This is a genomic window from Zophobihabitans entericus, from assembly GCF_011745665.1.
Lineage (GTDB): Bacteria > Pseudomonadota > Gammaproteobacteria > Enterobacterales > Orbaceae > Zophobihabitans > Zophobihabitans entericus.
The window spans coordinates 1384116-1614801 of sequence record NZ_CP050253.1; the positions used below are offsets into that span (position 1 = coordinate 1384116).

Sequence of the window (230686 nt, forward strand, 5' to 3'; positions counted from 1 at the left end):
GAAAGCTTGACCGCTCGACATATTCCGCAGCAACAGCATTTAGAGAAAGAACTTATTTTTATCGTGGTGGTGGCGGTAATGTTGAAGCGATTGATCAGGCTCAAGTTGAACAGTTAGAAGATTTACTCAGTGGTTTAATGGGGCTAAATTCAGTTGAGATAAAAGTAGAGGCCTTATATATCACAGGTAGCTCGTCGAACCCGAGTGATATCGGTATGGCTACAAAAGAAGTCGTCGGTTTTTGTGGTGTATCAGGTTGTAGTTCAAGTTATTTTTCTAGCTTACCTGATTTTGATTCCTTATATAATTTGGCTGCGTATTCACAGTTAAATCGTTGGGTTCCTTTGTATCGAATTTCTGCATGTGTTGCGAATAGTGAAAGTTTGTTTAAAAGAGCTGTTAATGGTTTAGGTGTAGGTGATGGAATTAATGAGCTTTGTACATCAAGCGTTGTGGTTTCAAGATGTTCTGGTAATTGTGAAACACCAACATCAATAACGCCTCCAGCAATACCACTACCATTACCCTAATTATTGAGTGAGGAATTAATATGAAAAAAACAACCAAAATTCTTTCTCATTTACCTTCTTTTATAAAATCTGAGAGTGGTGCTTTTGCTATCTTTTTTGCTATCTCGTTACCATTTATGATTGGATTTGGTGCGGTTGCAATTGATGGGACACATGTATTGAATACCAGGGTAAGGTTATCAGCAGCTGCAGATGAAGCTGCATTAGCTGTTGCTATCGCCCATAATAAAAATGAATCAACTAGTGAGCAGGAGTATAACCGAACACTTGCTGAAAATTATGTTAATTATTATACAGGTAATCGTGGTGAGCTTAAAAGCCTTAATGTGGAATATAAGGCTAATAATAGTACATATTATGTTACTACCGTTTATGATGCACAGATGCTGCTTTCTACGCCCGCATTGACTGGATATGATAAATACATGACAGTGGGTAACGATAGACTCAGTTCAGGTATTGCGACTAAAATTGATTCTACTACTTCTTCTGATGTGACATTTGTTTTGGATTTTTCTTCTTCAACTACTTGTGACACATCAATATCTTCATGTAATTTATGGTCGTCAACTAGTGGAACAAATACCCGGGCAGATCTCTTAAAGACAGTCGTTAATAGTATTTTGAGTAAATATAAAACAACAGAAGGTATTCAATTCTCTGTTGTACCATTTGATACAGGAGTTCCATTCAGACCTGAGCAAGCTGTTAATATTACTAATTTAAAAACGAAAAATGAAGTTGGAGGAGAGCAAGTCGGTTGTTCAGTTCCTTATACTTTATTACAGCCATACAATAAAATTGATTTTTCTTTTTGGGCTAATAAATACTTAGATTTTGAATTTTCATCTTCAATAAGATATGAGAGTAAATATTACAATCGTACCTTCTATAATATGGATGGGTATCGTTATTTATATTATTCAAAAGTTGTAGGACCTTCAATGGGATTAACAACTGGAGCCCAATTAGTTGCTGCCGGAATTTGTAAAGATAATGGTGCTAATACTACAATAGTTAATGCGAAATATCGTTATACATGTGAGGTCAATGCAGATGAGAGTATTTTCACTACAGCTAATGTGAGTAAAGTTACTAGTCAGTATAACTATGTCCTTGATTTAATGAATCTGATGTATTGGAATGCATCTTCTGCTCGAAAGGGTGAATTCTCTATTGCTAATGGTGGTTCAATCGATTTTGATAATACACTTAAGAATATCTTTAAATCAGAGAATATTATCGAATTTTATCAACCAACATCCCCCAACGTTTTATCACAGCGTCCATTCACAGGTATGTGTCAGTCAGCCCAGGCTGGACCTGATAATTTATTGAGAGATACAGATGAAAATGAGACAAGTAGTGATCCTCTGTATCAGAGAGCATCTCAGTTAATTAAAAACTCTCAAAGCCAAACCTATCTAATTCCGCTGACTAAAGATGTCACTGGTAAAAATGAGCTAATCACTAATTTCAATAAGATGTTACCTGGTGGTGGGACAGATGAGATGAGTGGTCTGTTACGTGCTGCACCGATGGCTGCACAGGGAACAGGGCTACAGAAAATTATTATCGTTATTTCTGATGGGGATAATAACGAAACCAGAAATTTACCTGCATCACTATCCACTAATTCGAGTATTACTGAAGTCTTCCTTAACAAAGGCGTTTGCCAGGTTATTCGTGATAAATTAGATGATGTAACTAAAACTCAACATAATTTAAGTAGTTTAGATAGACCAAGTGAGATTCATTATGTGTCTTTAAATGCGGCGAGAACTGATGATCATGATATGTGGTTAAAAGGATGTTCTGATAATGATCCACAATATGTGCATGATGCCAATGATATTTCTGATCTGATAGATTTGATCGATACGATTATTGTGCAGTCAGAAACTGGTTATCTAACAATAAAAAAATAAAATATAAGGTAGTTTGAATGTTTGAAGAAACGAATAAAACTTTGGTCCCTAATGAATGGTCTTTGATTCGTGACATTGCATTTGAGGAACTGGATTTAGATAAACTCGATGATCTGCGAGCTAATCGTAACGAGTTATACCGTGAAATCTACAATATTATTAGAAGTGCTGTTAACTCACGAGGGATTTATCTTTCAACTGAGGAATCATCGCGTTTATGTGACATGTTATGTGATGAAATTAATGGATATGGGCCACTCCGAGAGTTGATGGAAGACGAATCGGTTAGTGATATTTTAGTTAATGGTCCAGAAAGTATTTTCGTTGAACGATTTGGTAAATTAGAAAAGACGAACAAGTTTTTTATCAATAATAAGCAGTTAACTGAAGTCGCCAGACGATTGGTTAATCGGGTTGGTAAAAATATTGATGATACCCATCCGCTTGTAGATGCCCGTATGCCTGATGGTAGTCGTCTTAATGTGGTTATTCCACCTGTTGCACTTGATGGTGCTTCTTTATCTATTCGTAAATTTGGTAAAGGTAAGAAAAGTTTAGGTGAGTTAGTTAGATTTAAAAGTATGAATGAAGCTATGGCTAACTTCTTAGTTATTGCTGCAAAATGCCGTATGAATATTATTGTTTCAGGCGGAACAGGTTCAGGTAAAACAACGCTATTAAATGCTTTATCCCAATTTATTGATAATAAAGAGCGTATTGTAACACTTGAGGATGCGGCAGAGCTAAGATTACAGCAGCCTCACGTGGTACGTATGGAAACACGCATCGGCGGTGAAGAAGGTCGTGGGCGCGTCACCATGAGAGATTTATTGGTTAACTCATTACGTATGCGTCCTGATCGCATTATAGTTGGTGAGTGTCGTGGTGAAGAAGCGTTTGAAATGTTACAAGCGATGAATACTGGACATGATGGTTCAATGTCAACATTGCATGCTAATACACCAAAAGATGCGCTAGCTCGTTTAGAGAGTATGGTGATGATGGCTCAATCAGAGATTCCATTATCAGCGATTAGACGTTATATCACTTCTGCGGTAAATATCATTATTCAGGCTGCAAGACTTCCTGATGGTTCAAGAAAAATTATGAATATCACAGAAATTGTAGGTATTGAATCTGACCAAATTGTGGCACAAGATATTTTTAGATTTGAAGTTGATGAAGGTCGGGATTTTGAAGGAAAACTTCAGGGAAAATTTATCTGTAATGGATTATTGAAACGTTCGAAAGTATATGAAAATGCCAGTTATCATGAGATGACTGATTCATTAACCCAATTATTTAATGAGCAATTACTCGAATGACAATTATCGTAATTTTTCCAATATTATTAATTTTTATCGGTCTTTTGAATTTACTTATTCAGCGTAATAGACAGGATAAGTTGAATATATTCAAAAAGACAGTACAGCAAAAAGATACTTCATTTATTGCTCAGTTAAGTAGTAAGCGCAAGATAGAGCGTTCAGTAGGTATTTTTGAGCGTATTTTAATCTTTTTTGCAGATATTTATTTAACACTATTCGGTGGAGTTTCAAGTTCTGTACGGTTAAAGAATATTGCTTTTTGTTTAATTGGTGTCTGTGTTTGTATATTTATCAATAAGCAATATGTTCATCAACCTATGTATGTTGCAGTAATAGCTTCCTTTTTGGTCGTTATCATTTTGCTATTTATTCAGGCGAGAATACAGTTAAAAAGAGAATTCGAACTCAATTTTCCAGAAGCATTAAGTTTATTGGTTGGTGTTGTTTCATCAGGCAATTCACTGACTCAAGGTATTCATGAGTGTGGAGTTAAAATTGATGGCGTGGTGGGATCTGTTTTTAATGAAATGTCTCGTCGATTAGAGATTGGTGAAGATTCAGATCGTATTTTATTTGATTCTTATCGTCGCTTACCATTTAGAGAGTATTATTTCTTTATTCTTGTACTAATTGTGAATTTACAAGGCGGTGGTGAAGTTAAAGAGATTATGTACCGTTTATCAAAAATGATCTCTAGTAATAAAGCTCTTGAGAGAACCAGAGACAGTAAAACTGCTGAAATTCGAATGACAGTAAAAATTCTTTCTATAATGCCTTTTGCTTTTATATTTATGTTGAAGTTTATTGCTCCAGACAATTTCAACTTCTTATTTGATGATCAAACAGGTAACTATATTTTGTATTATGTTGTTGGGAGTGTTCTGATAGGACAGATGATTATCCGCAATATGTTAAGTAAGATTATATAGTGAGGACATAATGCAAGATTTAATTTTTTGGATTATTTGTATATCTCTTATCTTTTTTGCGGTTAAAGGTATCATTGACGAATATCAGTCGACAAAGAAAAAAGAGCAAATTGTTGAATTATTAAATCCAAATCCTAAAAATATAGGAAAAGCACAATCTAAGGAAAAGAAAGCGGATACTGCTTTTGAAAAGGTTATTGCGAAAAATAATCAATTTTCTTATTTTCTTAAACGATTTGAAAATAACCATTTATGGAAAATTTATGCAGTTATTACTATTTTCTTTATCTTTATGGTGGTAAACGAGCTGTTTAAATTTGTCAGTTTGGATCAATCAGTCATACTTATTATTTTGCTGGTGACAATTATTTTTGTCATTATTATTCCAGGGAAAATCAGTGCATCGATTCTTAATAAGAGAATAAGAAGGCTTTCTAATGATGTTCCAATGTTGATTGATATGTTAGCCGTTATGATTCAGTCAGGAATGACTGTTGAAAATGCTTTACGTTTTGTTAAAGATAAATTCGCACCTATTAATCCTGATATGGCCTCAGTACTAGAGCGAGCTTGTTTAAAGATGGATGTAAGTGGAATTAATAGTGCTTTATCTCTTATCTATGAAGAAGTTCCAAGTCGTGAAATAAAAATGCTTTGTTCAACGTTACAGCAAAGTGTGAATTATGGTAACTCCATTTATCAAATTCTATTGGAGTTAGCCAGTGAAATTAGAGAATTACAAATCCTTGAAACTGAAGAAAAGATCTCAGCAGCTTCAGCAAAAATGACGCTACCTATGATGTTATTTATTTTGTTTCCAATTTTAGTCATTGTATTAGGACCAGTAGTTGTAAAACTGACCAGAATGTTTGCTTAATTAAGAATTAAACCTACTAGATGATAGTGAAAATAATATGAAAAAATTAACACCGATAATTTTATGTTCTGTTGTGTTTTTGACCGCATGTCAGAATAGTTCTTTAATGGCCAAAAAAGAAGAAGAGCAAAAAGTCTATATTTTGGAAGCAACACGTAATTATGGTGGATTGATAGAAATCTATCGTAATCGTTTGCAACAGAATGATACAGAAGAGACTCGAATTAAACTTGCTAATCTCTATTATTTAACTAATAACTATGAGTCTTCAATGTTTTATTTGAAGCCTATTATAGAAAAAACTCAGTCATCACAGGTATTTTTGCTTTATGGTAAAAACGTGATGAAAACTGCTGACGGTAATCAATCAGACCTTATTAAAGCACAAGGCTATGTGGAAAAATCTTTAGCTATTGATCCAAATAATGGTGAAGCTTATAACGTGCTGGGGATTATACAGGTTAGATTACAACAGCTAGATAAAGCAGAGCTTTCGTTTAATCAGGCCAGAGTATTATTCTATGATGAAACAAAAGTTATCAATAACTTAGCAATGATTTCTATCTTACAGAAGAATTACCGTAAATCTTATGCTTATTTAACTCAGTTATATAGTAAAGGTAACAGAGAGCCAATTGTTATTAATAATCTATTTTTCACTATCGTAAAATTAGGTGATTACAATTTTGCTAAGAGCTTTTGCCTTGAACATAAATTATCAGATTTCCCGGATATCTTAATCAATGAGTTAAAATATGTTGAACCAAAAGAAATGGTTAACCATACTTTCTTAGCTCCAAATGTGATAGATGTTAAGATTGAGCATAGTAATGATTTAGCTGAAGGTTCTAAAATTAAAGGAGCTGAACCAGCTGTACAGTCAACTCCGGTCGCAACAACGGCTATGACTAAAGGTGCAACAGTTGCTGCAACTCCTGTAACAGCCAATGATAAAACAAAAGCATCAGATACAGAAGTAAATAACATATTACAAAGTATGACATTATTACCTCAATCAGGTGAAACAAAAGCAGAAACGACAGCTACAACTACTACTTCAACAGTTAAACCGGTTGCGACAACAGCGGCTGTTGTTGAGGGTAAAAATAAAGTCATTGATACCCGCGTTGGTGAACATAAAGACTATACTCGTCTGGTTATTGAGAGTGCAAATCGTGATGGCTATTTGTTGACTAAAGTAAGCGATCAACAGTATACGATTACCATGAACAATATTGATATTGATAGCAAAATGATCGATAGACTAGTGAGTCGTATTAAAACTAATAACCGTGATATGGTTTCGGTTCGTGTAGAACAAACTGCGCAAAATGGAATTGTTATTCATTTAACAACTAAAGGTGTAGTTAAAGTGAAAGAATCTTATTTACCACCACAAAGTAAATATAAACACTGTTTTGTATTTGATTTTTATAATAAATAGTCTATTAGGTAGTGTGTAAGAGTAAAAAAACCGCTTTAATTAGCGGTTTTTTATTTGTCTTGTTTTTATTTGATACTATTAAATATTGATACCATACTGGGCACGATATGCCTGAACACGTTTTAACTCTTCTGATTGATTATCCTGTTCCATTAAATAAGTAATTAAGTCATTTAAAGTGATAATAGAAATAACGTCACAATGGTAGTTTTGCTTAATTTCCTGAATCGCTGATAGTTCTCCCTGACCTTTCTCCTGACGGTCAAGAGAAATAAGCACACCGGCTAATTTTGAGTTATTAGCCTGTAGGATATTCATTGATTCTCGAATTGCTGTACCTGCTGTTATTACGTCATCTACAAGCATTACGCGACAGTTAGTAATAGGAGTGCCGACCAGATTACCGCCTTCACCATGATCCTTTGCTTCTTTACGGTTAAAACAGTAAGGGACTTCTAAGTTATGGTGCTCAGAAAGTGCTACAACAGTTGTCGTCACAATTGGGATGCCTTTATAAGCAGGCCCAAAGATCACATCGTATTGTAAATTAGCATCAATAAGTGCTTCTGCATAGAAACGACCAAGTAGTGCCAAATCTTTACCGGTATTGAAGAGACCAGCATTAAAGAAGTAAGGACTTTTACGACCTGACTTTAAGGTAAACTCACCAAATTTAAGAACTTGCCGGTCAAGAGCGAACTGAATGAACTGGCGTTGGTATGGCTTCATGTTTTTCTCCAAATATTCTCTTCAATAATATACGTTTTATTCTGTGGCAAAAATAAAGCGACTGAGTCGCTTTATTATATTAATCTTTTAATGCTACTTTTTGTTTCTCAATAATTGTTTTGATACCATTTCTGGCAAGTTCAAGCAGTTCAAGTAACTCTTCATGAGTGAAAGGTTCACCTTCAGCGGTACCCTGAATTTCAATAATACGGCCATCTTCTGTCATCACGACATTCATATCTGTTTCTGCATTAGAATCTTCAATATATTCTAAATCGCAAACGGCTTCATCATTAACGATACCCACAGAAATAGCAGCAACTAAACCTTTAAGAGGATTCGTTTTTAGAGTCTTATCAGCTACCATTTTATTTAACGCATCAGCCAGAGCAACACAGGCACCAGTAATAGAAGCGGTACGTGTACCACCGTCAGCTTGTAAAACATCACAATCAAGGGTAATGGTATATTCACCTAGAGTCTGTAAATCAACAGCAGCACGCAGTGAACGGGCGATTAAACGCTGAATTTCCAGTGTTCTGCCACCTTGTTTACCTTTAGCTGCTTCACGCTGATTACGTGTGTGAGTTGAGCGCGGGAGCATTCCATATTCAGCTGTTATCCAGCCTTGATTCTGACCTTTTAAAAAGCGAGGTACACCCTCTTCAATTGTAGCAGTACAAATAACTTTAGTTTCACCAAATTCAACCAGAACTGAGCCTTCTGCATGTTTTGTATAATGACGAGTAAGTTTGATAGGGCGTACTTCGGGTGCGGCTCGACCTGCAGGGCGCATTGCAATTTCTCCAAAATTATTTGTATTACATTTGTGTTAATACAGATTACAAAAAATATCTTGAGCATTCTATTAGGGGACATTGTTACTTGTGTTGCTATGTATGTAAAAATATAAAGATATTTTAAATTCACAATGTTTAGCCTAAGCTAAGAGCGCATTATACAGAATTTATGATACAATGCACAGTAACATTTAAGGAAATTTATGAGGTTAATCTATGATTCGCAGTATGACCGCTTATGCAAGGAAGGAGCTTAGTCAATCATGGGGGAGTGCCGCCTGGGAAATCCGATCCGTTAATCAACGTTATCTGGAAACGTATATACGCTTACCTGAGCAGCTTCGTTCACTTGAACCGATTATTCGTGAAAGACTGCGTAATCGACTGACTCGCGGTAAAATTGAATGTAATTTACGCTTTGAGCTTGATGCGGCAAATCAAAATCATGAATTACTGTTAAATAAACGCTTAGCTCAGCAAATTCTGTCTGCCGCTGACTGGATTAAAACTGAACACTATGCTGGTGATGTCAATCCTATTGAAGTGTTACGTTGGCCTGGGGTTATGTCAGCTAAAGAGCAGGATTTAGATGCCATCTCTCAGGAGATCTTAAGTTTACTTGATACTGCTATTGATGAATTTATTACTGTCCGTGAAACAGAAGGTAAATCGCTAGCAACATTAATTATACAGCGTCTGGAAGCTGTACAGGTAGAAATTGACAGAATCCGGGGCTGGATGCCAGAAATTATTCAATGGCAAAAAGACAAATTAATTACCAAATTGGCAGATGCCAATCTTGAGCTGGATAATGGAAGAGTCGAGCAAGAGCTGATTCTTATGGCGCAGCGTCTGGATGTTGCAGAAGAGCTGGATCGTCTGTCAACGCACGTTAAAGAGACTTACGTTATTTTAAAGAAAAACGAAGCTGTTGGTCGTCGTTTAGATTTTATGATGCAAGAGTTTAACCGTGAATCTAATACTATTGCGTCAAAATCTATCAATGCAGACGTGACAAATTCAGCAATTGAATTAAAAGTCCTGATTGAGCAGATGCGTGAGCAGATTCAAAATATTGAGTAGGCTATGACAAAAAGTAAAATCCCGATGCATCAGCATATTCAACAGGATTTGCTGAAAAAGATACAGTCAGGTGAATACCCTGAGTTTAGTCTTATTCCCAAAGAGACTGAACTGACGGAGATATATCAGGTTAGCCGCCCAACTGTACGTCAGGCTATTCAGGGATTGGTGAACGAAGGGTATCTGGAACGTAAAAAACGTCGTGGAACTATCGTACGTCAGAAGAAGATTGATCAGGATTTTACTCACATTATTGAAAGTTATGATTCAGAGATGAACCGTAAAGGTTTATTGCCTAAAACTCAGGTTCTAATGCTTAAAGAAGATACTGCAACTGAAGACGTGGCACAAAGCCTGAATTTAAAAGAGGGCGATAAAGTTTATAAACTGGTTCGTTTGCGTTATGCGCAAAACAATCCCATTGTTTTAGTCACGACTTATTTACCTTTTGCTCTGTTACCTGATTTTATGAGCCATGATTTCTCGCAGGAGAAATTATATACTGTTTTAGAAAAGTTAAATTTTGCCATTACCTCTATTCGCCGTAAACTTGAGGTACTAAAAGCAGATGAGACGACGAGTGATTTACTTGATATAGAAGAAGGGGATCCAATTTTCTACTTCCATTCAACCGGTTACACCCGTGAGCGTATACCTGTTGAATACTCGATTTCTAAATATCGTGGTGATATGAACTCATTTATCTTTGAACTAAATAATAATGCTGCACAAGCATTATTAATTTAAAGTTCCCAGCCAAATTTCTTTAGATCCACTTTATCGTTTTTACCAAAGGCTATACCTTCACCGAGCAATTTTTGTTTCTGATTAAGATAACTTTCATTTTTAACCGAAATCTTTCCCTGACTATTGATAATGCGATAATAAGGTAGTTTTGTATCTTTGGACATTTTACGTAAAGCAAAGCAAACCTGACGAATGTAGGTAGGAGCGCCAGCAAGGCGAGCAATCTGGCCATAAGTGGCTACTTTTCCTTTAGGAATTTGTGCAATGACAGCATAAACACGGGAAGAAAAGTTATCAAATTCAGCTTCCATTTATCTTACCTCGCAGAATATTCATTATAATTGTATGCGCACAGCATAACGGAATTTATTGTAATAAAAAAGCCCTCATCAGAGGGCTTTACAGAGGTATTTATCATTAGATCTCAATAAAAGAGCGGTTTTCTTTTTTACATTGCAGAGTTAATTCATCAATGATTCTTATTCCAGCACTGGTTCCGATACGTTCAGCACCTAATGAGACCATTTTCAAGAATGTTTCTACGTCACGAATACCACCAGCGGCTTTTACTTTAACAGTGTCACCAACCGTATCTTTCATAAGTTTAACGTCTTCAAATGTTGCACCACTTGGTCCAAAACCTGTTGAAGTCTTAATAAAGTCAGGTTTTACCTGTTTGGCAATTTCACATAATTTAACGATTTCAGCCTTAGTTAAATAACAGTTCTCAAAAATAACTTTTGAAATAACGTTTTTTCCGCGACAAATATCGACAATTTGCTGCATTTCATTACGAATGTAGTCGTAATTTTGATTTTTAAGTTCAGTGATATTAATCACGTAGTCAATTTCGGTAGCGCCAATTTCAATGGCATTCTTGGTTTCAAATACTTTCGCTTCAATAGTTGTCTGGCCCAGAGGGAAAGCAATGGCAGCACCGATATTAATATCGGTTCCTTTTAATTCCTGAGCACAGAGCGCTGATTGCACCTGATTAATGGCTACCATTTTGAAATGGTACTTTTTAGCTTCAGAACAAAGTTTTTGTATATCAGCGGACGCCGCATCTGCTTTTAAATTTGTGTGATCTATAAAACGGCTTAAATCATCTAGCGTATATTTCTTCATATTTAACCTCCTTATATGTAATTACATATTATTGTAATTTAAAATATAAACCTGTCAATTTGAATCCTTTTTATTTTGTGATTTTATTCACAAAATATGATTTTAAAGGTTTTTTTATATTGTGTGGGTTATTTTAATATGTAAGTATATATTTAATTAAATAACTAAAATGTTATATCTTATTGAGAGAAGCTGAAGCCAAAATATAGTCGTGATTTACTAGAGTTTGGCAGAAGAGTAAGGAGGCGCAATGCAAATTATAGTCACTTCTCATGGTGATTTATGTGAGGGTATTTTAAGTAGTTATGAGATGGTTGCTGGTAAAAGCCATCACATTACTCCGGTTAAGTTGACCGATAAAGGGATTAGCGACTATACGCAAAGACTTACTGAACAACTTGATCAAATTATTTTACATGAGCCAGTTCTGATTTTGTGTGACCTGGAAGGCGGTACACCTTATAACGAATCCTATAAATATTTATTACAGCATCCTGATAAAGTCCGGGTGATATGTGGCCTTAATTTGCCCATGCTGATTGAAGCTGGTCTGGCTGTTAGCGATATTTCAGACCAGGATGAGCTGGTTGAACTAACACTGAATGCTGCTATGCAGTCAATTAAAAGTATTGACGCAGAGCAGCCAGAAGATGAATTAGATTTTTAATCTTTAATGAGAGGGAAAGTAACATGACTATTACTTTAGCAAGAGTTGATGATCGTGTGATTCACGGTCAGATTACTACTCGTTGGACAAAAGCCCGACCAGTACAAGGAATTTTAGTTGTGGGCGATAACATTGCACATGATGAGCTGCGTAAGAAAGTCTTAAAAGCCGCGGCTGGTAACCTTAAGATTGGTATTTATACTGTTGAACAAGCGATTGAAAAAATCCCTCAAGGTGTAGCTTCAGATAAGAATTTTTTCTTAATTAGTGACTCTCCTCAAACCTTTGCGAAGTTACTCGAACTCGGTGTGAACTTTGGTAAAACCTTAAATATTGGTTGTATGAATACCAGAGCAGGGGCAAAGGTTTTGGGAAGAACGGTGGCGATTGATGAGAAGGACTATAACGCCTTTGATTATATTGAAAAGAAAGGTGTGAATATTGAGTTTCAATTACTTCCTGATGATGACTCAAGACCATGGGATGTGCTTAAGAAAAAATACGATTCACTATAGTTACTCGAAATAAAATTGAGTGAATAAAACTGAGCGAATGAAATTAATCGACTGATATGCGAGGGAAATAAATATGGATGCAGCATTATTGATATCAGCAATGTTAACGGGACTATTTTGTTATTTAGGTGCAATAGAATCCCCTTGGTTATTTGGTATGTCGGGTGGGTTCTATATTGTTGGACGACCACTGGTAGCGGGTTTACTGGTAGGTCTGGCTTTTGGCGATGTACAGGCAGGTGTATTATGCGGGCTTGCTGTACAGGCAGTATTTATCGCTAATTTATCAACCGGTGGGGCTACAAATAGTGAAATTACTTATGCCGCATATGGTGGTATCGGGCTGGCGCTGGCAACAACCAGAGAACCGGCAGTTGCGGTGACATTATCTGTGCTGATTGGTCAAACATTTGGGCTGATTTTCTATAATACACGTATGGCAGTGTATTCATTCTGGAATAACCGCGCCCAGCAAGCTGCTGACCATAATGATACACGCGGCATTATGTTGAATCATGTTCTCTATCCACAAATTACTACGTTTATTCTGCGTGCAGTTCCTATTTTTTTAGCGATTTATTTTGGTGCCGGACTGGTTGAGTGGTTATTGAATAATGTTCCTCAGGTAGTGACAGATATTATCTCTGTTCTTGGTGGCGTATTGCCGGCTCTTGGGATTGCAATGCTGATGAGTATTGTCATCAAAGAGAAAATGCATTTGATCTTCTTCTTTGCTGGTTTTGTGCTGTTAGCCTTTGCCGGACTTAGTATGATTGCACTGGTGTTTATTGCGGCACTGGTCGCTTATTTGTACTTTATGGCCAGTAAAAAAGAGACAGCGGCAGCCTCATCTTCAGCAAGTGTTGCAGAAGCTAAATCTCAAGACGTATTTGAAGACGAAGATCTATTTTAAGGTTCAAGGAGAAAGAAGATGGAAAATACAGCAGAAAAACCAAGAATGAGTAAAAAAGAGCTGCGTCAGATTTGGTACCGATGGGGTTTTACTCATCTGTCTTCCATGAGTTATGAAAAACTCCAGGCACATGCATGGGCATATTCTTATATCCCATTTGTAGAAAAATACTATAAAGATGACCCGGAAGCAAAGCATCGTTTATTACTACGTCATTCAATGTTTTATAACACAGAACCACAAACCGGGCAGTTGATCAATGGTATTGTGGCTTCTATGGAAGAGGAGATTGCACGCGGTCATGATGTACCAGAGGAATTACCTGTTAATATTAAAGCGACGCTCATGGGACCTTTAGCCGGGATTGGTGACTCTTTAATTCAGGGTATTATCGTTCCAATATTGCTGTCAATTGCAATGGGGATGGCAGCTGGTGGTAGTGCAGTTGGACCTATTTTCTATATTATCGCGTATGCGATCATTGGTCCGCTTATCTCATATCTGAGCTTTTTTAATGGTTACCGCTTAGGGGTGAGTGCCATTGATACTATCATTGGTGATAATGTTAAGCGTATTACCGATGCCTTTAATATTTTAGGGATTATGGTCGTTGGTGGACTGGCTGCCGGGAATATTGTCTTACAAACAAAGCTAGAGATTCCGATGGGAGATAGTATTCGTGGGCTGCAGGATGTTCTGGATGGTATTTTCCCTAAAATCTTACCACTGAGTATGGTCTTACTTGCTTGGTGGTTAATTGCCTCTAAACAGATGACGGCTACTAGGGTGATTTTAATCTTAACGGCTATTTCAGCATTTGGGGTTGTTATTGGGGTGTTCTAGGTTTTGGACTATTATTAGTTAGAATAATCAAAAGCTGCTATTTAGTGGCTTTTTTTATTGTTTGTTATTAGCATGGGTTTAGGGGCGGACTGCGCCGCCCGTGCACAATATTTTGTCGATGTTGCCTGTTCCGTGGGACTTGATGGCCTACCGCACCCCATAGGCACCCGCTCGAGGACTCGCTAAGACCTATGAGGTACGCTCTCCATCAATCACGGCATTTGATTCGTAAATAAAAAAGGAATAACATCTTATTCTGTTGACATTCAAGACAGATGAGGAGAGATTTCTTTAAGAATTTAAGAATTTAAGAATTTAAGAATTTAAGAATTTAAGAATTTAAGAATTTAAGAATTTAAGAATTTAAGAATTTAAGAATTTTTCTTATTTAGTTTCTTTTACATATTAGTTTCTTGATATTTGGAAACTGTTTTGAAAGGTCTCTGGAGCCTTGATTGATGGAAACCATACTTTAGAGGTCTTAGTGAGCCTGACGAACGGGCGCCTCTATGGTGTGGTAAGCCATCAAGCCCACGGAATCTGCAGCAGCTTTAACAGAACACGCGTAAAAGCGGGGCGCGCTCCCCGCTCGATACCCTGCCAATAACAGCGAAAAACTAAAAATCATATAAATAAAAATATCACACCAGCGGGGCGTGCTCCCCGCTAAAAACCCTGCTAATAACAAACATAAAAAAGATGTTTTCTAATAACAAAAACTGAAAATTATAACCTTTTGATTTTATTAAATATTTTATTTTGAGTGGTTTTGATTTATCTAAATTAAATAACAGGGAATAAGAACTAAAAAGCCATCTATTATAGATAGCTTTATTTGGAATTAGAAGTATTGTAGTAATATCAGGCTAAAGCCCATGACTGTCATTCCACACAGGATTCCGATACTTGGATTTCGCTTAGGGTCAACTTCTTTGGCCAAAGGAATAAGTTCGTCAATAGATAGGGCCACCATAATACCCGCTACAGCAGACATGATACTTGCCATGACCATGTTGGAGATGATTTCACCCAGAATGAAGTAGGTGAGAACACCACCAAGCATTTCAGAGCATCCAGATATCCCAGCCCAAAAGAGTGCTTGTCCTTTAGAACCTGTCGCCATATAAACAGGCGCCGCAACGGCCAGTCCTTCCGGAATATTATGAATAGCAACGGCAATTGCTACACCAAAGCCAAGTTCCCAGTTTGCACTAGCAGTTACAAACGTGGCAATCCCTTCCGGGAAATTATGTAAACTGATACCAAGTGTTAACAGAATTGCGGTACGTTTTAGTTTATCTTTGCGTTTATCCATCTCACACGCATAGCACTCAAGATCGCCTTCTTCACATGGAAGGTCATAAGGATGACAGTGAGGAAGTAGTCGATCTAAACCAAAATATCCAACCAGGCCCACAATAAACATGGCATAACACAGAATAGGAGACACCCCCGGCGTTGCAAAAGCCGCAGGTAACATTTCCATTAAAGAAATTAGCAACATAATACCGGCAGCAAAACCTAAAGAAAACCCAAGTACTCTCTCAGATGGTTTTTTGGTCATGACACCAAAAAGAGCCCCGATAAATGTAGATGCACCGGCAAGTACTGTGAGTATGAGTGGTGTTGCTGTCATATGTCTAAATCTTCCTTAGTGATAATAATTCTCATTTTCTTTTAATTATTGCAAATCAATTCTAAAATGTCATCTGAAATTGTTACTGGTTGTAAAACTTTTACTTGTTTATGGCGACCTAATTCACCTTTCTCAATCATAATCGAACTTTTAGCAACTTTGAATTGTTTAGATAAAAATTTTATTAAATGTTGATTTGCCTGACCGTCAACAGGTGGCGCGGTAATCGCCACTTTTAACTCATGATTATGGACTCCAACAATTTGATCTCTGCTGGATTTAGGTTGGATATACAGTCTTAAAGTTAATTCGTTGCTTTCTTTGTTAAAGACAACAGGGGAACTTACAGTAGCATCCATACAATACCAAACAAGTCCGTTGCAATAAGATTTAGGGCAATAAGTGCAAAAACAAAAATCATAAAGGAGATATCAATGCTGCCAAATGGTGGCACGATTCGACGAATTGGTCTGATCAGCGGTTCAGTTAGCTGCGCCAGTAAATCTTCAACAGGGGACTGGCCACGATTGATCCAGCTTAAAATAGCACGTACCAGTAACATCCAAAAGATAAGGTGACCAAGCGCATGAAACATAGCAAGAATACCATAAAACAGGTACATCATGTTCCATACCGGCCATTTTAAAGCATAGGTCGTGATAAAAATAACTTTAATAAGAGCAATAATATAAGTCACAAGCACAATAGATGTATCAATACGACCAATGGACGGAATAATACGTCTTAGCGGTCCGACAATTGGTTGAGTAATACGTAAGACAAATTGAGTAAATGGATTATAAAAATTGACTCGTGCATATTGCATCCAGAGTCTTAGAATAAACACATAAATACCGACTGTCAGAATTGTATTTACAATATAAAATATTGATGCCATTTAATTACCTCTCTCAATGTTTGGTGATTATAACATAGATAGTAGCCATCAATGCACCATATTTCATTGAGCTATTTTTAGATTAAAATCAGTGGATTAGGCTTGTTTTAAGCGTTCGCCAAAAATAGCACTACCGATTCTGACCATGGTACTACCCGCTTTTATTGCTGAGGTCATATCATCACTCATTCCCATAGAAAGCGTATCAATGTCCGGGTAATGTTGTTGTAAATATAAAAACAGACTATGCATTTCCTGAAAGATAGCAAACTGCTTATCAGCATCTTTTTCTGCCGCGGGGATAGCCATGAGTCCTCGCAGCTTCAGATGTGGTAACTTAACTATTTCTGCAGCCAGATCCAGCATAGCTTTAGGCTCAATACCAGACTTACTCTCTTCATCGCTGATATTAATTTGAATCAAGGTATTTAAAGGTGATTTATGCTGTGGTCTTTGTGCATCTAATCTTTGGGCTATTTTCAGGCGGTCAATGGTATGAATCCAGTCAAAGTGTTCTGCAACCAGTTTGGTTTTATTTGACTGTAAAGGGCCGATAAAGTGCCACACGGGCCTTTGAACTAAATCCTGCGACTGGAAATGAATTACTTTTTCTACGCCTTCCTGCACATAGTTTTCACCAAAATGAACTTGTCCTGCGTGCAGAGCCTGCTCGATCATCGTTACAGGTTTTGTCTTGCTGACTGCAACCAGTGTAATTGTTTTGGGATCTCTGCCGCATTGCTGTGCTGTGGTATCAATCACTTGCCGGATGTGGTTTAAATTATGCTGCACATTATTCATTATTTATAACTCAATCAAGATGGAATCAATATTTGCTATCAGTTTAGCGCAAAACGCTTCAGATTTACATTTATCCAGCGGGCAAAGACCTGCTATTCGTGTTAATGGTCAGTTAATCCATTTAGAGCTTAGTGTTTTGCAACCAGATATTTTAGAACAACAATTATATCAACTCCTTTCTGAGCCACAACTGCAACAGTTAAAAATCGATAGACAGATTGATTTTGCTTATCATCATGAGCAGTATGGCCGATTTAGAGGGAATATTTTTTATCAGAAAAATGGGATTTCTGCTTCCTTTCGTTTGATTAAACAGACAATACCAACATTAAATAAACTGGGTGCTCCAACTATTTTTACTGAGTTGATTGAAAAGCAGCAGGGGCTTATTTTAATTACTGGTGCCACAGGAAGTGGTAAATCAACAACTCTGGCTGCATTAATTCAGCATATTAACCAGTCTAAGGCAAAGCATATTATTACGCTTGAAGATCCCATTGAGTTTATCTATCCCGCCGGCAAAGCATTAATACAGCAGCGAGAAGTAAATCTCCATATCTATGGGTTTGAAAGTGCACTTAAATCACTGCTAAGACAAGATCCGGATATTATTCTACTGGGGGAGCTGCGCAATCAACAAACTATTCAGGCGGCACTGACAGCAGCAGAAACTGGCCACTTAGTTCTGGCAACGTTACATACTAATTCAGCTATTCAGTCTATTAATCGTATTGTTGATGTTTTTCCAGGTGAGATGAAGTATTTTGTTAAAGCTCAGCTGGCTGACTGTTTATGTGCTGTTATTAATCAAACATTAGTCATGAATACACAAAACACAGGTCGATTTGCTGCTTATGAAGTGCTGATCAATACTCCTGCAGTAAGTCATCTGATTAAAGAGGGTAAAAACAGCCAAATATTAAGCTTATTACAAACGGGGCAACAATATGGTATGCAAACGATGGAACAGGGGATAAGAAAAGGGCTACAGCAAAATCAGTAATAAAAGATTATTAAATGGCTAAGAATGGGGATTCACTATTAGGGACTTATTAACAGATATTACAATGGTGACTATAAATTACAGGCAAAAAAATACCGTCAGAGCGACGGTATTATTTCGATAATGACTTATCGTGACTTACAGAATAAAAGTACCAATGATTGCTAATACACCGATTACGATAGCAGCAATACCGAATGCGCCTTGTAGTGGTTGTAATTTCGCAATAAGTTGTTGACCTTTTTCTTCTGTTTTTGGATTACGTGATAATACGTAAGTGTTGATTAGACCGAAGCCCATGATGAAGCCAAGAACCACTTCAACGATAGCAACAACCATCCAAATAATCCAAACCATAGGAGCAATAGTTAGTACTTCGATGTAGATGATACCTTCGATAGTACGCCAAATACCTACTAAACATACAATCACACCTAACCAACCTTGGAACGGAACTAGTTTGTCAAGTGTCTCTTTTGCATCTGGTTTTTTAGCTAAGATTAAAGACGGAGCAGCCGCAATACCAAGTACAATAAGAATGATAATGTATAACATGATGTGATTTCCTTAATTTATTTTTGTTATGTACTATAAAAATAGCCCGCAAATTATCTTTATTTTTACAAATTAAATCAAGTAATTTTCACATCAATAGTTTTTTAGCTTTTATTGATTTAGTTCTTTTTCTGTAAATAAACCATTGAATAAAGCGGTACTTAGGTATCTTTCACCTGAAGAAGGTAAAATAACCACAATTGTTTTTCCAGCATATTCAGGTAGCTTTGACATACGATCAGCAGCAAAAACAGCAGCACCGGAAGAAATACCTGCCAGAATACCTTCTTTTTCCATAATCAAACGGGCTGTTTCAATCGCTTCATCGTTTGTTACTTTTTCTACATGATCGACCAGACTTAAATCAAGGTTACCCGGAATAAAGCCTGCGCCAATACCTTGAATTTTGTGAGGGCCTGGCTTAATTGGCTCACCAGCAAGGGCTTGAGAGATCACCGGTGAATCAGTTGGTTCAACTGCAACAGAGACAATATTTTTACCTTTGGTTTTTTTCAGGTAACGGCTCACACCCGTTAAGGTACCACCCGTCCCCACACCGGCAATAAATATATCAACATTACCATCGGTATCATTCCAGATTTCTGGACCTGTGGTTTTCTCATGAATCTCCGGATTTGCCGGATTGCTAAATTGTTGCAGGATAATATTATGTTCTGGATCTGCTGCAGCAAGTTCTTCTGCTTTATCTATAGCTCCTTTCATACCAAGAGCTGCTTCAGTTAATACTAAACCTGCGCCTAATGCTTTAAGTAATTTTCGGCGTTCGATACTCATGCTAGCGGGCATAGTCAGGATGAGTTTATAACCACGAGCTGCCGCAACAGCCGCCAGAGCAATACCAGTATTACCACTGGTTGGCTCGATTAATGTGACACCTGGTTTTAATAATCCACGTTTTTCCGCATCCCAAATCATATTGGAAGCAATACGACATTTAACGCTAAAACTAGGGTTACGTGATTCAACCTTGGCCAGAATATTGCCATTACCAAAATGTTTTAAACGAACAAGTGGGGTATAACCGATAGTTTGAGAGTTATCATCAAATATTTTACTCATACAGATTCTCCTAGTCAGAGTCATAAAAGAGGAATTACTACTTATGGTTGCTATTATAAACAGCTTATAAAAAGATAACAGGAATGAATTGTTATATTCATATGCTATTTAGCTATATATAAGGTGTGATCAATAGATTAATAACGATTTGTGACAATGTCACTTTCTAGTTGTCTTTCTAATTTAGCAATGGCTGCATTACAGCGGGTGATGCGGTTTTCAAGCGCTGCCAGCTGAGTTTGAATTTGCTGTTTTTCTGCGTAAGCTCTGGCTTGCTGTAGTTTTTCTTCTTGTTCTATGCGCATAGTAACAAGTCTTCTTTGGTAATCTAAATAACGGGAATGAACCTGATAAGGTGTTTCGGTATAAACAGCTTTCGGCTCTTCAAGTCGTAGCTGTTGTGTTGCCAGTTCACGGTGCAGGGCAGCAATCTGATTAACCAGTTTCTCAGCAATATAAGCTACTTTTTCTGTTTGTTGAGTAGCGACTGTTTCCTTTAGAAAGTCAAAATTTTGCTCAATCTCAGTCAGGTAGTGTGCCAAACTGATTTTATGTGCCGGTTCATGAGTCGTCAGGAATAATTGTGGATCAAAGCGTGATTCATTCACCTGTTTCCATTTACTCTGACTGAGTTGTTGACCAAGTAAAGCAATTTGCTTCTCAAGCTGATGTAACAGATACTCCGCATTTTTCATGACAGGTGAGCTCCGTTCTGGTCTGAATCATCAAGGTCAAGGTAATCGCCAAGATGAAGTTTAGCTAAATTGAGTATTCTCATCAGATCCATAAAGTTAGGTTTGGGATTTGATTTACCTAAAACGTGTTTATCAATAAGGCGCTTTTCAAGCATAGCAAACCAATCGACCAGAGTGAGTGGCAGGGGGGAATTCGCGCGCTTGCCCAACCACAGCATTCCCTGAACCGGTAAACTAAAAGCAAATATGGATGTTAGAAGGGCAATAGCCCAATTAGCATTCATGTAATATTGCCAAATAAATAAGATGACAATCGCCGGAGGCATATATCGTTTAGCTAATTGTGTTAAACGAATGATTTTCATTTCGGGGAAGCTGCTGAGCAATCTTTTGTCATTTGGGCAAACCTGCATATAGCGTTGCCCATCTTTTAATAATTTAATCATGCTCATTTAATCTTGAAACCTCGACATTACCAATTTATTGTCTTAAAATATGCGCACCTTTTATGGAGGTCTTGCGACCTTTATTTAATCACAAATATATAAATTTATCATTAGTCATCTGATGATTGTTCATATTCATCAATATGTTCTTATTGGTGTATTGTCGTTTTATTTAAAAAATAGGGATCACATCACTATGTCGAGTAATCTTATTCTCGTTCTTAACTGTGGTAGCTCTTCACTAAAATTTGCAATTCTTGATGCTGTAAATGGTGATGAGTACATATCTGGCCTTGCTGAATGTTTCAACCTACCTGATGCACGTATTAAGTGGAAAGTAGATGGTAATAAATCTGAAGCAGACTTAGGTGCAGGCGCTGCGCATAGCGAAGCACTACAATATATCGTTGGTAAAATTCTGTCTCAAAAACCAGAATTACTTGCTAACTTAAAAGCAATTGGTCACCGTATTGTTCATGGTGGTGAGAAGTATACTCAATCAGTTGTGATTGATGACACTGTACTAAAAGGTATTGAAGATGCAGCTGCGTTTGCTCCTTTACATAACCCGGCGCATTTAATTGGTATTCGTGAAGCCTATAAAGCATTCCCACATTTAAAAAATAAAAATGTGGCTGTGTTTGATACTGCATTCCATACCACTATGCCAAAAGAAGCATATTTATATGCTATCCCTTATAACCTATATAAAGAGCATGGTATTCGTCGTTACGGTGCTCATGGTACAAGTCATTTCTATGTTAGCCGTGAAGCGGCAAAAATGCTTAACAAACCTGTTGATGAGCTGAACGTTATCACTTGTCACTTAGGTAATGGCGCATCAATTACTGCAATTAAAAACGGTAAATGTGTTGAAACTTCAATGGGCTTAACACCTCTTGAAGGACTAGTGATGGGAACTCGTTCTGGTGATATTGATCCAGCAATTATGTTCTTCTTACACGACAATTTAAAAATGTCTGTTGCTGATATTAATAACTTACTAAACAAAAAATCAGGTTTGCTTGGTTTAACAGAAGTAAGCAGTGATTGCCGTTATGTTGAAGACAACTACGGTAAAAACGAAGGTGCAACTAATGCATTTGATGTTTTCGTTCACCGTTTAGTGAAATACATTGGTGGTTACAGTATGTTACTTGATGGTCGTTTAGATGCGATTATCTTTACTGGTGGTATCGGTGAAAACTCAGAAGGTGTTCGTCGTAGTGTGATGGAAAAACTAAGTATCCTTGGTTTTGAACTTGATCAAGAACGTAACCTTGCTGCTCGTTTTGGTAAAGCTGGTGCAATCAATAAAGAAGGTTCACGCCTTGCACTTGTGATCCCAACTAACGAAGAACTTGTCATTGCGCAAGATACAAATCGCTTAACAGCATAATCATCTAACCGCCGGATAACGGCGGTTTTTTTATTAGAGAGGTATTACCGTGTCTCGTACAATTATGTTAATTCCAACCGGAACAAATGTCGGTTTAACTGGTGTTAGTTTAGGTGTAATTCGCGCAATGGAGCGTCAGGGGGTTAAATTAAGCGTATTTAAACCTGTTGCTCAGCCACGTGCTGGTGGCGATACGCCAGACCAAACCACATCAATTATTCGTGCTAACTCAACAATTTCAACTGCTGAACCACTAAAAATGAGTCATGTTGAGTCACTGCTTAGCTCAAACCAACAAGACGTTTTAATGGAGCAAGTGGTTGCTCTTTATGCTGAAAATACTAAAGATGCAGATGTCATTTTAGTTGAAGGTATCGTACCAACTAACGGCTATCCGTTTGCTAACCAACTTAACTTTGATATCGCTAAAACTTTAGGTGCAGAGATTATTTTTGTAATGTCGATGGGCCGTGATTCAGCAGAGCAACTAAAAGAGCGTATTGAAATCGCACGCTCTAACTTTGGTGGCACTAAAAACGAAAAAATCATTGGTGTACTGGTTAATAAAGTTAATGCTCCAATTGATGAACAAGGTCTTGCCCGTCCGGATATCGCTGAAATTTACCACACGCCAACGTTTGATGGTAAAAAAGTCACTATCGAAGATTTAAGAAAAGTCAGTCCGCTGCCAGTACTTGGTTGTATTCCATGGAATATCGATTTAAGTGCCAGCCGTGCCATTGATATTGCTAAACATCTGAATGCAAAAATTGTGAACGAAGGGGCAATTAAGTCACGTCGTATCAAACATGTTTCATTCTGTGCGCGTAATATCCCAAATATGCTTTCTCATCTTCAAGCCAATGCGCTGCTTGTAACTTCTGCTGATCGTGCTGATATTCTGGTTTCTGCTTCACTTTCAGTCATGAATGGTGTTGAGATTGGTGCTATTTTATTAACCGGCGGTTATGAAATCGATCCGGGTGTAAAAAAATTATGTCAACAAGCGTTTGATACAGGTTTACCAGTATTTACTGTTGATACTAATACATGGCAAACATCGATCAATCTGCAAAATTTCAATTTAGAAGTTCCGGTTGATGACCATGAACGTATTGAAGAAGTGCAAAACTTTATGGCGGATAATATCGATTCAGCCTGGGTGAAATCATTAACTGAAGTAGTTTCATCTGCACGTCGTTTATCTCCACCAGCGTTCCGTTACCAGTTAACTGAACTAGCACGTAAAGCCGGTAAAACGATTGTTCTGCCTGAAGGCGATGAACCACGCACAATTAAAGCTGCAATGATTTGTGCTGAACGCGGTATTGCTAAATGTATTCTGCTTGGTAATCCTGATGAAGTACGTCGCGTGGCAACGTCTCAAGGCGTAACACTTGGTGCAGGGATTGAAATTATGGATCCTGAGCAAGTTCGCGAAAAATATGTTCCTCGTTTAGTTGAGCTACGTAAAAACAAAGGTATGACTGATGTTATTGCGCGTGAACAACTGGCGGATAACGTAGTACTTGGTACAATGATGCTGGAAAATGGTGATGTTGATGGTTTAGTGTCAGGTGCAGTGCACACAACGGCTAATACTATTCGTCCACCGTTACAAATCATCAAAACAGCACCAAATAGCTCACTTGTATCATCAGTCTTCTTTATGCTTATGCCTGAACAGGTTTATATTTATGGTGACTGTGCGATCAATCCAGATCCAAATGCACAAGAGCTTGCTGAAATTGCTATTCAATCTGCTGATACTGCAATTGCTTTTGGTATTGAACCTCGTGTTGCTATGATCTCTTACTCAACAGGTAACTCTGGTCAGGGGGCTGATGTTGAAAAAGTGAAAGAAGCAACGCGTATTGCACAAGAAAAACGTCCAGATCTGATGATCGATGGTCCTTTGCAATACGATGCGGCGGTTATGCCTGATGTTGCTAAATCTAAGGCACCTAATTCACAAGTTGCTGGTAAAGCCACTGTGTTTATTTTCCCGGATTTAAATACAGGTAATACTACATATAAAGCGGTGCAACGTTCTGCTGATTTAGTGTCAATTGGTCCAATGCTACAAGGTATGCGTAAACCAGTTAACGACTTGTCACGTGGTGCATTAGTTGACGATATCGTTTATACTATCGCATTAACAGCAATTCAGGCGACACAACAATAAGTGTTTGAACTGAATTGATTTAAACGTAATAACAATATGAGGTGATTCTTATCACCTCATATTTCTTGTTTTTTGTATTTACTTATGTTTTATAATTGTTTCTTTGTGCTCTTTGTTATTAAGGGAATAATGATAAAATATAAAAAAAACTGCAATAAAATCAATAACTTATGTTTTTGATGTTTATTTTCAGATTTATCTTAGTCACTGTCATCATGGGAACACGATTAATGAAAAAAGACATCCACCAACAGCGTATTTTAATCCTCGATTTTGGATCACAAGTTTCGCAGCTTATTGCACGTCGTGTGCGTGAGATTGGCGTTTACTGTGAACTATGGCCATGGGACGTATCAGAAGAGAAAATCAAACAGTTCAATCCTAAAGGGATTATTCTTTCAGGTAGCCCGGAAAGTACCACTGAAGCAAATAGTCCAAGAGCACCAGAATACGTATTTAATGCAGGTATTCCGGTACTTGGAATTTGCTATGGTATGCAAACGATGGCGCTGCAAGTGGGCAAGGGTGGAAAGGTTGCCGGCTCAGACCAGCGTGAATTTGGTTACGCTAAAGTTGATATCGTCGCTTCATCAAAACTAACCGATGGTATTTTTGATAGTAAAAATGCCGCGGGTCATAATGAACTTGATGTCTGGATGAGTCATGGCGATAAAGTGTCAGCGATTCCAGATAACTTTGTGACTGTAGGGCGTACAGAAACGTGTCCTTTTGCCATTATGGCCAATGATGAAAAACGTTTTTACGGCGTACAGTTCCACCCGGAAGTGACTCATACAGTCAAGGGTGCAGAGCTATTACAACGCTTTACCATTGATATCTGTGGTTGTGAGAAGCTGTGGACTCCGTCATCTATCATTGAAGATGCTATTGAACGTATCAAAAAGCAAGTTGGTAAAGATAAAGTATTACTTGGTCTGTCAGGTGGCGTGGATTCATCTGTTACCGCTTTACTGCTACACAGAGCGATTGGTGATCAGTTAACGTGTGTGTTTGTTGACCACGGTTTACTGCGTTTAAATGAAGCACAGCAAGTAATGGATATGTTTGGTAATCGCTTTGGTTTAAATATCATTGCGGTAGAAGCAGAAGATCGTTTCTTATCTGAACTGAAAGGTGTTACTGATCCGGAAGCGAAACGTAAAACCATCGGTCGTGTATTTATTGAAGTTTTTGACGAAGAAGCCTTCAAAATTAAAGATGTGAACTGGTTAGCACAAGGTACGATTTACCCGGATGTTATCGAATCAGCAGCGACAGAGACAGGTAAAGCACATGTCATTAAATCTCACCATAATGTGGGTGGTTTACCGGAAGAGATGAAAATGGGGCTGGTTGAACCACTACGCGAACTATTTAAAGATGAAGTACGTAAAATTGGTTTAGAGCTTGGACTGCCATATGAAATGCTTTATCGTCACCCATTCCCGGGTCCGGGTCTTGGTGTTCGTGTACTGGGCGAAGTGAAGAAAGAGTATTGTGATTTACTGCGTAAAGCCGATGCTATCTTTATTGAAGAGCTGTACAAAGCAGACCTTTATCATAAAGTCAGTCAGGCGTTTACGGTATTCTTACCAGTTCGTTCTGTTGGTGTTATGGGAGATGGGCGTAAATATGACTGGGTCGTTTCACTACGTGCTGTTGAAACAGTAGACTTTATGACGGCTCACTGGGCGCATTTACCTTATGATTTCTTAGGTCGTGTTTCTAACCGAATCATCAATGAAGTCAATGGTATCTCTCGCGTGGTTTATGATATTAGCGGCAAGCCTCCAGCGACTATTGAGTGGGAATAACTTCGTAATATTCCGGTAAGTACAAAAAGCTTAAAAAGCCAGTTTTATCATCATGATAGCTGGCTTTTTTGCTCGCTAAAATACAAGGGTATTCAGAAGAAGATTGTTCTGTCTGAAACAAAGATTAAGCCGCTACAACTAAAAGAAAATATGTAAGATTACAACCTGTGATAGGCTATATTATGGCTCCTAAAACAGGGTTGGTTGATATATTACTTATCGTTATACTTTTATTCTGCCATACTTATTTTTACCTAAAATTTTATCATCTCTCGGAATTTGATTTATGACTGGTTTATCAATATCAAAGCAACAAGCATGTAAAATTGTTTTATTAAATCAATTCATTGGCTCTTCTGATAATGATATAAATACAACGTTCGATATCATTAATAAATTAGGTTATGTGCAAATAGATACTATTTCAGTGGTAGCTCGCGCACATCACCATACGTTATGGAGCCGTTCTGCCAATTATTTACCAGAGCATTTAGATTTGCTACAGCAAAGCCGTCAAATCTTTGAATACTGGTCTCATGCTGCGGCTTATCTGCCTATGAATGACTATCGTTTTTGTTTACCCAGAATGCAGGAAATGTCAACAAAAGCAGTGACCTGGTATCCGCAAGCAAAAAAAATGACGGCGCATGTTTTAGAACGTATACGTGAAGAAGGCCCTTTACAGTCTAAAGATTTTGAGCAGAAAGCTAAAAACAATAGTGGTTGGTGGGACTGGAAGCCAGCTAAACAAGCATTGGAACTGCTATTTATGCAAGGCAAATTGATGATCACTGAGCGTAATAACTTCCAGAAAGTCTTTGATCTTACCGAACGGGTTTTACCGTCAAATATTAATACCTCTTTTCCGTCAAATGAGGAATATGCCCGCTATTTAATCAAACGTTTTTTAAACTCCCATGGGCTAGGCAATGAAGCTGAATTTGGCTATTTAAGAAACGGTATGAAAGTGGCTATTCATCGTGAGCTAAAATCTTATGTCGAAGACGGCGAGATTATTCCTGTTTCCATTGAAGGAAAGACTTATTATACAACTAACAGTCATTTAGAATTATTAAATCAACGATTACCTAAGCGCCGGGTAAAGATATTGTCTCCATTTGATAATTTGCTTATCCAAAGAAAGCGTCTGTCTTTTTTGTTTGATTATGATTATCAATTAGAATGTTACGTACCACAAAATAAGCGTAGATTCGGTTATTTTTGTTTACCTTTACTTTGGGGAGATCAGTTTATTGGTCGTCTTGACGCCAAAGCTGATCGTCAACACAAAAACTTAATCGTACAAAATATCTTTGTTGAGAAAAAACCGTTGCAATTAGATCGATTTAAACATGAATTAGAATTGTCATTACAACAGTTTGCGGAGTTTAATGGTTGTGAGCAAATTGAGTGGCGACAACCAATAAGTTTTATTCATTCTTAATGTTTTAGTCAGAAGAATATCAGATTTATGGGCTTATTCGGGCACGCTGGATTGATTCTCTATGTGTCATTAATAATGACGGAATAAATATCTTTGAAGTTTTTATTAACTATCAGGGACAAATAATCAGAGGGTGTGCGAGTCTGGACAAGATAACTTCCATACACTATGATCCACCACTTTAGATTAAAACAATAATATCTTGATATCTGGCTCTGTCGCTTCTATAAAAGCCAGTTATAGTGATATTTCACAATTATTTTTTAATTAAATATTAAAATAAATCAAATGGTTATGAAATGATTAAGTCTTGTGTTGTTCGCACAGAAGATGCTGATATCGCTTATGATATTGAAGGTGAAGGACCGCTATTACTACTGATTGCAGGTGGCAATGGTGATAGCAAAATATTCACTAAACTATCTACTTATCTGTCTGACCGCTACACGGTAGTCAGGTATGACCGTCGTGCTGATGGGCGTAGTACTGGTGACATAAATGGTGAAATGGATATGGAGCAGGCTGGCCGCGATGCAGCCGCTGTCATTAAAGCACTTAACCTTGGCTCGGCATATGTATTTGGAAGTAGTGCCGGAGCAAATATTGCATTAGAGCTTACAGCTCAGCACCCTGAACTGGTGAAAGGGCTTATTGCTCATGAGCCGCCGGTTGTTAATATTTTACCGGAAAATGAAGCCAGTAAATGGCAGGCACTTTTTCATGAGGTGAGTAAAACTTTTAACACTAAGGGGGCTGCACAGGCAATGGCACTTTTTGGTACGTGTTTTATTGGTTTTGAGCAGGAAGCGATAAGGCCCACTGAGCATATTGCTGCCACTCACGAGCGCTTTTTAGCACACGAATTTGTCCATATTAACCATTATGTACCATGTATTGACGTACTGCGTAGCAGTGGAGTGCCTATTGTGATGACAGCAGGCCGCGCCAGTGGTGAGGCTTTTTATGCTAAAACTGCGCGTGAAGTTGCCCGACAGCTATCATGTACTTATGTCGATATTATTGGCCATCATTTAGGGTATCGCTTTCAGGATGCGCTACAATTTTCTGAAGAGTTAGATCAAATTATCACCATTTACCTTAACCACAACTAAACATATCAAATAATATAATACTAGTGTTAGGTACAGCCACTCTGGTAATGAGTATGAGTCATAGTTATTAAGATACTGACTATTTTTAACTTTTAACTTACTGATTATTTTAATTGTATTATTTTTTTAGAGATTTTGAGCAGAAGGTGGGTTTATCGGATTTTATACAAATCTTTGCTCACCAAAAGTACTCAAAATTGTCATATTAAATTGGGTTTATTAGATTTGAAATTACTAATCTTATCTATTTTTATAAAAATGATTAAACGCTAAAAACACTGTACTAATATAGTCTCGAACTATTTTAGTTTAAGTTAAAAGCAGTTAGGCCAATTTAATTATATAGTCAGAATATGAAATAATTTTAAAACTAACTATTGGTAATATAATAAAAATAGTTGTATTATTTCGTGTCCAAAATAAGTCAGCATAGAGTTTATTTTGCAGAGATTAATAATATCAATGAGATTGCTGTATGAAATTCAGGCACTTGTTATTGTTTTTGATCAAAGTCAACTAAAATGCACAACTTATTACTTTTCGTTATTTAGAGTTTATAAAACGGTCAAATAATGGAATAAAGAATCAATCAAGGAATGAAGTTGAATTAATTCAAATATTTGAATAATTCTATATAGATTAGCGGGTTATATTACTATTTAATCATTTAATTAAAATAAATTAAGGATGAATAGTAACAAAGAGTTCAAAAACGAGTAGTAATAAATTTGACTTATTTACAAGTTCCAAATTTACAAAAGACAGGCTTGCACAATGTATGTAAAGCCAACTTTATAATAAAACTACTCGGGAATGACTTAATCATGAAAATGACCTTTATAGCTATGTCTATTAAGAATAGACCTCTTTTACCCATTCTTGCAATTGCTGGTAATATGGTTTTTGCTCCTCTGGCACTAGCAACTGAATACAATACTCCTGTTGATCTCAACTCCACAACACTCGTCAGTGGGGATAAAGTTATTGTTGATGATCAGCGAAACGCTGTCTCCAGCACGACTGCTGGTAGTGGTGCTTTGCAATTAGGCAATGGTTCAATTACTGTTGAACTGACTAACTCTATTCCTGATGTCAGTATCACTGGGGTCAACCTTACCAATAAAATGGATAATGATTTTGGTATTGGCTCAACTATTGATGTCAAACAAACAACACCTCCAACGACAAACACTGTTTATAATATTAATGCGGTAAATTTGGGTGACCAAACGAATATGTCTGGTTCTGGCCTGGATATCGAAGTCACCGGGAGTGGCTCTGCTAAAGGTATTATTGGTACCGGGAACAATATCGTTGATTTAGGTGATGGTTCGAAAATTAAGGTAGAAAGTACAACTTCTTCAGCAGGTGTTGTTTTAAATAGCTCAGGAAAACTTATTGCTAATGGGATAACTATCGAAGCAAACTCTAATTCCATGTCTACCGGAATAGAGTCATCTGGTGCTGATGTTGATCTTGGTACCGGTAGCAAAATTATTATAGAAACAAATGCTGTCAGTGATGTTTCATATGGCGTTAAATTAAGTGGTAATGCTGAATTAACTGCTGACAATTTAACTATCGAAACAACGACAGGGAAAGGGATTTTAGCTGGAGGTACATCAACGGTTAAGTTGGGTTCAAATAGTAAAATTACCAGTAACGGTGATGGTATTGCTACTTTAGGAACTGATGTCAACGTCGAAGCGGATAGCTTAACGATTGAAACATCCGGTAGTAATGGCTATGGTATCAATATGAATAATGGTGCACATAGTGTTGATTTGGGTAGTAACAGTAAAATTACGACAACAGGAACAACTTCTACAGGCGTCTGGATGGTTGGACGTAATGACGCAACCTTTACAGCTGAAGCATTAACGATCCATACCATAGGTTCAAGTGCCAACGCCATTGATGTGCGTAGAGGCAGTGCAACCATCAGTGCAGGCAGTGTTTTACAGTCAGATAATGCCGGAACGGTTGCAGTTTATGCTGCTAGTGGGTCAACAGCTAGTGCAACGATTAACGACAGTAAATTGATTTCTGGCGGCAGCTACGCTGCACTTTCTCAGGGTGCTAATTCAACTGTCAATTTGAATAACGTTGAGATTGAGGTCGATCGTAACGGCAGTCCGGCTTATGCACTGTGGGCAACAGGTGGTGGCGGTAAAATTAATGTTAATGGCATGAACCTGCAAGGTGCGGCTGGTGTATATGGTATTGTGGCTAATAATCAGGGTAAAGTGACATTACAGGGTGATATTACACTGAATGCGTTATCCGGTGTAGCGATGATTGCTGATGGTACAGGTGGCTCGATTACAGGTACTGGTAAAATGAATATTACTGGTCAGCTTGCTGCACAAAATTCAGCTTTAGTTGATCTGTCAATGACGAGCGGTTCAGTACTTAATGGTGCAGTAACGCAATCAAGTGGTGGAGTGGCTAATTTAGCCTTAAACAACTCTACCTGGACATTTGATAATGACTCCAGCATTAATAACTTAGCATTAAGTAATAATTCAAAAGTAAACTTCCAGACTGCGACTGATGGTGTGTTGACGGTAAATAATTTATCAGGTAACGGCATATTTAGTATGCGTACTGATTTATTAAATAATAGTGGCGATTTAATTCAGGTGACCGGAACTACTGCAGGTAGTCACCGTTTAACTGTGGCTAATAGCGGTAGTGATACCACTGACGGAACTGAAACCTTAACGCTGGTTAATACCGCAGACGGTCAAGGTTCATTTGGTTTAACGAGCAATGTTGAACTGGGTGGATATGTATATAGCTTGCGTCAGACAGGCACTGACTGGGAACTTTACTCATCGGATACTACCTCTTCAGCAGCTGATGCCTCAGCGAGTTTCTTAAACGTGAGTTATTTAATGAACTATGCTGAAACTCAAACTTTACTACAACGTATGGGCGATTTACGTCAGGGTAGTGAGCAGGATAACGTTTGGGTACGTTTCTTCTATGGTAATTTTGATTCATTTTCTAACCATAAGTTAGGTAGTTTTGATATGGATTATCATGGTTTCCAATTAGGTGCGGATAAATCATTCACTTTTAGTCAGGGTGATTTATATACTGGTGCCTTTGTTGGCTTAACTAATTCATCTCAGGATTATGCAAGTGGTGATGGTAGCTTAAAAAGTAAATCTATAGGTGTCTATGCAACCTATATCATGAATTCAGGCGCCTATTTAGATGGTATTTTAAAATATCAACATCATAAAAATAAACTGAATGTAACTGATACTCAAGGTAATGCTGTTTATGGTAATGGTAGTTCTGATGGTTTCTCTGCTTCTATTGAAGGTGGTCATCGTTTCAATTTTGGTGAAAACAGAACCGGATGGTATGTAGAACCACAAGTACAGTTAAGCTATAGCTGGCAGGATAGTACGACAATTGATAACTCTAACGGTTTAAAAGTTGAGTTAGACAGTTATGATTCACTGCTTAGCCGCGTTGGTGTATTAATTGGTTATGAAGTGAATAAAGCTGATCGTGCCCCGGTTAACTTCTACTTTAAAAATAGCTGGTTACATGAGTTTACTGGTGAGACAAGCTATAAACTAAATGGCTCAAAAGAAGAGATCTCCTTTAAAGGTGATGCATGGGTTTCTGGTGTTGGTGCAAGTGTTTTGGTTAATAAAAGCCATACTTTCTATTTAGACATGGAAAAAACAATGGGTAATAAATTTGATCAGGCGCATATTAATATTGGTTACCGTTTTAGTTTCTAATTAATTATTAGCATTAAACAAGCCCGGTTACTTAGTTGAGTGACCGGGTTTTTTATTACGTAATTTTTATAAATAGATATACTTTAACTGTATCGTTATTTAGCACTGAGAGATTGAGAAATTATCTTTTAAAGGTATAACATATATCTGATTGGTTATTTGAAAGCTACTCGTTGATAGGAGAGAGGTTATAAGTCTGTACGCCATTCTTTTAACCCCGTCACATATCTGATTTTATTCTGTGTAATTCATATAGAATAAGGCTTGTTAAAATTATACTTTAATTTATATTTAGAAATTCTTTAATCAAAGGTAAAGAGTAAGGGAACTGCTAGTCAATTGACTTGTTGTTGTAAAGTAAATGTAATTTGTATGAAGGAGAGTCAATGACTTATTTGCAATTTCTAAATTGGTTAGAAGAGCTTGCAGAGCAAGGAAAATTGTTTTCATTAATTGAACATCATGACACGATTATTATTAAGACCAATAAACGTCAGACATTTTCGTTTAGTCATACAGATGCGAAGGAACAATCTAATATTGATCACTTTGTAAAAGAGTTAAAATTTGCTTTAGGAGAGTTATAATTTTATTTATTCACTTTTGAAGCTTAATCAATTAATTAGACCTCAAAAGTGAATAATTAAGTCAGATTATATAGAACCTCTTATTTTATTATTAATTTCTATCTCACTTACATTAATTACATAATGACTTAGTTAACTTTCCAATTCTTCTCATTTTTATCTGCATATCTAAACTACTCATAGTTTCAACCCATTCAACATGAGGCTACTATGAGTATTATTCAAAAAATAAAAGAAAAGAATCTCTATATCGGATCTTTACCAATACATATTTTTATTATCTGTTCTATCGTGGTGATTATTGCCGCGCAGCTGGATATGCTGCCTAAAAGTTTAATTGGCGGGTTTGCGGTTATTTTACCAATGGGCTGGTTTTTAGGAACGGTTGGACAGAACCTGCCTTTCTTTAAAAAGTTTGGTGCTCCGGCAATCCTGTCATTAATTATCCCGTCTTTATTGGTCTACAATGATGTGTTTGATGTTAATACACTGGCAGCAACTAAGATGTTGATGAAAGATTCAAACTTCCTGCTGTTTTATATCTCAAGCCTTGTCTGTGGTAGTATTTTAGGTATGCACCGGGTTATTTTGATCCAGGGCTTTATTCGTATGATGATTCCGATGATTCTGGGAATGTGCTTAGCGGCACTGGCTGGCGTCGGTGTCGCGGTAGCTTTCGGTGATACCTGGGATCATGCACTGTTTTATACTGTTGCACCGGTTATGGCTGGTGGAGTTGGTGAAGGAGTATTACAGCTTTCCAATGCTTACAGTAATATCTTAAATCAAGATTATGATATGTTCGTTAGTGCGTTAATTCCTGCCACTGTTGTGGGTAACTTTTTTGCGATTACTTTTACTGCCATTATCAACCGGGTTGGTGAGCTTAAACCACATTTAAGTGGTAAAGGCCAACTGGTTAAAATTGAATTTGAAGGAATGGAAGAAGCACTTAAAGAAGATACAACACCATTAGATGCAAGAGCAATGAGTGGGGCTGTAATGGTTCTATCCACTATGTTTGTACTTGGTTTAATTTTAGAAAAAATCACCCACTTCCCGGGGCCTGTATTGATGATTATTGCTACCGCGGTAGTTAAATATTCCCGAATCCTGCCGGAAAGCGTAGAGCGAGGCAGCCAGCAATGGTACAAATTTATCTCTGGTAACTTTACTTATCCGCTAATGGCTGGTCTTGGTCTGCTTTATATCGACTTAGGCAGCGTAGTACAGGTATTGACTATTCCATACTTCTTAACCGTTATTGCGGTGGTGTTTACGGTATCAATGACTGGCTTTGTATGTAGTTACTTCTTAAAAATGTACCCAGTCGAGGCATCTATCATTTCTTCGTGCCAAAGTGGTATGGGTGGAACAGGCGACGTGGCAATTCTGTCAACAGCAAACCGCATGAACTTAATGCCATTTGCACAAGTTGCAACACGTTTAGGTGGGGCGCTAATGGTAATTTGTGCTACGGCATTATTACGTTATTTACATATGTAATTATGAATTTAATTTATATTACATACAATTAAAGATAAATTTTATATACTTCATAGATTATTCGAGGTGATTAAGATGACAACAGTTCAAGAAAAAGCATTAGCAATCAGTAAAGAGAAACACGGTAAATTAGAAATTCGTTCTAAAGTAGAAATTAATTCAATGGCAGATTTAAGTGTTGCCTATACACCTGGCGTGGCTGCTGTTTGTACTGAAATTGCTAATAACAAAGAGATGGTTTATGAATACACCTCAAAACGTAATTTAGTAGCGGTGATTACTGATGGTTCGGCAGTACTTGGACTAGGTAACATTGGACCTGAAGCTGCTATTCCAGTGATGGAAGGTAAAGCTATTCTGTTTAAACGTTTTGCTGATGTGGATGCTATTCCTTTATCGATTAATACGCAAGATCCGGATGAACTAGTCAGCCATATTGCTGCTTTGGCTCCTTCATTTGGTGGTATTAATCTGGAAGATATTAGTGCTCCGCGCTGCTTTGAAGTTGAAAAACGCCTGAAAGCAATGCTGGATATTCCGGTGTTTCATGATGACCAACATGGTACGGCAATCGTTGTTCTGGCTGCTTTATACAATGCGTTAAAAGTAGCGCAAAAATCAATTGATAGTGCTAAAGTGGTGATTAATGGTGGTGGTGCAGCAGGTTTATCTATTGCTAATATGCTGCTGGCGGCGGGTGTTAAAAATCTGAAAGTCGTCGATAAAATCGGAATCTTATGTGAATCAGATACTTCTCTGCCGGCTCATCATATGGAGATGGCAAAGAAAACCAATCGTGAAAAACAAACAGGTACTTTGCAGGATGCAGTCAAAGGCGCTGATGTGTTTGTTGGTGTTTCTGCTCCTGGCGTTTTAAAGAAAGAGTGGGTAGCGACTATGGCTGATAAATCGATCGTCTTTGCTATGGCTAATCCGATGCCAGAAATCATGCCGGATGAAGCCAAAGCCGGTGGTGCTTATGTAGTTGGTACCGGACGTAGTGATTTTCCAAATCAAATCAATAACGTTCTGGCTTTTCCTGGGATTTTCCGTGGTGCGCTTGATGCAAGGGCAAAAGATATTACCCTTGAAATGCAACTTGCTGCTGCTAAAGGCTTAGCGAGTATTGTCACTGCAGATAAGTTATCACCTGACTATATTTTGCCAAATGCGTTTGAGCCTAATGTGTCAAAAGTCGTGGCGGAAAGTGTCAGAAATGCAGTAAAAAAATAGTTGTTATTTTCTGCTAATTAGCTAAATAAAACCTGCTTAATCGTTTATTATTAAGCAGGTTTTACTATTTTTAATGATCACTATGAATGTTTTAATACCAATCATGCAGGTTGAGATATGAAAAAGTTTCTTGATAATCTTAAATTAAAAACAAAACTCATCATCCTGATTTGTCTGGTGTTTATATTAGCTGTTGTGGCAGAAAATATTTATATTATTCGTATTGTAAATAATGAATATTACGAGGATGCCAGTCAACGGGTTGAAAATGTAGCCAGTCTTGTGGCTGTTTCCCCAAGTGTAATTAATAATATTAGTCACCCGACACCTGAAAATTTATCTGCGCTTCAGTCTTATGCAGAAATTACTCGTCAGCTCTCACAAGTAGAATTTATTACTATCTTTGGTATGGATGGTAAACGCTTCACTCACCCTGATGTGACTAAAATTGGTCAGATGATTGTTGGTGGTGATGGTGAAAGGGCTCTTCAGGGAGAATCTTATCTTTCTACTGCGAAGGGAACGCTAGGAGTATCAATTCGGTCATTCCACCCAATTGTTAACGAACAAAATCAGCAAATTGGCGCGGTGATGGTCGGGCAGACTTTGCAAAAAATTGATCATATTGCCTCCCGAACTAGTCAACCTATTTTACTCACGCTGGTGATCTCTTTAGCTATTGCCATTAGTCTGGCGCTATTTTTATCCCGCAATATTAAAAATATCTTACTCGGCTTTGAGCCTTTTGAGATGGTGAAACTCTTTGAAGAGCGTGATGCGATTATTCGTACTGTGAAAGAGGGCATTATTGTTATCAACCGGGAAGGGCTGGTGACAGAAATCAATGATGAGGCTAAACGAATTCTGCGTACTGATAGTAACCATGAAAATATTGTTAATCATAATGTCAGTTTGATTATTCCTAATTCCAGATTGCATGAAGTTATGCAAACGGGCAAACCGGAATATGATAGTGAACAAAATATTAATGGCATTACTATTTTAACCAATCGGACTCCACTGTTTGTTAAAGGTCAGCTGGTTGGCGCGGTTGCTTCGTTTAGAGATATGACAGAAGTTCGTCAGCTGGCAGAAAATCTGACTGGCGTAAACAGTTATGCCGATGCGCTGCGTTCTCAGTCTCATGAATTTAATAATAAGTTACATGTGATTTATGGACTGGCTTTTAATGATAATAAAGATGAACTCATCAACTATATTGAAGAGGTGATAGGCAGTCGTCAGGCCGAGCAGGATGGTATTTCTCAGTCAATCAAAGAACCTATTATTGCCGGTTTTTTAAATAGTAAATTTAGCCGGGCGCGTGAACTTGGAGTTGAACTACACTTAAATATCAGTGGCATATTACAGCCAATTGCCAACAGCTCAGTAATACATAGTCTGGTCACTATTTTAGGTAATTTAATTGATAATGGTCTGGATGCGGTGCAATTTGTCGATGATAAGCAAATCACCGTGAACTTATCTTTAACTGATAAAAATTTTGAGATTGAAGTACAAGATAGTGGTGACGGGATAGAAGAGCAGGATCTTAAGAAAATTTTTACCAAAGGTTACTCCACAAAAGGTGATAATCGTGGTTTTGGGTTATATTTAGTGCTAGCCAGTATCGATGAACTGGGTGGATTTATTAATATCTGTGAGACAAAAGCTCAACAAGGTGCCTGTTTTCACGTATCATTACCATTAGATGAACTCTATCAGGGAAATAACCATGATTGATGTATTGATTGTTGAAGATGATCCGATGGTGGCAGAGCTAAACCGTAAATATTTACAGATGATCCCCGGATTTAAACTTGTCGGACAAGTTAGTGATGGTGAGGAAGCATTGCACTACATTCATGATAATCATGTGTCATTATTACTCCTTGATGTTTTTATGCCCAAAATGGATGGTTTAAAGCTGTTACAGCACATTCGAACCAGCTATCCTAAAATAGATATTATTATGGTCACTGCTGCCTGTAATACTTCTGATATTCAAACCGCTTTAAGACTTGGTGTCATCGACTATATTGTTAAACCTTTCACATTCGGTCGTTTCCGTACTGCGTTATTGTCTTATCAGGAACGAGTCAGGCTGCTGTCTTCAACTGAGATTTTAGATCAAAAGCAGTTAGATTCTCGTATATTTGCCAAAGCAACAGAACATACTAAAACTTTACCTAAAGGCATTGATTCTGAAACATTAAAAATTGTTCAGGAGGTGATTAATAGCTATAACGGCGATTTTAGTATGAGTGATATTGTACCTTTGATTAATTTATCCCGTATTTCATTAAAAAAATATATCGACCATCTGGAAGAGGCAGGTGAGCTTGAAAGTTATTTAGCTTATCTGTCAGTTGGGCGCCCTGTCAGGGTTTATTCCATAAAGAAATCATAAGCTTTTCGTTATTTTATCGAATAACTCTCTGTATTCTATGTCACTTTTATTCAAAATTGATAAAAATCATCGTTGATAATATTTAAACTCGAACATATAATCCATCATTACCCAAATTCGCACTTTTTTGCTTGATTAGGTGATAATTCCAATAAATAGAATAAAATTCTGTGTAATATATAACAGATAAATTATAAGATTTTTGAATAACATTTATAAACAAACCAAATAAATAGAGGTAATAGGATGAATATAAAGAGGCTTAGTTATCTGGTGGAGTTGAGTCGTTGGCAAAGCTTCACTAAGGCATCCGAGGTATTAAATATTTCACAACCCTCTTTGTCACAACATGTCACAAAACTTGAAACTAAGATCGGTAAAAAGATTATCGACAGAACAACTCGTCATTTTAAATTAACCGAGTTTGGTGAAGTGTTTGTAGAAAGAGCAAATAAGCTCATCGCGGAAATGGATAGTTTTCAGGACTTTGTAGAGTCTTATGATGCGACAGTAAAAGGTAAATTAGTCGTTGGTATCATCCCGGTAGTCGGATATCTGAGAATGGGTGATATGATGTCAGAATTCCATAACAAATATCCTGATGTTAACCTGATTATCAGCGAAGGTTTAAGTCATCCATTAATTAGTGGTCTAAAAGATACAGATTCACATGTGACTATTGCTACTCCAAATAGTAAGGAACTTCATGAAAGTTACTTGGCTCATGAACTACTTATTGATGATGAGTTAGTCGTGATTGTCGCTAATGAGCATCCTTTAGCTAAACATAGCGGACCATTATCATTAGGTGATTTAGCTAATCAAAAAATGGTATTGCCACAAAAAGATACCGGTGCGTATACGATCATTTGTAAAGCACTGGAAGATGTAGGCATTGATCCTAGAAATTATAGTGAATGTAGCTTGCTTGATCTAAAAATGAATATGGTTCGTTATCAAGAGTTTGTTGGATTCTTCCCGAAAAAATCAGTGAAGTATTTCAGTGATGGAGTCACTGTGATTGATCTGGAAAATCCGCCTAAAAAGCCATTGATGTTAAGTTCATTAAAACGTAATTCACACTATCCACCACTTAAAGCGTTTAAAACATTTGCTCATGAATGGGTACAAAAACATATCGACTAATTATTCAAATTAGCTCGTTATCAGAATAGATGAGTGATCCTCCTGTGCCTGCACCGGAGGATTTTTATTTTTTCACATAATTAAATAACTTAGCAACTGGTGATTCTGCATAAATCAGTTATCATTAATTGCTATAAATAAAGAGAGTCGGTAAAAATAGGTAATTGAATGATTGAATTATTACAAGTGGTTGGTGTTGGGGTTATTATGTTTGTGCCATTAACTAATCCTTTGACCACTGTTGCATTATTGCTCGGACTATCCGGTAATATGACTGCTCAGGAACGTAATCATCAGGCTAAAATGGCTTGTATCTATGTCTTTATTATTATGGTGGTGGCGTTTTATTTTGGTCAATTGATCATGAATACGTTTGGTATTTCTATCACCGGTTTGCGTATTGCCGGTGGGATGATCGTAGCCTTTATTGGTTTTAGAATGCTCTTTCCTCAGCAGGCATCTTATAAAAGTATAGAAGCTGATGATAAACGTCAGGAAATTCGTAACGAGCAATCAACCAATATCGCTTTTGTCCCTTTGGCTATGCCAAGTACAGCAGGTCCGGGTACGATTGCTATGATTATTAGCACAGCAGCTTCAGTGAAAACTGGCGCCATTGAAATGACACCTTGGGTGATGTATACCGCTTCGATTCTGGTTCCTTTGAGTTTAAGTCTGATTTTATGGTTTTGTTTAAGAAGCTCTGGCGTAATTATGCGCTTATTTGGTAAGAGCGGGATTGAAGCTATCTCTCGTATTATGGGTTTTTTATTGGTCTGTATGGGGGTTCAGTTTGTGATTAATGGTGTTGTTGAGTTGATCTTAAATTTTCCAAATATTAACTAAAGCTTGATAAAATAAAAGCCACCTAGTGTGGCTTTTATTTTACGTATTCTGTAGGATTATTCTGGTATTATTTCGTTATGAGCCTTGGACTGACTTAATTTTGCCTGTAATGCCTGACCAAAAACCATATCAGGAATCGAGAACAGCATTGATTCACCATTGAGTAGTTCCGCAAAAGCATAAGGTGCTCTTCCTTTACAGGCAAACACTTTACGGCTGAAATCTTTTTTGATTCTAAAATTACCTGACTGATAAGCGTGAATATTAACACCACCAACTTTAGCACCAAGTTGATAGCCCACAGGCAGTTGTTGTTCAAATAGCTCTAGTTGCCTGATATCTGTCAGTGATACTTTTTTAGTATAAAGTTTGTCACCAATTTCAAGCTCAGTATCAGTAAATTCAACTTTTGCTGTATATAAAATCATGATAATCAGGCCGGCCAGTATTAACATCGTGACGATAAGAATTACCGATAATAGGGTAGTGTCGCTGCTTGACGTTGGATCAGAAAAGCTGATCGCAATAGGCAAGATAAGTAGAATAAACAGCATGACAATATAAATGGATTTATTAACCTGAACTTTTGCTTTCATTATATTTTTAATATGCCTGAATTAAGTAAAAATAATAAGGGTGTATTATTCATGAAATCAGTTAATTTAGCTATAAAATCAGAATAGAATTACGTCATTATGCAGAGAAAATCTGCTTTTTGTGATCTGTGCCAGAGCTAATAAAAAAATAGTACTAATTTTAAACGTTATTGTAATACCCGATAATTAGCCAGCCAGACCCGAATATCTTCAACAACTCTGATTAACTCACTTTGACCTGTATTTAAATTAATAAATTGACCATTCATATTTGGATAAGCCATCATTCGAATATTATATTTACCATCATCGTTTTTGAGTGAGCCAAGCATCTGTTTGGTTGATTTAATTGAAATATCAACCTCTTGCCCGGAAGAAATAATCAGAACCGGTTGGGTGACCTGAGCCAGAATAGCTTGCCTGTCGTAACTTAAAATATCTTTCCACCACAGCAGCCCGTGATTATCTAAATCTAGCTGCTCCGGATTTTCTCTTTGGATGCGTTCAGTGGTACGAATAAAGGCTAGTTGTTCGGTATCAGCTTCTTCTGTGTTAAGTTTTCTTGAAATGCGATACAACACATCATCAATGAAGTAACGTCCGCCACTGTTAATTGAAATTACAGCGTTAATCACTTTTGGTAGTTCTGAGGCAATCCTGCTGGCTATCAGCCCACCTTCATTAATTCCCAGTACCACAATATTTTTATAGGTTTGGATTTGTTGCAGGCGATCAAGAACCTGCTTCACATCTCGTACACGCTGGCTTGGTGAATCATACTTAATATAAGAAGAAGGGCAAAATACCAACTCTTTAGCTAATGGATCCGGAGAGTAAGCATCTAAGCCATATTTTTCAACCGTTAATAAATCAGCAGAGGGAATCACCTGAGAAAGTCCACGATTTAAGGTACTGTCATAGGCAACGCTTGAACATTCAGAACCTTGTAACAGAATTAATAAGGTATCAGAAGGAGAGGCGATTTTTTGTCTGGTCAAATAATAGGTAACAGGAGAACCGTCATCTCTGATAAGATGATTGGTTGTTGGCATTGCATAAGCAAAATTTAAATATGAAAAAAGCAAAATAAATAGGCTTAATAGTAATCTTTTAGGCATTGTTTATTCCAGTTTAATCACAGTTAATTTGTTATTAGAATGACGAATTACCGCCAAAATCGCAACTAGCTTTTTGATTTATTCACAAATCAAACACAGTAAAATAACATATTGTCGTAATTCATCAATAACAATTATTAAAGAAATTAAAAATGAAAAGAAAAAACTATAAGTGTGTTTCTAGAATAAATCTCTCCACAGATGGCAGAGTATTATTTGAACAAAAAGTAGGTTTCGCTGATTATCTCAAATTTGGTCTGCCGGCTTTATTTTTTAAGAAAAAGAATCCGCAAATCTGCCGGGTTGAAGACGTGGTAGTCATTGAAACCAGTTCAACAATGTTGACAGGAAATCTTATCGTTATTTACACACAAGATTGTAAATACGTCCTTGTTGCACGTGATAAGACTACCTGGCAGGATATCGTTATTTTTTTACAGAACTCAACTTTGCAATCTAAGTTAGATATGCAGTAGAGACCCTATCAGAACAACGATTAGCGGTTAGATAATTTTCTTACCTAAAATGACAAGATCACGTTTGATATTATCTAGCTCAGCCACTTCCGGCAATAAGCCATATTGCTGATAGCCCAGTTTAGAAAATAAACCGAGACTGGGTAAGTTATGCCCAAAAATGAAACATAAAATTGTTTCGATTTTGTGTGACTTAGCGTGAGACTCAAGCTGCGGAACAATCGTTTGTGCAATTCTTTTACCACGAAAATCACTATGAATATATAAACTGATTTCTACCGTTTTATTATAAGCTGGGCGACCATAAAAGCTGGAAAGGCTCACCCAGCCACAAGGCTTGCCATCATACTCAATTAGCCATAATGGTCTTTCTGCTGTTTGATGCTGATTAAACCAATCCAGACGACTTTCTACTGAGACAGGCGTAGTATCTGCTGTTACCATACGTCCGGCAATAGTTGAGTTGTAGACATCAACAATAAAAGGTAGATCGCCTGTTACTGCGGGACGAGAGGAAATAAGTTTATTCAATTGTTATTTACCTAAAAACTTTAAATAAATCAAATGGTTACGTAAAGTGAAATATAGCGTAATGTATTGATTTATATTAATAAATATTGGTACTGATAAATATTATGCTATAACCGAAGAAAAATTAATCGCTTAATTTACCAGAAATAATGCGTTTATTTTATGATGAGTTGTATAATGAGTAAAACTGAATTTATAAGTAGCATGAATATTTTTTATGTTAGATCAAATTGAAATCTTTGACATTGAAAGCCCATGTAAGCGGGTTTGTGAAACTAACAAGCAAGGATATTGCATGACTTGTTTTCGCTCACGCGATGAGCGCTTTTTGTGGTTAAAGTTTACTAATGAACAAAAGCGTGTGGTGCTGAGATTATGTAAGCAACGTGCTTTACGTCGTCAGTATCAGCTATTGCAAGAATCTCAAAAGGCACAAATACCAGAAACAGTTGATCAATTAGACTTATTTGGTGAGACAGAAGAGTAGAGCAGATGAGAATTCATCTGCTTAGATAAATGTATTAAGCCTTTTTCACAAAGCAAGCTTTTAGCATCACTTTCATGCCATCAATTTTACAGTCGATCTCGTGATCACCTTCCACTAAACGAATACCTTTAGCTTTGGCGCCTTTTTTAAGAACGGTTGATGAACCTTTTAATTTTAAATCTTTGATTAGAATAATTGAGTCACCATCAACCAGTAAGTTACCATTACTGTCTTTTACTTCAAGGCCAGAAGCTGGAGCTTCGTTTGGATCCCACTCATGAGCACATTCCGGGCAAATATATAAAGTACCGTCAGAATAAGTATGCTGCGAAGAACAAATCGGGCAATTAGGTATTGAGTCCATAATTATCATCCATTTTTAGAAAAAACGCGATTATACCTTATTTTTACTCATTAGTCATAAATAGGGTGAGATAAACCATTTATCTGTATTGCATTATCAGATAAGGAGGAGTAGGATTTTTAAGATAAGCTTATTATAAGTAAGGTTAATCAACGATGAAAATGTGTATTGCTTGTGGAATGCCAATGACCTCTATTGGTGATTATCCACGTCTTGATATTTCAAAAAATTATTGTAAACACTGTGCCCGAGAAGATGGCTCAATGCAGAGTTTTGATGAGCGCTGGGAGAATCTGACGTGCTTTATGATCCGCGAACATAAAATGGATAGAATAGTAGCCAGAGAGACGGCTTACACCGTCTTAAAAAAGTTACCAGCATGGAAACCAAAACGCTAATCTTTTAGTGTTTTCACATATTTTTTAATCTTCTTTATTGCCCAGTCATAGTGGCTGGAAGTGCTTGAAATAAGATAAGCACCAAGTGATGTTGTGCCTGTCCACGGGTAGTACTTTTTGGTAAATAACTCGTCATTACTGTGCTTTTTAATTAGCTTCATCACTTGTTGATGGCTGGAATTTAATAATTTTATTGCATCAGGTAAGCTTGTGTTTTGGTATTTTTGCCAGATAACCAGATTCAGAGCTGGAATTGTCTGCCAGGTATAACCTTCAGCTGGTGTAACAGGTTTAGAACCAGACATACCTGTTTTATACCAACCCAGCATCATTAAATGCCATTCATATAAATGACATAACACATCCCGAATATTGCGATCTCGATCTTCAAAAGGGAATTCAGCCATTTGTTTTTCCGCTGGTACTGAATCTATCAGTTTAAATAATAGTTCAAAATTATGGGTACTGAGTGTTAATAATTCATCTTTCGTTGTTGGTCTTGGCATAAATTATCTCCATAGTTTTATTCGTATATTGAAGAGTGGGAGTCTAGAAAGTACCTTACTATAAATCTTTTATGACAATATTTCTGTCTTTAAATATGTTTATATAATAAGCAAATTTACTCAAATGCAGAAAATTTATTCATTTTTAGATTTTTTTACTTGATACTTCGTGTTTAGCCCGTTAATATTTGCAACTGTATTTTATCTAAATACATTCTTACTGCGTCCGTAGCTCAGTTGGTTAGAGCACCACCTTGACATGGTGGGGGTCGGTGATTCGAGTTCACTCGGACGCACCATTCAAAATCAATAACTTACCTTAAAATATTATACTGATTTTTTATTTCTGGTTGCCGTATGGTTGCCGTTTCAATATTAAAATTCATGCAAATTTTACTGTTTAGTGGCACAGGTTATGAAACGTATTTATATTAATCGTTTTGGCCAATGGTTTTGATTACCCATTGGTAAAAGGGGAATTAGTTGTTATCTTATTGGATAACAAGATTATTGAATCATACAGTTAGTGTGTCAGGAGAATTCTAACTTTATGATTTTTAAGCAGTATCAATTTGTTTTTTAAATAGGATTAGCATATTTATAGGAATAAATAAGGATATATAAGTAACAAGAAGGAGGGAAAAATGAGAACCCCACATAAAAATTTGATTAGTTTATTAAAAGCTAAAAAAAGAAAAATGAATTCTCACACAATAGCTAGATAAATTAATTAGTTAAATTCATTGAAACCCCACTAATATAAAAGTATTAGTGGGGTTTTTCTTATGAGTCATTTGCACGAGCATTAATAAAATTGATGAGAGATTTACGTCAGCTTTTATTATGATTGATATACAAATGATTATCGGTATAGATTAAAGAGTTGATAAAAATATAAACTTTCCTATAATCGAGAGCTTAATAAGATAAAAATAAATTTTAGTAGAATCATATCTATCTATTTATGGAAAGGAACTTATGTTAAGTAAAAAACTTATTCTTATGAGCGTAGTCACTGTGTCAATTTTGACTGGTTGTACTTCAGTTCTCAATAATATTGCAGCAGCGATGACAGATACACCAAAAACAGATTCAGTACCGGAAAAATTTCAATCAGGTAACTATTTTATTAATAGCTATCTAAACTATAGCATGGCAGAAAATTATACTATAGATGATTATATTAAAGTATGGGGTAAACCAGTAGAAACCTACACCCCGTCGGGATCGTATATTGCAAAGTGGCAACTGCTTGATGATAAAAGTTGTACTGTGTATGTCAATTTTAACCCTAAAACTAAAGTCGTGAAGCCACTTGATTACCGTTTAGATGACTGTTTAAGTGTATCTATGACTGGTCCGGTTATTACTGTACCAAAAGATGAACCTTATAATGCAGGCTATATGGCAATGCGTTCTCGTACATTAAATGATGTCATGGCTGATTGGCTAGGAAAAAATATCGATTCAGCGCTAGTCAAATGGGGCGCTCCAGCCAGTAGTACTGCAATGAATTCAGGTGGAAAAATATATACCTGGAAAAACTATTGGGAAAGTGCCCGTGATGTTTGGTCTGGTAACTATACTTACGGTTGGTGTGAACAAACACTAGTTAGCAATAGTAAAGGTGTTATTGTCAATTGGAATCATAAAGGGTGTCGTTCTGGTGCTACTTATGGGCAGATTCCTAAACTTGTCGCTGAGCCAAAACCATTGGCGATGTAATCAATTTAGATAATTTCTACCTAATGATGAATATAAAAATAGCGCACATAATGTGCGCTATTTTTATGTAGTTTTAGTATTAGGTGATTCGCTTATCTGGACTTATTTTAAAGTGTAGTAAAAGCGTTATATAATTTAAAGTAAGATAAAATAGAGTAACTAATGCAAGTGTCAATAAAGTAGGTGAGGTATTTATGAGTAAAGCTTTGATTGTGATTGATGCTCAAAATGATTATCTGGCAACAGGTAAATATCCTTTGTGGAATATGGATAGCGCCTTAGCTGAAGTTAAGCATCAGATATCTGAATATAAACAGCAAAATTTACCGATTATTTTTATCAGACATTTATCCGGTAAAGGTGCTGCCTTTTTTGAAGAAGGGACGAAAGGCTCAGAAATTATTCCTGAACTGCTTGAACTGGCAGGAGATAAGGCAATTATTATAAATAAGCGTCATGGTAACTCATTTGACGAAACTGAACTTGATAGTGTTTTACAAAAGCGAGAATGCAAAAAAATAGCCTTATGTGGCATGATGACACAAAACTGTATTTTGTTTACTGCTATATCTGATCAGGCCAGGAAGTATGATATTTCAGTTATTGAGAAGGGGTGTACCAGTGTTTCAGCTGTGATACACTCCGTAGCTATCAGAGGACTATTAAGAATAAATCACATTAATGTCATTTAGTGATTAAATAGTTAAAAATTTATATCTTCAATGTATGTGTCTGAAAAATTGATAGAGAACAATTACACGTAAAAATATTGTTGTTGTTATTCTATTCAGTTTTTATATAATTCACACCGGTCAGTCAAAATCATGCTAAAGATGAATTAGGAAAAATACAGATGAAAAAAATATTAATTTTGTTATTTGCAGTAATGTTGAGTGCGTGTTCAAACATTGGTGGGAACGCTGATAAATTTGAATCTCAATATGTAAAATCAAATCTTATTGTGGGTAAAACAACACAAGACCAGGTTATCGCAGCTTTTGGGAGTCCAGATTCTAAGAGTTTAGATAATAATGGTAATGAAACCTGGTTGTACCGCAAAGATGAAGGGTTTGATATGCTTTCTGCTGTTTCAGGTTATATTCCTGGTGGTAGTGCAGCAGCTGGTGCAAATGATGCCAGAAATGATGCGAACGAGAAGGGTACCTATAACAGATTATGGGTTAGTTTCAATAAGAAAGGTATTGTCACTTCCTGGAATATGTAATTATTCGATGATTGTTTGAAAACCACCGAAAGGTGGTTTTTTATTTTGTAAGATAATTAACGGGAGGCTCGTTGTAGAATCTGTGCTTCTGGCTGATGTTGAATAAAGACCATTCTACTAAGTAAAAATATGGCAGCAACAGTTAAGCCACAGATAATCCCTGTCCAGAACCCAGCTGGTCCCATTGGTGAAACAAGAATGTCTGTCAGTGCCAATATATAGCCAAGCGGCAAACCAATAATCCAGTAAGCGATAAAAGTCACAATGAAGATACTGCGCGTGTCTTTATAGCCTCTGAGTACACTATTGGCAGTGACCTGCAGATAATCGGAACACTGATAAAGTGCCAGTAAAATGATTAACTGAGTTGCCAGCAGAATAACTGCGATATCATCAGTAAACATCGCAATCAGGTAAGGATTAAAAATAATTAAACCCGAAGCCATTATCAGCGCCATGCAAAGTGCGATAGATAAGCTAATGTAAGAGGTATGCTTAGCAGCCAAAATTTTCTGTTCACCCAGTAGAAAACCAACCCTAATACTGGTTGCAACAGATAAAGCTAGTGGAATCACAAACGTCATACTACTTATCGTAAAGATGATCTGATGTCCGGCTACGGCAACTTCACCCAGTGGAGCAATTAAAATTGCTACAATGGCAAATAGGCTAATCTCAAAAAAATAAGCCAGCGCAAGGGGCATGCCTAACACGATGATACGTTTCATCACTTCAAAATCAAGCAGCTTGCCTTTTGGCGTATTACGGATATCTCGCAGGCTCCCGGAAAAGAGAGTGTAGCATCTCATTAAGATGAACATTAACCAAAAGACAGTCGCAGCAGCAATACCACAGCCAGCGGCGCCAAGCTCAGGTAATCCTAACTTTCCGTAAATAAGCACATAGTTGATAGGAATATTAACCATCAGAGCAGTAAAAGCGACGATCATTGCTGGTTTCGTATTAGAAAGGCCTTCACACTGATTGCGATAAACCAGAAAATATAAAAAACCTGGAGCTCCCCACATGATTGTTCGCAGGTAGTCAGTAGCTGCTTTGATCATCTCCGGGTCGATAGGAGAGTTTTCACTACGCAGATTAATCAACTTATCACCATTATAGAGAATTGTCATAATAATGGCTGAAAGAAAAGTAGCCAGAACAATTCCCTGACGGGTATGGGCGGCAATATGCTGTCTTTTAGAAGCCCCATTAAGATTGGCAATAATTGGTGTTAAAACCGAAAATAACCCTTGTCCAAAGAGAATAGTTGGCAGCCAGATAGAAGCACCAATTGCTACGCCAGCCAGTGCTAAAGCACTGTAATGTCCGGCAAGCATGGTATTAACAAAGGTGATAGCTGTTTGTGAGGCCTGAGCAATAATCACCGGAATCGCTAAAGTGATGATCACTTTAATCTCTTTGCGATGTTCCGGTTTTATTATCATGATGTTTCTCAGTATTTATAATGTAATTAATTTAAGCGATTTTTGAGCCCCACAGATCGTATTCATCTGCGTTTTCAATTTTAACTTGTACGATGTCACCCACTTTCACTTTATTTTCACCATTGAGGTAAACTGCACCATCAATATCAGGCGCATCAGCCATACAGCGCCCGATTGCACCTTCTTCATCTACTTCATCAATAATCACTGGCAGAATTTTACCGATCTTCTCTTGTAGTTTTTCTGCCGAAATTTGTTGTTGCAGTTGCATAAAGCGGTGGAAACGTTCCTGCTTAACATCTTCCGGTACTTGATCTGGTAACTGATTAGCAGCAGCACCTTCAACCGGACTATAAGTGAAACAACCTACGCGATCAAGGCGGGCTTTAGCTAAGAAGTCGAGCAATAGCTGGAAGTCTTCTTCAGTTTCTCCCGGATAGCCGACGATAAATGTTGAGCGCAGAGTAATTTCCGGGCAAATTTCACGCCATTTTTGAATACGTTCAAGCGTTCTTTCAATTGTGCCTGGTCGTTTCATCGATTTTAAGATTTTAGGGCTGGCATGTTGTAGCGGCACATCTAAATAGGGCAGCACTTTCCCTTCGGCCATAAGAGGAATTAAATGATCCACATCCGGATACGGATAAACATAATGTAAACGTACCCAGACGCCTAAGTTTGATAACTGCTGACAGAGTGTGACTAAATCACTTTTCACCGGCATGCCGTTCCAAAATCCGGTACGATTTTTAATATCTTTACCATAAGCAGAGGTATCCTGAGCGATAACAAGTAGTTCTTTGACGCCGCTATCAACCAGACGTTTTGCTTCATCCAGTATGCCACCAATTGGTCGGCTTTCCATATCTCCACGTAGTGATGGAATGATACAGAACGTACAACGATGATCACAACCTTCCGAGATTTTTAAGTAAGCGTAATGCTTAGGTGTGAGCTTAACACCTTGTTCCGGAATCAGACTAATAAATGGATTATATTCTGGTTTAGGAACATATTTATTCACATGAGTTAAAACTTGTTCGTAACTATGAGGGCCAGAAATTTCCAGCACTTTTGGATGTAAAGCCCGAATTTGATCTTCTTTGGCACCAAGACAGCCAGTGACAATCACTTTACCGTTTTCATTTAGCGCTTCACCAATAGCTTCCAGTGATTCTTGTACTGCACTATCAATAAAGCCGCAGGTGTTTACAATCACCAGATCAGCATTGTCATAACTTGGTACAACCTGATAACCTTGTGTGCGCAGCTCAGTTAAAATTCGCTCTGAATCAACCAGATTTTTAGGACAGCCTAAGCTCACAAAGCCAATCGTTGGGGATAAGTTTTTCATCATGTATATCAATATGTTAGTTAATAGCGTGACTTATTTATCAAAATAAAAAAATAAGTATAAAGAAATAGCGTAGAATTATACGCTAACTCTACGCTATCAACAAATAAAAATATTTAATAAAATCAATTAGTTATATTATTTATATGATTAAGGTAAATAAATATCCACCAATTATCAGCCAGCCAAATAATACTAGTCCCAGAATCAAGGGTTTGACACCGGCCTTTTGCAGTGCATTTCGGTGTGTGGTCAGACCCAGAGCAAACATAGCCATCGTTAATAATAACGTATCAAATTTTAGTGTGTATTGAATAATGTTTGCAGGGAGAATATTCAGTGAATTAATGATAGCAACCAGCACAAAACCTAAAGCAAACCAGGGAATCGTACTTTTTAGATCGATTTTTTGTTTTTGTGTGGATGATTTATCCCGGTAAACCAAAAATAGTGACAGAACAATTAAAAATGGTGCTAAGAGTAATACCCGGGTGAGTTTAGCAATAATTGCCATACCCGCAACATCATTCCCCATAGCCTTACCGGCAGCAACAACTTGTGCGACTTCATGTATTGATGCTCCGGTATAGATACCAAATTCGTGAGGAGATAGGTAAGGAAGCTGACCAGCCAGACAAAACTGATAAATAAACGGATAGAGGAACATAGCCAGTGTACCAAACACAACAACTACGGCGATGGCGATAGTGACATCGTCGTTCTTACCTTTGGCTATTGGCGCTGTACCAAGTACGGCAGCAGCACCACAAATTGAACAGCCAGCACCAATTAGAATAGTTGTCGGGGAGTCAAGTTTAAAGATTTTAGTTCCCAACCAGTAACACAAAATAAAGGTGGTTGCGATCATTAGCACATCGATAATAATGCCTTTAATCCCGAGTTCTAATAAGTTCTCAAAAGTTAGATTAAAACCATACAGAATAATACCAAGGCGCAGGATTTGCTTTTTAGCGATCTCAATACCTGAGCTAATTCGTGTTAGGAGATATTGGGGAATAGTGTTGCCAACCAGCAGACCAATAATAATCGCCAGTGTCAGAGCACTTAAACCATGCTGTTGAAACCACACAATTTGTGAAAGGTACAAAATAACTGCAGCACAAGCCGCAATAATTAATAAACCACCAATTGTTGGCAGTGTGAAATATTTTGATTTCATGGGCAGGATTGGGGTATAACAAATTTAGTAAGGCAATCAGTATACTACAGAATAAACGTGGGAAAAGGTAAATATGGATTTTTGTTAGATAAGAATAGACCCTGCGTAAACAGGGTCTATGAATATTAATTAATCGTTAGGTACTACATATAACTACGTAAAACTATATAACTAAGAACTACTATAACTATATAAAACTACATTTTTACTATATTGGTACTACAATTAAATTCTATAAGAATTATAGACTGCTACCGTTTTTAGCAAGGAATTTAGCAACACCATCTGGTGAACCTTTCATACCTTCTTTACCTTTTTCCCATTGAGCTGGACATACTTCACCGTGCTCTTCATGGAATTGTAGCGCATCAACAACACGAATCATTTCATCAATGTTACGGCCAATTGGTAGATCGTTAACTACTTGATGACGAACAACACCTGTTTTGTCAACAAGGAAAGATGCACGTAATGCAACACCAGCAACCGGGTGCTCAATACCATATGCCTGAGCGATTGAGTGTTTGATATCAGCAACTAGTGGGAAACGAACTTGTCCAATACCACCTTTATCAACTGGAGTATTACGCCATGCGTTATGAACGAACTCAGAGTCAATAGAAACACCAATAACTTCAACACCACGTTTTTTGAATTCTTCAAAACGGTGATCAAATGCAATAATTTCTGAAGGACAAACGAATGTGAAATCCATTGGCCAGAAGAAAACAACTGCTGGTTTACCTTTTGTGAATTGTGCAAAGTTGAAATTATCAACAATTTCACCTGTTCCAAGAACAGCTGCTGCAGTAAAATCTGGTGCCTGACGAGTAACTAAAATCATAACAATCTCCTTTGACTATGTAGTAATTACTATTATTAGAATTACTATTATTTATAAACCGATATTCTCGACGTGTGAAAGTATAATCGGTAGTTAAGTAAAGAAAAAGTTGATTAAAACAATCAATTCCATAAGCCCTAACTATTAACGGTTTCCGTTGTGCTAGCTGGCTTTCTGCGTTTTCCTACATTTTTACTGTCTCTATGACGAACTTTGACTTTCTTCTGTTCTTCTTTTTTATTGGCCTTTTTCTCTTTCGCTTTTTTAGACGGTTTCTTTTTAGTGACCGCTTTTGGCGCTTTAGATTTTGGCTTTAATTCTTCAATCACTCTTAACTTAATTGGTTCTTGAATATAGCGTTCGATCTTTTGTAGTAAGTCATTATCATGGGCTTCAACCAGAGATATTGCAATCCCTTTTTTGCCCGCTCTGGCTGTTCTGCCAATACGGTGCAGGTAAATATCAGCTGTTCTTGGTAAATCATAGTTGATTACGTGAGTAATATCATTGATATCAATACCGCGCGCAGCAACATCGGTGGCAACCAACACTTTGGTTTTATCATTTTGCAGACGTTTAATTGCTTCACTGCGCTTAGCCTGAACCATTTCACCTTCAAGATAACTACTTAAGATACCAGCCTGATGTAACCAGCTCACCAGCTCATGTAGACGCTCCCGTTTGCGTACAAAGACAACGGCTTTTTTACAATCAGGTTGTTTTAGTAAATGGACGAGCAGGGCAGTTTTGTGTTCAAGGTCATCAGCACGGTAATAGAATTGCTGGATCTTTTTACGCTCGCGACGAGAAGGATCTGAGTTGATTTCAACCGGCTCATTTAAAATACGTTTAGCAAAATCATACAAGCCTTCGCCTTCCATGGTGGCAGAAAAGAGCAGAGTTTGTTTACGCCAACGGGTTTCTGCAGCAATGGTTTCGACGTCTTTGGCAAATCCCATGTCCAACATACGGTCAGCTTCGTCTAAAATCAACATTTCTACTGCACGGCAGTCAAAGTTCTCTTCTTTTATGTATTGTAAGAGTCGGCCAGTTGTAGCAATAACGATATCCTGATTTTTACTGAATACTTCTGCGTGATTCATATAAGCCACGCCACCAGTAATAGTTGCAATACTTAAGTTGGTGTACTTGGCCATTTCTTTCGCTTCGTCAGCAATTTGCATTGCCAGCTCACGGGTTGGGGCAAGAATCAAAATACGCGGAGGACCTGGTTTACGACGCGGAAAATCAAGTAAATGCTGAATCGCCGGAATTAAAAATGCCAGAGTTTTGCCGGTACCTGTTGGGGCGGAGCCCATAATATCTTTAGCATCAAGCGCAACAGGAATAGTTTGTGCCTGGATAACGGTTGGTTTTTTAAACCCTTTATCTTCCAGAGCATTAAGTAATGATTCATCCAGTTCAAGTGATGAAAAGTCAGTGATTTCAGACATTTGTAAGTTACCTTAATAATTAATGCGCCTATTATAGCTACTCTCAATAAAATGGCTATTATTTTAAAGTAAATTAGGTTAGTAAGCTGACTTATTGGTAAGGAGATTAAGTCGATTTTTTAACAAAGAACAATATTTTGTTCTAGATCATTAAATAGTAATAAAAATTTATATTTTTGTACTGTTAACTTTCAAACATTTTTAAATAATCCAACATAGTTCACAGTTTTATCGAAAAAATAAATAAAAGCATTTTTATTGGTTAGGTTTTATACAGAATATGTTCAAAATAGCACATAAGTATATTGCCAGTTAAATAAATGTAGGTGAGAATACGGTCGATATCAAAGATCGAGATGTGCAATAAGCATCAGAATATCTTCATTTTGTTTAGGCATATTGCTTATCTATCAGTCACTGATTGGAAATAACCATAAATAAAATGGTATAATTGATCTTGAATCTCACATACAGGAAAAATGTGAAGAAACGATTTAATTATCAAAATTTATATGATTTAAAAAGATGAGTTTTCTTTTATGCCAAAAATATTTAGATTGGGATTAGATGTCGGCTCAACGACGGCTAAATGTGTAGTACTCGATGAGCAGGACAATTTTGTTTACACTAATTATATTCGACATAATACTCATATTGTTCCGACTGTCATTCAAATTCTGAATGAGATCAAACAACAGTTGGGTCACGATATATTGCTTTCTGTCAAAGTTACGGGTTCAGCCGGAATGGGAATATCTGAAAAAGCAGATATTACTTTTATTCAGGAGGTTGTGGCCGCCTCAGAAGTTGTTCAGCGTAAATATCCGGATGTTCGCACCTTAATTGATATTGGTGGTGAAGACAGTAAGATGATTTTCTTTTTCCCGGATCGCCCACCAGATATTCGTATGAATGGGAGTTGTGCCGGGGGAACAGGGGCTTTTATCGATCAAATGGCCACCTTACTGAATGTGCCCGTTTCTGATTTTGATACGTTAGCCAAAAATCATGACCATATTTATCCTATCGCTTCCCGCTGTGGTGTATTTGCTAAAACTGACGTCCAAAACCTCATCAGTCGTAACGTTTCTAAAGAAAATATCGCTTATTCAGTTTTACATGCTGTTTGTATTCAGCTGGTGAATACGCTGGCTCGTGGTTATGACATTATTCCTAAAGTGATGCTGATTGGTGGACCATTCTCGTTCATTCCAACGCTTGGTGAAGCAGCGCTTGAGACATTAAAACTACAGCCTGATGACTTAGTTAGCACAGAACATCCAACACTGCTTTCGGCATGGGGCTCAGCGATTCATACTATTGAACGTACTGAAATTGGTATTGAAGCTCTGATTGATAAACTGACTAAATCAACACAGGTTCAACAACCATCAGCATTTCGTTTAAAACCACTGTTTAATGAATCATTAAATTTTGATGACTGGCAAAAGAAGCGTCGTTACATTGTTATTCCGCGAGTTGCTTTATCAGATTACACTAAAGCGAATGCCTTTTTAGGGATTGATAGTGGTTCAACCACAACTAAGATTACTTTGGTGAGTGAAGATGATGAACTGCTTTTCACTTACTATGCACCAAACAATGGCCATTCGATTAAAGCACTTATTACTGGTTTGAATGTTCTGAAAGAAGAGATTCAAAAAAGTGGTAAACAAATTAATATCGCTCGTACTGGTGTCACGGGCTATGGCGAAGAGCTGTTAAAAGCGGCGTTTTCTCTGGACGATGGTCTGGTTGAAACAATGGCACATTACGCTGCAGCAAAACATATTCAGCCAAATGTCAGCTTTATTATGGACATTGGTGGGCAGGATATGAAAGCTATCTTTATTGCTAATGGTGTCGTAAATAATATTGAGCTTAATGAAGCGTGTTCCTCCGGCTGTGGTTCATTTATTGAAACCTTTGCTAAGTCACTTAATTCAAACACAATAGATTTTGCTAAAGCGGCTTGTCACTCATCTAATCCTTGTGATTTAGGGACTCGTTGTACTGTTTTCATGAACTCAAAAGTGAAACAAGCATTACGTGAAAATGCGACGGTTGGAGATATTTCAGCTGGTCTGGCATTCTCAGTCATTAAGAACGCAATTTATAAAGTCTTAAAACTGCACGATATGAGCAAACTTGGGCAACATATTGTGGTACAGGGCGGAACATTCAAAAATCCGGCTGTCTTTAGAGCACTGGAACAATTAACTGGTGCTGAGATTTCCAGTTCAGATATCCCTGAGCTGATGGGGGCTTATGGCTCTGCGCTGGTGGCAAAAAATAATTATCAGCATGAAGCAACACCAAGTCGATTTATCGGTCTTGATCATTTAGTCAAAGCAGAAGAGAACAGGGCGAAGGATTCCCGCTGTAAAGGGTGTGAGAACAACTGTGACATTATTATTTACCGATTTGCCAATGGTCAGCGTTACTATTCCGGTAATAAGTGTGAACGTCTGTTAAGTAACAATCCACAAAAGAGTACTCAGACATTTAATATGTTTGATTACAAGAATGAATTACTGTTTGATCGCGTTAAAGAACAACCTGCAATAAAACCTCGTTTAACGCTTGGTATTCCTCGTGTTCTTGGTATGTATGAGAACTTCCCATTCTGGCATACACTCTTTACTGAGTGTAATATTGGTGTGACACTGTCACCTTATTCAACGATGCCAATTTATGAGAAAGGGTCAGGAACAATTATGTCGGATAGTATCTGCTTTCCGGCTAAATTAGTTCATGGTCATATTGTTGAATTAGCGGAGCAGAAACAAGCTGATCGTATCTTTATGCCAATGGTGGTTTTAGAATCACAAGAGTTCTCTAATGCAACTAATAACTATAACTGTCCGATTGTCAGTAGTTATTCGGAAGTGGTAAATAGTGCGATTAATCCGGAAATTAAATATGGCATGCCGTTTGATTATCCGGTGATTAACTTCACTGATATTAAGCTGCTACGTAAAGGCTGCCTTGAGTACTGTAAGACACTAGGTATCGATACAAAGCTGTTTGAACAGGCATTTACCAAAGCATTGAACGCACAGGCTGACTATAAAAAGGCCTTGTATGTTAAATCCAATGAGGTTCTGGCTAAAGCGAAAGAAGATAACCGCTACGTGTTTATTCTGGCTGGTCGCCCGTACCATAGCGATAGCTTAATCAACCATAAAACACCAGAGATTTTAAATGCGCTGGGTTGTGATGTCATTACTGAAGATTCAGTGTTATCAGCAAATAATACTCTTTCACCAGATTTGCAGATTTGCTCGCAATGGAGCTATCCAAACCGTCTGTACGCTGCAGCGAACTTTGTAGCTAACGAACCAAACAATATCCAGTTTGTACAGCTAAACTCATTTGGTTGTGGTCCTGATGCGATTGTGACTGATGAATGTAAAGCGATCTTAGAAGCGAAAGGTAAAACCTGTACGATTATCCGGGTGGATGAGATCACTGCAACAGGTTCTGTGCGTTTACGCCTGCGCTCGATTTTAGAGTCACTAAAACTTAACCGGTATCAGGTCAATCGTGTTACACCACGTCAAAAACTGTCGGTCTTCATGCAGGAAGATAAACAGCGTCGAACCATTCTGGCGCCATTTATTTCTGAATTTTACTCACCGCTATTACCGCCATTATTTGCGTTATCAGGTTATCGTTTAGAGACTTTACCAAAACCGGATAAAAGCTCGGTAGAGTGGGGGCTTAAATACTGTAATAACGAGATTTGTTACCCGGCGACTATCATTGTTGGTGACGTGATTAAAGCTCTGCATTCTGGCAAATATAATCGTGATGAAGTGGCGATAGGTATTACGCAAACCGGAGGTCAGTGCCGGGCAAGTAGTTATCTGTCACTAATTAAAAAAGCGATGATTAGCAATGGCTTTGGCGATATTCCAATTATTTCATTAAGTGGTGGCAACATCACAGAACATGAGCAGCCAGGCTTTAAATTAAACTGGATGAAAACATTACCAGCGGCTTTTATTGGTATGTTGTTTGCTGATGCTATTTCTAAAATGTATTACTCAATCGCTCCACGTGAAGTGAATAAAGGGGATGCAAACCGAGTCAGAGATGCGTATCTGGATACGATGGAAAAATACATTGCAGCCAGAAAGAGCTATAAAGAGATTTATGCTCTGCTTGAGAAAGCCGTGATGGATTTTAACCACTTACCAATCCACAATATTGATTGCCCACAGGTGGGTGTAGTAGGTGAGATTTACGTTAAGTACAACAGCTTTGGTAATCAAAATAGCGTCGACTGGCTGGTTGAGCAGGGTATTGAGCCGGTCATTCCACCAATGCTTGAGTTCTTCTCACAAAGCTTTGTTAACTTAGATAGTGATATTGATAACTATCTGGCCAGAAAAGGTTTTGCTTCTTACCTGATTTTCTTCCTTGAGAAGATCGCACAGCGCCATGTGAATAAAGTGAATAAGATTCTCTCAAACTTTAAATATTACCAGCCATTCCATGATATTCGTGATATGGCAGAAAAAGCCAAAGAGATCTTAAATCTGAGTAATCAGTTTGGTGAAGGATGGCTGATCCCGGCTGGCATTATGACGTTTGCAGAGCAGGGCATCAACAACGTTATCAGTTTACAGCCATTTGGTTGTATCGCTAATCACGTCGTATCTAAAGGTGTAGAAAAACGTATGCGTGACCTGCATCCTAAGCTGAATCTACTTTATCTGGACTTTGATGATGGGGCTGGTGAGGTTAACGTCCTTAATCGTCTACATTTTATTGTGAGTTCACTGAAATATAGTCAGCTTGAGCGGATTGTTTAATTCTTATTTTGATGATTAAAAAGGCGCGATGAAGCGCCTTTTTTTATCCACTCATTATTGTTGCTGTTGATTACTCATACTTACCAGAATGATTATAAATTAAACTGATGAGCAACTAATTGCCTTGTAAACAAATAAACCATTGACTGAGATCATTTACTTTATATAATACTCAACGTTATTCAATTCTTCTCAACGTCTCCTTAGCTCAGCTGGATAGAGCAACGGCCTTCTAAGCCGTAGGTCACAGGTTCGAATCCTGTAGGGGACGCCATTCAAAATGACTAAAATCCATTATCCATTTTTATGTTTTACAAGACAATCAATTAACTTTCACTTCTTTATTGTGATAGCTTAACATGTCGATAAAATCGAAAAACGGACAGGAATTATTGATGCGTAGATAAGATATAGACACCAATGAAGCCGTAGTTATCATTTTGAAACACTAAAATTTCTCTAGTCATTTTAAATACACTCAATTATGATTAAAAAATAATCCATTTTATTCTGAACTATATGCAAAATAATAAAGAAATCGTTGTTGATACGGTGAATGAAATTAGAGAGGCTCAGGAGCTGGGGTATAAAAAAATTATTGCGACAAAAAAATTAAGTACCTCATTAATATCTATCCCTTCCTTAACTAATGAATTTTATATTTTTATTTCTGGTGCTGAGGATAAACCATTACCTATCTTGCCAGCTTGTAATGATGTCGAACAACATAAAATAAAAAGTTACATGAAAATATTGGGCATTATATTAGCTATTAGTATGGTGTTAATGGCTGCAGCTGGTTTTTATGATTTTGACTTGCTGCAAAATTTTATTTTTATTTTATTAATACTTTTTGGAGTAGGGAGTGGATTAGTTGTTATCTTATACTTTACCTTGGTTTATAAAAAGTATATTTCTGTTAAAGATAAATATTTTTACAAGGCTAAATATAATAAGCAAGCTAACATCATCTTGTTTCATAAGAAAAAATATAGTTTATTTAAGATTATGTTGCGAGCGTTTGTTATAGGGGTGGCTACAATTATTTTTAGTTAAAATTTTGGTGTAATTGATAGTAGGAATCAGAGTCGTAATATGCATATTTCTATGTACGATGAAGATAGAATAATTACTAATATAATTATAAGAATTAATATAAGAAGATAATGGATGAAACTCTCTAAATTACTATTATTACTTAGTGCATTCTTCCTTACAGGATTTGAGGTGCATATACCAGTTTGTAATCCTTATGATGCAAAACTTAATTTAGCTCAATGTGAAAAGCATGCAGAGCAAGGTGACGCCAGAGCAATGCTATATGTTGGTTACTTATATGATTATCAACATAATTATACTAATGCTATATATTGGTATAAAAGAGCAACAGAACTAGGAAATGCTAATGCCCAGTTTAATTTAGCCAGAATGTATTCTTTAGATTCATATAATCTTCTTGATTATGATAAAGCAATAAAATTGTATACTCCCTTAGCTGAAAAAGGTGAGCTTGATGCTCAATATAGCTTAGGTTCTATCATGCATACTTTGGGGCAAGATGAACCAGTACGTTATCTTGATGCATTAATGTGGTTTCATCTCTCCGCCAAACAAGGATATCCATACTCTCAATTTATGATGGGCTATATGTTTGAGTATGGGGATGGAGTAGATATTGATTATCAAGAAGCTAAACAATGGTATAAATTAGCAGCTGAACAAGGCTATGAGCCAGCAAAAGAATCTATCCTTAGAGTAGAACAAAAAGCGCAAGAGATAGAGTAGACATAACATTAGACATATATTTTTTTGCTGAACTCATTCATACCCGAATTCCAAAATAACTCTTAGCTAGCTCCACTAATTATGGTGGGGCTATCTTTCATAGACTTATTTGGAAGGGGTAAAAAGTAAATTTTAAATTCATTAAAGTAAATAATGAAAATAAATCAAAATATTATTGGATGAGTATTTTGTAAGATATTCACCTTTTTATTTTTAGGCTGCAAGTCATAATATTGTCACAAATATAAGTTATCTTATGATTGCCAGATAATAGGCATGAAATGGGAGTGAATTATGGGTAATTTATTGATAAAGTTATTTACCAGAATGAAGTCTAAAAAATCATTAAAAAGCAAGAAGATTGGTTACGATATTAATGAGTTAGGTGATGTGTATGTACCAGTTCATATCATAGACAACTCTAAATCTTAGAGTTAAGTAATATAAATAGATTTTCTACGTGAATTGAGTCCATTTAACGGTAGAGATCATTTTTATCATTAAAATAAGACACAGTCCTAAAACATACTGTGATCTACATTGAAAATCAAAATAAATCAAATAGTAAAATCATCAATCCTTACTTACAATAACAACAATATTACTCATCAGTAATTGGAGTTGTTATGTCTCAAGATTTGAATAAAAAAGTCTTTCAAATTCCACCGATTAAAAGTATTCAGGCATTTGTACAGGTTGCTCATTGCGGCAGTATTGTGAATGCGTCTGAGATATTAAACATCACATCGTCAGCGGTTAGCCACCATATTGCCAGCCTTGAAAAATATTTAGGTAAACGATTATTTAATCGGACAGGTAAAGGAGTTACTTTAACGGTTGTTGGTGAACAGTACCTGCGGGAGACAGCCGGAGCACTGAATAATATCGGCATCGCAACAGAAAGAGTGATGAGTAACGAAGAACAGCAATGCTTACGTATTCATTCCTCGCCAAGTTTTGGTTTGTTGTGGTTATTATCTCGCTTGGACAAATTCAGAACTGCTAACCCTGATTTACAACTAAATCTATCGTGCTCTTATGAAGCGTTACATTTTTCCAGAGATAAAATTGATGTAGATATCCGTCATGGTTATAACACATGGTCAACGCTTGATGTTAAAACCATTAAAAATGAATCGGTTATGGTTCTTGCCTCACCGGAATTTTTAACTAAACATAGGATTAAACAGCCATCTGATTTGTTAGATTGCGAGCTTATTCGTTCTGAAACAACGCTTGTGCAGTGGAATCAATGGTTTGCTTATAATGATATTTCTATGTCCAATAAGAACTTTGCACTCAGTTTTGATCGATCTTATATGAGTCTGGAAGCCGCTTGTTTAGGACTTGGTGTTGCTCTGGAAAGTAATATTTTGGCTCAGGAATACTTAAAGCAGAATAAGCTGGTACCCGTTTTTGAGAGCAGTTTAAATATTCCGGTGAATGCTCATCATCTGGTCTTTCCACATAATCATGCTAAACACGATCGAGTGAAGCGTTTTTTAAACTGGATTCAGGCGGAACTAGCCGTTTCTGATATTCAGATTTAACAAAAAAGCCCCATGAACAGGGGCTTTGTTATTTTAACGTTAGAAAACTTACTTAGATAACCAATCTTTAATCCGCGTCACAATGGCTTGAGTCGAAATACCATAACGATCATGAAGTGTAGGCAGAGCACCGGCATGTAAAAACTCATCCGGCAGAGCAACTTGTCTAAATGTGGCATGAACACCTTTAGTCATGAGTAACGTAGCTACTGCTTCACCAAGTCCACCAAGACGAGTATGATTTTCTGCAACTACAATCAAGCGACCTGGTTTTGATGCTTCAGCCAGAATGGTCTTCTCATCAAGTGGTTTAATCGTTGGAACGTGTAGTACCGCTGCACTGATATTGTCTTTTTTAAGTTGTTCAACTGTTTCCAGCGCTCGCATGGTCAGAATACCAGAAGAAATAATTAAAACGTCACGTCCGTCTTCAAGTAACTTAGCTTTGCCCAGTTCAAACTTATAGTTATAACGATCAAGAACAACAGGGACTTTACCTCTTAAAAGACGCATATAAACTGGGCCATTATGATCTGCCATAGCCGGAACAGCTTGCTCAATATCAATAGCATCACAAGGATCAATTATTGTCATATTAGGGATACCACGCATCATAGCAATATCTTCTGTTGCCTGATGACTTGGGCCATAACCGGTTGTGAGCCCCGGTAAAGCAGCTGCAATTTTGACGTTAAGATTTTCTTCAGCAATAACCTGGTGTATAAAATCATAAGCTCGACGAGTTGCAAATACGGCATAAGTGGTAGCAAAAGGAATAAAGCCTTCTTTAGCCATACCGCCAGCCGCTGCCATCAGTAATTGCTCTGCCATACCCATTTGAAAGAAACGTTCCGGATAAGCCTGAGAAAAAATATGTAAATCTGTGTACTTAGATAAGTCAGCAGTCATTCCCACAATTTCAGGACGCTTTTTAGCCAGTTCTACCAAAGCATGGCCAAAAGGCGCTGAGCGTGTTTCTTGTCCTTCGTCAGCAATTGAGGCAATCATCGCTGATGTCGTTAGACGTGGTTTAGTTTGATTTGTATTAGACATCGTTATGCTCCTTTACCTTGCGCCTGATCAAGTACGGCAATGGCTTTTTGCCATTCGTCAGCATCTACGCGAATAAAATGGTTTTTATCTCGGGTTTCAAGAAAGGGAACACCTTTACCCATTAAGGTATCAAAAATAATGACACGAGGTTTATCACCCGTATAGTTACGAGCCGCATCAAAGGCTTTAACCACTGCCGGTAAATCATTGCCATTAACGCGTTGTACGAACCAGCCAAAGGCTTCCCACTTATCGTGTAACGGTTCAAATCCTAAGATTTGTTTAGAATTACCATCAGCCTGTTGACAGTTCACATCAATCATATTAATTAAGTTAGTTAATTTGTAATGTGAGGCAGACATGGCTGCTTCCCAGGTAGAACCTTCATCCAGTTCACCGTCTGACATCGAATTATAAATAAAAGCAGGATTGTTTTTTTGTTTCAAACCAAGTGCCATACCAACGGCAATGCTTAGTCCTTGCCCCAGTGAGCCACCAGAAATTTCCATCGCTGGTGTATAGGTTGCCATGCCAGACATTGGCAGACGGCTATCATCCGCACCATAGGTTTCCAGCTCGTCTTCCGGAATAATTCCCGCTTCAATTAAAGCTGCGTAATAGGCAATAGCATAATGACCATGAGAGAGGAGGAAGCGATCGCGTCCTTCCCATTTTGGTTCGTCTGCTTTGAATTTCATTGCGTGACAAAATGCGGTAGCTAAAATGTCAGCCATACCAAGTGCTTGTCCAATATAGCCTTGACCTTGAACTTCACCCATACGTAGCGCATAACGGCGAATATGGTAAGCATGTTTAGCAAGCTGAGATAAATTTGGTGTCATAATCAATACTCCACGTTCTGATTTATGATAAAAATTAGTGAATTAACATACCGCCATTCACATCTAGCGTAATGCCGGTTGAATAAGATGACAGGTCGCTGGCTAAGAAAAGGGCAGCTCTTGCAACGTCAATTGCATCACCTAAACGATTTAATGGAATCCCTGTCAGGATATTCAAACGTTGTTCATCAGAAAGTTTTCCTGCTGTGATATCGGTTTGGATTAGACCCGGTGCAATACAGTTAACACGAATACTATCAGGACCTAGTTCACGTGCCATTGCACGCGCAAGACCAAGCACACCTGCTTTTGCAGCACTATAATGTGGTCCACCAAAGATTCCACCACCACGCTGCGCAGAAACAGAAGAAATACACACAATGCTGCCGGATTTTTGTTTACGCATAAATGGAATAACGGCTTGTGACATGAGTAAAGTACCACGGAGGCTGACGTCAAGAACGGCATCATAATTTGCACGTTTGATGTCCATAATTTTGAGTGGCTGAGAAATACCGGCATTATTAACCAGCACATCAACGCGGCCATATTTAGCAATCACTTGTTCAATGGCACGTTCTACATCTTTCTCATCAGCAACATTAGCTGCCAGACCTAAATGCTCTGCGCCAAGTTCTTTAGCAGCTAACACTGAGGCTTCTTCATTTAAATCAATGATGACAACTTTAGCACCATTTTCAGCAAACAGTTTGGCGGTAGAACGACCAAGTCCGCGTGGTGAAGCTGCACCTGTAACAATAGCGACTTTATCTTTTAATAACATATTCAATCTCCTTTCTATCAATCAATAAGTAAGCAATAAATAAGTGGCAGGTAAGAACGCCTATTACTGTAGAAAGCTCATCTAAAAAACGAAACATAGAAGGATTCAGCTGATGCTGAGAAAAATTGAATTCGTGATCAGGTTCAATATAAATTGTACATCTGGTCTAAAAATGTTGTTATTAATCACAAAGTTACATTCATTTTCTTGGCTTTTAACTCTTTGATTTATTTGAAGAAATTATAATTATGGATTGATTTAATGAAACTATCATTAATAAGTAAAATGATAGTTATAACAATAGGTTAATTATTAAATTGTCCTGTTTACGACGGAGTATTTGGATGAAATAGAGAGAGTTTGAATAGGCTCACGAATTCGATTTTTCTCAGCATCAGATGAGTTATTTTGTATTTTCTTTTATCAACCAGCTTTCTAAATTAGATGAAATTTTACTGGGCTATTCACTAGCGCTATAAGGGTGAATAAACCGTAGTAGCAATTTAAAACTTATTTAAAAATAGCAAGATAGTGATTTTAGCCAGATATCAACATCCTGCTTTGTTTCATCTCACAAATAAGTTATTGTTCATTTACTTGAAAGGGGTTGTTATATGACGAGTATCACAATGAATTTGGCCAAACCACAAACTAATTACCGTTGGGTGGTGCTGGTATTGATATTTTTAGTTTACGCCGTGAACTATGCAGACAGAACAAATATTGGCGCTGTTTTACCTTTTATTATTGAGGAGTTTCAGTTAAGTAATTTTGAAGCAGGCTCTATCGCCAGTATGTTCTTCTTAGGCTATGCCGTAAGTCAGATTCCGGCGGGGTTTTGGATTTCTAAAAAGGGCACAAGGGGTTTGGTCTCTTTGTCTATTCTAGGATTTTCTGCTTTTACGTGGTTAATTGGTACTGCCACCTCAGCACTGGCGATTAAATGGATTCGACTTGGTCTTGGATTAAGTGAAGGCCCATGTCCTGTTGGTTTAGCATCCACGATTAATAACTGGTTTCCGCCAAAAGAGAAGGCGACAGCAACTGGTGTCTATATCGCTTCAACCATGTTTGCACCGATTTTAGTCCCACCTTTAGCGGTCTGGATCTCTCTCACTTATGGCTGGCGCTGGGTATTCTTTTCATTTGCTATTCCGGGAATAGTTCTTGCGCTAGTGTGGTATTTTTTAGTCAAATCTAAGCCGGAAGAAAGCCAATTTGTTTCAGAAAGTGAATTAAAATATATCAGAGCAAGCGAGCAGGTTGACACATCAACAGCCATCAAACCTGTTGGTAATATTTCAGAAAACGAAAAATTCCGTCTTCTGGATAAATTAATCCGCGTGAAAAAACTTGAGCCACTCAGTTCAGCTAAACAAATTTTTACCTCTAAAAACGTGTTAGGAGATTGTTTAGCGTATTTCATGATGGTGAGTGTGTTGTACGGTATTTTAACGTGGATTCCTATGTATCTGGTGAAAGAGAAAGGCTTCTCTTTTATGAGCATGGGGTTTGTTGCGGCCATGCCTTGTATTGGTGGCTTCATTGGGGCAATTGGTGGTGGTTTTATTTCAGATAAAATCCTGGGAAGAAGACGTAAACCGACGATGTTATTTACCGCTTCTGCCACTGTTTTGATGATGCTGGTAATGCTTAATATTCCGGGAAGCACAGTCGCTGTTGCAGCTGGATTATTCTTTGTCGGATTGTTTTTAAATATTGGCTGGCCGGCATTTACTGCTTATGCAATGGGTGTTGCGGATCAAAAAACCTATCCAATTGCCATATCAGTCATTAATAGTGGTGGAAATTTAGGTGGTTTTGTTTCACCAATGGTTGCTGGTTTTTTATTAGACCAAACTGGCTCATTTAGTGCTGTATTTACCTATTTTGGTATCTGTGCTGCTATTGGTTTTGTATTGATTATGATACTTGATGAGCCAAAATAAGTAATTTATCTATTTAATATTTCTCAAAATAAAAAGCCACTACATGATTTGTGAGTGGCTTTTACCAAAGGAAGTTAAGACTATATCCGAGACTTAAAGCCAGATAATATTAATTCTGCAGGCGTAGCATTATTGTTAACAGGTAAACTTATTAGTAATAAATTTACCAAAAAAATATATACATAAAGCTACGATAAATGCCCACCGGGATAGAGAAAATAATATCTAAGATAACCCAGATAATTTTTCCTGCTGCTGCATCCTTGATAACTGAATAAAAACAAAAAATGACCCATATGATTAAATATAAAAGTCTGTTCATCATAAATTCCTTTTATTGGTGAAAAGATATCCTTACTATTATTAATGATTTATATATTAGTTTCAACAAATCAGAGCGATAGCGATAACCTAATGTATCCCTTTTTCCGGTTATTGTCAGGTGTTAGTTAGTTTATTAATTGGTCTTACTAACTACTATTTATGATACCTTGATCCCACTTTTATGCGGAAAGAGTAGTCTTTATCAGGAAAGATGACTATCTTATTAAGCCCTGTATTTTATTATGACAAAAATAATTATATTTATATGATTGATTAATTGAAAATTTAGGATGAGAATAATAAATAGCTAAGTTTTAATAAATAGGGTCAATCACATATTTTTGCATCAACTGAATAGGAGGTTTTGTGGGTGTTTAATTTTCGTGGTACCAACTATTTTGTTTTTATAATTTTGATTTTCTCTTCTTTCCTTGTTTCAGCGCAAACAAAATCTCTTCATATCTATAATTGGTCAGATTATATTGCTCCCGATACTATCTCTAAATTCAGACAATTAACCGGAACTCGTGTTACTTATGATGTTTTTGATTCTAATGAGGTATTGGATGGTAAACTGATTGCCGGTAATACCGGGTTTGATATCGTTGTGCCAACAGATAGTTTTCTGGCCAGACAGATTAATTCCAATATTTATTTAGCACTGGATAAAAGTCGTTTGCCTAACTATCACAATCTGGATGTATCTTTACTTGAACTTATGAAGAAGCATGATCCGGATAATACTTATTCTATTCCTTATATGTGGCAATCGACTGGAATTGGTTACAACATTGATAAAGTAAAAGAGATTCTTGGCGATGATGCACCTTTAAATAGTTGGGACTTGATTTTTAAACCAGAGAATCTGCAAAAACTGCAAAGATGTGGTGTGGCCTTTCTTGATGCACCAAGTGAAGTATTTCCTACGGTATTAAATTATCTTGGTTATGATCCCAATAGCCAGAATGAAAAAGATTATTTAGTGGCAACCAAGCTTTTAGAAAAGCTAAGACCTTATGTAACTTATTTTCACTCTTCAAAATATATTACGGATTTATCCAGTGGCGATATCTGTGTCGCAATTGCCTGGACGGGCGATGTGATGCAGGCTGCGATGGCTGCACAAGAGGCAAAAAATGGGGTGAATATTGGTTATATCATTCCTAAAGAGGGCGCGATTATTTCCTTTGATGTTTTGGCTGTTCCAAAGAGTGCCAGAAACGTGGATGCTGCTTATGAGTTCCTAAACTACCTACTTGAGCCTAAAGTTATCGCTGATATTAGTAATCATATCTATTATGCCAATGCGAATAGTTGTTCTTATCCGTATCTGAATGAGGATGTTTATAATAATCCGTCCATTTATCCGCCAGATTCAGTAATGAAAAATTTATTCCCTATGCTTGAGCAGCCACCAAATATCGACAGATTAATGGTACGGTTATGGACGCGTATTTTAACCAATAAATAGCGTATTATTGGTATACCGAATTTGCTCTTTCATGGCAACCACAATGTCAGGATCGACCTGATAATTCAGGTATTCATTCTGTTGTGTATTTTGGCTCATGCTGACATTGGGATTATGGTACTGCATATAAGAGGGCTGGTACTTCCCGGCTGAAGAGTGAATATCTTTAATACCAGCGTCTAAAAAGGTTTTAATATTGTTGGAGTTTATACCACAACCCGCCATAATCCTTGGACCCGTTGTCTTTTCATTTAACTCAATAATTAATGGTAACCCTTGCTCGGCAGTTGACTGCTGACCTGAAGTTAATATCCGGTCGATACCTAAATCAGCTAGCTGTTTAAGTGCTGTAAATGGATCACGACACATATCAAAAGCGCGATGAAAGGTTACAGAAAGATCGCTGGTTAGTGCTAACAGTTTACGCATGATAAGAATATCAATTGAACCGTCAGTTTCTAAAGCACCTAACACAATCCCTTTAAAACCAAGTTCTTTGATTAATGAAATATCTGATTTCATTGTGGCAATTTCTGACTGGCTGTAATAGAAATCTCCACCGCGTGGGCGAACGATTGGATGAACAGGAACAGAGATAAATTTATGCGCTTTTATAAGTGCACCATAACTTGGTGTTACGCCACCATCATAACGGCCAGAGCAGAGCTCAATCCGATCAGCTCCACCATCCTGAGCAGTAATGGCTGATTCGATGTCATAACAACAAATTTCTAATGTTGGCATAAATAACCTCAATATTATTAAGTTAATTCGAGCTATAATATATCTTACTGAGTAGTATACTCTTGAATCTTATCCAAAATAGGTAATTTACGTGCATTTTTCATTTAACCGGCAATATTCTACAACAGTTTTACTGTCATTGTTACTTACGGCATTCATTGTTGGCATTGCGGGTGCATTACAGACGCCAACGCTGAGTCGATATTTGACTGATGAAGTTAAAGCAGCACCATTTTTAGTTGGGCTGTTTTATTCAATAAATGCCGTTGCCAGTATCATTGTGAGCTTTATGTTAGCACAGCGTTCTGATAAAAAAGGTGATAGACGTAATGTTATTTTGTTTTGTTGCTTAATGGCAATCGGTAACAGTGTTACTTTTGCATTTACTCGTCATTATATGATACTTGTGACACTTGGGATCCTTTTTTCTTCTTTAGCTTCTTCGACTATGCCGCAGATTTTTGCTATTGCACGTGAGTATGCTTCTAAAACTGGACGTAATGTGGTGGCGTTTAACTCGATACTTAGAGCTCAGCTATCTTTGGCCTGGGTGATTGGACCGCCATTATCTTTTTTATTAGCGACTTCGTATGGTTTTACCGTAATGTACCTTTGTGCTGCAGCGGTATTTATGGTTGCGATGATTATGGTAATTGGTTTTTTCCCGTCTAGTCCAAGAGGGGATAAGAATACAGATAATAAGTCTGTTGAATCAGAATCTATCTTAAAAAATACCAGTGTTATATTTCTTTTTATCGCCACTGTATTTATGTGGACAGCAAATATGATGTATCTGATCGATATGCCGCTTTATGTTGATAAAATTTTAGGTCTGTCGGCTTCAACACCGGGTTTATTAATGGGCATTGCAGCAGGGCTGGAAATTCCAATTATGCTGGTTGCCGGCTTTCTGGTTCCTTATGTGGGTAAGCGTAAGCTATTTTTATTTGCCGTCATTTGCGGCATTTTGTTTTATGTCGGAATGGTTAGTTTTACTGATAAAAGCTGGTTGATGGGTATTCAGATCTTTAATGCACTGTTTATTGGTATTGTGGCTAGTATCGGTATTATCTATTTTCAAGATCTGTTGCCGCATCGAATGGGGGTAGCCTCAACACTGTTTAGTAACGGGATCTCCTGTAGTGTAATTTTAGCCGGGCTTATCCAGGGGCTGTTGGTGAGTGTGTTTGGGCACGAAGTCATTTACTGGATAGCGCTAGTGATGCTGAGTATTTCATTTGGGTTTTGTTTGTTGGTGCGCTCGGCATAACGGGTATTTGTGCCTTAGTTGAGCTTGGTGTAGGGAGCGGTGTGCGCCGCTCATGCGCAATGGTTTTATTTAAGTAGTGGCAGATTCTGTGAGCTTGACGGCCTACCGCACCCCATAGGCGCCCGTTCGTCAGGCTCACTAAGACCTATGAGGTACGCTCTCCGTCAATTTCAACAACATCATTTCCATCAGATTCTAAAATAATAAAGATAATATATTCAAATACTTAATTTAAATTAACTTAAATTAAATCAATGTGTTATGATTATGGGCTTTTAAAAGAATATTATTTCTAAATTTAATATTGGTGTAATAGGTTAGTAGTTTCTTAGTTTCTTAGTTTCTTAGTTTCTTAGTTTCTTAGTTTCTTAATCTTATCTTTTTATTTTATAAAATCTAAATAACCAGTTTATATTTATTCTAAGAAGTATTTTAAGGAACTAAAAGTTTAACTGAGGTTGAGTTGACGGAGACCATATTGTAGGGGTCTTAGTGAGCCTGACGAACGGGCGCCCCTGCGGTATGGTAGGCCGTCAAACCCACGGAACTCAATCATATCGCCCTAAAATGCGTATGAGCGGCGCACGCCGCTCCAGTCCCAACGTTAATAAAAAGCACAGTCCAAAAACTAGCCCTAAAAATGCCTATTAATAAAAAACGCCCCAACAGGAGCGCCTTTTTTACAAAAAATAAACCTTAATTATTCTGAGTTCTAATCTGACGAGATAGCTTATCCGCCATACTAATCCACTCTGCATTTAGACGCTGTGCGTGTTTTGGTAAAAACTTAACACGATGCTCTAAAGCTTCAAGTTGTTTAAGCGCCCCTGAACGATCACCCCACATAATTAACACCTCTGCATAGCGGACATAAACTTCCAGACTTGGGTGATAATCCACGAGTGCATCAAACTCTTCACGGGCAGCTTGTTGTTCTCCAAGCTGAGCAAGCGCTCTGGCGTAAAGCAGATGTCCATCATCAGAACGATAAGTTGGATTGGTTTCACGCAGGTGATCCAACGTTTTCTTGGTTTCAAAATAATCACCAGTCATAAACAAAGCCTGCGCGTACTGTAATAAAATATCCGGCGCATTACGATAAACACCAGAAAGCACATGTTTAAAGTGTGGCAGGGCTTCGCTGGCTTTATCTAAATCCATTAAAGCGCTGGCAAGACGTAGACGTGCATCAATTGTTGGAGACAATTCAAACGCTTTTTGTGCTTCTCTCAGCTCTTTATTAGGATCTAACGTTTTACGTAATTTTGATTCAAACTGATAGCCGGAATGAGAATAACGTAGTGATGGTAATACAATCGCAATAAAATAAACGATACTGCCGATAAACGGAAATAGCAGCAAGATAAATAGCCAGTATTTATCTTGTCCGGTATAAATCACATGCACAGCAAAGCAAATAGCAATAATGGTACTAAGCCCAAGTCCAAAAATAGGCATTGATTGTAATTCCTTATACTAATTGCTTAACGGCTTTAAGTGTGGCAAGCAATAGTTTCCAGTATTGCTCAACACTCTTAATATTGACTTTTTCATCTGGTGAGTGAGGTGACACAATAGTTGGTCCAATTGAAACCATATCTACATGCGGATAAGGTTTTTTAAATAACCCACATTCAAGGCCTGCGTGAATCACCATGATTTTAGCTTCCTGATTAAAGAGCGCTTTATATTTATCTTTAACCAGTTGCATTAGCGGGGATTGTGGGTCTGGCTGCCAGCCCGGGTAGCCACCACTAATTTGATACTCAATACTTGCTAGCTGGCTTTGAGAGATCAGCATTGAAACTACGTTATCTTTTGCGCTATCCACTAAAGAACGAATCAGATAATTGGCTGTGATTTTATCGTCTTTAATATAAACCACACCAAGGTTTAGTGATGTTTCAACTACACCTGCAAATTGTTTACTCATACGTACCACACCATTGGGCGCACAGTGTAGCCAGTCGATGATCTTTTTATGAGAGTCTTGTTCCATCACACGCTTGACTTGCTCACGTGTTAAGTTTGTCGCTGAGAATGAAATTGAGGTTTCAGCACCTGCATATTCATTTTCCAGAGTTGCCTGGTAAGCGCTGATCATTTCATTCAGTTTAGCCAGGTCTTGTTTATTTAGCGTAATAGCCGCAAAGGCTTCACGAGGAATGGCATTGCGCAGGGAGCCACCGCTGATCTCTGATAATCTAAAATTGATATCTGCCGCATATTCAGCCAGAAAACGAACTAACAATTTTGTCGCATTACCCAGACCTAAATGGATATCACAACCTGAATGTCCGCCTTTCAGACCTTTAAGTGATAGCTGAATAAAGGTATCGTGATGTTCTGGGATAAGGGCATAACCAATTGGAAGAGATTGCTTAAAGTCTACGCCACCCGCACAGCCTACAAAGATTTCCCCTTCATCTTCCGAGTCAGTATTAATTAAGAACTGACTTTTTAACCAGTTTGGTTTTAAACCAAAAGCACCCACCATGCCGGTTTCTTCTGAGGCGGTAAGTAACACTTCAATCGGACCATGTTCAACTGCCGGATCAACAAGCACAGCAAGAGTGGAGGCTAAACCGATTCCATTATCAGCACCAAGAGTTGTTCCTTTAGCTTTCACCCAGTCACCGTCAATATAAGCCTGAATAGGATCGACTAAAAAGTCATGTTTAGTGTCTTCATTTTTTTGTGGCACCATATCCAGATGCGCCTGAAGAGCTACTGAAGGATAATTTTCCATTCCCGGTGTTGCAGGTTTAGTTAACAGCAGGTTTCCTACCTGATCAACTTCAACTTTAATTTTATTGCGGTTAGCAAAATCAACGACATATTTAGTAATCATCTCTTCATGGTGAGAGGGATGGGGAATATTACAAATATCAGAAAAAATCTTCCAAAGCGTGTTTGGTGAAAGTGTGGATAGCATAGCGATAACCTCAAAATTGATAACTTATAAACTAAAAACGGAATTATCTTATGATAATAACTAGTTTTTCTTCACTAGTCACACTATAATTAAGCGCAATTTTATATTCACCATCAGCCTTAATAACTTGAGGCTATAAAGATAAAAATTGTAGGTCACTATGTCTAAAAACAAAAAGTACACCGTTACATGGGATATGTTACAAATTCATGCCCGCTCACTTGCTTCTCGTCTGCTCCCTGGAACTCAATGGAAAGGTATTATCGCTGTTAGTCGTGGCGGTCTTGTTCCTGCTGCATTACTGGCCAGAGAACTTGGTATTCGTTATGTCGATACTGTTTGTATCTCAAGTTATGATCACAATCACCAGCGTGAAAAATTAATTCTGAAAAAAGCTGAAGGTAATGGCGAAGGCTTTATTGTGGTTGATGATTTAGTGGATACTGGCGGAACGGCACAAACTATTCGTGATCTCTATCCACAAGCACGTTTTGTGACCATTTTTGCTAAACCAGAAGGGCAACCACTGGTTGATGATTATGAAGTTGATATTGCTCAGGATACATGGATAGAACAACCTTGGGATATGGGTGTTGGTTTTATAAAACCACTTTGTGAAGACTAATTGAATTAGGTATCAGTATTATCATGGGACAACAGAACTTATCTGAAAAGCTTTTTAAACCAAAGTTTAATTACCCAGAAACAACATCGTTAATTCAACGGATCGATGCAAGTACTACACAGTTTAGTTCTGTTCTTGAAGGGGAATCTAATTCCCGTTGGTATCGGGTACTGAATACATTGCTTTGGCACTGGCGTGGTATACCGACTCTGGAAATTGAAGCCGTTCTTTCAAGAATTGCTGTTTCAGATAAAAAACATTCCGATGATAACTGGCTTGATTCCGTTATTGGTTACCAGTCTGGTAACTGGATTTATGAATTTTTAACTCAAGCTGCTGAGTGGGCAGGAAAAGCTGAACAAATTTGTCAGTTAGATACTGAGTGTCCAATTGAAGATTTAGACAGACCTAAAATGCATGAGTACTGGTTAACGGCTAGCCAGTTTGCCAGTATTGCCAGCTACCCACATTATAAAACGGATGACTTAGCTGCTCAGGCGCAAAGTTATGCTTACCGTGCTTATAAAGAAGCGCTGGAGTATTCACCATTTACGTTAAAAGAGATCGACTTTAAAGTCGATAGTTCGGTTGTGAAAGGGTTGTTACATCTGCCAACTTCAACAGTGAGTGACAAACCTTGTCCGGTGCTCTTTATGTGTACCGGACTGACTAATCTGCAAATTGATTTCTATAAATATTTTGCTGACTACTTAGCACCACTTGGTATTGCGCTGTTGACTATTGACTCACCGGGGATTGGACTAAGTCGTCAGTTCAACCTGAGTCAGAATAGTACTCAGTTGCATCAGGCAGTTTTAGAGCAGTTATCAAATGTACCATGGGTCGATCATACTAAAGTGATTGTGTCAGGCTTTCGTGTTGGTGCCCAAATGGCAACTCGTTTAGCTTACTTAATGCCAAATCGTATTAAGGGTTTACTCAACTTTGGACCAATTATTCATCAGTTATTTGTCGATAAAGCGGTGCAGCAAACTTTACCTGCTATGTATAAAGACCTGATCGCCAGCCGCTTAGGCTTGAACCGGATTTCTAATGTTCAGCTGCTTGCTGAGTTGAATTATTTTTCGCTTAAAAATCAAGGTCTTATAAATAGGCCTTGTAACGCACCAGTGATGAGTATTGTGTTTGAGGGTGATAACATGAGTACTGAGGCAGAAGCAAAGCTCATCATGTCGAGCCAAAAACATCAGATCGTTAAAATTGAAGCGAAACAAATTACGCCAGGTTTACAAAAGGCGATGGAAAAATCAACAGACTGGATTAAAGAGCTAATTAAATAATAGTCATTAAACAATAATAATCAAATAATGAGTAGCGCTATGGCAACTAAAGCACAACAAACGATTGTAGTAAAATTAGGGACGAGCGTATTAACCGGTGGTACTAAAAAGCTGGATCGCTCTCGGATTGTCGAGTTAATTCGTCAGTGTGCTAAGCAACAGGCACTGGGTCATCGAATTATTATTGTCACGTCTGGTGCTGTTGCTGCCGGGCGGGAATATCTAAATTACCCCGAACTCCCTAAAACTATTGCTTCAAAACAGTTGCTCGCTTCTGTCGGTCAGAGTCGCTTAATTCAATTATGGGAGCAGCTTTTCTCTATCTATAACATCCATATTGGGCAGATGCTACTGACCCGTGCTGATTTAGAAGATCGTGAGCGTTTCCTGAATGCACAGGATGCATTAAAAGCTTTACTCGATAATCATATTGTTCCTGTAATTAATGAAAATGACGCTGTTGCGACCGCTGAAATTAAAGTCGGTGATAACGATAATTTATCAGCACTAGTCGCCATTCTGGCTCAGGCTGACAAGCTTATTTTATTAACTGATCAGGCCGGTCTATATACTGCTGATCCTCGTACTAATCCTGATGTTAAATTGATTGAAGAGGTTGAAGAGATCGATGATGCACTAAAAGCCATTGCCGGAGATAGTGTTTCAGGACTTGGGACAGGTGGCATGGCAACTAAATTGCAGGCAGCAGAAATCGCTAATCGTTCAGGAATTCAAACCATTGTCGCAGCAGGGAGTCGTCCTGACGTTATTTCTGATGTGATTAATGATATTCCAGTCGGAACTCGTTTCCACTCTAAAAAGAGCATTTTAGAGTCGCGTAAACAGTGGTTATTTGGTGCGCCACCGGCAGGTCGTTTAGTACTTGATGATGGTGCGGTAGAAGCGCTGCTTAAATCAGGGCGTTCGTTATTACCTAAAGGTATTATCGAGGTACGTGATAATTTCTCTCGTGGTGAAGTGTTGGATATCACCAACAAAGAGGGTAAAAGTATCGCCCGAGGTATGAGTCGCTACAATAGTGATGCACTACGTATGATAGCAGGGCATCATTCTCAAGAAATTATCCATATTTTAGGGTATGAATACGGTGCTGTGGCTGTGCATCGGGATGATATGATCATTAAATCCTAGTAAAATCAGAATAATAAAGATAAATAAAAACAGGAAATAATAACAAATGATTATTGCAATTATCGGAATGCTGGCTAATTTACTTGGCGTCTATGGCATGTACATGGAATCTGTAACCCAATATGAATATTACGGTAATTATGATTCTGTTTATGAAACAGTAGCCATCATTATGGGGATAAGCTGGGGAATTTCACTACTTGGATTAATTTTAGTTATTGCTGGTCAGAAAAAACCAGGTGCTATTCTCATTATTATTGGGAGCGTGATCTTTGTTCCCCTTGGTTTGATTGCTGTATTTGGTGCAAGTCGTATTATTAAATCACTTCAGGACGACGATTTAGTTGTTCGCAGAATGGTGTTAAACAATCAATCTAATCCTGCCAATCCTAATAATCAACCTCTGCCAGAGATCGTTCGCAGAAGAAGACAATAATTTTTAAAAGCTGACGGTAGAGAGAGCAGAGTGATTATTACCCTTATTATTATGTTGATGATTGAGTTGCTTGCTGTCAGCGCCTCTTATAATATTATTGACAAACAACCGGAAAATAATCTGGTCAATTATGAGTTCATGGCATATTTTACCACCATTTCCTGGCTCACCATTGCTTTTGGTTTACTCATTTATTTAATGACCGATAAAAAGAAACTTGGTATTAATATCATGATTCTGGGTAGTGCTATCTTTATGACTTTATTAATTGGATTAGTGAATTTATATTGTTTACTGCGATTATCTAAGTCATTAAAACAAAATCAGTTATCAGAAAGTGATCAGCAAAAAGTTCAGAACAGAGCAACTCATAATGCTTCTGAATCTATTGTTGAAATTGTGAGTAAAAGAAAATAAGGCAAGGAATAAATATGGAAGCGCAAGAAAACAAAAAAGAATTTTACGCCAGAAAATATATTATATTAAATCTGGTTCTTATGGGAGGGATGCTCCTGTTTTTCATCTTTTTTATGTTAAATACTGGCTATATTGCCTCTTTGCCAATAGGTGTTTTTATTCTAGTTTTTATTCTCCATATCATTCGTTATAACACAGTTTATTTAACTATTGGTCAGGATTATTTGTCTTGTAAATTATCGCCTGTTTTAGCACCAAAGACTGTGTTATTTCAGGAGGTTACCTATATTGAAGAAAAGAAGAATCGCTGGATTATTTATTATCAAAAAGCTGGTACAGTCAAAGAAAGTAAATTGCCTGTTCCATTTAATATTATGGAAGATGAAGAAAGAGCAGAAGCACTTGAACTATTAACTAAAATCTTTCATGATAAGATTCGTCGAATGGGATAACCATAAGTAAAGGGGATAGGTATGTTAGAGCAAATGGGAAAAGAGGCCAGAAAGGCATCTTATCAACTCGCACAGTGTTCAACGAAAGAAAAGAATCAGGCATTAACCATTATTGCTGATTTGCTTGAACAACATAGTCCCAAAATTTTAGCTGCTAATGAACTGGATATGCAGGCTGCACGCAGTAGTGGTATTAGTGAAGCTATTTTAGACCGCCTGTTACTTACTCCTGCGCGTTTAAAATCGATTGCTGATGATGTTCGCCAGGTCTGCTTTTTAACTGATCCTGTGGGTGAGGTTATCGATGGTAAGACATTAAATAGCGGACTTAAGTTACAACGTCACAGAGTGCCATTAGGTGTGATTGGGGTTATTTATGAAGCTCGTCCCAATGTCACTATTGATGTTGCATCTTTATGTTTAAAGACAGGGAATGCGGTGATTCTGCGTGGTGGTAAAGAGACCGTAAATACTAATGCTGCTATGATTGAAGTTATCCAGGAAGCGCTACAACAAGCCGGATTACCTGCTTATGCGGTACAATCAATTAATAATCCGGACCGCAAATATATCAATGAATTATTAAAGCTGGATAAGTATGTTGATATGTTAATTCCTCGTGGTGGTGCAGCGTTACATAAACTATGTCGTGAGCATGCAACGATTCCGGTGATTACTGGTGGCATTGGAGTTTGTCATACTTTTGTGGATGAAAGCGCCGATTTTGATAAGGCATTTGATATTATTGTCAATGCTAAAACTCAGCGTCCAAGTACGTGTAATACGACCGAAACTCTGCTGGTACATACCAAAATTGCAGAGCAGTTTTTACCTAAACTCAGTCAGGTGATGGCAGATAATAAAGTGGTGTTACATGCTGATCCTGCATCTTTTGATATTCTTAAATCTGGTGTGGCTAATGTATTTCCGCTGCAAGCCGGTGAGCTTGATGATGAATGGCTATCTTTAGATTTAAATGTGGTGATTGTTGATTCTTTAGAGCTGGCTGTGGAACATATTCGTGAACATGGTAGTCAGCACTCTGATGCGATTCTGACACGCTGTTTAAAGAATGCAGAACGTTTTGTGCAGCTAGTTGATTCTGCAGCGGTTTATGTCAATGCCAGTACCCGTTTCACTGATGGTGGACAGTTTGGTTTAGGGGCAGAAGTGGCTGTCAGTACTCAAAAACTGCATGCGCGTGGGCCAATGGGGCTGGAAGCATTAACGACTTATAAATGGATTGGAGTAGGTGACGATTTAATTCGTGCTTAGACAAGTATTTATTATGATATAAAAAAGGGCTAAATAATTAGCCCTTTTTACTGTGTTAAATATTACTATGCGACTTTGTGTGGATTACGGGTATTGGTATCAACCAGATTGCGCATTAGCAGAGCATATTCGATTTGTACATCTTCAGGCACATCTAAATAGACTACATGACCATCGCCTAAACCGGCTTCTACCTTTTCACCTTTACGGTTTTTAAGTTCACTGATAACAAAATTAATATTACCTTGTGGTGTCATCATTTCAACACTATCACCGACAGAGAATTTATTTTTAACTGTGATTTCAGCTAAGCCATTTAAACGTTTACCGGTAAATTCTCCAACAAATTGTTGTAGTGATGATTCAGAATGACCGTAATCATAGTTTTGCATCTCTTCATGGCGGTGGCGGCGTAAAAAGCCTTCCGTGTAGCCACGATGAGCTAAAGATTCTAAGGTTTTATTTAAATTAGCATCAAAAGGTTTACCTGCGGCAGCGTCATCAATCGCTTTACGATAGACTTGTGCAGTTCTGGCGCAGTAATAGAAGGATTTAGTACGACCTTCAATTTTTAAAGAGTCTACGCCAATTTTTACCATATCGCCAACCAGTTCAACAGCACGTAGATCTTTAGAGTTCATGATATAAGTACCATGCTCATCTTCAAACGCAGACATATATTCGCCCGGGCGCTTAGCTTCTTCAATCATAAATACTTCAGAGGAGCTTTCACCAACCTCAATAGTTTTAACCGGAATAGGCTCATGTTTATGTACGATATTGCCTATATCGTCCTGCTTACCTTCTGACACGTTATATTCCCAGCGACAAGCATTCGTGCAAGTTCCTTGGTTTGAATCACGTTTATTAATATAACCGGATAATAAGCAACGACCAGAATAAGCCATACAAAGCGCACCGTGTACGAAGACTTCCAGCTCCATTTCAGGCACTTTTTCATGAATTTCTGCAATCTCGTCCAGTGAGAGTTCACGTGATAGCACTACACGAGTTAATCCCATCTGATGCCAGAATTTAACTGTCGCCCAGTTAACAGCATTAGATTGCACTGAAAGGTGAATTTCCATATCAGGGAAGTTTTCACGAACGAGCATAATAAGGCCAGGATCGGACATAATCAGCGCATCCGGCTTCATATCAATAACCGGCGCTAAATCACGAACAAAAGTCTTTAATTTTGAGTTATGTGGAGCGATGTTAACCACGACATAAAACTTTTTACCTTGCGCGTGGGCTTCATTAATCCCAATGGCCAGGTTTTCGTGATTAAATTCGTTATTACGTACGCGTAAGCTGTAGCGTGGTTGTCCTGCGTATACCGCATCAGCACCATAAGCAAATGCGTAACGCATATTTTTAAGTGAGCCGGCAGGGGATAGCAGCTCCGGTTTTTTATAGAGATTTTCCATTTGACAATGCCTCTGATTACAAGTCAGACTACATCAAAGATGTAGCGTTATAAGCAATAAAATAAGGTGTCGATTTTACGCCTTGCCACTTTGAATAGCAAATTATTATTTATTAAATATAATCAATTGGTTATATTTTAAGGGGAAATAAAGATATGCAACATAATCCGGGTTTTGAAGCTCTTTGTGAAAAAGTCAGGGAAAACGTCAAAGAAATTACCATCGGTGAAGTGAAGGCGCTGATGGATAGTAATAAGCTTCCTCTGTTTATTGATGTCAGAGAAGATAACGAGTGGCAAAATGGTCATCTGCCTCAGGCTGTTCATCTTGGCAGAGGGATTATCGAACGTGACATTGAAACCGTCGTTCCTGATAAAAACACCCCAATGATTTTATATTGTGGTGGTGGCTACCGCTCTGTATTATCTGCCGATAATCTGCAAAAAATGGGCTATACCAACGTTATTTCTATGGACGGTGGCTTCCGTGGTTGGAAAGAAGCTGGGTATCAGTTAGTACAGGAAGATAAATGAGTTGACTAAACTGCTGACAAAATAAACAAGCATTAAGCTTTTTTATGTTCATTCTATGGAATGGTTTGACAAACAAGCCGTTTTTGTAGATAATCCTTCGCACTAAAAGGTTAGGAGCTCCTTTGGTTTCTAAGTATTTTTACTTTTAGTCTTATCCTAAGGCGCGTTGGCAGAGTGGCCATGCTGCGGATTGCAAATCCGTCTACCTCGGTTCGACTCCGGGACGCGCCTCCATAAAAATCAATAAGTTAATCACAAAAAAGCCTATGTTAGGATCAACCACCAAATATCTGATTAGAATATTATTATCCCTTTTTGGTCTAAATATCAGGACTATTTTGTTTAAATAGCTATAAACACGATGATAGGAAGTGTTAAGATTTCTATTATAGTTTTCTTAAACTGATATCTAAAGGTGCTACTTATGGCTTACTTTAATTACCACGCAAAAGCTAAGAAACTGATTCAGGATGGTATGCTGGTCAGATATGAGTTTGTTGATAACTGGAATGGCATAAAGCCAGCTTTGGTACTTTATTTTAAAGATTCAGCACCTATGCCAATAAGAGAATATCGTTGGGAAGAGTATCTTCCTTTAATTAACATTGAGTTATAGTTATTGACTGGAACTGCTCAGAGAACGCACAGGGTTAATTTAGTTTTATTTATTCTGTAGTTAAATGACAGCATTAAAATGGGTTACTTTCTGGTTAAAAATAAGAGTGTTAGTGTAACAGATTAAATAAAGAGGATAAATTCTGAATAGATGTTTTTATCGTTATATAACGATACATTGTAGTGATATTAATTACAGTCTCACTTTACTAAATAATCCTCATTCTTATGCTCAGTCATTTGTTGATTTTTTGTTGAGTAATGAAGGTCAGAGTTGTTTGAAAGAGAATGGGTTTATTTAGAATTGTGAAATAAAAAAAAGCCTGCTAAAAGCAGGCGAAAAAGGAAGAAAAAAGAAATAATTAACGGTTTAATTGGTTTGCTTTGTATAGTGCGAACAAACTCATAAAACCAACCACAATTAAGTAGTAACTTGGTGCTAAGCTGCTGCCAGTTAAGCTAATTAATGAAGTACAAATCATCGGTGCAAAGCCACCAAATACAGTTACAGCCACGTTATAACTGAGCGCCATACCTGTTGCACGAGTCTTAACCGGAAAGATGTCAGCCATCATTGATGGTACTGTCGCAAAGTAAACTGATTTAAGTAGTGCTAACCAGCCAATTAATAGGATTAATGATGTCGGACTTAGGTAACTAATTGTTAATGAGAAGCCTGGGTAGACTGTCACAAGTAGTAGAACAAGTGAACCAACCATTAGCGGTAAACGTCCAACTTTTTCAGCTAATAAGCCAACCATTGGTGTAACAACTGTTAAAATGACACCAGCCACAACCGTTGCTGTATACGCAGTTGAACTTGCCACACCCAGTGTTTTGGTCGCATAAGTTGGAACATAATTCAACATATAGTTGATGGCTGTTGAAATAACCATTAAGCCTACAGCGATAAAGAATAGTGATTTTTGGCGAGTAACGATCTCTTTTAATGGTTGTTGTGATTTTTCTGCTGCTTTAAAGGTTGGTGATTCATCAATATGACGACGAATATACAGACCAACTGGACCAATTAACAGACCGAAGATGAACGGGATACGCCAACCCCAATCATAAATTTGTGCTTCGGTTAGTGTTTTTGCCAAAATTAAACCAAATAATGCAGCCATCAGTGTACTCACACCTTGAGTCGCGAACTGCCAACTGGCAATAAACGCTTTACGCTCAGGAAAGTGCTCAACTAAAAATGCGGTTGAACTACCAAATTCACCACCGGCAGAGAAGCCCTGAATTAAACGAGCAACTAAAATTAAAATAGGAGCTGCAATACCAATAGTTGCAAAGGTTGGCATGGTGGCAATCATGAGGCTACCGACCATCATCAGGGCGATAGAGGCTAGTAATGAAGCTTTACGACCGTGTTTATCGGCATAGGCACCCAGTACGATCGCACCAATTGGGCGAATAAGGAATGAGATACCAAAACTGGCGAAAGTAATAATCAGCGAAAGTGTTTCATCCTTCACCGGGAAAAAGGCGCGAGCAATATAAGAGGCGAAGAAAGCGTAAATTGCAATATCAAACCATTCAAGTGCATTACCTATACAGGTAGCGAAAAGTGTTTTATATAAGCTCGGTTTCTTCTTCTGTTCCGAAACGATTTGAGCGTCTGTCATAAGATATTCCTTGTTTTTCGATGTTCTATTTATTCTTTTGATGTTGCTTATGTTGAGCTATTAACTCTTTACCATGTTCACCCAATTCCCAGAACAGGCGAGTCATAATTTGTAAACCTTCTGATGCGATTGGTTTAAGCATATGCTCATTCACGGCATGTTGACCACAGGCTGGGTATGAATGTGGGATCCAAAGTGTTGGCAGTCCCAAAATATCGGCAAAAATATCATTAGGTAGTGAACCACCAAGATTAGGTAATAATGCCGGTTTTTTATTAGTCGACTGAGTAATCACATCAAGTGTCCAGTTAACTAAAGGATCGGTTGGATCAAAACGTGTTGCTGCAGTAATACCATAAGATTCAACATCAACATTATTAAAACCATGTTGTTTTAGATGTTGTTCAATATTTTTAATGATATTGTCTGTATCAGTACCCACTACAAAACGTAGCTGACAAACCGCATGTGCTTTTGGCGGAATGGCATTAACTGGTCTTTGTGGATTACCAGTGGTAAAAGCGAGGACTTCCAGGCTATTCCATGAAAAGAGGCGTTCAGCAGGAGTTAGACTAGGTTCACCCCAGTTCAGGTCAATTTCCGGATCGCCTGGTTGGCCAGCAGGTTCAATATCGCTTAAAATTTCGCGAATAGCCGGGCTTACTGCAGGTGGTTTTAAACCATCAACCAGAATACGACCTTGTTTATCGACTAAACAGGCAATAGCATTAGCCAGTTGCGTACCCGGGTTAGAAAGCAAACCACCCCAGTTACCTGAGTGGTAACCTTGTTCACGTGCATCGATACTTAATTTAAAGTTGATACAACCACGTGAGCCTAAAAATAGTGTTGGTCTTTCTGCTGTCAGGCGTGGGCCATCTGAAGCAATAAAAATATCCGCAGAGAGTTTATCACGATATTGTGTCGCAATTTCCGCCAGACCCGGAGAGGAGATCTCTTCACCCATTTCAAAATAGACTTTACAGTTAAAACCAAGTTTACCGCCACGAGCTTTATAGACTTGTTCCAGTGCAGCAAAGTTAATAGTATGTTGACCTTTATTATCTGCAGTACCACGACCATACCAGCGATCGCCTTCTTCAACCATTTCCCAAGGGGATAAGCCTTCACGCCAGTTCTCTGCATCACCAAAGACTACATCACCATGACCATAGCAAAGTATGGTTGGCAGAGCAGGATCTTCAATTCTTTCAGCAATTAAAAAAGGGCAGTTATCCAGAACCGGATTAGCGATTTGTGTTGTGGTAAATCCCATTGCTTCAAGTTCTGGTTGAATGACTTGTTGTAAATACTCATTCAAACTCTCAGAACGAGGTTGTTGCTGACTCTCTGTTTGGTAAGCAATTCTTTGAGCTAAACGTTTTTTAAAATCACCACTATTAAAAAATTGTTCGGTTTGTTTTAATACGGTCTCGACTGTCATAAAGGATCCTATTCTTCCACTCAGCTATTTTTATCTATTTTATAGTTAGAAGTATGTTCTATCTGTTGGAGCACAAGCGATCAAATATATAACAGGATTTTTAGAAAAGACAGTAATAAAACAAAGAGAGCTGATAAATTTTTCTAATAATTTTACAAAAATCATTACATTTTCTTTAGTTTTTTGAAAAATTAGATTTTTTTATTATTTTTAAGGTGTTTTTCATACTTATTGTAGCTGGTTCAGAACAGTGAAAAGAACATTGCCAGCTTATTGTTGAGATGCTTGGATTAAAGGGGCTTCTTTAACTACGAAGGTTATTTCCCAAGGTAGACATCTCCCCAGGCTTTTAAAGCGTGAATAATAGGTTTTAAAGTCATGCCATTTTCAGTTAAACGATATTCAACTTTTGGTGGAATTTCCGGATAAATTTTACGCGAGATAATCTTATCCTGTTCCAGTTCTCTTAACTGGTTAGTTAGCATGCGTTGAGTGATAGTTGGTACAAGGCGACGTAACTCATTAAAGCGTAGTACATCTTTTAAGAAGAGATGATACAAAATGACACCTTTCCATTTACCACCAATAAGCTCAAGCGTTGCTTCTACTGAACATCCTGCGGCACAGTCGTAATTAGTTCTCTTTTTAGGCATAAGTATCCTTTGTATACTAAGTATTTATATTGTAACTATATGAAGATTATGTAACTTCTTACATAAAAAGATAATATATATTACGATATCTCTGTCTTTTAATAAAGGAGGGAGAATAGATGAAAACAATAGGATTTAGTCAGTCATTACCGATTTCGGAAGCCAATTCATTAGTTGAACTAGATTTACCTAAACCGGAATATGGTGCCAAAGATTTATTAGTTGAAGTTAAAGCGATATCCGTTAACCCGGTTGATATCAAAATCAGAAGATCGGCTTTACCGGAAAAAGGCCAACATCGAATTCTGGGCTGGGATGCGGTTGGTATTGTACAGGCAATGGGCAGTGAAGTGACTGGTTTTAAAGTGGGTGATGAGGTTTACTATGCCGGTGTGATTAATCGTCCCGGTTCTAATCAGCAGTATCAGGCCGTTGACTTTAGGATCGTGGCACTCAAGCCAAAATCTTTAACTGATACTCAGGCTGCAGCTATTCCACTCACTGCACTTACAGCATGGGAAGCACTGTTTGATCGCTTAAGAGTCGATCACAAAGTGAGTGGTGCAGCTAATGCGATACTCATTATTGGAGGGGCAGGTGGTGTAGGTTCAATTATGATTCAGCTTGCTCGTCAGTTAACTGATTTAACTATTATTGCGACAGCTTCTCGTTCTGAATCTCAGGAGTGGGTGAAGAAAATGGGAGCACATCATGTTATTGATCATACCAAACCACTGGCTAAACAGGTGGCAGAGCTGAATATAGGTCAACCGGCATTTGTGTTTTCAACCAGTCATACTGATCGCTATTTACCGGAAATTGTTGAGCTGATTGCTCCGCAGGGTCGTATTTCATTGATTGATGATCCGGAAGCATTAAATGTTCTTCTGCTGAAGAGAAAAAGTCTGTCTATTCACTGGGAGTTCATGTATACCAGACCACTCTTTAATACGGCGGACATAGCTGAACAACATAATATATTAACTAAAGTGGCGAAGTTATTGGATGATAAAAAACTGATCACTACGATGACACAGGAATTATCACCAATTAGTGCGGAGAATTTGAAAAAAGCTCATGCACAAATTGAGTCAGGGCGAACTATCGGAAAACTCGTATTAAGTAACTGGTAAGGCTTACTGATAGGTAGTGATATTTTATGATTAATAAAATATCACTACTATAAAATGAGCTAAGACAGCTCTTTTGATGTCACAATATTCACACCTGATTTTGGTTTGACTGCATTTTCAATCAGGACTTTGGCAATCTTTTCTGCCGGATTCACTCTTAAACGACGAGACAGAGCAGGGCTAAAGATGGTTAATATACCCACTACGATTTTTTCACCTAATCTAAACTCAGTACGCTTACCACCAATAAAACCCGGGCGAACAAAAGTCAGTGAAGTAAATCCCAGTTTAGCTAAATCTTGTTCCAGTTCCCCCTTAACCCGACTATAAAAAATCTTAGATTCAGGGTTTGCGCCTAGGGCTGAGTTTAGTACATAAGTTGGCGTATTATGTTGTCTGGCTAGTTTTGCTACAGTCAGCGAATAGTCGTGATCAATTTTATAAAATTCTTCCTGAGAACCTGCTTTTTTTATGGTTGAGCCGAGTGTGGAAATAACAGCATCAATATTATTCCACCAGAGCGCATCTTCTGGTAAGTGTTTAAAATCAACTGTCACCGTTTGTAGTTTGGGATGTTCCGGTAATGGTTTACGGGATAAAACTGTAATGTGATCAATACGTGAGTCATCAAGAGCCAGTCTTAACACATGACTACCAACAAGTCCGGTTGAACCAATAAGCAGTAAATGCACGGTAACTCCTTTGTTATAAAGTAATACATCCTTGATGTTTGTTGTGTAGCTTAGCAGAAAAAATAAAATGAGGAAGGATTTGTCAGATAACGACAGATTCATTATTTAATAAAATGAATTTAGATTCAGGTACGCCAGCTATTTATAACCATTATTTTTCAAACACTAAAATGATATAGAAAAAAGATTATAAATACCTGTTAAATAAATTGGTTATTCTTATCCAAAGTAGACTACCTGTTTAAGCACAAGCGATTTCATCTGCCTGCTGGTCAAAATAATACCTTTATATGAAATAAGGTAAATTGACAGGGTGATTTTGCCGATCTATAGTCTTATGCAGTGACACTCGTCACAAGGATATTTCAGTAATCATAATTAATAAGGAGATTATTATGACTAAGAAAGTGCAATTGGAACAAGCAGCAGCAGAATTTAGTAAAGCCACATCTACTCATCCTTTCCTATTTGAATTACCACCAGCAGAAGGCCGAAAAGCGGTTAACTCCGTTCAGGATTCTAAAGTATTCAAACACCCGGTAACCATTGAAGACAGACCGACTGATTTAGGTAAACTCGGTAAAATCAATGTGCGTATCATTAAACCGGAAGGCGCTAAAGGTAAACTTCCCGTTTACTTTTATATCCATGGTGCTGGTTGGGTGTTTGGTAATGCTCATACTCATGATAAGTTAGTGCGTGAACTTGCAGTCAGAACTAACTCTGTTGTGGTATTCCCTGAGTATAGTTTATCTCCGGAAGCAAAATATCCAACAGCGATCAATCAATGTTATGCCGTTCTTGAACAAACTGTCGCTAATGCCGCTAAAGAGAACTGGGACGTAAGTAATCTTATCGTTTCTGGTGACAGCGTTGGTGGTAACATGGCAACTGTTATGACTATTATGGCTAAACAAAAAAATGGTCCAAAAATTAAAGGTCAGGTTCTGTTCTATCCAGTAACTGACGCAAGTTTTGAAACAGGCTCTTATAATGATTTTGCCACTGATTACTTCTTATATAAAGAAGCGATGAAATGGTTCTGGGATCAATATACTACGTCTGAAAAAGACAGAAATGAAATCACTGCCTCTCCATTACGTGCAACGATTGAGCAATTAAAAGGCTTACCAGAAGCCATCATTCTTAATGGTGAAGCAGACGTGCTCAGAGACGAAGGCGAAGCATATGCACGTAAATTACGTGAAGCAGGTGTTCCGGTAACGGCGGTTCGCTTCCAGGCAATGATTCATGACTTTGTGATGCTTAACCCGTTAGACCAGACTAAAGCATGTCGCGCGGCAATGGACTTAGCCACAGCCTGGGTTAATCAAAGAAATAAATAATTAGTTTTTTTTATCTGTCAGGTTCAACGGGTAGTTATTGTGGATTAACATAATAGCCTTATCCGTTGAGCCTGATTTTGATTTAGTAGATTTTATTTTTAACTATTTGATTTATTTAAATATTTTTTAATTTAATGCTATGATTTATATCATGTAATTTTTATTTAGAATCAACTGTAATTGAGTATAATTCCATTATCTTATTCTTATAAGGTGGTAATTGTAATGACAACTCAGATACCATTTAAAGTCTATGCGTCAGATGATCATCTGCTAATTGTCGATGCGCCATTTTATACTCAAAAACACCGCCATCAGTTTCTGCACATCATTTTGACGCTTGACCATTATTCTATGGGTGTTCAGGTAGCAGGGCAGGATGTTATCTGCCAGGGACTCATCTTACAATCTAATACTGAACATGTACTGAATTTACAGGATAGGTCCAGCGTTCTGTTGTTAATTGATAATACATCTAGTCTGGGTCAGCTAATTAAAAAACGTTATCTTAACAGCGATAAGAAGTACTTTATTTTACCCATGCCAATGGTTTCTGCTCTGCGGGAGTTGTTTGCTAGCATATCAAATAACGTCATTGATACTAAAACTTATCACCGGTATTGGGTAAGTTTTTATCAGATACTTGGACTGGAAAGCCATCTCTATTTGGTACAGGAAAAAGATCAACGTATTACCAAAGCACTAGAGCTGTTAAATGCTAAAGATAATTATCATCTTTCTCTGGCACAAGTGGCAGAAATGGTATACTTGTCTCCCAGTCGTTTTTCTCATCTTTTTAAAGAGTACACGGGGTGTACCTTAAAAAGTCATCTGTTATTTAAGCAGGTATTAAGTGCACTCATACTGGTGTCTAAAGGACGTTCTATCACAGAATCAGCACTGGAGGCCGGATTTGATTCTCCTTCCCATTTTTCTACCGCTTGCAAAAGACTGGTTGGGTTTTCTCCAAATATTATGTATCAGGTTAGCTGTTTTTTGAAAGTCGCTTTATATTATTAACACTATATTAAAGCCTCTGATAAATAAGGAGGTGTGACATGAAAAACTATTTAAAACCGACTCAATTTCTTGATTTCAATAATCCGGCTATTCAACAGTTAATCAATGACAGGCACTGGAGAAGTCTGAATCAAAAAGAACAGATTTTACAGGTATATAACTTTGTCCGTGACGAGATTAAATTTGGTTTTAATGTGAATGATACTCTTAGCGCCTCTGTTATTTTGCAAGAGGGAATCGGGCAGTGTAATACTAAAACAATTCTGTTTATGGCAATATTGCGTGCTTTGGGTATTCCTTGCCGTCTACACGGATTCACTATCGATAAAAAACTGCAATCCGGTATTATGAATGGTGATGTTTATAATGCGATGCCTGATGAAATTGTGCATACCTGGGCAGAGGTTTATTTCAACGATCGCTGGTATAAGATGGAAGGGCTGATTCTTGATGTCCCATATCTGACAGGATTACAACATAAGTTTGCCAGTAATTCCGGCGCCTTTTGCGGTTTTGCTGTGGCCACTCCAAATCTACAAGACCCGCCAGTATACTGGAATGGTGATAATGATACTTACATTCAAAAAGAGGGAATCGTACAGGATTTTGGTTTATTTGATGATCCTGATAGCTTTTTTGCCCTGCATTCACAAAAGATGAGCCCGGAACAGATGAAATTATTTGGCGATAAGCTGAGATATGACATCAATGATAATATTGCTGAAATCAGAAAAGAAGGTAAGTAATATTATTTGTATTTCAGGAATTTTTTAATAATTAGTCAGAGAATATTTAGCATTTTTTCTGACTATAAGCATGAATAATAAGTATCAATAGATATCAGATACAACATTGTGTTGTTGTATCTGATAGCTCTTCGCCTTAATAAAATTACTTTTTATTCCAGTGTGTTTCAATAAAGCGTGCTCTGCCTGAACCGGTGCGGTAACGTTGATAGTGTTCAGGTTGCTTTTTATAGTAATCCTGATGGTATTCCTCAGCCCGGTAGAAATGTTTGGCTGGCAGAATATCAACCCGAATCGGATGATTAAACAAATGACTCTTTTCTAGTTGCTCTTTTGAAGCGAGCGCTTTCAGTCTTTGTTCTTCAGAATGATAGAAGATAACAGGTCGGTAAGATTCACCTCTGTCCGCAAATTGCCCGCCACCGTCAGTTGGGTCGATCTGCTGCCAGTAAATTTCCAGCAGTTCATCGTAAGAAATAATTGCAGGATCAAAGGTAATTTGCACTGCTTCAACATGCCCAGTTGTTTCTCTGCAGACTTCCTGATAGGTTGGGTTTTCAACATGGCCGCCGGTATAACCTGAGACAACACTTTCTATACCATCATAAGTGTCAAAAGGTTTTACCATACACCAAAAGCAACCACCGGCAAATGTGGCTTTCTCAAAATGACTTTCTACCATAAATCCTCCCTGAATATATTTGTAGTGAATCAAGATTGGTTATTGCTAATATAAGCGACTTTTTTAAAGAATACATCTATTTAAGCAATAATAGAATCTGTATCAGGAGGAAAAATTTTGCAGTCAGAAGGAATAATTTAAAATGCGATAGTATTTTATGATACGAAATACTTTGATACAAAAAGAGTAATGAAGAGGACTATCATTTTACCTTTATCTAAGTAGCTTGGGATTGGGGCATAAAATAACATGTGTGTTATCAATTATTTTCAGATACTATTTGCTCTCAGGAATGATTGAGGGCATTTAACCAGAATATTGTTATGGATACTTTAGGACTTTTTATTATCGCTGCGGTTATTTTTATCGCCATAAATTTGTACTTTATTACAAAGATAATAACTTATTATACAAATGGTATTTTACTTAATTCTACGTTTAAAAAAGCGATGTTTGTTCCTGTTGTGATGCATTATATTGCGTTTTGTGTATTTTCAGTAGTGGGTATTTATGCTGTTGTGATGAGCTTCTTACTTTGGTCTACGCATCCTCTATTAAAAGAGTGGCCACTATTTTGGCAATTATGGTGGTATTGGGGCTTTATTTCTCCTGCTGTTGTGCTGCTTTATCTAAAGATAGATGATTTGAAAGTATTATTTATCGGGCAAAAAGAGATAAAGCACTCCAAAATAAAATCACTTATCTCTTTTATCTTTGTTACTATAACGATTATTGTTGTTTTGTCAGTGACTTCTGTAATCGGTTATTTATTTAGTCAATTACTTCATCGGCTTTTCTTCAGTTAATTTTATTTTCTAATTTTTTTGGTGCACGTTACTTAGCTACGTTGTTTGGCTTAACATTACTTAGCCATCAAATTGGTGGATTTTTAGGTGCATGGTTTGGTGGGCTGGCAATACAACATTCAGGTAATTTATTGTGGGTCTGGTATGTGGATATTGCTCTGGCAGCAGTGGCGGCAATTGTTAATTTATTGATTAAAGAAGAAAAGCTAGTTAAAGCTTAGAAGAATGTATTTTTATCAAAAAACCGCTATTACTTCATAAGTTATAGCGGTTTTTTATTTGTTAGATAAGTGAGAAAACTTATTTGAGAGTAGTGTGCACCGGAACACTAATTACTGGTCAACCCATGTCCTATAGTTATTTGCAAGTTCTTGTAGATCATTAACGAATCTTCCCACATGAAAACCATCACATACTGCGTGATGCACTTGTATTGCTAATGGCATCAATATTTGATTATCTTGCTCAATAAATTTTCCCAAAGTAAATATTGGTAACAGGTAATTATTATTACTTAAGACATTGAGATTAAAACTAGTAAAATTTACCCAAGGCAGGCTGGAAATATTAAAAAAATTAACAGGTTGCAGTTCTTGTGGGAATAAAGATGTAGCTTGTGAATAAGCATTGGTATCATTCATGCAGTTTTGGTAAAAATGGATAAAAGATTCCTGATATTCTGTCCAGATACTGGCAAAAGTTTCACTCTCTTTATTAAGGATAGTGTAACCAGGATTGAGTTCACTCCAGTAACCAAGTTTACCTTGAGAATCTAAGCTCATACGAAACTCTTTATGTTGATTAACAATCGTTGTGAGCATATAGATTTGCGCGGGATAGATCTTTTTATGCCTCTTTTTTAATGCAGTGAGAAGACCGGTAATATTAATATTTACCGTCAAACTATAGGTGCAAGGTAGGTTATTCATATAGTGAAGATAATAACTTTTACGAGTCCAGTTATTTAGATCAAGTAGATTAAAGTTCATCTGTGTCTCTCTAATTTTTTATTCTGTTTTCTCAAATGTCAGACTGGTAAACTCACGCTCAACTAAAGCTCCTGTTTTACTGATACTTTTATCTTTTTTATAGGCTTCATTTACTAATTTTAATGGAAGCTGATTGAACAGTTGTTTTACTTCTTCAACTTCATAGAGTTGGAAACCATAATTGATGAATGGTAGGTTTTGCATAAAAGATTTATGACAAAAAGTTATAACAAAATAACCATTTAATTTTAAGGCTTGATAGATATTTTGTAGTAATTTAATTGGTTCTTTCCAGAAGTAAAGTGTATTAACAGTTAAAATTTTATCAAATTGTGGTTCTATAAACGGTAAATTAACTCCATTATATATCTGATAATTTGCCATACCTGCATCTATATAAGGTTTATTTAACAAAATAGCCTGCTGATGCATAGTTGGAGAGATTTCCAACCCGGTATAATGAATATCTTCAGCCAAAGATAAAATATAACTCAGTAACTCACCATTACCATAACCCAATTCAAGGATATTATCTTTTTTTTGAATTTGTAGATTGGTAATACCGTGCAATATGACTGATAGATTACTCATATTCATTAAATGGCCAAGCTTGATACCATCTTCACCTTCAGGACAACGTAACTGTGCGGCCAGGGCTTTTAATTGTTTTTCCATTCTGTTTAATTATATTTTTAGGATATTTAAAATATAATGATAAGGTGACTTTTATATTATTACTACTATTAATTATTTAAGTCAGTGGTATTAGTCTTTCTAAAAACAGAGTAGGTATAAATAATATGTTTATCTAAATTGTAATATTAAAATATCGGGATAATGATTTCTTACCTGACGGAGTAACAATTAATTCTCTGCTATGTGGATGACGTGTGCACCATTTTTTATCCAGAATAAATTTTAATAACTGACTGCCTAATAGGCCGGAGAGGTGTTCCTTTCTTTCACTCCAGTCTAAACAAGCATAGGCAAATCTTTTTTTACTTTTTGTGGTTACTATTTCTTTAATATTTAGCCCCATTTGTGTCAGAGACTCACTGCCGATTGGAGTTAAAGAATATTCATTTTCTCCTGTAATCCACGCTTCTTGTTTCATAAAGGATAGGAGATCAACAGCAATTTTGCCAGCCATATGGTCATAACATGTTCTGCAATATTTTAGTTCATCAGGTGTTGTGCTTGGAATAGACTGAAGAGAAGAGGTCAGATTCATCAACGATTCAAGTAGCTGAGCAACAGCAGGAGATGCTAAACGAAAGTAGCGATATTTTCCTTGTTTTAAACACTCAATTAGCTTTTGTTCTACCAGTTTATTCAGGTGCACACTGGCTGTGGATGGTGCGATATCTACCGCAATACTTAATTCAGTAGCGGTATAAGCGCGCCCATCCATTAACAGGCATAACATGTTTATTCGTGTCTTATCACCAATAACAGTAGAAATTTCTGCTAATTTATTTTGCATTTTTTAACCATATCTTAAAACCATATTTCGTTCAGGAACGAAGTATGAAAATGACGTTAGTTTATTATTCAAGCTAAGCAGTCTATAACATGACAAATAAAGAGTATCACATGGTAAATAAATGCCCAATACACATTAATTCACATGATGATGTGATTAAAGCGCTCACTGATGAACAGTTTTATGTAAGACCTGTAAATCAGAAAGTTCCAAAAATTCTGGAGGGATCACTCGCCGGCAATGTTTTTGCTAGTTTAGTTCGGATGAGAGACGATCAGTTACAAACAAAAATTAAGTTAGCTATTATCAATTCTATTGACCAATATGATGTTTCATTGTTATCTCAGCAAACATTCACTGTCGCAAAAATTCTTACTTTAAATTTGAAAAATACCCAGCAATTAAATCAGTTTATTGCCGATGTTCCAATATGTGTTATTGCCGGTTTATTTCAAATATCAGAAAGACATTGGCCAGAACTGGTTAATTATGTAAGAAGTTTTATTGATGATGTGATTCTTAACCCCCAGGAAGAAAGAGTACAACAGGCCGATTTAGCAACAAAATATCTGTTCCATATCATTAAAAAGAGTGAAGGTGGTTTGTTACAAAACCTGAGATTAGGATTTAAACAGCAAGGGATTGAAGACGATTTTCTGGTACTTAGTAATTGTATCGGTCTATTTTTTCAAACTGCTGATGGTACATCAGGATTGCTCGGGCAGATGTTAATTCACTACTCAGATCTCAAGTCAGCTCCTGAAGATATTCTTACAGAGGTTTTAAGTCAAAATCCTCCGATTAAATTTACTAAAAGGTTTCCAAATAAAGAGACGAAACTAACAGGCCATGCTATTACAGAGGAAGATACTTTATTGCTAGATTTAAAAACTGAGCAAGGCTCGGTTCCTTTTGGACTGGGTGAACACCAATGTCCAGGGAGTGAGTGGGCTAAAGCTATTTCACTCGCGGCATTTAATTATTTAAGAAGTTTACCACTTAATTCTTCTCTGTTTACAGATTATAGATGGAAAGAATTGGGTAATGCAGCGATACCTATATTTTATGATAAGGAATAAACATGATTGCAGTCATATTTGAATTAAAAGCAAAAGACGGATTTAAAGAGCAGTATCTGGACATTGCAGCTTCTCTAAAGCCATTACTTGAGGATATGGAAGGATTCATTTCTATTGAGCGATTCCAAAGCTTAAATGATAGTGAAAAATTACTTTCACTCTCTTTTTGGGAAAATGAAGAGGCTGTTATTAAATGGCGAAACTTGGAACAACACCGGGCAGCTCAGGCAAAAGGTCGAAACTCTATTTTTGCGTATTATCGGTTACGGGTTGCTACAGTTATGCGAGATTATGGCTTAAAAGAGAGAGGAAGCACCACAGGATAGCCGTAACTATCATTTATAAATTTAATGTTTTGATTTATTTTAACATTTTAAGGGGGTAATCAACTACTATAGGAAGTGATATTATTTTCGCTTTGATATGTGTCGTATCTAAATTTGTTCTTATCAAAAAATTCTCTCTTTCGATAAAATCCCTGACTTTTGTATTTAAAAAATACTTTAGTTTTACCAATTAAAGTATTTTAATAAACCCCATTTCTTTTAATGAAAAAAGTTAATTATCTGTTTTTTAATTTAATTATTTATTTTAAATAGCTTGAAACGATCAATTTTTTATGTTTTGATCGTTATTATCAATATCAAATTATTATTGATGATTTGCATTTATTTACATTATAAAAAAATAAAATATAAAATCAGGAATGGTCAGGACATGAAAATAAATAAAAATTTTAAGCAGATAGGTCAATCTGCTTTGACAGCTTATAACTATAATACTCCACTTAAAGCAACGCGTATTGCCTCTGCTATAACTTTTATACTCGCTTCCTTTCATGTTCACGCTGTTGTAACAACAGTAACCAGTACGAACGGGCAAGAAATAACGCTTACTCCGGGTGAGGAACATGTTGTTAATGGTATTGTATTAAGCGCAATTAATGGAGGTGCAATTACTGGTGATAATGTTTCCTTAACAAGCCGACATATTGATAGCAGGTATAATATGCTTTATGCCGACAATGGTGGTCAAATTAAACTGAGCAATTCGACAATAACACATATCAATCCCAATAATTTGGGTGCTTCAGCTGATCATGTTAGTGCCATTAAAGGAACGGGTGAAGGTACATTTATTGATATATCAGATTCAACCATAGAAGGCTTTCATCGTATTTTAGAAGTGTCTAATGGTGCAAAAGCTAAGCTGACTAATATTACTGTTAACGCTAATAACTATGGTTTGCAGACTATTGGTAATACTTCGTCTCTTGAGATGATTAATACACATGTTTCTCTGCTTGAACAGGGAATGAGTATCAATTCACGTAATGGTTCATTATTGATAATGACTGATAGCTCTGTTCGAGGAAATAACTATGCTGTTGCATTATCTTGGGACAACCTTAATATTGAGCGAACTAATGCAAGTGTTGGTATTTTTGATAATGTAGAGATAGAGACTTTCCGAAATCAGAATACAGGTTATGGACTTTGGTTAATTGATCGTTCTCAGGCTTTAATGAAAAATTCACATATTATCATCAACGGGAGTAGTACCAGCGGAATTTTTGCCACTAAGAGTCAGGAACTGTCAGAACTTCATAACACAACGATAGAATTACGTAATAGTGATGTTAAAGGCGTATCTATGCAACAGGGCAGCCAAATATTATTAGCTGATAGAACTAAAATTTTAGGGGCAGGTGATAATAACACCGGATTATATGCCCATCACAATAATGGGATAGTAAATAGTACCGCAGCCACTAAAATTATTACCGATAATGCAGAGATTATTCTGGATGGTAATACCAGTTATGGTGCAGTCGCTCAGTCAGATGGTTCGGAAATTTATCTAAATAATACTAATTTGACCATGAATGGTAATAACTCAATCGGTATGCTGGCAAAAACATCAGGTACAACTTTGCATACAAATGGAGTTAATGCTCAGATTCATGGAGCATCATCTGCAGGGATGCAGGTTCATAGTGGTGCTGATGCCCAAATTGATAATAGCTGGTTTAATATGACAGGAACTGCTAGTCATGGTATCTCTTTTAGAACCCAAACGACTGCTGAAAGTAATAGTATGCATATTACTGGCAGCCGTATTGAAACTCAGGATGGCTATGCGATAAGAAATGAGAGCGGCTCACTGGATTTAACGTTGACTGATTCAACCATTATTGGTCGGACTAATGGTGAAACTGATGTGGCTATTGGTATTTTTGATACCACATTGGCCAACCGATCCGGGCAGGTAAATATTACAGCGGAAGGCTCACATATTTTTGGTGATATTGTTTCATCTTCAAATAATCCTAATCGTTCTTTAAATATTACGCTTAATAATGGTTCAACTTTTACTGGTAATTTAGCTTTTGCGGATAGTTTAACACTGGGAAATTCAAGTCAGTGGAATGTGCTTAGCAATTCGACGCTGGCAACATTAGTCAATAATAATGGTGGCTTAATTAGTTTTGCTTCACCGGATAATGGTACTTTTAAGACCATTACGGTTAATGGTGATTATACAGGTGGCGGTACGCTGGAACTTAATACTGTATTAGATGGCGATTCTTCAAGTACCGACCGTTTAATTATCAACGGCAATACTTCTGGTTCAACAGGTGTGATTGTTAATAATTTTGGTGGTGGTGGTGAGCAGACAACGAACGGTATTGAAGTGATCAGTGTATCTGGTCAGTCTGATGGTATCTTTTCTCTCAAACGACGTGCCGTAGCAGGAGCTTATGAATATTTTCTTCATCAAGACAGTGGTAACTGGTATTTAAGTTCTCAACTCGCTCCAATAGTAATGCCAGGAGAACCGGGTATTTATCGTCCGGAGGCGGGCGGTTATATTACGAATATTTCTGCTGCAAACCGTATCTTTAATTTGAGTTTAGCTGATCGTGAAGGACGCGCAGAAGACAGCAGTTTATGGCTGCGTCAGGTTGGCTCTCGTAACACGTCTCATGATACCAGTGGTCAGTTACGTATGGCTGCCAATAGTTATGTTATTCAGGGTGGTGGCGAATTATTACAGGTAAGATTTGGTGATAATGATCGTCTGGGTGTTGGTATTATGGCTTCTCATGGCAGAACGAAAGGAGATACACGCTCTAAAACCAGTTTATACAGAACAAAGAGCATATTAGAAGGTTACAGCGCGGGTTTATATGGAACCTGGTACCAAAATGCTGACAATTTAGAGGGAACTTATGTTGATAGCTGGGTACAATATAGCTGGTTTGATGCCGAAGTTAGCGGTAAAGATTTAGTTACTGAACGTTATTATATTGATGGGTTTAGTGCATCGATTGAGACCGGATACCGCATGTTCTTACAACAAAACCTGCAGGGGAATTTGTTTGTCACACCGCAGGCTCAGTTAACCTGGAATGATGCCAGAACCGATACACATGTAGAAAATAATGGCACACGAGTGGAAAGTAAAGGGGCTGAAAATTTGCAAACCCGACTTGGGGTCAAATTATCTGTTGATAGTGTAGAAGAGGCTGAGTCAGATGAGCTTTTCACGGTTTATGGTGAGTTTAACTGGTTATATAACAGTAAGTCGGCAGGTGTCATTATGGATGGTGTGCGGGTCAATCAGGCCGGTAACCGTCATCTTGCTGAACTAAAACTTGGATTTGAAGGACAGCTTAACAATAGTTTTGATGTCTGGACTAATATCAAACAACAGATAGGTGATAGAAGTTATAGTAATACCACAGCAACACTGGGCTTGAAATATCGCTTTTAAATCTGATGGTTATGTCAAGGTTGTGTAATTAATTCTTACACTTTTCCCATTTTCATATTTAGGAAGTATCAGCCTCACAAATGAGCTTAGATTTGTGAGGCTGCATGATGTTAAATTTGTTTAAGCTAAAAGCTGTTAGATTCTAAAGCAAGTCCCTTAAAAAAAGATGAAATCCTAAAGGTTGAGAAGCTAAGTTGTGATGCCTGTTTTGATTAGGGTATTCGTCTTAATTAAAAAGCCCCAGATAAGAGAGATAAATAACCAGATAGCGTCCAAATTTAGCCAGGGTCACCAGAATTAAAAATTTATAAATATTTTCTTTTAAAACGCCTGAAACGAGCGTAATAGGATCGCCAATTACAGGTAGCCAACTGAGTAATAGAATAATTGAGCCAAATTTATGATAGTAACTTTGTGCCTGTATTAAACGTTTTTCAGATACAGGAAACCACTTTCTATCTTTATATTTCTCTATTTTTGTCCCTAACCACCAGTTAACAGTTGAACCAAGCACATTACCAGCGGTAGCTACTAAAATAAGTATTGCAGCAGATGAGTTGCTCAAAACCAGCATTGATAATAGCGCTGCTTCTGACTGTGCAGGAATCAGAGTTGCCGCTATAAAGGCTGTAGAAAATAGGATGAAATAGTTTAGCAATATATTTACTCAAGATAGAGACCAGTGAGAAGATAATATCGATGTTTAAGAGTTATGCCAATATGATGATGAGTAAGTTATAGTTATTAAATGGAGAACATTCTTAATCATTCAGGTAGCAATATATTCATTATTGTTAGAGTATTGAGTCATATCAAATGAATATTTGTGACGCTGTAACGAAAACTATCTCATGAAATTGTATACACTTGTTAGTTATGGAGTAGAGTCGAGAGATTATTAACTTAAAAGGCGTCGCATGGTGATTATTCCTTTGGAAGTAAATAAAACGCTGTTATGTATTGAGCAAAGATTAATGACATCACTGGTAGCAGTATACCTGCATGGTTCGGCTGTTACCGGTGGTCTTCGTCCTCGTAGTGATATTGATTTACTGGTAGTTATCAATCAACCGATGACACCACAGATACGAAGGGATTTGGTCTCGGATTTAATGGAAATTTCAGGTCACTATCCACTGGATTCTGCGGGGCGTCGTCCACTTGAAGTGATTATTTTTTTATCTTCTGCTCTCAATCCACTTATTTATCCTGCTCGGTGTGAATTTATTTATGGTGAATGGTTACGCAGTGATTATAAGGCAGGGAAAATACCTGAACCACTTTGTGATCCCGAGCTTACTCTGGTATTGGCTCAGGCTCGTCAGAACGCTCTTCCTCTGATTGGTCCAAATATAGCTCATCTTTTGCCGATGATACCAGTTAAGGATATTCATCAGGCTACCCGGGATATGTTACCGGCGCTTATCAAATCGTTTGCTGGAGATGAGCGTAATGTGCTATTAACCCTGACTCGTATGTGGTATACCATGGTAACAGAGAAGTTTGCGTCAAAAGACAAAGCAGCTGACTGGGCGATTAGACGTCTATCGGTAGAACACGCTAATCTTTTAGCTGACGTTAGAAATTCTTATTTACGACCAGATACAGAAGAGTGGTTGCATCGTAAGCAAGAATTACAAGCTACATTAGCTTTATTAATTAACAATATAACAATTTGATTTTATTGAGTTTATTTTAGGCGTGATTGACCTGTAGCATGACTAATAATAAACAGAGAATATTTATCATATACTTGACGTAGGCAATTAATTTTCATATGGTTGCTTATGTCAACTATATAATAAATATAATTTAAAAAGGAAAGGTTAATGAAAGAGAATCGAAACGTTACCGCCATCAGAAAATTTAGCCGTTTTTATACCAATCTGCTTGGATTACTTGATCAGTATATTTTAGAAAGCAAATTTTCCCTTTCACAAGTTCGAGTACTGCATGAAATTGGTACTTCTGATAATTGTACTCCCACAAAACTGTCTGAAATTCTTTGTCTGGACGCTGGTTATCTGAGTCGTATTCTTAAGCAGTTGGAAAAAGCTAAAGTGATTGAGAGAAAATCCTCTCCGGAAGACGGGCGATCTTACTTTCTGCATATGACTGACTATGGAAGAGAAGTCATCACTGCCTTGCACTCTTGTTCTAATACACAAATCAATAAATTGATTGAGCCGCTTTCTAAATCTCAGCAATCTCAACTTGTACAAAGTATGTCTGTGATTGAAAACCTATTAACCAGCAATAAAAATACCACACTTGATGATATTACTATTCGCCATAAGTTAATGTCAGGTGATATTGGTTCGCTTATTCATATGCATGGTTGGATTTATAATAAGGAATGTCATTATCCTCTGGCTTTTGAAGGCTATGTGTCAGAGACTTTCCATCAATTTATGGAAAACTATGACGAGGATAAAGATCGAATCTGGCTGGCAGAACATAACGGCAAAATTATTGGTTCAATTGGTATTGTTAAACATGCAGATAAGGCACAGCTACGCTGGTTTCTTCTGGATCCCGACTACCGCTCTATTGGACTGGGTAAAAAGCTCATCAGTAAAGCATTAAATTACTGTAAACAGAAGAAGTACTTCAGCGTTTTTCTCACCACGACAGAAGATCAACAGCAAGCTATTAGTATGTATAAAAAACTTGGCTTTGTGAGAACGTTAGAAAGGGAAATTCAAACCTGGGAAAACCGTTTAATGGAATATACATTTGAATTGGAACTGGATAAGTAGATATGTTACTACTACAATAGCGTGCAATATTAAATAATAAGTTAAAGTTTCCGGGATATCTGGCAACAGGTATTAAAACTTCAGCTTTCCAGTCAGAACAATATTTTACGATTAAAATAGATATTATAAAGATAAAGTAATCAGGGTAGTAAAAGGGTTTAATCAACTCTATTTTTCTGTTAGAGCTTTATTCTAAGAGTAAAATAGAGTACGGCGTGTAACTTTGTTATTTTAGTAGGAATGTCATTGTCTTGTGAATTTTAAAACACAAGATAAATAAAGAGATTTACCTAAAACAAGATTTAAGAAGTTTGATCTGTCGTAGAGTGTAACCACTCTTGCTCGATTTTGTCTACCTCAAGAAGATAGCAAGAGCGCAAAGTATTTATCTTTTCTTTTAGTACAGAAAATAGAACTTTTTTTAAATTGTGGTTTTCTGTTTCATCTATAGCATCAGCTAGCACACAACACTGGTTTATGACTTCTTCTGTATCCGGGTACTGAGTATAACCTTGTGGAATTTGAATTTGCATAATGATGTCCTTATGTTTATTACTATTCTCTCTCCCTGGGAGTGGAGATGACTCAGACAGCGTTGACGTACCAGCTCGTAGAAACTAGCCTCCTTTGCAGGAGCACCGCCTGAGCCACCATAGAACTAAATAACAGGTGTGCACAAACGATTACCCGGAAAGATTCCAGATACTACGAGTTTCAGAACGTCAATTCTGACCACAGATTTTGCTGTAGGCGACATTAATATAATAGAAAATGAATTGTTCAACAAATTAAATTTATCTGGCTGGTCATTTATTACCAAGCCTTTAAAGCGTGAAATGATAGCTGAAAATTTATCGCATTTCTTGAACAGTACCGTTCAATAATGGTTAGAGAAGGGGAAGTAATTTTATAGATTGATGATTTAAATATAGAAAGGGTATTTAAAAATTTATATGAAGAATAAAAATCTCGGATAAAAATAAGGCTGATTATATTCAGCCTTATTTGATATTAAAGTAGTAATAATGTCTAAATAAAAGTCACTATTATGTAAACAGCTCTTTTGGAATTATTAAGATCTCTACAAGCAATCTCAATAATTATGCTTACTTTTCACATTACGTTTGAATTGTTTTAGCTCGTTCATACTACCAAACATATTCGTAATTTTAGTATGTTCTCGTTGTCTTGAGCTTAAACCTTCATATTGTGTTTCTTTTTCCAGCTTCCGGTAATTCTCTAAACGTCCGGCAGATAAGGTACCATCTGCTATAGCAGCTAAAACAGCACATCCTCGTTCACTGGTATGTGAACAGTTACGGAATTTGCACTGTGAACTGAGCTCCTCAAGATCTTCAAACGTTTTAGATAAATTACCACTATCTAGCTGTAATTCACGCATTCCCGGAGTATCAATCACAACACCACCAGTAGGTAACACAAACATGGCTCGATGTGTGGTCGTATGTCGCCCGGAATCATCACTTCCTACTTCACGGGTCAGCAGGACTTCTTTACCCATTAATTGGTTGATGATTGATGATTTGCCAACACCGGATGAACCAAGAAAGACAACTGTTTTTTCCTGACTCAGATAAGGAGCAAATATATCTTGTACCTCATGGTTTAAAATTGAGGTAAGCAGTACATCAACACCAAAGCTGATAGCCTCTATCTCTGTGAGCTTTGTCGCTATATCTGAACAAAGATCTGATTTAGTCAGGACAATGACAGGCGTAGCTGCACTTTGCCAGGCGATGGCTAAATAGCGTTCTAAACGACGCAAATTAAAATCAGCGTTGAGAGACATACAAATAAAGATAGTATCAATATTTGTGGCAACTACTTGTATTGCCTGATGTGTCCCGGCAGCTTTACGGTCAAAAATACTTTTACGCGATAAAACCTGCTGAATAATAATATGATCACCATTCGTTGCTAGCTCACTGACCATAACCCAGTCACCAACGGCAGGGTAGGCTGCTGTGTCGTGAGTAAGATAAGCAAATTTGCCTGATACTGAAGCGTGCTTTTCACCTGTTTCCGTCATAATTGTGTATAAACTGCGATGCTGCTCAGTAACTCTGGCCAGCATTAATTCAGGGTAGAGCAAAGCTTCTTGTGCAAAACGAGTAGTTAATCCGTAAGTGCGTAAATTTTGATATAACATTTAAACCTCCAAATATAATCTTTTATTGGAGGAAAAAAGTGCTTTTGACTAACTTCTTCCTCCATTACGGTTTTTTAGAATGAAGGTCATAACAATATCCTTAGACATACTCTCTCCTTATTAGTTGGTTAAAATGAAATCGTTAATTTGCCGGCATTATATAGATTTTTTCAGTTGTGAAGAATGTTTAATATCACATTAATTGAAATCCGTGATTTTCTGTTTATTCTTTATCAGTACTTAATAATTTTTATATTGGATTTATAAGATGATTTATCGTTTTCCACCAATCAATAAAAAAGCGGAAAAAATCCGCTAAATTAGTAAACTACAATCAATGTATTGGAACCAGTTTAACTCTATTTGATTAATCTCCGATGGATCTAATTTTTCCGTCAGCCCAATACTTAACTTTATACCCACCAATCGATCTAATTTTCCCATCATACCAATACTCTACTTTCAGATTACCAATTGAGCGAATTTTTCCATCAGCCCAATATTCTACTTTTTGATCGCCAACTGAACGAATCTTTCCATCCGACCAGTATTTGACTTTTAAGTCTCCAATTGAGCGGATAGTACCATCACTCCAGTATTCCACTTTTTGATTACCAATTGCCCGAACAGTTCCATCAGACCAATGTTGAACCTGATTTGCCTGACTGAGATTAAAGCTTAAAAATATAAAGGAAAATGCTGCTATTAGAATCTTTTTCATAATATTTATCCATCCTCTTCAAGATTAAAATACCAATGAAAATATTAGGTAGCTTTTCCATATTATCTATTATAAATAGGAAATTAATTACTTTTTGTGCTTTTCACTTGCTAAATAAGGATATATCTTACACGAAGATAAATTGGAAATTTAAAGGTATTTAGACTGTGACATTGAAGTATAGAGGGACTTATGGGTTGTATCCCTGGTTTCCGGACGATGATGAAACATTGATTCATGCAAATGATCTGCAAAAAGTGAAAGCATTTTCCATTAATGGTTTATATGGATATGTATTTTATTGTAGTGATGAAAATGCAGACTTTATTGAGCTTAGTTATGGTGATTTCACATTTAAAGTCAAACCTGATTTATACAGTACAATCCCGTCTATTCAATTCCATCTTGGTGAGCATGTGGCCGTTATTGGAGTATCAGAGAAAAAGGGTGTGATTGTGAGTATTAAGTGGCATTCTAAATACAGTAAACCAATGTATTTTTTGTCCTTTAATGGCAGGAAATCCTCCAGAAGGTATTTTGATACTGAATTAGTAGAATATTATGATTAATTATAACATTATTGATTAATAATGATATTTTTTGGTGGTTGTATGGGTGAAATATCATTATTTTGTAAGTTCTATCTAAAAACTAACTTATCTTGTGAGTGGATACTGAATATTATCAGTAAACATTTTAAACAACCGATTAAATCTGGCTCAGTAGAAATTGGTGACATTGCCATTGATTGTTTTAAAAATCTGACACAAGCAAGAGGGGAAACAGGTTTCTTATACTGGCGCTGTTGTTTAGAGCTGATTCCTGTTGATGAAGATCATTATGATGATTTCGATGAGTTTTTATCTTTAGCAAAAGAATTAAATAATCTTCTACGTGCCAATAATATTAGAACAGTTGTTTCCTGTGACTTTGAAGAAGAGTTTGATAACCAGCTAGATACAATTTTTTAATTCTCTATTTTATAGAAAATAAAATGATAGAAGATAATTACTGCATTGAATTATGCTTCTCATGTAGCTGTTGTAGCAACGAAAGATGAGGAGCCTGTCAGGCTTGAGCATGTATTTTAGTTAGTTCAATAATAAAGTATCCTTGATATGATTAAAATACCTCACTTGTTAAGGTTTTTTAATTAAGAATATTCTTTTCTCAGCTTGACAAAGTAATAAGTTAATTTTATATTTCAACTATATTTGAAATATTGGAGTTAAATATGAATACTCAGGAATCAGCAAAACTGTTTGAATGTTTATCTTCCCCGGTCAGACTGGATATATTTAGTTTATTAATTCGTTATGGTTCAGAAGGGCTGGTTGCCGGTCAAATTGCCAGTGAACTGAACCTGCCAGCTACTAACTTATCGTTTCATTTAAAAACATTAACCTATGCAAATTTAGTGTCAGTTCAACAAGAGGGGCGCTTTTTACGCTATAGGGCGAATTTAGCTTTAATGAAAGCGCTGGCAGGATTTTTAACTAATCAATGCTGTCTTGCCACTCCAAATGAAGATTGCTCTACAAACACTTAATTGAAAAATAAAAGTGTTTATATTTCAAATGGTTATATTTATTAATAACTTCATCAATAGCCGAGTGTTTTATGTCTACACCATCTTTAACTAAACGTTTGTCATTTTTAGATCGTTATCTTACTCTCTGGATCTTTGTCGCAATGGCCCTTGGTATTGTGTTAAGTTTCTTATTTAAAGCCTTACCCGATGCCTTAAATAGTGCCAGTGTGGGTTCGACAAATATTCCTATTGCAATAGGACTGATCTTAATGATGTATCCCCCTCTGGCAAAAGTTAAATATGAAGAGCTACCAAAAGTATTTGTTGATAAAAAGATTTTAGTTATGTCTTTAATCCAAAATTGGCTTATTGGACCCGCTTTGATGTTTATTCTGGCGGTTATTTTTTTAAAAAATTATCCGGAATATATGACGGGTGTTATTTTAATTGGTTTAGCGCGTTGTATTGCGATGGTTCTGGTTTGGAATCAGCTTGCAGGTGGAGATAATCAATATGTGGCAGCTTTAGTGGCTTTTAATTCTTTATTCCAAATTCTCTTTTTTAGTGTGTTTGCCTGGTTCTATTTAACATTTTTACCTCCATTATTTGGTTTAGCAGGAAGTGTAATTGATGTCAGTTTTACGACTATTGTTGAGGCTGTACTGATTTATCTGGGGATTCCATTTCTTGCGGGCTTTCTGACTCGTTACTTTTTAATCAAAATCAAAGGGCAGAAGTGGTATGAAAGTGTCTTTCTACCTAAGATCAGCCCAATAACATTAGTTGCTTTATTATTTACTATTGTGGCGATGTTTAGTTTAAAAGGCGGAGAGGTGGTGCGTTTACCGTTTGACGCATTATTGATTGCTACTCCTCTGGTGATCTATTTTGTCATCATGTTTATTACCAGTTTTTTAATGGGATATATTGCAAAAGAAAATTATCCAAAAACGACCTCAATGGCTTTCACCGCCGCCAGTAATAATTTTGAGTTAGCAATTGCCGTTGCCATTGCTGCTTTTGGTTTAGCTTCTCCCGTTGCTTTTGCTGCTGTTATTGGTCCATTGGTTGAAGTTCCTGTGCTTATTGCTCTGGTGAGCGTTGCATTATGGATTAAGCGAAAGTATTTTTAGCTGGCTACTAAAACTTGAAATACCGGGTATTCTTTTGGGATAGTTGCCTTACCCGGTATTTACTTAGCCACTTCCTGATTTATTGTGTATTCATGCCTATAAATATCCTTTGATACAGGAAATTTCTTTATAAGCACAATCACACAGTATCCATTCTAAAACGTATTTAAAAAATAAATATCCATGTCCGAAAACAGCTAATCATTTTAAGAAAAATACACTAAACTATGTTTTAGTTACATAGCAGCAGATAGGTAGTTCAAGATAAACACAAAGGTGATGAAATGTTAGCGTTGGACAATAACGGCTTATATACCGCATATAAAGCAAAAGATGCTCGCTTTGATGGCCGATTTTTTATTGGCATATTATCTACCGGAATATATTGCCGACCGGTATGCAAAGCTAGACAGCCTAAAGAAGAAAACTGTTCTTTTTATTCTACAGCGGCAGAAGCTGAACAAGCCGGATATCGACCATGTCTGCTGTGCAGGCCTGAACTGGCACCGGGTTCATCTATTACTGATGCTACTGCTAATTTAGTTCATAAAGCAGCAAGAATGCTGGAAGAAAACTGCGGTAGTGGTCAAAATCTGGATGAGCTCGCCGGGCGACTTGGTTGTACTGATCGCCATTTACGTCGGGTATTTACTGCGGAATATCACGTATCGCCGGTGCAGTACCTGCAAACTTGCCGCTTACTTTTGGCTAAAAATCTGCTGACTGATACTAATCTGTCTGTGCTTGATGTCGCTATGAGTGCTGGATTTGGTAGTCTGCGTCGCTTCAATGATCTTTTCAAAGAACATTACCAGTTATCACCAACCGGACTTAGAAAGAGAATGTCAGAGAAGAAGAAGGAGAGTAGTAATATTACTTTAGCTTTAGGATATCGACCGCCTTACCTTTGGGAAGAGCTCCTCAGTTTCCTGGCTACTCGTGCAATTCCCGGTGTGGAGGTGATTAAAGAAGGAAAGTATTTTAGAACTGTCCACTTACAAGACACTCACCAGAAATCACTCTATGGTTGGGTGAGTGTCGGGCACTTACCTCAGCAAAATGCCTTAAGTGTGACTGTCAGCGAAGGATTATTACCGGTGATTCCACAGGTGCTGGCAAAAATTCGACATATGTTTGATCTGTATTGCGACCCGACAACAATTTATGACACGCTACAGGTTATGAATGATATCCGTCCCGGACTTTGCACTCCAGGCACCCGGCTTCCTGGCAGTTTTAATGCTTTTGAAATGGTAGTCAGGGCAGTTCTGGGGCAACAGATCACAATAAAAGCGGCAAGTACTCTGGCTGGCAGGCTGGTGAACACTTTTGGTATACAGATAGAAACAGGTATTGCAGGATTAACTCATGTTTTCCCATCACCAACAGATATCCTTAAGCTAAGTGAACCGATTGAAAGTCACCTTGGACCACTTGGTATTATAGCCACCAGAGCAAAAACCATTTACGCCTTAGCTAAAGCGCTGGAAGACAAAACGATTGATTTTGGTCTGTGTGCCGATCCGGAGACTGAAATGAAAAAGTTACTGGATATTCCGGGAATTGGTAGCTGGACAGCACAATATATCGCTATGCGTACTATGGAGTGGACTGATGCTTTTCTTGAAACTGATGTGGGGGTAAAAAAAGCTCTGGCTCCTTATTCAGTAAAAGAGATATCCCAAATTGCGGAGAAGTGGCACCCATGGCGCAGTTACGCCACCATCAATCTTTGGAACTCGTTGTAACAATAGTATTCAAGAATCACACAATTAATTACCGTCTTTTAAGAATGCAAAATATATATCGTTGAATGGAGGAAAATATGCATTATTCAACAACTTATCAATCACCTTTAGGTGTAATGACGCTGGCAAGTGATGGAGAAAATCTGATTGGTTTATGGCTGGAAGGACAAAAGTATTTCGGAGCAACCCTGCCAAAAGAAGTGGAAGAGAAAAATAATATGCCCATTTTTGATAAAACTAAAAAATGGCTGGATCGCTATTTTGCAGGCAAGAAACCCGCTATCTCTGAACTTTCTCTGGCACCAATTGGTAGCGAGTTCAGACAAGAGGTGTGGCAAATTTTGTGTGAAATTCCATATGGAAAAACCATCACTTATGGTGAGATAGCTAAAAAAATGGCAGCTAAAGCTAATAAAAGTAGTATGTCCAGTCAGGCTGTGGGTGGTGCTGTTGGTCATAACCCAATCTCGATCATTATTCCTTGCCATCGTGTAATTGGCTCAAGTGGTGATTTAACCGGATATGCTGGTGGTGTGGATAAGAAGAAAACCTTACTGGAGCTGGAAGGATTTTTATAAGTATTAGACCTTTGTAACTTACTTTTTCAGGAAAAAACCATGCTACAAGCTATCACCACTGCGCCACACGAAAATTATGAAATATAGTCCAAACAGGAAATATCATAATATCCAATATTCTATTCTTTTCCGGTTCACTGACTTACCTGGCTTTTCTCAAGGATACAGTAATTTGCTTTAGATTTGATGGTAATAGTAATACTCGACTTCTCATCCCGCAGTTCAAGGGTTTTAGGGCAGTCAGGATCGTTAACTCTGTTGGCTATAACTAAGTAAAATTGACTTGTGTCATACCGCAAATAGATATAGACACTTAAATCCCAGCTACGATAAGGGGGTACTTTGAACTTAAAAAGAGTATCAGTCATTTTTTCCCCATAAATAACGCGCGTATATTCTTTGACTTGGCTATTTATACATGGGTAGAAGAAAAAGGGGAAACTGGCACAAGTATCAAGATAGGGAGTTCGTTCAGAAAAATAGCGGAGATTTAAATAGGGTGATTTATTATAGGCAGGATCCTGATTTAAATTGATTCTTTATGTATGAGGGGGAGAGTCAAATTCAATGGATAACTCATACAGCTCATTATTCACCTGACTAGAGAAGAGAGAATCGCGACCAGCTATGTGACTACTCGAACATCCTGCAATAAAAAAAGTAAGCAAACATAAAAAGAGAGAGTTTTTCATAATTTTTATAAAAAGAAATAAGTAACTAATTATATCAGAATGTTAATGTCAGATAAATTTTATATGAATTAGTTACAATAAACAGGCTTTTTTGTTTTATTTACTTTGAAACCAACCTTTTGGTTACTCATAATACCATCAATAGCGGAACTGCCGAATTCTCTATAAAAGAGAGAATGCCACCATTATCAAAAGAGCAATTGGAACAAGCCAATGCCTATGCTGAACAATGGCAAAAGGAACATCCACCGCTGTCAGAATACTTTACGAAATACCATTACCCCTCTTTTCATTAGGGGAGGTAATACTGTGAAAAAAATTTGATAATCCATTTTGAATTATTTGACAATATCATAACAGGGGCCAATTTTATTTTTCCCATATTCCCCTAGAAACTAAATTAATGATAAAGTCATAAAATAAACGATCAAAAAGGTTGGTCAAATTTATTGGGTTACTTAAGTGAAAAAAATCTCTACTCTCATCTTCATTGTCACTCTATTATTTATTACCGGAGGTTGTGACTTAACACCTCAGAAAGTTGGTATCTATGCATATAACATGTTATATGCTTGTGAATGTCCTCAATATAAAATATTTAGAGTGGCTCCTCTAATATCTACTCAACCACAGCTAAAAGATACTTTAGAACCCTTGGATTTTACAGGAAAAGACCAGGTAGTTGCAGAAGAAATAACAAAAGCTATTGAAAATTCGGAAGATAATACCCTAATTGGTAGAGATATTGATTTAGTTTTTCATAATCAAGAAGATGAAATGATATTTCATAAACAAGTAGATAGAAATCCCATTTGTTATATTTATTATTTTGAAGGTTATTTAAAAGATAAAGAAACATTGATGGTAGAAACATTTAAGCTAATACTTAAAGCACCTAACTGTATTGCAAATGATTTAGAAGAATAGCTTTAAACAGATATACTGAAAATTAAAAAACAGGTGAGTGAAGAATATTACCCAAAGGTCATTGGTATTTAGTGTGTCATAAAGTCCTAATAAGATTAATAAATTCTTATTCTTTTGTGAAATAAACAACCATTACTGCAACATAAATTCTAGGGTTTATATTGGCTAAATGCTTTCTTTAGCTGTTGTAAGAATAGCTCTGAGGCTTTGGAAAACACCTGATATCTTTTCCAGACAATATTAATATCTGCTTCTAATACAGGATTAAGCGGTTTAAAACAGAGATGACTATTCCCAGTAGTATTGACCAGTTTATCCAAACAGAGCGCATAACCAATGCCTTTTTCAACCATTAAGGATGCATTAAAGATCAGATTATAAGTAGCCACAATATTAAGCCTTTTATAATCTTTCTCCATCCATTTAGAAAAATGTTCATCAACATGTTTTTGTTTTGAACCAATTAATGGTAAACCCGTTAAATCTTGAGGTTGAATACAGGTGCGTTCCGCTAAGGGACTGTCTTTTCTCATTAATATTCCCCAAGTATCTTTTTGGGGAAGTGTTAACGATTCGTACTTAGTCATATTTGTTGAACCAATTAATACACCAAAATCTAACAGACCTTTATCAATGCGTTCTGTCACATCATCTGCATTACCGCTAAAAAGATGAACATGAAGATGTGGAAAATTGTCTCGTAAATTTTTGATTATTTTCGCAATGAATACCATGGCATGAGTTTCACCGCCCCCAATGTAAATATCTCCTCTTATCTCTTCCGTTGGCATATGAAATTCTGCTTCAGTTTTTTGTACCAGTTCCAGTATTTCTTCTGCTCGTTTACGTAATCGGATCCCTTCATCAGTCAGAGTAATTTTTCGACTACCACGAAGGAATAATTTCGTTCCTAACTGCTCTTCTAATTCACTTAGTTGTCTGGACAAGGTGGGTTGGGTCAAATGCAAATACTCAGCGGCAGCGGTTACGCTTTCCTCTTTAGCAAGCGCAAGAAAATAGCGTAATACTTTTATCTCCATTTTTAATCTCCTGACTGAACTCATCCATGCTTAAAAGGCATGATAAATCATAAAATATAAGTATTTTACATGATTAGTTGATCTATTTATACTCCAAAACAAGCGAATAAATGTTCAGAAGTAAAATTCTGTTTTTATTCAAATTATAGAGAAATGGTCTATTGCAGATATTTATCATCAAAAAAGAGCATACATTTTAATGAAATCATCTTTAACCTATTCATCAAATAAAGCTTACTGGTCAGCGATTTTTTCGTTATTTATGGGGGTGACAAGTCTAATTGCAGCCGAATTTATTCCTGTTAGCTTGCTCACGCCTATCGCACAGGAACTTAATATTACAGAGGGTATAGCCGGCCAAACGGTTACCGCTGTCGGTATTTTTGCTGTGATTGCCAGTCTAACCCTTGCGCCACTAACCAAAACCATTAACAGACGATATGTTTTATTAACATTATCAGGATTACTGGTTATCTCTAATATCTTGGTTGCTTTAGCACCCAATTATGTTGTTCTGCTTATTGGTCGCAGTATATTAGGTATTTGTGTTGGTGGATTCTGGTCTATGGCTTCAGCAGTAACATTGCAACTGGTGCCTGTAAAAGATGTCCCTAAAGCCTTGAGTATTGTTTATGCCGGTGTTTCTGTGGCTACCATTATTTCATTACCACTTGCCAGCTATCTTGGTGAAGTCTTTGGCTGGCGTGAGGTGTTTTTTCTATCAGCATTGCTTAGCGTGGTAGCACTGATCTGGCAATTTTTTACTTTACCATCATTACCAGCCCAAACCAGCAGTACCTTTCAGAGTATGTTCGTTTTAATAAAGCAAAACTGGGTATTAATGGGCATTGGTGCCACTGTTTTTAGTTATGGTGGATATCATATTTTCTTCACTTATCTCAGACCTTTTTTAGAGCAACATGCTGTCTTACAAACTAGTCGATTAACCATAGTCTTACTGATATTTGGTATGGCTAATTGTGTTGGCACATTTGTGGCAGGGTTTATTCTGGATAAACGATTTAGGAGCACTCTATTCGCTATTCATTTGATACTCTTATTATTGGCCATTCTTCTATATTTCAGTAATGGGAATTTTGCTTTTGAAATGATACTGGTAATAGGTTGGGGATTTATCTTCGGTTTTATTCCTGTTGGTTGGTCAACCTGGATTACACGTACATTGGCTGATAAAGCTGAAATAGTGGGTGGTTTATCAGTTGCAGCGATTCAATTCTCCATTGGATTTGCTGCGGCAACAGGAGGTCTGCTTTTCGATCGTTTTGGTATGAATAGCATCTTTATTTGTGCTGCCTTCATTCTATTATTGGCTGTGATTTTAATTAAGTTTTGTTTTGCGTTATTTACCAAAGTCACTGGCACACTCGCGTAGTTAACAAATAACCATAATGTTTATTGTTAAAGGAGTTTATATGAAAAAATTAATGTGTTTTTCTCGAATTCGAACGGTTTTCATCACCTTAATGGGTGCATGTGGCCTTATTTTATCAACAACTGCAATAGGTCAGGACATGTCTCATGGTGCTGATAACTTTTATCAAAGTGATAAAGTCACAATACAAAAAGTCACGTTTAAAAATCAATATAATATGAATGTTGTAGGCAATCTTGTTATGCCTAAAGATATTAATCAATCCCTTCAATATCCGGCAATTATTGTCGGCCATCCAATGGGAGCGGTAAAAGAGCAGAGTGCTAACTTATATGCCATTAAAATGGCGGAGCAGGGGTTTATCACTTTATCGATTGATTTATCTTTCTGGGGAGAAAGTGACGGCCAACCGCGCAATAGTGTTTCACCTGATATTTATGCCGAAGATTTTAGTGCAGCAGTGGATTTTTTAGGCACAAGAACGTTTATTGATAGAGATAATATCGGTGTTATTGGTATTTGTGGTAGCGGTAGTTTTGCTATTAGTGCTGCTAAGATCGATCCTCGCTTAAAGGCGATTGTAACAGTGAGTATGTATGATATGGGCGCAGCTAACCGTCAGGCGCTTAATCACTCATTGACACTTGAACAAAGAAAAGAAATTATTGCTGATGCAGCGCAGCAACGTTATGTTGAGTTTACAGGCGGTGAGATTAAGTACACCAGCGGAACTGTACATGAGATCAATGGGAACTCTCACCCGATTGAACGTGAATTTTATGATTTCTATCGTACGCCAAGAGGTGAGTTTACACCAGAAGGTTCATCACCACTACTCACCACACATCCGACATTAACCAGTAATGTAAAGTTTATGAACTTCTATCCATTTAACGATATAGAAACCATTTCACCTCGTCCGATGTTATTTATCACTGGTGAGAATGCACATTCAAAAGAGTTTAGTGAAGATGCTTATCAACGTGCGGCAGAACCTAAAGAATTGTATATCGTGACTAATGCCGGGCATGTTGATCTTTATGATCGCGTAGAACTTATTCCGTTCAATAAGATAACTGAGTTTTTTAACCAATATTTAAAATAGAGCGAATAACGCACGACTCAATAAATTATTGAGTCGTATTCTATCTGAATAGGAGGTCATGATGAGAAAGTTCATCCTCAGTATCATATTGTGTGTGTTGACTTCTTATGGTTATGCACAGAACAGCCAAATGACTAATACAATGAAAATCAAATTTACTATAAACGATAAAATTGTCACTGCAACATTAATTGATAGTGTTACAACCCATGATTTTATTGCACTCTTACCGTTAAATATCACATTAAAAGAGTATGCGGGTACTGAAGCTGTAGCCGATTTACCCAAGAAGTTATCAACCAATGGCATGCCAAGTGGTTATAAACCGTCAAAAGGGGATATTACCTATTATGCTCCTTGGGGCAATTTAGCCATATTTCATAAAGATTTTAACTATTCTCATGGGTTAGTTTTAATTGCAAAATTAGATGCTGATATTGATCTCTTTAACTTGTCACAACCCATAAAAGTAACAATAGAATTGATGCCATAAAAAAGAATAAGAGTATTCAATAGGATAACATATGAAATTACCTCAATATTTATTAACATTATTATTGATGTTAAATGTTACTGCACAAGCACAGGAGATAACAAAACTAAATCTTCCTGTACCGAGTACTGTCAGTAAAGAAATGCAACCGTTAATTGCCGCAGAACCTTTTTCCTATTGGAACAGCCATCCTAAAACGCCGGAACAATGGAAATCTTGGGTAAATGAACTTGCACAGTTTGAATTACAAATACTCCCTGGCATTCAGCAAAAATTTGCTGTCACCATTGAGCAAAGCCAGCTGGCTAATGTCAATGTTTTTACTATTACTCCAAAAGAGATTGCGCCAAATAATCAGGAACGTTTACTTTTACATTTTCACGGAGGTGGTTATGTACTTAATCCGGGAAAAGCAGGGCTATCAGAAGCCGTAATGATGGCAGGTTATGGGCAGATAAAAGTGATTTCGGTGGATTATCGTATGCCGCCTGATTTCCCTTATCCTGCCGCAATAGATGATGCAATAGCCGTTTATCAAGAACTGATAAAAACACATCCTACTCAAAAATTAGGGGTATTTGGTACTTCAACGGGTGGTGGGATGAGTTTGATTTTGGCATTAAGAGCAAGTGCAGAGGGATTGCCTCTGCCTGCCGCTATTGCTGCCGGTACACCATGGACTGATTTAACCAAAACAGGTGATAGTTATTTTACTCATGAAGGGATTGATAATGTTTTAGTGAGCTATGATGGATGGTTAGGCGATGCAGCTCAATTGTATGCCAATGGTCATGATTTAACTGATCCTTATTTATCACCAGTTTATGGCAATGTGAAACATTTTCCGCCCACTTTGTTGATAACAGCAACCAGAGACTTATTCCTAAGCAATACGATTCGTATGCACTGGACATTAAAACAAGCAGAGATCCCGACAGACTTGATTGTATTTGAAGGGTTATCACATGCTCAGTATTTAATGTCTTTGGAGGCGCCAGAGAATCAACAATATTTTAAAGAGTTGAGCCAGTTTTTTGACAAATATTTAGAATATTAATGAGAGACTTATTCTCAAATTGTTATATTATAAATAGTTGCTCAATTTCAAATTTATAGAGATAACAATAAATTTACTGGAGTTACTTAAGTGAAAAAATCTCTATTCCTCTCTTAATTGTCACTCTATTATTTATTACCGGCGGTCGTGACTTATCTCCTCAGAAGGTTGGTATCTATGCATATAACATGTTATATGCTTGTGAATGTCCTCAATATAAAATATTTAGAGTGGCTCCTCTAATATCTACTCAACCACAGCTAAAAGATACTTTAGAACCCTTGGATTTTACAGGAAAAGACCAGGTAGTTGCAGAAGCAATAACAAAAGCTATTGAAAATTTGGAAGATAACACCCTAATTGGTAGAGATATTGATTTAGTCTTTCATAATCAAGAAGATGAAATGATATTTCAGAAACAAGTAGGTAGAAATCCTATTTGTTATATTTATTATTTTGATTGATAATGCTCACCATATTAATGATCATGACATTAACAATATAAGACTCATTCATAGTATTAAATACAGATGCAAAGTGCATCTGATAAAGAAAAGGGGAAATGATGAAAAAAATAATGACCATAGCATTACTAAGTGCAATAGTAATTGCTGGTTGTAGTACTCCAACGCAAAGAGATAAGACAAGAAATGATCTTCTACAATCTTGGGTTGGTTATCATCTGGATGATATTATTGCCAAATGGGGTGTCCCTGCAACTGAACATCAGAATAAAAATGGAACAACTTTATATGAATGGAAAGAGAAGCCTTGGGCAGACCATCGTGGTGTAATATACCAATGCGTAGACACATTTTTAGCAGATAAAGATGATGTCTTAATAAAATGGAAATATAGCAGTGATTGTTTTGCAAATGTCGGTGGTTTTGAGCCGATTGATAAACCTATTCCACAACCCACGCTTTAACTTGAATTTACGTTAATTAGGGAGAAAAATTCCATATGAAGAATTATTTACTCTGATAAGAAAATTCATTTCTATAGATATTTTGCAATATTGAAATAGAAACATCACTGCAACAATAATTTTTTAAGGTAAAAGCCATTAATTATAACGACTTTTACCTTAAATTAAATCAATGAGTATTATTTACCTTTAGCCGCTTTTGCGCCTCCCCATAATGAACCTGGATTCACTCTATCAGGGTAGAGTGTTAGCATTTTTTGGTATAAATCCAGTGTGGTTGTTGTTTCTTGATTCAATCGTTCAAAACTGATGAGGTAATCTATCGTTGCCTGAATATTTGAAGGACTATTATCATTTTGAGGAATTTTATGGCCTGCAACTACAAATTTAGGATTAAGAGCAGCTATTTTATGTAGTGCAGCGATCCATTCTTGTCTGGTTTCACTTGTGGTCTCTGCCAAATAGAGATGAATACCGTTGTAAACGATATCACCTGATACAACTAAAGCTAAAGACGGAACATAAACAAAGGTTGTGCTTTCTGTATCTGAAAAACCAACGATTTCTATCACGATTTTATGTCCTTCAATATCCAACTCATTATTTAAAATAGCTTCAGGCATAATAAATTCTTTGGGTATTTTTTGTGGGAACTTGGTTTCCCAAAAACGATTAATGTAATCCTGATCAAACTGTGCGGGGATATGTTTGATAACTTCTGGCAGACTAACTATTTTTGCTTGAGGAAAGTTATCGGCTAGGATTTTTGCACCATAAATATGGTCAGCATGGGCATGTGTTAAATAGACTGCTTTAAGATTTTTACCTGTTTCACGAATCCAACTGACTAACTGATTTGTTTGATCCGTGGTTAAATAAACATCGATAAGAATGGCATCTGTTTGTCCATAAATAAGTGTTGCAGTATTGGCAACCCAGCGTAGGTGTTCGTTACCAACAGGCATATTACTATCTTGAGTGGCACTATCTCGTTTGACTGTGAATACTTTCCAGTTCAGGTTCTTCATTGTAAATGACTCCAGATTAAAAATTAAAATAAATCATGAATAAGGCTATTGAATATTCACAAGAAAGTGATCAATTTCCTTGGCAACATCGTCAGAATGGTCTATGTGTAACCAATGGCCAGCCTCTGGCAAAAATATGGTGGTTTCCAGTGCAAAACGGGGAGAGACTAAGGAAGTTAGAACCTCTGGTGTGCAAACCGGATCATCAGCCCCGCCAATAATCAAAACAGGAGCCGTGCTTAATGCTGGTTTACTGCCAGCAGGATGTCCTTTACTCCATGCATTAATCAGCTCTACTATATTTTTTGCGGTTATTTGTGTTCCATTTACCACTATTTTTTCCAATGTAGCTGGATCAATATGGGAGAATTGCTGTTGGCGAAATTGTCGTTGTAATGTTTCATTATTTGCCATTGCCTGCATTGAACTCATAAACTCCTCTGAAACAGGCAAACCCGATAAAGGAACGGGCGCAACAAACACGATACCTTTAACTTTTTCAGGGCGGGCATTGGCTACAAGTTCAGCTATTTGTGCCCCCATACTTTGCCCAACTAATATGACTGGCATATCTAATTTATCAACAACACCGGTCACAGCCGATGAGATAGTCTCAAGCGAGACTTGGCCTTGCATAGTTGACATTGCCCCCATAAATGGCAAATCTAAAGTCACGAATTGGTAATCTTGAGCATGTAATTTTGAAATAACAGGCTCCCATACATTACCTGCATCCATAAAACCGTGAATAAATATCACTGCAGTATTGCCATGTCCTGATACTGAATAAGGAATAGATAGTTGATGGTTTTCAATGCTTTCTGAGACTATTTCATGGCTCAGTTCATTTGCAGAAGCAGGGGAGAGAAATAGCATTGAGAATAAAAAAACGGCAACAAATCTCATCATTTTTGCCGTGAGAGCTGATGAATAATTATGGTTAAAAATAAATTTCATATAATTTCCTTTTTTGGTTGTAACTTTATTTGTTACATCTATAGATAAAAAAATAGCTAAAGAGCTATCTTATTTTTTTTTGCAATAGGGGTGATGGCATCTAATAAGGTAAAAGTAGATAGTTTCTCTTCCATTGTTTTTTGTGCGATATGTAACGGTTCATCAATCACTTCATGTATAGAAGCGCCTACATAACAGTTTTGATTCGGATGCTCATGTTTATTAAATAACATAAACTCATCATCTGATTGCACTGCATGATAGATATCAAGCCATGATATATTCTGTGGCGGACGTTTTAATGAGGCGCCGCCCACACCAGCTTTAACTGTAATAAGGTTAGCTTTTTTTAACATGGCAATAATTCTTCTGATAACAACTGGATTGGTATTAACACTTAAAGCCAGATGTTCTGAAGTGTTAGAAATATCTTTGTATTTATTTAATTCTATTAAGACTAAAACATGAATCGCCACAGCAAATCGAGTATTTATTCTCATGGTCATATTCTCGGGTTAATTTGATGTAACTATTATTGTTACATCAAATTGTTTTTGTCAACAACAAATAAATTTATATATGAGTAAATTTGTCACAGAATGATAGATTCAATTTAGATAACAAGTGAAAGTACATCAGAAAAGTTATTTATTTTTTCCAGGTAAAGTGATTCTCTTTGACCAATTAACTAAGTAGAGAGTTAATACAGAGTTTATGCAAACTGGTATAAACTCTTACACTAACGTATTTTGGGTGTGATTTTGTCAGATTTAGGCTAGCATTGATAATGTTCACTATTGAACCATCGTATATACAATGACACGATAAGATTTATTTTGTCTTTTGGTTTACTAAAACACAGCCACAACACATAACATTAGGCAAAGCATTACTAAAATTTTAGCATATGGTTTTTATAAATTTTTTTGGTAACGAACAAAATCATCTGTTGTTGCATATTGATCATATAAAGCTCTGGCTGGATTATTCTTTTGCGTAAACCAATAAATTCTTGACCAGTCCGATTGTTTACTTAATGTAAATAAATCATCTAGTAAGGCTTTACCTAAACCTTTCCCTCTGTGCTCTGGTGTTACAAATAAATCCTCTAAGTAACAAATAGGTTTGGTGACCCAACTTCCTTCATGTAAAACATATAAAGCAAAACCGACAGGTTTATTTTTTACAAGAATCATTCGGCAAAATAAAGAAGAGTTAGGGGAAAGAATACGTTGCCATGTCTGTTGAGTGATCTCTTCTGCTAGTTGTGTTTGGTAAAAACGACAATAACCATCCCATAGTTCACACCATGTGGCTTCATCTTTTGGTTGTGCAAAGCGAATAGTTATCATGTTATTTTTCATTAATTGCCTCTTTAATTTATTTTACTAAAATTGTTAGTATAGCCCATAACAATTTAAGAGTGTTTGCATATTAAACAATTATATATCAACAGATAACCATGTGAGAACCTTAATAGGTGTTGTATAGTTTGATGACTATCCCTAAATGATCATTCTGAACGATCAATTAAAACACCATCAAATTAAAAATGAGAGAAAGACCGTTATGAAAAGACTAATGATAATTTTTATTATTATAGTTGTAATTGTTGAATTATTTATTATTGCAGGTTGTTTTACCACTATTAAGTATCAAATAGAAATGACAACAGATATATCCGAGATACTTAGTCAGGTATATTCTATGTTGAACAGGCTCAGTCTAATCATCATTTTTAATTTACTTTATTTATGTGTTATGTATGTTTTATACTTCAAAAAACAAGAAAAGAAATGAAGCTTTCTGATGATGAAAAATATTAATCTATTACCTTTTAGCCTTTAGTTGTCGTTTCTGACGAGGAATAAGGTACTATGGGTAATACTAGTTTGTTTACAAGATATTTGTATTTTCATCAGAAATAAGCAAATAGTCATGATATAACAGGCTTAAATAGACTATTACAAGTAGCTGAAAAGTAATTCATTTTGAGCGCGTGCATTTTACCGACCTTATGTTTTCAGTCAATAAATTGGGGGATTGGTCAATGTTTGCCACAATAAGCGATTTATCATTATACATATCGCTTATTGTGATAATACTATTCTTCTTCAATTTGATTTGTATCAGTTTGACCTAATATTTTACTTGTTACAATTCCAGCTGTCATTGAACCACTTACATTTAAGGCAGTTCTTGCCATATCGATTAATGGTTCAATTGAGATTAATAGCGCAATCAGTTCGATCGGCAATCCCATAATTGGTAGCACAATTAATGCGGCAAAAGTTGCTCCGCCACCTACGCCCGCAACACCAATAGAGCTAATGGTAACGACAACCACTAACATCATAAGCCAATGAATATCTAACGTAATACCGATAGTTGGGGCAACCATAACAGCAAGCATCGCTGGATAAATACCAGCACAACCATTTTGACCGATTGTTGCACCAAATGATGCAGCAAAACTAGCAATACTATTGGAAACACCAAAACGTTTAGTTTGTGTTTCCACACTGAGTGGAATCGATGCTGCACTAGAACGGCTGGTAAATGCAAATGCCATGACCGATGCAATACGCTTAAAATATTGTAATGGTGACACGCCAGTAAATGAAACAATAACCGAATGCACTAAGAACATAATACCAATGGCAATATATGACGCTAAAATAAAGCTACCTAATTTGATTATGTCATTAATGTTTGAGTTTGCCGCCATTTTTGCCATTAAAGCAAATACACCATAAGGCGTTAATTGAATCACAACTCGAACTAATTTCATGATCCAGAACTGAAATACTTCAATACCATTAAAAATGCGTTGTCCTTTCTCTTGATCATCTCGGAAGACTCTTAATGCCGCAACACCCAAAAAGACAGCAAAAATAACAACACTAATGATTGATGTTGCTCTTGCTCCTGTGAGGTCTAAGAATGGATTTTGTGGAACAAACGACAATATAATTTGAGGCACGGTTAAACTTTCTAACGTTTTAACGTGACTGTTTTCAAGTGTTGCCAATCGAGCTGCTTCTTGCGTGCCAGATGTTAAGCCTTCGGCAGTTAATCCAAATAATAAGGTTATTGTGATACCAATTGCTGCTGCAATCATGGTGGTGATTAATAACGTTGATATGGTTAAACTGCTAATTTTACCTAATGATGAAGCGTTATGTAATTTAGTTACCGCACTTAAAATCGAAACCAAAATAAGTGGCATAACTATCATCTGTAATAATTTCACATAACCACTACCAACAATGTCAAACCAACTGATGGATTCTTTAATTATGCTAGTGTCTGCGCCATAAATTACTTGTAAAATTGCACCAAATATAACCCCAATAACCAAACCGATTAGGACTTTTCTTGCTAAACTCCATTTTGTTTTTTCTCGATTAACTAACATCAAAATCATTAAAATAATAGCAAAGATTGAGACGTTTATGATTAATTCCATGATGACACCTTTATTAGATATAATGTGTTGATTCTAACAGGAAAAAAATATAAATAGTTAGATTGATGCGCTATATACATATATCCTAAGGTTATAATGAATAATAGACATTTAAATTAAATAAAATCAAATAATTAAATGCGTTTGGTTTTGACTCTTATTATGATTGGTTTTATCAAAGAGTAATAGCTAATTTATCTATTCTTTGTTATTAAATGATATGACACAGGTAAATGAGTCTCAATTGTGGGCAATGAAATCAAAAGAGCAAGGGGGTGCTGAATCTGATGAATTGCTTAAAGATATAGAAGAAGTTCGATTAAAATTTGAATCGGATATTTGTCTTAAATAAGGAAAAAACAAACTGCTGACGCATATCAAAACATAATGCGAAAGCAGTAAAAATACAATGTGACAAATGTAAGGATCAAAGAAATGATTAAAACCATCCCAAATGATTTTTTCAAAAAAAGAGAACATGAGATAAAAAAAATCGATAGCATATTTTGTGAAAACTTATATTATTTGGAACTAATTAAAAAATATATCCTTTCTGAAATTGTGCCTGATATTATTTTATATGACTATGAAAAAGCAATAAAATACAACCGTATGTTTACCGAAGATAATCCACAAGTAAATAAAAAAGATTTATGGTTAATTGGAGCATCTGGTCAAGGTGATTTTTGGTTTCTAGATAATACTGACAGTATACTTTGGTGTAATCATGATTTTGGAGAATTCAAAAAACAATCTTGTTTAAATTTAGAAATAAGTTTTGAGAAATTTTTATGTTTAGGGTTTACTTTATATGATTTTGAGGAAAAGCTTGATAATACTCCAGATTATTTTGATAGCCCTGACAGACAAGAAGATCTTAAAAGAGCTATTAATTGCATAAGTGATGACTTATATGAAATTTACCCATATGATTATTTTTAAGATACATATTTAGACAATTGATGCGCAAGGCAACAGTACCGATTACACCTATGATGAAAAAGGCAACCTAAAGAGCGTCACCGACAGCAAAAAAATGTGACGGAATACCAGTATAACCACCTAGGTTTGCCTGTGGTGATCCAAAACGCCAAAGGGGGTGAAACCCAGTTAGAGTACGATCATAAACACCAACTTATTGCCTTAACCGATTGTTCGCAAAAACGCACAGAACTCAATTTCATGCCGGGGAAAAAGATGATGCAAATGTTAACGTCCATTATTTGTTTTAGGAAGGAATAGTATATGGAAGACTTTTTATATTTTGTTAGGACATTTGTTGCAAAAAATAGGCAAGAGAGATGGATATATTTGTCAACAAAAAAATGGGAAAAATTTGCTGACTTTAATGGGATGGAAAATGATTTTAATGAAAATTGTATTTTATATGAAAATAATGCTGAGGAAATTTTTTTTCAAACTGTTCAAGATAAAGGAATTAATAGAGGAGTTTATTTGGAGTATTGGAGCGGTATTTCTATTATGAGTCCTATTGATTGGAATCAAATTAATAAAACTAGTTCTTGTGAAAGCTTACTTATATGCAAAGATGAGGGAGTAGCATTTTTCTTTCATCATGAAGGGTGGATTTGGGTGTGTAAAAAATAAATTTTTTATAATCAATTTGTAAATAATTTTATTTCTAAGAATATTTCTCCTAAATAGGTTATTCTGATGGTAGTAATAATATTTTTTTGATCGATTAGATTATCGAGTTACCCACAGAGCAAATCATTGTAAACCATTAATTAACTCTATGATGGTAGTGGTTATTTACACCAAATCAATATAGACGGTAAAAGTGGTCAGTGATTTTGAGCGGGACGATTTACATCGAGAAATCAGCCGCAGCCAAGGCAAACTGACCAGCTGCTACGATTTAGACCCAATGGGGGAATCAAACAACAAGTTGCCTCATTATTTGAACAAGAAAAACAAAAACAAACTGCTGATTGCTAGTGGCCCCGTTAAGCGCAGCTACCAATACGATAAAGTGGGTAATTTAACCCGCATGTCAGACAATAGAGGCAGCAATTTACACTATTTTTATGACAAGGGCGTATTACCCAAGCAGGGCAAGAGCTATTTGCGTTTGATCCAGCGCATAATATTATTGATGCGCAAGAAAACAGCCAACCAAAATCAAAGCAACAAATAAAAGACAAAGCTTATTACGAGCAGATGCTCAGTGACCCCACATGGTCACCCTTAAAAGACGACCCAGAAATATCCCCCATAGACAAACAAGCCAATCGAGTACAAACATATCAAGGTATTACCTACCATTATGATGAGCTGGGTAATATGGTGAGAAAAGAAGCTAAGAATAAAACCTTAGCACTTAATTACATCCTAAACCAACAACTTGCCCAAGCAATTATTACCGACCTAAAAGGCATACAGGAAAACTGGCAATATACCTATGATGTATTTGGTCGGAGGATCAGAAAAGAACAAATTCACAATAATGCATCTACAAATAAAACAGAATTTATCTGGGATGGTGCCAGATTATTACAAGAAACCACTGATAAATGAACCTTTAGCTATATTTATCGAGAAGAGGGTTTTGAGCCTTTAGCCCAAATTGTATTAGAGGCAGAGCAAGAAGAGCTACAAGTTAATTATCTACATACTGATCAAGTCGGTTTACCCAAAGAGCTTACCGATGAAAAAAGCGAATTAATTTGGTATGCCAAATACCAAACATGGGGTAAAGTAACCGAAGAGCATAACCTGTATCAAGGCCACCAACCGTTTAGATTTCAAAATCAGTATTATGATGTTGAGACAGGGTTGCATTATAATTTAATGCGTTATTATGATGCGGATAGTGGACGGTTTAGCAATCAGGATCCGATTGGGTTGCTGGGTGGAACGAACCTTTATCAGTATGCGCCTAATCCGCTGGGGTGGGTTGACTTTTTAGGCTTAAACCCAATTAGTAGAGTTACAAAAATAGCATATAATATGGCTAGTGATATGCCTATTATTAAACGTGGCACGAAAGATTGGATTGCAGCTGTCAAATCTCCTAAGAATGAAGGGATTGGGGATATTAGAGTGGCTAATAGAAAAGACGCACAATTATTAATGGAAGATGCGGGATTGAATTTAAATAGGAGAAAGATGTATACGGAGGAAGAGTATACTGATGGATACCAAAACCATAAACCACAACCAGGGAGAGATAGAAAGACGAAAAAGTGGAAGTGTTCATCTGAACGTTGGAAAGATGGGGAAACTAGTGTCGGAAATGATCTCAATCATATTAATTGGAAGGCTGAAAATGGACGAAGAAAAGGTCATATTTTTTATGAGGATTAAACAGTGTTAGAAATTGTTGATTTTGCTCCTGGTGTTTTGCTTGATGAACAAGTGTCAGAGAGGATAACCAAGTATTTAATTTTTAAATTTTTTCAGGGAAATATTGGGTGGGTAGATTTTTATGATAAAACTAATAAAGTATTAATAAAGCAAAAGTTTAGGAAGTTCTATTTGAAGACCCCTTTTGAGGGGACAGGAGAGGGAGCCTCTATTGAGACGAGAGATATTTTATTAGAGCAAGATGGAATAATGAGTGAAGATGTTTTTGTTTTGAGACATTATAAATTAGGAAAACGACAACTCCCAATTTTTTGTACTAATAGAAATGAAATTTTTCAGATATTTAATTCAAATAAAAATATAATTAATTTTGAATATTCTTATGTGTTTGACAAAAGCTTTAAGTGGTACATATTTATAACCGATAGTATAAATATCTCTTATAGAGATGACCATGATTATATTTTTCAGTTTGTTATGAAATAAAAAAGAAGTTTAATTCTATTTATTTTAATAACATTGTTTTTTGTGTTGGTAGAAATGAAGAAAATATTGTAGTTTTTAATTTTTTTGAAGAAGCAAATAGCCACCTTTGAACAAGACATCGACCTAAAAAACAAAAATAAACTGCTGATTGCCAGTGGCCCTGTGAAACGCAACTACCAATACGACAAAGCGGGTAATTTAACCCACATGTCAGACAATAGAGGCAGCAATCTACACTACGTTTATGACAAAATAGGGCGTATTACCCAAGCAGGGCAAGAACAGTTTGCCTTTGACCCAGCGCATAATATCATTGATGCGCAAGAAAACAGCCAAGCTAAGCCCAAACAACCCATAAAAGACAAAGCTTATTACGAACAGGTGCTTAGTGACCCCACATGGTCACCGTTAAAAGATGATCCTGAAGTTTTGCCCATAGACAAACAAGCCAATCGAGCGCAAAGCTATCAAGGGATTATTTACTATTACGATAGTATGGTGAGGAAAGAGGCAAAGGATAGAAACTTAGCACTCAACAATTTGCACAAGCGACTCTTATCGACCCCAAAGGCAAAGAAGAAAACTAGCAATACACCTAAGATGTATTTGGTCGTCGGATCAGAAAAGAACAAATCCAAAATAATTCATCAGAAAACAAAACCGAATTTATCTGGGATGGTGCACGGTTACTATAAGAACGTACCCATAAACGAACCTTTAGTTATATTTATCGAGAAGAAGGGTTTGAACCCTTAGCCCAAATTGTTTTAGAGTCAGAGCAAGAAGAGCCACAAGTTAATTATCTACATACGGATAAAGTAGGCTTACCCAAAGAATTAACCGATGAAAAAGGCGAATTGATTTGGTATGCGAAATACCAAACTTGGGGTAAAGTAAGCGAAGAGCATAACTTACATCAAGGCCACCTGCCGTTTAGGTTTCAGAATCAGTATTATGATGTTGAGACAGGGTTGCATAGCGGGTAAAAGATTACTCGACAGAAAGTATTAATTTAAATTACTTACATACAGACCAGATAGGCATCCCAAAAGAAATGACAGACGAGACCAGGGAGCTCAGTTGGATTGGAGAATATCAGGCTTGGGTAAAACTGGGTAAGGCTTTAAATATCCATCAGGTTCATCAGCCGTTTAGGTTTCAAAATCAGTATTATGACAATGAAACGGGTTGCATTATAATCTTTTTAGATATTATGAGCCTGAGTGTGGGAAATTTGTTAATCAGGACCCAATTGGGTTGTTAGGTGGAGATAATAGTTATCTGTTTGCCCCAAACACAAATAATTGGAGCGATCCACTGGGGTTAAGAAGCTATGCTGGAAAACAAGCAAGGATACGTGCATTAGCAACTGATTGCAAAGCTTCTAAATCAATTCGAGGATGGGTAAAAAATGAAATACGAAGAGTAGCAACATTAGCTAAAAACGGTAAAGTAGCAAAACTCAGGCTTCCCCCAGGATTTGATTTAGCTCACTGGCGTGGCTATGAGAGTAAAAAAGGGTTTAATTATACATATACTGAACTCAATACAAAAAGTTTACATAGACTACAACATAAAAAAAGATAATCAAGGTCGAAAACAACCACGGGAAGGCTCTAATAAATGTGAAGGTAGGACAGAAGATAAAATTAAATCAGATAGGTTAACTAATTTATGCTAAGGATTTTATAAGCCATGAAATTACACGAAAAAGAAATTCAATCAGTATTAAAGCTTTCATCAGAAAAACGTTTTGAGTATGCAATGAAAAGAATTATAGAGCAAGAAGAAATCTGGTTTTTAGATGATGATGGTTGGGTTACTTATGAGAATAAAGAAGAAAATGTATATTTATTACCTATTTGGCCAGCAGAATGCTTTGCAAAAATGAATGTTGGTGGTAATTGGGGTACAGCTCAAGCAGAAAAATTAGAGTTAGAAGAGTTTTTGCTGGATTATGTTCCAGACTTAATTGAGCAGAACATAAAGATTGTTATTTTTCCAGTTACCCACTCTGACGTAACTTGTGAGATGGATATTATCTCTTTTTGCAACTATATAAACAGTTACTCTATGGAATGGTACGGTGAAAGCTATGATTTGCCATATTTAGAGTAACAAATTCTAAAATAAATAAGAGACCAACTATAAAAATTTATACTTGAATTTACCATAACAAAATACGCTAACGAATTATCCCTTTTATCATTGTTGATTTTGACTTTAAATAAGAGGGAATAAGAGTATGGCTGTTTGAGCTGTGTTAGCAGCGAGTTTCCATACTCGCCTCTTATTTAAAGTTAAAATCAAGCACCCGTTAGGGCAATGGTATAGGGGCCCCTTTTTTTGCTTTCGTTTTTTTGGGCAAACAAAAAAATGAAGTCGCCATTAAGGCGAAATAAAATGTCACAAACCCAACTGAACCCCAAAAACAAAAACCAATGGCTCGTTGCCAGTGGCCCTGTCAAACGCAGTTACCTGTATGATAAAGCAGGTAACTTAAAACAAAGTACGGATTTAAGAACCGGTGCCACCAGTTATGTGTATGATAAACTGGGGCAAATCCTCAAAGCAGGCAAAGAAACTTTCGCCTTTGACCCTGCACATAATTTGATTGACCAGACAACACAAAAAGAACCACAAGCCAACCAACCACAAAAATCAGCTAAAGACAAATCTTATTATGACCGCATGATGGCAGACAAGACTTGGTCACCGCTTAAGGATGACCCAAATAGTCGACCAATTAATACCCATGCTAATCGAACGCAAATCTATAATGAGATTAAATACCATTATAATGAATTAGGTAACCTCATTAAACGTGAGAAACCGAATGGAGAAATATTATACTTAACCTATGATAATGAAAACCAACTGTCTCGGGCTCATATAGAAAGGCCCAACCATCAAACGCAACAGCAAATACGCTTTATTTGGGATGGGGCAAAGCTACAACAAGAACAACATAAACAAAGCAATAGACTCTTTAGTTATATTTATGAAGATACCGATAGCTTTGTACCCATTGAACAAACAATAAAAGACAATGAAACAGACAGCATTACCTTTAATTATCTACACACAGCTCAAATCGGCATCCCTAAAGAAATGACCAATGAGATGGGTGATTTAGCTTGGTATGGACAATACTCAGCTTGGGGTAAGGTAGAAAACGAAACGAACGTATTGCCTACTCATCAACCCTTTAGACTGCAAAATCAGTATTATGACAATGAAACGGGTTTACATTATAATCTGTTTAGATATTATGAGCCTGAATGTGGCAAGTTTGTTAATCAGGATCCGATTGGATTGTTAGGTGGAGAGAATCTTTATCAATTTGCTTTTAACTCTATAGGGTGGGTTGATATCCTAAGATTACATAAAAAGCCTAAATGGAGCAAAAATGGTACTATCGCTCGAGTAACTATCAGTAATGCGGATCTTAAAACAGGAAAAAAACCACTGATAAAAAAAGAAAATATATAAAAAAAAACTGGTAAATGCGGTAATTGCAAAGATGATGCAGGACATATATTAGGAAAAAATTTAGGTGGCTCTAACTACAATCGAAATATGTTTGCCTAGTTGTTAGGCATTAATCGCAGAAAATATAATAAATTTGAAGGTGTTGTTGCTGATCTAGTTAAAACAAATCCAAATAAAAATTATACTTTGGTTTGGGAGTTTATTGGAGGGGGGAAAAGGTAAAAGACCAACAGGAGTAATTTATAAGGTATTTGATGAAAATGGCAAATTAGTAGAACGTGACAAATTTCCAAATATTCCAGATGGAGGATGCTAAATGTTAGAAAATAATGAAGAACACAAAATTATCAAACGTTTTGAACAATTTTTTATAGCAATGTGTGATTGGGAGAGAGAAGCAGACACATTTTCTGAAAAAAAAACAGAACAAGCTTTTACTCCTGTATGGATAAGTGAACAAGTAAAAAAACGCAATGAAATTTTTGATATTTATCTAACTAAAAGGAAAAGAATATATAGTGAACCTCTATCTTATGGATGGCCTTATGAATTTGATTTAGAAAATGAGCAAACTATTCAAATTTAAGTAAATGGTTCCCAAGCTGACGTATTTACTCTCAAAAAGCATCCAACTGAAGACAGTTTTCAGAGAAAAAGGATATTTAGATTTAAAAAAGTGGAAGGCATTTGGCTACTCAACAACATCAAAGTATGGTCCAGCTCGGATGAAAAATGGAAAGCAGATATCATTTGATTTAACAATATACTGATTAATTTACGATGTCACACAAAAGCTGATAGGGCAATGAGGATGGGGCTAAATAATGGATCTTTAATCTTAACAAATAAAGAGCCTAGAAAAATAAAACATTCAAAATGTAGCGCATGTTAAGCAAAATAAAAGGAATAAGATGTATTATTATCTATCATCTGATTATTCAGACAAAAATTTTTTTGATGCCGATTTTAACTTCCAACCACCATTAGAAGGCTATTACGATATAGGTGAGCCCATTGTCCCATTATCCAAGGATAGATTGTTAAATATAAGATTTAAGCCTCATGTAAAGATAATGGATATGGATTTTGCAATTGTATTTGACGTTATTTTAATTTCTGATGAGTTTGCGAATATACTTAAAAACTTCAAATCTGACACCGTACTAATACCAACTGATTGCAAATACTCAAACAACAAACCTGTAAAAAAGAAATTTTGGTTATTACATTCACTGTCTAGACAAGGTTGTTTTGATTATAATAATTCAGATTATGGGGGGAAAGAGCTTATACTCAAATCATATCAAGAAGGAAACCCAAAGCTTGTCAAAGTACCTAAATCTATAGCAATTGATTGCAATAATACAAATGAATTCGATTATTTTTTTCTAAAAAATGTAATTTTTTTATATCCAATAATTTCAGAAAACTTAAAAAATGCTCTTGAAAACGCAAAACTAAAAATTGAAGCTCATTCAACCCTTTCAATATTACCTCAACATAAATGACTCTTGTATTATCTAAAAGAAATTTTTTATATTAAATGAAAATCAGCTATCCTTAGCGCATATTGAAAACCCCAACAAAAAACCGAAACTTGGGGATATGCTTATGATGCTTTTGGTAGACGAATCAGTAAGCAAATTACCGATAAACTAGTAATCAAAAATCAAACTCAACAGCAAATACGCTTTGTTTGGGATGGGGTAAAGCTACAACAAGGACAACATAAACAAAGCAATAGCCTCTTTAGTTATATTTATGAAGATACCGATAGCTTTGTACCCATTGAACAAACAATAAAAGACAATGAAACAGACAGCATTACCTTTAATTATCTACACACAGCTCAAATCGGCATCCCTAAAGAAATGACCAATGAGATGGGTGATTTAGCTTGGTATGGACAATACTCAGCTTGGGGTAAGGTAGAAAACCAAACAAACGTGTTACCTACTCATCAACCCTTTAGACTACAAAATCAGTATTATGACAATGAAACGGGTTTGCATTATAATTTATTTAGGTATTATGAGCCTGAATGTGGGCGATTTGTTAATCAGGATCCGATTAGGTTATACGGGGGCGATAACCTTTATCAATTTGCGCCAAATATTTTAGCGTGGATTGACCCGCTAGGATTAGCAAAATTCACTAAAAAAGTCAAAAATGAACTTATTGAAGAAAATACTAAATTTTTTGGAGTCCCAAAATGTGAACGTTGCAAAGTTACGATGACTAAGCCCAAAAAATCTAAAAGAGGTGAAACTCCCCCAAAAAACAGATTGGCAAACTGATCACATAGATCCAGACTCTTTAGGTGGTGCTAATACAGTAAATAATGGGAAACAATTATGTAGAGCATGTAATCGAGAATTATCAAATATTCCTGGTGGTAAAAACTATAAAGCGATAAATAGAATAATTGGGTTATAAGCCAAATCATAGTAAAAAAAGAGGCTGAAAATGAATGTAAATGATGAATACGTAAAAGTGACTTTTCCATTAAAAAGAGATAAAAATGGTTATCCTCCCACAGATTATGAATCAATTTGGACTAAAAAAAATAATGAAAACCATTATATTATTGACAATATTCCCTTTTATATCTATGGAATTAGTAAAGGAGATAGTGTAATTTTCCACCTTGAACAAGGGGAATATTTTGTGAGTAAAATAACTCAAAGAGGAGGACATTCAACTTTTAGAGTATATGTATTTAATCAAAAAAACTTAAACTCTATCCTAAAAAAAATTCAACAATTAGGTTGTTTCACTTCTTCCTCAACAAATTCCACTTATTTTTCGTTAGATGTACCTCCAAGCATTGACTTATCAATCATTGATAATTATCTATCTAACTTAACCATTTCTGGAATTATAGAATACGAAGATGCTTGTATACAGCATAAAGGTATAAGTAAAAATAGAAAATTAGAATGCGAATCTTTATTTAATATAATTTTTAAGGGATCCCCCTAACTCTTAATTAAATAACACAACAATAGAACTGGTGACCCAATATGAACAAGGACAAGTGATTCACCCTAATGGTGAAGCCACCACCTTAATTGAACACCGCTTTGAACGCGATATACTTGAGCAACTAACCAATTAGAAGTAAAATATTATTGGTCCCCTGATATTGGAGAACCATGGATTTGGGAGCCAGAGGATAATTTAGTATATTATTTGCTAGAAATGAATATTGGTTTTGTGGGTAATGAAGCTTCTGATATTTATACAATAATTGTTGCAACACCTGAAGGAATAATGGCTTTAAAGGAGAAAAAGCAATTTATTCCAGAGATACAAAAAATTTTGTTATTGAATAGTTATGTATGGTCAGATGTTAGAAATATAATAGAGGATAAGCTGTCAAGTATAAAACAAAAACATGAATTTTCTGTGTCTGACGAACTAGCTAATTGCTTTAATTGGGAGTTTTACGGGATGAGATGAGATGCTGTCGGACGATTTACACCGAGAAATCAGCCGTAGCCAAGGCAAACTGACGAGCTTCTACGATTTAGACCCCATGGGGCGAATCAAACAACAAGTTGCCTCGTTTGCACAAGATTTAGACCTTAAAAACAAAAATAAACTGCTGATTGCCAGTGGCCCTGTTAAACGCAGCTACCAATACGACAAAGCCGGCAACTGGAAAAAAAGAGCAAGAGATCAATTTGCAGCTCAAGGAAAATGTTATAAAAAAAAATGTAAAGGAAAATGACATCATGGATAAAGAGCAACTTAAAGGGTTTAATCTTCCTGAATCTTATATTAAATTTCTGTCTGAGAATGAAACAAATAATATATGTTATTTTTTTAACACAGAAAATGTTAAAGACATAGATGGCGGGGAAGAATACACATTTTGGGGTCAGAAAGCGTTATTTGCTAAATCTTACTCCCCAAATTTTCATAATTTCGAGTATCTTAGTAATGAAGAAATATACTATAAAAGTATTGAATTCTCAGGTGAAGGTTTAAGCAAAAGTGAAATACAAAAATCTTTTGTAATAGGAAAAGATGAAGGAGGGGGATTTATCTTTATAAATCATATTGATGGCGATCTATGGCTATTATATGATGATCTATTCATTAAAAAACTTGCTTCATCTTTTGACTTTTTCTTAGACAATTCCGAGTTTAGCGAAAAAGTGGCTATTCAAAATTAAATTATGTATAAACAGACATAGCTATACAATGGGCAACCTGATGGCTTTGAGTCTTATTATGAATATGACCAATACCATCTTAAAGGCAGAGTCAAACTCAGTTGGACCAATTTAGACGAACAATGGCTGTTTGATTACCAAATCGGACGCACCATTATTACCAACCCATTCGGCCACACAGAGGTCATTGGCTACGACACCCATCAAGAAGTTATCTTAGAAATTGATGCATTGGGCAATGAAACCCATACCGAGCGCAATGACTTTGGGCAAGTGATGACCCAAACCGACCCATTGGGGCGCACCACCCGCTTTTATTATGATGATATGGGCAACTTAACCAGCTCGATTGATGCGGCGGGAACACAAACCGATATTATTTATCATGAAGACATCGTCGGTTTGCCAGTGGAAATTATGGATGCTGAAGGCAACAGCACCACTTATGAGTACGATGCTAAAGGTAACTTAAGCAAAGTCACCGACCCACAAGGTAATATTACCCAGTATCAATACGATGAACGTGGTTTACCAGATGGGCATCCACATAAAACCATTCCACATATTAATGTACTTACTCCTCAGGGTAATAAAGTAACAATTTATATAGGAAAGTAATATATGGACGAATTAATTGATATGTTAAAGAAATATAAAATAAATGCTTGTAATAAAAATGATAAATTACTTTTATCAAATGTGGATTTTTTGATTAAAATGGCAAATGAATTAAATTCTTTAAAATTTAAAAATGAAATTGATAGAATTATCATCCTTCCTGATGTCAACACTGGTTATTCTGAATTCAGAATAATGAATCAGATAATAAAAACTTATGGACAGAATATGAAGCTGAAGATTGTAGGTTAAATAGTGGCGATTGGCTTATTAAAATGAAGTAATTTAACTCTAAAATATTATTACTTACCAATATAACGACTTAGGTTTGCCTATTTATAATTCAAAATTCTAACCTATGATGTACTTGTTGGTATGCCAAATATCAGACTTGGGGTAAAGTAAGCGAAGAGCATAACTTACAGCAAGGTCACCAGCCGTTTAGGTTTCAGAATCAGTATTATGATGTTGAGACGGGGTTGCATTATAATTTAATGCGTTATTATGATGCGGATAGTGGACGGTTTAGTAATCAGGATCCGATTGGGTTGTTGGGTGGGGATAATCTTTATCAGTATGCGCCTAATCCGATTGCTTGGGTTGATCCAGTTGGACTTAGAAAAGCATCTGTAGGCGGTTTCCCGACTGCTGAAGCGGCAGCAAGAGCAGCTTTAAAGCGTTTTAATCCGCAGTCTATATATTCTAATAAAGAATATGCGGGTCTAATATATAAAATGCCAGATGGTTCGTATGGGTATACGAAGGCTAGAATAGGAACAGTTGAACGGTCTAACCCACATAAATCAAAAAATAGACTTCCAAAATGTGCTACTGTAGTTGGAGATTATCATACACATGGAGCATATAAAGATAAATATAAGAATAAAGTATCTGAACCTAATAATAATTTTGATGTTGATAAATTTTCACCAGCTGATTATGCTGGTATACGTACTGATGCAAGTAGATCAGGAGTATCAAATTATACAGGGTATTTAGGTACTCCCAGTGGGAAGTTTTATAAATGGACGCCTGGTGGAGACAGTCTTAAATTTTAATAGAGGTAAATAATGCTTATTTCATACAATAGTATTGCTGTTTTAGATAAATTAAGTACCCAAGTTTTGGTAGTTGCATTGGATAAGGCAAGGGAAGAAGGGTTTGATCCTTGTGATTATTATTTGTACCTTGCTGAAGGTAGGGATGAAATAGGTGAAGTGTATTTCGCTGTTACTTTTAGTGCCAATGAAATTACTGGTGAGTTTAGAGGGAGCCCCAGTGAAGAGGGCGATCCACCAAGTTTTACTGTATATATAAAAAAGAGTGATAAAAGTTTTGTTAAATGGTCATATTCTATATGAGAATGATTGAAAATGCTTAAAATTGAAAATATATCTTAAATTATAAATTTCAGAATAATCATTTATGATATAGATTATTTAAACTAATATAAGAAAAAGTTGTCTCATTTGAACAAGATTTAGACCTTAAAAACAAAAACAAACTGCTGATTGCCAGTGGCCCCGTTAAACGCAACTACCAATACGATAAAGCGGGTAACTTAACACGGATGTCTGACAATAGAGGCTCTAGCTTACAATATGTCTATGATAAAATAGGACGCATTACCCAAGCAGGGCAAGAACAATTTGCCTTTGACCCAGCGCATAATATTATTGATGCGCAAGAAAACAGCCAACCTAAGCCCAAACAACAAATAAAAGACAAAACCTATTATGAGCAGATGCTTAGTGACCCGACATGGTCACCGTTAAAAGATGACCCCGAAGTCTCGCCCATAGACAAACAAGCCAATCGAGTGCAAAACTACCAAGGGATCACTTATCATTACGATGAACTAGGTAATATGGTGAGGAAAGAAGCCAAGGATAGAACCTTAGAACTTGGCTATAACCTTAATCAGCAATTAGTTACAGCTAATATAACGAATAATAATAACATAGAGAAACAAGAGAGCTGGCAATACATTTACGACGTATTTGGACGTAGGATTAGAAAAGAACAAATCCATAATAATTCATCTGCAAACACAACTGAGTTTATATGGGATGGTGCGCGGTTACTACAAGAAAGCACCGATAAACGAACCTTTACTTATATTTATCGAGAAGAAGGATTTGAACCTTTAGCACAAATCGTATTAGAGGCAGAGCAAGAAGAACCACAAGTTCATTACCTACATACTGACCAAGTCGGTTTACCCAAAGAATTAACCGATGAAAAAGGTGAGTTAATTTGGTATGCCAAATACCAAACATGGGGTAAGGTAGCCGAAGAGCATAATCTATACCAAGGTCATCAACCGTTTAGGTTTCAGAACCAGTATTACGATGCTGAGACGGGATTGCATTATAATCTAATGCGCTATTATGATGAAGACATTGGGCGGTTTAGTAATCAGGATCCGATTGGGTTGATGGGTGGGGAGAATCTTTATCAGTATGCGCCTAATCCGATGGGGTGGGTCGATCCTTGGGGATTGTTTTCTAAACCTAAAATTTGGCCATCACCCCAAAAAATAAATATTGATATGAAAGAAGTTATCAGTGGGCACACAGTTGATGGGGATCGAGCAAAACAGTCTGCAAGTGCAGGAAAAGGTAAAGATTTATTTGCTACTAGTTGTCCTAGGACTATAGAGAAAAAAATTCGAGAAGCTTATAAAAATATATTTGAAAGGCGAAAAGTTCAACATCATCCAAATGGAGATGTCGTCCATGTTCTTCGAGGAAAAACGAGTGCAGGGGAAGTAATAGAAATGTGGTATAACCGAACTAAAAATATTGTTGAGACAGCATATCCAAAAGTAGGAGGAATTAAATTGTGAGTAATTTTAAAATACACATTTCCTTTTTAGATGATCGTATAAGGGTTTCTGAAAGAGGGATTATAACTGGACAACTTTTTATTTCTGTTGGGCAAAAATTTTTTCCAAATGATAATTGGGATGATTTTATTTTAAGTGTTTTATCTATGTGGATTACTTCCGCAGTTAATCTTCTTAATAAAACGAATCAAGAAGAATTTTTATTTATGGATGGTTCATTTTCTTTTATATTGGATAAAGTAGATAAAAAATTTTGCAGAATTAAAGGTATATATTATGGGATTGAGGAAAAAGAAGTTATATTTGAAGATGAAGTTCTTTTTCATGATGTTTTGAAGGAAATTGTTCAAGCACAAGAAGCTTTATTTGTGCATATTAAAAATTATAATTGGAATATTCAGGATGTTGATGTTTATATCAATCAGTTGGATTTTTTAAAAGAAACTCTTGAAAATATAAAGTAGTTTGCTGTAATTTGAACTAAATTAGTTTGGTTTAAAGAAATCATCGCCCACAAACGCTACGATGGCGTATTGATTGAAACAGAACGAGACAATTATGGTCGCGTTTTACTGGAAACAGATGCTTTAGGGAGAGAGATCCGCTATACCTATACCTTAGAAGGGCAAATTAACAGCATCACCAAAAACAAATATACCTAAAAGTATTGTGTAATAAAGATTTATTGAGGTTTAATGGAATACTACGAACGCCCACGGAATAAGGCTTGGAGCGGGAAACGAGGTGGGTACTCATGCGGTAACTTCTTGATAAAAAACAATATTTTTACCCTAATAATGCTCTTGTGTACTAAATTATGTACTAAGATAAATTTGCTGTCAATATTTAAAATAACTTATTGAATTTAAATATATTTTTATGATTATCAAGATTAAACTATTTAATAAAAAATTACAATAGAATAATATGGTATTTTTACTTGCTATCAATCTCCTTGGCATCATAATTATTTTTTGCTTTTCGAATAATCAATAAATTACATTTCCTATTTATACAATTAAGTAAAGTTATTGTTGCACCAATGCCAAATTATTCATTTAATTTGCATCGTATATCCTACTTTTAAATATTTATCATATCTTTTGATATAAAATCTCCTTGTCATTACATCTCGTCTGCATCATGGATATTAAATTAGATACCAATTTAGAAGCACAGCAACAGCAACGTGAACTTAAACAGCAAGAAGAATTACAGCGTGTTGAGCAAAAACTTCCTGAAGCTACTGAAAATGTTCAAAATCATCTTAATCAAAATGATTTACTCAAAGGCTTCAATCAGGAACAACAAAATAAATTAACAAGTGCTTTGTCATTTGAAGTGGCTAAATTAGGTGGTAATGGTGATATTGCTAAAATCGATTTTTCAAAAGACTCCCAACATTTAGTGGCATTCGTTGGTAGAGATAAAATCGCTCATATCAATATCAATCAAACTTTAGCAAAAGAGCCTTCTGCTCAACAAAATATATTTGACCGGCAGTTACCCGATGACAAACGATTGAATGACATTAATAAATGTATTTATCAACATAATGTTCATGACAAATTAGCGCAATTTTCTAAAAATGAACAACAGGCATTAATGCAGGCAATAGGATTCACTATTGATGATCATGCTGGTGATCCTCCTAAAGTTCATTATGTGGACATCAATAATGAACAAATGCAATTATTAGTCGGCTCCCGACATCAAAATATCAAGTTAGATACTCAATCTATTTTGGCGCAATATCAATCACAACATGTCAAAGAGCCTGAAGTAGCAATTGAAAACGAAGTTCGCAATGATCTTAGTGAGGTCACCCCTGCTTCAATAATCAATAAAGGAGGACTTGAGGCAGAGCTTGAAGCATCACTGAATAACGAATACACAGTGACAATTCAAGATATGAAAATATCGCCATTAGAAGAAAATCCTACTTTAACTCAGAATGAAAGAGACTCTCTTGACACTCCTTTAGTTTCTGACCGTGAGTTCTCTCCAGAACAAATACAACAGATGACAAGCTTTTCTGATGATCGCTATGAACATCATATGAACAGAATTCAATCTGAGATTAATGAACTTAATGGTCAGCGTAATAGCCAGTCTTTCCAAAATCTTTCAGAAGAAAAGCAAGCAGCTTTAAATGAGCGTATAAATGTACTCTCAGGACAGCGAAGGGAGATTTTTGACATTGTCGATAAACCAATAGAAGAGCAAGCAAGTTATTTTGGAACTAAAGATGCGCTTGAACCCCTAGCATTATTTCAGCAACAAGAGTTTCAAAGAGTCATGCAAAGTCAGGGATTCATTGCTGATAATTTGAAGGTGGATGCAAATGATGATTCATTTGGTGCACATGCAAGAAGAAACGTAGCCGCTACTATTGCAACAGGTAAAGCTGTGGGATCAGTTATTTATGATACAGCCGAAGGGCTAGTTACACTGGGTGTTGGAACCATCAAGTTTGCAGGGGCTGGTTGGGTAGGACTTGCTGATTCTGCTTCTGGAGGAAGACTTTCAGCAAATTTTGAAACTGTGCGAAACATTAATGAATATGGTTATGAAACAAGCTCTAATCTAAGGAGAACTGGAAGTACACTATATGATAAAGGCAGTGAACTATATGAGGCAGCAAGAGAAGTTCAAGCAGACGCAATACAAGGTATCATTGATCCGGGATCAGATGCCGCAGCACGAACGTCACAACGATTAGATGCTGCTGGCGATTTAATTAGTAATAGGGCAGGCCAATATTGGGATGAAACTAAACAAGCTTACAATACAGGGGATTATCATACTTTAGCTGATAATTTAAAAACCCCAATTGATATAGGTAGTATGGCAATTCCGGGTGCAGCCTTCACTAAATTGGGGCGTGGGGCACGAGTTGCCGATGGCATAGCTGATGTAGGGCGAGCAGCCAGTCATTTAGATGAAGTCGCTGATGTAGCTAGGGCCGCGAACCGTTTGGATGATGTTGCAGATGCAAGTAGAACTGCTAATCGTTTAGATGATGGTTTAGAGCTTAGTAGACGAACTGAGAGATTAGAAGGTGCAGCAGATGCAGGAAGAAGGCTAGATAATGTAGATGATCTTGCACATAGTCCCATCTTACGAAATGGTGAACAATTTGATGGTTTGGGTAGACTCAAACCCAATGTTCGCTACCAAACCGGTGAATATGAGTATATTTATCGTACTGATGCGAATGGTCGTTTAACACATGTTCAAGCAGATGATTTACACTTAACAACCAGAAATGAACGATTGCCACATGACCCGGATACTCCGGGTAAGGTAAGGGGGCAAGATCATGCAGGTCATATTATTGGCGACAGGTTTGGTGGCTCACCTGAATTGGATAATCTAGTTTCACAGTTAAGTCGTGTTAATCTTAGTGACTACAAAGTAATTGAAAACAGAATGGCTGATGCTCTAGCTGAAGGGAAAAGAGTTACATTAGATGTCAAAATCAATTATGATGCAGATAAATTAAGACCAAGTAGTTTTGAGATTGACTATAGTATTGATGGTGTTCCTAGATTTCGCAGAATAATTAATGATTGAGAGATATAACATATGACAAAATCGTTTGAAGATATTTTTTCTGAGCTTCAATCAGACATGGTTTCTATTGGTTTAGAATATGTGAATAATAAAGCAGATTATATATATATATATTGTGCATGTGAAAATAAGATGCTTACTTTTGACCTATTTTATAAAATAAATGGAAAATTCTTACATAAACATAAAGTAAACGATGCTGGTAATGGCTTTGAATATAATGTTTCTATGGAAAGGATGAGACAAGTCTTGCATATTGGTACTGATGATTTAGAAAAAATATATGCTCTATGCAAAAACGATAACAGAGAAATGCCAACAGAAATAAAAATAATTTATAACGTTCAAACGAATTCTTTTGAAGCACAGTACAGCTACGACCTTCAATATAGCAATAAGGATAATCTAACTTCTGATGATATTTTTGAACAGTGGTTCAATGAGGTTTCAAGTAATAATGGCTAAGGCATTTGAAGACAGTTTATCAGAGTTACAAGCAGATATGGTTGATATTACCCTTGAATATGCTTTTGATAAGGCAGATAAAATTTTTATTTATTGCTCATGCGAAAATGATGTAATGTTTTTTAGTTTTTTTTATGAAATCAATGGTGTAATTATTCATTGCCATAAACTCAAGGAAATTGATGACTCATATGATGTATCTATTAAAAGGCAGGATGCGGTATTAGACATTGGATTTGAAGACCTTGAAAAAATGAAAAAATTATTTAAGGATAACGAGCGTGAAATGCCAACCGAAATAAAACTTATCTATGATGTAAAAAAGAATAAATTAAAGGCTGAATACTCATATGATCTTAAATACTCTAATACAGATAATTTAATTGCAATGGATATCTGTGAACAATGGTTTGACGAGGTTGCAAAGAATAATGGCTAAGGTATTTGAAGACAGTTTATCAGAGTTACAAGCTGATATGGTTGATATTACCCTTGAATATGCTTTTCATAAAGCAGATAAAATTTTCATTTATTGCTCTTGTGAAAATAATACATACTATTTTAGTTTCTTTTATGAAATTAACGGAATGATTGTTCATAAACATAAGCTAAAAGATATAGATAGTACATATGATGTATCTATTAGTCGGCAAAAAGGTGCTGTCAAAATAGGGGTAGAAGACTTAGAAAAAATTCATGAATTATGTAAAGAGCAACAACGTGAAATGCCCACAGAAATGAAACTTATTTATGATGTAAAAAAGAACAATTTATCGGCAAATTATTCTTATGAATCAAAATATTCAAGTACAGACAATTTAATGGCAATGGATATTTTTGATCAGTGGTTTGATGAGGTTGTTCAAAAATCATAACTATATTATTTTCTGATAGAGGTTTATGAGCATCTACCAGAAGTCGAGTCAAGCCATTCTTGCTCTAATTTATTCATTTCGACAAGATAACAGGAACGTAAGACTGTTATCTTTTCTTTTAATAAAGTAAATAAAATATCTTTTGATTGTTGTTCATCCGATTCGTCAATCGCGCCAGCCAATGCATGGCATTGATCAATTAACTCTTCAGTATCTGGATATTCAATACAACCTTGGGGAATTTGAAGTGAAGACATACTGCATCCTTATATTACCAATTGTCGTTGATGTCATCTCCAAAATGGAGATGACCCAGACAGCGTTGGCGTACTAGCATGCAATGACTAGCCTCCGGTTAGGAGCACCGCCTGAGCCACCATTGAATATTTTTTGGTAAGCACAAACGATTTTCTAGTGTAAGAAACTAGATATTGCATGTTGCAGAACGCCAATTCTGACCACAGATTTTGCTGTGGCTTTATTAATATAATGGAAAACGAAAATTCTTCAACAAATAAAGTTTATTTGGGTAATTCTATCTTTTTAACAATGCTCAGATAAGGGTTGTTATAAGCAATATCTGGCATAAGAATAGTGGGGTCATTAAATAAATAGCCATGAACATAATTGCTTTTTCGTTGCCCTGAGACCTGGCATGTCCATATATTGAAGCCATCTGTGTTTTTTCTATGTACCTTCAGTGCTTCAAATTGCTTTTGCATCCAACGCCAATTAACTAATTCTGCTTTTTTTGCCATTTCATTGACCAAAGGATATTCATTGGCGTACCGCATGAAAATACTTGGTGTTACCATAAAGACAGTATCGGCAACGGTATGTATGCTTGCTTTAGAATCATTGATAATCAATTTATGGCTTAAAATCGCATCTTTGAGCCAAATTAAAAAATGCTCTCCTCCGGGGGTACCTTCAATTATATTTTGCGGAGGTTGAACAGGGGGTTTTGGTATAAATTGAACTTGTGATGCTTCAGGAACAGAAACCAGTGTAGGTGGTGGGGCTGTTATTTCTGTTAATGCTGGTTCAGAGCTACGACTATTATTTGCATTTGGTTCAAATAAATCGAGCAGCGAATCTAACCCTGTTGCCATACTCTCCCCTACCTGTGGGGCAAATTGATTCAAAACTGGTTCCTTACTTTGATTATTTGGGGCAATATTAGATTGTTCAGTTGATTCATTACTATCAGCCACAACTACTTGGCCAAGATATGATTCAGGTTTATCGGCGGTATTTTGCCAAATTAATCCAGGCACAACTTTTAAGAATGTGAAGTGGTTTGACCAACCAGTATCACTTTTAATTGTCGCATTCCAGATTGCTTTATCTGAAGCCGTAGGTTGAATAATGGCGTGTTCTTGCAACACATCAAAGATAGCAGTATTGTTTTCTGGAATACCAGAAACGCCTTGTGACAAAAGATGTGCTCTTAATTTATCAGATACAGTTTTACTGACAAGCCATAAGGCATCATCAGTGAGCCAGCCATCTGAAGCAGTTGCTTGATTCAATTTAAGCTGTTCTTTGATGATATAGCGTAAACCGTCTAATAGTTTTCGTTGGAGTGAATGTTTTGGGGCAGACATTGCTTTAGCAGGGTCTCCTCCAAGTTCTTGAGCGACCGAGGCTTGGTCGGCTTTTGTGACAATTTCACCTAAAACACCAGAATACTCGTGTTGACCTGAAAGTAGATATAACAATTGTTTCCATAATTCAGGGTAATGATTGAGCCAATCTAAAATATGTTCATCTAAAATGGTGTTATAGAGTAATCCAGAAGCTGCGCCATGTAAGCGATATTCGCGATCTTTTCGGTACATAAAGCGGTAAGGTACGGTTAATTCACCATACCAAGGATGCCAAGTTTTCTGATCTATTGTTTCAACTTCAATGTCCACCGCAATTTTACCAATATCATGCAGCAAAGCAGAATACGCAATGGCAGCCGTCCATACCTCAGATTGTGCGGCTTGTTCTTCTGTACTGCTTCCAATTGGTAATAGGTAAGACTGGCGCAATTTAAGCGCATAGGCAATAACTTCTAAGCCATGATCCAACATTCCACCGAGATATGAATGGTGATGTGACTCAGAGGCTGGAAACTGTTGTACTAAAGAGGTATAACGTTCAATTGGTAACAAATAGAGTTTATTGAATATTGCACGAGATACAGCAGTGCGTTGCCAGATGAATTCGAGTAATTTTTTTCTTCTTGGCGTAGCAAGTAATACCTGTGCCTTTTCTGGTCTTAAGTAACCAGCAGGTATTACAGGCTCTTCTGTAATAACTGTTTCAGGCTCTGTTTTGCTTCTTTTAAAATATGAAAACACTCTTCTTTGTCCTTTTGGTTTTTCCTTTTTTGGGTAGACCCATTCCTCTTATAAACCATTCCCCTTATTGTGCCTTTTAAAACCTTTTTCCCTTTAAATTAATGCGAAATTAGATGAAATGTTTTCTTGCATCACAGATCATATGTGTTTATGATGAATAAAACTGATACATTATTAGGATTGAATATTGTGAAAAAACTTAGCATTTCAGAGAGACTTGGGAGACTGTGCCGTAAGCTATGGCAGCAGGAACTACGTCTTGCTGCTTCGCTGGGAATGAGCACAAATTTAAGTAAAGTAATCTTAGTATTGTTGAATAGTGCAATTATTCTGACGGCGCTATATTTTGTTTATCCTTTACTAATTCTTATTGCAATTCTTCTCTTTGTTGATTGGAAAAATTTCGGTGGCTTAAGAGAGCCTAGTTTTTCAACGAATGGTCAGTTTGATGATGAATCAGACACAATCTTTGATTATGAAAAAGACCCTCGAAATCAAATCGGTTATGATCCTCTAACTTATACTCATGAATCAGACCCTCGTTTTGATGAATAAAATAAACCTGTTCATTTCTAAACAGGTTTAAGAGCATATTGATAGTCTTAGTCATTTCATTTTGTAATCTTGTTTATTCCTGTATTTGTTGCATTTTTTGCACCATCAGTGCCTTGTGCGACTTGCTGTGCAATTGCACCAGCACGAACTCCAGCATAAGCTAATGTAGTAATCCAAAATGCCGGCAATACAAGAAACATCATAGATGAAACAAGCATCATAATAATATCTGCAAAACCATTATTTAGCCCGATCCAAATGTTTGGATTACTATGTGGGGAGTTCCAGCCATATAAAGCTTCTAGTATTGTACTATCCAGCCAACGAGCAAGTTGAAACCAAAAATCAAGAAAAAACAGGGCAAATTGAACACAGCTAATAGTAATTACTGTCTTGAGTTCATAAGTACCAATAACAATAATAAGTGGAATACAGATTGTTAAGGCCATTTTCAAAAATGACAAAGCAATTGGTAATGCTTGCCTTACTACATCCATCATTGGAAAGAAAAAAACTGAGCCAACGGCAGAACCGACCATACTTCCGGCTCTACCAGCACTGTTCCAAATGGTCATGTCAATCTGACCACCATAATCAGTGTAGACCTCTCCTCTATTCACAACTTGTTTAGAAGGTGATATCAACACCCTTAATATTTGGTCGTAAACATCACCTTGAGGAATACTGTTCGCCCAGGCGGTAAACATCTGCATCATGCTTGGATCAACTTTATCAAGTAACCTTTCTCTCAAACCATTCGGTGTATCAGACCACCATTGACGGCAAGTTGGGTAGCCACCACCATTAACATTGGGTAGACCTGCATCTCTTGTTTCATTATAAGACCAAAATTCACGCGGTGTACTAGACCTAAAACCATCATAATAACCGTTCACAAGCAAAGTTGAACCAACCCAACTGACATCGTAAATGCCACTTTCATCTAAAGCAGGACGAGTCATAAACAGCTTTGCACGTGCTGGGCCATAGCAATCTCTTGTGAAGTCCATTACTTCTTGTTGCAACATGGGGTCATTAATATTCATGGCATCTAAGTCCATACGCATTTGTCTTAAATCAAGTCCACAGGGGATTGATGCGACAGCCGAACCAGTAATGGCTCTTGAAACAGAATGAACAAAGAACCACCAGACTGGTACTTTTGCGCTTTGGCCGTTGAGCATGGTGAATGACTGTCCCCATCCAGTATTTTCTGGTGTGGGGACTTTAACTTGACACTGCTTTGAACGGTTATCATCGTATTTAATGGTATTTAAATCGACATCTATGGAAGGAACACCAGCAAAGAAAATTACAAGAACGGCCATCCAAACCCGGTTTTCGATACGTGCAGCAGACAATGCGCCTTTATTGCCTTCGTCTGAGCCTTCGCCACGCGCTTTGAGCCACTCTTGAACAATCATAGCTATGAATGGAATAGCAAATACGCCTGAACTTATTAATACATTCCAGATGCCATTGTTAATAATCCAACCTACAAGGGTTAAATAAAACTCTAAGTAATCAGTTGTATATAATGTCATTATGATACCTCCGATTAGTTGAGCCAATTACTGACTTCTAAAGCCAGCAAAGCACAGATAGTTGAACATTCAATACGAATAATGCGTTGTTTTGCTTGAACAGTCGGTTCTCTTAAAATTAAACGTTGACGCATCCAGTACCAACCATAAGCCACTACGATATACAGCAAGATTCGCCAAACAAGAAAATAGGACGCATGGTTATTGAGCCAACTTGTCCAATTTTGGACACTGCCAGTAATCCTAATACCAGCAGTGTTAACCACAAATGACACTGTTCCAAGGATAAATAACCACATGATTGTGACTGCAACTTGGCGACTAAAAACACGTCTTAATAGTCTATTTTTCATCATCATTGTTGTTGTCCACTTTGGTCTTTATTGATTAAATCAAAGCGGTTTTGATTTGGATCGCCTTGGTAAATACTGCGTGAGTTTTCAGAACGAATACGATAACGTTCTAAGATAGTCACAGCAGAGTTTTTCGATAACTGTTGTCTGATATCTAATTCGGTTTTTAAGTTATTAATTTCCTGACTCAAGATATTCATTTCTTTATCGACTGCTTGTTGAGCCAATTCATTCGCAGAAACATTAGGCTCTTTTGCACCTGTCAACAAAGTTCTTTGTAATAGAAGGGCTTTTTCCATGACACTAGCGAGTGCCACTTCTGATGCAAGACGAGACACCATAATGTTCAAGTCTGGTTCATTTCTTAGTGCTTCAACGACACCACGCGTAATCGGTAATGAATTACTGCCAGCCGCTTCTAAGTTAGTTACTGTGGTTAATTTACTTCCGTTTACTAATTCTTGAAGGGCTTTCAGTTTGACTTCAAATTCTTCTTGTATTAATGCGGTTAAGCCTACACCAGGTGTTGTTTGTGTTTTGGTACAATCATTACATGTTCTTAGCTCTCGCTCACCTAAAACACGATTGGCAAAGGTGGCCGCTTCTGCTGGTGAACGCCAAGTCAAACAGGTTAAATTATTGTTGCAACTACTGGATGGAATACTGGCAGTACTGGTAGCACTTTTATTGTTCAGTAAGTTATAACCAGCTTTGGTAATATCGCTCACCACTTTGATAGAAGTTTGGCTTTTACCACCGGCATTTGCACCTCCGATCCACGGAACACCATTATTGCCTTTATCTTTTTCAGCTTGCTCAATTGTTGCAACCGCATCTGCACTACCACCAGAACTGCCGACTGCATTTTTCAAAGCCATGCCTTCGGAGAGTTGTGACCAGCCAGTTTGTCCCCCGACACCTGAATAATCAGCCATTTTGTCAGCGATAGCTCTACAGGTCATTTTAGACCGGTCAAAATCAAGACGGCCTTGCAATACACCATTTGTCAGTAGATTGTATAAAGCTGGATTGGCACGTTGAATAATTAAAGCAGGTAGTGAAGCTACGGCACTTGTCGCGTTTGAAATAACATTACTCATAATGTTTTTAAAACCATTAGTCGCACCGTTTAACTGATTTTTGATGGTCGTGCTGATACTCATATCACCACATATAAGATTAGCGTTCCAGCCCACACCAACGGTGATGCTTTGCATATGGCCGTTGTTAGTCATAGAAACTGCACGACCACCGCCAATGTTATAAAGTGCATAATCATCTAATACGTCACCTGTGACATTAAATCCATTTTGATTTACTTCTGTTTGCATCTGCGCGTAAGCAGATGTTTGTAACAAAACGACTAGCAAAATCGCTAGTCTATATTTTTTATAATTCATCATAAAACCTCTTATTGATAATCTATGCTACCGAGAAAAGTTTGGCCTTTGCGTTGACAGCAGCTATAAGGTCGCCAAAGCGTCCATGCAAAATCACCGTCCATTGCCTCAAGATTTAAATTTGCACTTGGAAAAACACTACATGTATTCATCATTGTGGGCTTGAGTTCTTGCCACTTTCCTGTAGAAATATCGCCTTCAATCAACGCTCCAGCAGGGATATAACCCGGTTTGGGTTCTTTAAGCATAGGAGTGTAGATATGTGGTTGACCATATCGTGTGACGATATCGCCAGCTCGTTGAGCAACAACTGCCGCAGCTTTATAGTCATCTGACTGATGGACGAAACCACCACGCGGATAGACATTACCCCACATATTTCCTAAGAGTTGTTGTCCAACTTCGCGCATTCCGGGCATAAGTGCTTCGGGGTAAAACATTTCAGGTAAGTTGTACCGCCAGCCGATAAAATCGAATGTACTTAAAAAGAAAGGTTCAAACGCATCACTTGCACCAGAACAAACATATCCGAATTGCTCCATGTATTCGTTGTACACCTCTGCTCCGGGGTGACCAATCACGTCTGCATTCTTGAATTTAGCAAGATTGTTTTCATGTTGTTCGTTTGTTGTGCCGTTATTACCAGCTTGAGATTCTGCCAAGATAGGGCTCATGAAGGAGACTTCTTTCCACGGGTTTTCACCAGTATTCGCGTAACTTGATACAACAGCATCGGGTATGTAATGACGTACTTTTACCGATGTTTTGACTGAGCAACCATAGGGTGTGCATAGAAGCCAATAGCACAGCCCAACAATACGATAATCAATACAGTCGGGTGAAATCGTAGAGGCTACAATTTCAGGTGTGCTTAAGGCATATGAATTGGTGGTGAAACCAGATGTTAAAGCTAAGCTGATTATTAAGGGACGCATGAGTCTGTTTAATTTAATCATGTGTACTCCTATACGTATTAATATCAGCAATAGCTTTTTGCACATCGGTTTCACCGTAGACGATATATTTCTTGTCAACGACAATGGCAGGGATTTTTGTCACTTGATAAGAGTAAGCATCAACAACGTTTTGTAGTGCTTGTCTTAACGTATTGTGAAAATTGGGTTGGTTTAATCGTTGTTTAACTATCGCGGCTGCATTGGTTGAGTAACCAGGCAAACCATGATTCAATTTACTTTGAATTTGTTCAGGTTCGTCCAATAAAATAAGACGTGCATCAGCAGGAACATTCTTAAACTGATGTTTTGAGTCTGTGACCAGCCATATTTCAGCATGAGCCACATTGAAGCAAAATAATAAAACGAATAAATATAGATAGTTTCTCACCAACCAACTCCTGTGTGTTCGGAACGATAGGTGAGATTAAATAGGATTTAGGGTTTGTAGTCAGAATAAATGCAGATTTACTGTTGTCTGATTTCTTTTACTAACATAAACAACCAGATAATGGATATGAAATGGTTAAAATATAACGAAAAAAAAGTTTAGAGAGAAAGATGATAGGGAATAAATAGTGTAAAAACTTATCCCCGATAAGGTAGTTCATTTTTATGTAAAACAGCTACAAATTCAATAGAGTCATTTTGCAGTTGAAAATAGATAACATGACTACGAACTGGAAAACGGTAAACAGGCTCATCTGGAAGGTGTTTAATTGCAATATAAGGGTTTTCAGCAAGTAAGAGAAATTTATCTTTTAATAACTGAATATAATCTTTGGCCTGTTTTGTACCCCATTCTAAAATAGAGTAGTCGTAAATATCGAGTAATTGGAATTCTACTCGAGTAGATATTATTAATTTAAGCATGGATTATTTACTTAATATTTTATCAAATATAGCTGTACCTTCTGAGTATCTACCAGCTTTGATGTCTTCTTGTCCCAATTTAATTTGTTGTGCTTCATAGGCTGCTTTGAGCTTTTCTATAGAATCATACTGTTCAGCAGAGATCATCACCATCACTGGTTTACCATTCTTTGTGACTTGAATTGGGGTTGATTGTGCTTTGATAATTGCTTCGCCAAAATGAGTTTTGGCATTGAAAGCTGTCATCGTTTCAATGGTCATAATATACTCCTTTTTTGATCAGATTAATTAAATTAATTAATTTAACCAAATTGTATCTTTTTAGACACGTAATGACAACAACTAAGTTGCTTCAGTTAGTTGTTTATTGACGAAAGTCCGAAATCGGACTTATTATTCATTAAAAGTTTGGGAATTGTTCCAGACAACTTCATTAAGGGAGCAAAATTAAATGGATATTTTGGCACATAATAAAGAGTTTCTTTGGGGTGGTGTACGTAAAGCCTGGATTGTTGTCAAAGACAAAAAGGTACTGGACATTATTCTCATGGATAATGATATTTATTTGGATAAAATTCCTAGTTGGGTTAAAGCTATTTATGATCAATATCCTGCTATATTTTGTGTAGGAAAAGAAAATTGTACCTTTAATTTAAGTGAAATTAAAAAAATAGCAATTGAGGCTGGTCATCCTGAATTTGGCCCACGAGGCGGTAAAATTTCTCCTACTTCCATTTTATCCGAAGCAATGGATATTTACGAAGCTGAAAAAAAAGTGCAGTTTCTTAAACATCGAGAAAAATCAAAATCATATTTAGCAAAATTGGGTAAGGTCATATCATGTAACTGTGACGCACAAAATGTATATTATTGATTGGATTTAAAAATGATATTGAGTAAAGCAGAATTTAAAACGTTAAGAGAAGCGTTAGGCTTATCTATACAAGATTTGGCTAGGTGGGCAAAAGTAGATGAAAGGAGTGTTCGCCGTTGGGAAAGCTTTTCTGAGCAAAATATGCCTCCTAAGCAAGTTGCTCTAAATTTATTAAAGTTAGAGGCAGATATCAATTTTGTCGCAGAACAGGGCTTAATTATGGCACGAGAAAAGTACACGGAGCATACTGAACTGGAGAAAATCGTTTTAATTCGCTATAAAACCAATGAAGAACTTTGGCATGCTAAACCTGATATGAATGGATTACCGACAACAACACATGCAGTCTTACTATTTAAAACAATGAATTTATTAAAAAATGCTGGTTTTGATGTAGTCATTGAGTACTTCGATAGCACACACTATTTTTAGCGAATAAGAGAGAAGATGTGCTTGAACAGGTCGGTCTGACACTCAAATATGAATATAGCTCTTAAGTTATCCTGTTTCTCGAATAACCAAAGTTCTTGCTCAATGAGCAATACTACATAGCTATTCTCTGAACAGTGTTCAATAGAATCATTTTCCTCATCAAGCAATAGATGAATAGTTTTACCATAGGCATTAATCGTTATCATGACAAACATATTAAATACATTTTATTAACGCTATGTAATTTAATGTGCAATCTGCGATAAACATCGTAATAATACTTAATTGGTTACATTGTGTTTTTCTTTTAGTTTGTAGTGGATAAATGAATATAAATTATTTTATTAATCAGGTTATTAAACTGACAGGTCTGTTTGCAGATAACGAATACGATAATTCGTTGAGAAAAGCCTTACCTAATTTTGAATAAGAAAAAAGATACTCTTACAAGTATCTTTTCCCCCCCTTAATTACTCAAGAAGTAATTAATAATTTTAAAACAATAGAAGCTGCCACTTATTCAGTGGTAAAAGATCAAGCATCCTACATGTTTTCTAAGCCGCCTATTCGGCGGTTAATTTACAACAAACATCATACTTTCTAAGCTATCTATGAAAGATAACGTATATAGAAAAAGACTCATGTTTTCTAAGCCACTTATTCAGTGGTTAAGTATAGAATAAGACTTATATTTTCTAAGCTACTTGTTCAGTAGTTAATTTAAAAAGTATGGATATATAATAATCTATTTTAGTATGTTTTTTAAACAATTAAAGGGTGATTGAGATAAATTTAGTTATTCAAATATTATCAATTTATTTATGTAAAAAGATACTTTTTCAAGTATCTTTTCTCTCTTTTAAAATAGCACATCTTAATCAATAATTACTCTTTCAACACCACATAATCAATCGCTGACAATAATTCTTCATCAGAAGCCAAACCACTTAACACAATAGATTTTTGAGTCTGGTTATCAATAATCTTTAAACTAGGTGTAGCCGTGATCCCCTCTTGATTGCCTTTAGCAAGCTGCTCTTGAATATAAGCATTGGCTTGTTCAGATTGAATACAAGCTTCTATCTTCTCTTTTTCATCTGCGAGAAACTCAGGAATGGCATTTGCTGGACGTTCATAAAGTTGTTCCACCGTTTGCCAAAAGACATTATTACCTGCGACCTCTCCAGCACACTGAGCAATTAACGCTTTTTGAATCGCTACTGGTTCATGTATGGCAAGTGGAAAGTGATGCCATTGAAGGTTTACATCAGCATTCTGATTGATCCAATTTTTAAGCGGTTGAAAATATGCCTGACAACCAGGACACTCTAAATCTGCATATTCTACGACTGTAAATCGAGCATTCTTGTCGCCATAAATCCAAGGTGGAGTATGCGACTGCTTTTCTTTATTGGTTGCCACCAAAAATAAGGTTAACATAAAGACGAACACAATAAAAAGCATGGCAGGGATAAAGTACGTTACTCTTCTTTTGGAGACTTTAAATTGTCCCAAACTTTGATTAAATTTTTTCATGTTCATAAACTCCTATTGGTTCAATGCCTCTTTTTGCATCAATCTTTTCTGCTACTTTTATGGCAGCATCAAGCTCGGATATATTAAATTCTTGCATCAGTTGGAAACGCTCGTTCTTTTCTTCAGGTTCTGTCATGGCTAATGCTAAGTACAAACTAGGGGGAACAGCACGAAACAGTAACTCCATAGACTTGGACAAAACCACGCCTTCCGTGTATTTTCCAGCTTCTTTACGAGCTGAGAGCATCAAGGCTTTTTGGGCGTTATTGAGTTTCCTGAATCGTGAGATTTTCTCAATCTCATCAGGAGGCATGGACAGGCAAATCCACCATTCGATCATGTTCAACATGACTTCAGCAGTTTCGGGAAAATCGTCCATATTCTGTGTAGCCAGCCAAAACCAAGCCCCGAGTTTTCGCCACATCTTAGTGATTTTCACAACATAGGGAGCAAGAAGGGGGTTTTTGGTGATGATATGCCCCTCGTCAGTCACATTAATAATCGGTCTACCTAAAAACTGATCTCGTTCTGCAATATTATTGACTGTATTGATCAAGGAAATATAAGCAATCGACAGTTGTGCGTTATAGCCTTCACGCGCAAATGTTGCTAAATCGACAATCGTAACGTCCGCTTCGGGCCATGGCGTACCGGCACGGTTAAACATGTCACCGTCCACACCTTGACAGAACATGTCCATTGCATCTGCCATTTCAAGCAATCTGTTACGTCTGATTTCGGGGAGATTGTCATCTAAACCTCTATTCCTTAGAGCATTGCGAATATCTTCTGTTAAAACTGGTTTATTGTTTTTATGACATAGTGTTGCTGCATCGATGATGCAAGAACGGATTAGACTACGATCTGCACGAGTCATACGTGCTTCTTCTTTTTCTTCACCACCTGTAATCATCATTCTGGCCGTGATTTCAAGTTCGCCAAGCACATCACGCTGCTCATCTTGTGTGTCGTTTTGGCTCTCTTCTAAGGCATCTGCATCAATGGTTTGTACATTACTCGGATTTTCAACTAAGCGTAGTGCATCAGCAAAGGGCGCAAGGCTGACATTGGAACCAGGAGAGAGTCTGATACGATTAACGGTTAACCCTAGCTTTTTAGCAAATTCACCAAACAAGCCAAAGCTATTGCCAGCTTCAACAATAAAGAGCCTTGGTCTGTATATAGCAGTGACTTGGTTAAGAATATTATTCAAAGTTGCGGATTTACCCGAACCTGTTGGCCCGAACAAGAATAAGTGGGCGTTCATCTGCCTATCTAATCTGTTTAATGGATCAAAAGTTATCGTACCGCCCCCACGGTTAAAGAACGTAATACCGGGGTGTCCTGTACCTTGGTTACGCCCCCACACAGGTGCAAGATTGGCTGCGTGTTGGGCGAACATAAGCTGTGTATACCACTGCTTTTTATCTCGATTAGGGTTATAAACACAAGGTAGCCATCTTAAATAACTATTAAGCGGAGCAACCTCATCTTCTTCTCGAACAGGTTGCAAACCAGCACCCAACATCACATTACATAAATGCAAATCTCGTGCATTCAGCTCTTCCTGATTTTGACCGCGAAGGTAGAAGGCGATAGAACCGCGATAAAGTTTATGCGAACTACCAATAAGGGATCGGGCTTCTTGCACATCTTGCCGTGTTTGTTGGGAAGCCAAAGTATCGCCAACGGCTTTTTTTGCGAGATAATTAAGATGGGTTTCTAAGATATCTTGAGGCGTTACAACAATGGTAATACATAGAGTTGTATCTTCAGGCATTTGATCAAAGAGTGAGTTAATTGCATCTCCCCCTTTGCTGGTCTCCCCTGTTAAATGTCCGATTGCTGGAGGGGTACGCAACCGGTCAAGCACAATCACCCGATGCGGTGCATCATTAAAGTACCACTGTTTGTCCTTTGTCTTTGGCTGACTGAAGAACAATCGTTGTGAAAAATCAATCCCACTGGCTAACTCAATTTCACCTTCTTCAGTTTCTTCAGGATATTTAGTCAACTCAAAAAACTTACGTTTGTCTTCTGGTTTATCACCTAATAAAGTCGGGTATGGATTAAACCAGCGAACAAGCCAATCGTGTATGTCAGCAGCTTGCATACGCTTGGCTTTAATGCCAGCATTGGCTAGTCCGCCACTTAGACGGTCACACACTATGGTTAATGCCTGTTCCGCAGTCATATTACGTGGTGCGGTTTTTTGATGACGATAAACCACCAGACGCACTCGTCTGGTTTGTCCGCGCCACGGTAAGCGAGTAACTGTGGTGTCTTCAAAAAGCCCACCAGCCTTGGCAACTGAATGTAAATGATGTTGAAAAAATCGTTGGTAAAACTCAGTAAAAGCGGAACCTTTGGCACGAGGATGAATATAGTTGTTTAGCGTCTCAATATAATGATCAAAATTACTCTCATCTTGTGCATATAGTTGAATCACCCACGGCTGATCCTCATCTTCATCAAAGCTGTCTTGTAAAGTGTTTTCCAGTGCATCACGTACTGTTTCTAGCCAGCTTGCTTCACGTCCTTCAGTGCCAATCGGTACTAACTCAAAAAAAGCTGCGACTGATTGCCCATCATCAAGCAGCATCATTTTTGATTCAGGTAAATACTCTACCCAAGGTAGTAAATCTACGAATGATGGCGAAACTTCGTAGAGTGCAGTCTCATCAGATAAAGTTGCACGCTTTTTTGTTGTTCTTCCTTGGCTCGTCTGCGGAGTGATACCGTGCTCTTGTAATCGTGTGACATGCTTCTGCCAAGCATCTGTCTGTGTTTGCGATAAATCGTTTTTCTTTGCATCTTTATTTCCTCTAAATTTGGCTAAGATATTTTTAATCATCAATATGTCTCCACACGCTCGCCTGGCATGGCATACTGAACACGCTGATACAATGGGAAAACCGTGCTGTAACCCGGAACAGGTACAGGATCAGTGCCAGCCAGATGAGGAAATACATACATCACTAAATCGGGGTTAGGCAGTCGTTTAAATTGACTGTAAATTTCGTTCTGAGCGTTACGTGTATACTGCGAAGCATCTGCGTTGCTTTCAGATAGTGGTCTACGCAGATGTTGACGTGCATCTAAAAGCTGTTGACCATGTTGACCGCTCACCGTAGAACCACCAGTACCGGCATTCCAGACCGTGAGCATAGTGTTATCATCATGGGGTAAAAGTTTGTCTTTGCTGGTTGTACAGCCTGTTAGAGTCAACACACTGACTAAAACAGTTAATAAAAGAGGTTTAATCCAGTTCATTTGCATGTTGTACTCCTTGGTTATGATTGACTTTGCGTCCAATCGTGTCGTAGTCGATTGCGATTTCTTGGTCGATATGAACGGCTACTGAAGCTCCGGGTTTCACGTAAATGGCAGCAAAGGCTTCGCCATAAAGTTTATTGACCCAAGAGGCGACATCTTTTACGCCACCCATCAGGATTTGACCCATTGCGTCTGAGCCAGAGATGCCTGTTTTGCTGATTGTGCCGTCAGAGCTGATACTGGATACTGTGCCGTCATCTGTTTTAATGAGTGAAGCTGCTGCTGCACCTGCTGCTGTAATGAGTGAGCGAGAAGTGAGGTATTGTTCTGCGTTGCTGCGTCTGTCTCCACTTACACACGGAATGCCATAAGGGTCACTAATCCAACCCAAGTTTTCGCTTTGCTTACTGCCTTTACTTGGTTCAGGGATCGTGCGAATCGTGCCATCGTTAAAGACAAACGTCATTGATTGGATTTGTCCGCGTACACATGACAATGTCCAGTCCCCTGAAGCAGTACCAGTTAAAACAGCTCCAGAGACATCAGGTAAATCAATGCCGTTTGCAGCCAGATTGTCAGAGCCAATTAATACTTTGAATGGGTAAGGATCATTGACTGTGCCGTCTATTGGTACTCGACCAATTAAGGCGGTCATGGCGACTGAACCCATAAGCGTGGAATTAGCAGCTACGGTATAAACTGGTTTGGGAACTGGCTTATTTGGATCGTTATAGTCTTCATGACGAATTTTTTCGCCTGAGTTTGAAAGGCTATCCTCTACGTTGCCAAAACTTGTCGGGTAACGAGTCTGGAAATTGCTGTTACGATTCTTTTCTTCTTGGATTGCATCTGATGGTTCAACCCACTGCATTGTGCCTATGTTTTTACCGTCATCAGGTTCTAAACCTAAACCGATTGGTAAATCATTATTACGGTTATTTAAGCTATTTAAACGTTGCTGCAAATCATTCAATAAGCTATTGGTATTTTGCTGCTCAATCTCAAGCTGCTCACGCTCTGCGCGTTGCTTGTCTTGTTCAGCTTTTAATGCTTGTTGAATACGTTTATCTACTTCGTTTTCACGTTGTCTTAATCGTTGATTTTCAGCTTGCTGATTTTTGTTTTCAGTCATGGTTTTTTGTAGCTCAGAACGCATCAACTTAACCTGACCAACAAGCGTTGCAACCGTGTCACGCGGTGAATCACCCTCAATACCGAGAGCTTTCATTTCTTCAGCAGTTAAGCGAGTGCCATCGTTAAAACCACCATCCGAACCACCACGGCCAGACACCATTTTGATCACAATAAAGATCACCAGCACAGCAGCAGGGATCATCAACCATTTAAGTAGTCCATTACTTTTCATTGCTGACTCCTTGAGTGATATTGCTTTGGGCATTAATAGGGCTAATCGTAGGGAGAATAGATTTATTTAAGCCAACTTTGCTTGTGACGAGATACACAACGGTTGTATCAGTTGAATCCCCTACAGGGCCTAAGTATTCATGCTGAAAAGTGGCCGCAATAAAATTGCCGTTGAGCAAACGTGGATCAAGGCTAATCGGTTGAGTACTGGTATTACGCAATAACACAGCCGTGACATATTGTTGTTCCAATTGCCAAGCTGCCATCACGGATGCTTTTATATTGAGTGTGGGTAAAAGTGTTTTTAAATCTAACTTTTTATCAACGCTCACTCTGCTAATACCTTGCACTGGTTCTATTGTGCGTAAAGGCGCATATAAACTTTGTGAAGCAAAACGAGTAAGTACTACAGGTACAGGTGTTTCACGTACTGGTTTATTAGCTTGGGTTTCAGATTGAACAGGGGGTTTTTGTCCGTACAGCTTTGTTGGGTTTTCTCCTTCAATGATGCGGATAGCTTCCAATGGGCTATCGCCAGCTTTAGGTGGCAAAGCCGCTATATCAAGCAGTATTAATGCACCTGTCTCTACGTCTTGTAGTTGGAGACGTGTTGGGGCAATAGCTTCTTGAGCAAGCAGATAGACACTGCCACCTGTGCTCTGCACTCTTAACTTGCCATTAAGATAATCAGGTACACCGACTCGTACATTGCGGTCAATAAATATGACACGCTCGTGTCCAACTAAAAGAGGGACAGCAAGCGGTAAACGCTCCCACTTTATTAGCTCAATAGCTGAAGCTGAAAAGGAACTGAATATCAGTAAAACAGGTATTAATAATTTAAGATATTTATGGTTCATAAATTATCCTCCAAAGGGGCTGCTTGCAGAACTTGGTGTTGCTGAAGCAGAATCAGGTAAAGAAATACGTTCAGGTGGTGTGTCATAGCAGTCCAAGGCAAGACCGAATGGATTACGCTCTGGATCAATATCAAACCGTGTGACTTTGAGTGGATAGCGGACAATGGCTCGTTTGACTTGCTCAGAGGCATAGTATTCATCTGCAACTAAATCCAATGTCACGATCCAGTTATCACTGTTAATCACTTTGACTCGTTCAGTTGGGTTGTCTCCGTATGTACGACCGGGAATTTCATACACGCCACGTATGCGTTTACGCAGCTCACCGCTATCACGTTTAAATGCGTAGTCTTTTTCTAAGAATGACTGACATTGAGGGGTCATATAGGGGGAAAGCGCATGGATATTGCGTTGGTAATCGGTCTCGCCATCTGTCGGCCATCGGTTTAATTGCTGAAAGATATAGAAGCTAAACGCATACACAGATTCGGGTGGCACTTCCCACCATTTACGCATACTGCCTGACCTTAAATCTGGTGGAACATGTATCGTCATTTGCTCGGGGGCTTTATACCAGCCAATGCCCATCGATATTGCTAAAACAAATATGACGAAACAAGCAATCCGCAAGCTTTTAACATGCGATTTTAGGTGCTCAATTTCGTTCTTAAATCTGCTCATCGAACGCTCCTTAATCGCTTAGTCGTCCAATAGCCTTGGGTTTGGATTAGTTCCGAACCGCCTATAAACTGCCCAAGAAAAGGATAGTTTTGTTGGGTCGTCCATTGGATTTGCCTGTAAAGCCAAGTATCTGGCTTACCACGTTTTTTGCGTCTTAAAATGCTGCCACCAATGAAAATACCGAAGCCAATAAAAGCGACTATAGAGCTTGGTACAAGGGCAAATTGTTCGAATAAAATGGCGATTGGAATACCAGCAATAAGACCAGCGACACCAGCAATAAAAGCAGTAAAAAACAGTTCATTGTTGGTTAAACCACGAACGACTACAGGTTGACGATTTAAGCGGTGCGGTAGAAAGTTGACGGTTCCGTCAGATAAAAACATATCCATATCAGTCGCCCTATAGAATGCCGGTAGCTTCAGTTAACAACCAGATACCAATCACAAGCAGCATTGCGCCAACGGCAACAGTTAAGCCAAATTGTCCCCACGTTTTTTTGCCTGTATGGATTTCACTGAAGGTAATGTAAGCGTGGTAACACACCCCGATAAACATGGCTGAAATCACAAATAAAGCGACCAGCATGACCATGTCGAAGCCATAATTTTGAAGGGTTTGTTTGATGCCGGTGCCTTTACCGCGTGATGGGTCTTCCAAGGTTGGCAAACCTGCTGCCTGAACGGTAAAAGCAGAAACAGACAATAAAAAAGCAGGGATAAATTTTTGAATAAATGTGTAGATGTATTTCATATTTGGCCTCATGAAAGGAGTAAAAAACTGATTAAGATGTAAAGTGCAAAAAAACGAATCACGACTAAGGCAAATTCTTTGTCGCTCATCTTCTGGCTTGCCCAACAGACGTATGCGCTTTTTATTGCCCATGCACCCCATAGCAGGAGGATGGCAAAGACAAATCCAAGAAGTAGAAAATTGAGTTCTTCAGGGGTAAAGCCTGCATTAATCGCAAATGCGGTTAGCTGATCATTGGTCATTGCGCCCCCTGATTTAACAGACGGTATTGACCGCTAAACTCAACCGGGTCACGCGGTTGTGCGCGTTTGGGTTCAATGTAGTCATTTAAGCCTTGGCGTATTCGGGTTAAGTCTTTTTGTAGACGTTGATAATCAAGGTGATAACGGCTTGTAGATGTTGATTGATTGACTTGGTCGGCGCTTTGAGCGACTAAGTAATCAATCATGTCTAACTGACGCATCACTTGAGCTAAATGCTGATGTTCTGATGAGGCAAGGTTTTGTGCATAAACGACAGTTGACGTGCAACTTCCCACCAAAAGCACCAACATCCAATACAATTTAGAAAGGTGTTGTGACATGTTTTTATCCTTGTTCTGGTTAAAAACTTGATGATGAAACTTGAGGACAAATAAATCTGAATAAATGCGGATTTGGTCTTGTCTGATTTCAAAAAGCGTTCATTTAGAACGCTTTTTGTGTGTGTGAGTTGAAGTTAAAAAGAATGGTGTAAGCTCAGTTGTAATCGCATGACTTCACTGCGATACGATTGTTCAGACCAGGATGAGTTTAAGAGTAAAGCCGTATTCGGGTTTGATTGGTAACGCAGTCCTAATGCTGCATAGGGACGATAGGGGTTTTTGTCCTGTTGCTGAACATAAACAGAAGGGAGGTTAAAGTTTTGTGTTTGGGTAAGATGGGCTAAATAAGACTGGCGATTATTATGAATGTCTTTATCCATACCTATATCGGTATTCAGTTGTAATTTTGAAGTAAGGGGATAGTGTACTTTTAAACCCAGACCAACGGTTGTTCTCCTCTCGCCCATTTGAGAAAAACGGACAGGAAAAGATATACTGTCATCTTCTTTATAAGCACTACGAGAAATATTACTGTATTGCAAAGACAAATAGGGCTTAACCCCTATTTTGGTAAATTTAAACTGATACCCCATGTCCAGATGGTGTAATAAACCTTTCACCACAGCATCACCTTGTCCAGCTTCCGTATAAGATAAAGTAGGACGTTTAATTGTAACTGAATCTTTGACATAAGCGGTTGCCATACGTGCATGAATACCTTGTTCTGGTTTTTGTGCATAATCAAGATAAAGTGCTATGCCTGGATTATTATTGCCAGTTCTGTGGTAGTAATGGGGTAAATCAGTATTTGTCGCAAAATCAGCTACCGTACCTAATTGCCATTGTTCACTTAGTTTAATTGCAAGTAGTATACCTATATCGGTTTGTTTGATTTGTTTACCGTAACTTTGACCTGCAAATGCGCCCACACAAATCCTGCCAACTGTGACTACACAGTTTTGTTGAACCAGATTACTCAATCTTGCATGTCGAAAATCAAGCATAGATTGCGCTTGGTTCGCGATGTTATCAAGTTCAGTATAAGTATTATCTAAATCTACAGGTGGTGATATTATATTTGGTTCATTTGGTTCATTTGGTTCATCTTTTTTATGATTGACTTGCCAGAGAACAACATGATTTGAGCGTTCATTTCCCGTTTTTTTAACTACTTGACCAAGCACTATTGAACCATCTTTTGAGACGGCATAAGCTTCTGAGTCATACTCTTCAATTGTGCCCAGATCAATCATTCCACTTGCATCAGAATACCAAAAAGCACGAGTCTGACCTACTTTAAAACCAGCAGAACCCACAATCACTGAACCATCGTAATTCGTGTCAGTGGCTTTTGAATAAAGGGTATTGGTGTCTAAAGCAATAATACCTGTCTTGTCCGTGTGTTTGAATGCTCGTGTTGTGTTGAAATCTGATGCTGAACCGACAATTGTAGAGCCATCAGCAGACAAGCTACTGATTTCCGTGCTGTTCCCTCCCAATGTGCCAATATTAATCATACCTCCTTCATCAGTGTATTTAAAAGTATTGAAATAAGTACTATTTGGTTGAGTCAGCGAAGTCCCTGCGATCACTTTTCCGTCTTCAGAAACGTGCGTTGCATTTGAGCTTAAACCACCAAGAGTACCTAAATCGGTTATGCCGCCTTCATCTGTGTATTTGAACGCGTGATATTGCCCATTGGCAAAATTAATATAGGAAAACCCAACAATAACAGAACCGTCAGCAGAAAGTGCATTACCTACAGTGTTACCATCGCCCAAAGTGCCTAGATTAACCAGTCCATTTTGATTCGTGTGTTTAAACGCAGCAGTCTTATAAGGTTCGTCAAAACTTCTTGAAAAACCGATTATAGTTGAGCCATCAGCAGAAACAGCTTCACCGTATGATTCATCATGTCCGGGTAATGTCCCTAAATTAATTAATCCTGTTTGTTCTGTATATTTTATGGCTCTTTGATAATCATTGGTTAATTTAGAACTACCAGTAATCACTTGCCCATCTTCAGAAACAGAACGTACATAGGTTCTTGAGCCGCCCAAACGCCCCAAGTTTGTGATGTTGCCATCTTGGTCAATTTTATAAGCATCACCAGCACTCCACTGCGGATTTGCCCACGTTGACATAATGACGGTACGACCATCTTTTGATAAGGTCGAAAAATATGTTCCTGATGAGTTTAAGGTTGAATTCCATTCAAGATTGGTTTGCCAGCTATCTGCATAGCAATTTATTGATAAGAGTATTAGAGAAATCAAGACAAGAGGGTATTTATAAAAATGATATAAATTCATGACATCCTTTCTACAATGAAACAACCAGAAAGTCCGTCTTTAGGTCAGTTTCATCATTGTTTAAAAAGACGAATAATGAAACTGATTCATTTATAATGTCATGATAAATGCAGATTAGTACGTGTTAATTTTAGATGTCTATGTGTGGTAAGGCTTGTAGGTGATATTGCATGGCTTCATCTTCTACAGTTTTTATTGTGATATCTAAGCCTTTAATCAGCTCATATAAAGTTACCTGCATTTTATAAAGATGGTTCATATCAGTAATTGAGCTGTTCTTGAAATAGTCTTTATTGGTTTCAATAAAGTTGGCAATCACATTCATGCCTTGTTCTAAATCATTTTTTGTATTGCTGGCCGTAAGTTTGACTTTATAAGCGACAATACCTCTTGCTCCATAAAATTGAGAAATCAAACATGAACGATGTGCCAGTTCTTGGATGCTGATTTTTGATATTACTTCAAAAGAATGATTGTTGTATTCCATTACTGTTTCCTCCTATTTATTCCCTCATATATTTTGAGGGTGGCAACACAAGACAGGGGTGGAATTTAGTCTACACAACTAACAGCCCGAAGGCTGCCCTGTCTGTGTCACCATTGAGCAAGGCGAACAGAAACAGACATGACAATAATTTAGCCATGTTTGTGTAGACAAGGGATTCCACTCCCTTAGTGACTATTGAATCACATAGATCGAATGATACCTAATTTAGAAGTCGCTGTGTGATTTTTATACGATATAAATAAAAAAAGACAATACATGATTGTCTTTTTTTATGGAGATAGGGCTTTATTCAATATGCTTGACCGTTTCAAGCCTGTATTTTAACGATTCATCTGCAACTGTTTGTGCTGCTTTATCAAATCCCTTTATTAAATCCGACAGAACATTAAACATTTGTTCTATCTCAGAGGAATCGACTATCAGACCGTGTTTTTGTGTATGTTTAATGATTTCTTTAATTACATTCATACCAGCTTCTAATTTCACTTTAGTATTGTAACAACACAGTTCTAATTTTAAAGCAGCCAAACCTTGCACGCCGTAAAACTTGGAAATCAAACATGCTGCACTGGTTAATTCACTGTACGATAATTCATTTGTAAAGTGAATTAGGTGAGTATTATCATTGTCCATCCGCGTTTCCCTATGTGACTGTGAATTGGTGACAACATATAATTTTAGAAAAACTAATCACTTTAATGATACATGTTTTAAAAAAAAAGTGTAATTTTTCATATAACTATATAAATAAAAGCAACTTATTCGTTGCTTTTTGACGTTCACTAATTATTCACACATAGAACAGAAACAGACGGTTTATCTGGTTGGATAACGACCATATTTCCGATTGCAAAACCTGTTCTTCTTACAGCAATATAACTCATATTATCTGCGGCAATTGTGTCGGTTAAATAGTAAATACTGGCAGGCCAGATATTAGTGTTACTGGCATTCAAAATACCCCTGATTTCTCCCCATTCATTAATAAGCTGCTGTTGGATCAATCTCTGCAAAGGCTGGCTAATGGTTGCGTAATCCGTGGTTGAAGGTAATTTGTATCCTCCACTTAAAGAAGGACAAAATAATCGTGCATCAGGAATCGTGGCGGTATCTTTTCGGGCAATAAACCATTTTTTGATTTCAAATTCATATTCAATGGTATTCGCTGCATTGCTTATTTTTATTCGGGTTGGTTGAAATTGCCCACCTCCAGAACTTTGACTTGGGCCGTTAAGGGTTATTTTGACCTGAGATATGTCAGTTGCTACTGCTTTTGCCGTAACAGTGGTTGCACCATTTGGATAGCTTACAATCCATGTTTCATTTAACGCATTTACACCAGCTAAAACTAAATTAAAAGTGGCAAAATCAAACCCGACACTCGGAAAGTTATTTGTGTAACTTGCTTGAGGATAAAATGCGCGAACATGTTTATTACCGTTCCAAACAGTCGTTTTTGGTTCGTTGTTTTCAGTATTAAACCCGGAGCCATTGGCAATAATTTTTGCGTAACAAACGGCTTGTTGTACAGGAAGTGAATAGTGCTTAGTCGGTAAATTAGGCACACTGTATCGGGTTAGATTAGGTGCGCCGTATTGTGTTTGAAGCATGACCGCACCGGTTATTTTTAGTGACAGTGGTAAATAGTATGGATAGCCATCATAAGCATGTTCTTCCTTTGATGCCGTAATTTTGTCGCATAGTGTCGGCAGTTGAGTATGATAGACACTGCCTGTAGTCGGCAACGTGTTATTGTCTCCGTAAAGGATAGCGTTTAATGAGAATGGTACATCTCTATTATCGGTTGAAAGAAATGTAATAAAATGATTGTCACCATCCTGGTCTATAGCTTCATTATTGACAGGCTGTCGCAAAATCGGTTGAAAATCTTCTAATGTACTCAATGGATCAATAATTAGGTTACTGATATTTGTCTCATCATAAGTATGATTGTTATATTTGAATTGAAACAATTTGAAGTTTTCATTTTGTATACCTTCTTCAATTTCATCGTTAAATTTAGGTGCATGACCAATAATATGATGTACCGTTGACGCGGACACAGCAGCATAAATTTGATAAGAAAATAGGCAACAAATAAAAGTACTAAGTAAACGAAACATATATTTTCCTTGTAGAATGAGAATAATTTAAGTCATGCTAGAAGAAGAAAATTATTTATATGCAATAAATGCGATCTTACGTAATCCGCATTTATTTAGATTGCATTACATTCACTAAAAAAAGCCCTTATTATTGAATAAGGGCAAAGTGGGAATGGAATTAAATAAAAACAAAACAAATAAGTTTATTAATAACGTTAAAACACCTCCTTACTTTGTTAAAAATTAAATACTCACATCATGGATAAATACATGCGGTTCTTCTTGGAAAAGAAGACGTGCTGTTTGACACTGAGCCAAGTGCTGAATTAACTGTGTATTGTGCGGTTATGGTGTATTCTTCGTTTGTCCAATAGAAGTTATTCACCCAGTCACTGCCTACATAACCAGTTCCCATTGCTTCTGCTTGACCCGAATCTACATTCGGATCAAATAACGCTCCCCATTCAGCAAGCAAACTTTCATCAATTTTTCGTGTATAGCTATTACCAGTTGAAGAGCCTCCAGCCTGAACACTGTTTGTTAGCTCTATTAAGCTCGGAATACGATAATCAGTATTTAAACTACGGCAAAAGGATTGCGCTTGCGTGTAATCATCAACACTATTGCCATTATTGATGAACCATTTCTCAATAGTGAATTGATAAGTTATAGAGGGGGCATTTTCTAAAGTACCAATAATCGTAACTGGATAACCACTACCAAGTTGATTGTAAGGGGGAATGGTGGGTTGCGTCTTATTCGCGCCTTTAAATATGACAGAGACCTTACCTTGTGATACTGGTAGATACCCACTAGAATCAGTTTGAATAATGCTTTGCCCTTGTGTGACCTGCCATATATAGTCAGTATGAGTTGTGACTAAATCAAAACGCGCTTGATCAAATGCTGTGGTTGGAAAGTTCTTTCCTGATGTTTGAGGAAAAAAACCTTTATCAGCCGTCCACTGTGTATTGCTATGGCTGCTGTAATGTGTATTCCCTAAATTCGGTTGAACGTAACAAATAGAGACAGAAGGGCTGATGATATATGTTTTAGTGACATGCTCATAGGTAGTTGAACGTGGTAAACCAAACTGACTATTGAGTGATAACGCGCCATCATTTGAAAGTGTGACAATATAAGGGGCTGGTTTACCATTTTCAGCCAGTGAGCAGAATGTATCATTTAATGTTGGCGTGAAGGCTATAGTTTCACCATTGCTTATGTAGTACCACTGACTTGTAACTAGACCTGAGATTGAATCAAATAAATCTTCATCATCATCTAAATAAATGCTTTCATTGTCAGTTTTCAAAATGGGACTAAATGAAATAAGTTTTGTATCGCCTGAAACATCTATTTGAATCGGATTCGCTATAAAGTAATCCTCATTATCAGTGTCATTGGTGAATCTGATCCCAAATGAGTCAAAATTGGATAAGTTAACTTCTGATGTGAAACGCGGAGCATTGCCAACTATGGTATTTGCTGTGTATGCAGATAAAGCCAAAGCTGATGTGCTTTGCAATAGAATACAATTGGCAATGCAAACATATATTTTGCGTTTCATATCGATAAAATTGTCCTGTTATTATGTAGTAATGTTCGAGCAACTTTGAGGTTATAAATAAAGTAAGGACATTATCAATGAAGAAGAAAGCGAATAAAAATCGTTTAAAACGATCGATTTTATTGTGATTGATCGTTTGTATTGATTGTTTGAATAGGTAAAATAACTCTTATCTACTACATAATTCCTATTGGAAAAACGTCTACAAACTCAGCTATTTATAGACATTAAAGTAAAATCATCTACTTTGATGTGATAATCAGAACAATATACTATGACGAACAGAATTTATTAGTTTTTCATCATAATCATAATAAATTATTTTATTTTTATTTATATTTTGTTAAAGACTTCGTTTTTTAAAATGTATATACTGTTTTTATATACAGTTATTCGCATTTTTAGATATGAAATTTTTTATCCCCTCTGATAATCCACTTATTCAGCCATTACCTCTTTTTAATGATAAGGTTAGGGCTGGATTTCCTTCGCCTGCTCAGGATTATATTGAACAGACACTCGATTTAAACGAGCTGTGTATCACACATCCAGCATCAACTTATTTTGTTCGTGCTGATGGCTATTCAATGATTAATGCAGGGATACATCCTGGTGATATTCTTGTAGTAGATCGAAGCCTTGAAGCTGTTCATCAGGATATCGTGATTGCTGCCATTGATGGGGAATTCACAGTTAAATTGTTGAGTTTGCATCCAACTATTCAACTGCAACCTATGAATGAAGAGTTTTTGCCAATAGACATTACTGCTGAAGATGACTTGATCTTATTTGGCGTGGTGACTTTTGTGATTCATAAAACACGGACACGCTAATATGTTTGCCCTTGTTGATGTGAACTCATTTTTTGCTTCGTGCGAAACAGTTTTTAGACCGGATATCCTTGGTTTACCTGTTGTTGTTCTCAGCAACAATGATGGCTGTGTGATCGCACGTAGTAAGGAAGCAAAAGAGATCGGCATTAAAATGGCCGTTCCATATTATCAAATTAAGCACTTAATTAAACCGCACAAAATACAAGTGTTTTCAAGTAATTACCCCTTGTACGGAGACCTATCTCATAGGGTTATGTCAATATTAGAAGAACTTGCCCCAAAACTTGAAATTTATTCGATTGACGAGGCTTTTCTTGATGTGTCCGGGATCGATGATTTATTTGAATTCGGAAAGAAAACCAGAAGTACAATTTTAAAATGCACCGGTTTAACTGTGGGGGTTGGTATTGGGCCAACTAAAACTCTGGCCAAACTAGCCAATTATGCTGCTAAAAAATGGACAAAAACCCAAGGTGTCGTTGATTTATCTACGATTGAACGTCAAAAAAAGTTAATGGGTATTGTGCCAGTTGGAGAAGTATGGGGGATAGGTCGTCAGTTAAGTTCCAGACTAGAAGCCATGGGGGTTAAAACAGCTTTAGATTTAGCTAATAGCAATCCGAAACAGATGCGGAAGCTGTTTAGTGTTGTACTGGAGCGGACTATAGCAGAACTCAATGGTGAGTCCTGCTTATCGTTAGAAGAGTTTACTCCAGTAAAGCAACAAATTGTGTGTTCACGTTCCTTCAGTCAACGCATCACGAAACTAGCAGATATGAGACAAGCGATTTCATCATACGCGGAAAGGGCTGCAAAAAAACTTCGTGACGAAAAACAAAGATGCAAACACATTTCAGTATTTATCAAAACCTCCCCTTTTAATGGAAATAAACATTATTTGAATGAAATAGCACATGGCAGTATGCAAGCGCATTCATCGGATAGTCGCGACATTATTCATCTATCTGTAAGGCTTCTGGATAAAATTTGGCAAGATGGTCAGGCTTATCAAAAAGCAGGAGTGATATTGGGTGATTTTTCAAATGAAAACATGGTTCAGGTGGGGTTATTTGATGAATTTGAGCAACGTAAAAACAGTGATGAGTTAATGAAAGTTATTGACGAAATTAATCTAAAAAAGGGGCGTGTTTGGTTTGCTGGACAGGGCACAAAACAAGATTGGAAGATGAAACAAGATTTGCTTTCACCATCGTATACAACAAAGTGGAAAGATATACCGATCGTTAAAGTAAAATAGGCAATAACAATTATTAGATAAATACAGACTGTTGCTTGAGAAAAAACAAAGCTACGAATAGTGAATGTAGCTTTGAATTTATTTAGATATTATGCATTTAGAATAATTATTTCTAAAATAATGCTTTAGAAAAGCAAGGATATTATCAGCTATAGATAAAGCGATTAAAAATCGTTTGTGACGATCAATATCAATATTATTGATCGTTAATTCTGATCGTTTTTTTGCTGCTTTTGTATTTCAATTACTTACTCATTGTTGCGTTTTATTCTTTTTGTCTTCTAAAACAATCATGATGGATTTAATGCCTAAATAACCAATATGACTGACAATGATGATCACCGTACCAAGCCATGGATAGAGCCAGTTTAGACCCCAACCAACCAAATATGCAGCAGGTACATATATTAAAAGAAATGGTAATAATCCATTCCGCTTTAGAAACAGCCAGACAAAAATCCAGAAGCCAGATATAAATAAAGATAGGATTGTTTCAGAACTCATTGTTTTTCTTTCTCATCATTTTTCTTCAAATCTTTGTAAAGAGAATAACCGCTATAACCTAAGCCAGCAGGAACACCTACATATCGTGCAAATGTATCAAGACGATTAGTATGAAGAGTACCATATACTGCATTACGATGGGTTAAATCAACTTGTTCGGGAATAACCTTTTGGTATTTAGATACCCAAACTTTTAAATTGCGAGGAGATTTCAATTCAGATGATAACACATCGAACTCGACATAATTGGTGCGATTTCCTACTCCTGTCCACATACGATTCCAAGCATTCATTTTGTCAGCAGGGAAAGGTGCTATCCAAGTTGTAGTGGTCGTTATACCATCAATTAATTGTTCCCCTTTTGTTGGTTGTGCGGATAAAGCAAACTTGCCATCAATCGGAAAATCACCTTTCTTTGGATCGTAAAATTGAGTGACTCTTAGGGTTTTACTTTCTATATTCGTAGTTACAGAAAGCGGCTTAACCATTTTCCCCACACCAAAAACACCAACAACAGTTAACGCACCCTCAACAGCGCGTTCAGTTGTATCAATCTTTTCACCTGTCCATAAGCGTCTTCCACCAATGGCTTCAGTTGCACCTAATGTTAAGTTGGGAAACACATTAAAAGGGCTACTCATACCGGCATTCATTAATGCAAGCGCATTAGCTTTTTGTTCTAATTTATATTGTTCTGATTCACTTTCTGTGGCTTCTTTAACGATCCATTCATCATTATTATTAGACTCACTTGTCACAACACAAATTTTATTTCTCAACATTTGTGCATTGGATGCAAAAGCACAGGATAGCTTTTCTCCGGGAAAGTGTTCATACGTTTTATATTCATTGCCGCCCCAGCTTTCACCCGAAGTTTGGTATTCTAAAATCTTTTTAACCGTCATAGGTGATTGAGAATACGCAACAGGTACTTCTGGTAAAGATTTATAGCGAACATTGCCTTTACTTAAAGACACCATGTTATTTAATGAAAACTGTTCTTGCGCTTTTAGAGTTTGTTCTGTTAGCTGCTGGTTAATCTGATTTTGTTGTGTCTCTTTAGTGAATAGACTTTGTAGATAATTTGCATCGTGTGTTTCTGTTTTAGCCTGTTCCACACGTTTCTGTGCTGCCAGTTGTTGCTCAATTTGCTGATTGATTTGAGTTTGTTGACTCATAATTTTATTGGCAAGTTTTTCATTCAGTTGCTTTTCTTGCTCAGAATAAATAGTGGGGTCGTAAGTGTATTCTTTGTTGGGCTTAACATCAGGAATAACATGTTGATGTTCATCTTTAAGCTTAATGTCTTTAATTTGGCCTGATTGGTATAAATGACCTAATGCTTGTTTCGGATTATCAGGATCAAGTTTTTGAGCTATTTTTATTGCAGAGTCACCTTGTTGAGCTACAACAGAAAGTTGTGTTTTTTCTTGCTCAATTTCTGGTATGGTCTCTGGTACTGTTGGCTTAATATCAGGTTTAATGTGACTATCTGATTGAGCTAATGTTGACTCTGCCTGCTGATTATTAACTAACGCTGGTTGTTCAAGTTGGTGTTCTCTTAGTGTTTTTTGGATATTAATGTGAGCAGGGGGGCGGTTTTTGTCAAAATATGCAATCAAATGACTATCTTTGTCTTTATCTTTATCTTTATCTTTATAAGGGGCAATATAAATCACTTCATAACCGTGACCTTTAGCTGCTACCTTTTTTGATAATGCTTTTGTTAAAGCTTGTTGCTCTTCTTCAGTGTAATCTTTGATGGGATTTTTCTGTTTTTTGAGTTGTTCTTGAATGTTTTCTTCAGCTTCAGGTAGCTTTTGTTGGACAAGGCGTTCGAGTTCTAACTGACGTTCATTTTCTTGTAATAAACGCTGTAGCTGTTGGTGTTCTAGGTCTATTTCTAATTGAGGTCTTTCCATGATCTTGGCAATTCTATAGTAAAAATATTGATCGAGTATAAAAATTTATGCAAAAGGCAGAAAATAATGCGCCTATAATGTTTTATGCAACATGACTAGGAACTTCTTTTGATATAAATTTGTGTATTTTTAACTTTTTTGGCAACAGTTGATGTGGATAAGATATTGTTATTGATGCCTTGAATTAAAGACTTTATATCTTGCATCATAAACATGATATGTTCAGCGACCACTTCTTCATCTGAAGGTGTGATTTTGAGTATTGTGGATAGAGCTTCTAAGCCAGTTTCTAAGTTTTCTTTTGTACGTTTTGCGGTTAGATTAAGTTGAAAAGCATCATCACTATTTGTGATATTTGAAAAGTTTATGATTAGACAGCTTGGATTATCTAATCTTGAAGTCATTCCGTTGTCCAATTGTAGCTCCTTGAGAACCACCATAGGGTGGTGACACAAAAGTAGGTGTGAGAAAACAGAAACAGAACTGCCCAGCGCTTGCGCTGCACCTAAATCCGTGCCACCATTGACTATTATATAGACAACAGACCACGCAGAGGTAAATAATTACCTCTGGTCGCCTTCTGTTTCGGGTTTCTCAGGCCCTACACGCATAAATACGTGCCATATGATTATAACAGACTAATAATCTGAATAGTGAATTAGCAATATTACTTTGATTCAATTCGATTAAAACTGTTGTAATTTTCTAATGCTCTTTCAATATCAACATAAATAAATATGATTTCTACCAGAAATACTCAACACCTACTTTTTAAAGCTTTCAACAGCGATATTCATCATAAGACTGAGTAATGTTGCAGATGGGAGCAAAATCCAAAGTGGTGAAACACTTATTAGCAATACTAAGTAAATTACCCAAGGCAGCGTTAAGATAGGTATTAAGAGCGATTTAGCTCGATGATAGATAAACCAGATTCACGGCCAGCACAAAATTTTCTAATATCACGTCTCACAAGACCATCTATTAAACCCACAAATAAGGCAAAAATGAATAGGGCTTATCCTCTACTTCGCTTAATATTAAAGTATCGAGATAATGCAAAAGGGCGTTTTACAGATTGAAATGGTAATACTGTGGATAGATGTGAGATTGCTGTTTTAGGGGTTTTGTATAAAGTTAAAGTCCAGACACCTTCTATCATAAATTCAAAAGATACAGTGTTGTCAGAGATAATGTTTAAATTTTCAAAATATCCAGGACTATACATTCGATAAATATCAGCTTCATCTACAATTTTATTTTGTTGTGTATCCAATAAATAAATGAATAATGTTTCTTCAAATTGGCAATTATCAGTGATAAACAACAAAATATAACGCTCATCAAATGCAAGTGCAGCATGTAAGAGTTCGCCAGCAACACGAATCATACTATCACGACCATCTATTTCAATTCTTGTGTGATTCAGCGTTATATTTGAGAGTTTTTTAATCATAAACCACCTGCATTTTTTATCTATTATACATACAAATAGCTACATGGTATAGAATAAACGGATATCTAATATCAGGATAAATCCATAGCAATCGTTTTATTGGTTATGATTAAATAAAAAAGTATTCGCATACTTTTGTTTATATTCATCATAATCAACATTTTCATACATACCGTTATAGATGAAAAAACCACAACGAAAAAATTTGGAAGTCGCCTTATTACATTATCTTTCGTTATTTGGCACAACAGAGAAATATCGAATAGATGAAAAAGGGCGTTTGATTGAAAAAAAATGTTTAAATGAAAAAGGAAATGTTCTGACAGGTTGATCAAATAGTTTTAATATCCACCCATATTTGGTGATAAATTTAAAGAAAATGGTATCCTCGGATATCACTTGTAGATCAGAGACAAAATCATAAGCATACAAATTACCAATTCTAGCTTCATCTACTATTTTATTAATTTTTGTGTCAAACAAATAAATAAACAATAACTCTTCAAAGCCTAAATTATTAATCACAAATAATAAGATGTATCTGTCTTGCCAACAAAAAGCCTCTTCTAAAATAGTACCATCCACAAGCACTAAAGAATTAACACCATTCACTTCAATTTGTGAGTAAACAATTCCATTTTTATCAGGTGGTAGTGGTTTCAAAATGACATTTGAAATTTTTTTATCATATACTCACTAATTAGATATAAATTTTTCAAAAGAAGTATACATAAAAAAATATGATATGCACGTTTATATTAAACCGATTACAAATATTTTTTGAAACTTCCTACAGCTATATTCATCACAATGCTCAGTAATGTTGCTGAAGGCAGTAATATCCAAAGAGGTGAAATACACTCACAGGAAACGCCAAATAAATGACCCATGGCAATGTTAAAATAGGCATTAATAGCTTGATTAACAAAAAATCCACATAATAAAGAACCAATCGCTAATGATTGGCTCTTTAATTTGATGTTACTTATTTCCTCTGTCTCTCCCATTCATCTAATTTATTCGCCCAGTCCTGCATCATACCTCTACGCTGTTCTACATACTCAGCGTGGTTATAAGAAGCTCTGATTTGGTCTTTATCTGAATGGGACAGTTGGGCTTCTATCCATTCTTTTCGGTAACCCAGTTCATTTAAAGCAGTGGACAGGGTGGCTCTGATGCCATGTCCTGTTAATCTGCCATGATAACCAATCCTCTTTAAACCACTATTTAGGGTGTTTTCACTAATGATTTCAGTCGGTTTGGTTCGGTGACATAGTAAGTAGGTTTGCCAAGGCGCACGTAAGTCTAGTAATTCTTGTACGACTTCTATTGCCTGACGCGACAACGGTACAATAAAAGGGGGAATTTCATCATGAGTGCTTCTGACTTTACGTTTCAGTTGTTTAACTGTTTCGGGTGGCACGTTCCATAATGCATTTTCTAAATCAAAATGCTCTGGTTTGGCTTCTCTTAGTTCACCTGTACGAACACCTGTAAGGAGTAATAATCTAATGCCTAATTGGGTTTGTCTGAGTCCGTCATATTGGCGTAGTGCTTGTAAAAACTCGGGTAACTCTGACATTTTCAGGAAGGGATTATGTAAGGTAGGCTTTTGTGGCAAAGCTAAAACATCTAGGTCTGATACTGGATTGTCTTTTATTAATCCTTCTGCAATTGCGTGACGAAAGAGTTCATTCATCCAACTTCGGCATTTTTCGGCAATAGATAATGCGCCTCTGTCCTCTATTTCTCTTAAGACTTTTAGGACATGGGGTTTGTCGATATAGTTAAGAGGTAGCTCTCCTAATGTAGGCAACATGTCTTTACGTAGATAGCGTTGAATTTGTATTCGGGTACTTTGTCTACGTGTACTGTCTGCAACACCTAGTTTTTTGAGTTTAAATTCTTTCCAGTGTTCTGAGAACTGGGCAAAGGTGGGGCAGTTTGATTCATTTTCTACACCATATTTGCTTAGTTGCTTTTTCTTGATGCGAGGATCTTTGTTTTGAGCAACCAGTGCTCTTGCCTCCTCTCTTTTTTGTCGGGCTGTTTTTAAATCCACTTCGGGATAGGTACCAAAGGAGATGAGTTTTTGTTTACCCACCCAATAAAAACGAAAGTGCCAAATTTTTGACCCATTGGGTTCAATACGTAAAAAGAGTCCATCACCATCTTTAATGGTATAGGCTTTTTGGGCTGGTTTTGCTCTGCGAATGGTAAAATCGGATAATAATGTCATGTCTGGTACCTCAATAAGTTAACAAATACGAAAATAAATGTAGTTGTTTTGAGGCAGAAGGTCAGAATAAATGCGGATTTGCTTATGTCTGATTTCTTTTTTAAGTCATTAATAAGTAATCGAACTCAAATTTAAGTAATCTATACTTAATTCTATACTTATTTGTTGTGGCTCTTAGTGGAAGACTACGCACGCCAGTGGAAAAGAAACTGGAGCTAAGTGATTAATTTTGATAAACTAAAATACAATCATTGGAAGACTAAGAACCTTAATGGAAGAAGAACTGGAGCGGGAAACGAGGTTCGAACTCGCGACCTCAACCTTGGCAAGGTTGCGCTCTACCAACTGAGCTATTCCCGCATAACGAAGTGCGGAGAGAATTATACAAAATTTAATTCTTCCTGCAAGCAATTTCTGCAATTTGTCACACTTATTGCTTATTTTTTGTCTTTTTCCAGCTTAATGCTTCAAATACCCCAAAAAAGAATATGCGCCAGACAATAAAACGATCTTTCTCTTTTTCCTGCTGAGTGAGCGATGCATTCAGTAGCCATGCCTGCAGTCCATGAGTAACCACCAGAGCTGCGAGCGCCACATTAGCGACAAGTCTTGCCGGAGAAGGGTAAGGAAAGACCAGATTAAATAGCAAAAAGCCCCAAATGATGGCATATACGATACGACCTAATAGTATAAACATAATCTTTTATGCTCACTCTTGTCTGATAAATAAACGATAATCAACCTGACCAGCCTGCTTTTCACGGTGGAGCTGCCAGTTAACGGGTAAATTGGTCAGTGGGTACTGACTTTCAGTTTCAAGATAAATCCAGGCTTCTTTTGAGAGCCAGCCGTTTTCTTCTAAAAGCTGAGCTGTTTTTATAACTAGATTTTGATGAAAAGGGGGATCAATAAATACTACATCAAACTGATACGTAGCCGGTTGGTTTAACCAGTTTAGGGTATCAGCTGCAATGACAGAAAGATTATCAGCCTGCAATTTTTGCTGGTTACTGATGAGCTGCTTTGCAATAGCCGGGCTTTTTTCCAGTAATACGGCTGTTTTAGCTCCTCTGGACACAGCTTCAAAACCAAGGGCACCGCTACCAGAATAACAATCTAAACAGGTTGCCTCTGAAATCACAGGCATAAGCCAGTTGAACAGGGTTTCTTTCACGCGATCAGTAGTTGGTCTGAGTCCAGTACTATCCATAACGGGTAATTTGCGCCCACGCCATTTGCCACCAATAATGCGAATCTCACCCGGTACTTTTGTTGCCGGGTGGTTATTCGATGTTGATAGAGAACGTATAGCTTTCATGTTAATTAGAATAACTCTGAAGTGTTACCTTGTTCATCTGTCACCTGTGTTCCTGTTTCTTTATAGGAATACTGTGTCGGTTCAGTACCTTCAATGAAGTATTCTTCAATACTATTGGAATCAGGTGTAGCAAGCATTCCTGTTTTACGATCGATCAGTACAGAAATCACTTTATTTGGCTGAATCTCAGTTTTTTGAGGCACACCTTTTAACACAACTTGCATATAATCATTCCAGAGTGGATTTACTGTACGGGCACCACCTTCAGCTGAAATATATGAACGTTCGTCAAAGGCATTTTGTCTTGCTCGTCCAAGTTCACGGCGATGGTCATCAAAGCCCATCCAGACAGTTGTGACGATATCCGGACCAAAACCGGAGAACCAGACATCTTTAGATAAGTTAGTTGTCCCTGTTTTACCACCAATATCATGACGATTTAAGTTACGGCTACGCCATGCTGTCCCTAGCCAGTTACTGCCTTTTTCACCCCATACCGCCGTTTTTAACGCGTCTTTAATGATAAATGCCAGCTCACTACTAATAACATGTGGAGCGTAAACAGGTTGTTGTGACTCTGGCTGTGTTTCTGGTTTTGGTTGATTCTCATCAACTGGTAAGCGTTCAAACGGAATATTTTCTGGTAATACAAAGCCACTATCAGCGGTTAATGCATTTTGATCTGGTGTATCGCCATCCGTTGTTGTCACTACGTTTTCAACGTGGTCTAAAGAGATATTTTGTTTATCTTCTTCGGCATAAGCGAGCTCTTGTAAACAATCACTACAAGCGACTTCCGGCACGTGTTCATAAATTACACCACCTTCAGAATATTCAATTCGCTCAATCACATAAGGTGTAACCAGATAACCACCATTGGCGATAACTGAGTAACCTCTGGCCACCTGTAATGGGGTAAATGAGGCAGAGCCTAAAGCCAGTGACTCATTACGTGAAATATTACTACGCGGGAAACCAAATCGCTCTAAGTAATCAGCAGCATAATTAATGCCAATAGCACGTGCGGCACGTACCATCATTACGTTTTTAGACGTTGCTAAACCAACACGTAAACGCAGTGGTCCGGCATAAGTTGCTGGTGAGTTTTTAGGTCGCCAGGCTTCACTACCGGCACTGGTTCTAAGAATTGGCGCATCGTTTAAGATGGTAGCCATGGTTAAGCCTTTATCCAGCGCTGCGGTATAAATAAATGGTTTAATATTAGAACCAATTTGACGAATCGCCTGAGTGGCACGGTTAAATTTACTGAGATTAAAATCAAAACCACCAACCAGTGCAGTGATTGCACCAGTATTGGAATCAACTGACACAAGCGCTGAGTTGACTGCTGGAATCTGAGAGAGTTGCCAGTTTTTATCAACCTGACGCACCCAAATTTGTTGTCCCTCTTTAATCACAGCCGAGACTGTTTTAGGTGTTGGTCCTTGAGCATTATCACTGATAAATGAGCGCGCCCATTTCATGCCATCATAATTGATAGTAATGGCTTCACCATTAGAAAGGACAGCTGTAGCAGCTTGCTCTGTTGATTTGGTCACGACTGCTGGCAGGAGCATTCCTCCACCATAAGTCATATATTTACTAAGTGCTTGCTGAATTTGTTCTGGTGTAAAGGCGGTATCACCTTCTTGCCATAAGACTTTTTCTGGTCCTCGGTAGCCATGACGCATATCGTAATCAAGTACATGATGACGAACGCTGGTTGTTGCTGCCACCTGATTTTTTTGAGTAATTGTGGTATAGACCTTGTATCCATCACTGTAAGCAAACTCACCAAATTTTTCATACATGAATTGGCGCGCCATTTCTGCAACATAAGGTGCAGAAAATGCGACTTTAGGAACGTGATAACTCACATTTAGTGGTTCTGCAATAGCTTCATCATATTGTTCCTGCGTGATGTACTCTTGATCAAGCATACGATGCAGTACCCAGTTACGACGCGAGATCGCTCGTTCCGGGTAAGAAATTGGGTTATAAGCTGATGGCGCATTTGGCAGACCAGCAAGCAGAGCCGATTCGCTCAATGTTAGTTGATCGGCTGTTTTACCAAAGAATGTAGCTGCCGCTGAACCAATGCCATAAGAGCGGGAACCAAAGTAAATTTTGTTGAGATAGAGTGCCATAATCTCTTCTTTGGTGAGCTCTTTCTCCATACGAATTGCCAGAATCATCTCACGAATTTTACGTCCGATACTCTTTTCTGGTGTTAAGAAGAAGTTTTTAGCTACCTGCTGGGTAATCGTACTACCACCTTGTGACAAACTACCTGATTTTAGTGCGATAAAGACGGCACGCATAATCCCGATAGGATCGACGCCATAGTGACTATAAAAGCGGGAATCTTCAGTAGCAATAACCGCATTAATTACCGATTGCGGCATATCTTCATATTTAAGCGGGATACGACGATGTTCACCAAAAGAGGCAATCAGTTCACCATCAGCACTAAGTACTTGCATAGGTGTTTGCAGGCGAACCACTTTTAGTTCAGCAACATCAGGCAGATCTTTGGAATAATACATATAGGCAGCAAAAACGGTAATTGTACCAATAAAGGCACAACCTACAAAAAACTTTAATAAAAACAACAAGATTTTTAATGCTTTCACTACAATATCCCAAAGAATCGATCAATCTATTTTTACTGGATGACTATTATACAGAAACTGTCCTGTGTGATAAGCCATTTTTACTGATTCAGTATATTGAGCATTACAAATAGCACAAATCTCTTTACTATATAGTTACAAATGTTATTATTTCAAATGTAATTATACTGAGAGAAAAATTATGTCATATTCATTTCAATTAGTTGAAACATTATTAAACAGACATAAGGCACAAGGATTTGAGATGCCTTTTGATGAGATTTATCTGACGCGTTTATTGCAATTTACGCAAGATAAAATGCTAATACGACTTAACAATATGTTTCAAAAGTATAAAATAACCAATAATCACTTTTTATTGTTTACAGCAATAAGAAGTACCGGAAAAGAAGGAATTCAGGCTTCTACACTGAGTGAAATGCTAAATATTTCACGGGTACAAGTTTCACGCTTTGTAGAGGACTTAGTCAAACGGCAATGGATTGACCGCATACAACATCCTACAGATAGACGGTCTCAGTATTTAGTGGTCACTCAGCAAGGACATGATTTTTTAAATCAAGTATCTCCTGCGTTATATGATTATGTCTCTAAAGCCTGGTCTACTATCTCTGCTGACGAAAAGACACAATTGAAAAATATTCTGGGAAGAGTGCTAACGCAAATTGAAATCATTGAAGAGGGAGCTGGCAATGAGTCTTAGTATAAAAAAAATCATTATGATTGTTGTGGTAATCGTCATTGCTGCTGCAGTGTATTTGTTATGGCCAAAATCAGAATCTGGTATTAATAAATTATATGGCAATGTTGATATTCGTTCTGTAAATACAAGCTTCAGAGTGGGTGGACGTTTAATTGAGTCATTAGTTGATGAAGGTGATACCGTTAAAGAGGGTGACATACTTGCTAGAATTGATTTAACACCTTATCAAATAGCTCGTTCAAAAGCTGTTGCTAACTTAGCTGCCAGCAAAGCTCAACTAGACTTAATGCTCTCAGGCTATCGAACAGAAGAAATCGATCAGGCTAAGGCACAAGTCGAACAATATAAAGCTGCTTATCAATATGCAGATAGTACCTATCAGCGTCAGGTTGCTCTGGCAAAAACAGAGGCTATCTCAAAAGATCAATTAGACAATACCAGAGCTGCCCGAGATCAGGCTAAAGCGGCGTTACAGACAGCGGAAGATAAGCTCACCCAATACCTGAATGGTAATCGTGAAGAAGATATTGAAGCCGCTAAAGCCAATGTGGATTTAGCCGCAGCTGAACTTGCTCAGGCTGAACTTAACCTAAGCGATACCACGCTCTATTCACCAGCAAACGGAACTATTTTAACCCGTATTGTTGAACCGGGAACTTTGCTTTCTGCCGGCAGTTACGTCTATAGTATTTCGTTGACCAGCCCGGTCTGGATTCGCGCTTATGTCGATGAAGTTAATCTGGCTTATGCAAAGCCGGGGCAAGAAGTTCTGGTTTATACCGATGCTAAGCCAGATAAACCTTATAAAGGGCAGATTGGTTTTGTTTCCCCAACGGCAGAGTTTACGCCAAAATCGGTTGAGACAGAAGTATTACGAACCAGTTTAGTTTATCGTTTACGTATTATTGTGACTGATAGTGATGATATGTTACGTCAGGGAATGCCTGTTACGATCAAGTTTGCTGAGTAATTAATAATGGAAACAGTACAAGCTTCACCAGCTAGTATCATATTACAAGATGTTAATAAACATTTTGATAATGTAGAAGCCCTTAAACCGTTAACGATAACGATTAAAGCGGGAGGTGTAACTGGTGTTGTTGGGCCTGACGGAGCAGGGAAAACCACACTGCTCAGAATGATGGCAGGATTGCTTGAAGCCTCAGCGGGTTCTTTGAATGTTGCAGGTCTTGACCCGATTAAAAATCGTAGTGAACTGCGTGATATTTTGGGCTATATGCCACAAAAATTTGGTTTGTATGAAGATCTCACCGTCATTGAAAACTTAAATTTATTTGCTGATTTAAGAAATATTCAGGGTGAAGAAAGAACAAAAACTTTTAATCAGTTACTGGATTTTACTGATTTACACCGTTTTACTGACCGCTTAGCCGGCAAATTGTCAGGCGGTATGAAACAAAAATTAGGGGTAGCTTGTACGTTGCTTGGACAGCCTAAAGTTCTGCTACTGGATGAACCGGGAGTAGGTGTTGATCCTATCTCTCGTCGTGAGCTCTGGAAGATGGTGCATACGCTTGCCCATGAGGGTATGTTAATCATCTGGAGTACTGCTTATTTAGATGAAGCAGAGCAGTGTGAAAATATCCTGTTGCTGAATGAAGGGAAATTACTCTTTAATGGAGAACCGATGCAGCTGACACATCAGGTGAGTGAGCGTGTAGTGTTGGTCTCTTCTAATTATCCTCATCGCACATTATTACAGCAAGCATTAAAGTTACCGGAAATCAGTGATGGCGTGATTCAGGGTAATGATATTCGCCTGATCTTAAAATCTGATGTCACACTTGACACAATTAAAGATAAACTGGTTGCCATTGATAACATTCAGGATATTAAAGTTGTTCCTACTGCTGGTCGTTTTGAAGATGCTTTTATTGATCTGCTTGGTGGTGTTGAGATCAAAGAATCGGTGCTGACTAAAATTATGCAACCTATTGAAGGCAGCAAAGATGAGGTTGTGATTGAGGCACAAGATCTAACTAAACAATTTGGTGACTTTGTTGCGACTAATCACGTTAACTTTCAGGTAAAACGTGGTGAAATTTTTGGTTTACTCGGACCAAATGGTGCAGGTAAGTCAACTACCTTTAAAATGATGTGCGGGTTGCTTAAAATCTCTGCCGGACAGGCGCTGGTACTTGGTATGAGTCTGGCTAAAAGCCCGACTAAAGTCAGACAACGTCTTGGTTATATGGCACAAAAATTCTCGCTCTATGACAAATTAACTATCCTGCAAAATCTACAGTTTTTCTCTGGTATTTATGGCTTAGTTGGTAAAGAGCAGAATGAACGTATCGAAGAGATGCTTACTGCGTTTAATTTTCATTCTATTCAAAATAAAGATATTAATTACCTGTCACTGGGGTTTAAGCAGCGTTTAGCTTTAGCTTGTGCCCTGATGCATAAACCGGATGTGTTGTTTTTAGATGAGCCAACTTCGGGTGTTGATCCGGTGACTCGTCGTGAATTCTGGATGCATATCAATAGTTTAGTGGATAAAGGTGTGACTGTGATGGTAACGACTCACTTTATGGATGAAGCAGAGTATTGTGATCGTATTGGTCTGGTTTATCAGGGTAAACTTATTGCTCTTGGTTCTCCGGATGATTTAAAGCAACAAGTCGCGACACAGCAACAACCCAATCCAACTATGGAAGATGCCTTTATTGAACTTGTTCTGGCACACGATAAGGAGCAGGTAAAATGAGTCTGTCTATTCGTCGCTTGCAAGCATTATGTGTGAAAGAGACTAAACAAATCATTCGTGACCCGAGTAGTATGTTGATCGCTATTGTGATTCCTGTTCTGTTACTGCTTATCTTTAGTTATGGTATTAATCTGGACTCCAGTCGATTGAACGTGGGTGTTGTTGTTCAGGATGAAAGTCTGCCGGCGCAGCGTTTTGTACAGGTTTTACAAGGCTCAGATTATTTAAATCCGGTGGTTGCTTCTCATCGTGAAGTTCTTGATGATCAGCTTAAGATGGGGAATATCCGCAGTATCATTATTATCCCTAATGATTTTGGTAAACAATTTACCGATAATCAGGCCAGTATTCAGGTGATTACTGATGGCAGTGAGCCCAATATTGCTAACTTTGTACAAGCGTATATGCAAGGCGTATGGAGGATCTGGCAGCAACAAAATCTTCAGGATGCCGGGCAGGAGCTGACTAGTAGCATTGAGGTTGAAATGCGTTATTGGTTTAATGCTGCTGCAACCAGTCGGCACTTTATTATTCCGGGGGCAATCACTATCATCATGACCGTTATCTGCTCGATCTTAACTTCACTGGTGATTGCCCGTGAGTGGGAAAGGGGCACAATGGAAGGGCTTCTCTCCACACCAATGACCAAATGGGAATTATTACTTTCTAAACTGTTACCTTATTACGGCCTGGGGCTGTTTGCGATGTTGATCTGCCTGTTATTTTCCATTTTTATTATCCATGTGCCATACCGGGGCTCATTTATTGCATTATTTATTCTCAGTAGTCTGTTTTTATTTACGGTACTTGGCATGGGACTGCTCATTTCAACACTGACCCGTAATCAGTTTAATGCTGCCATGATTGCGATTAATGCGGCATTCCTGCCAGCTGTCATGTTATCCGGGTTTGTGTTTGAAATTAGTAGTATGCCGGTCATTATTCGCCTGACAACTTATATTATTCCGGCGCGTTATTTTGTGAATTCTCTACAGACCCTGTTCCTATCAGGTGATGTCGTGTCTGTATTAATTACGAATGGCATTTTTTTAGCGGTGTTTACTTTGATTTTGTTAACGCTTGTGATGAGAACAACTAAATTGCATTTGGATCGATAATATGTTGCCTATTTTTTCCCGATTTATGTGGATTTATCGAATTGTAACATTGGTTAAAAAAGAGCTGTTGCTGCTGTTTAAAGAGAAGCAAACTCGAATGATTTTAATTATGCCGGTATTTTTACAGGTTATCATCTTCCCGTTTGCAGCCACACTAAATGTGACCAATGCTACTATTGGTGTCTACCGGGAAGACACTGGGCAGGCTTCTTACGAGATTATTCAGCGTCTAATTAAAACGGAGGCATTTTCAACCATCCTTTTTTTAGATTCAGCTGAGCAGGTTGAAAATGCCATTAATCGTGGAGACATTCTGTTATCAGTGAACTTTCCGGGCGATTTTACTGCCCGTTTAGTCAGGCAGGATAACCCGCAGGTACAAGTAATTTTAGATGGGCGCCATTCTAACAGTGCACAGATCGCAGCTAATTATGTGCAGCAAGTGATTATGCAGTATCAACAAGAATCAGTCTGTCAGTTGCAAGGGAATTGTGACAGTAATCAGCTGATTATCCGCCACTGGTTTAATCCAAATCTGGATTATAAATGGTTTGTTTTGCCTTCTCTAGTCGCTTTAATTACGACAATTGGTGTGTTGATTGTTACAGCACTTTCTATTGCCAGAGAGCGGGAACAAGGCACATTTGAACAATTACTGGTTTCGCCATTAACCACCTTACAGATTTTTATTGGTAAAGCGATTCCTGCATTAATTGTGGCTACAGCACAAGGTACAGTGATTTTAGTGGTAGGTATTTTTGCTTATCAGATTGCATTTCAGGGCTCATTATTACTCTATTATTTCTGTATTCTGGCTTATGGTCTGTCTTTGATAGGATTTGGATTATTAATTTCAGCACTCTGTTCTACCCAGCAGCAGGCTTTTATCGGGATTATCGTATTTTTAGTACCTGCTATTTTACTCTCTGGTTATATTGCACCGGTAGAAAATATGCCCGAGTTTTTACAGCATATTACTGTGATAAATCCGGTGCGTCACTTTACTGAACTGACTAAAGAGATTTATTTAAAAAATGTTTCCTTTGCTATTATCTGGAAAAGTTTATATCCTCTGTTTCTAATTGCGATGGCAACAAGCAGCTTTGCTTATTTTATTTTCAAAAAACGTATAGGGTAGAAATATGTATTGTGAATTAATCAGACAGCGATATGCTGAAATTGGTAGTAATGATATTGGTTATGTAGAAGATGCCTTATCTTGCGTTATGGAAGCGTTAAACGCTATTGCCAGTGATGACAGAACACCGGAAGATTTACGTGAAAAAGCAGCCTTTGCAGCAGCTAATTTACTGATGAGTGATTTTGAGGTTTAGTATTTTTCTTGGTTGGTCGTTTATTTAGCATATTGATTGGCAAATGAATAATAAAGCGGGTTGAGTCATCATCGGATTCGACCCAAATACTTCCCTGATGGATATCAATAATCGATTTTACAATCGCTAGTCCAATACCTGCGCCCGAACCAGAACCGCCATCATTACGATTTCTTGACTCATCCGGACGATAGAAACGATCAAACAGTTTTGGCAGATGTTCTGATGAGATTTTCTTACCCGGGTTTTGAACGACTATCTGAATATCGTACTTATCAACCTGAGACAAGGATACGGTAATACTCTCGCCTGATGGCGTATAACGAATGGCATTTGATAATAAATTACCAATAGCTCGGGAGAGCATTGCTCTATCACCCTGTATCACTGGCGCATTACCTTGCAGTACAAAAGAAACATTTTGTTCTTCAGCTACCGGCTCAAAATATTCAAAGATCGATTTTATCTCTTCTGTCAGGTCAATACTGATGGCTTCTGGTATGGTCTTTTTATTATCAGTCTGAGCCAGAAATAACATATCTGTAATCATCTTAGACAGACGCTCATATTCTTCCAGATTGGAGTAAAGAATCTCCTGATACTCTTCAACGGTTCTTTCTGTACGTAGAGCAATTTGAGTTTGAGTGACCAGATTAGTGATGGGTGTTCTCATTTCATGTGCGATATCAGCCGTAAAATTACTTTGTCTTTGAAACACATCATCAATACGTGCCAGCATATCGTTAAACGCCTGCACAATACCGATAAACTTAGCCGGTACAATGGAAGTCGGGATTCGATAACTTAAATGACGGGAAGTAATACTTTGAATCTTTTTACTTAAACGATTGAGTGGTTTTTGCGTTAAATAAACAGTTGAAATCGTCCAGATAAATGTAGTGATACAAGAGATTAACACTAAAATACGTAAACCATCACGCAATTGCTGAATAAACTTTTGTTGTAAGGTACGACCAACACCAGTGATAACAGTATATTCGTCACCAGCGTAGTTAGAGATTCTGGCGGCAGCTATGCGATAAGAGCGATCGTTATAGTTCCAGATCGCCGTATTACCGTTTTCAATAATGTAATTAAATTCGTTATGCTGCTGAACTAACGCTAAATCAGGTCCTCGGGTACGGTAGATCGTATTACCATCTTTATCGATGATATAAGCATATAAACCATTATGAGCAGCAAGAATTAATGAAGTATTTTGTTCAAACTCTTCATATTCAGTACGGGGATTGTGCAGAAATAACTCAGTATTGATTGAGTTAATTACTGCATTAACATCGGTGACGTTCTGCTGTACAGAATAATTATCAAAAGAACGCTCGATAATATAACTTAAAATAAATAGCAATGCGCTGGTAACGCAGCACAGTAAAATAGATAAACGAATTGAGAAAAATAAAGAGTAATACTTAGTCTTCATCCAGAATATCCAGTTTATATCCCATACCGCGAACAGTATGAATCAACTTGGGTTCAAAAGGTTGATCCACTTTATTACGCAGGCGACGAATAGCAACATCAATAACGTTAGTATCGCTATCAAAATTCATATCCCAAACTTGTGAAGCAATAAGAGAGCGAGGCAATACTTCACCAGGATGGCGTAAAAAGTATTCCAGTAACAAAAATTCTTTATTGGTTAAATCGATACGTTTGCCTGAACGGGTAACAGTACGCTTTGGAAGATCCATCACCAGGTCAGTAATTGTTAGCTGATTTAGATTAACCTGCGGACTATTACGACGTAATAATGATTTAATTCTGGCCAGTAACTCAGCAAAAGAAAATGGCTTAACCAGATAATCATCAGCACCTAAGTTCAAACCTTTTACTTTATCTTCAATTCTTCCCATTGCAGACAAAAGTAAAATTTGTGTATCTTTACCCGCTTCTCTGAGTGACTCAATAATTTTCCAGCCACTGATATCCGGTAGCATAACATCTAAAATAATCAGATCGTACTCTTCAGTCATAGCTTTGTGATAGCCGTCAAGCCCGTTATGTGTTAAGTCGACAACAAAACCAGATTCAACTAATCCCTGACGTAAATATTCACCTGTTTTGTGCTCATCTTCAACCACTAACAATTTCATAAGCGTCCCTAATTAATAACAGTAAAACCATGACTTTATGTTATATAGCATAAAGTAAAGTTGATAAATAGCAAATAAGAAAAGTATGACAAAATTGTCATTTTCATGTCATTTAATCGTAGGTGTGAGAGGGTTATAGTGTATCCATATTGTGTAGCACGGAGTTTTTAGTAGTTCTTTTTTTTCGTTGTTTTTATTTCCTTTCATCCATTCCTTGCAATTTGATGCGCCCTAACTTTTAGTTAGGGTTTTTTTTTGGTAATAATTTATTACCGATGGATAAAATGCCCGAAATAGTAAAATGACAAATTCTGTTGGTAGGGTAAAGCAAAATATCTGAAAAAGCGATTAAAACGAAATGACAAAAGTGTCATTTTGATGTCATTCCAGAGTATGGAAATAAGGTTTATATTGTACTTAATGAAAGACACAAGGTAACCACTTTCTGTTTTTTATTGTTTTATTTCCTTTCATCCATTCCTTGCAATTTGATGCACCCTAACTCTTAGTTAGGGTTTTTTTTATGTTTAATTTTTCTTTTTTGCTAACACAACACCTGATTCCATATGCTCTGTATAAGGAAACTGATCAAACATTGCCAGTTTCACGATGTCATGAGTTTCAGTTAATACAGCAAGATTATCTTTTAGTGTTAATGGATTACAGGAAATATAAATGATCGTTGGATATTTCTGGATCATAGTCAGAGTTTTGTCATCAAGACCCGCACGTGGTGGATCAACCAGTACGGTATTACACTCATAAGAGGTTAAATCTATTCCTTTTAAACGATTAAATTCCCGTTCACCTTTTAGTGCTTCAGTAAAATCTTCTGCTGACATACGCAGGATCTTAACATTATCAATATCATTGACCTGAATATTATACTGAGCAGCGCTGACAGACGGTTTTGCGATCTCTGTTGCCAGAACCTGACGGAAGTTTTTAGCCAGTGCTAAAGAGAAATTACCATTACCACAATACAGTTCCAATAGATCGCCTGTTGCATTTTTAGTTGCCTCAATTGCCCATTCCAACATCTGAATATTCACGCGCGCATTAGGCTGAGTAAAGCTATTTTCTACCTGACGATAAATAATATTGTGACCGTCAACAGACAGAACTTCATCAATGTAATCATTATCAAGATTGATTTGATGTTTTTTAGCCCGACCAATAATTTGTACATTAAAGCCTTGTGCGGTCAACTGATCTTTTAAATTTCTTGCTTCCAGCTCCCAGGCTTCATCCAGCTGTTTATGGTAGAGCAGAGTGATAATTAATTGCTGGCTCAAGGTGGAAAGATAATCGACCTGAAACAGTTTATAGCGTAGTGGATGATTATGTTTAATGGCTGCAAGCAAAGCGATCATCGCCTGATTAATCAGTTGTGAAGCAATCGGAAACTGCGTCACTTCAATACGTCTGCGTGTTAGCTGATCAAACATAATATGACAAATATGATCGCCATCATGCCAGATGCGAAATTCAGCTCGCATTCTGTAGTGCTTAATTGGTGACGTAAACGCCTGTACTGCTGGTGGATTAAACTCAGCCATTAGCTTTGTAAGCGTTTTAATCTTGTGTTGAAACTGCTGCTGATAATTTTCGTCAGTTAATGAATTTGTCATTCTGTTTAGTACTGCAAATTGAGTAAGGGACTTAAATTTAGCGTCAAATTATAGTGAATAAGTTGATTAAAGTAAAACTTCAATAAAATCAATAATTTGTAAAATTAACTTATTGATTTTATTTAACTATTTAAATAAGTATTAGGTAAATACATAAAATTGCTTATAGTTAAGGTCTATGATCAGAGATAAAACTTGTAAATATTACCCGACATCAGATCAAATGACAGAAGATAGCTATATCTGGAATAGGAAACACACAAAATAAATCTGGCGATAACGGGTATAAAACCGGATGAGTTATTGGTATGATTATCGCCGTTACTATCATGAATTAAGGATGAATCAAATGATTAATAAAGATACTCAACTTTGTATGTCTTTATCCGGCAGACCGGGTAATTTTGGTACACGTTTTCACAACTATCTCTACCAAAAACTCAATTTAAACTTTATCTATAAAGCATTTACGACCAAAGACTTAAAAGCAGCAATTGGTGGTGTACGTGCGCTTGGTATTCGGGGCTGTGCTGTGTCTATGCCATTTAAAGAAGACTGCATTCCTTATCTTGATGAACTGGATATTTCAGCCAGTGCCATTCAATCAGTGAATACTATCGTTAATACAGATGGTTATCTGAAAGCCTATAATACGGACTATATCGCGATTGCTAATTTAATTAAAAGCAATCAAATCAACCCAGATACTCATTTTGTATTGAAAGGTAGTGGGGGAATGGCAAAAGCAGTTGCCGGTGCGCTATTTGATGCAGGTTTTAAACACGGTACAATTTTAGCGCGTAATAAAGATAAGGGGACTGAACTGGCAAAACTTTATAACTACCAGTGGATCGCCAGTGAAGAAGAGTATGATTTATCTAAAGTACAAATGATTATTAATGTCACCCCGGTTGGCATGGCTGGCGGGGCGGAGGAACATGATTTGGCTTTTCCTGAACTATGGATTAAACAGGCTAAAATTGTTTTTGATGTGGTTGCTTTGCCGGTTGAAACACCAATGATTAAACTGGCAAAATCTCTGAATAAGAAAGTAATTACCGGAGCAGAAGTCATTGCCATTCAGGCACTGGAACAATTTGTGTTATATACCGGTATCCGACCTGATGCAAAACTTATTGATGAAGCGGCAGCATTTGCCCGTAGTAATTAACTCTGGCAGTAACTAAAACAGTGATAACGAACTTACTTTCTCAGTAAGTTCGTTACTTTAATTAAATAATTACGTGATTCCTGAGAAGCATGTTTTGAGGTCAGAGTTTTAAACACTTGTTCTGGTGTCATTGAGTTAATCACATCAACCGCTTTTTTACGATCTGCAGAGAACGTTGTCAGTACACTTCCAGCACCACCATTATAAGCAGTAATCATTGCGTATTTCATTGATAGTGGATTCTTAATGCCGACTAAATAACGATCCCGGATTAAAGCCAGATAAGCACCACCCATATTGACGTTATTTTTTGGGTCAAGCAGGTAAGAGCGGGTTGGTTCACCTTTCATCCCCCAGTTTTGATATAAATCACGGCCTGCAGTATGTTGTTGTACCTGCATCAAACCAATGGCATCAGAACGGCTGACAGCAAATGGGTTGTAGTTAGATTCAACCTGCATAATGGCTAGAATGAGTGACTCATCCAGGTCGTAACGATTAGCCGTATTTTTCACCAGCGGTAAGAATTTATGCGCACGTTGATCGACGTGGTTGGCGACTAAATTAATCGTCACAAATGAGATTTGTTTGTCATCAGCTAAACGGGACTTTAGCTGATTATTAACTAAGTAGCTGGCAAAGTGGTTAGCTCGCCATTCCCAGCGAATTGGTTGCCCGGTTTCATCAACCACCTGATTATACAAGAACGGCTCTTTGCTTGGGTCGATAGTCTTTGAATCATCTTTAAGCATATCGTCCGGTTCAGACATAAGGAGTGTTGAAACGATAGCGCTGGTCAGTTCAGTTAATGGGTCGTGAGAAAGTGTTTCAATCGTGATACGACCAGAAACAAAGTTGATATGCACACGAGTTTGTAAGTTGTCACTATAATGAACATAGTCTTTAGGGCCCGGAATAAGGACTTCCTGACGTCCCCAGATGTCCTGGATGTTGTCAGCGAATTGACTAATTAAAATGTTAAAAGCATTGGTGTCTTTAGTGTAATCTACCGGTCCTTGTCTGTTTGAAGACGTAGAACAAGCCGCTAAAATAAAGGTAATTAGCGAAAGGACAATGATTTTCGTTTTATTCATCATAGGTTTAAAAAAGTTTAAGAAGTGCGCATTATAGCTGTTTTGGTGGCGTATAGCCATGGATATCGACAGCTTCACCTTCAAACAGGAACTTAATCATCGCTTCTTCTATCTGCTTCCGGTGCTCCGGGTTCATCATATTTAGTTTGTTTTCATTGATGAACATGGTCTGTTTTTTCATCCACTCCGACCAGGCCTGCTTTGAGATCTCATTGTAAATTCGCTTGCCAATTTCTCCCGGATAAAGTTGAAAATCTAAGCCTTCAGCATCCTTCTTTAGATAGTGACAAAAAATTATTCTGCTCATAATGTATTCCTTACTTTATATCTCTTTCGACTTAGATAATTGTTTCAATAAGTTATCAACCGGCGTTGCCAGACCTACTGTCTGGGGCTCATTCAGGTTATACCAACAGCCGGCTTGTTCTTCCCGGAAGCTGGTGCGATGAGTTATCTTACAATAAATTGGTACAATATCCAGATGAAAGTGGCTAAAGGTATGGCGAAAAGAGATCAGCTGCTCTGGTTTTTCTGTTTTAATCCCTTGTTTGTGCAGCCATTCCTGTAAATCACTTTCTGTCTTAAATTGTGGGAAGCAGTAAAGTCCACCCCAGATTCCTGTCGGTGGTCTTTGTTCCAGCCAGATAGTTTGCTTATCCTGCAGAATTAGAAAATAAGCGGTTTTTTCCGGGATCTCTTTCTTTGGTTTTTTCGTCGGATATTTTTGCCAGCTATTGGTCGCATAAGCCTCACAGTCACGGTTAACCGGGCAAAGTGTACATTTAGGTTTAGAACGAGTACAGATCAGTGCACCAATATCCATCATTGCTTGATTAAACTGTGCCACACCTTTAGCCGGAGTAACTGATTCACTAAGAGTCCATAATTTATTTTCGACTGCCTTTTGTCCCGGCCATCCTTCAACTGCATAGTGTCTGGCTAGTACACGCTTTACGTTACCATCCAAAATAGCAAAATGTTGGTTTTGTGAGAGAGACAAAATTGCACCAGCGGTTGAACGCCCGACACCAGATAAACCAGCGACATCATCAAAAGTAGTTGGAAATGTTCCGTGAAAATGCCCAGCTACATGTTGAGCAGCTTTATGCAGATTGCGAGCACGAGCATAATAACCAAGTCCGGTCCAGAGATGTAGCACATCATCAATAGGTGCTGCGGCTAAATCTGAAATGGTTGGAAAGCGCTCAATAAATTTTTGAAAATAGGGGATCACTGTTGCAACCTGAGTTTGTTGTAACATCACCTCAGACAACCAAACGTGATAAGGGCTTTTTTCCTGCTGCCAGGGTAGGGTTTTACGTCCGTACAGCTCATACCAGTTCAGGACTGACTCGGAAAAGTGACTAAATCTTTCTGACACAATAATAACTCTATGTTTTCTGTTACTTATTAATACTATTTAGCTTCGGCAAAACATTAAGCGCTTAAATACAAGGGATCTTTATTCTGTCCGAAGCCAAACCAAATAATCTATTTAATATCAGGCCACCGGTAATAAGTTATCGCTCGGATAACAGCCCAGTACTTTCATAAATAAGGTGATGGATGATAACTCTTTTAGTGCCTGTTGCATATCCATTGTACCAAGATTACCCTGTAAATCGATGTAGAACATCTCTTCCCAAGGATTTCCGTGAATTGGTCTGGATTCTAACTTGGTCATGGCAATATTATGTTTACGCAGAACCAGTAAAGCATCAACCAGCGCACCGGATTGCTGACCGGTTTTCATCAAAATGGTGGTTTTAGCCGGGATTTGGCCTGAAACCTCAATCGGCTTACGGGACAGGACAATAAAGCGTGTGATATTTTCTTTCTGATTAGCAAAATTGTGTGCTAAGACCTGAAGTCCATACAGCTCACCACCATCTTTATTACCCATGGCGGCAACAGTTGGATTATCAAGTTTTGCCACTGTCTCCATCGCTGATGAAGTACTATCGCAATAAACGATCTTCCAGTGAGGGTACTGAGCTAAAAAATTACTACATTGCTGGAATGGTTGCGGGTGACTATAGACGGTTTCAATCTTATCTAAATCCGTCTGACCTTTAGCTAAAATGCAGTGATCAATCGGTAATGCTAGTTCGGCAACAATATGTAAATTAGTTTTTTGTAGCAAGTCATAAACTTCATTGATTGAACCTGAGCTGCTATTTTCCAACGGTAAAATACCGTAATCAACAAAACCCTCTTCCACCTGATGAAAGATATCAGTAAAGTTTTGGCAACCACATTCGACCATTTGATTAAAGTGGATGCTGGCATAACGGCGAGCTGCTAAATGTGAATAAGAACCTTTAGGGCCTAAAAAGGCAATTTTAGCCGTCGTTTCTGAATTATGATTTAACTGCTTTTGCAGAATTTTTTGCTGCATTAGGACAGAATCTTCAATAATTAGCTGATACAGACGAGTAATATAGATTTCATCCAGATCATAAGCCTTACCTTGTTCTGTCAGCAGTTTTAACAGTGCATGTTCACGCGCAATATCCCGTACCGGTAAATTAGCTGCTATCTTGGTATAAATGACCTCTTTAGACAGATTACGACGATCTGCCAACAGATTTAATAATTGCTTATCCAGCGCGGTAATTTTTTCACGTAGTGGTAATAACGGATTGTTAGACATAAATGACAAGACTCAAGGCAGTAAGATTAGTGTATAAGTATCACATAAAATAAAGGCACTATACAGTGCCTTTTATCAGAATTATTTCGTATTACTCTTCAGGCGTATAGCCTTTAATACTTTCATTGGCTCGGCGTGCCTCACCTTTATGTTGAATTTTATTTAATTGACGTTCTAGTTTTCCTACCAGTTCGTTAATAGCCGTGTACATATCATCGTGTTTCGCAGAGGCGACCAGTGGTGAACCTTTTGTTGTTATCGTTGCATCAATCATAAATCCGTTGGGTTCTTTGGACAAAATAAAGTGAGGATTAATGAGTTGAGCTCTCCACTTATCCAATTTCGCGAATTTCTCTTCGATGTAGCTTCTAATTGCAGGAGTAATATCCATTTGTTTACTGGTAATGCTTAAAGTCATAATTGACCCCCTATAATCTAGCTAATGTGTGTACTACTGATACTACATTGTCAAATTATTAGAGGGTCGTCAACCAGTTCTTATAAATATTTCAACGACCGCACAAATTGGTTGCTATTGTTTTGATTCATAAAGATTTATGGAGTAAACTGAATATTAGTCTTCGCTACAATAGCCCTGTGCAGGTAAACGCTCATTATCTAAATAAGCCTGCCCATCTTTCATCATTAAACGACCTGCAATAAACCATTTCACAACTAAAGGGTAGATTTGGTGTTCCTGAACAAGTACCCGACTGGCAACATCTTCTTCATTATCATCAGCAAAAACCGGAACTTTAGCTTGTAAAATGATAGGACCACCATCAAGTTCTTCTGTGACAAAATGTACTGATGTGCCATGTTCACTATCTCCGGCTTCAATTGCTCTGCGATGAGTATGTAATCCTGGATATTTAGGAAGTAGAGATGGGTGAATATTCAACATTTTACCAGTGTAATGTTGTACAAACTTAGGTGTTAAAATACGCATATAACCTGCTAACACGACTAAGTCTGGCTGATATTGATCAATTTGTTTTGCGACAACTTCATCAAACTCTTCACGCGACGTGAAATCTTTATGATTAATTACATGAGCAGGAATCTCAGCCTGTTTCGCGCGTTCAAGAGCAAAAACATCGGGTTTATTTGAGATAACAGCAGCAACCTGTGCATCGATTAATTTTGACTGACAGCTATCTATAATAGCTTGTAGATTAGAGCCGCTACCGGAAACTAAAACAACAATTTTCTTCATTATAATATGACTCGTAAATTGATAAACGATAGAAAATAATTAATAAAAAATAGCGACCAGAGTCGCTATTCTAAAAAGATTATTTGATGATTACGCGCTCAGCAGAATCAGAGGCTTTGATTTCACCCAGTTTCCATGCTTTTTCACCGTGAGCAGTAAGCAGCGCAATCGCTTTATCAACACTATCTTTTGGTAGTGCGATAATCATACCCACACCACAGTTAAAGGTACGGTACATTTCATGACGACTGACATTACCAGCCTGTTGTAACCAGCTGAATACTGCCGGCCATTGCCAGCTTGACTCATCGATCACAGCCTGAGTATTGTCTGGTAGTACACGTGGAATATTTTCCCAGAAGCCACCACCAGTAATATGAGCAATGGCGTGTACTTCAACATTTTCAATCAGGTTTAAAATTGATTTAACATAGATTTTAGTCGGAGCAAGTAAGTGTTCAGCCAGCGGTTTGCCTGCCAGCATCTCTTTTGCCGGGTCAGTTTTGCTGACTTCTAAAATTTTACGGACTAAAGAGTAACCATTAGAGTGTGGACCGCTTGCCGCCAAAGCAATTAAAGTGTCACCATCTTTGACTTTACTGCCGTCAATGATTTTTGATTTCTCTACGACTCCAACACAAAAGCCAGCAATGTCATAATCATTGCCGTGATACATACCCGGCATTTCAGCAGTCTCACCGCCTACTAAGGCACAACCAGATTGTTTACAACCTTCAGCAATACCCGTTACCACTGTTGCGGCAACGTCAACATTGAGTTTACCTGTTGCGTAATAATCTAAGAAGAAGAGTGGTTCGGCGCCTTGTACAATTAAGTCATTAACACACATAGCAACAAGATCGATACCAATAGAGTCGTGATGATTAAGATCCATGGCCAGACGTAGTTTCGTACCGACACCATCAGTACCGGAGACTAAAATAGGTTCTTTATATTTTTGTGGGATAGCGCAGAGTGCACCAAATCCACCAAGACCACCAATAACTTCCGGGCGACGAGTTTCTTTTACAACAGTTTTGATTCTATCAACTAACGCGTTACCAGCATCAATATCAACACCAGCGTCTTTGTAACTTAATGATGTTTTGTCAGACACAGCAGGGATCCTCTGAGCGATTATTAAGAAAGGCGATAAGGCTGCTTATTTTAACAGTGTTATGTGGTATTGGCGATAGCCGCTGGAATATTTTTATTTATTACAGAGAAAATAATAAATAAAATTTACACGGTTTTATGTCTTGAAATAATAAGTTCTATAAACATTATTGTTCAATACAAACAACAGCCGGATTATTTGGCTGTACTGGCGGTTCAACCAATTTGAAGTGGGAGATTGAACCATAGTTTACACCTACAACAAAAGGACTATCTGTTTGATAGAGCTCTGATGTCCAGTAGTAACTATGCATCCAGTTTGAACCACTATAATTTTGTAAGGAACCCCATTCACCACCAAGTGTACCGATAGCTCTGGTATACACGTTATTTGAACCAAGACTACTACCGCCAGCAACATTGTTTTTTGGTGAACTGGTTAAATCCTGACGTGTAGCCATTTGAGTCCCACAGACAGCAGTGGCAATATCGTACGTTGTATAATTGGTTCCACCCATCCCTGCATCGGACGCGGTTTTAGGCATAGCCCATTTTTTGATGGTAAATGAGTAGTTTAACGTTGGCAAACCAACGGGGGTAATACTTATTGTCACAGTAGTTGGTAAACTGGCTGGTCTTGTCAGCGTCACCAATCCTGTACTGGAATTAATACTGGCTACAGCCGGATTGCTTGAGGAGAATCCGGAAAAACCAGCCGGCCAGGATGAGGTTGCTACAGTAAATTTAGCATTTTCAAAGCCTGTTGTTGGGAAAGTATCACCAGACACTTTGGTTTTAAAACCATTTGCCGGATCAAAATCTTCACTGTAATAAGCGCCAAAGTTATTGGAAGATGGTGGATTATAAGTTCCGTTTCCGGTGACAAATGTAGGAGGGCCACCACCTGTTGCTGACCAATTGATCCAAGCCATATGAGTTGGTTTTAAGAAACAAATTTCGGGTTCTACATTAATCGAGAACGTTTTTGTTAAATCACCAATGAGCGTGGAAATTGGGTCACCATATTCTGAAACAACACTAAAATCCTGGGCTTCAATCGTTAATGTATAAGGTGCGACACAGCTATCTAAATAGCCGGTCGTATTTGATACTACATTACCGTATTTGTCTTTCCACTGGGCGACTAATGAAGTGTAAGAAACCAAACTCGTTGATGACGGAGCATCACCATCCTCATCAGTATAATCGTTATCCCATATATCAATATTAAAATCACTCAGCTTCAAGGTGCGAGGAAAGTAGATATTAGAAATATCAGTATCCCCTACATAGGTCTTATATCCGGCAGGCTCTGATGTATCAGGCACTGAAAAGTGCAGAAAATCATTTATATCCGCAGGAATAGCGCCATCAACAGTAAGAAGTTGTGGGCCACGGCCCTGAATGGTCTGTGCAGAAGAGGCTGTTAGGGACGCAGTTAGTACCCCCGGAGATATCAGAAAACATAGAAAAATGACTGTTCCAATAGATGGGAATACTTTTTTCATTATATTTTTACCCATATTGTTTCCTCTAACTATTTACTTATCTGTCTGAATCAAGCAACTGGATATTTTAATTTTACCTTTCAAAAGAGTTCATATCGCATTTTTTTGAATATTAATGTCTATAAATGTGAATTGAGTCAATTTTTTATAAATAATAAAGTATATGAATATATTTTATGATACTAATTAGGTTAATAAGAACAGAGAAATTATATAATCATAAGGCTTACAACAACTAAATTTTCTCATTAAAAAAATGAGCTACAAAGATGTAGCTCATAAGAGTAAAAAACGAGTTATTAACCGAACTTAACCACGGCATATTGCTGCGTAGCTTTTGAATGGATGAGAGTAATCACTTTTGCCATCTGTACTGACAACGTTTTGGTTAACTGTAGACCATGCTTCACTGGCCCAGTACCCAATTGTACCGCTCCATGGTGAACCAGCATAGTTTGCTACTCTTCCCCATTCTCCCATAAACGTGCCATCAGCATCTCGGGAGTAATAATCTTGACCAAGAGGAGGTGCGCTTCCTTCTGCCGCTACTGTACGTGGGCTATTGGTTAACTCATCACGTCGGTAGAGGTATTGCTGACGAAATTCCTTATTTGCCTCTGTCATTCCCATATCGCTTGGTGTCGTCGTGCCATTGTCTGCATTTGGCCCTACAGTACGACAAGCATCTAGAACAGGAAAGGCAGTTGATGTAGACACGCTGCCAGTATTGCCGTATTGCAGTAAGCCTTTACCTATCGCCCACTTCATCGGTACCGGTATAGTGTAACTGTTCATTGGTATCCAGGTTAGCCCTCCATCAACAGTGTAATCCATATTGATTGTTGCTGCTGTTGTCGGTTTTGCTGTACTGTTATAGGTGATTTGACAGTTTTCTCCTAATGCTGTACTCGCAGAACCTGATAAATCTACCCAACTAGCGCCTGCTCCCTTTGTACACCTGTAATTATTCTGATCTGTACCTGAACCCATCAACTTTAATACAGCTTTATCAAACCCAGTTGTAGGGTAAGCTACAGCCGCTTGATTTAGTGCTTTGACAGAAAAACCTCGATGAACATTACCGGTTTTCTCCCATAAGGCAGGATTGTAGCCAATTGTATATTTAAGATTATCACTTGTACCAGTGTAAAATTGGCTCATTTCCCCCGTTCCGATGTAACAAATCTCAGGACCACCAGCGGGTGTAAATGTATATGTTATTGTCGGATTTGTGCCATAATTATTTGTCCTTGGATAACCATACATTGTATTGGCCGATACTTCGCCATCTATCGTAATTTCTAATGTATAAGGACCCTCACATTTCGGCATGATTTGATTTTGAGCAGAGAGTGGAACTGTCACACCATTGTTTTTCCATTCTACCTTTGCTGTTCCTAATATAGTGTCCAGTATCCCTGCATCGCCATCGTCGTCATCTACACTTAGCTGAGTAGTGCTTGATAACAGCTCTGAAGCACCTGTTGTACTGACTATCGCCGTTATATCGCTAAATTTCATCCCCACCGGGGCTATCAGTACTGTTCCTGCCATACTTACATCAATTTGCTCTGTACCGGGTGTGCCATCCCGGTTTGGCATGCTAAAACCTGATAACTGATTTAAACTTGTTAACTCTGTACCATCTGATAACTTTAAATATGGCTTGTTACCTTGAATGACTTCTGAGGTTAATGTTAATGATTCAGCATTAGTGCGGTTAATTGATAATAAGGAAATGAAACTTAGTACGATGATACTAAATAAACGCGAGAATAATGAAGTTTTTAGTAATTGTTTTTTATTTATAAAAGCATCATAAAGCGTTTGCCCGCTTACTTTAAAAGTACTGTTTTTCATATCTTCTTTACACCGATCCCTATTTATTTTATTTATAATTTATTCTTACTTAATGTAAATTGAATACTACGATATTTTAGCATAACTTTTTCGTTTTTAAATGACAAAATAGTGCCGATATTGTTTGGCGTCACTCTAGTGTCTCTAAATGAATATGTTAACTATTTGAATGTTTTTGTTCTTTAACCACAATATTTTTTATCTAAAAAACTCAATAATAACGGGTTTTATTGATTGCAATTTATAAATAGCGGCGTATAATTGTCGCCCAATTCGTGGGAACTACTGAATTAGAGATCGGGGTTCTCGTTTATTTACTTACATATCTTTATAGATAGTTTAGGAGTTTATTATGTCTCTAAGCGCAGAAGTTGTAGCAAAAATTGTTGCCGAGTATGGCCGTGATGCAAAAGATACAGGTTCAACTGAAGTTCAGGTTGCTTTATTAACTGCACAAATTACTCATTTACAAGATCACTTTGCTGAACACAAAAAAGATCACCATAGCCGTCGTGGTTTATTACGTATGGTTTCTAGCCGTCGTAAATTACTTGATTACCTAAAACGTTCTGATGTAGCTCGTTACACTCAGTTAATTCAACGTTTAGGTTTACGTCGCTAATTTTAAGTGATATTAAGAAAAAGAGGCTCTTAAGCCTCTTTTTTTATGCTGCGAATAATTATGACAATTTACTGTTTTGATGTATAATTAGACGCGTTTTTTATTGAAGATCTTCAATATCATATCCCGCGCGGCTAACGAGAGCTCTATTTCTGGTAATTTTATCTTAATAAACAATGAGATAAAAATCTGAGAGAGATTTGTCGTTAGTCGTGAGTATGAGAAGGTCTTTTCCATTCAAATCTTATTTAAGAGGAATTCACTTTGTTTAATCCAACAATTCAAAAATTTCAATATGGTCGACATACTGTAACTCTCGAAACCGGTATTATGGCTCGTCAGGCAACTGCTGCTGTTATGGCTAGCATGGATGATACAGCAGTATTTGTTACTGTTGTGGCTAATAAAAAAGTTAAAGAAGGGCAAGATTTTTTCCCGTTAACTGTTAACTATCAGGAACGTACTTATGCGGCTGGCCGTATCCCGGGTGGCTTCTTTAAACGTGAAGGTCGTCCAAGTGAAGGCGAAACACTTATCGCTCGTTTAATTGACCGTCCACTTCGTCCATTGTTTCCTGAAGGTTTCTTCAACGAAATTCAAATCGTAGCAACAGTTGTTTCTGTGAACCCTGAAATTAATCCTGATATCGTGTCAATGATTGGTGCTTCAGCAGCATTAAGTTTAGCGGGTGTTCCTTTCAATGGTCCAATTGGTGGTGCGCGTGTTGGTTTCATTAATGATCAGTTCGTACTAAATCCAATGACCAGCGAACTACCAAACAGTCGTTTAGACCTTGTGGTAGCAGGTACTAAAAGCGCAGTGTTAATGGTTGAGTCAGAAGCTGACCTGTTAACAGAAGATCAAATGTTAAGCGCAGTTGTGTTTGGTCATGAACAACAACAAGTTGTTATTGATAACATCAACGAAATGGTTGCTAAAGCAGGTAAACCTAAATGGGACTGGGCTGCTCCGGCAAAAAATGAAACTTTATATAATGCAGTTGCACAACTTGCTGAAGCACGTCTTGGTGAAGCATATCGTATTACAGTAAAACAAGATCGTTACGCGCAAATTGATGCGATTAAAGAAGATGTTCTTACTACATTAAAAGCACAAGATGAAACGTTAGATGATAATGAAGTATTAAACATCATCACTGATTTAGAAAGTAAAACAGTACGTCAGCGCGTTATCGCTGGTGAACCACGTATCGATGGTCGTGAAAAAGACATGATCCGTGCACTTGATGTTCGTACTGGTGTATTACCAAGAACACATGGTTCTTCACTATTTACTCGTGGTGAAACTCAGGCGCTGGTAACAGCAACACTTGGTACTGAGCGTGATGCACAGACAATTGACGAGTTAACCGGTGAATATACTGACCGTTTCTTATTACATTATAACTTCCCTCCGTACTCTGTTGGTGAAACAGGTATGGTTGGCTCACCAAAACGCCGTGAAATCGGTCATGGTCGTTTAGCTAAACGTGGTGTTAAAGCGGTTATGCCTTCAACTGAAGACTTCCCGTATACTGTACGTGTGGTATCTGAAATCACTGAATCAAATGGTTCTTCTTCAATGGCTTCTGTGTGTGGTGCTTCTTTAGCACTAATGGACGCAGGAGTGCCAATTAAAGCATCTGTTGCTGGTATTGCAATGGGTCTGGTTAAAGAAGGTGATAACTTTGTCGTTCTGTCAGATATTCTTGGTGATGAAGACCATTTAGGTGATATGGACTTTAAAGTAGCGGGTACAAGTACTGGTATTAGTGCGCTGCAAATGGATATCAAAATTGAAGGTATTACAAAAGAGATCATGCAGGTTGCATTAAATCAGGCTAAAGGTGCGCGTCTGCACATTTTAAGTGTGATGGAACAAGCGATTAATACCCACCGTTCAGAAATTTCTGAATTTGCACCGCGTATCTACACTATGAATATCAATCCGGAGAAAATCCGTGACGTGATTGGTAAAGGTGGTGCAACAATCCGTGCACTTACTGAAGAAACGGGTACTACAATTGAAATCGAAGATGACGGTACAGTGAAAATCGCTGCATCAAACGGTGAGAAAGCACAACTAGCTATTGCCCGTATTACTGACATTACTGCTGAAGTTGAAGTTGGTAAGATCTATGCAGGTAAAGTTGTTCGTATCGTTGACTTTGGTGCCTTTGTGGCAATTTCTGGTGGTAAAGAAGGTTTAGTACACGTATCTCAAATTGCTGAACATCGTGTTGAGAAAGTGGCTGATTACTTAACTGTTGGTCAGGAAGTACCAGTAAAAGTACTTGAAATTGATCGTCAGGGTCGTATTCGTTTAAGCATGAAAGATGCGGTAACGACATCAGCACCTGCAGCTGAGTCAGAAGTTACTACTGATTCTGCTGAATAAGTAATAGTAGTCGTCATATTAAGGTGCCACATTGGCACCTTAAGCAGTTGGAGTCACCATGAAATTTGTCGGCATAAAATGTGGAATTATTGCGCTTATAGCAATCTTTCTCTCCGGATGTAATACGCTAGGATGGTATAAAGATCCCGTATTAGCTATACCAGAGCGTCCGACTTATGAAGATGAAGTGAAAATTGCACGACTAGGGCAACAACTTAATAGTCCAGATATTGATGATGATACCAGATTACACACGCTGTTTTTACGTGGTGTTCTCTACGATTCAATTGGTTTAAGAGCCTATGCACAAAGTGATATGACTTTGGTGATGGCGATGAGACCAGATCTGCCAGAGGTATATAATTACTTAGGCACATTTGCCATTGATCAAGATGATTCAGATGCTGCTTATATGGCATTTAATACTGCACTTGAACTTGATCCGGAAAGCGTTTCTGCGCATTTCAATCGTGGTCTTGTTTCATATCGTGGTGAGCGTTATTCGTTAGCACTGGATGACGTTTTATTCTTCTACAATGATAAACCTGAAGATGCGATTCGCCTGCTTTGGGTTTATCTGGTGGATAAAGAAATTGATAGTAAAGCTGCATTAAAATCTTTGCAGGAGCGTTATGATCAGATGGAAGATCAAAGTGCCTGGGGTGGTGATATTGTGGCGTTTTATCTGGGTAAAATCAGTGAATCAACGCTGATGGAAAATACCCAAAAAGAGGTGACCAGCAATCGTCAATTAGCTGAGCGCCTTACTGAAGTCTATTTTTATTTAGGTAAATATTACCTGAGTAAAGGTAATGAAAAACGTGCTGAGACATTATTCAAATATTCGTTAGCAAATAATATTTATAACTATATTGAATATAAGCAGGCACTAATAGAGTTAAATTTGCTCGAGAAAGAGCGAAATCAAAGTAATTAATCGATTTAAAAGATTAATTCTGGGGTCATGCCAGTTTTAAAAAAGTGAAAATAGGTTTTATAGCAGTTCTTTTTATAACTAGTGTTGTGTCCTGTCATTGCAGGATAATTTAATATCTTCTGTTAAGATATTAACGTGCAGATAATTTCTGCTTATAAATCAACAGGTTACGAAAGTAGCAATTCACTGGTTATCGTGGGGATAGTTGTCAAATTTTCAGTTTAGTAAGCTGGCGTCTATATGTTTTAACAAAACAGTACTTATAAGCGAGTTTACATGACAAACGAAGTTTCTTTTGTTGATTTAGGTTTACCTGAATCTATTCTTAATGCCTTGAACGATCTGGGCTTTACAAAACCATCACCTATTCAGGCGCAGTGTATTCCACTATTGCTATCAGGTGAAGATGTGCTTGGGATGGCACAAACCGGTAGTGGTAAAACAGCTGCATTTAGCTTACCTTTTTTAAGCAAAATAGATGCTAATTTAAAAGCACCACAACTTTTAGTTTTAGCGCCGACGCGTGAGCTGGCGATTCAGGTTGCTGATGCGTGTACTGATTACGCTAAATATATGAATGGAATCAAAGTATTACCATTATATGGTGGTGCACGTTATGATGGTCAGTTACGTGCTTTAAAACAAGGTGCACAAATTATTGTTGGTACACCGGGCCGTTTACTTGACCACTTAAAACGCGGTACTTTAGACCTGTCTAATTTAAAAGGTTTAGTCCTTGATGAAGCTGACGAAATGTTGCGTATGGGCTTTATTGATGACGTGGAAAGTATTATGGATGCTATTCCTGAAGGTCATCAAACAGCACTATTCTCTGCAACAATGCCGGCACCAATTCGTCGTATTACTAAACGTTTTATGAAGAATCCAAAAGAGATTCAAATTGCAGCAACAATGCAAACCAAACCGGATATTAGTCAAAGCTTCTGGCTGGTGCGTGGACTACGTAAAAATGAAGCATTAGTCCGTTTCCTTGAAGTAGAAGATTTTGATGCAGCGATTATCTTTGTAAGAACCAAAACAGCAACACTTGATGTCGCTGAAGTGCTGGAAAAACATGGTTATAACTGTGCGGCACTAAATGGTGATATGACACAGGTTCTGCGCGAGCAAACACTTGATCGTTTAAGAAATGGTCGTTTAGATATCCTAATTGCAACTGATGTTGCAGCGCGTGGTCTTGACGTTGAACGTATTAGTTTAGTGGTTAACTATGATATTCCACTAGATTCAGAATCTTACGTGCACCGTATTGGTCGTACTGGTCGTGCTGGTCGTGCTGGTCGGGCATTACTATTTGTTGATAGCCGTGAGCGTCGTTTACTGCGTAATGTTGAAAATGTAATGAAAATGGCAATTCCTGAAGTTGGCTTACCATCTAAAGAGCTAATGGAAGAACGTCGTTTAGCGCGTTTTGCAGAACAAGTACAAAAACAATTAGATAGTAAAGATTTAGAGCAATACCGTGAAATTTTAATGAAGTTAAAACAGGATGACACTGAACTTGAGAACTTAGCTGCTGCTTTATTAAAAATGGCACAAGGTAACCGTTCGTTGATTCTTCCTCCTGATCCGGTAGTTAAGCCAATGCGTGAAACTCGCGGTGATCGTAATGATCGTGGCGACAGAAATAGCCGTGATGATCGTGGTGGTCGTCTGCGTGGTGATGATCGTGAAGCACCAAAACGTCGTGAGCGTCGTGATGTAGGTGATATGGATCTGTATCGTATTGAAGTAGGCCGTGAAGATGGTATTGATGTTCGTCATATCGTTGGTGCGATCGCTAATGAAGGCGATATCAGCAGCCGTTATATCGGTAATATCAAATTATATGATAACTACTCGACGGTTGAGCTGCCAAAAGGTATGCCAAAAGATTTACTGACTCATTTTGAACGTGTCCGTGTACTGAATATTCCGATGAATATGAGTATGCTTGGCGATGCGCCTGCTGCACCGGCAAAAGGTAAACGTGATTCTGGTGGCGGTAAAGGCGGACGTGATTTTGCACCAAAAGGCCGTGGTAGCCGTTCTGATAGCGGTGACAGCGCACCAAGAAGAAAACCACGTGCTTCTTCTGATAGTGAAGGCGGGGCACCAAAAGGTCGTGGTCGTCCACGTTCTAAATAATTGATGTTAATGAATCAATAAACTAAACGTTAAAAATAGATGTTCCTAAAAGCTGCTCTGTTTTTAGGGGCATTTTTATATCTGACGGTTAACAGAAAAATTTAAAAGATAACAAAAAAGCCACATGATTATTTGTGGCTTTTTTATTTTACTGAAAAACAGAATTAATTATTTTAGTGCAGTAGTCACTTCATCGATTTGTAAATTAGTACTTTCAACACCCGCACCAGATAAGTACCACAGATCCGCTGTCAGATGGACAACTTTAGTGCCAGTCTGTTCTAAGATTTTAGTATCGAAAAAGTCATCAGCCATTGCTTTTTGACCAATTGCTTCGCTACGGTCAATCACAAACACAATACCCGGTTTTAAGGTTTGAATATATTGATTATCAACCAGCGTTGGTTTTGGTCTTTCTCCCGGTTGTGGTTTAGTCAGTAATGGTAAAATAGCGACGGCACGTTTTACACCGAGTACGTCATGAATCAGTGCAGCATAAGTGCTTTGGTTAGTCAGCATTAAACGCCCATTATTATGTAGTGCTACAATCGCATTAACTGGTGACTCTGTAGTAACTTGTTTAGCCTCAGCAATTTTTTGCTCTAACTGAGCAATATTTTGTGCAGCTTTATCCTGATTGTTGGTGACTTGTCCAAGCAGAGTGATATTACTTTTTACAGAGCTAAAATAATCCTTATTGCTGACTGGCATATTAATCACAGGAGCGATTTGAGATAATTTGTCTATTGAAGAAGACAGGCGTGGGCTGATAATAATCAGATCCGGTTTAGTTTCTGTTATTGCTTCAAAGTCAGGTTCTTTCATTGTACCGGTATTTATTGCATCAGAACTTGTATATTGGTTCAGATAATCCGGAATATTTTGCTTTGGTAAACCGACAACGGTATTATTTAAGCCAAAGGCATCAAGCGTATCCAGCACTCCAAAATCCATGACGACAACTTTTTCCGGTGCTTTTAGCAGGGTAATAGTATTATCATTTTGAGTGATTTGAATGGTATCAGACTGACAGGCAGACAAGCTAATAGCGGCAGTAATTAAACTACTTACGATAACGACTTTTTTGAGCATTTTTAGGGTCCATTAGTGGCAGATAATTTATAAATGAGAATTATTATCAATAAATAACATAAAAATGTCCAGCTATTTAAAATGCTAAAAATCAGCTAAAAATATTATAATTCATAAAGATAAAACAGCATAAGTGTCTGACTTATGCTGTATAGATTGGAGAGATTTAATGTTGGTTTTTCTGAATGAGCAGGGCTTTCAATTCTAAAATCTCAGCTTTTAGAGCATCAATATCTTGTACAGTAGCCACCATTTGATCTTTTGTGGTAGTTTCTCTTTCGACGTTACGAGTCTCTTTAGCCATCACATCTAAGATCGTTCCCACCATCATATTTAAGAAAATAAATGTTGCTAAAAAGATAAAACTGATAAAGAAAGTCCAGCTAAGTGGATAAACTGTCATGACTTCCCCCATGATTGCCCCCCAACTTTCAAAGGTGGCAATTCTAAACATGGTGAGTAAAGCAATACCTACATCTCCCCAGAGTTCGGGATTTATATTCACAAATACAATACTGCCAACAGTAGCGTAGATATAAAAGATAATGAACATGAGCAGGGCGATATAAGCCATTCTTGGAATTGCTTTCAGCAGGGCATTAATCAGAATTCTGAGTTCCGGAACGACTGAAATCAATCGTAGTACTCTAAAGATACGTAGCAGTCTTGCCAGCAGAATGGTGGAACCACCAATTGGCACTAAGCTACCTAGCACAATCAGTGTATCAAAAATATTCCAGCCCTTTTTAAAGAAAGCCCCCGGGCTTGGGCTAGCTAAAAAGCGGATAATAATTTCCAGTAGAAAGAATACGGTAATTGAGTAATCCAGAATAAGTAAGGTGTTATTTATCCAGGCAGGTAAACGGTAAGTATGTGCACCAATAGATAAGGCGGACAGAACAATGACAGCAATAACCACAAACTGAAATTTATTACTGTTATCAATACGGCGGAAAAAAGCTTGTAGGGCTAAAATACTCATTATTAATTATTACCTTGCTAAGCGACGATGCAGACACATTATTATAATAAAATTTATTTGTTTATATTCATTGTAATTAACAATTTGGTCAATAACTATCTCTGATTTTATAGCATCTAAGAAATTAGCTAAAAGAGCTAAATATGATATAGATCACGCTTATTATGGTTAATTTTTAATCAAATAGAGCCGGTTGTAGTTGTGCTATTATATGGCGCTACTTATTATCAATTTTGTGTAATATTGCACGATACTCGAGATAGCTAATGGTTGTTAAAATAATTAAAGCATTACTACGTATTCTATTTCATGTTCGCGTCAAAGGTGATTTTTCACATCTTAAACAAGATAAACTGTTAATCACTCCTAATCATGTTTCTTTTCTGGATGGTGTTTTACTCGGTGCTTTTCTTCCTGTCCGTCCGGTCTTTGCAATTTACTCTTTATATATCGATCACTGGTTGGTTCGTTTAGCCAGTCGTTTTGTTGATTTCGTGCCAATTGATCCAAGTAGTCCGATGGCGATTCGTCATCTGGTACGTGAAGTTAATAAAGGTCGTCCGATTGTGATCTTCCCGGAAGGGAGAATCACTGTAACGGGCTCATTGATGAAAATTTATGATGGTGCTGCCTTTGTTGCCGCTAAAACGGGTGCAACTGTTGTGCCAATATGGATTGAAGGGGCAGAGTTTACTATTACCAGTCGTTTAAAAGGTCTGTTTAAACGTCGTCTGTTTCCAAAAATTACGATTAATATTTTAGAGCCTGAACATATCTCTATGCCGGAAGCGCCAAAAGCCAGCGAGAGACGTTATATTGCAGGTGAAAAGCTACATCAGATTATGATGGATGCTCGTATGGCAAGTCGTCCACAAGTGACGCTATTTGAGGCCTTCCTTGATGCTCAGATTCGCTATGGTGCTAAAACAGCAGCCATCAACGATATCTCTTTAAAACAAGATAGTTACCGTGCTTTTTTAAAGAAAATTTTGGGGGTCAGCTGTATTGTTGAAAAAATTACCCAAAATAAAGAACGTGTTGGTTTATTGTTACCTAATGCCAAAGTCACAGCGGCCACTATTTTTGCGGTTTCTATTAAAAACCGTGTTCCGGCGATGCTTAACTATACTTCCGGCGCCAAAGGGATTAACAGTGCAGTGACCGCAGCAGAGATTAAAACTATTATTACTTCCAGACAGTTTTTAGCAAAAGGTAAACTGACTCATCTGGTTGATGAAGTACCTAATGTACAATGGTTCTATCTGGAGGATTTAGCCTCAAAAATTACCTGGTCAGATAAGCTTTGGGTATTGTTACATCTATTTGTTCCTCGTTTAATTCAACGAAAACAACGAGCAGATGATGAAGCACTAGTTTTGTTTACCTCTGGTTCTGAAGGAAACCCTAAAGGTGTTGTTCACTCTCATGCCAGCTTACTGGCAAACGTAGAACAGATTCGTACTGTGCTTGATCCAAGACCAAGTGACTGTTTTATGGCTGCTTTACCGCTGTTCCATGCCTTTGGACTTACTGCTGGTCTTTTCCTGCCATTATTTTCAGGAAGTCGATTATTCTTATATCCAAACCCACTACATTATCGCGTCGTACCGGAGGTGATCTATGATCAAAACTGTACGATTTTGTTTGGTACGCCAACGTTTTTAGCTCAGTATGCGCGTTTTGCCCATCCATTTGATTTCATGCGCTTACGCTACGTAGTCGCCGGAGCTGAGAAGCTTAACGATAATATCCGTAATGTATGGCTGGAAAAATTTGGCATTCGTATCCTTGAAGGATATGGTGTGACTGAATGTGCTCCAGTGGTTGCAATTAACGTACCGATGGCGTTTAAAAAGGGCACGGTTGGTCGTATTTTGCCGGGTATGCAGGCTCGTCTTATTTCTGTACCAGGTATTGAAACCGGTGGTCGTCTGCAGGTTAAAGGGCCTAACGTCATGAAAGGCTATTTAAGAGTAGAAAATCCGGGAGAGCTTGAACGCCCGGCTGCTGTTAATCAGGATGGTGACTTAGAGGCGCAGTGGTACGATACCGGAGATATTGTTGCTATTGATAAAGAGGGTTTTGTCTCTATTCAGGGGCGCTTAAAACGTTTTGCCAAAATTGCCGGCGAGATGGTCTCTTTAGAAAGTGTCGAAGCGATAGCGAAAAAAGCGGATCCTCAATCTGAACATGGCGTGACGGTTAAACCAGATGAATCAAAAGGTGAGGCGCTGGTTTTGTTCACCACTTCAACAACGCTTTCTCGTGAACAACTTAATCAGGCTGCACAAGAGCTTAGTTTACCAATGCTGGCAGTACCAAGAGATATCAGAGTGATAAAAGAGTTTCCTCTGCTTGGTAGTGGTAAAGTCGATTTTGTGGCACTACGCAAAATGGTTGATCAAGACGCATAATGATTTGCTGCCGGCGATATACTCTAGTCGGCAGCAACAACTCATTTTCCTCTAAAAGGATACTTCTATGAATCCAGATACAGCAAAAAAACCTTTATTAAATAAAGGTATGTCTGCCGTGATGCTGGCACAGTTTTTCTCTGCTTTTGGTGACAATGCGCTATTATTTGCACTATTAGCCTTTATTAAAGATCTACAATATCCTGACTGGAGCCGACCAGTTTTACAAATGGCGTTTGTCGTTACTTATATTGTGACAGCACCGTTTGTAGGACACATTGCCGATGGTTTTTCTAAAGGCCGAGTGATGATGATGGCTAATGGTCTGAAAGTCCTTGGGGCTACAGCAGTTTGTGTGGGCTTTGATCCTTTCCTTGGTTATGTTTTGGTTGGTCTTGGTGCTGCATTTTATTCACCGGCTAAATACGGTATTTTAGGTGAACTGACAACAGAAGATAAGCTGGTTAAAGCTAATGGTCTGATTGAAGCATCAACCATTGCCGCCATATTACTTGGCTCGATTGCCGGCGGATATGTTGCCGATCTGAGTGTGATGGCATCACTGATTATGTGTAGTGGTATCTTCTTATGTGCGGTGATTGCTAATTTTTATATTCCTAAATTACAACCAGCTCGTAAAATTATTAAATGGGATTTTAAACAAATACTTGTACATTTTATTGAATCAATACAAGCGCTTTGGAAAGATAAATATGCACGTTTTACATTGCTTGGAACTAGTTTATTCTGGGGAGCTGGAATTACACTGCGCTTTCTATTAATTGACTGGGTACCTATTGCTTTGGGGATTTCAGACAATAAAACACCAACTATCTTAAATGGTATTGTAGCGATTGGTATTGTAATAGGTGCTGGTCTGGCGGCAAAACTGGTGAGCTTAAATAAAATTACTCGTTGTATTCCTGCGGGTATTGTTATGGGGATTTGTGTGTCTTACTTAGTCATGCAGGAAAATGTCTATTTCATTTACGCTCTGTTAGTGCTGATTGGTGCTTTGGGTGGTTTCTTCTTAGTGCCATTGAACGCCTATCTACAAGACTTTGGTAAGAAAACTGTTGGTGCAGGTAATGCTATTGCGGTACAAAATATCAGTGAAAACAGCGTCATGCTTATTATGCTGGGAATCTACTCTGTTGTTGTAGCACTTGGGATTCCGGTGATCTGGATCGGTGTTGGCTTTGGTGGCTTATTTGCATGTGTGATCTTTAGTTTATGGCTGTGGCAGAAAGTAAAATAGGTGTTTAGATAAGATCATATTCTTATTTTGAATGGCAAATCCCTCTTGAAGAAGAGGGATTTTTGTTTGAATGAATGAGTTGAGTTTTAAAAACCAAATCAAAGTAAAATTTTATTATTTATTTTCATCTCAATATGGCAATCCTTGATTCCAATCATTGCTCTTTTTGTAGAAAAGAGTATAATCCTCTGGCTTTTTATATATACAAATTTCCTTTGTAATTACGCAAAAGAGATAGTTAAAAGCAAATTATTTAATTTTAAGAGGATGTTATGGTAACTATTCGTTTAGCTCGTGGCGGCTCTAAAAAGCGTCCATTTTATCAAGTGGTTGTCACTGATAGCCGTAACCCACGTGACGGTCGTTTTATCGAACGTATTGGTTTCTTCAACCCTATTGCTCAAGGTAAAGCTGAAGAACTACGTATCGATTTAGATCGTGTTACTCACTGGGTTGGTTTAGGTGCAACTGTTTCTGATCGTGTTTGTACACTGATCAAACAAGCGCAAAAAGCAGCTTAATTTGTTATCAGGTTCTGAGTAATGATGAATAATACAGAAAATCGAATTGTTGTGGGTAAGTTTGGTGCTTGCTACGGGATTCGTGGCTGGTTAAAAATTCATTCATTCACAGAATACTCTGAAAGTATTTTTGATTATCAACCTTGGTATATTCAGCGCGCCGGTAAATGGCAGGTTGTTGAGCCGGAGGCTTTTAAACCACATAGCAATGATACTATTGTGAAAATTAAAGGTATTGATGATCGTGATCTTGCCAATGCATTAACCAATATTGAAATTTATGTTGATGCAGACCAATTACCAGCACTTAGTGATGGTGATTTTTACTGGAAAGATTTGATCGGATGCAAAGTTGTGACTGTTGAAGGTTATAACTTAGGTATCGTTACCGAATTAATGGAAACAGGTTCAAATGATGTGTTGGTTGTAAAAGCGAATCTTAAAGATGCTTTTGGGGCAAAAGAGCGTTTACTGCCTTTTGTTGAACAACAAGTGATTAAAAATATTGATCTCGCAGCTAAAATTATTGAAGTTGATTGGGATCCAGCCTTTTAATTAGTTTATGGAGCGACATATGTGGATCGGCGTCATCAGCCTTTTTCCTGAGATGTTCCATGCAATAACTGATTATGGGGTGACAGGTCGGGCAGTTAAGAACGGCTTGTTAGAAATACAGTATTGGAGTCCGCGCGATTTTGCGCATGATAAGCACAAGACTGTGGATGATCGTCCTTATGGCGGTGGTCCCGGGATGCTGATGATGGTTCAACCATTAAGGGATGCTATCAATGCTGCAAGAGCAGTGTCGGGAGAAGATACCAAAGTAGTTTACCTGTCTCCACAAGGGCGCAAACTTGACCAAACGGGAGTTCGCGAATTGTCCGGAAATCAGAAGTTAATTTTGATCTGTGGACGATATGAAGGTATAGATGAACGCATTATCCAGACTGAAGTTGATGAAGAGTGGTCTATTGGTGATTATGTGTTAAGTGGTGGTGAGTTACCCGCTATGACGTTAATTGATGCAGTTGCTCGGTTTATTCCGGGTGTTTTGGGTCACGAAGCGTCAGCAGAAGAAGATTCTTTTGTCGATGGGTTACTTGATTGCCCGCATTATACACGACCTGAAGTGTTAGATGGGATGGAGGTGCCAGCAGTATTACTGTCTGGTCACCATAAAGAAATTCGTCGCTGGCGATTAAAGCAATCTCTAGGACGAACCTGGCTTAGAAGAGAAGATCTTCTAAATAAACTAGCTCTGACTGATGAGCAACGTTTGTTGTTAACTGAGTTCCAAAAAGAACATAGCGAACAACAGGGTAAATGAAATTTCAGTTTAACTAGAAAAGAGAATTATCATGAAAAATGCAATTATTAAGCAACTTGAAGACGAACAAATGAAGAAAGACATCCCATCTTTCCGTCCTGGTGACACAGTGGAAGTTAAAGTATGGGTTGTTGAAGGAAGCAAAAAACGTCTACAAGCATTCGAAGGTGTTGTTATTGCAATTCGTAGCCGCGGATTACATTCAGCATTCACTGTTCGTAAAATTTCTAACGGCGAAGGTGTTGAGCGTGTGTTCCAAACTCACTCTCCAGTAGTTGATTCAATTGCTGTTAAACGTCGTGGTGCAGTTCGTCAAGCTAAACTATACTACCTACGTGATCTTAAAGGTAAAGCGGCTCGTATCAGAGAACGTCTTAACTAATTTCACGCAAACATTCTTAAAATATAAAACGGTCGCATTTGCGACCGTTTTTTTTATGGTTATTTTATTTTTGAAAAGTTGGTCTGGTTAGTTAGCAATAAGTTACTTATTTGACAAATTCTACTGTTATTTGGCGGCTGTCGGTTCTGCCTAAATCATCAGTCACAATCACCTTATAAACACCAGACTCAGTTGGTGTCCATTCTAAAGAGTTGTTGATCTCTGTCTGACCTAAATAACTGTTATTAATAAACCAGTATAGACGCTTTGCATCACCATCAGCATTAGCAGTGAAGAAGATCTGCTCATTTTTGTGATTATCCTGCCGGAACTGATATACCACATTTTTAAGTGGGGAAGTAATCCTTGGGCGTTCCCCTAAGTAGGCAGATGACTTACAATAACTGATATCTGGCGGTGGTCTTTTAGGTATACCTGCCCGGGCAAATACTTTGGCTAAATCAGACGGCCAGTATTCATAGACTTCAATATGGGAAGTTTCTTTATTATAAGGTGGGCAAGCGACAGCACCGGTAATATTATCAATCAGAACCGGGCGATAAATAGTATCAATAGTAATGGGGGAGACACCAGGAATAAACCATGAGGTGCCTTTTTGCTGACACCACTGAGTAAGTAAATTACCGCTGGCTAAACAGATATCGACTCGTTTTAAATTAGTGATTGGAGCAAGCTTTGGTTCACGCAAATTAGGATAGTATGCGTTTATGCTATCAATAATATTAAAGAACAATGGTGCAGCTGCATCGGCTCCAACAAAGGCGTTATTGCTGGAGTTATCAAAGTTGCCCATCCAGACTACCAGAACGTAAGGTCCCCAGATGCCAACAGACCACGCATCGCGAAATCCCCATGAAGTCCCTGTTTTCCAGTAAACCGGCAGGCGATTAGCCTGTTTAGATGAGAGGATATCCTGCCGACGAATATTTTGTCTTAACATGTCCATAGTCATAAAACTGGCTTGTGGAGTAAGTAATTGCTCACCAGCTGATAATTCACTGGTTTGAGTAAAACGTAAAGGATGCCATTGCCCCTGATTTGCCAGCATGGTATATAACGCACCAAGCTCTTGTGGTGAGATTTCACCACCACCTAAAACCAGAGATAAACCGTAATGCTCTTCACTGGCAAGTTTATCGATGTGACCTTGCTGCAGGAAGTCATATAATGAAGGATTTTTAAGTTTAGAAGCGACATAGACAGCTGGAATATTGCGGCTATAAATAAGTGCTTCTGTGGCAGAAATCGGGCCTCTGAATCTGCGGTCAAAGTTCTCTGGTGTATAAAAACCAAAATCGGTTTCAACGTCCTTGAGAATTGTCATCGGATGGAGTATGCCCTGATCAAAGCCAAGCGCATAAATAAAAGGTTTTAATGTTGAACCCGGGGAGCGCTGAGCTGTAGTCCCATTAACCTGCCCGGAAATAGCAACATTAAAGTAATCAGCAGACCCCACCAGTGCCTTAACACTGGTGCTTTGTGTATCAATGAGAAGGACTGATGCATTCTTCATTCCACGCACACTATTGCGTTCAATAAAGGCGGCAACTTGCCGTTCAATAATTGTTTGCAAGTTACTATCCAGCGTCGTGAGTACTGCATGACTATCGGTATTTGGAGTGTACTTATCACTTTCAATGATCTGATTGATAAAATGGGGGGCAGTGAAAGGCAATTGCTCCGGTTGACGTAAGATTAATGGTAAATTAAATAGCGCAGGCATGCTGTCTGTGACAGGATAGTCAGATTGCCAGCGTTCAAATAATCGGTTACGAGCCTGGGTCAGTGCTTCCCCAACAATACCCGTTTGTCGATTAACACGATAAGTCGGTGACTGAGGAAGAACGGCCAATGTTAAAGATTCTGGTAAAGTCAGATTTTGTGGTGTTTTATTAAAATAAATTAAGCTGGCAGCACCAATACTTTCAATGTTACGACCATAAGGCGCATAGTTTAAATAGGCCTCTAAAATATCGTGTTTAGAGTACATCAGCTCAAGTTGTATTGCTCTGAAGATCTGGATAATTTTACCTGAAATAGTCCGCGTATTGAGTTTCCAGTGCATACGAGCCAGTTGCATAGTCAGCGTTGATGCACCTTGCTTATTACCACCACCAATATAACTGACCCAGACAGCGCGTAGCAGACTAATAGGATTAAAGCCGGGGTGGTAGTAAAAGAACTGATCTTCGTGCAGCTGTATACCGTTAATTACATCAGGTGAAATATCTTCCAGTTTAGTCCACAGACGATAACGACTATCTTCTGCCAGAGTTAGACGAAGAAGTTCCCCTTTATCATCGTAATAAGCAGTTGAAAAGGTGAGCCCTTCTGAAAGTGGTGGATGAGGGTAAAGCCTTATTCCAACAAAAATAATCGCCAGTAAAAAAAACGCGACTAGTACGTTTTGTAAATAAACAATTAAACGTACTAGTCGGCGTATTAGATTAATGATCATGAAAATAGTTATTTTTTAGGTTCAACAACTATTCTTTGACCGCCGACTGAAACCGCGGAAATATCACGATCATACATCGCTTCACCAAAGGCAGATGGCACAATATAATCCCCTACATTGGTGGCTTTAATTTGATAACTAAATTGTTGTACTGCACCATTGTGAGCTGCACCATAAATGATGATTCGGTCTTCACGGACATCGACATAGTCAGGGGACCATGTTGAACCTTTAACCTGAACTGGTGATACCCAGCGTTGACCCGGTTCATAATCTTCTCCATCATACTCAGTATCATTATCAACGATATTACTCATATAGTTGGTACGACTGGATATATCTTGCTGTACAACATCAAAGCCACCCGGTAGCAGGTCCACAATAGCCAGATTAGTCAGTGCTTCCTGCGATAAACTACGGACTTTGATATTCACATTGATCGTTTCACCTAAACTGACATGGTCAATTAACTCACCTGCAGCATTAGTGTATTGGCGTATAATCTCAAAACCGCGGGTAATTGGTTTGTCCTGAATACCTTGATCAAATCCTTGTTCAGAGACTAAATACCACGCTGGTAATTTAGTCTGGTTATCAAAACGAATCTGAGTGGTATTTTCAGTAAATTGACCCTGAGCGATTAAGCCCTGCAACTGACCAATGACTTTTAGTTTATCTTCCTGACTCGTTTTGCCTTCCAGAATCGAAACAGTAAGTGTCTCTGGCGATAACGCTTCTGCTTTTAATTGGGTTGCATAACTATCCAGAGCAAGAATAACTGTTGCGGATGAATAAGTGGTATAACGGCCTTTATTTAACATTATGACCATATTCTCCAGCGCTTGTGCCGGAATATCAGCTATCTTCTGCGGGAAGTGTTTACTGATTAAGTAAATATTACTGGCATTGATAACTAAAGGATCAAAGTAATTATGTGACCACCAGGCATTATCATAGGCTTGTTGCATCTGTTGCCAGACTGGTTTTAATAATTTCTCTGCTTCTCTGTCCATCTTCAGCATGCTATATGATGAGGCCAGATAAAGTGCCGTCACATCAGTATTCCATGAAGCTTTATCTTTAATGTTATTCAGCGCTGTTTGAATAGACGCTAAATAACTGGTGGTTATTTGATTTTGTCTGGTTAACAGATAAATCGCATAAGCGCGCAGGCGTAAACCATTCAAATCACGACGGTTATTCTCAGCGATAACACGCAGGTAACTATTTGCCTGATTGAGTATCTTCTGTGGAATAACCTGACCTGCATCTCTTGCTTCTAACAGGAAATGTACTGTGTAAAGTGTGATAAACGGATCATTTGAATAAGTTGAATACCATGTTCCTATAGCGCCATCCGTGTTCTGGCGGATTTGTAGTACCTGATATAAATGATTTAGCAGAGCTGTAACATTAGCTTTATCACTCTGCTTGATGAGGCCCAGTTCTGGATGTTTATTATCAATAATTGATGGGATTGCTTTACTGATAAGTTGCTCAGAACACTGGTGTGGATAACTGTCTAAGTAAGCTGATAATCCTTTGCTTAGTGCTAAAGGAGATAACGACACTAGCGCTTCTCTCTGGCTATAAGGTTTATACATCTCACGGAACTCATCAATCGTATGACTATCGCTCGGCATTCTTCCCATTACCGTTTGTAGTCGATATTGAGAAGCTGGGCGTACAGATGTGCTGACACTACGATCTGTCGTGTGCTCTGCATAACTGGCTTTGAAGTGCATGTCGCCACTACCTAATTGCTCTGTGGCTTTTAGAGTGAATTTCACGACACCTTCACGACTTTTCGCTAAATCTATCTGTTTTGTTGCTTCACCCACGATTGAGATATGTGGTGTTGTCGTTAATGTCACTGTAATTGGTATAGCCTGATCGCTATCCATTTCCAGATTATTTGCCACCCCAAGGCTAACATCAAACGTGTCACCCGGTGCTACAAAGTAAGGAATATTTGGTGTTAGTACAAAGTCATTACGTACCGTGGTACTTGATTGAGCTGCGCCCATAGTCATTTGACCAGTAGAAACAGCCATAATACGAATCTTACCGTTAAAGTAATCTGGTACGGTGTATTCCACCGTTTTGCTGCCATCTACTTCAACAATACCTGACCAGTAAGCAACAGGCGCATCCACTTTACGTTTAAATGGATTGAGATGCGCTGATAGCATATCTCCGGATTGGTACTCATCAGAGTCCCCACCCGGGGCTGAGGCGGTATTAAGCTGATTAAACTTAGGTAAAATCAAATCAAGAATCTGTGATGTTCTGACAGAGAGTGCACGTTTACGGATAAAGTAGTTTAACGGGTTAACTAACTTATAGTTAGAAACCTGTAAAATTCCCTCATCGACCGCAAAGATAGCTACACGTTGTCTATCGTTTGAGTGAATCGTAATGGGTAATACATCCCCCGGTTTAATCAAAGTCGGAGCATCTATTTTAATACCTGAATTGAATTTAGCGTTGGTCACTTTAAATGGAATAACGCCATAACTTAGTGGACTCATGAATATTTCATCAGAGTTTTGTCCGCGAATAAACTGGACATTCACATAAGCGTTACCCTCAACCCCTTCAGGAATAGTAATTTTTTGTACAGAACTGGTCGTTGTCGTCGTAAACCATGTCCATGAATAGACTTGATCCCGTTCAATGGTGATTAAACCACTACCGATATATGGAGAGGTAATTGACACTTCAATCTCATCACCAGGTTGATATTCCTGACGATCTATTTTGAGCATCAATTCGGTATTTCTATCCAGACTACGTGTTACGTTGGCTGAGCCGGCGATAGAGTAATAAGTTTGATAAACAACCTTACCATTTTCATCTTTTAACTGCAGAATATAATTACCCGGTTGTGAGGTATCCAGTGGATAAATGGTTCTGGTATCAGAAATAACAAACGGTGTTTCTGAGAGAGTCATATCTTTACGTTGTGACTCATACTTATAAACACCAGAAGGCTGTTTCACCAGAACTGACAGATAACGCTGTTCAATAACTGTTGCAGTTAAGTTTTCAGATTGAATCTGATTTAACTTAGAATCGATGGCGATAAAATCTAAACTACGTTCTGCATCACGTTTAATGTAGTTAAGGTTACCATCAGATTTGGCTCCAATGAGATATTCATCATTAGATACAAAGGTTGTTGCTACCGCAGCCACAGAGCGGCCACTATCTGCTTCAAAGACATCAGTCAGTAGTCTGACAGTATAGGTTCCTTCAAAACTGCTTAATTGTGATGACAGATCGATTTCTGCAATACCTTCATCATTCGTCCGTTCTGCTTCCAGAGTAATATTAAAACTGGATCGCTGGCTGGAGATTGACTGATAAAATGAATAACTGGCATATTGTTTAAATGATGGAATTGCTGGTTCTAAGATCAGTTTACTTTCCACCACTCGATCTTGTGCCGGTGTACCAAATAAGTTTTGTGCTACAATTTTAGCGGATAACGAGTCAGGTGAGGTCCAGCCTATTTTCACTTCTGGTTCAAATGTTGCTGTTACGGTTGTCTTATCCGGTTCAAACTCTCTGATAATAACAGATGTAGAACCTAGCAGAACACTTTCTAACTCTTCACTGTAATCTACTTCAGTTTTAATGTTTAGATAAACAAACCACTCTCCGGTTGGTGAGGACTCTGTAGTAGTGTACGAGATCTCGTTAAAACCAAACTCATCCAGAGGGAAGCGTTTAGAAGTTACAAAGTTATATTTAGCATCATAGATTGAAGCTTCAACATACACACCTTCAAGTGGAATGTTCCAGTTTTGTGCTTTGACCATGATACCGATATTAAAAGTATCACCTGGCCTGTAAATACCACGATCTGAGAAGAGATAAGCTCTTAATTCATTACCTTTAAGACTTTCAGATAAACCACCAACATCAAAGCGAGACAGGTTTAAATCTCTGTCATAACTGGTCACCGGCAGGAACGAGGTATCTTGTTCTTTTTCAACCAGATACATAATCGGGCGAATACCATTATAGAGTTTCTGGAATGGCTCAAATTTAACGTGCCCAAGTTCATCGGTCAGTGCAGAAGTGATCTCAACACCATTTTCTCCGACCACTGAAACTTTCGCTTTATCAACCGGCTGACCACTTGTGATCGATTGCACAAAAATATCGTGAGAACCATCCAGAGACGTTTTATTGATAAGCCCTAAGTCAGTGATAACAATAAAGCGTGAACCTTGAAAAGTATATCCGGTATTATTCGGGTCATAGCTGAGTTCTTCTGGCTCTTCATCTTCAAATTCGCCCTCAAATTCCTCGTCGTTATCACCGACCGGCTGCATTTGTGCTAACGGCTTACTGTAAGCTTTTAACAGGAAAACACCACGCATTTTGTTGTCATTATCAAGTAAGTATTTTGATAAATTAACGTTGGTATAGATAACTTCCTCTGGCGAGCCAACGATATCTTGCTTTAATGAGAATTTTTCAACAAAGTGTTCGCTACCAATATAACCAAAATTCATATTCTGATATTGATTACGATTGAATGAGACAAGATGTTGTAACTGCTCCGGCAGGACACGTTCAATATCTAGTTTTAGCTCTGACATATTACGTGAAACAAATGTCAGGCTTTGATCTCCTGATAAAGGTAATAACGCGCCTTCAGATACAAAGCTCAGGAAACGTGGATAATAGGGAACTCGTAAGATTTCTTCATATTTATCATGAAGTTGATAGCCTCCGTCAGAAGTCAGGTTTTTATCAAGAGAGACATAAAGCTGTGAACCCTGATCGGCTTTGATTTCAAAACTGACTTGTCTTTGGTACTGACGTTCAGAATCAGCGGGTTTGAGTGGCAATAATTTAGAATTAGCCAGATCTTCACTCGTGACATTGAGTTTATTTTTGTATTGGCTATCTAACGAATCAAAATAGCGCACCATATATGACTTTTGTGGCTCTGTATTTGGCAGCTGCCAGACATTAATGATCTTGGCTACATCTTTGACATCAACATTATGGCTAAATGTCAGAATGAGCGCTTGTCGCATAGTCTGGTTATCAATTTCCAGTAATGAGATTGAGATCGGACTTAAGTTTAAACTATAAAGACTTGGAATACTTTGCCCCCATTGCTGAGTAGCTTTTGAAGTGTTTCCTCCCAGAGTAGAGCCCACACCCTGATGTATAGATAGCTGGATAAATGTCTGTTGTTCTTGCAGACCAATATTTGTGGAGCGAATCCATGCCTGAGTATTTTCGTTATTATAGGTTACTGTAAATTCATAAGGTTTGATGAATTTTGCCGGTTCATCCGGAACATATTCATACATCTCCAGAGCGATATTTTTTTCAAATGTTGACTTATCGACAGGATGAGAGAAATCGACAGAAAATATCACTGATTTCTCTTCTGGTTTCACCGGATCCTGATAGAACTCACTTCTGCTAATAGAGTAGTTAAAGTCACGCGTTGTAAACGTATTAACTTTACTTTTATCATACAGTTTATGATTTGGTGCAAATAACAGGCTATCATCCAGTTCAATCTTGTACTGTACACCTAGTGGCCAGCTGCCTTTTGGTGAGAAAGAGATCTCTGTATCTCTGATCCATTTCCAGGTTCCTTCAATCTCCGGTGTGAGTTTGACACCTTCGGTAAAGGTATTATTCATTAACTCTAATGGGGCAGGGGAACGGTAATGACCTTCAAAGCGAATTCTTAACGGGGATGAATTACCCGTTGGCGCAAAATAACGGGCGCTATAGGTATTAACAACAATAGGAGCTGGGTCAATAGGTTTAGGTTTGTTCAAATACCAGTGATACAGATAATTACCACTGATGCCAGCTACAGCAAGCACGATAATTGTGGAACCAATTAGCGTTTTATACTGACCAGTTTTTTGTTTTAAGGATTGACCAATATAGTTAATGCCCGAGGCAAATTTACTGACCCAGACTGGCTTTTTCCATTGCAGGGAGCCAATAAGCGGAGTAAAAAGCCAAAGGATAGCTTTGAGTAAAGCTAAGATAAAAATGATGAAGTAGATAACAGCTTCAATTGCAATTGTGATGATGTAATAAGGTAGCTGGAGCAGAAAACGTAAAAATCCCATGCAGATGCCTTTAATTTTTATAATAATAGTTAGTAGGTGAACATTATATAGCAATTATGGATAATTTCTATACATTACAAGCTATTGAGTGGTTGTGTGTATCAAGACGAAATGGAGTTATACGCCTGAACTTTCAGCGTATAACAGTCCACTTGTTCTATCTGAGGTAACTCAATCAAGTTTTCTAAAGATATCTGTCAGTTTACTCAAACGTAATATCTTTAGTTAATTTAGCTTCAATGGTTGCATCAAAACTCATCATCGTGGATAAGGTCATAGTATGATGCTTTCTGATTTGCTGAGCCGTTAAATGTGGTTTGTCGTGTGTGGTATGTGCATCGCTGGCTAAGATGACGTTATACTTTAAACTTGCTGCTTTGCGCACTGTGGTATCTACACAATATTCAGAGGCGTAACCAGCAATCACCAGATCTGTTACTCCAAGTTTAGTCAGCAGTTCATTGAGATTTGTTTTGTAGAATGAATCCGGTGTTGTTTTGCGAATATAATAATCACCATCACGCTGAATAAGGCGTTTATCTAACTGCCAGTTTTGTGACTGGTAAGCGATAAAGTCATCATCTTCATGCTGCACAAAAATAACCGGTGCATGTTGTTGTCTGGCTTTTTCACTCAGTTGATTAAGATGATTAATCACTTCAGTTGCCTGATCGGGTTCTGGCGGAATATCAAATAAGGCATATTGTACATCAATAATTAAAAGCGCTCGTTTCATATCATATCCTTATAAATAAAAACTATTTTGACTGAATAATGGCATCAGCACATGCCCAGGCAGAACTCCATGCCCACTGGAAGTTATAACCACCAAGCCAGCCAGATACATCCATGACTTCGCCAATAAAATAAAGACCAGGAATCTTTTTTACTTCCATCGTTTTAGACGATAACACATCGGTGTCAATTCCGCCAAGTGTTACTTCTGCGGTGCGGTAACCTTCTGTCCCATTAGGTGTGATTTGCCAGTTGGTCAATGTTTCAATTACTGCTTTTTGTTGTGGAATGTTCAGCTGTTTTAGTGGAATATCCGGAATATGTTCCAGCTGAATTAAGCATTCCACTAAACGTTTTGGGAGTAGTTTTGACAAGATATTTTTAAGACTTTGACCTGCTGAACTTTCTCTTTGGTCGGCAAAAAATTGTTCTAACTGAGTGTTGGGTAGCAGATTAATACTAATGGCTTCACCACTTTGCCAGTAATTCGATATTTGTAAAATGACCGGACCGGATAATCCACGGTGGGTAAACAGTAAATTCTCTTTAAAGGTGACTCCACTAACAGTTGAGACCTGAGTCATAATAGCAGTGCCCGATAACGGGCTTAAAATATCCAGTAAAGGTTTATGTAACGTAAGTGGAACTAAACCTGCTCTGACCGGGACTACTGGTAAGTTAAATTGTTCTGCTGTTTTATAGCCAATAGATGTCATCCCCAGAGCCGGCATTGAGAGTCCACCAGTTGCTATAATTACTCTATGGCTATTAAAAGTACCCCGTGAGGTGATTAATTCAAAACCATTATCTTTTTGATTAATTTGCTGTAATTCTGTCTGTAACTGAAATTTAACATTGCCTTTTTGGCACTCACTTTGTAATAAATTAACGATGTCCTGAGCGGAATTATCACAAAATAGCTGGCCATGATCCCGTTCATGATAAGCGATCTGATATTGATTCACTAAGGCCAGAAAGTCCCACTGAGTAAAGCGACTAAGTGCAGATTTACAAAAATGAGGATTACTCGAGACATAATTACTAGCTTCAACGGTCATATTGGTAAAATTACAGCGTCCGCCACCAGACATTAAAATTTTGCGCCCCAGTTTTTTGCCGTTATCTATGACGCTAACGTCAAATCCTTGTTGCCCAAGTAAACCGGCACAAAAAAGTCCCGCAGCACCTGCGCCTATAATCGTAATGTCTTGCTGCATATTGTTGAGCCAGTAAGGTAATTGATAATGACGATATTATAAGGAATCTTCAGAGATCAGGACAGCAGAATCATGATTAATAAAAAGAGGGGAGGAAAGATATAGGCCATATTTTACTATAAGTAATTGATTAATAAGCAGTTTAATAATTAAATTTGCAATAAAATCAAATGGTTACGGTTTTATCTTGTGTTTATTTTTGAGAGTGTGGCTATGTTGTGTGACTAAAATCTTGTGTTGGTATTGGCAGGGGGATTTGGCGGGGAGCACGCCCTGTATGCGTGTGCCTTTTAGGTGTGGCTGCTTATTCCGTGGGTTTGATGGCCTACCGTACACCATAGGCGCCCGCTCGAGGGCTCGCTAAGACCTATGGAATACGCTCTCCATCAAATTCAATATTGGTACTAATCTCAACACAAAATAGCCAAGACCACATCAAAATGAAATCAGATCTGAACTAGATTTTCTTATTTTATTTAATATTGAATTTATTATTAAAACTAAAATCATAAATTACAATCTTTTAATCTTTTATCAGTGAACCTTATTGGATGCAGATTGAGCTTAGCGGTGCTATGGAGTAAGCGTTACATGGCTTGCATGTTCAGCGCATCGGAATAGTACCGCTAAGCTCACCCACAGGCTAATTACTTCACCGTTCTAAGATCTACTAAGCGCGACAGCGTCGCGCAACCTATCTATTGCAAAAGCCCTGCAAAACTTTCTCTTATCTCTTGCTCCGGCAGATTCACACCAATGAAAACCAGAATACTCTTTCGCTCTTCATCTTCTTTCCATTGACGATCCCAGTCAGCGCTATATAAACGTTGCACTCCCTGAAATAGTAAGCGTTTGTTATCATCCTTGATAGCCAGCAGTCCTTTATAGCGCAGTAGCTGGTCTGCGTATTTAAGTAGTAAACCTTCCATCAGATCTGATACAGCAGAGAGTTCAATTGGTTTATCCAGTTCAATAACGACAGAACTCACGTCACTTGGTACAGATGGAATAAATTTAAAAGTTGGTGTTGAAACAGTTAGCTTATCGTTAAGGATAAAACCTTCAATATCAAACAATAAGCTTAAATCGATATCGCCATGCAGCACATTGTAAATAGGTGCTCTGGCATTAATTTTTTGCAGACGTTCGGTGAGTTGCTCATGCTGTGGAGCAATGTCTGTTTTAGTCAGTAAAATACGATCAGCATAGCCAATCTGTGCTTGTGCGACATTAAACTTGTCCAGTTGTTGCTCAGCGTGCACGGCATCAACTAAAGTAATAATGCCATCAAGTAAAAATCGTTCACACAAGACCGGGTGTGAAAAGAATGTCTGAGTGATCGGTCCCGGATCGGCCATACCGGTACATTCGATGACTAAGCGATCAAAGTCCAGTTCCTGATTATCCAGACCTGTGAGTAAAGCCTGTAAAGCATCCGCCAGCTCATTAGCGCTGCTACAACAGATACAGCCATTGCTGAGAGTTGTGATTGTGGTAGCTTTATCGGCAAGAAGTTGATCGTCAATTGATGTGTCACTGAATTCATTCTCAATAACGGCGATTTTAAAACCGTGTTGAGTATTCAGGATGTGGCTGAGTAAAGTTGTTTTTCCTGCTCCAAGAAAGCCGGTTAAAACGGTAACAGGTAGAGGTTGATTCATATGATTATTCCTATTGTGTTAGCAGCATTTAAAGCCGCCTTTGCCATCACCACCATAACGGGATTGTTGGCGTTCACGAAAGAATTCTTCATAGGTCATAATAGGCTGATCCGGATGATTCAATTTGATGTGCTCAACATAAGTATCATAATCAGGAATCCCAATTAACATACGTGCAGCTTGTCCTAAATACTTGCCGGCTTTACCTAAATTACCAAACATGGTATTTCTCTCCAAAATACCCTGCACCAGCGGACTGGTGCAGGGTTTTATTGATTTTCTGTTTATGTCTTAGTGACTAACAGTTTTTACTCCACCTTCCGGTACAGGTATATAAGGTGTTTCCTGATCTGTACGTTCAGGGATTTTTCTGGCTTTAAGCGCAGTTCTGATACCATAGAAGATGATACTATATACCACAACCAGGAACAGAATACTTAAGCCAGCATTGGTGTAGTTATTGATAACAATATGTTGCATATTACCAATTTGCTGAGCAGTCAGATCTGCAGCATTCTCAGCGACTTTCTCTTTGTACATGTTAGCCATGAAGAAGAAACCTTCCAGTTGAGGGTTGTTACTGAATAGTTTCAAGCCCAGTGCCCACGTTGTACAAATTAATAGCCAGACAGCAGGGATAGTTGTTACCCAAATATATTTTGTTCTTTTCATTTTGATCAGAACAACAGTTGCCAAGACTAAAGCTACAGCAGCAAGCATTTGGTTTGAGATACCAAACAGAGGCCATAAGCTTTTCACCCCACCAAGTGGATCAACTACGCCTTGGTATAACAGGTAGCCCCATAAACCAACACAACCAACAGTACCGATGAAGCCTGCAATTGTTGAGTCAGTTTTCTTCAGGAATGGCACAAAGTTACCAAGTAGATCCTGAAGCATGAAGCGTCCTGAACGCGTTCCTGCATCAAGAGCGGTTAGGATAAATAGCGCTTCAAACAGAATACCAAAGTGATACCAGAAGCCCATATCAGCAGCAGGGATGATTTTATGGAATACGTGAGCGATACCAACCGCTAGTGTCGGAGCACCACCTGCACGATTTAATACTGACGGTTCACCAATGTCTTTGGCTGTTTGTAGTATCTCTTCAGGTGAAATCACAAAGCCCCATGAACTTACTTTAGCCGCAGCTAGTGTTGTCGCCTCATTTAAGGCTGCAAGAATTGCCGGAGCATCAGCCGCTGAACCTAAATTATGCAGGTCAGGCATGGTAATACCCAGTGCAGCTGGAGGTGTGTTCATTGCAAAGTATAAGCCCGGCTCAATAATTGATGCAGCAACTAAAGCCATAACTGCTACAAATGATTCCATCAACATCGCCCCGTAACCGATGAAACGAGCATCAGTCTCGTTAGCCAGTAATTTTGGTGTCGTACCAGATGAAATCAAGGCATGGAAGCCAGACACCGCACCACAAGCGATAGTAATAAACAGGAACGGGAATAGTGTACCTTTCCACACCGGACCAGTACCATCAACAAACTGTGTGACTGCAGGCATTTTTAGATCAGGATTTAAAATCACGATACCGATCGCTAAACCAACGATAACACCGATTTTTAAGAAGGTCGCTAAGTAGTCACGCGGAGCAAGAATTAACCATACAGGTAACATTGCAGAGATAATTGAGTAACCGATAATAGTATAAGTAATGGTTGTATCTTTAAAGGTTAGCGCAGGTCCCCAGTATGGGTCGTGAGCGATAACACCACCAAACCAGATAGACAGGATAAGTAATACGATACCAATGACTGATACTTCAGCAACGCGCCCCGGACGAATGTATCGCATGTATATCCCCATAAACAATGCGATTGGTACTGTAGAACAGACCGTGAATACACCCCATGGACTTTCTGCTAACGCTTTCACCACGATTAAGGCAAGTACTGCTAAGATGATTAACATAATCAGGAAGCAGCCAAAAAGAGCGATAGTACCTGGTACGATACCCATCTCTTTCTTGATCATCTCACCCAGTGATGAACCGTTACGACGTGAAGATAGGAACAACACCATAAAGTCTTGTACCGCACCAGCCAGTACTACACCAGCAAGTAGCCATAACACACCCGGTAAATAACCTACCTGAGCAGCAAGAACCGGTCCAACTAACGGACCTGCACCTGCAATCGCTGCAAAGTGGTGACCAAACAGAATGTTTTTATTGGTTGGAACGTAGTTTAACCCGTCGTTATTAATAACGGCAGGAGTGGCTCTGGTCGGGTCTAACTTCATTACTTTATTAGCGATATAAAGGCTATAGTAACGATAAGCAACCAGATAGACAGAAACTGATGCAGCAATGATCCAAAGAGCACTGACATGCTCCCCACGACGCAGTGCTATAACAGCTAAACAACAGGCTCCAACAATGGATAAGATTATCCACGGAACGTGTTTGAGAATGCTTTTACTATTCATAATTGTTTTTATTCCCCAGTTGAGAAAATATGTTTATTCAACGCATAAAGCGCGTTTGGAACTTAGAATTACTCTGCTGACAGCGTTATACTAACTGGAGTGATCTCGCAAATATATCGGGATTTTGGTTACTGGTTGTATAGATAAGCTGAGTGGTCAGGAATGTCAGGTTAGTGGTTTATCACATAAAAAAGATTGGGGATTTATATCGGGAAAGCTATGAAACAGTTTTGCTTCATAGCCCTAAAAGTTCTTTAAGTACTTTGAGATACCGGCGGCTGACTGGTACTGCCACACCATTACTTAAGATAACCTCGGTCTGTCCTTCTTTATTGAAACGAATTTCCTTGAGATGCTTAATATTGATCAGATATTGACGGTGGCAACGTATCAGCGAAGTTCGCTCTTCCAGTGTGCGCAAAGTCAGCTCAGAAAAGTACTCGGTATTAGTCTGATTAAAGACGGAGATACCACTGACTTTGGAACTGACATAGTAAACTTCATCAGCATTGAGTAAATAGATACGGCTGTGACCAATACAGGGAATATATTTGAATGGTTCATTAGTCGGTACTAACTGGTGAATATCTTGTGGTGGGTGGTGAATATGCAGACGCTGTAAAGTCTTATTTAAACGCTGCGGATCGATCGGTTTCATTAAATAATCAAATGCTTGTTCTTCAAAAGCTTTAATCGCGTATTCATCATAAGCTGTCACAAACACAATATGTGGCAGGTATTGTGGATCGATCATGCTGAGCATCTCAATGCCATTGATGCGCGGCATCTGAATATCTAAAAAGACCACATCAGGATGTAAGCGGTGAATAGCACTGATACCTTCTATCGCATTGCTGCACTCAGCGACTATGGTGATGGCACTATCTTGTTGCAGGAGGCAGCTTAAGTTCTCGCGTGCGAGTGGCTCATCATCAACAATAATCACGTTTAGCATCAGGCAATTTCCTTCACAAGTGGTAGCATAATACGAACTAAAGTGTAATGCTCCGGCTCACACTGAATATTAATCCCATAGTCTTGACCATATCGTATTTGAATACGTCTATCAACCAGATTTAG

229 protein-coding genes, 4 tRNA genes and 4 pseudogenes (2 of these 237 only partly in view) are annotated in these 230686 nt (G+C 37.6%); 129 read left to right on the forward strand and 108 right to left on the reverse strand.

Going from position 1 to position 230686, the window contains the following annotated elements; genetic code table 11:
- The 6 genes in view from tadF to IPMB12_RS06225 are tightly spaced (at most 37 nt apart) and all read left to right on the forward strand, a layout consistent with a single transcriptional unit that may run on beyond the window.
- Positions 1–530, forward strand: partial view of a tight adherence pilus pseudopilin TadF gene (tadF, locus tag IPMB12_RS06200; protein WP_166915999.1) — the 3' portion only. 154 nt of this gene lie to the left of the window's left edge; the window shows 530 of its 684 coding nt (coding positions 155–684); its start codon lies off the left edge, out of view; its stop codon occupies positions 528–530.
- Between the two features lie 20 nt (positions 531–550).
- Positions 551–2458: a TadE/TadG family type IV pilus assembly protein gene (locus IPMB12_RS06205; protein ID WP_166916001.1), complete on the forward strand. Its 1908-nt coding sequence runs from the start codon at positions 551–553 to the stop codon at positions 2456–2458.
- A gap of 17 nt (positions 2459–2475) precedes the next feature.
- On the forward strand, positions 2476–3783 hold the full coding sequence (locus IPMB12_RS06210; protein ID WP_166916003.1) for a CpaF family protein: 1308 nt from the start codon (positions 2476–2478) through the stop codon (positions 3781–3783).
- A complete protein-coding gene (locus IPMB12_RS06215) occupies positions 3780–4715 on the forward strand; it encodes a type II secretion system F family protein (RefSeq protein ID WP_166916005.1) in 936 nt (311 codons plus the stop codon). The genes IPMB12_RS06210 and IPMB12_RS06215 overlap by 4 nt, the downstream gene beginning before the upstream one ends.
- 10 nt (positions 4716–4725) lie before the next feature.
- Positions 4726–5592, forward strand: coding sequence for a type II secretion system F family protein (locus tag IPMB12_RS06220; protein ID WP_166916007.1), 867 nt, complete (start codon positions 4726–4728; stop codon positions 5590–5592).
- 37 nt (positions 5593–5629) lie between these two features.
- Positions 5630–7036, forward strand: a complete 1407-nt coding sequence (locus tag IPMB12_RS06225) for a tetratricopeptide repeat protein (RefSeq protein ID WP_208293437.1) — start codon at positions 5630–5632, stop codon at positions 7034–7036.
- A gap of 78 nt (positions 7037–7114) precedes the next feature.
- Here the strand turns inward: IPMB12_RS06225 and pyrE are convergent, their stop codons facing one another.
- Positions 7115–7765, reverse strand: coding sequence for an orotate phosphoribosyltransferase (gene pyrE / locus IPMB12_RS06230; protein ID WP_166916011.1), 651 nt, complete (start codon positions 7763–7765; stop codon positions 7115–7117).
- Positions 7766–7844: 79 nt separating this feature from the next.
- Complete coding sequence (rph, locus tag IPMB12_RS06235; protein ID WP_166916013.1) at positions 7845–8561, reverse strand: ribonuclease PH; 717 nt, start codon at positions 8559–8561, stop codon at positions 7845–7847.
- 220 nt (positions 8562–8781) lie between these two features.
- Between rph and IPMB12_RS06240 the strand changes: the two genes are divergently transcribed.
- Together IPMB12_RS06240 and IPMB12_RS06245 are read left to right on the forward strand one after the other, a co-directional pair.
- Positions 8782–9648: a YicC/YloC family endoribonuclease gene (locus tag IPMB12_RS06240; RefSeq protein WP_166916014.1), complete on the forward strand. Its 867-nt coding sequence runs from the start codon at positions 8782–8784 to the stop codon at positions 9646–9648.
- A 3-nt stretch (positions 9649–9651) separates the two neighbouring features.
- Positions 9652–10395, forward strand: a complete 744-nt coding sequence (locus IPMB12_RS06245; RefSeq protein ID WP_166916017.1) for a GntR family transcriptional regulator — start codon at positions 9652–9654, stop codon at positions 10393–10395.
- On the opposite strand, the gene IPMB12_RS06250 is transcribed toward IPMB12_RS06245, so the two are convergent.
- Entirely contained in the window at positions 10392–10706 is a 315-nt protein-coding gene (locus IPMB12_RS06250; protein ID WP_166916019.1) for an MGMT family protein, read from the reverse strand. The genes IPMB12_RS06245 and IPMB12_RS06250 overlap by 4 nt on opposite strands.
- A gap of 106 nt (positions 10707–10812) precedes the next feature.
- Positions 10813–11523: a deoxyribose-phosphate aldolase gene (deoC, locus tag IPMB12_RS06255; RefSeq protein WP_166916021.1), complete on the reverse strand. Its 711-nt coding sequence runs from the start codon at positions 11521–11523 to the stop codon at positions 10813–10815.
- 250 nt (positions 11524–11773) lie between these two features.
- On the opposite strand from deoC, the gene IPMB12_RS06260 reads away from it, so the two are divergent.
- The 4 genes from IPMB12_RS06260 to IPMB12_RS06275 all read left to right on the forward strand — a co-directional run bounded on the left by IPMB12_RS06260 (position 11774) and on the right by IPMB12_RS06275 (position 14461).
- The gene (locus IPMB12_RS06260; RefSeq protein WP_166916023.1) at positions 11774–12190 is read left to right on the forward strand and encodes a PTS sugar transporter subunit IIA; all 417 of its coding nucleotides are present in this window, start codon (positions 11774–11776) and stop codon (positions 12188–12190) included.
- 23 nt (positions 12191–12213) lie between these two features.
- Positions 12214–12705 carry a PTS system mannose/fructose/N-acetylgalactosamine-transporter subunit IIB gene (locus IPMB12_RS06265; protein ID WP_166916025.1) on the forward strand — a complete coding sequence of 164 codons (492 nt, stop codon included), beginning with the start codon at positions 12214–12216 and terminating at the stop codon, positions 12703–12705.
- 73 nt (positions 12706–12778) lie between these two features.
- On the forward strand, positions 12779–13618 hold the full coding sequence (locus tag IPMB12_RS06270) for a PTS mannose/fructose/sorbose/N-acetylgalactosamine transporter subunit IIC (protein ID WP_166916026.1): 840 nt from the start codon (positions 12779–12781) through the stop codon (positions 13616–13618).
- 18 nt (positions 13619–13636) lie between these two features.
- The gene (locus IPMB12_RS06275; RefSeq protein ID WP_166916028.1) at positions 13637–14461 is read left to right on the forward strand and encodes a PTS system mannose/fructose/sorbose family transporter subunit IID; all 825 of its coding nucleotides are present in this window, start codon (positions 13637–13639) and stop codon (positions 14459–14461) included.
- 841 nt (positions 14462–15302) lie between these two features.
- Here IPMB12_RS06275 and zupT read toward each other — a convergent pair.
- The 4 genes from zupT to IPMB12_RS06295 all read right to left on the reverse strand — a co-directional run bounded on the left by zupT (position 15303) and on the right by IPMB12_RS06295 (position 17796).
- Positions 15303–16097 carry a zinc transporter ZupT gene (gene zupT / locus IPMB12_RS06280; RefSeq protein ID WP_166916030.1) on the reverse strand — a complete coding sequence of 265 codons (795 nt, stop codon included), beginning with the start codon at positions 16095–16097 and terminating at the stop codon, positions 15303–15305.
- A 41-nt stretch (positions 16098–16138) separates the two neighbouring features.
- The gene (gene yggU / locus IPMB12_RS06285; RefSeq protein WP_166916032.1) at positions 16139–16456 is read right to left on the reverse strand and encodes a DUF167 family protein YggU; all 318 of its coding nucleotides are present in this window, start codon (positions 16454–16456) and stop codon (positions 16139–16141) included.
- Positions 16441–16995: a YggT family protein gene (locus tag IPMB12_RS06290; protein ID WP_166916034.1), complete on the reverse strand. Its 555-nt coding sequence runs from the start codon at positions 16993–16995 to the stop codon at positions 16441–16443. The genes yggU and IPMB12_RS06290 overlap by 16 nt, the downstream gene beginning before the upstream one ends.
- A gap of 96 nt (positions 16996–17091) precedes the next feature.
- On the reverse strand, positions 17092–17796 hold the full coding sequence (locus IPMB12_RS06295) for a YggS family pyridoxal phosphate-dependent enzyme (RefSeq protein ID WP_166916036.1): 705 nt from the start codon (positions 17794–17796) through the stop codon (positions 17092–17094).
- A gap of 19 nt (positions 17797–17815) precedes the next feature.
- On the opposite strand from IPMB12_RS06295, the gene IPMB12_RS06300 reads away from it, so the two are divergent.
- The gene (locus tag IPMB12_RS06300) at positions 17816–18799 is read left to right on the forward strand and encodes a type IV pilus twitching motility protein PilT (protein WP_166916038.1); all 984 of its coding nucleotides are present in this window, start codon (positions 17816–17818) and stop codon (positions 18797–18799) included.
- 138 nt (positions 18800–18937) lie between these two features.
- Here IPMB12_RS06300 and IPMB12_RS06305 read toward each other — a convergent pair whose 3' ends face one another.
- The 4 genes from IPMB12_RS06305 to yfbV form a co-directional block, all read right to left on the reverse strand.
- Positions 18938–19354 carry a hypothetical protein gene (locus IPMB12_RS06305; RefSeq protein WP_166916040.1) on the reverse strand — a complete coding sequence of 139 codons (417 nt, stop codon included), beginning with the start codon at positions 19352–19354 and terminating at the stop codon, positions 18938–18940.
- 111 nt (positions 19355–19465) lie between these two features.
- Positions 19466–20434, reverse strand: a complete 969-nt coding sequence (gene cysK, locus IPMB12_RS06310) for a cysteine synthase A (RefSeq protein ID WP_166916042.1) — start codon at positions 20432–20434, stop codon at positions 19466–19468.
- 137 nt (positions 20435–20571) lie between these two features.
- Complete coding sequence (gene priC / locus IPMB12_RS06315) at positions 20572–21129, reverse strand: primosomal replication protein PriC (RefSeq protein WP_166916044.1); 558 nt, start codon at positions 21127–21129, stop codon at positions 20572–20574.
- Positions 21126–21575 (reverse strand): terminus macrodomain insulation protein YfbV, encoded by a 450-nt coding sequence (gene yfbV / locus IPMB12_RS06320; RefSeq protein WP_166916047.1) that lies wholly within the window; start codon positions 21573–21575, stop codon positions 21126–21128. Before yfbV ends, priC begins: the two co-directional genes overlap by 4 nt.
- A 196-nt stretch (positions 21576–21771) precedes the next feature.
- On the opposite strand from yfbV, the gene IPMB12_RS06325 reads away from it, so the two are divergent.
- From IPMB12_RS06325 to IPMB12_RS06385, 13 genes are all read left to right on the forward strand, one after another.
- Complete coding sequence (locus IPMB12_RS06325) at positions 21772–22974, forward strand: acetate kinase (RefSeq protein ID WP_166916049.1); 1203 nt, start codon at positions 21772–21774, stop codon at positions 22972–22974.
- A 49-nt stretch (positions 22975–23023) separates the two neighbouring features.
- Positions 23024–25159: a phosphate acetyltransferase gene (gene pta / locus IPMB12_RS06330; protein ID WP_166916051.1), complete on the forward strand. Its 2136-nt coding sequence runs from the start codon at positions 23024–23026 to the stop codon at positions 25157–25159.
- Positions 25160–25389: 230 nt separating this feature from the next.
- Positions 25390–26973 (forward strand): glutamine-hydrolyzing GMP synthase, encoded by a 1584-nt coding sequence (guaA, locus tag IPMB12_RS06335; protein WP_166916053.1) that lies wholly within the window; start codon positions 25390–25392, stop codon positions 26971–26973.
- Positions 26974–27259: 286 nt separating this feature from the next.
- On the forward strand, positions 27260–28417 hold the full coding sequence (locus IPMB12_RS06340) for a winged helix-turn-helix domain-containing protein (RefSeq protein ID WP_166916055.1): 1158 nt from the start codon (positions 27260–27262) through the stop codon (positions 28415–28417).
- Between the two features lie 299 nt (positions 28418–28716).
- Positions 28717–29529 (forward strand): alpha/beta fold hydrolase, encoded by an 813-nt coding sequence (locus IPMB12_RS06345; RefSeq protein WP_166916057.1) that lies wholly within the window; start codon positions 28717–28719, stop codon positions 29527–29529.
- Between the two features lie 845 nt (positions 29530–30374).
- Positions 30375–33293 carry an autotransporter outer membrane beta-barrel domain-containing protein gene (locus IPMB12_RS06350; protein WP_166916059.1) on the forward strand — a complete coding sequence of 973 codons (2919 nt, stop codon included), beginning with the start codon at positions 30375–30377 and terminating at the stop codon, positions 33291–33293.
- A 386-nt stretch (positions 33294–33679) separates the two neighbouring features.
- Positions 33680–33880 (forward strand): hypothetical protein, encoded by a 201-nt coding sequence (locus IPMB12_RS06355; protein ID WP_166916061.1) that lies wholly within the window; start codon positions 33680–33682, stop codon positions 33878–33880.
- A gap of 210 nt (positions 33881–34090) precedes the next feature.
- Complete coding sequence (locus tag IPMB12_RS06360) at positions 34091–35386, forward strand: 2-hydroxycarboxylate transporter family protein (protein ID WP_166916063.1); 1296 nt, start codon at positions 34091–34093, stop codon at positions 35384–35386.
- A 75-nt stretch (positions 35387–35461) separates the two neighbouring features.
- Positions 35462–36619 carry an NAD(P)-dependent malic enzyme gene (locus tag IPMB12_RS06365; protein WP_166916065.1) on the forward strand — a complete coding sequence of 386 codons (1158 nt, stop codon included), beginning with the start codon at positions 35462–35464 and terminating at the stop codon, positions 36617–36619.
- Positions 36620–36736: 117 nt separating this feature from the next.
- Positions 36737–38362, forward strand: a complete 1626-nt coding sequence (gene dcuS, locus IPMB12_RS06370) for a DcuS/MalK family sensor histidine kinase (protein ID WP_166916067.1) — start codon at positions 36737–36739, stop codon at positions 38360–38362.
- Positions 38355–39029, forward strand: coding sequence for a response regulator (locus IPMB12_RS06375; RefSeq protein WP_166916069.1), 675 nt, complete (start codon positions 38355–38357; stop codon positions 39027–39029). The genes dcuS and IPMB12_RS06375 overlap by 8 nt, the downstream gene beginning before the upstream one ends.
- Before the next feature lie 279 nt (positions 39030–39308).
- Entirely contained in the window at positions 39309–40175 is an 867-nt protein-coding gene (locus tag IPMB12_RS06380) for a LysR family transcriptional regulator (RefSeq protein WP_166916071.1), read from the forward strand.
- Between the two features lie 168 nt (positions 40176–40343).
- Complete coding sequence (locus IPMB12_RS06385) at positions 40344–41021, forward strand: MarC family NAAT transporter (RefSeq protein WP_166916073.1); 678 nt, start codon at positions 40344–40346, stop codon at positions 41019–41021.
- Between the two features lie 56 nt (positions 41022–41077).
- Here the strand turns inward: IPMB12_RS06385 and IPMB12_RS06390 are convergent, their stop codons facing one another.
- Together IPMB12_RS06390 and IPMB12_RS06395 are read right to left on the reverse strand one after the other, a co-directional pair.
- Positions 41078–41617 carry a hypothetical protein gene (locus tag IPMB12_RS06390; protein WP_166916075.1) on the reverse strand — a complete coding sequence of 180 codons (540 nt, stop codon included), beginning with the start codon at positions 41615–41617 and terminating at the stop codon, positions 41078–41080.
- 167 nt (positions 41618–41784) lie between these two features.
- Entirely contained in the window at positions 41785–42735 is a 951-nt protein-coding gene (locus IPMB12_RS06395) for an alpha/beta hydrolase (protein ID WP_166916077.1), read from the reverse strand.
- A gap of 152 nt (positions 42736–42887) precedes the next feature.
- Here IPMB12_RS06395 and IPMB12_RS06400 point away from each other — a divergent pair, with 152 nt between their 5' ends.
- Positions 42888–43211, forward strand: coding sequence for a hypothetical protein (locus tag IPMB12_RS06400; protein WP_166916078.1), 324 nt, complete (start codon positions 42888–42890; stop codon positions 43209–43211).
- Between the two features lie 27 nt (positions 43212–43238).
- Here IPMB12_RS06400 and IPMB12_RS06405 read toward each other — a convergent pair whose 3' ends face one another.
- Positions 43239–43742 (reverse strand): GNAT family N-acetyltransferase, encoded by a 504-nt coding sequence (locus IPMB12_RS06405; protein WP_228720354.1) that lies wholly within the window; start codon positions 43740–43742, stop codon positions 43239–43241.
- Positions 43743–44037: 295 nt separating this feature from the next.
- Between IPMB12_RS06405 and IPMB12_RS06410 the strand changes: the two genes are divergently transcribed.
- Positions 44038–44229 (forward strand): DUF1289 domain-containing protein, encoded by a 192-nt coding sequence (locus tag IPMB12_RS06410; protein ID WP_407704054.1) that lies wholly within the window; start codon positions 44038–44040, stop codon positions 44227–44229.
- A gap of 34 nt (positions 44230–44263) precedes the next feature.
- On the opposite strand, the gene IPMB12_RS06415 is transcribed toward IPMB12_RS06410, so the two are convergent.
- A complete protein-coding gene (locus tag IPMB12_RS06415) occupies positions 44264–44593 on the reverse strand; it encodes a zinc ribbon domain-containing protein YjdM (RefSeq protein WP_166916082.1) in 330 nt (109 codons plus the stop codon).
- A 155-nt stretch (positions 44594–44748) separates the two neighbouring features.
- Here IPMB12_RS06415 and IPMB12_RS06420 point away from each other — a divergent pair, with 155 nt between their 5' ends.
- Complete coding sequence (locus tag IPMB12_RS06420; protein ID WP_166916084.1) at positions 44749–44991, forward strand: zinc ribbon domain-containing protein; 243 nt, start codon at positions 44749–44751, stop codon at positions 44989–44991.
- On the opposite strand, the gene IPMB12_RS06425 is transcribed toward IPMB12_RS06420, so the two are convergent.
- Positions 44988–45497: a ClbS/DfsB family four-helix bundle protein gene (locus IPMB12_RS06425; protein ID WP_166916087.1), complete on the reverse strand. Its 510-nt coding sequence runs from the start codon at positions 45495–45497 to the stop codon at positions 44988–44990. The two genes, IPMB12_RS06420 and IPMB12_RS06425, sit on opposite strands and share 4 nt — an antisense overlap.
- A gap of 222 nt (positions 45498–45719) precedes the next feature.
- Here IPMB12_RS06425 and IPMB12_RS06430 point away from each other — a divergent pair.
- The 4 genes from IPMB12_RS06430 (at position 45720) to IPMB12_RS06445 (ending at position 48447) form a co-directional block, all read left to right on the forward strand.
- Positions 45720–45796: transfer RNA gene (locus IPMB12_RS06430), tRNA-Val, on the forward strand.
- Between the two features lie 679 nt (positions 45797–46475).
- The gene (locus IPMB12_RS06435) at positions 46476–47222 is read left to right on the forward strand and encodes a hypothetical protein (protein ID WP_166916089.1); all 747 of its coding nucleotides are present in this window, start codon (positions 46476–46478) and stop codon (positions 47220–47222) included.
- A 194-nt stretch (positions 47223–47416) separates the two neighbouring features.
- Entirely contained in the window at positions 47417–47914 is a 498-nt protein-coding gene (locus tag IPMB12_RS06440) for an isochorismatase family protein (protein ID WP_166916091.1), read from the forward strand.
- Positions 47915–48075: 161 nt separating this feature from the next.
- Positions 48076–48447, forward strand: coding sequence for a hypothetical protein (locus tag IPMB12_RS06445; protein WP_166916093.1), 372 nt, complete (start codon positions 48076–48078; stop codon positions 48445–48447).
- Between the two features lie 56 nt (positions 48448–48503).
- Here IPMB12_RS06445 and IPMB12_RS06450 read toward each other — a convergent pair whose 3' ends face one another.
- From IPMB12_RS06450 to srmB, 5 genes are all read right to left on the reverse strand, one after another.
- Entirely contained in the window at positions 48504–49895 is a 1392-nt protein-coding gene (locus IPMB12_RS06450) for an MATE family efflux transporter (RefSeq protein WP_166916095.1), read from the reverse strand.
- Positions 49896–49926: 31 nt separating this feature from the next.
- Positions 49927–51252: a 30S ribosomal protein S12 methylthiotransferase RimO gene (rimO, locus tag IPMB12_RS06455; RefSeq protein WP_208293438.1), complete on the reverse strand. Its 1326-nt coding sequence runs from the start codon at positions 51250–51252 to the stop codon at positions 49927–49929.
- Between the two features lie 139 nt (positions 51253–51391).
- On the reverse strand, positions 51392–52429 hold the full coding sequence (locus tag IPMB12_RS06460) for a YeiH family protein (RefSeq protein ID WP_166916097.1): 1038 nt from the start codon (positions 52427–52429) through the stop codon (positions 51392–51394).
- 241 nt (positions 52430–52670) lie between these two features.
- A complete protein-coding gene (locus IPMB12_RS06465; protein WP_166916099.1) occupies positions 52671–53273 on the reverse strand; it encodes a peroxiredoxin C in 603 nt (200 codons plus the stop codon).
- 137 nt (positions 53274–53410) lie between these two features.
- Positions 53411–54727 carry an ATP-dependent RNA helicase SrmB gene (gene srmB, locus IPMB12_RS06470; protein WP_166916101.1) on the reverse strand — a complete coding sequence of 439 codons (1317 nt, stop codon included), beginning with the start codon at positions 54725–54727 and terminating at the stop codon, positions 53411–53413.
- Positions 54728–55266: 539 nt separating this feature from the next.
- Between srmB and IPMB12_RS06475 the strand changes: the two genes are divergently transcribed.
- The 5 genes from IPMB12_RS06475 to IPMB12_RS06495 all read left to right on the forward strand — a co-directional run bounded on the left by IPMB12_RS06475 (position 55267) and on the right by IPMB12_RS06495 (position 62882).
- Positions 55267–59547 (forward strand): acyl-CoA dehydratase activase-related protein, encoded by a 4281-nt coding sequence (locus IPMB12_RS06475; RefSeq protein ID WP_166916103.1) that lies wholly within the window; start codon positions 55267–55269, stop codon positions 59545–59547.
- Positions 59548–59744: 197 nt separating this feature from the next.
- Positions 59745–59821 (forward strand) — tRNA-Arg (locus tag IPMB12_RS06480).
- Between the two features lie 245 nt (positions 59822–60066).
- A complete protein-coding gene (locus tag IPMB12_RS06485; protein WP_166916105.1) occupies positions 60067–60603 on the forward strand; it encodes a hypothetical protein in 537 nt (178 codons plus the stop codon).
- 114 nt (positions 60604–60717) lie between these two features.
- Entirely contained in the window at positions 60718–61332 is a 615-nt protein-coding gene (locus IPMB12_RS06490) for a tetratricopeptide repeat protein (RefSeq protein WP_166916107.1), read from the forward strand.
- 626 nt (positions 61333–61958) lie between these two features.
- A complete protein-coding gene (locus IPMB12_RS06495; RefSeq protein ID WP_166916109.1) occupies positions 61959–62882 on the forward strand; it encodes a LysR substrate-binding domain-containing protein in 924 nt (307 codons plus the stop codon).
- 48 nt (positions 62883–62930) lie between these two features.
- Here IPMB12_RS06495 and IPMB12_RS06500 read toward each other — a convergent pair whose 3' ends face one another.
- The 3 genes from IPMB12_RS06500 to IPMB12_RS06510 are packed head-to-tail and all read right to left on the reverse strand — an operon-like array spanning position 62931 to position 65561.
- Positions 62931–63935, reverse strand: coding sequence for a transketolase family protein (locus IPMB12_RS06500; RefSeq protein WP_166916111.1), 1005 nt, complete (start codon positions 63933–63935; stop codon positions 62931–62933).
- Positions 63936–63937: 2 nt separating this feature from the next.
- Complete coding sequence (locus IPMB12_RS06505; protein WP_208293439.1) at positions 63938–64777, reverse strand: transketolase; 840 nt, start codon at positions 64775–64777, stop codon at positions 63938–63940.
- Between the two features lie 34 nt (positions 64778–64811).
- Positions 64812–65561, reverse strand: a complete 750-nt coding sequence (locus tag IPMB12_RS06510; protein ID WP_166916115.1) for an SDR family NAD(P)-dependent oxidoreductase — start codon at positions 65559–65561, stop codon at positions 64812–64814.
- 614 nt (positions 65562–66175) lie between these two features.
- Between IPMB12_RS06510 and IPMB12_RS06515 the strand changes: the two genes are divergently transcribed.
- Together IPMB12_RS06515 and IPMB12_RS06520 are read left to right on the forward strand one after the other, a co-directional pair.
- On the forward strand, positions 66176–67510 hold the full coding sequence (locus IPMB12_RS06515) for an MFS transporter (RefSeq protein ID WP_166916118.1): 1335 nt from the start codon (positions 66176–66178) through the stop codon (positions 67508–67510).
- A 694-nt stretch (positions 67511–68204) separates the two neighbouring features.
- Positions 68205–69305 carry an extracellular solute-binding protein gene (locus IPMB12_RS06520; protein WP_228720355.1) on the forward strand — a complete coding sequence of 367 codons (1101 nt, stop codon included), beginning with the start codon at positions 68205–68207 and terminating at the stop codon, positions 69303–69305.
- Here IPMB12_RS06520 and cutC read toward each other — a convergent pair.
- Positions 69291–70049, reverse strand: a complete 759-nt coding sequence (gene cutC, locus IPMB12_RS06525; protein WP_166916122.1) for a copper homeostasis protein CutC — start codon at positions 70047–70049, stop codon at positions 69291–69293. The genes IPMB12_RS06520 and cutC overlap by 15 nt on opposite strands.
- Before the next feature lie 91 nt (positions 70050–70140).
- Here cutC and IPMB12_RS06530 point away from each other — a divergent pair, with 91 nt between their 5' ends.
- Positions 70141–71319, forward strand: a complete 1179-nt coding sequence (locus IPMB12_RS06530; protein WP_166916124.1) for an MFS transporter — start codon at positions 70141–70143, stop codon at positions 71317–71319.
- A gap of 696 nt (positions 71320–72015) precedes the next feature.
- Here the strand turns inward: IPMB12_RS06530 and IPMB12_RS06535 are convergent.
- Positions 72016–72777 carry a tetratricopeptide repeat protein gene (locus tag IPMB12_RS06535; protein WP_166916126.1) on the reverse strand — a complete coding sequence of 254 codons (762 nt, stop codon included), beginning with the start codon at positions 72775–72777 and terminating at the stop codon, positions 72016–72018.
- Positions 72778–72790: 13 nt separating this feature from the next.
- Complete coding sequence (locus IPMB12_RS06540; RefSeq protein WP_166917714.1) at positions 72791–74260, reverse strand: aminoacyl-histidine dipeptidase; 1470 nt, start codon at positions 74258–74260, stop codon at positions 72791–72793.
- A 154-nt stretch (positions 74261–74414) separates the two neighbouring features.
- Between IPMB12_RS06540 and gpt the strand changes: the two genes are divergently transcribed.
- Genes gpt through proA form a run of 7 tightly spaced genes read left to right on the forward strand, consistent with a single transcriptional unit; the run spans position 74415 to position 79912 of the window.
- On the forward strand, positions 74415–74879 hold the full coding sequence (gene gpt / locus IPMB12_RS06545; RefSeq protein ID WP_166916128.1) for a xanthine phosphoribosyltransferase: 465 nt from the start codon (positions 74415–74417) through the stop codon (positions 74877–74879).
- A gap of 23 nt (positions 74880–74902) precedes the next feature.
- Positions 74903–76180 (forward strand): esterase FrsA, encoded by a 1278-nt coding sequence (gene frsA / locus IPMB12_RS06550; RefSeq protein ID WP_166916130.1) that lies wholly within the window; start codon positions 74903–74905, stop codon positions 76178–76180.
- A 39-nt stretch (positions 76181–76219) separates the two neighbouring features.
- The gene (gene proB, locus IPMB12_RS06555; RefSeq protein WP_166916132.1) at positions 76220–77332 is read left to right on the forward strand and encodes a glutamate 5-kinase; all 1113 of its coding nucleotides are present in this window, start codon (positions 76220–76222) and stop codon (positions 77330–77332) included.
- Between the two features lie 46 nt (positions 77333–77378).
- The gene (locus tag IPMB12_RS06560) at positions 77379–77768 is read left to right on the forward strand and encodes a hypothetical protein (protein ID WP_166916135.1); all 390 of its coding nucleotides are present in this window, start codon (positions 77379–77381) and stop codon (positions 77766–77768) included.
- Positions 77769–77798: 30 nt separating this feature from the next.
- Positions 77799–78185 (forward strand): hypothetical protein, encoded by a 387-nt coding sequence (locus tag IPMB12_RS06565; RefSeq protein WP_166916137.1) that lies wholly within the window; start codon positions 77799–77801, stop codon positions 78183–78185.
- 14 nt (positions 78186–78199) lie between these two features.
- The gene (locus tag IPMB12_RS06570; RefSeq protein WP_166916139.1) at positions 78200–78637 is read left to right on the forward strand and encodes a hypothetical protein; all 438 of its coding nucleotides are present in this window, start codon (positions 78200–78202) and stop codon (positions 78635–78637) included.
- Between the two features lie 21 nt (positions 78638–78658).
- Positions 78659–79912: a glutamate-5-semialdehyde dehydrogenase gene (gene proA / locus IPMB12_RS06575; protein ID WP_166916141.1), complete on the forward strand. Its 1254-nt coding sequence runs from the start codon at positions 78659–78661 to the stop codon at positions 79910–79912.
- Positions 79913–79977: 65 nt separating this feature from the next.
- Here the strand turns inward: proA and trhP are convergent, their stop codons facing one another.
- Positions 79978–81342, reverse strand: coding sequence for a prephenate-dependent tRNA uridine(34) hydroxylase TrhP (gene trhP / locus IPMB12_RS06580; protein WP_166916143.1), 1365 nt, complete (start codon positions 81340–81342; stop codon positions 79978–79980).
- A 155-nt stretch (positions 81343–81497) separates the two neighbouring features.
- On the opposite strand from trhP, the gene IPMB12_RS06585 reads away from it, so the two are divergent.
- From IPMB12_RS06585 to IPMB12_RS06595, 3 genes are all read left to right on the forward strand, one after another.
- Positions 81498–81875, forward strand: coding sequence for a rhodanese-like domain-containing protein (locus IPMB12_RS06585; protein WP_166916145.1), 378 nt, complete (start codon positions 81498–81500; stop codon positions 81873–81875).
- 160 nt (positions 81876–82035) lie between these two features.
- Positions 82036–82109: transfer RNA gene (locus IPMB12_RS06590), tRNA-Cys, on the forward strand.
- 190 nt (positions 82110–82299) lie between these two features.
- The gene (locus tag IPMB12_RS06595; protein ID WP_166916147.1) at positions 82300–82491 is read left to right on the forward strand and encodes a thermostable hemolysin delta-VPH; all 192 of its coding nucleotides are present in this window, start codon (positions 82300–82302) and stop codon (positions 82489–82491) included.
- Positions 82492–82852: 361 nt separating this feature from the next.
- On the opposite strand, the gene IPMB12_RS06600 is transcribed toward IPMB12_RS06595, so the two are convergent.
- From IPMB12_RS06600 to IPMB12_RS06610, 3 genes are all read right to left on the reverse strand, one after another.
- A complete protein-coding gene (locus IPMB12_RS06600) occupies positions 82853–84124 on the reverse strand; it encodes an MFS transporter (RefSeq protein WP_166916149.1) in 1272 nt (423 codons plus the stop codon).
- Between the two features lie 25 nt (positions 84125–84149).
- Positions 84150–85568 (reverse strand): M20 family metallopeptidase, encoded by a 1419-nt coding sequence (locus IPMB12_RS06605; protein ID WP_166916151.1) that lies wholly within the window; start codon positions 85566–85568, stop codon positions 84150–84152.
- A gap of 317 nt (positions 85569–85885) precedes the next feature.
- Positions 85886–86221, reverse strand: a complete 336-nt coding sequence (locus IPMB12_RS06610; RefSeq protein WP_166916153.1) for a winged helix-turn-helix transcriptional regulator — start codon at positions 86219–86221, stop codon at positions 85886–85888.
- 119 nt (positions 86222–86340) lie between these two features.
- Here IPMB12_RS06610 and IPMB12_RS06615 point away from each other — a divergent pair, with 119 nt between their 5' ends.
- Positions 86341–87354 (forward strand): zinc-binding alcohol dehydrogenase family protein, encoded by a 1014-nt coding sequence (locus tag IPMB12_RS06615; protein WP_166916155.1) that lies wholly within the window; start codon positions 86341–86343, stop codon positions 87352–87354.
- Between the two features lie 59 nt (positions 87355–87413).
- On the opposite strand, the gene IPMB12_RS06620 is transcribed toward IPMB12_RS06615, so the two are convergent.
- Positions 87414–88046: an NAD(P)H-binding protein gene (locus tag IPMB12_RS06620; protein ID WP_166916157.1), complete on the reverse strand. Its 633-nt coding sequence runs from the start codon at positions 88044–88046 to the stop codon at positions 87414–87416.
- Between the two features lie 395 nt (positions 88047–88441).
- Here IPMB12_RS06620 and IPMB12_RS06625 point away from each other — a divergent pair, with 395 nt between their 5' ends.
- The 3 genes from IPMB12_RS06625 (at position 88442) to IPMB12_RS06635 (ending at position 91158) form a co-directional block, all read left to right on the forward strand.
- Positions 88442–89392 carry an alpha/beta hydrolase gene (locus IPMB12_RS06625; protein WP_166916159.1) on the forward strand — a complete coding sequence of 317 codons (951 nt, stop codon included), beginning with the start codon at positions 88442–88444 and terminating at the stop codon, positions 89390–89392.
- A gap of 225 nt (positions 89393–89617) precedes the next feature.
- Positions 89618–90412 (forward strand): helix-turn-helix transcriptional regulator, encoded by a 795-nt coding sequence (locus IPMB12_RS06630; RefSeq protein WP_166916161.1) that lies wholly within the window; start codon positions 89618–89620, stop codon positions 90410–90412.
- Positions 90413–90450: 38 nt separating this feature from the next.
- Positions 90451–91158: a transglutaminase-like domain-containing protein gene (locus tag IPMB12_RS06635; RefSeq protein ID WP_166916163.1), complete on the forward strand. Its 708-nt coding sequence runs from the start codon at positions 90451–90453 to the stop codon at positions 91156–91158.
- 145 nt (positions 91159–91303) lie between these two features.
- Here IPMB12_RS06635 and msrA read toward each other — a convergent pair whose 3' ends face one another.
- Positions 91304–91840 (reverse strand): peptide-methionine (S)-S-oxide reductase MsrA, encoded by a 537-nt coding sequence (gene msrA / locus IPMB12_RS06640; RefSeq protein ID WP_166916165.1) that lies wholly within the window; start codon positions 91838–91840, stop codon positions 91304–91306.
- Positions 91841–92163: 323 nt separating this feature from the next.
- Between msrA and IPMB12_RS06645 the strand changes: the two genes are divergently transcribed.
- The gene (locus IPMB12_RS06645) at positions 92164–92646 is read left to right on the forward strand and encodes a hypothetical protein (RefSeq protein ID WP_166916167.1); all 483 of its coding nucleotides are present in this window, start codon (positions 92164–92166) and stop codon (positions 92644–92646) included.
- Between the two features lie 41 nt (positions 92647–92687).
- Positions 92688–92867: a hypothetical protein gene (locus IPMB12_RS06650; RefSeq protein WP_208293441.1), complete on the forward strand. Its 180-nt coding sequence runs from the start codon at positions 92688–92690 to the stop codon at positions 92865–92867.
- Positions 92868–92978: 111 nt separating this feature from the next.
- On the opposite strand, the gene catA is transcribed toward IPMB12_RS06650, so the two are convergent.
- The 3 genes from catA to IPMB12_RS06665 form a co-directional block, all read right to left on the reverse strand.
- Positions 92979–93635, reverse strand: a complete 657-nt coding sequence (gene catA, locus IPMB12_RS06655; protein WP_166916169.1) for a type A chloramphenicol O-acetyltransferase — start codon at positions 93633–93635, stop codon at positions 92979–92981.
- An 18-nt stretch (positions 93636–93653) separates the two neighbouring features.
- Positions 93654–94310: a class I SAM-dependent methyltransferase gene (locus tag IPMB12_RS06660; protein ID WP_166916171.1), complete on the reverse strand. Its 657-nt coding sequence runs from the start codon at positions 94308–94310 to the stop codon at positions 93654–93656.
- Between the two features lie 133 nt (positions 94311–94443).
- Positions 94444–95118 (reverse strand): ArsR/SmtB family transcription factor, encoded by a 675-nt coding sequence (locus tag IPMB12_RS06665; RefSeq protein ID WP_166916173.1) that lies wholly within the window; start codon positions 95116–95118, stop codon positions 94444–94446.
- An 89-nt stretch (positions 95119–95207) separates the two neighbouring features.
- Between IPMB12_RS06665 and IPMB12_RS06670 the strand changes: the two genes are divergently transcribed.
- The 3 genes and pseudogenes from IPMB12_RS06670 to IPMB12_RS06680 all read left to right on the forward strand — a co-directional run bounded on the left by IPMB12_RS06670 (position 95208) and on the right by IPMB12_RS06680 (position 99974).
- Positions 95208–96197 carry a cytochrome P450 family protein gene (locus tag IPMB12_RS06670; RefSeq protein ID WP_166916175.1) on the forward strand — a complete coding sequence of 330 codons (990 nt, stop codon included), beginning with the start codon at positions 95208–95210 and terminating at the stop codon, positions 96195–96197.
- Between the two features lie 2 nt (positions 96198–96199).
- A pseudogene (locus IPMB12_RS06675) lies at positions 96200–96542 on the forward strand (antibiotic biosynthesis monooxygenase family protein).
- Between the two features lie 372 nt (positions 96543–96914).
- Positions 96915–99974 carry an autotransporter family protein gene (locus IPMB12_RS06680; RefSeq protein ID WP_166916177.1) on the forward strand — a complete coding sequence of 1020 codons (3060 nt, stop codon included), beginning with the start codon at positions 96915–96917 and terminating at the stop codon, positions 99972–99974.
- 226 nt (positions 99975–100200) lie between these two features.
- Here IPMB12_RS06680 and IPMB12_RS06685 read toward each other — a convergent pair whose 3' ends face one another.
- Positions 100201–100632 carry a YqaA family protein gene (locus IPMB12_RS06685; RefSeq protein WP_208293443.1) on the reverse strand — a complete coding sequence of 144 codons (432 nt, stop codon included), beginning with the start codon at positions 100630–100632 and terminating at the stop codon, positions 100201–100203.
- Positions 100633–100891: 259 nt separating this feature from the next.
- Between IPMB12_RS06685 and IPMB12_RS06690 the strand changes: the two genes are divergently transcribed.
- Both IPMB12_RS06690 and IPMB12_RS06695 read left to right on the forward strand, forming a co-directional pair.
- Positions 100892–101653 carry an aminoglycoside adenylyltransferase family protein gene (locus tag IPMB12_RS06690; protein ID WP_166916179.1) on the forward strand — a complete coding sequence of 254 codons (762 nt, stop codon included), beginning with the start codon at positions 100892–100894 and terminating at the stop codon, positions 101651–101653.
- Between the two features lie 150 nt (positions 101654–101803).
- Positions 101804–102733: a bifunctional helix-turn-helix transcriptional regulator/GNAT family N-acetyltransferase gene (locus IPMB12_RS06695; protein ID WP_166916181.1), complete on the forward strand. Its 930-nt coding sequence runs from the start codon at positions 101804–101806 to the stop codon at positions 102731–102733.
- A gap of 302 nt (positions 102734–103035) precedes the next feature.
- On the opposite strand, the gene IPMB12_RS06700 is transcribed toward IPMB12_RS06695, so the two are convergent.
- The 3 genes from IPMB12_RS06700 to IPMB12_RS06710 all read right to left on the reverse strand — a co-directional run bounded on the left by IPMB12_RS06700 (position 103036) and on the right by IPMB12_RS06710 (position 105624).
- Positions 103036–103266, reverse strand: a complete 231-nt coding sequence (locus IPMB12_RS06700; protein ID WP_166916183.1) for a hypothetical protein — start codon at positions 103264–103266, stop codon at positions 103036–103038.
- 560 nt (positions 103267–103826) lie between these two features.
- The gene (gene rsgA / locus IPMB12_RS06705; protein WP_166916185.1) at positions 103827–104903 is read right to left on the reverse strand and encodes a ribosome small subunit-dependent GTPase A; all 1077 of its coding nucleotides are present in this window, start codon (positions 104901–104903) and stop codon (positions 103827–103829) included.
- A 367-nt stretch (positions 104904–105270) separates the two neighbouring features.
- Positions 105271–105624 carry a hypothetical protein gene (locus IPMB12_RS06710; RefSeq protein WP_166916187.1) on the reverse strand — a complete coding sequence of 118 codons (354 nt, stop codon included), beginning with the start codon at positions 105622–105624 and terminating at the stop codon, positions 105271–105273.
- 167 nt (positions 105625–105791) lie between these two features.
- On the opposite strand from IPMB12_RS06710, the gene IPMB12_RS06715 reads away from it, so the two are divergent.
- The 6 genes from IPMB12_RS06715 (at position 105792) to IPMB12_RS06740 (ending at position 110614) form a co-directional block, all read left to right on the forward strand.
- Complete coding sequence (locus IPMB12_RS06715) at positions 105792–106193, forward strand: DUF6960 family protein (protein ID WP_166916189.1); 402 nt, start codon at positions 105792–105794, stop codon at positions 106191–106193.
- Between the two features lie 42 nt (positions 106194–106235).
- Complete coding sequence (locus IPMB12_RS06720) at positions 106236–106595, forward strand: hypothetical protein (RefSeq protein WP_166916192.1); 360 nt, start codon at positions 106236–106238, stop codon at positions 106593–106595.
- A gap of 263 nt (positions 106596–106858) precedes the next feature.
- Positions 106859–107173: an ArsR/SmtB family transcription factor gene (locus tag IPMB12_RS06725; protein ID WP_166916194.1), complete on the forward strand. Its 315-nt coding sequence runs from the start codon at positions 106859–106861 to the stop codon at positions 107171–107173.
- 71 nt (positions 107174–107244) lie between these two features.
- Positions 107245–108288, forward strand: coding sequence for an ACR3 family arsenite efflux transporter (gene arsB, locus IPMB12_RS06730; RefSeq protein WP_166916196.1), 1044 nt, complete (start codon positions 107245–107247; stop codon positions 108286–108288).
- Between the two features lie 284 nt (positions 108289–108572).
- The gene (locus IPMB12_RS06735; protein WP_166916198.1) at positions 108573–110036 is read left to right on the forward strand and encodes a DNA-3-methyladenine glycosylase 2 family protein; all 1464 of its coding nucleotides are present in this window, start codon (positions 108573–108575) and stop codon (positions 110034–110036) included.
- Between the two features lie 77 nt (positions 110037–110113).
- Positions 110114–110614 carry a methylated-DNA--[protein]-cysteine S-methyltransferase gene (locus IPMB12_RS06740; protein ID WP_166916200.1) on the forward strand — a complete coding sequence of 167 codons (501 nt, stop codon included), beginning with the start codon at positions 110114–110116 and terminating at the stop codon, positions 110612–110614.
- Positions 110615–110748: 134 nt separating this feature from the next.
- On the opposite strand, the gene IPMB12_RS06745 is transcribed toward IPMB12_RS06740, so the two are convergent.
- Positions 110749–110982 carry a hypothetical protein gene (locus IPMB12_RS06745; RefSeq protein WP_166916202.1) on the reverse strand — a complete coding sequence of 78 codons (234 nt, stop codon included), beginning with the start codon at positions 110980–110982 and terminating at the stop codon, positions 110749–110751.
- 786 nt (positions 110983–111768) lie between these two features.
- Here IPMB12_RS06745 and IPMB12_RS06750 point away from each other — a divergent pair.
- A complete protein-coding gene (locus tag IPMB12_RS06750) occupies positions 111769–112233 on the forward strand; it encodes a hypothetical protein (RefSeq protein ID WP_166916204.1) in 465 nt (154 codons plus the stop codon).
- A 149-nt stretch (positions 112234–112382) separates the two neighbouring features.
- Here IPMB12_RS06750 and IPMB12_RS06755 read toward each other — a convergent pair whose 3' ends face one another.
- Complete coding sequence (locus tag IPMB12_RS06755; RefSeq protein WP_166916206.1) at positions 112383–113273, reverse strand: LysR family transcriptional regulator; 891 nt, start codon at positions 113271–113273, stop codon at positions 112383–112385.
- 199 nt (positions 113274–113472) lie between these two features.
- Here IPMB12_RS06755 and IPMB12_RS06760 point away from each other — a divergent pair, with 199 nt between their 5' ends.
- The 6 genes from IPMB12_RS06760 (at position 113473) to IPMB12_RS06785 (ending at position 118249) form a co-directional block, all read left to right on the forward strand.
- A complete protein-coding gene (locus tag IPMB12_RS06760) occupies positions 113473–114666 on the forward strand; it encodes an MFS transporter (protein ID WP_166916208.1) in 1194 nt (397 codons plus the stop codon).
- Positions 114667–114757: 91 nt separating this feature from the next.
- On the forward strand, positions 114758–115771 hold the full coding sequence (locus IPMB12_RS06765) for an alpha/beta hydrolase (RefSeq protein ID WP_407704076.1): 1014 nt from the start codon (positions 114758–114760) through the stop codon (positions 115769–115771).
- Positions 115772–115901: 130 nt separating this feature from the next.
- The gene (locus tag IPMB12_RS06770; protein WP_208293444.1) at positions 115902–116264 is read left to right on the forward strand and encodes a cyclophilin-like fold protein; all 363 of its coding nucleotides are present in this window, start codon (positions 115902–115904) and stop codon (positions 116262–116264) included.
- Positions 116265–116295: 31 nt separating this feature from the next.
- Entirely contained in the window at positions 116296–117321 is a 1026-nt protein-coding gene (locus tag IPMB12_RS06775; protein ID WP_166916212.1) for an alpha/beta hydrolase, read from the forward strand.
- Positions 117322–117509: 188 nt separating this feature from the next.
- Positions 117510–117785 (forward strand): hypothetical protein, encoded by a 276-nt coding sequence (locus IPMB12_RS06780; RefSeq protein ID WP_166916214.1) that lies wholly within the window; start codon positions 117510–117512, stop codon positions 117783–117785.
- 98 nt (positions 117786–117883) lie between these two features.
- Positions 117884–118249, forward strand: a complete 366-nt coding sequence (locus IPMB12_RS06785; RefSeq protein ID WP_166916216.1) for a hypothetical protein — start codon at positions 117884–117886, stop codon at positions 118247–118249.
- Between the two features lie 179 nt (positions 118250–118428).
- Here the strand turns inward: IPMB12_RS06785 and IPMB12_RS06790 are convergent, their stop codons facing one another.
- From IPMB12_RS06790 to IPMB12_RS06810, 5 genes are all read right to left on the reverse strand, one after another.
- Entirely contained in the window at positions 118429–119277 is an 849-nt protein-coding gene (locus IPMB12_RS06790) for an MBL fold metallo-hydrolase (protein WP_166916217.1), read from the reverse strand.
- A gap of 45 nt (positions 119278–119322) precedes the next feature.
- Positions 119323–120234, reverse strand: coding sequence for an alpha/beta fold hydrolase (locus tag IPMB12_RS06795; protein WP_166916219.1), 912 nt, complete (start codon positions 120232–120234; stop codon positions 119323–119325).
- 56 nt (positions 120235–120290) lie between these two features.
- Complete coding sequence (locus IPMB12_RS06800; protein WP_166916221.1) at positions 120291–120734, reverse strand: Rrf2 family transcriptional regulator; 444 nt, start codon at positions 120732–120734, stop codon at positions 120291–120293.
- 414 nt (positions 120735–121148) lie between these two features.
- Entirely contained in the window at positions 121149–121598 is a 450-nt protein-coding gene (locus tag IPMB12_RS06805; protein ID WP_208293445.1) for a GNAT family N-acetyltransferase, read from the reverse strand.
- Between the two features lie 740 nt (positions 121599–122338).
- Positions 122339–123703 (reverse strand): L-cystine transporter, encoded by a 1365-nt coding sequence (locus tag IPMB12_RS06810; RefSeq protein WP_166916223.1) that lies wholly within the window; start codon positions 123701–123703, stop codon positions 122339–122341.
- A 435-nt stretch (positions 123704–124138) separates the two neighbouring features.
- Here IPMB12_RS06810 and IPMB12_RS06815 point away from each other — a divergent pair, with 435 nt between their 5' ends.
- The 32 genes and pseudogenes from IPMB12_RS06815 (at position 124139) to IPMB12_RS06970 (ending at position 143571) form a co-directional block, all read left to right on the forward strand.
- Positions 124139–124645, forward strand: coding sequence for a hypothetical protein (locus IPMB12_RS06815; protein ID WP_166916225.1), 507 nt, complete (start codon positions 124139–124141; stop codon positions 124643–124645).
- A gap of 303 nt (positions 124646–124948) precedes the next feature.
- Complete coding sequence (locus IPMB12_RS06825; RefSeq protein WP_166916227.1) at positions 124949–125311, forward strand: hypothetical protein; 363 nt, start codon at positions 124949–124951, stop codon at positions 125309–125311.
- 193 nt (positions 125312–125504) lie between these two features.
- Positions 125505–125861, forward strand: a complete 357-nt coding sequence (locus tag IPMB12_RS06830; RefSeq protein ID WP_166916229.1) for a hypothetical protein — start codon at positions 125505–125507, stop codon at positions 125859–125861.
- A 23-nt stretch (positions 125862–125884) separates the two neighbouring features.
- Positions 125885–126241 carry a hypothetical protein gene (locus IPMB12_RS06835; protein WP_166916231.1) on the forward strand — a complete coding sequence of 119 codons (357 nt, stop codon included), beginning with the start codon at positions 125885–125887 and terminating at the stop codon, positions 126239–126241.
- 48 nt (positions 126242–126289) lie between these two features.
- Positions 126290–127030 (forward strand): RHS repeat domain-containing protein, encoded by a 741-nt coding sequence (locus IPMB12_RS06840; RefSeq protein WP_228720411.1) that lies wholly within the window; start codon positions 126290–126292, stop codon positions 127028–127030.
- A 3-nt stretch (positions 127031–127033) separates the two neighbouring features.
- Positions 127034–127516, forward strand: coding sequence for a hypothetical protein (locus IPMB12_RS06845; RefSeq protein WP_166916233.1), 483 nt, complete (start codon positions 127034–127036; stop codon positions 127514–127516).
- Positions 127517–127600: 84 nt separating this feature from the next.
- Positions 127601–128272 carry an RHS repeat domain-containing protein gene (locus IPMB12_RS06850; protein WP_166916235.1) on the forward strand — a complete coding sequence of 224 codons (672 nt, stop codon included), beginning with the start codon at positions 127601–127603 and terminating at the stop codon, positions 128270–128272.
- 5 nt (positions 128273–128277) lie between these two features.
- The gene (locus IPMB12_RS12255) at positions 128278–128502 is read left to right on the forward strand and encodes an RHS repeat domain-containing protein (RefSeq protein ID WP_407704077.1); all 225 of its coding nucleotides are present in this window, start codon (positions 128278–128280) and stop codon (positions 128500–128502) included.
- 68 nt (positions 128503–128570) lie between these two features.
- A complete protein-coding gene (locus IPMB12_RS12260) occupies positions 128571–128780 on the forward strand; it encodes a hypothetical protein (protein WP_208293446.1) in 210 nt (69 codons plus the stop codon).
- Positions 128705–129103: a polymorphic toxin type 8 domain-containing protein gene (locus IPMB12_RS06860; RefSeq protein ID WP_208293447.1), complete on the forward strand. Its 399-nt coding sequence runs from the start codon at positions 128705–128707 to the stop codon at positions 129101–129103. Before IPMB12_RS12260 ends, IPMB12_RS06860 begins: the two co-directional genes overlap by 76 nt.
- 108 nt (positions 129104–129211) lie before the next feature.
- Positions 129212–129634 carry a DUF2750 domain-containing protein gene (locus IPMB12_RS06865; RefSeq protein ID WP_166916237.1) on the forward strand — a complete coding sequence of 141 codons (423 nt, stop codon included), beginning with the start codon at positions 129212–129214 and terminating at the stop codon, positions 129632–129634.
- Between the two features lie 285 nt (positions 129635–129919).
- The gene (locus tag IPMB12_RS06870) at positions 129920–131008 is read left to right on the forward strand and encodes an RHS repeat domain-containing protein (RefSeq protein WP_166916239.1); all 1089 of its coding nucleotides are present in this window, start codon (positions 129920–129922) and stop codon (positions 131006–131008) included.
- A 316-nt stretch (positions 131009–131324) separates the two neighbouring features.
- Entirely contained in the window at positions 131325–131594 is a 270-nt protein-coding gene (locus IPMB12_RS06875; RefSeq protein WP_166916240.1) for a hypothetical protein, read from the forward strand.
- Between the two features lie 325 nt (positions 131595–131919).
- Positions 131920–132516: a hypothetical protein gene (locus IPMB12_RS06880; protein ID WP_166916242.1), complete on the forward strand. Its 597-nt coding sequence runs from the start codon at positions 131920–131922 to the stop codon at positions 132514–132516.
- Between the two features lie 375 nt (positions 132517–132891).
- Positions 132892–133305 carry an RHS repeat domain-containing protein gene (locus tag IPMB12_RS06890; protein ID WP_166916244.1) on the forward strand — a complete coding sequence of 138 codons (414 nt, stop codon included), beginning with the start codon at positions 132892–132894 and terminating at the stop codon, positions 133303–133305.
- On the forward strand, positions 133271–133444 hold the full coding sequence (locus tag IPMB12_RS12265) for an HNH endonuclease (RefSeq protein WP_166916246.1): 174 nt from the start codon (positions 133271–133273) through the stop codon (positions 133442–133444). Before IPMB12_RS06890 ends, IPMB12_RS12265 begins: the two co-directional genes overlap by 35 nt.
- Before the next feature lie 30 nt (positions 133445–133474).
- Positions 133475–133990, forward strand: a complete 516-nt coding sequence (locus tag IPMB12_RS06900; RefSeq protein ID WP_166916248.1) for a DUF4265 domain-containing protein — start codon at positions 133475–133477, stop codon at positions 133988–133990.
- A 177-nt stretch (positions 133991–134167) separates the two neighbouring features.
- Positions 134168–134470, forward strand: coding sequence for an Imm8 family immunity protein (locus tag IPMB12_RS06905; RefSeq protein ID WP_407704078.1), 303 nt, complete (start codon positions 134168–134170; stop codon positions 134468–134470).
- Position 134471: 1 nt separating this feature from the next.
- A complete protein-coding gene (locus tag IPMB12_RS06910) occupies positions 134472–134741 on the forward strand; it encodes a hypothetical protein (protein WP_166916250.1) in 270 nt (89 codons plus the stop codon).
- A gap of 4 nt (positions 134742–134745) precedes the next feature.
- Positions 134746–135189 carry an SMI1/KNR4 family protein gene (locus IPMB12_RS06915; RefSeq protein WP_166916252.1) on the forward strand — a complete coding sequence of 148 codons (444 nt, stop codon included), beginning with the start codon at positions 134746–134748 and terminating at the stop codon, positions 135187–135189.
- A 231-nt stretch (positions 135190–135420) separates the two neighbouring features.
- On the forward strand, positions 135421–135807 hold the full coding sequence (locus IPMB12_RS06920) for an RHS repeat domain-containing protein (RefSeq protein ID WP_166916254.1): 387 nt from the start codon (positions 135421–135423) through the stop codon (positions 135805–135807).
- Between the two features lie 3 nt (positions 135808–135810).
- Entirely contained in the window at positions 135811–136059 is a 249-nt protein-coding gene (locus IPMB12_RS06925) for a hypothetical protein (RefSeq protein ID WP_166916256.1), read from the forward strand.
- Positions 136060–136250: 191 nt separating this feature from the next.
- Positions 136251–136364, forward strand: a pseudogene (locus IPMB12_RS12270) (RHS repeat-associated core domain-containing protein); the annotation flags it as partial.
- Positions 136359–136865, forward strand: coding sequence for a DUF4329 domain-containing protein (locus IPMB12_RS12170; protein WP_407704079.1), 507 nt, complete (start codon positions 136359–136361; stop codon positions 136863–136865). The pseudogene IPMB12_RS12270 and the gene IPMB12_RS12170, both read left to right, overlap by 6 nt.
- Positions 136866–136877: 12 nt before the next feature.
- A complete protein-coding gene (locus tag IPMB12_RS06935) occupies positions 136878–137168 on the forward strand; it encodes a hypothetical protein (protein WP_166916258.1) in 291 nt (96 codons plus the stop codon).
- 209 nt (positions 137169–137377) lie between these two features.
- Entirely contained in the window at positions 137378–138655 is a 1278-nt protein-coding gene (locus IPMB12_RS06940; protein WP_166917723.1) for an RHS repeat domain-containing protein, read from the forward strand.
- Complete coding sequence (locus IPMB12_RS06945; protein WP_166916260.1) at positions 138652–139119, forward strand: hypothetical protein; 468 nt, start codon at positions 138652–138654, stop codon at positions 139117–139119. Before IPMB12_RS06940 ends, IPMB12_RS06945 begins: the two co-directional genes overlap by 4 nt.
- 69 nt (positions 139120–139188) lie before the next feature.
- Positions 139189–139317 carry a hypothetical protein gene (locus IPMB12_RS06950; protein WP_166916262.1) on the forward strand — a complete coding sequence of 43 codons (129 nt, stop codon included), beginning with the start codon at positions 139189–139191 and terminating at the stop codon, positions 139315–139317.
- Positions 139318–139798: 481 nt separating this feature from the next.
- The gene (locus IPMB12_RS12110) at positions 139799–142231 is read left to right on the forward strand and encodes a DNA/RNA non-specific endonuclease (RefSeq protein WP_208293448.1); all 2433 of its coding nucleotides are present in this window, start codon (positions 139799–139801) and stop codon (positions 142229–142231) included.
- 12 nt (positions 142232–142243) lie between these two features.
- Positions 142244–142696 (forward strand): DUF600 domain-containing protein, encoded by a 453-nt coding sequence (locus IPMB12_RS06960; protein WP_166916264.1) that lies wholly within the window; start codon positions 142244–142246, stop codon positions 142694–142696.
- Complete coding sequence (locus tag IPMB12_RS06965) at positions 142689–143135, forward strand: immunity protein YezG family protein (RefSeq protein WP_166916266.1); 447 nt, start codon at positions 142689–142691, stop codon at positions 143133–143135. Before IPMB12_RS06960 ends, IPMB12_RS06965 begins: the two co-directional genes overlap by 8 nt.
- The gene (locus IPMB12_RS06970; RefSeq protein ID WP_166916268.1) at positions 143128–143571 is read left to right on the forward strand and encodes a DUF600 domain-containing protein; all 444 of its coding nucleotides are present in this window, start codon (positions 143128–143130) and stop codon (positions 143569–143571) included. The genes IPMB12_RS06965 and IPMB12_RS06970 overlap by 8 nt, the downstream gene beginning before the upstream one ends.
- A gap of 23 nt (positions 143572–143594) precedes the next feature.
- Here the strand turns inward: IPMB12_RS06970 and IPMB12_RS06975 are convergent, their stop codons facing one another.
- Together IPMB12_RS06975 and mobH are read right to left on the reverse strand one after the other, a co-directional pair.
- Positions 143595–143828 (reverse strand): hypothetical protein, encoded by a 234-nt coding sequence (locus tag IPMB12_RS06975; RefSeq protein WP_166913719.1) that lies wholly within the window; start codon positions 143826–143828, stop codon positions 143595–143597.
- Positions 143829–144092: 264 nt separating this feature from the next.
- Positions 144093–145922 carry a MobH family relaxase gene (gene mobH / locus IPMB12_RS06980; protein ID WP_166916270.1) on the reverse strand — a complete coding sequence of 610 codons (1830 nt, stop codon included), beginning with the start codon at positions 145920–145922 and terminating at the stop codon, positions 144093–144095.
- A gap of 150 nt (positions 145923–146072) precedes the next feature.
- Between mobH and IPMB12_RS06985 the strand changes: the two genes are divergently transcribed.
- Positions 146073–146477, forward strand: coding sequence for a hypothetical protein (locus tag IPMB12_RS06985; RefSeq protein WP_166916272.1), 405 nt, complete (start codon positions 146073–146075; stop codon positions 146475–146477).
- A gap of 56 nt (positions 146478–146533) precedes the next feature.
- Here the strand turns inward: IPMB12_RS06985 and IPMB12_RS06990 are convergent, their stop codons facing one another.
- The 7 genes from IPMB12_RS06990 to IPMB12_RS07020 all read right to left on the reverse strand — a co-directional run bounded on the left by IPMB12_RS06990 (position 146534) and on the right by IPMB12_RS07020 (position 151861).
- Positions 146534–148021, reverse strand: a complete 1488-nt coding sequence (locus IPMB12_RS06990; protein ID WP_166916274.1) for a conjugal transfer protein TraG N-terminal domain-containing protein — start codon at positions 148019–148021, stop codon at positions 146534–146536.
- A gap of 14 nt (positions 148022–148035) precedes the next feature.
- Complete coding sequence (locus IPMB12_RS06995; RefSeq protein WP_166916276.1) at positions 148036–148191, reverse strand: hypothetical protein; 156 nt, start codon at positions 148189–148191, stop codon at positions 148036–148038.
- Positions 148192–148376: 185 nt separating this feature from the next.
- Positions 148377–149777: an integrating conjugative element protein gene (locus IPMB12_RS07000; RefSeq protein ID WP_166916278.1), complete on the reverse strand. Its 1401-nt coding sequence runs from the start codon at positions 149775–149777 to the stop codon at positions 148377–148379.
- Between the two features lie 8 nt (positions 149778–149785).
- Positions 149786–150730, reverse strand: a complete 945-nt coding sequence (locus tag IPMB12_RS07005; RefSeq protein ID WP_166916280.1) for a TIGR03756 family integrating conjugative element protein — start codon at positions 150728–150730, stop codon at positions 149786–149788.
- Entirely contained in the window at positions 150723–151118 is a 396-nt protein-coding gene (locus IPMB12_RS07010; RefSeq protein ID WP_166916282.1) for a TIGR03757 family integrating conjugative element protein, read from the reverse strand. The genes IPMB12_RS07005 and IPMB12_RS07010 overlap by 8 nt, the downstream gene beginning before the upstream one ends.
- A gap of 197 nt (positions 151119–151315) precedes the next feature.
- Positions 151316–151600: a type II toxin-antitoxin system RelE/ParE family toxin gene (locus IPMB12_RS07015; protein WP_166916284.1), complete on the reverse strand. Its 285-nt coding sequence runs from the start codon at positions 151598–151600 to the stop codon at positions 151316–151318.
- 3 nt (positions 151601–151603) lie between these two features.
- Positions 151604–151861, reverse strand: a complete 258-nt coding sequence (locus IPMB12_RS07020) for a type II toxin-antitoxin system Phd/YefM family antitoxin (RefSeq protein ID WP_228720357.1) — start codon at positions 151859–151861, stop codon at positions 151604–151606.
- A gap of 190 nt (positions 151862–152051) precedes the next feature.
- Between IPMB12_RS07020 and IPMB12_RS07025 the strand changes: the two genes are divergently transcribed.
- Both IPMB12_RS07025 and IPMB12_RS07030 read left to right on the forward strand, forming a co-directional pair.
- Positions 152052–152474: a hypothetical protein gene (locus IPMB12_RS07025; RefSeq protein WP_166916286.1), complete on the forward strand. Its 423-nt coding sequence runs from the start codon at positions 152052–152054 to the stop codon at positions 152472–152474.
- Positions 152475–152486: 12 nt separating this feature from the next.
- A complete protein-coding gene (locus IPMB12_RS07030) occupies positions 152487–152906 on the forward strand; it encodes a helix-turn-helix domain-containing protein (RefSeq protein WP_166916288.1) in 420 nt (139 codons plus the stop codon).
- On the opposite strand, the gene IPMB12_RS07035 is transcribed toward IPMB12_RS07030, so the two are convergent.
- The 16 genes from IPMB12_RS07035 to IPMB12_RS07110 all read right to left on the reverse strand — a co-directional run bounded on the left by IPMB12_RS07035 (position 152903) and on the right by IPMB12_RS07110 (position 168200).
- Positions 152903–153121: a hypothetical protein gene (locus tag IPMB12_RS07035; RefSeq protein WP_166916290.1), complete on the reverse strand. Its 219-nt coding sequence runs from the start codon at positions 153119–153121 to the stop codon at positions 152903–152905. The genes IPMB12_RS07030 and IPMB12_RS07035 overlap by 4 nt on opposite strands.
- 670 nt (positions 153122–153791) lie before the next feature.
- On the reverse strand, positions 153792–154442 hold the full coding sequence (locus tag IPMB12_RS07040) for a DsbA family protein (RefSeq protein ID WP_166916292.1): 651 nt from the start codon (positions 154440–154442) through the stop codon (positions 153792–153794).
- Positions 154429–157296 (reverse strand): conjugative transfer ATPase, encoded by a 2868-nt coding sequence (locus IPMB12_RS07045; RefSeq protein WP_166916294.1) that lies wholly within the window; start codon positions 157294–157296, stop codon positions 154429–154431. Before IPMB12_RS07045 ends, IPMB12_RS07040 begins: the two co-directional genes overlap by 14 nt.
- Positions 157296–157721 (reverse strand): TIGR03751 family conjugal transfer lipoprotein, encoded by a 426-nt coding sequence (locus tag IPMB12_RS07050; RefSeq protein ID WP_166916296.1) that lies wholly within the window; start codon positions 157719–157721, stop codon positions 157296–157298. Before IPMB12_RS07050 ends, IPMB12_RS07045 begins: the two co-directional genes overlap by 1 nt.
- Entirely contained in the window at positions 157702–159084 is a 1383-nt protein-coding gene (locus IPMB12_RS07055; RefSeq protein WP_166916299.1) for a TIGR03752 family integrating conjugative element protein, read from the reverse strand. Before IPMB12_RS07055 ends, IPMB12_RS07050 begins: the two co-directional genes overlap by 20 nt.
- Positions 159074–159943, reverse strand: a complete 870-nt coding sequence (locus IPMB12_RS07060; RefSeq protein WP_166916301.1) for a TIGR03749 family integrating conjugative element protein — start codon at positions 159941–159943, stop codon at positions 159074–159076. The genes IPMB12_RS07055 and IPMB12_RS07060 overlap by 11 nt, the downstream gene beginning before the upstream one ends.
- Before the next feature lie 3 nt (positions 159944–159946).
- Positions 159947–160624 carry a PFL_4703 family integrating conjugative element protein gene (locus IPMB12_RS07065; protein WP_166916303.1) on the reverse strand — a complete coding sequence of 226 codons (678 nt, stop codon included), beginning with the start codon at positions 160622–160624 and terminating at the stop codon, positions 159947–159949.
- A complete protein-coding gene (locus IPMB12_RS07070; RefSeq protein ID WP_166916305.1) occupies positions 160621–161016 on the reverse strand; it encodes a TIGR03750 family conjugal transfer protein in 396 nt (131 codons plus the stop codon). Before IPMB12_RS07070 ends, IPMB12_RS07065 begins: the two co-directional genes overlap by 4 nt.
- 10 nt (positions 161017–161026) lie before the next feature.
- Positions 161027–161377, reverse strand: coding sequence for a TIGR03745 family integrating conjugative element membrane protein (locus tag IPMB12_RS07075; RefSeq protein WP_208293449.1), 351 nt, complete (start codon positions 161375–161377; stop codon positions 161027–161029).
- Between the two features lie 8 nt (positions 161378–161385).
- Positions 161386–161619, reverse strand: coding sequence for a TIGR03758 family integrating conjugative element protein (locus IPMB12_RS07080; protein WP_166916309.1), 234 nt, complete (start codon positions 161617–161619; stop codon positions 161386–161388).
- Positions 161616–161960, reverse strand: coding sequence for an integrative conjugative element protein, RAQPRD family (locus IPMB12_RS07085; RefSeq protein ID WP_166916311.1), 345 nt, complete (start codon positions 161958–161960; stop codon positions 161616–161618). Before IPMB12_RS07085 ends, IPMB12_RS07080 begins: the two co-directional genes overlap by 4 nt.
- A 134-nt stretch (positions 161961–162094) precedes the next feature.
- Positions 162095–164272 (reverse strand): hypothetical protein, encoded by a 2178-nt coding sequence (locus IPMB12_RS07090; RefSeq protein WP_166916313.1) that lies wholly within the window; start codon positions 164270–164272, stop codon positions 162095–162097.
- Positions 164273–164402: 130 nt separating this feature from the next.
- On the reverse strand, positions 164403–164759 hold the full coding sequence (locus IPMB12_RS07095; protein WP_166916314.1) for a hypothetical protein: 357 nt from the start codon (positions 164757–164759) through the stop codon (positions 164403–164405).
- A 306-nt stretch (positions 164760–165065) separates the two neighbouring features.
- Positions 165066–165413 (reverse strand): hypothetical protein, encoded by a 348-nt coding sequence (locus IPMB12_RS07100; protein ID WP_166916316.1) that lies wholly within the window; start codon positions 165411–165413, stop codon positions 165066–165068.
- Positions 165414–165562: 149 nt separating this feature from the next.
- Entirely contained in the window at positions 165563–166903 is a 1341-nt protein-coding gene (locus IPMB12_RS07105) for a hypothetical protein (protein WP_166916318.1), read from the reverse strand.
- A 238-nt stretch (positions 166904–167141) separates the two neighbouring features.
- Complete coding sequence (locus IPMB12_RS07110) at positions 167142–168200, reverse strand: hypothetical protein (protein WP_208293450.1); 1059 nt, start codon at positions 168198–168200, stop codon at positions 167142–167144.
- A 662-nt stretch (positions 168201–168862) separates the two neighbouring features.
- Here IPMB12_RS07110 and umuD point away from each other — a divergent pair.
- Together umuD and umuC are read left to right on the forward strand one after the other, a co-directional pair.
- Positions 168863–169288 carry a translesion error-prone DNA polymerase V autoproteolytic subunit gene (gene umuD, locus IPMB12_RS07115; RefSeq protein WP_166916322.1) on the forward strand — a complete coding sequence of 142 codons (426 nt, stop codon included), beginning with the start codon at positions 168863–168865 and terminating at the stop codon, positions 169286–169288.
- A 1-nt stretch (position 169289) separates the two neighbouring features.
- Positions 169290–170546 (forward strand): translesion error-prone DNA polymerase V subunit UmuC, encoded by a 1257-nt coding sequence (umuC, locus tag IPMB12_RS07120; RefSeq protein ID WP_166916324.1) that lies wholly within the window; start codon positions 169290–169292, stop codon positions 170544–170546.
- Positions 170547–170798: 252 nt separating this feature from the next.
- On the opposite strand, the gene IPMB12_RS07125 is transcribed toward umuC, so the two are convergent.
- The 12 genes and pseudogenes from IPMB12_RS07125 to IPMB12_RS07180 form a co-directional block, all read right to left on the reverse strand.
- Positions 170799–171050, reverse strand: a complete 252-nt coding sequence (locus IPMB12_RS07125; protein WP_166916326.1) for a hypothetical protein — start codon at positions 171048–171050, stop codon at positions 170799–170801.
- Entirely contained in the window at positions 171047–172972 is a 1926-nt protein-coding gene (locus IPMB12_RS07130; protein WP_166916328.1) for a pre-toxin TG domain-containing protein, read from the reverse strand. Before IPMB12_RS07130 ends, IPMB12_RS07125 begins: the two co-directional genes overlap by 4 nt.
- Positions 172973–173067: 95 nt before the next feature.
- Positions 173068–173388, reverse strand: a complete 321-nt coding sequence (locus IPMB12_RS07135; RefSeq protein ID WP_166916330.1) for a hypothetical protein — start codon at positions 173386–173388, stop codon at positions 173068–173070.
- Positions 173389–173736: 348 nt separating this feature from the next.
- Positions 173737–173987, reverse strand: a pseudogene (locus IPMB12_RS07140) (DUF4400 domain-containing protein); the annotation flags it as partial.
- 3 nt (positions 173988–173990) lie between these two features.
- Positions 173991–174428, reverse strand: a complete 438-nt coding sequence (locus IPMB12_RS07145; RefSeq protein WP_166916332.1) for a hypothetical protein — start codon at positions 174426–174428, stop codon at positions 173991–173993.
- 225 nt (positions 174429–174653) lie between these two features.
- Positions 174654–175091 (reverse strand): hypothetical protein, encoded by a 438-nt coding sequence (locus IPMB12_RS07150; RefSeq protein WP_166916334.1) that lies wholly within the window; start codon positions 175089–175091, stop codon positions 174654–174656.
- Between the two features lie 104 nt (positions 175092–175195).
- A pseudogene (locus tag IPMB12_RS12175) lies at positions 175196–175341 on the reverse strand (DUF4400 domain-containing protein); the annotation flags it as partial.
- Positions 175342–175413: 72 nt separating this feature from the next.
- Positions 175414–176667, reverse strand: a complete 1254-nt coding sequence (locus IPMB12_RS07160) for a tyrosine-type recombinase/integrase (RefSeq protein WP_166916336.1) — start codon at positions 176665–176667, stop codon at positions 175414–175416.
- A 284-nt stretch (positions 176668–176951) separates the two neighbouring features.
- Positions 176952–177027: transfer RNA gene (locus tag IPMB12_RS07165), tRNA-Gly, on the reverse strand.
- A gap of 70 nt (positions 177028–177097) precedes the next feature.
- On the reverse strand, positions 177098–177364 hold the full coding sequence (locus IPMB12_RS07170; protein ID WP_166916338.1) for a DUF1145 domain-containing protein: 267 nt from the start codon (positions 177362–177364) through the stop codon (positions 177098–177100).
- A 12-nt stretch (positions 177365–177376) separates the two neighbouring features.
- Positions 177377–177985 (reverse strand): 16S rRNA (guanine(966)-N(2))-methyltransferase RsmD, encoded by a 609-nt coding sequence (gene rsmD, locus IPMB12_RS07175; protein ID WP_166916340.1) that lies wholly within the window; start codon positions 177983–177985, stop codon positions 177377–177379.
- 5 nt (positions 177986–177990) lie between these two features.
- Positions 177991–180618 carry a transglycosylase domain-containing protein gene (locus tag IPMB12_RS07180; RefSeq protein ID WP_208293452.1) on the reverse strand — a complete coding sequence of 876 codons (2628 nt, stop codon included), beginning with the start codon at positions 180616–180618 and terminating at the stop codon, positions 177991–177993.
- A gap of 181 nt (positions 180619–180799) precedes the next feature.
- On the opposite strand from IPMB12_RS07180, the gene IPMB12_RS07185 reads away from it, so the two are divergent.
- From IPMB12_RS07185 to IPMB12_RS07210, 6 genes are read left to right on the forward strand one after another with little or no spacing between them, the layout of a single operon-like run.
- Positions 180800–181321 carry a MarR family transcriptional regulator gene (locus tag IPMB12_RS07185; protein ID WP_166916342.1) on the forward strand — a complete coding sequence of 174 codons (522 nt, stop codon included), beginning with the start codon at positions 180800–180802 and terminating at the stop codon, positions 181319–181321.
- A complete protein-coding gene (hlyD, locus tag IPMB12_RS07190; RefSeq protein WP_166916344.1) occupies positions 181311–182291 on the forward strand; it encodes a secretion protein HlyD in 981 nt (326 codons plus the stop codon). The genes IPMB12_RS07185 and hlyD overlap by 11 nt, the downstream gene beginning before the upstream one ends.
- A gap of 6 nt (positions 182292–182297) precedes the next feature.
- Positions 182298–184049 carry an ATP-binding cassette domain-containing protein gene (locus IPMB12_RS07195; protein WP_166916346.1) on the forward strand — a complete coding sequence of 584 codons (1752 nt, stop codon included), beginning with the start codon at positions 182298–182300 and terminating at the stop codon, positions 184047–184049.
- Positions 184046–185167 carry an ABC transporter permease gene (locus IPMB12_RS07200; protein ID WP_166916348.1) on the forward strand — a complete coding sequence of 374 codons (1122 nt, stop codon included), beginning with the start codon at positions 184046–184048 and terminating at the stop codon, positions 185165–185167. The genes IPMB12_RS07195 and IPMB12_RS07200 overlap by 4 nt, the downstream gene beginning before the upstream one ends.
- Before the next feature lie 25 nt (positions 185168–185192).
- On the forward strand, positions 185193–186305 hold the full coding sequence (locus IPMB12_RS07205) for an ABC transporter permease (RefSeq protein WP_166917727.1): 1113 nt from the start codon (positions 185193–185195) through the stop codon (positions 186303–186305).
- Positions 186306–186309: 4 nt separating this feature from the next.
- Entirely contained in the window at positions 186310–186501 is a 192-nt protein-coding gene (locus IPMB12_RS07210) for a YaeP family protein (RefSeq protein ID WP_166916350.1), read from the forward strand.
- Here IPMB12_RS07210 and IPMB12_RS07215 read toward each other — a convergent pair.
- The 3 genes from IPMB12_RS07215 to trmA all read right to left on the reverse strand — a co-directional run bounded on the left by IPMB12_RS07215 (position 186470) and on the right by trmA (position 190246).
- Complete coding sequence (locus IPMB12_RS07215; RefSeq protein WP_166916352.1) at positions 186470–187942, reverse strand: heavy metal sensor histidine kinase; 1473 nt, start codon at positions 187940–187942, stop codon at positions 186470–186472. The genes IPMB12_RS07210 and IPMB12_RS07215 overlap by 32 nt on opposite strands.
- A complete protein-coding gene (locus IPMB12_RS07220; protein ID WP_166916354.1) occupies positions 187932–188615 on the reverse strand; it encodes a heavy metal response regulator transcription factor in 684 nt (227 codons plus the stop codon). The genes IPMB12_RS07215 and IPMB12_RS07220 overlap by 11 nt, the downstream gene beginning before the upstream one ends.
- 527 nt (positions 188616–189142) lie before the next feature.
- Positions 189143–190246 (reverse strand): tRNA (uridine(54)-C5)-methyltransferase TrmA, encoded by a 1104-nt coding sequence (gene trmA / locus IPMB12_RS07225; protein WP_166916356.1) that lies wholly within the window; start codon positions 190244–190246, stop codon positions 189143–189145.
- Positions 190247–190586: 340 nt separating this feature from the next.
- On the opposite strand from trmA, the gene IPMB12_RS07230 reads away from it, so the two are divergent.
- Complete coding sequence (locus IPMB12_RS07230) at positions 190587–191417, forward strand: shikimate 5-dehydrogenase (RefSeq protein ID WP_166917728.1); 831 nt, start codon at positions 190587–190589, stop codon at positions 191415–191417.
- A gap of 32 nt (positions 191418–191449) precedes the next feature.
- Here the strand turns inward: IPMB12_RS07230 and mltC are convergent, their stop codons facing one another.
- From mltC to IPMB12_RS07275, 9 genes are all read right to left on the reverse strand, one after another.
- Positions 191450–192511 (reverse strand): membrane-bound lytic murein transglycosylase MltC, encoded by a 1062-nt coding sequence (gene mltC, locus IPMB12_RS07235; RefSeq protein WP_208293583.1) that lies wholly within the window; start codon positions 192509–192511, stop codon positions 191450–191452.
- A 31-nt stretch (positions 192512–192542) separates the two neighbouring features.
- Positions 192543–192818 carry an oxidative damage protection protein gene (locus IPMB12_RS07240; RefSeq protein WP_166916358.1) on the reverse strand — a complete coding sequence of 92 codons (276 nt, stop codon included), beginning with the start codon at positions 192816–192818 and terminating at the stop codon, positions 192543–192545.
- A 15-nt stretch (positions 192819–192833) separates the two neighbouring features.
- Positions 192834–193892: an A/G-specific adenine glycosylase gene (gene mutY, locus IPMB12_RS07245; RefSeq protein ID WP_166916361.1), complete on the reverse strand. Its 1059-nt coding sequence runs from the start codon at positions 193890–193892 to the stop codon at positions 192834–192836.
- A gap of 120 nt (positions 193893–194012) precedes the next feature.
- Positions 194013–195164, reverse strand: a complete 1152-nt coding sequence (pheA, locus tag IPMB12_RS07250; protein WP_166916363.1) for a bifunctional chorismate mutase/prephenate dehydratase — start codon at positions 195162–195164, stop codon at positions 194013–194015.
- A 91-nt stretch (positions 195165–195255) separates the two neighbouring features.
- Entirely contained in the window at positions 195256–195582 is a 327-nt protein-coding gene (raiA, locus tag IPMB12_RS07255) for a ribosome-associated translation inhibitor RaiA (RefSeq protein WP_166916365.1), read from the reverse strand.
- A 156-nt stretch (positions 195583–195738) separates the two neighbouring features.
- On the reverse strand, positions 195739–196380 hold the full coding sequence (gene purN / locus IPMB12_RS07260; RefSeq protein WP_166916367.1) for a phosphoribosylglycinamide formyltransferase: 642 nt from the start codon (positions 196378–196380) through the stop codon (positions 195739–195741).
- Between the two features lie 79 nt (positions 196381–196459).
- Positions 196460–197497 carry a phosphoribosylformylglycinamidine cyclo-ligase gene (purM, locus tag IPMB12_RS07265; protein ID WP_166916369.1) on the reverse strand — a complete coding sequence of 346 codons (1038 nt, stop codon included), beginning with the start codon at positions 197495–197497 and terminating at the stop codon, positions 196460–196462.
- Between the two features lie 166 nt (positions 197498–197663).
- On the reverse strand, positions 197664–199019 hold the full coding sequence (locus tag IPMB12_RS07270; protein WP_166916371.1) for a hypothetical protein: 1356 nt from the start codon (positions 199017–199019) through the stop codon (positions 197664–197666).
- 294 nt (positions 199020–199313) lie between these two features.
- On the reverse strand, positions 199314–200864 hold the full coding sequence (locus IPMB12_RS07275) for a hypothetical protein (RefSeq protein WP_166916373.1): 1551 nt from the start codon (positions 200862–200864) through the stop codon (positions 199314–199316).
- Between the two features lie 352 nt (positions 200865–201216).
- Here IPMB12_RS07275 and rpsO point away from each other — a divergent pair, with 352 nt between their 5' ends.
- The 4 genes from rpsO to IPMB12_RS07295 all read left to right on the forward strand — a co-directional run bounded on the left by rpsO (position 201217) and on the right by IPMB12_RS07295 (position 206968).
- Positions 201217–201486, forward strand: a complete 270-nt coding sequence (rpsO, locus tag IPMB12_RS07280; RefSeq protein WP_166916375.1) for a 30S ribosomal protein S15 — start codon at positions 201217–201219, stop codon at positions 201484–201486.
- 264 nt (positions 201487–201750) lie between these two features.
- Positions 201751–203883: a polyribonucleotide nucleotidyltransferase gene (gene pnp, locus IPMB12_RS07285; protein WP_166916377.1), complete on the forward strand. Its 2133-nt coding sequence runs from the start codon at positions 201751–201753 to the stop codon at positions 203881–203883.
- Positions 203884–203941: 58 nt separating this feature from the next.
- Positions 203942–204820 (forward strand): lipoprotein NlpI, encoded by an 879-nt coding sequence (gene nlpI / locus IPMB12_RS07290; protein ID WP_166916379.1) that lies wholly within the window; start codon positions 203942–203944, stop codon positions 204818–204820.
- A gap of 276 nt (positions 204821–205096) precedes the next feature.
- Complete coding sequence (locus tag IPMB12_RS07295) at positions 205097–206968, forward strand: DEAD/DEAH family ATP-dependent RNA helicase (RefSeq protein WP_166916381.1); 1872 nt, start codon at positions 205097–205099, stop codon at positions 206966–206968.
- A gap of 168 nt (positions 206969–207136) precedes the next feature.
- Here IPMB12_RS07295 and IPMB12_RS07300 read toward each other — a convergent pair whose 3' ends face one another.
- The gene (locus IPMB12_RS07300; protein ID WP_166916383.1) at positions 207137–208060 is read right to left on the reverse strand and encodes a siderophore ABC transporter substrate-binding protein; all 924 of its coding nucleotides are present in this window, start codon (positions 208058–208060) and stop codon (positions 207137–207139) included.
- A 166-nt stretch (positions 208061–208226) separates the two neighbouring features.
- On the reverse strand, positions 208227–209042 hold the full coding sequence (locus IPMB12_RS07305) for an ion transporter (protein WP_166916385.1): 816 nt from the start codon (positions 209040–209042) through the stop codon (positions 208227–208229).
- 266 nt (positions 209043–209308) lie between these two features.
- Here IPMB12_RS07305 and aas point away from each other — a divergent pair, with 266 nt between their 5' ends.
- The 6 genes from aas to rplS all read left to right on the forward strand — a co-directional run bounded on the left by aas (position 209309) and on the right by rplS (position 214944).
- Entirely contained in the window at positions 209309–211456 is a 2148-nt protein-coding gene (gene aas, locus IPMB12_RS07310) for a bifunctional acyl-ACP--phospholipid O-acyltransferase/long-chain-fatty-acid--ACP ligase (protein ID WP_166916387.1), read from the forward strand.
- A 67-nt stretch (positions 211457–211523) separates the two neighbouring features.
- Positions 211524–212714 carry a lysophospholipid transporter LplT gene (gene lplT / locus IPMB12_RS07315; RefSeq protein ID WP_166916389.1) on the forward strand — a complete coding sequence of 397 codons (1191 nt, stop codon included), beginning with the start codon at positions 211524–211526 and terminating at the stop codon, positions 212712–212714.
- A 272-nt stretch (positions 212715–212986) separates the two neighbouring features.
- Positions 212987–213235, forward strand: a complete 249-nt coding sequence (gene rpsP / locus IPMB12_RS07320) for a 30S ribosomal protein S16 (RefSeq protein ID WP_166916391.1) — start codon at positions 212987–212989, stop codon at positions 213233–213235.
- Between the two features lie 21 nt (positions 213236–213256).
- Positions 213257–213790, forward strand: a complete 534-nt coding sequence (gene rimM, locus IPMB12_RS07325; protein ID WP_166916393.1) for a ribosome maturation factor RimM — start codon at positions 213257–213259, stop codon at positions 213788–213790.
- Between the two features lie 19 nt (positions 213791–213809).
- Positions 213810–214562: a tRNA (guanosine(37)-N1)-methyltransferase TrmD gene (gene trmD, locus IPMB12_RS07330; protein ID WP_166916395.1), complete on the forward strand. Its 753-nt coding sequence runs from the start codon at positions 213810–213812 to the stop codon at positions 214560–214562.
- A 31-nt stretch (positions 214563–214593) separates the two neighbouring features.
- Entirely contained in the window at positions 214594–214944 is a 351-nt protein-coding gene (rplS, locus tag IPMB12_RS07335) for a 50S ribosomal protein L19 (protein ID WP_166916397.1), read from the forward strand.
- Positions 214945–215050: 106 nt separating this feature from the next.
- Here the strand turns inward: rplS and pbpC are convergent, their stop codons facing one another.
- From pbpC to IPMB12_RS07380, 9 genes are all read right to left on the reverse strand, one after another.
- Positions 215051–217423 (reverse strand): penicillin-binding protein 1C, encoded by a 2373-nt coding sequence (gene pbpC / locus IPMB12_RS07340; RefSeq protein WP_166916399.1) that lies wholly within the window; start codon positions 217421–217423, stop codon positions 215051–215053.
- An 8-nt stretch (positions 217424–217431) separates the two neighbouring features.
- Positions 217432–223548: an alpha-2-macroglobulin family protein gene (locus tag IPMB12_RS07345; RefSeq protein ID WP_166916401.1), complete on the reverse strand. Its 6117-nt coding sequence runs from the start codon at positions 223546–223548 to the stop codon at positions 217432–217434.
- A gap of 202 nt (positions 223549–223750) precedes the next feature.
- Positions 223751–224284 (reverse strand): cysteine hydrolase family protein, encoded by a 534-nt coding sequence (locus IPMB12_RS07350; protein ID WP_166916403.1) that lies wholly within the window; start codon positions 224282–224284, stop codon positions 223751–223753.
- Between the two features lie 22 nt (positions 224285–224306).
- Positions 224307–225500, reverse strand: coding sequence for a BaiN/RdsA family NAD(P)/FAD-dependent oxidoreductase (locus IPMB12_RS07355; protein ID WP_166916405.1), 1194 nt, complete (start codon positions 225498–225500; stop codon positions 224307–224309).
- Between the two features lie 698 nt (positions 225501–226198).
- Complete coding sequence (yjiA, locus tag IPMB12_RS07360) at positions 226199–227161, reverse strand: GTPase (protein ID WP_166916407.1); 963 nt, start codon at positions 227159–227161, stop codon at positions 226199–226201.
- An 18-nt stretch (positions 227162–227179) separates the two neighbouring features.
- Entirely contained in the window at positions 227180–227383 is a 204-nt protein-coding gene (locus IPMB12_RS07365; RefSeq protein ID WP_166916409.1) for a YbdD/YjiX family protein, read from the reverse strand.
- Positions 227384–227452: 69 nt separating this feature from the next.
- Positions 227453–229606, reverse strand: coding sequence for a carbon starvation CstA family protein (locus IPMB12_RS07370; protein WP_166916411.1), 2154 nt, complete (start codon positions 229604–229606; stop codon positions 227453–227455).
- A gap of 235 nt (positions 229607–229841) precedes the next feature.
- Positions 229842–230561 carry a two-component system response regulator BtsR gene (btsR, locus tag IPMB12_RS07375; protein ID WP_166916413.1) on the reverse strand — a complete coding sequence of 240 codons (720 nt, stop codon included), beginning with the start codon at positions 230559–230561 and terminating at the stop codon, positions 229842–229844.
- Positions 230561–230686 carry the 3' portion of a sensor histidine kinase gene (locus tag IPMB12_RS07380; RefSeq protein WP_166916415.1) on the reverse strand. 1566 nt of this gene lie beyond the right edge of the window, so only the last 126 of its 1692 coding nucleotides appear in the window; the start codon falls outside the window, past its right edge; its stop codon occupies positions 230561–230563. Before IPMB12_RS07380 ends, btsR begins: the two co-directional genes overlap by 1 nt.

Bases quoted from the DNA above. Each gene is read 5' to 3' on its own strand.
- IPMB12_RS06205 (WP_166916001.1), top strand. From the start codon at position 551: ATGAAAAAAACAACCAAAATTCTTTCTCATTTACCTTCTTTTATAAAA.
- IPMB12_RS06210 (WP_166916003.1), top strand. From the start codon at position 2,476: ATGTTTGAAGAAACGAATAAAACTTTGGTCCCTAATGAATGGTCTTTG.
- IPMB12_RS06215 (WP_166916005.1), top strand. From the start codon at position 3,780: ATGACAATTATCGTAATTTTTCCAATATTATTAATTTTTATCGGTCTT.
- IPMB12_RS06220 (WP_166916007.1), top strand. From the start codon at position 4,726: ATGCAAGATTTAATTTTTTGGATTATTTGTATATCTCTTATCTTTTTT.
- IPMB12_RS06225 (WP_208293437.1), top strand. From the start codon at position 5,630: ATGAAAAAATTAACACCGATAATTTTATGTTCTGTTGTGTTTTTGACC.
- pyrE (WP_166916011.1), bottom strand. From the start codon at position 7,765: ATGAAGCCATACCAACGCCAGTTCATTCAGTTCGCTCTTGACCGGCAA.
- rph (WP_166916013.1), bottom strand. From the start codon at position 8,561: ATGCGCCCTGCAGGTCGAGCCGCACCCGAAGTACGCCCTATCAAACTT.
- IPMB12_RS06240 (WP_166916014.1), top strand. From the start codon at position 8,782: ATGATTCGCAGTATGACCGCTTATGCAAGGAAGGAGCTTAGTCAATCA.
- IPMB12_RS06245 (WP_166916017.1), top strand. From the start codon at position 9,652: ATGACAAAAAGTAAAATCCCGATGCATCAGCATATTCAACAGGATTTG.
- IPMB12_RS06250 (WP_166916019.1), bottom strand. From the start codon at position 10,706: ATGGAAGCTGAATTTGATAACTTTTCTTCCCGTGTTTATGCTGTCATT.
- deoC (WP_166916021.1), bottom strand. From the start codon at position 11,523: ATGAAGAAATATACGCTAGATGATTTAAGCCGTTTTATAGATCACACA.
- IPMB12_RS06260 (WP_166916023.1), top strand. From the start codon at position 11,774: ATGCAAATTATAGTCACTTCTCATGGTGATTTATGTGAGGGTATTTTA.
- IPMB12_RS06265 (WP_166916025.1), top strand. From the start codon at position 12,214: ATGACTATTACTTTAGCAAGAGTTGATGATCGTGTGATTCACGGTCAG.
- IPMB12_RS06270 (WP_166916026.1), top strand. From the start codon at position 12,779: ATGGATGCAGCATTATTGATATCAGCAATGTTAACGGGACTATTTTGT.
- IPMB12_RS06275 (WP_166916028.1), top strand. From the start codon at position 13,637: ATGGAAAATACAGCAGAAAAACCAAGAATGAGTAAAAAAGAGCTGCGT.
- zupT (WP_166916030.1), bottom strand. From the start codon at position 16,097: ATGACAGCAACACCACTCATACTCACAGTACTTGCCGGTGCATCTACA.
- yggU (WP_166916032.1), bottom strand. From the start codon at position 16,456: ATGGATGCTACTGTAAGTTCCCCTGTTGTCTTTAACAAAGAAAGCAAC.
- IPMB12_RS06290 (WP_166916034.1), bottom strand. From the start codon at position 16,995: ATGGCATCAATATTTTATATTGTAAATACAATTCTGACAGTCGGTATT.
- IPMB12_RS06295 (WP_166916036.1), bottom strand. From the start codon at position 17,796: ATGAATAATGTGCAGCATAATTTAAACCACATCCGGCAAGTGATTGAT.
- IPMB12_RS06300 (WP_166916038.1), top strand. From the start codon at position 17,816: ATGGAATCAATATTTGCTATCAGTTTAGCGCAAAACGCTTCAGATTTA.
- IPMB12_RS06305 (WP_166916040.1), bottom strand. From the start codon at position 19,354: ATGTTATACATTATCATTCTTATTGTACTTGGTATTGCGGCTGCTCCG.
- cysK (WP_166916042.1), bottom strand. From the start codon at position 20,434: ATGAGTAAAATATTTGATGATAACTCTCAAACTATCGGTTATACCCCA.
- priC (WP_166916044.1), bottom strand. From the start codon at position 21,129: ATGAAAAATGCGGAGTATCTGTTACATCAGCTTGAGAAGCAAATTGCT.
- yfbV (WP_166916047.1), bottom strand. From the start codon at position 21,575: ATGATTAAATTATTAAAAGATGGGCAACGCTATATGCAGGTTTGCCCA.
- IPMB12_RS06325 (WP_166916049.1), top strand. From the start codon at position 21,772: ATGTCGAGTAATCTTATTCTCGTTCTTAACTGTGGTAGCTCTTCACTA.
- guaA (WP_166916053.1), top strand. From the start codon at position 25,390: ATGAAAAAAGACATCCACCAACAGCGTATTTTAATCCTCGATTTTGGA.
- IPMB12_RS06340 (WP_166916055.1), top strand. From the start codon at position 27,260: ATGACTGGTTTATCAATATCAAAGCAACAAGCATGTAAAATTGTTTTA.
- IPMB12_RS06345 (WP_166916057.1), top strand. From the start codon at position 28,717: ATGATTAAGTCTTGTGTTGTTCGCACAGAAGATGCTGATATCGCTTAT.
- IPMB12_RS06350 (WP_166916059.1), top strand. From the start codon at position 30,375: ATGTCTATTAAGAATAGACCTCTTTTACCCATTCTTGCAATTGCTGGT.
- IPMB12_RS06355 (WP_166916061.1), top strand. From the start codon at position 33,680: ATGACTTATTTGCAATTTCTAAATTGGTTAGAAGAGCTTGCAGAGCAA.
- IPMB12_RS06360 (WP_166916063.1), top strand. From the start codon at position 34,091: ATGAGTATTATTCAAAAAATAAAAGAAAAGAATCTCTATATCGGATCT.
- IPMB12_RS06365 (WP_166916065.1), top strand. From the start codon at position 35,462: ATGACAACAGTTCAAGAAAAAGCATTAGCAATCAGTAAAGAGAAACAC.
- dcuS (WP_166916067.1), top strand. From the start codon at position 36,737: ATGAAAAAGTTTCTTGATAATCTTAAATTAAAAACAAAACTCATCATC.
- IPMB12_RS06375 (WP_166916069.1), top strand. From the start codon at position 38,355: ATGATTGATGTATTGATTGTTGAAGATGATCCGATGGTGGCAGAGCTA.
- IPMB12_RS06385 (WP_166916073.1), top strand. From the start codon at position 40,344: ATGATTGAATTATTACAAGTGGTTGGTGTTGGGGTTATTATGTTTGTG.
- IPMB12_RS06390 (WP_166916075.1), bottom strand. From the start codon at position 41,617: ATGAAAGCAAAAGTTCAGGTTAATAAATCCATTTATATTGTCATGCTG.
- IPMB12_RS06395 (WP_166916077.1), bottom strand. From the start codon at position 42,735: ATGCCTAAAAGATTACTATTAAGCCTATTTATTTTGCTTTTTTCATAT.
- IPMB12_RS06400 (WP_166916078.1), top strand. From the start codon at position 42,888: ATGAAAAGAAAAAACTATAAGTGTGTTTCTAGAATAAATCTCTCCACA.
- IPMB12_RS06410 (WP_407704054.1), top strand. From the start codon at position 44,038: ATGACTTGTTTTCGCTCACGCGATGAGCGCTTTTTGTGGTTAAAGTTT.
- IPMB12_RS06415 (WP_166916082.1), bottom strand. From the start codon at position 44,593: ATGGACTCAATACCTAATTGCCCGATTTGTTCTTCGCAGCATACTTAT.
- IPMB12_RS06420 (WP_166916084.1), top strand. From the start codon at position 44,749: ATGAAAATGTGTATTGCTTGTGGAATGCCAATGACCTCTATTGGTGAT.
- IPMB12_RS06425 (WP_166916087.1), bottom strand. From the start codon at position 45,497: ATGCCAAGACCAACAACGAAAGATGAATTATTAACACTCAGTACCCAT.
- IPMB12_RS06435 (WP_166916089.1), top strand. From the start codon at position 46,476: ATGTTAAGTAAAAAACTTATTCTTATGAGCGTAGTCACTGTGTCAATT.
- IPMB12_RS06440 (WP_166916091.1), top strand. From the start codon at position 47,417: ATGAGTAAAGCTTTGATTGTGATTGATGCTCAAAATGATTATCTGGCA.
- IPMB12_RS06445 (WP_166916093.1), top strand. From the start codon at position 48,076: ATGAAAAAAATATTAATTTTGTTATTTGCAGTAATGTTGAGTGCGTGT.
- IPMB12_RS06450 (WP_166916095.1), bottom strand. From the start codon at position 49,895: ATGATAATAAAACCGGAACATCGCAAAGAGATTAAAGTGATCATCACT.
- rimO (WP_208293438.1), bottom strand. From the start codon at position 51,252: ATGATGAAAAACTTATCCCCAACGATTGGCTTTGTGAGCTTAGGCTGT.
- IPMB12_RS06460 (WP_166916097.1), bottom strand. From the start codon at position 52,429: ATGAAATCAAAATATTTCACACTGCCAACAATTGGTGGTTTATTAATT.
- IPMB12_RS06465 (WP_166916099.1), bottom strand. From the start codon at position 53,273: ATGATTTTAGTTACTCGTCAGGCACCAGATTTTACTGCAGCAGCTGTT.
- srmB (WP_166916101.1), bottom strand. From the start codon at position 54,727: ATGTCTGAAATCACTGACTTTTCATCACTTGAACTGGATGAATCATTA.
- IPMB12_RS06475 (WP_166916103.1), top strand. From the start codon at position 55,267: ATGCCAAAAATATTTAGATTGGGATTAGATGTCGGCTCAACGACGGCT.
- IPMB12_RS06485 (WP_166916105.1), top strand. From the start codon at position 60,067: ATGCAAAATAATAAAGAAATCGTTGTTGATACGGTGAATGAAATTAGA.
- IPMB12_RS06490 (WP_166916107.1), top strand. From the start codon at position 60,718: ATGAAACTCTCTAAATTACTATTATTACTTAGTGCATTCTTCCTTACA.
- IPMB12_RS06495 (WP_166916109.1), top strand. From the start codon at position 61,959: ATGTCTCAAGATTTGAATAAAAAAGTCTTTCAAATTCCACCGATTAAA.
- IPMB12_RS06500 (WP_166916111.1), bottom strand. From the start codon at position 63,935: ATGTCTAATACAAATCAAACTAAACCACGTCTAACGACATCAGCGATG.
- IPMB12_RS06505 (WP_208293439.1), bottom strand. From the start codon at position 64,777: ATGACACCAAATTTATCTCAGCTTGCTAAACATGCTTACCATATTCGC.
- IPMB12_RS06510 (WP_166916115.1), bottom strand. From the start codon at position 65,561: ATGTTATTAAAAGATAAAGTCGCTATTGTTACAGGTGCAGCTTCACCA.
- IPMB12_RS06515 (WP_166916118.1), top strand. From the start codon at position 66,176: ATGACGAGTATCACAATGAATTTGGCCAAACCACAAACTAATTACCGT.
- cutC (WP_166916122.1), bottom strand. From the start codon at position 70,049: ATGCCAACATTAGAAATTTGTTGTTATGACATCGAATCAGCCATTACT.
- IPMB12_RS06535 (WP_166916126.1), bottom strand. From the start codon at position 72,777: ATGCCTATTTTTGGACTTGGGCTTAGTACCATTATTGCTATTTGCTTT.
- gpt (WP_166916128.1), top strand. From the start codon at position 74,415: ATGTCTAAAAACAAAAAGTACACCGTTACATGGGATATGTTACAAATT.
- frsA (WP_166916130.1), top strand. From the start codon at position 74,903: ATGGGACAACAGAACTTATCTGAAAAGCTTTTTAAACCAAAGTTTAAT.
- proB (WP_166916132.1), top strand. From the start codon at position 76,220: ATGGCAACTAAAGCACAACAAACGATTGTAGTAAAATTAGGGACGAGC.
- IPMB12_RS06560 (WP_166916135.1), top strand. From the start codon at position 77,379: ATGATTATTGCAATTATCGGAATGCTGGCTAATTTACTTGGCGTCTAT.
- IPMB12_RS06570 (WP_166916139.1), top strand. From the start codon at position 78,200: ATGGAAGCGCAAGAAAACAAAAAAGAATTTTACGCCAGAAAATATATT.
- proA (WP_166916141.1), top strand. From the start codon at position 78,659: ATGTTAGAGCAAATGGGAAAAGAGGCCAGAAAGGCATCTTATCAACTC.
- trhP (WP_166916143.1), bottom strand. From the start codon at position 81,342: ATGGAAAATCTCTATAAAAAACCGGAGCTGCTATCCCCTGCCGGCTCA.
- IPMB12_RS06585 (WP_166916145.1), top strand. From the start codon at position 81,498: ATGCAACATAATCCGGGTTTTGAAGCTCTTTGTGAAAAAGTCAGGGAA.
- IPMB12_RS06595 (WP_166916147.1), top strand. From the start codon at position 82,300: ATGGCTTACTTTAATTACCACGCAAAAGCTAAGAAACTGATTCAGGAT.
- IPMB12_RS06600 (WP_166916149.1), bottom strand. From the start codon at position 84,124: ATGACAGACGCTCAAATCGTTTCGGAACAGAAGAAGAAACCGAGCTTA.
- IPMB12_RS06605 (WP_166916151.1), bottom strand. From the start codon at position 85,568: ATGACAGTCGAGACCGTATTAAAACAAACCGAACAATTTTTTAATAGT.
- IPMB12_RS06610 (WP_166916153.1), bottom strand. From the start codon at position 86,221: ATGCCTAAAAAGAGAACTAATTACGACTGTGCCGCAGGATGTTCAGTA.
- IPMB12_RS06615 (WP_166916155.1), top strand. From the start codon at position 86,341: ATGAAAACAATAGGATTTAGTCAGTCATTACCGATTTCGGAAGCCAAT.
- IPMB12_RS06625 (WP_166916159.1), top strand. From the start codon at position 88,442: ATGACTAAGAAAGTGCAATTGGAACAAGCAGCAGCAGAATTTAGTAAA.
- IPMB12_RS06630 (WP_166916161.1), top strand. From the start codon at position 89,618: ATGACAACTCAGATACCATTTAAAGTCTATGCGTCAGATGATCATCTG.
- IPMB12_RS06635 (WP_166916163.1), top strand. From the start codon at position 90,451: ATGAAAAACTATTTAAAACCGACTCAATTTCTTGATTTCAATAATCCG.
- msrA (WP_166916165.1), bottom strand. From the start codon at position 91,840: ATGGTAGAAAGTCATTTTGAGAAAGCCACATTTGCCGGTGGTTGCTTT.
- IPMB12_RS06645 (WP_166916167.1), top strand. From the start codon at position 92,164: ATGGATACTTTAGGACTTTTTATTATCGCTGCGGTTATTTTTATCGCC.
- catA (WP_166916169.1), bottom strand. From the start codon at position 93,635: ATGAACTTTAATCTACTTGATCTAAATAACTGGACTCGTAAAAGTTAT.
- IPMB12_RS06660 (WP_166916171.1), bottom strand. From the start codon at position 94,310: ATGGAAAAACAATTAAAAGCCCTGGCCGCACAGTTACGTTGTCCTGAA.
- IPMB12_RS06665 (WP_166916173.1), bottom strand. From the start codon at position 95,118: ATGCAAAATAAATTAGCAGAAATTTCTACTGTTATTGGTGATAAGACA.
- IPMB12_RS06670 (WP_166916175.1), top strand. From the start codon at position 95,208: ATGACAAATAAAGAGTATCACATGGTAAATAAATGCCCAATACACATT.
- IPMB12_RS06680 (WP_166916177.1), top strand. From the start codon at position 96,915: ATGAAAATAAATAAAAATTTTAAGCAGATAGGTCAATCTGCTTTGACA.
- IPMB12_RS06690 (WP_166916179.1), top strand. From the start codon at position 100,892: ATGGTGATTATTCCTTTGGAAGTAAATAAAACGCTGTTATGTATTGAG.
- IPMB12_RS06695 (WP_166916181.1), top strand. From the start codon at position 101,804: ATGAAAGAGAATCGAAACGTTACCGCCATCAGAAAATTTAGCCGTTTT.
- IPMB12_RS06700 (WP_166916183.1), bottom strand. From the start codon at position 103,266: ATGCAAATTCAAATTCCACAAGGTTATACTCAGTACCCGGATACAGAA.
- rsgA (WP_166916185.1), bottom strand. From the start codon at position 104,903: ATGTTATATCAAAATTTACGCACTTACGGATTAACTACTCGTTTTGCA.
- IPMB12_RS06710 (WP_166916187.1), bottom strand. From the start codon at position 105,624: ATGAAAAAGATTCTAATAGCAGCATTTTCCTTTATATTTTTAAGCTTT.
- IPMB12_RS06720 (WP_166916192.1), top strand. From the start codon at position 106,236: ATGGGTGAAATATCATTATTTTGTAAGTTCTATCTAAAAACTAACTTA.
- IPMB12_RS06725 (WP_166916194.1), top strand. From the start codon at position 106,859: ATGAATACTCAGGAATCAGCAAAACTGTTTGAATGTTTATCTTCCCCG.
- arsB (WP_166916196.1), top strand. From the start codon at position 107,245: ATGTCTACACCATCTTTAACTAAACGTTTGTCATTTTTAGATCGTTAT.
- IPMB12_RS06735 (WP_166916198.1), top strand. From the start codon at position 108,573: ATGTTAGCGTTGGACAATAACGGCTTATATACCGCATATAAAGCAAAA.
- IPMB12_RS06740 (WP_166916200.1), top strand. From the start codon at position 110,114: ATGCATTATTCAACAACTTATCAATCACCTTTAGGTGTAATGACGCTG.
- IPMB12_RS06745 (WP_166916202.1), bottom strand. From the start codon at position 110,982: ATGACTGATACTCTTTTTAAGTTCAAAGTACCCCCTTATCGTAGCTGG.
- IPMB12_RS06755 (WP_166916206.1), bottom strand. From the start codon at position 113,273: ATGGAGATAAAAGTATTACGCTATTTTCTTGCGCTTGCTAAAGAGGAA.
- IPMB12_RS06760 (WP_166916208.1), top strand. From the start codon at position 113,473: ATGAAATCATCTTTAACCTATTCATCAAATAAAGCTTACTGGTCAGCG.
- IPMB12_RS06765 (WP_407704076.1), top strand. From the start codon at position 114,758: ATGGGTGCATGTGGCCTTATTTTATCAACAACTGCAATAGGTCAGGAC.
- IPMB12_RS06770 (WP_208293444.1), top strand. From the start codon at position 115,902: ATGACTAATACAATGAAAATCAAATTTACTATAAACGATAAAATTGTC.
- IPMB12_RS06775 (WP_166916212.1), top strand. From the start codon at position 116,296: ATGAAATTACCTCAATATTTATTAACATTATTATTGATGTTAAATGTT.
- IPMB12_RS06780 (WP_166916214.1), top strand. From the start codon at position 117,510: ATGTTATATGCTTGTGAATGTCCTCAATATAAAATATTTAGAGTGGCT.
- IPMB12_RS06785 (WP_166916216.1), top strand. From the start codon at position 117,884: ATGATGAAAAAAATAATGACCATAGCATTACTAAGTGCAATAGTAATT.
- IPMB12_RS06790 (WP_166916217.1), bottom strand. From the start codon at position 119,277: ATGAAGAACCTGAACTGGAAAGTATTCACAGTCAAACGAGATAGTGCC.
- IPMB12_RS06795 (WP_166916219.1), bottom strand. From the start codon at position 120,234: ATGAAATTTATTTTTAACCATAATTATTCATCAGCTCTCACGGCAAAA.
- IPMB12_RS06800 (WP_166916221.1), bottom strand. From the start codon at position 120,734: ATGAGAATAAATACTCGATTTGCTGTGGCGATTCATGTTTTAGTCTTA.
- IPMB12_RS06805 (WP_208293445.1), bottom strand. From the start codon at position 121,598: ATGAAAAATAACATGATAACTATTCGCTTTGCACAACCAAAAGATGAA.
- IPMB12_RS06810 (WP_166916223.1), bottom strand. From the start codon at position 123,703: ATGGAATTAATCATAAACGTCTCAATCTTTGCTATTATTTTAATGATT.
- IPMB12_RS06815 (WP_166916225.1), top strand. From the start codon at position 124,139: ATGATTAAAACCATCCCAAATGATTTTTTCAAAAAAAGAGAACATGAG.
- IPMB12_RS06825 (WP_166916227.1), top strand. From the start codon at position 124,949: ATGGAAGACTTTTTATATTTTGTTAGGACATTTGTTGCAAAAAATAGG.
- IPMB12_RS06835 (WP_166916231.1), top strand. From the start codon at position 125,885: ATGCTCAGTGACCCCACATGGTCACCCTTAAAAGACGACCCAGAAATA.
- IPMB12_RS12260 (WP_208293446.1), top strand. From the start codon at position 128,571: ATGACAGACGAGACCAGGGAGCTCAGTTGGATTGGAGAATATCAGGCT.
- IPMB12_RS06865 (WP_166916237.1), top strand. From the start codon at position 129,212: ATGAAATTACACGAAAAAGAAATTCAATCAGTATTAAAGCTTTCATCA.
- IPMB12_RS06870 (WP_166916239.1), top strand. From the start codon at position 129,920: ATGTCACAAACCCAACTGAACCCCAAAAACAAAAACCAATGGCTCGTT.
- IPMB12_RS06875 (WP_166916240.1), top strand. From the start codon at position 131,325: ATGTTAGAAAATAATGAAGAACACAAAATTATCAAACGTTTTGAACAA.
- IPMB12_RS06880 (WP_166916242.1), top strand. From the start codon at position 131,920: ATGTATTATTATCTATCATCTGATTATTCAGACAAAAATTTTTTTGAT.
- IPMB12_RS06890 (WP_166916244.1), top strand. From the start codon at position 132,892: ATGGGTGATTTAGCTTGGTATGGACAATACTCAGCTTGGGGTAAGGTA.
- IPMB12_RS06900 (WP_166916248.1), top strand. From the start codon at position 133,475: ATGAATGTAAATGATGAATACGTAAAAGTGACTTTTCCATTAAAAAGA.
- IPMB12_RS06910 (WP_166916250.1), top strand. From the start codon at position 134,472: ATGCTGTCGGACGATTTACACCGAGAAATCAGCCGTAGCCAAGGCAAA.
- IPMB12_RS06915 (WP_166916252.1), top strand. From the start codon at position 134,746: ATGGATAAAGAGCAACTTAAAGGGTTTAATCTTCCTGAATCTTATATT.
- IPMB12_RS06925 (WP_166916256.1), top strand. From the start codon at position 135,811: ATGGACGAATTAATTGATATGTTAAAGAAATATAAAATAAATGCTTGT.
- IPMB12_RS06935 (WP_166916258.1), top strand. From the start codon at position 136,878: ATGCTTATTTCATACAATAGTATTGCTGTTTTAGATAAATTAAGTACC.
- IPMB12_RS06940 (WP_166917723.1), top strand. From the start codon at position 137,378: ATGTCTGACAATAGAGGCTCTAGCTTACAATATGTCTATGATAAAATA.
- IPMB12_RS12110 (WP_208293448.1), top strand. From the start codon at position 139,799: ATGGATATTAAATTAGATACCAATTTAGAAGCACAGCAACAGCAACGT.
- IPMB12_RS06960 (WP_166916264.1), top strand. From the start codon at position 142,244: ATGACAAAATCGTTTGAAGATATTTTTTCTGAGCTTCAATCAGACATG.
- IPMB12_RS06965 (WP_166916266.1), top strand. From the start codon at position 142,689: ATGGCTAAGGCATTTGAAGACAGTTTATCAGAGTTACAAGCAGATATG.
- IPMB12_RS06970 (WP_166916268.1), top strand. From the start codon at position 143,128: ATGGCTAAGGTATTTGAAGACAGTTTATCAGAGTTACAAGCTGATATG.
- IPMB12_RS06975 (WP_166913719.1), bottom strand. From the start codon at position 143,828: ATGTCTTCACTTCAAATTCCCCAAGGTTGTATTGAATATCCAGATACT.
- IPMB12_RS06985 (WP_166916272.1), top strand. From the start codon at position 146,073: ATGATGAATAAAACTGATACATTATTAGGATTGAATATTGTGAAAAAA.
- IPMB12_RS06990 (WP_166916274.1), bottom strand. From the start codon at position 148,021: ATGACATTATATACAACTGATTACTTAGAGTTTTATTTAACCCTTGTA.
- IPMB12_RS07000 (WP_166916278.1), bottom strand. From the start codon at position 149,777: ATGATGAATTATAAAAAATATAGACTAGCGATTTTGCTAGTCGTTTTG.
- IPMB12_RS07005 (WP_166916280.1), bottom strand. From the start codon at position 150,730: ATGATTAAATTAAACAGACTCATGCGTCCCTTAATAATCAGCTTAGCT.
- IPMB12_RS07015 (WP_166916284.1), bottom strand. From the start codon at position 151,600: ATGCTTAAATTAATAATATCTACTCGAGTAGAATTCCAATTACTCGAT.
- IPMB12_RS07020 (WP_228720357.1), bottom strand. From the start codon at position 151,861: ATGACCATTGAAACGATGACAGCTTTCAATGCCAAAACTCATTTTGGC.
- IPMB12_RS07025 (WP_166916286.1), top strand. From the start codon at position 152,052: ATGGATATTTTGGCACATAATAAAGAGTTTCTTTGGGGTGGTGTACGT.
- IPMB12_RS07030 (WP_166916288.1), top strand. From the start codon at position 152,487: ATGATATTGAGTAAAGCAGAATTTAAAACGTTAAGAGAAGCGTTAGGC.
- IPMB12_RS07035 (WP_166916290.1), bottom strand. From the start codon at position 153,121: ATGTTTGTCATGATAACGATTAATGCCTATGGTAAAACTATTCATCTA.
- IPMB12_RS07040 (WP_166916292.1), bottom strand. From the start codon at position 154,442: ATGAAAAAATTTAATCAAAGTTTGGGACAATTTAAAGTCTCCAAAAGA.
- IPMB12_RS07045 (WP_166916294.1), bottom strand. From the start codon at position 157,296: ATGATTAAAAATATCTTAGCCAAATTTAGAGGAAATAAAGATGCAAAG.
- IPMB12_RS07050 (WP_166916296.1), bottom strand. From the start codon at position 157,721: ATGCAAATGAACTGGATTAAACCTCTTTTATTAACTGTTTTAGTCAGT.
- IPMB12_RS07055 (WP_166916299.1), bottom strand. From the start codon at position 159,084: ATGAAAAGTAATGGACTACTTAAATGGTTGATGATCCCTGCTGCTGTG.
- IPMB12_RS07060 (WP_166916301.1), bottom strand. From the start codon at position 159,943: ATGAACCATAAATATCTTAAATTATTAATACCTGTTTTACTGATATTC.
- IPMB12_RS07065 (WP_166916303.1), bottom strand. From the start codon at position 160,624: ATGAGCAGATTTAAGAACGAAATTGAGCACCTAAAATCGCATGTTAAA.
- IPMB12_RS07070 (WP_166916305.1), bottom strand. From the start codon at position 161,016: ATGGATATGTTTTTATCTGACGGAACCGTCAACTTTCTACCGCACCGC.
- IPMB12_RS07075 (WP_208293449.1), bottom strand. From the start codon at position 161,377: ATGAAATACATCTACACATTTATTCAAAAATTTATCCCTGCTTTTTTA.
- IPMB12_RS07080 (WP_166916309.1), bottom strand. From the start codon at position 161,619: ATGACCAATGATCAGCTAACCGCATTTGCGATTAATGCAGGCTTTACC.
- IPMB12_RS07085 (WP_166916311.1), bottom strand. From the start codon at position 161,960: ATGTCACAACACCTTTCTAAATTGTATTGGATGTTGGTGCTTTTGGTG.
- IPMB12_RS07090 (WP_166916313.1), bottom strand. From the start codon at position 164,272: ATGAATTTATATCATTTTTATAAATACCCTCTTGTCTTGATTTCTCTA.
- IPMB12_RS07095 (WP_166916314.1), bottom strand. From the start codon at position 164,759: ATGGAATACAACAATCATTCTTTTGAAGTAATATCAAAAATCAGCATC.
- IPMB12_RS07100 (WP_166916316.1), bottom strand. From the start codon at position 165,413: ATGGACAATGATAATACTCACCTAATTCACTTTACAAATGAATTATCG.
- IPMB12_RS07105 (WP_166916318.1), bottom strand. From the start codon at position 166,903: ATGTTTCGTTTACTTAGTACTTTTATTTGTTGCCTATTTTCTTATCAA.
- umuD (WP_166916322.1), top strand. From the start codon at position 168,863: ATGAAATTTTTTATCCCCTCTGATAATCCACTTATTCAGCCATTACCT.
- umuC (WP_166916324.1), top strand. From the start codon at position 169,290: ATGTTTGCCCTTGTTGATGTGAACTCATTTTTTGCTTCGTGCGAAACA.
- IPMB12_RS07125 (WP_166916326.1), bottom strand. From the start codon at position 171,050: ATGAGTTCTGAAACAATCCTATCTTTATTTATATCTGGCTTCTGGATT.
- IPMB12_RS07130 (WP_166916328.1), bottom strand. From the start codon at position 172,972: ATGGAAAGACCTCAATTAGAAATAGACCTAGAACACCAACAGCTACAG.
- IPMB12_RS07145 (WP_166916332.1), bottom strand. From the start codon at position 174,428: ATGATTAAAAAACTCTCAAATATAACGCTGAATCACACAAGAATTGAA.
- IPMB12_RS07160 (WP_166916336.1), bottom strand. From the start codon at position 176,667: ATGACATTATTATCCGATTTTACCATTCGCAGAGCAAAACCAGCCCAA.
- IPMB12_RS07170 (WP_166916338.1), bottom strand. From the start codon at position 177,364: ATGTTTATACTATTAGGTCGTATCGTATATGCCATCATTTGGGGCTTT.
- rsmD (WP_166916340.1), bottom strand. From the start codon at position 177,985: ATGAAAGCTATACGTTCTCTATCAACATCGAATAACCACCCGGCAACA.
- IPMB12_RS07185 (WP_166916342.1), top strand. From the start codon at position 180,800: ATGTCATATTCATTTCAATTAGTTGAAACATTATTAAACAGACATAAG.
- hlyD (WP_166916344.1), top strand. From the start codon at position 181,311: ATGAGTCTTAGTATAAAAAAAATCATTATGATTGTTGTGGTAATCGTC.
- IPMB12_RS07195 (WP_166916346.1), top strand. From the start codon at position 182,298: ATGGAAACAGTACAAGCTTCACCAGCTAGTATCATATTACAAGATGTT.
- IPMB12_RS07200 (WP_166916348.1), top strand. From the start codon at position 184,046: ATGAGTCTGTCTATTCGTCGCTTGCAAGCATTATGTGTGAAAGAGACT.
- IPMB12_RS07205 (WP_166917727.1), top strand. From the start codon at position 185,193: ATGTGGATTTATCGAATTGTAACATTGGTTAAAAAAGAGCTGTTGCTG.
- IPMB12_RS07210 (WP_166916350.1), top strand. From the start codon at position 186,310: ATGTATTGTGAATTAATCAGACAGCGATATGCTGAAATTGGTAGTAAT.
- IPMB12_RS07215 (WP_166916352.1), bottom strand. From the start codon at position 187,942: ATGAAGACTAAGTATTACTCTTTATTTTTCTCAATTCGTTTATCTATT.
- IPMB12_RS07220 (WP_166916354.1), bottom strand. From the start codon at position 188,615: ATGAAATTGTTAGTGGTTGAAGATGAGCACAAAACAGGTGAATATTTA.
- trmA (WP_166916356.1), bottom strand. From the start codon at position 190,246: ATGACAAATTCATTAACTGACGAAAATTATCAGCAGCAGTTTCAACAC.
- IPMB12_RS07230 (WP_166917728.1), top strand. From the start codon at position 190,587: ATGAATCAAATGATTAATAAAGATACTCAACTTTGTATGTCTTTATCC.
- mltC (WP_208293583.1), bottom strand. From the start codon at position 192,511: ATGAATAAAACGAAAATCATTGTCCTTTCGCTAATTACCTTTATTTTA.
- IPMB12_RS07240 (WP_166916358.1), bottom strand. From the start codon at position 192,818: ATGAGCAGAATAATTTTTTGTCACTATCTAAAGAAGGATGCTGAAGGC.
- pheA (WP_166916363.1), bottom strand. From the start codon at position 195,164: ATGTCTAACAATCCGTTATTACCACTACGTGAAAAAATTACCGCGCTG.
- raiA (WP_166916365.1), bottom strand. From the start codon at position 195,582: ATGACTTTAAGCATTACCAGTAAACAAATGGATATTACTCCTGCAATT.
- purN (WP_166916367.1), bottom strand. From the start codon at position 196,380: ATGAAGAAAATTGTTGTTTTAGTTTCCGGTAGCGGCTCTAATCTACAA.
- IPMB12_RS07270 (WP_166916371.1), bottom strand. From the start codon at position 199,019: ATGGGTAAAAATATAATGAAAAAAGTATTCCCATCTATTGGAACAGTC.
- IPMB12_RS07275 (WP_166916373.1), bottom strand. From the start codon at position 200,864: ATGAAAAACAGTACTTTTAAAGTAAGCGGGCAAACGCTTTATGATGCT.
- rpsO (WP_166916375.1), top strand. From the start codon at position 201,217: ATGTCTCTAAGCGCAGAAGTTGTAGCAAAAATTGTTGCCGAGTATGGC.
- nlpI (WP_166916379.1), top strand. From the start codon at position 203,942: ATGAAATTTGTCGGCATAAAATGTGGAATTATTGCGCTTATAGCAATC.
- IPMB12_RS07295 (WP_166916381.1), top strand. From the start codon at position 205,097: ATGACAAACGAAGTTTCTTTTGTTGATTTAGGTTTACCTGAATCTATT.
- IPMB12_RS07300 (WP_166916383.1), bottom strand. From the start codon at position 208,060: ATGCTCAAAAAAGTCGTTATCGTAAGTAGTTTAATTACTGCCGCTATT.
- IPMB12_RS07305 (WP_166916385.1), bottom strand. From the start codon at position 209,042: ATGAGTATTTTAGCCCTACAAGCTTTTTTCCGCCGTATTGATAACAGT.
- aas (WP_166916387.1), top strand. From the start codon at position 209,309: ATGGTTGTTAAAATAATTAAAGCATTACTACGTATTCTATTTCATGTT.
- lplT (WP_166916389.1), top strand. From the start codon at position 211,524: ATGAATCCAGATACAGCAAAAAAACCTTTATTAAATAAAGGTATGTCT.
- rpsP (WP_166916391.1), top strand. From the start codon at position 212,987: ATGGTAACTATTCGTTTAGCTCGTGGCGGCTCTAAAAAGCGTCCATTT.
- rimM (WP_166916393.1), top strand. From the start codon at position 213,257: ATGATGAATAATACAGAAAATCGAATTGTTGTGGGTAAGTTTGGTGCT.
- trmD (WP_166916395.1), top strand. From the start codon at position 213,810: ATGTGGATCGGCGTCATCAGCCTTTTTCCTGAGATGTTCCATGCAATA.
- rplS (WP_166916397.1), top strand. From the start codon at position 214,594: ATGAAAAATGCAATTATTAAGCAACTTGAAGACGAACAAATGAAGAAA.
- pbpC (WP_166916399.1), bottom strand. From the start codon at position 217,423: ATGATCATTAATCTAATACGCCGACTAGTACGTTTAATTGTTTATTTA.
- IPMB12_RS07345 (WP_166916401.1), bottom strand. From the start codon at position 223,548: ATGGGATTTTTACGTTTTCTGCTCCAGCTACCTTATTACATCATCACA.
- IPMB12_RS07350 (WP_166916403.1), bottom strand. From the start codon at position 224,284: ATGAAACGAGCGCTTTTAATTATTGATGTACAATATGCCTTATTTGAT.
- IPMB12_RS07355 (WP_166916405.1), bottom strand. From the start codon at position 225,500: ATGCAGCAAGACATTACGATTATAGGCGCAGGTGCTGCGGGACTTTTT.
- yjiA (WP_166916407.1), bottom strand. From the start codon at position 227,161: ATGAATCAACCTCTACCTGTTACCGTTTTAACCGGCTTTCTTGGAGCA.
- IPMB12_RS07365 (WP_166916409.1), bottom strand. From the start codon at position 227,383: ATGTTTGGTAATTTAGGTAAAGCCGGCAAGTATTTAGGACAAGCTGCA.
- IPMB12_RS07370 (WP_166916411.1), bottom strand. From the start codon at position 229,606: ATGAATAGTAAAAGCATTCTCAAACACGTTCCGTGGATAATCTTATCC.
- btsR (WP_166916413.1), bottom strand. From the start codon at position 230,561: ATGCTAAACGTGATTATTGTTGATGATGAGCCACTCGCACGCGAGAAC.